Origin of the sequence: Sphingobacterium sp. B29 (assembly GCF_001952815.1) — a bacterium.
Taxonomy (GTDB): Bacteria; Bacteroidota; Bacteroidia; order Sphingobacteriales; family Sphingobacteriaceae; genus Sphingobacterium; species Sphingobacterium siyangense.
Genome location: NZ_CP019158.1, coordinates 2,364,528 through 2,595,213 on the forward strand (window position 1 = coordinate 2,364,528; position 230,686 = coordinate 2,595,213).

The following is a 230,686-nucleotide window of genomic DNA, read 5'->3' on the forward strand; positions in this document are numbered from 1 at the left end:
AAGTATAGACGCGATGTGAAGTTCTTGGTTAATGATATTCTTTTAAATATAGGTAATTTGAGGCCTTTGTTTGTCGGTGTCAATAAGTTAGGGGGGCAAGGGAAACAGGCGATCTCTGCGATTGAGGAGGCCTATGGAGCGGACGATGCGCTACTGGTATTTCCTGCAGGTTTGGTTTCCAGAAAACAAAACGATGGTCGTATAGAAGACCTCGAATGGAAAAAAAGTTTTATTAGCAAATCAAAAAAATATAAAAAAGATGTCATTCCGGTGTTGATTGACGGTAAAAACTCTAAGTTTTTTTATAATTTTGCAAGGCTTAGACAGAAATTGGGTCTCAAGGTAAACATTGAAATGTTATATTTACCGGATGAAATGTTTGCCCAACGCGGACATACCGTCAATATTATAATAGGAGAAAGAATCCCTTATACAGCGTTTGATCAATCAAAAAACGAAAAAACTTGGGCTGAGGAAGTGAAAAGAAGGGTTTATGGATTGGCTCAAGAAAAATAGAATTTATGCAAGAAATTATACCTCCAGTTGATAGAGAATTATTGAAGACCGAATTGAATAAAGACGTCTTCTTACGATATACCAACAATGGAAATAACGAGATATATTTAATCAACTATCATAATTCGCCAAATGTCATGCGTGAAATTGGGCGTTTGCGAGAGTTGACTTTTCGTGGAGCAGGGGGAGGTACAGGACTTTCAATTGATATCGATGAAAATGATACATGCGAAGATTGTTACGATCAGTTGATCGCATGGAATCCCGAAGATGAAGAAGTGGTTGCCGGTTATCGGGTAATCAAATGTGCTGAGGCTGGTGAAGTAAATGGTATACCCAATTTATCGACAGCACATTATTTTCAGTTTTCCGAATTGTTCACGAACGAATATCTACCTTACACCATAGAATTGGGAAGATCGTTTGTACAACCTAAATACCAACCGGCCATCGACAATAGAAAAGGAATTTTTTCTTTGGACAATCTTTGGGACGGTTTAGGGGCTTTGGTGATGCTTAACCCTGAAATTAAATACCTCTTTGGTAAAGTGACCATGTATCCACATTACAATAAAGATGCACGGGATATGTTGCTTTATTTTATGGATTACTATTTTCCTGATCATGATAAATTGGTGCTTCCTCTTCCGGAATTGGAAATCAAAAATGATTACGAACGTTTTGTAGGGGTGTTTGATGGACTGGATTATAAAGAAGGATATAAGGTGTTAAATAGTCATGTGAGAGCATTAGGCGAGAATATTCCACCGTTGATAAATACCTATATGAACCTATCGCCTACGATGAAATCATTTGGCACTGCGCGTAATGACGAGTTTGGTACGGTAGAAGAAAAAGGTATACTGATTGTAATTGATGATGTGTATCCTGTGAAAAAGGAGCGTCATATGAATACGTTTGATCGGGATCGTGAATACGGTCATAGAAAACCCAAGCGTGGATAACAAAATAAAGGGGGATTCGATTATTGAATCCCCCTTTATTTTGTAGGCACAGCGACCTTGATTAGGCCGGTTTTATACAAGTATAAAATGCAAAGGCTAAAATGGCGCCCAAGATCGGTCCTAGGATTGGAATCCAGGCATAAGACCAGTCGGAGCTTCCTTTTCCTTTGATTGGCCAAAGGGCATGAAATAAGCGCGGCCCCAAATCCCGGGCTGGATTGATGGCATATCCCGTAGTTCCACCCAGCGAGAGGCCGATCGCCCATACGAGAAATGCGACGGGTATAGCACCAAGAGAGCCCATGCCAATTGGAGCTGTTTTTCCGTCGACGGTCACATCTTGTCCTGTTATGAAGAAAATGACAAAAATCAAAACAAAGGTTCCAATAATTTCACTTGCCAGATTTGTTGACGTATTACGAATGTTGGGTATCGTCGCGAAAACACCAAGTTTGGTGGTTGGGTCTGCCGTTGCATCGAAATGGTCTTTGTGCATGATGTAGGTTAACATGGCGCCACAGAAACCACCGGCAATTTGCGCGAGAATATAGCCGGGTACTTCCATCCAAGGGAGACCATGATTGAGAGCGACGGCAATGGTTACCGCAGGATTGAGGTGGGCTCCGGTATAGGGGCCAGCAAATACAACACCGACATAGACTGCAAGTGCCCATGCGGTGGTGATTACAATCCATCCTCCATTTTCTCCCTTTGTTCCTTTCAAGATAACGTTGGCCACAACCCCATTACCTAAAAGAAGGAGGAGGGTTGTGCCGATAAATTCTGCTAAATAATGGTTCATGCTTGTTGGTTAGTTTTCCGTCCAGTACTGTAATGCTTTGACACCCTTGGTCCAGAGCTTAATGATCTTTTTTGTTTGCTCTTCTTGCTCTGCTTCAGGTTCAAATATACGATCCTGTGCCCAAAACTTTGATATCTCGTCCTCATTTTTCCAGAATCCCACGGCCAGTCCTGCGAGGTATGCTGCCCCCAAAGCTGTAGTTTCTGTGATTTTAGGGCGTACAACTTTGCTGTTAAGCACATTGGCCTGAATCTGCATGAGTAGGTTATTTGCCGTTGCACCGCCATCTACACGTAGTTCTTTGATCGGTATGCCACTATCCGCTTCCATTGCTTGCAGTACATCACGTGTCTGGAGGGAGATTGCCTCTAGTGAGGCGCGTGCTATATGTCCATTGGTGGTTGCGCGCGTCAGACCAAATAGCGTCCCTTGTGCACGAGCATTCCAGTACGGCGCTCCCAGTCCAGCAAAGGTAGGGATGAATGTGAGGCCGCCGTTATCCTTCTCTGTAAGTGCTAATTGCTCTACGTCCGCTGATTTGTAGATGATGTTGAGATTGTCGCGTAGCCATTGGACCAGTGCGCCACCGATAAAGATACTTCCCTCCAAGGCATATTCTGTTTTCCCGTTGATTTTCCAGGCGACAGTAGTTAAAAGATTGTTTTTTGAACGGATTGGTTTATCACCGATGTTCATTAACATAAAGCATCCTGTACCATAGGTGTTTTTGACCATTCCTTTTTCAATACATTGCTGTCCGAAAAGTGCTGCCTGCTGATCGCCGGCAATTCCTGCAATCTTGACTTTGTGTGCAAAAATGGTTGTCCGGGATTCTCCATATATTTCACTGCTTTCTTTTACTTCGGGCAGCATGGCAGCGGGGATGTCAAATAATTCGAGTAGCTCCTTATCCCATTCCATGCTATGGATGTTAAAGAGTAAGGTGCGGGAAGCGTTCGTTACATCTGTGATGTGCGCATCGCCACGGGTGAGGTTCCAGACGAGCCAAGTGTCAATAGTTCCACAGATTAATTCCCCGTTTTGTGCTTTTTCCCGTGCACCCTCCACGTTATCCAGAATCCATTTTATTTTGGTCGCAGAAAAATAGGGGTCTAATATCAGGCCTGTTTTCTCCTGGATCAGCTCATGTTTTCCGGAGCTGCGTAACTCGTCGCAATAATCTGCGGTGCGTTTATCTTGCCATACAATGGCATTGTAGATGGGTTTTCCTGTTTCTTTGTCCCAAACAACCACAGTTTCGCGTTGATTGGTAATACCAATGGCGGCAATATTTTTGCCGTTTAATCCTGCCTTTGTGGTTGCTTCTGCTGTGACACCTGCCTGCGTTGACCAGATTTCATGTGGATCATGTTCGACCCATCCCGGTTGTGGGAATATTTGTGTAAATTCCTTCTGGGCAACGGAGACTATATTTCTGTCCTTATCAAAAATTATAGCCCTGGAGCTAGTGGTGCCTTGATCCATTGCCAAGATGTATTGTTGTTCCATAATTGAGTAATTGAGTATTGCTGGTTATTTTTTTGTATTACTTTAAGATATAATTTTTTGCAACTTTTTGAAAATGCGCTATTTGATCATTTTGCCAATTTTGATCTTTTTCCAGCTCCTGTGCGAGTATTTTTGCGACTTCAGGAGCAGCTTCAATTGCAGCTTTCGCATCAAGAAATAGTATCCGTACTCGACGGGATAGGACATCTTCCACAGTTCTGGCAAGTTCATTGCGTGCCGCCCAAACAACTTCAGCCTTTTTGAATTCAAGATGTGCTATTAATTTTTCGTTCCATTCCGGATTTTCCTGCGCCAATGCGTTGATCGCTTCTTGGTCGGCGCCATAAATATACATATGATTGCTTCTGTCTGATGTCGGAATGGCGCTATAAATCTTTTGAGTGGTAGACCGGCTTTCTTTTTGTGGTAAACAACCGATTTTTATCGCTTTGTCGATGGTGTCTTGGCCCATTCGACGGAATGTTGTCCACTTTCCACCCGTTAAAGTAAGTAATTTGGAGTCGCTGACGATAACCTTGTGGCTTCGTGAGATCTCTTTGGTTTTGTTGGAGTTGCCTGTAGGAGCTGCTAGCGGACGTAGGCCGGCGAATACGGCCAATGCATCCGCTCTTGTTGGTTGTTTTGTCAGGTAGCGTCCCGCAGTTTTCAGAATAAAATCGATCTCCTGCTCCAAAGCTACCGGTTCAAGGCTATGCTCGTCTATTGGTGTGTCCGTTGTTCCCACAATGACCCGATTGTGCCAGGGTACCAGGAAAAGGACCCGTCCATCATCCGTTTTTGGAATCATAATGGCATCGTCGCCAGGAAGAAACGATTTATCAAATACCAGGTGAACCCCTTGGCTGGGGCGTACCATTTGTTTTGCTTCCGGTCTGTCCATTTTTAGGATGTCATCGACAAATATTCCTGTAGCATTGATAATAGCCTTGCCTTGTATGGTGAAAACTTCCCCCGTTTCGGTATCATTAGCGATGACACCATTTATTCGTCCATCGCTGTCTTTGGTGAGGTTATTGACTCTTACGTAATTCAGCGCGACGCCGCCCATTTGTATACAGGTTTGCGCAACGTTGAGCGCAAGTCTTGAGTCGTCAAATTGTCCGTCTTGATAAACCACGCCGCCATATAGCCCTTTAGGTCTAACGGTGCTTATGCGGTTAAGGGTTTCTTCTTTGTTAATATGAATGGATTTTCCCAAGCTTAATTTACCTGCCAGCAGGTCATATATTTTCATTCCTATGGTATAGAATGGGCCATCGAACCAACTGTAATTGGGGATGATAAAGGACTGGTTTTTGACAAGATGGGGAGCGTTTTTTTGAAGTAGACCTCTTTCGTGAAGCGCTTCTTTAACCAGGGCGATGTCGCCCTGAGCCAAGTAACGTACACCACCGTGAACAAGCTTCGTTGCTTTGCTCGAAGTTCCTTTTGCAAAATCAACCTGCTCCAACAAAATTGTTTTGAACCCTCGGCTTAAGGCATCTAATGCAACACCCAATCCGCTGGCACCGCCACCTATGACGATAACATCCCATGCGCTCGTATCTCTTATTTTTTCTATCAGTTTTGACCTTTTGAATTCTTGGTGTTTCATTTTGTTTCGTTTTGGATTTTTGTAGTGAATCTTCTGTACTTGTTTTACTACTTCCTTTATACTAAGTTATGCTATATTTGTTGAATTTTAAAGGAAATTAAATAATATTTATGTTAAGGTAAGGTGTTTGTTTTTGTTTTGTTTTGTTTTTATTTTAGCAAAAGAAAGTCTTTGTGGTTTTTACCAGTGCCAGGATATGGGGCATCAATAGGTTATTTTTTTTACTTCTCCCCAATGGAGTTGTCTTTAATATTGACTGTATTCTGACCGCCTAAGCTAATGTGTGTACGACTTAATCGCGTTTTTATAAATCCGCTGAAATAAGGTCTGTTGTGATCTTGGGTGTTTTTTTTCATGGTCAATAGCTATATAATGTTTAACCATTATGTGCTGCTTATGTTTTGGTTTGGGAAAATGATTTTGTAATTTTAGATCACTATTTAATTTATTTATGATGAGAAATATAAGATTATTACTGTGTGGAGCTATTGTGTTTTTTGGGGCGGTACTCGTACAGTCCAAAGCGTTCTCACAGCAGCTTACTACAGCTCAGGATGTTTCAAAGCCTTACAATCCAGACGCTAATGCACAGAATGATATTGATCAACTATTGGTTCAGGCAAAGAAAGAAAAGAAAAATATCATCATCCAGGCTGGTGGGAATTGGTGTGTCTGGTGTTTACGGTTTAATGATTATATCCATAATACGGCGAGTGTCGACAAGTTGTTAAAGAGTCATTTCCTCTATTATCACCTCAATTATTCAAAAGAGAATAAAAATGAGGCTGTGTTTCAAAAATATGCTCCTGAAGGGAATAAACTAGGTTATCCATTTTTTATTGTTTTGGATAGAAATGGAAAAACATTGCATGTACAGGAGAGTGGCAGCCTGGAAAAAGGGAAGGGCTATGATGAAGAAAAAGTGCTTAATTTCTTTAAAGCTTGGGTCGCAAAATAGCAATTGTCGACTTCGGGATTTCTAGCTGCGCTAAAGAAGAAATACCCCGCACTTCTTTCCTGCATGGCGATATAACATAATCTGAAGGATTAGTACCTCTGCTTCGTACCTGCTTCGTACCTGCTTCGGACGATCAACAGATCTTGTACAAATGTTGTACAACTATTGAACAGTCTCTGAACAGAAAAAGTCTGCACAGTACTTGGTCAACAGCTGTAGCCGAATTGGGGAGCTCCGAACGTGGTCCGAAGCAGGTACGAACACAATACGAATAAAAGCCAGCTGCCGTGGCCATTGTCTTATACTGAAATAGGTTTACATTTACCGAACAGATTACTATATAGATTTTACATTCTATTTTTTTCTACTGGATATAGTTGTCATTGTCTGTTTTCTTACTATTATCAGTTGTCCGTTCCCTGACCACAGTTTCCCTGGTTTTACTGCGGAACTTTTTTGACTCAGCGTTACGTCTTTGAAACACTTTGGGAGTTTTTTGGTTCTGCCATTGCTGATGTGCCTGTTGGGGAGACATCATATTGCAGGACATATGTGGCCTAAAATGATTGTATATATTGACTGCCTTGACCAGCTGTGCAAGTGCCGTTTTGTAGTCTGGAAAGGTCTCAGCCATGCGATATTCGCTTTTTAGGATGCCATTTAGCCTTTCTGCCACGGCATTGTCGTACGGGCTTCCGGATTGTGTCATGCTTATTGTAATCCTATTTTCCTGCAATATAGTGACATAATTTGTACTGCAATACTGGATGCCGCGATCGGAGTGGTGGGTCAGATCGCTCTGTGGATACATTCTATGTGATATTGCCATCCTGAGCGCTGATATACAGGCCTGTGCTGTTGGCCTGTGCGTAAGTTTGTAGCCCACGATCTTTCGGGAATAGGCATCTGTGACCAGGCACAGGTAGATCCATTTGTCCCGGATGCGGATGTAGGTGATGTCACTTACCCATATCTGCTCGGGACGCAGGGCCTGCCTGCGCTGCACAAGGTCGGGCCACTTTTTGAAACGGTGGTCGGACTGGGTGGTGATGGCATACCTGCGTTTGCATTTGACCAAAAGGTCATTTTCGCGCAACAGTCTGAAGAAAGCGTCCCTTCCCAGTCCAACCATCGCACTACCCATTTCTTTGACCAATATGCTGCGGAGTTTAAGGGTACCCATGCGATGGGAGTCCTTCCGAATTTCACGTACCCGCGCCAGCACAAGCCCGCTGCGAACGGAGTATTCCTGTTCTCTGCCCATATATTTATAGTAGGATTGCCTTGTTCTGCCAAATAGTCCACAAAGTCTGGAGACCGAAACATTCTGGTAACACGACTTCATTTCTTGGACGATTTGGCCCCAGACTTTTTTACAAAATCAGCCCCATGGAGCTCCTCCGCTTTTTTGATCAACATCTCCAGGGCAGTAATTTTGAGGTTCGCCTGGAAGAGTTCATCCCTGAGATCCTGCTCATTTTTCAACCCGGTATCTTCTGGTTCAACAGTCTGGGAAACTTCCAGCTCCAGATTGCTTTCCCACTGCTGGTACCATTTTATAAAATACCGCGGAGTGGCTTCCCCCGGAAGATTGTACTTCTGGGCAAGTTGCGAATAACTCAGCTTGCCGGCAAGGTATTCTCTGGAAACGAGGATCTTGAAGCTATCGCTGTAAACTTGCTGTCCCCCTGATTTACGTTTTGTCATACGCTTTTTCATAATATTAAATTTAAGATTTTAATATTCGGTTTTTGTAAACCTTTTTCAGGAATGGACACATGTTCAGCATCGTTTGCGTCGTCTCCTTAACGATGTTGTCTTTGTCTGTGGTTTTGGCTTTAATTTACGTCCGATTGTAAATAATGAGGGATAGGCTGAAAATAAAAAGGTCTCGTTCCTACGATCGAGACTTTTATATGGGCTTAAAACCATTCTTTTTCTACAAGGATATTGTAATCCCGCAGTTAAAAAGAGGTCTTGCTCCTGTAGAATATCTTATTGATAGCCTAATAATTTCATGACTTGTTTGGAGTTTTGCTCCTCACCAAACACCTCATAGTTGAATGTTTCATCTCTATTGCGGCGTACAAGCACATGTTTGGGTGAAGGGAGTAAGCAGTGGTGGATTCCACCATATCCGCTTAATACATCTTGATATGCTCCTGTATGAAAGAAGCCCAAGTACTGTACCTTACGGGTCTTCGGCATAAATACCGAGTTCATGTGTGCCTCCTGATTGTAGTAATCCTGCCCATCGCATGTGATTCCACCTAAATTGACGCGTTCATATTCTGAATCCCAGTTATTGATCGGCAATAGAATATATTTTTGATTCAATGCCCATACATCCGGTAAATTTGTAATGAATGAACCGTCAATCATAAACCAACGTTCGCGATCGTTTTGTTGCTTGCGTCCCAAAACTTTATAGAGAATACCTGATGCTTCAGCAACAGTATATTTGCCAAATTCAGTAATAATATCTGGTTCCATTACTTCATGGTGCGCACAGATTTGTTTGATACGATTGACAATCTCATTGACCATATACTCGTAATCAAAGTCGTGTACCAGTGAGTCCTTAAATGGCATCCCACCACCGATATCTAGGGTATCTAAATCCGGATTTACTTTCTTGAATTTACAATATAAAGTAACGTATTTCTCTAATTCGTTCCAGTAATACGGGGTGTCCGAGATACCTGAATTAATGAAAAAGTGAAGTAACTTTACTTTAAAGTTTGGATTGTCGGCGATCTTGTTGTTATAGAATTCAACGACGTCTTCTTGGCGAATCCCTAGGCGAGATGTATAGAATTGAGAATCTGGCTGCTCTTCGGAAGCAACACGGATACCTAAAGCACAAGGCTCATCCAATTCGATTTCATCATCATAAAGGTTAAACTCCTCTTTGTTATCCAGTACCGGTATAATGTTTTTATATCCGTCGTGGATCATATCGACAATATATTGTTTGTACTGGTAGGTTTTGAATCCATTACAGATCACTGTAATGTCTTTCGTTACCGTGCCCTGTCTTTCCAATGAATCGATCATCGGCATATCAAATGCAGATGAAGTTTCCAGGTGGATATCATTTTTCAAAGCTTCCTCTACGATGTGCTTGAAATGGGATGATTTGGTACAATAACAATATTTGTAAGATCCGCGATAGTTGTGTTTCAGAATTGCGGTCTGAAAGAGGATTTTCGCTTGCTGAATTTTTTTGCTGACGATTGGCAAATAGGTAAAACGTAACGGCGTACCATACGTTTCTATCATTTCCATTAAATTCAAATCGTGGAAATACAATTCGTCGTCGATGATTTCGAATCCGTCTTGCGGAAAACCAACACTTAAGTCAAGAAATTCCTGATAGCTCTGCATTTTTTATTATTTTTGCAAAGATATACTTTAATGGTGAATACCTAAATAAGGAATGTTATTTATTTCCAATTCACTATCAGGAAGTTGTAAAAATTACAAAATCATTAAATGGCAAATTCTATTCAAAAGCGACTTGTTGAAGTCACTGTACAGGCAGTAAAAGAGCTTTACAATGCAGATATTTTAGAAAATCAAATTGCTTTACAAGCTACCCGAAAGGAGTTTGAAGGACAAATTACAATCGTAACTTTTCCCGTAACGCGCTTTTCGAAATCTTCTCCGGAACAAACCGGAAAGGAAATCGGTGCATATTTGCAACAGCATATTGCTGAAATATCGGATTTCAATGTGATAAAAGGCTTTTTGAATATTGTTCTCTCCGATGCTTACTGGATCACGTTGTTGAATCAGACCATAACGGCGAAGGACTTTGCTGTATTTCCTGCGAATGGAAAAAAACTGATGGTTGAATATTCTTCGCCAAATACCAATAAACCGCTGCATTTGGGGCATATCCGTAATAATTTATTAGGATATTCTGTTGCGGAAATCCTAAAAGCTTATGGTTATGATGTGATCAAAGCAAATTTGGTGAACGATCGCGGTATCCATATTTGTAAGTCGATGTTGGCTTGGCAAAAATTTGGTAACGGTGAGACTCCCGAGTCTACTGGACTTAAAGGAGACCACCTTGTCGGAAAATATTACGTTGTCTTTGACAAAGCATATAAACAGGAAATCGAGGCATTGAAGGCTGAAGGGCAGACCGAAGATGAGGCAAAGAAAAATGCACCTTTGATGAAGGAGGCACAAGCGATGTTGCAACAATGGGAAGCAGGTAATGAAGAGGTGATCTCCCTTTGGAAAACCATGAACAGCTGGGTGTACGCCGGGTTTGAAAAGACCTACAAACAATTAGGCGTCGATTTCGATAAATACTATTATGAATCCAATACATACTTGTTGGGTAAAGATATTATTCAGGAAGGTTTAGATAAAGGGGTTTTCTTTAAAAAAGAGGATAACTCCGTATGGATTGATCTAACAGACGAAGGATTGGATCAGAAGCTTGTGCTTCGTGGCGACGGTACTTCTGTCTATATTACACAAGATTTGGGGACAGCACAATTGAAATATGATGAATTCAAAATGAATGATTCTATTTATGTTGTTGGTAACGAACAGGATTACCATTTCAAGGTATTGTTCTTAATCTTAAAAAAACTTGGTAAAGCTTGGGCCGACGGATTGTTCCATTTATCGTATGGGATGGTCGATCTTCCTTCAGGTAAAATGAAATCACGGGAGGGAACAGTTGTTGACGCGGATGATTTAATGGCTGAGATGCTTAAGACCGCTCAGGAACGTACTGAGGAACTTGGCAAGACTGAAGGATTGGACGAGGAATCAAAAGCCGTTCTTTACGATACGATTGGAATGGGCGCACTGAAATATTTTCTATTGAAGGTGGATCCTAAAAAACGCCTCTTGTTTGATCCAAATGAATCTGTCGATTTTCAAGGTCATACCGGACCGTTTATTCAATACACACATGCCCGTATCAAATCTGTTTTGAGTAAGGCTGAATTCGATTTTGACAGTGCTGTGTCTGTGCCGGCGACGATTTCTTCTTACGAACGTGATTTAATTCAACAACTGGGTGCATTTCCGGAGATCATTGAAGCTTCTGCACAAGAGTTCAGCCCTGCACAATTGGCAATTTACATCTATGAGGTAGCCAAGTTTTATAATAAATTCTATCATGAAGAAACCATCTTGAAAGCGGAAGATCATGATGTGAAAAACTTTAGATTGCACCTTTCGGCTTCTGCGGCAAAGGTTATTGCCAAAGGGATGAACTTATTGGGTATTCGAGTACCTGAAAGAATGTAATACTATGAAGAAAATTCGCGTAGGACTTATTGGTTTTGGAATTTCAGGTCAGGTTTTTCACGCTCCCGTGATGCGTTCGATAGCCGAACTGGATCTTGTTAAAGTGACCGCTCGGAAAGCAGATCAGCAAAGTTTGCTAAAGGAACGCTATCCACAGGCAGAAATTGCTTTGTCTGCAGATGATATTTTTAATGATGCAACCATTGATTTAGTCGTGGTTGCAACTTCCAATGAAATGCATTATCCTTTCGCAAAACGTGCTTTGGAATCGGGGAAACACGTTGTTGTAGAAAAACCCTTTACCAATAGCGTAGAGCAGGCCGATGAGCTTATCGCTCTGGCTAAGGAGAAAAATCTGATCTTGGCACCTTACCATAATTTAAGGTTCAACTCAGACTATCGGACAGTGGAGAAAGTGGTCAAAAGTGGAAGGTTGGGACGGATTGTAAATTTGGAATCCAGGTTTGATCGTTTTCGTAATTATTTGCGACCTAACGCATGGCGAGAGGAAAATTTACCGGGTTCGGGAATATTTTATGATCTTGGGCCACATCTCATCGACCAGGCTTTGCAGTTATTTGGAAAGCCGCATGCTGTCTTTGCAGATTTGGTTGTTCAACGAGATCATGCCAAAACCATTGACAATTTCGACTGCCTATTGTACTATGATAATTTGAGGGTATCTCTGAAAGGTTCTATGCTTGCAAAAGAACCCACGCCACGTTATCGTGTCTTTGGAATGAACGGAAATTTTGTAAAATATGGTGTCGACCCACAGGAAGCTTTACTGCGTGATGGTAAATTTCCGGATGAGGATCCAATCTGGGGACAAGAAGACCCAAGTCTATACGGCAAGCTCAATATCGTTGAACAGGGGAATGACATTGAAGAAATGATTCCTTCTGAAATAGGTTCCTATCCTGATTTTTACCAGAACGTTGCGGATAGTATATTGGGGAAAACTACCTTGATCGCGTCGGCAGAGCAGGCACGCGATGTCATTAAGATTATTGAATTGGGATATCAGAGTCAATTGGAACGAAGAGTTGTTTCTGTTGAAAATACATTGATTGCTTATTAGATTGTTGCTGTGAGTATACTATACGATGCTATCATTATTGGGGGCGGAGCCTGTGGTTTGATGTGTGCAGCCCAAGCAGGGCTGATTGGAAAGAAGACCTTGGTGCTTGAACGAAACGATAAGGTCGGCGCGAAGATCTTGATTTCCGGAGGTGGACGCTGTAATTATACAAATATCGGTAATAGTCCCGCCAATTTCATTTCTGAAAATCCAGATTTTTTACATGGTATATTCAAACAATGGACAGTGGATGATACCATTACATTTTTTGAACAATATGGTATTGTAGGGCATGAAAAAACACTGGGCCAGTTGTTTCCAGAGACCAATAAAGCAAAAGATATCGTTGCTGTATTTTCAAAAATTTTATACGAGACAGGGCAGGATATTGCATTGAATACCTTGGTGAAATCGGTAGAAAAAAACGATAAGGACTTTGTGGTGACGGTAGAAAATGCAAAAGGTGAGTCCCGATATCATGCACATAAAGTTGTTATTTCTTCCGGTGGGCTTCCGGTCCAAAAACTCGGCGCTTCGGACTTTGGATTACGCTTAGCCAAACAATTTGGTTTGCATGTCGTCGGTACAGCCCCTGCATTGGTCCCTTTGACAATAACTGGAAAAGATGCTGATTGGTATAGTTCTTTGGCTGGAAATTCGGTGTTCTCGAAAGTTTCTGTTGCCGGAATGTCTTTTGAAGAGAATATTCTCTTTACACACTGGGGATTAAGCGGACCTGCAATTCTTCAGATATCAAGTTATTGGAGACCTGGACAGGAGATTACGATTGATCTACTGCCTAATTTTAATTTAGATAATCTGATTAAACAGGAGCGGCAATACGGCGGGAAACGACTTGTTTCACAATTGCTAAACGATTATTTCAGCAGAAAATTGGTCGATGCTCTTGGAAAATTTCTAGCATTGGATACCAAAATTGCCTCACTTAGTAAAGCTGATGCGAAAATGATTGTCGATACTATCCATCGCTTCAAGGTAAAACCTGCGGGAGATAAGGGGTATGATAAAGCGGAGGTTATGCGTGGAGGAGTTTCAACGGAAGAACTACACCCCAAGACCTTAATGTCTAAAAAAGTTGAAGGCCTTTATTTTGGAGGGGAGACTGTTGATATTACGGGATGGCTTGGCGGTTATAATTTCCAATGGGCTTGGGCTAGCGGTTATGCCATCGCCCAAGATATTTAGGCATTTTGGAGAGGTAGCGAGAGGGCTTGAATTTTACTTTTTATCGACAGATTTCTCAGCATAGAGTTGTGTCGCAGCAGCCAAGCGCTGTTTTATTCTCGTTTGTAAATTTCTTGGGGAGAGTACTTTAATGGATTCGCCAAAACCTAAAATTTCTCTTTCCAGTTCAAAGTTAAGTACAACATCGATACGAATTAAGATTGAACCATCCTCCTTTTTGTCTAAAATCTGCTGTGACGCATGTAAGGGTTTTGTTGCTACATAAGGTGCATTTTTTGCATTGACTTGCAATATCACCCGGTGTCCGCGGTCCTTTTGTGTCTTCGTTACGCCTATGGTATCCGAAAAGTAACGTTCGAAATCGACCCCTGTATATTCCCTGTATGAATTTTTACCCATTTCCTCAATGGCATTGATCCGATCGAGCGCTAGTGTCATCAATCCTTCACTCTTTTTATGGTGACCAATTAGAAACCATCGATTACGATATTCTTTTAAGAGATAGGGGGAGAAAATAAGATCCTGCTGTTGTGTTGCTTTGAACGATTGGTAGCTGATCAGGAGTGGCGTTTTTTCACGAATGGCTTGATGCAGTGGACTGATAAAAGAAAGGCCTTTTAGCAGATTGTTGCTTTCCATTTGTATAATAGAAGGTGAATTGTCCTTTTTTGTATGGATGCTATCTTCAAGTCGTGCGACGATATCGCTCATTTCATCAAAGCTGGAGAAACCGCTCACATGCTTAAGTACCTCTACAGCCTCCTTCATTTTTTGCATGTCACCGACGGAAATCGGTGAATTGCTAATGCTATAGTTGGGATCTTCATAGGTGTAGAATTTGCGGTGCGAGACGACAATAGGGGCATTGTAGCCGAGCTTATTGCTACGCATGAGTTGAATATCACCTTGTATGGTGCGTTTACTTATCCCATTTTTGATTCCTTCAAATTCATAGAGTGCATCGGAAACCTTTTCCATAAGATCTTCCAAGGTCCATTTCCGATGTCGTAAACGAAGACAATGGTCAATCGTTTTATAACGTATAAGAGCTAGTTTATTGAGTGCCATGCTTTTTTTTGATAGATTGAAAATACAAAAACTTTCTTTATCTGCGCAAGGTAATTGCGTAGATTTTTATGCCTGTGATTCAAAATGAATGGTCTTTTCGAAATTGAAAAGAAATTCGGGTTTATCCGAGTAAAATAGCTACTTTTGCGCAGAAGCAAACTGGTTCTATCGCTGCTCTTTTTTGGGAGGAGAGGAAAGTCCGGGCAACATAGAGCAACACGCTTCCTAACGGGAAGGCTGCTATGAAAATAGTAGACAGAAAGTGCCACAGAAAATATACCGCTTTTCGGAGTAAGGGTGAAAACGTAAGGTAAGAGCTTACGGTCTTATATGGTGACATATATTACGGTAAACCTCGTGTGTTGAAAGACCAAATAGGTTGCGAAATTCGAAGGCTGCTCGTCTTCTTTCAATTTATTGGAATTCGTAATGGGTAGGTTGATTGAGTTTGTCAGCGATGGCAAATCTAGATAAATGATAGAAATTCCACTTCGGTGGTCTACAGAACCCGGCTTACAAGGTTTGCTTCTTTTTCGCTAATTGCCAAAAAAACATTATATTGATTCCCATAATTGAAAAAATAGCATAACTCTCGATTTATGAGTACAATTTTAATCATTGATGATGAGCGCGCCATCAGAAGTTCGTTGCGTGATATCTTGGAATATGAAGATTATACGATTTTGGATGTCGACAATGGTCGGGATGGATTAGATATTTTAAAAAAGGAAAAAATAGATCTTGTCCTTTGTGATATCAAAATGAATACGATGGATGGGATGGAAGTTTTGGCGGAAGCACACCAAAGCAGCCCGGATATCCCGTTTATTATGATCTCCGGACATGGTACGATTGAAACAGCTGTTGAAGCAGCGAAAAAAGGAGCATTTGACTTTTTAGAAAAACCGCTGGACCTGAATAGATTATTGATCACGGTTCGTAATGCACTGGATAAAAGTTCTCTAGTCACAGAAACCAAGGTCCTGAAACGAAAAGTTAGCAGCTCGAAAACAAAAGATATACTGGGTGAATCGGGGGCTATCAAACGTATTAAGGAAACAATTGACCGGGTTGCACCAACAGAAGCCCGTGTATTGATTACCGGGGCGAATGGCTCGGGAAAGGAATTGGTTGCACGCTGGTTACATGAAAAGTCAAATCGTGGACAAGGCCCATTGATCGAAGTGAACTGTGCCGCAATACCTTCTGAATTAATCGAATCAGAATTATTCGGGCATGAAAAAGGATCCTTCACGTCGGCTATTAAACAACGTATCGGGAAGTTTGAACAAGCTAGCGGTGGAACATTGTTCTTGGATGAGATCGGTGATATGAGCCTTTCAGCGCAAGCTAAAGTGCTAAGGGCATTACAAGAGCATAAAATCACGCGAGTGGGGGGCGACAAAGAAATTGACGTCAATGTCAGGGTAGTAGCTGCGACCAATAAGGATTTATTGAAAGAGATAGAAGATGGTAATTTCAGAATGGACTTGTATCACCGTCTATCTGTCATATTGATCCATGTGCCAGCGTTAACTGATCGTGTCGATGACATTCCTTTATTGTCCACAAACTTCTGTGAAGAGATCTGTATGGAATACGGGATACCTGTAAAGGAAATTACTACTGCTGCAATGCGGGAATTGAGTCATCTTCCTTGGACAGGTAATATTCGGGAATTGCGCAATATGATTGAACGTTTAATCATTTTGAGCGACAGGTCGATTACCGATAAAGATGTTGTTGCCTTTGCTAATCCTTCCCGCGAACCTGTGAATGGCATAGCTCATGAAAAAGGTACAGCAAATTACGGATTGGATATGGACTCCTTTGATTCGTTTCAAGATTATAAGGACCATGCGGAGAAAGAATTTATAAAATATAAATTGGAAAAGAATAATTGGAACGTCTCCAAGACGGCCGATGATCTTGATATTCAACGTAGTCACCTGTATAGTAAAATAGAGAAGTTCGGTCTAAAAAGGGATTAACCGTTTAGTGAAATTTTAGTCTAGCAGCTGTGAGCGAAAATTGCAGTTCGCTTGGACAAAGCGATAAAAAAAAGAGATTCCTTAAGGAATCTCTTTTTTTTTATCGTCGTCAACCCCTCAACCGGGTTACAATTCTTGTGTTTTTAAAATGGCCTTTATATTGGCAACTGATATTTCTGTATAATTATTTATATAATCATTACTTGCAGGTAATTCTTCTTTTTTATGGGTTGAAAGTACGGCGACAACTTTCATTTCAGCATTTTTCGCCGCGGTAATACCCGAAAAAGAATCTTCAAAAACGATACAGCGGTCAACAGGAATTTGTAGATTTTCTGCAGATTTTAGGTAAACCTCAGGATGTGGCTTATGGAGTTTTACATCTTCGCTGCTTAGCGTGGAAGAGAATAAATGACGTATGTTCAATTCATCCAAAATTAAGTCCATATTCTCTCGGGGAGCAGATGTCGCCACAGCAAGCTTAAAACCGTTATTTTTTAATTCCGTTAGAAACTCAATTAAGCCCTTAATAGGGGCAACGTGTTCTTTATAGATCACTCTAAAAAGCTGCTCTTTTTCAAATTCAAGCGTTCGCAGTTCCTCAGGGGATATCGGACGCTGAAAGAAATGCTGCATAATGTAACTATTATGCTTACCATACATATGCTGCTCAAATTCCTCTTCTGTAGCCTGTTGTACATTGTGGTTTTTAAAAAAAGCTCTAAAAGCTTCCGCATGGAAAGGGTTGGTGTGGCTTATGACACCGTCCATGTCAAATATCGCTGCGTATTCTGTCATTGAGCTAATATACAATAATTGCCTTATTTGATCGATTTTACTCATTCATATTCTGGTAAATATTTTCTTCCGACTAGAGAAAGCTGAGATTAAAGCGTCCCTTGTCGCAGCTGCTTACCTCATTATGAAATTGGAAAAAGTCTTCGTAAGTATGGGCTGGATAGCTGCCTTCAAATAGTTCCAGTTTTCTGTAGGTGAATAGTTTATTGTCTTTTATTTCTGACCTAAATTCATACTTTCCAAATGGTTTCTCAATAATTTTCTTTTCAGGAGTTATGTTTTTGAGCATATTTTCCGGGAGGGCAATGCTAATGCTATCGATATCAGCGTAACCTCTTTCAATGAAAATATCTTCGGTTCTATTTCTACTTTCTGCAATATTGGAATGTGTGTTGAATAAATTAGGCTGGATCAAAAGTTTATTACCATTTTTCACAGCGTAGTTTTTGATAAAAATATTCAGGTTCTCCTCAATAAATGGATTTTCCTCCTTGTGTTCAATATAGTTTACCTGATTGAAATTGATATTGTCGATATTGTAATATTCTGTGAGAAGCTTATTCTTATCATTATTGCTGGCTAAAAGCACGTCCATATGGTTCTCGTATTGAGTTCCATAGAACTTGGTGTTTAGGGTGCCCTGAATGCTTCCGTCTTCCGAAAGTTTTAGGTCGGCATGGCGAAGTTGGAGGTTGGTCGAGTTAATGTATTTCGGTGTATGCATGATAACTCCACCATTTTCCGTGCAGGCGACAACATCTCGATCGTCGGTAAAGTCGCTAAGAAAGCCAAATGGAAGGTTTTGGCTGGTGCATTCCAGCCAGGTTGTATCGTTTTTAAATGGAATACATAAAATGACGTGATTTCCGTCCTGGGCATTTGCAAAGGTTTTGTGAAAACTTTCTTTGCGTCTGCCTGCTTCGACAATACAGTAATAGGAAGGGATATTGACGGCCGACAACATGCTTCGCATGTAATTCGCCAGTGCTTTACAATCACCGTAGCCCAAGCGGTCTACCTCAGAAGCCGGAAATGGTTCTAAGCCTCCAATGCCGATTTGAATACTGATGTAACGTGTGTTTTTTTGTAAATAATTGTATAGAATCTTTGCTTTGTCTTTATCTGAGCTGGCGTCTTTTGTTAATGCTATAAATTTTTGTTTAGACGCTTCCGTCAAATCTTCTTTTTTGTTCAACAGGCTATTGGATACCCATTGGCCAAATTCTTTCCAATCCCCGAAATTTCCAGTCTTACCATAATAAATAAAATTTTTGGGAACGATGAGTACATTTATTCTTTTCAGGTTAGGATTGGGGCTATAAGATTCATCCTTTTTTGCAGCGATCTGTTCAGTATTCCATGTCTTACTTTCAGTCTTGTCATTTTTCTCTTCTTTGATACTTCCTTTATAGTTCGTTGTTTCAATTCGGCATTCAGTGCCAATTGGTGCAATAAATTGAAAGCTGCTTTTCTCTACGGATACATTATTTGAGACCTCAGGAGTCCAAGATGGAATGATCAAGTTTTGTTTACTTCTAACTTCGTATTGGTATTCGATGGTATAGGGATAGCTGTGATAGTCAGGTACATATAATTTTACCCGAGAATCTGCAAACATCGTACTGTTGTCCACAGCGCTAATATCTTTGAAATCTTTCGTTGCAATTTTCTTTTGCAATATCCCCATTTCGTTATAGATGGCGCCCTTAAGGCTTTTGATTTCGCTAGATTTATTATAATAGACCGGAAGTGAAGCATAGCGGTCCCCATTTTTATTGTAAACTGTGATAGCACACGTTATGGTTGTGATGACCTGTTCGGGAGACTTCATTTCTACCACGGTTTTATCATTGCGTACAGTTGCTACTGCTCTGCTCTTTAATGCACTTGGAATATTGGCTACGTCGTAGTTATCTTGTCCAATTGCGAGGATCGGAAGCAGGATGTATAGTAAGTTGATGAATACGATTTTCATTTTTTACCGATTAATTTTATGTCTAGCTTTTGTTGTTGAATAATACGTGAATACAATTCTTTGAGTGAAAAATATTCATCGACCGAAAAGATGGGTTTGTTAAACGCGAGGCTCTGTAGTATTTCAAGTTGATTGCCATTGACCTGCGTTACATATCTATATTTTGCAGTTGACTCCGGGAGTGCTAACGATGCATTCTGAGGCTTCTCAGCAATTTCATAATGATCAGGAATGGTCAATTTAACGGAGTACAATGTTTTGGATTTAAAACCCATATCAACCGGATAAGTTCTTTCCTGTGCTTTAAATGGATTATAGGAAATCCTGTCAATAATATTGGGGGTCAATAATAATAGGTCTTGTCCCATCTGTTTGGTGACATCTACGATGACATCAAATTCCTCTATTAATAGCTGATCAATTTCTTCTAGGTTTTGGATACTCGATTTTGTTAAAGTTACATTGGGCATTTCTTCGTCCAGTTTTTCCCAGTATTCCTCCAAAGAATTGAATTTGGCGATATGTTGGCGTTTTAAAAAGGCTTTGTTACCCCTGCTACTTATGGTGAGTTTTCCCTTAATTTTAGCTTGTTCATCTAAAGCTCCCTCCAATAGATAGCTTACATCGGAAGATTCTTCTACTGTAAGCGGAAACCAGTCTGAGCTCTTTTTGGAGTAGATAATTCTTCCTCGTTCATTTAGACATTGTAAGGGCAGCTCTCCAAAAGGTAAGTATGAATTGGAGGCATCAAGTTTATATTTTACGCCATCTACGTCTACGCAAGCGATGACATAGTCGAAGTCAGATAATACGGGAAATAAGGCATTGGGAGTCCCATTCCGTCGTGTTGAAAGAATAATAGGGTAGGCCTCCAGATCTGCCGCTAATAGCGCGGTTACTAACGCTAAATTGATGTCGCCAATATTGCCGGTTCGTTTTTCCAAAGCTTTTTCAATGCCAGATTCAGCATATTTGCCTAAGTAGTTATTCCATTTTATTTGTTTGTTGATATAGTTATAGATCTTCTTTGCTTTTTCTAATTTGGTGTCAGTAGGAGATACAATCGTTGCTAAATTGGCTTTGAATAAGTCTGTTTTTTTTTAATTGACCTCCAAAAGCCTTTTCATTCATGAGGTCTGTATCTACGTCTTTCCAGGTTTTGCTAAATGTCTTCTTGCTCCCTGTACTCGGATAAAAGATTGATTCAAGCTCATAATAGATCGCAGATTTGAAATTGGTTGGCGAAGTCATGTAGTCCTCTTCAACAAATGCCGGAATGTTCTTCATTGTATAGGTCAATTTTGAACAATCCATTCGCAGTCCATCCAGGAAAATATATTCTTTCAATGCTTCGGCTTTTTGATCGGTAAGCTTGTACGGACCACGTAAAACTACATTGTAGGCGAAAGAAGCAGGAATAATAGCGATATATTGGCTTTGTATTTTGGGAATATCATCTTGAAATTCCCATGTCTTGAAATTAAATAAATCCTGCTCTAGTGTCCGATAGGACACTTCAATAATAGAGCCTTCTTTAATATTTGGAAGGGTGAATTTATTAAGGTCCAGATAGGCCGAGTAATTTTCCCTGAAAACTTTCTTATTTTCAAGCTCCGTTTTCTCTATTCTGCCATTTTCTAAGTTATATGTAACAGCTTTGAGTTCGTCAAAATAGTCTCGTATATAACTTCCGCGTTTATACGAGGGAATTTCAAAATTAGCTTTTTTAAACCCTTCTTTGTTATTGATCCGGATAAGTACATGGTATTCATGTTGAAGTTTTATACGATTATCATAATCATCAACAAAAACAGAACTCCGTCCAAACTCATTGAGCACGATTGCATTGGCATTACTATCCAGGTCTGTTTTCGAGAAATCCGAAATAGAAACTTTACCAAAGTCAAAAGTTTGGGCTATACTATTTGTATAAATAGAAAATATTAAAAATAGCGTTAAAAACTGGCGCATAACTATAGGTGTAATAATTCACGAATATAAGTTTTTAGCCAAAATTAAACGATACTTCAGAATAATTATTTGTCTAGTTGCAAAAGATTATTAATAATTTCGGTGATGGTATCGATATCTTCACCATCTTCCAGCATAGAGAATGCAAGATAGGTGGCATAGATTTCAGGACTGAATTTTACGTGCTTATCAGCGATAAACCGATCGATCTGCTCTTCATTGCATTCAAAATGAATACTTTGTAGTTCGTTGAAAAGATTGGTTGAAATGGTCTGATGGTTTTCACCACAGGCAAATCCTGCAATAATATGGAATAGAAACTTATCGGTTATTTCGTCATCTTCCCTTTTGAACATCGCACGAATATGCTTATAATCGAATTTAGTTTTTGCGCTATTCACAATAGTGTCCCAAATCTGATATTCTGCTTTTGTCTCCATAGCTCGCTTTAAATTTATATTGGTATAACCAATATAGCAAAAATAATTTGATTTTTGGCAAGGATAATGAAACTTATTGGCCTACTCAAAGGAGCTACAATAAGCGGATTATCTGTAGGTATAAAATTCAGCAGATCGTCAGGTAAAGGACGGGATGTCAATCATGATGAAGAACTTAGGCTTGTAATAAAGTGAAAACAATTTCGCCTAAGAAGCAGCCTAATATAACGCCAAATAGAATCGACAAAATCACTTTTAACCATACTGGGCTTGTTGCTAAAATTAGTTTCATGCCGCAAAATTGCTTTAAAAATATACTGGAATGAAGACTTTTCTCTTATTTAAAGCTAGCTGTGGCGATACAATGACATGAATTTTTGGCTTTGTGGTATGATAATTGAAAATTAATAGTTGAATTCGATTTTTTTAGTAATTTAAGTCGGAAAATGAAATTGTTGAAATAGCCTGATTTATAATTATGATAACACGAATAGTATTGACAATTGCTCTATTTACGATAACAAGAGTTGGACTTGGCCAACAGGTGAATATTGATAAAATTCGAAAAGAATATGCGGAGGCCGTGAAGGACGAAGATCTATGTGAACATAATTTGGAGGTGCTGACGGAAGGTGCCAAATCACCGACCGAGAAAGTATACCTGGCCGCTTATCAAATACTTCTAGCGAAACATATCGGCAATCCTTTTAAGAAAGTTGGGCAGTTCAAAGAGGGCAAAAAGCATTTGGAACAAGTGATTAAGGAAAATCCAAATCATATTGAAGCACGGTTTATACGTTGGAGCGTACAGGTGCATGCGCCTTCTTTTTTGGGATATAACAATAATATCCTTGAGGATAAAAATTTCCTTGTTAAAAATCTTTATAAATTACCCAATGAAGAGGCTAAATCAATTATTTATAATTATCTCAAAGGCGCAAATCCCTATCTTAAAGGTGGGCAAGTATTTAGCGCTACAGAGCTGAAGGAGCTAGCCCAATAGGACGTTAAAGGTTGTTAATTTGACAAGACTGTGGGGTATTTTGGCTAGAATATTGCGTATCTTGTTCTATGAATTAATTCAACATCTACAAAAAGAGTATATCATGAAGAATTTAGTTTTTCCAATGACTGTATTAACGGCCAGTTTGTTTGTTATCGGATGTGGTGTCAGCAAAAAGCAATATGCTGGTTTACAGTCCGACTATAGTAAATTACAAACGGAGCACAGTCAATTGACCAAACAATATCAGGATGGACAGCTTCAATTGGCTGAAGGTCGGACACGGATCAAGAGTTTAGAAGATCAGTTGGCCTCCGAACGACAAAATAATGCGGATCTCCGATCGGCTTATGCTGCTTTGCAGAAATCGCTAGATAACAGTATTAATCAGAATTCACAGGGAAATATTAATATTTCCAAGTTGGTTGATGAAATTAACGCTTCAAATAAATATATTAAGCATCTCGTTGAGACGAAAAACAAATCCGATTCCTTGAATCTGGTATTGACCAATAATTTGACAAGATCGCTTAGCCGTGAGGAATTGCAGGAAGTTGATGTACAGGTATTAAAAGGGGTAGTTTATATCTCACTTGCTGATAATATGCTTTACAAATCCGGTAGCTATGAAATTAATGATAGAGCCGATCAGACATTAAGTAAAATTGCGAAAATTATCCAGGATTACAGAGATTATGAGGTATTGATTGAAGGTAATACCGATACCGATCCAATTTCTAAACCTAATATTCGGAATAACTGGGATTTAAGTACCTTACGGGCTTCTTCTGTGGTGCAGGCTTTACAAAATAAATATGGTGTGGATCCTAAACGCTTAACTGCAGGTGGTAGGGGAGAATATAATCCAATTGCAGATAATACGACCGCGCTAGGTAAGCAACGAAATAGAAGAACGCAGATTATTATCACCCCTAAATTGGATCAATTTATGGAGTTGATTGATAAGGCTCCGGAGGCTACTGAGGTACCATCGGCACAATAGATTTTAATGAGGTAAATAAAAAATCCTTTCCGTTTTCGGAAAGGATTTTTTTATTATCCAAAGAATTTAGTCGGGTCAAAACCGTGCTCTTTCAACACATCATCTGGTACACCATTCCAGACTCCAGGTTTATTTCCGGCATAGCCGATATCTTTCACACCCATTTCACTCGTGTAAAACCCTGAGGAAGTCAGATTGCGCATCAATGAAAAGAAGGCGGCACCTTGTTTCATTTCCGGTTTTGCCAAATCAGGGTAGGCAATATCATCTACCAATGCAAGTTGATCTTTTGTGCCGCATTTGATAAATACTGTTCCGTAACGCTTTTTGGACTGGAGGTCGAGCCAACGAAGTCCGCCGCGCATAGGGATTTTATTATCAGGCAAATCTTTTACGATAAATTCGATGAAATCGGGCACTCCCGCTTCCGAAGCACTTCCTGAAATGTTATCCTTAGGAATAATAATATCTGCCAAAACAGTGATTGTAGCCATTTCATGTTCGTCAAAAAACTTTTCGGCATATAATTGTTCCGTGCGTTCGTACTCAAAATCCTGGACTCCAGGTAATTTTTTGCTATTGTCTGCTACTGCATTTTTAGCATCTTTTGAATTGCAAGCTGCGGTTAAAAGACCAGATCCAGCTGCAATTAATCCTAATGCTCTTAATGATTCTCTTCTATTCATGGCTTTTAACCGTTTAATTTTTTCTTTTCTTGAAGGATATATTCTGCTGTCCGCATTGATAAGGCGAGTATTGTCCAGGTCAGATTTTTGTCACCTTGTTGTACAAATGGTCCCGCATCCACGACGTAGAGATTTTTACAATCGTGCGCTTGTCCCCATTTGTTCAAAACAGAGGTTTTAGGGTCATTTCCCATTCTTGTGGTACCACCTTCATGAATAATTTTTCCGGGAGCTTCCAGTCCATACAATGTATCTGCTCCTGGTATTTTAGAAGTAATTACAGCGCCCATTTCGTGCATAATAGACTGAAATGTCTCTTGCATATGTTTGGCTTGTGCTATTTCTTCATTAGCCCATTTGTAGTTGAAACGTAGCACAGGAATTCCGAATTTGTCGACTTTATCGGGGTCAATTTCACAGTAATTGTCTTTTCTTGCCAATGCCGTTCCCCGGCCTGCCATACCTACATTTGCACCATAATAGCTACGGAAATCTTCTTTTAATGCAGTACCATAACCGCCTTTGGCTTTTGACTTCCCATCCGAATTTTTCGCAAGGTCATTTACTTTCGGTACCCAATTCAAAAATCCATAAGAGGGCATATGTAAACCACCACCATATTCGATGTGGTAACCTCTTGGGAAATTCAACTTGGCATTATCTTCCCACCATGGTGAATAAATATGGACACTTCCAACACCATCCTCATTATAACGCTTCCGGTCAAGTAATTGTGGTAAAAAGCCCGATAAACTGGCCCCTGTAGAATCGTGGAGATATTTTCCGACTAAGCCGCTGCTATTACCGACACCCCCAGGATGCGATTTTGATTTGGAATTTAACATGATCCGCGCGCTTTCACAGGCACTAGCACCCAAAATAACGGTTTTCCCTTTAACGGTATATTCCTGCAAATCCTTGGTGTTTACATAAGAAACACCAATTGCAATTCCTTCATCATTTGTAATGACTTCTCTTACCATTGCATTGTCTATTACCTTTAGGTTACCTGTTTTCATCGCTGGAATAACTAGACAAGAAGAAGAAGAAAAGTCCCCATAAACTTTACATGCACGACCACATTGGCCACAGTAGAAACAGGTACCTCGATCTTTAATATCTTTTGATACTTCGGTTAGCACGGCTCCTCTTCCGGGAATCACTGGAACTCCAGCTTTTTTTGCACCTTTTGCAATATATAATTCGTTTAAGCGTGGCTTAGGTGGTTTCATAAAAATACCATCTGGTTCGTTATGAATACCTTCTGCCGTGCCATATATTCCGATCATTCGATCTACACGGTCATAAAATGGCTTAACTTCTTCATAAGTGATAGGCCATTCGTCTGTTACTCCATCCTTTGGCTTGAAATCGTCAGGTCCCATGCGCAATGAAATTCGACCCCAGTGGTTGGTTCTGCCGCCCAGCATACGTGCTCTAAACCATTCAAATTCAGTTCCCGCTACCTTGCTGTAGGGTTCACCTTCGATTTGCCAGCCACCGAAGGCGGCGTCAAAATCCCCGAATGGTCTTGTGGTACCGGCACCTCTTCTTGGAGATTCCCAAGGCCAGCGTAGTTGTAACGAATCTTTTGCTGGGTCATAAAAAGGACCTGCTTCCAGCATCAATACTTTAAGCCCCGCATGTGCAAGTATATAACCTGCCATACCACCACCTGCGCCGGAACCAACTACGATGGCGTCAAATAATTCGGGATTTTCTTTAATTTGATAATCTGACATAATTAAATGAAGTAATTAATTGAGAGGCCTGTGCGATACATCTGCCCTAAGGCTGCTATGTAAATGAGAAGGTTCAATTAATTTAATGGTTATTGTTTCATGTTTAAAATCATCGTGAATATATCGATAAAAATTCTTTTTTTTTAATTTAATTTATCGATTTAGCAGATTTTAAATAAAGAATATGGGATTGTTACAAAAAATACCGTGTTTTATTAAAATTTTATGGAGGGCAGTCATTGAATACTGCGTTTATTCCGTTGCAACGAAATAAACGCAGTTGTCATTTACAGGTCTTTTAGTTTGATGACTTTGTTGATATGGATTTCCTGTAGAAAGACCGCATCATGTGAAATGACGAGTAGCGTACCTTTATAAAGCTGAATCGCTCTGGTTAGAATCCGGATATTTTGAAGATCTAAATTGTTTGTTGGTTCATCAAGAATAATTAAATCTGGAGACTGTTGATGAATGGTGAGGCAACATAATATCAGACGCATTTTTTCACCACCACTCAATAGTTGGCAGGGCTTGTCCCAATCGTCTTTTCCAAATAAGAACCGATTAAGCCTAATTTTGATCTCATGTTCAGGTAGTGCGTCGCTATTAAATTGCTGGGCCTGCTCATAAATACTTAGATGCGAAGACAAAATGGAGTATGTTTGATCTAAATAGATCGAACGAAATGATTGACGTTCAATTTTTCCTTGTACAGGTGTCAATTGGCCGAGTAGAAGTCTGACCAATGTCGTTTTACCAGATCCATTCTGTCCTTGTAGTGCGATACGATCTCCACTGAATAATTGAAAGTTGATATTAGCTGGCCAGAGCCCTTGCGAGTTATACTTGAAATTGACATTTTCGACTTTGACCATACTCTTTCCGGTTGGAAAGGCACTGTTTCCTAAATCTATTTTAATCTCATCCAGTGCAGATTGCGAACCTCGGAGTTCCTGTAGATCGGATTTGATATCTCCAATTTTGTCCTGATGCACACTTTTTATTTTGGCGGTACTTTTTTCAGCATTGTTGCGCAGTGTATTCATCATGATGCGCGCTACACCTGCCTTTTCCTGTTTTTTTTTGACCGCGGTTGTTTAATCTATTTTGGCGTTCGATTGTTTCTCTTTCTTTCTCCTTTGCAATTTTGATCGCCCTTTCCTTGTGATGAATATCTTGTTGTAACGCATGGCGCTCGGTCTCTTTTTGAGTTTCGTAAAAGGCATAATTTCCCCCATACCGCTTGATACCTTTTGGGGTCATTTCGGCCATGTCATCCAATAAATTAAGTAAGGTTCTATCGTGGCTAACAATAATCACTGTGTTTTTGCTTGATTGAATCCAATCGTATAGTAGTGTTTTGCTATCCATATCCAAATGGTTGCTGGGTTCATCAAGAAGAATAAGTTCGGCTCGGTGAATGTGGATTCCGGCCAATAAGACTTTTGTTTTTTGTCCACCACTAAGGGACGACATCTTCTGTGTCAACTGGATATCGGGCAGATCCCATTGCTCGAAAGCTTCTTGGCTGCGTTCCTCCAAGGTCCAATCATCTTGAAGTCTATTGAAATTTTCTTCAGACGCATCGCCAGCTAATATGGCGTGGAGTGCATTTAATTTTTCGGCAATGCCAAGTGCTTCGGCGACTGTCTTATCCTCAAATTGTCCCACAACTTGAGGGACATAATAGGTGCTGGTACTGACTTGTACGCTGCCACTGGAAGGTGATAGTTCTTTGGCAATCAGTCGCAATAAAGTTGATTTACCAACACCATTGTGGCCGATGAGCGCTATTTTCTCTTGCGCATTGATGTGTAGATTTATGTTCTCAAACAATAAATCTTTATTCGGATGTATATAAGAAAGTTGTTGTAATGAAAGCATGTTGAAATTCTTTAAATGTTAGAAAAGACCATTTGGACAGGTATTGTCAATGGATGGTATTTATTTCGTTCTAAAGAATTTTAATCTTACATGCAGTTTTAAGGATGTTGAGAGAAGCAAATATAGTGTTTTTATTTTGATGACGGGAAAGTTTTTGAGGAATAGTCAAATTGTTTATTTTTCTACTATTTGCTTCGGACAAATTGTACTTTTGAAAAAACGAATATTGTGAATAGAGTTCTCCTTATAGATGACGAAGAGAAACTTCGGAAATTGATGGCCAAAATTATTAGCCTGGAAGGTTTTGATGTGATTGAAGCTGCTGATATTAAATCGGGGTTGAAAAAGCTTGAAGTCAGTGATGTAGACGTTGTACTTTGTGATGTCAAACTGCCTGACGGTAATGGGGTAGAAACGGCCAAATTAATTAAAGAACGGTATCCAATTGTAGAGATTATTCTATTGACAGCATACGGGAATATCCCGGACGGTGTTCGGGCGATAAAAAATGGTGCTTTTGAATATATTACCAAAGGAGATGATAATAATCGCATTATACCCCTACTTTATAAAGCCAGTGAAAAGGTTGCATTGGCAAGAAGGGTACAACAGTTAGAAAAGCGATTAGGAGATAAACTTTCTTTCGATAAAATTATTGGAAAATCTAATGCAATAAAGGCTGCCATTGGCATGGCACAAAAAGTTGCCGTTACAAATACAACGGTCTTGCTAACAGGCGAGACTGGTACCGGTAAGGAGGTTTTTGCACAGGCAATCCATCAGGCGAGTTCCAGGAGAGCGCGTAGTTTTGTGGCCATTAACTGTGCCGCATTTACAAAAGATCTGCTGGAAAACGAGCTGTTTGGTCATAAATCCGGTGCCTTTACCGGTGCTACTAAAGATCAGCGGGGTTTGTTTGAAGAGGCACATTTGGGGACTATTTTTCTGGATGAAGTCGGGGAGATGGCCGTGGAACTTCAGGCCAAAATTCTTCGCGTTTTGGAAACCGGCGAGTTTTTAAAAGTTGGGGACTCCAAACCAACGAAAGTGGATGTACGTATCATAGCCGCGACCAACAGAAATCTCGAAACCGAAATTGCATCTGACCATTTCAGGAGTGATCTATTTTATAGGTTGTCTGTTTTCACGATTGAATTGCCCCCACTGCGTGAGCGTATTGAAGATATAGCAACTTTGGCACAATACTACGCAGATATTTTTGCTTTAAAATCCAACTTGAAACCTTTGCGGATGACCCCTGAGTTTGTGCAGGCATTGGAAAATAACCTATGGCGGGGAAATATCCGTGAACTGAAGAATGTGATTGAACGAAGTGTGATTTTGAGTGAGGGCGGCATATTAGGTGTTGAGGGCCTTCCTTTTGGTGAACGTGAGTATAGAGAAGGGGCAAGCGTCTTATCAAACTTTTCAATGTCCAATATGGAGAGGCAACATATACAACGTGTATTGAAACATACGAATGGAAATAAAGCTGAAGCTGCTCGATTGTTAGAAATCGGCATAGCTACCTTGTATCGAAAAATTGAAGAATATAAAATCCAATGAAACTTAAAGCAAAGCTGACATTTGGGGTAGGATTTTTATTTTTTATGATCTTACTGCTTGCAATAGTGAGTGGGTATTATGTTTATCGATTAAAAAAAGATACCAATAATATTTTAGTCGACAATTATAATACGTTGCATTATTCCAGAAATATGCTGTTGGCCTTGGAAGATCTTCATACGAATGAGAAGAGCATTGCGCTATTTGAACATAATTTAAGCCTCCAAAAGCGCAATGTAACTGAGCCTGGAGAACGGGCGGTGACCGAACGTATAGATCATCACTTTTTGAGTTTAAAGAAAAAGGTGAAAGATTCTACAATTGCTGCTGACTTACACAAAGATATATTTCAGCTAATGTATCTTAATATGCAGGCAATTGAAAACAAAAATAATATCGCCAATGCAACAGCTGAAAAAGCTATTTTGGCGATCTCCATTGTAGGTGCGATCTGTTTTATGATTGCGTTTGTATTACTTGTCAATCTCCCCCTAGCCATTGCTGGTCCAATTGTACAATTAACCGATAGTATTAAACAGATTGCTGCTGGGAACTATAAAAGGAGACTTCATTTTAAGCGAAAGGATGAATTTGGAGAAGTGGCGCAATCGTTCAATACAATGGCTCAAAAACTCGAGGAATATACGGAAAGTAAATTGGGTAAGATCTTGCAGCATAAAAAGAGAATTGAAGCGCTTATTGATAATATGCATGATGCCGTTATAGGGATAGATGAGGAAAAAAGAGTGCTCTTTGCAAATGAACCCGCTTGTTTGCTCTCGGGGTTAAAACACGCAGAATTTGAAGGGCAAAAATTAGTGGAAATAGCTTCTTCCAATGATTTGATTCGTAAGCTTCTCGATAGGATCAACGCTTTAAACCAGCAATCCGAGCATCTTGGTTTGGTTCAGATCTTTGCCTATGGAAAAGATAACTACTTTGAACTGGAGGTTATCGACATTAATGTTGTACCAACGGGAGAGGAGAGTTCGCAGTTTATTGGACAATTTATTTTGTTGAAGAACGTGACAAGTTTTAAGGAACGTGATGTCGCAAAAACAAATTTTATTGGAACGGTATCTCATGAACTGAAGACACCAATCGCATCAATACGCATGGGGATCCAATTGCTCGAGAATAAGCGGATTGGAGAGTTGAATGAAGAACAAAAAGACTTGCTTGAAGGAATTGCTGATGATACAGAGCGGCTTCTGAAAATTACGGGAGAACTTTTGGATATTGCACAAGTGGAGAGCGGTACCATTCAGATGAAGCTGAATCCGGCGACAATCGGACCGATTATAGATTATGCCCTTTTAGCCAATCGTTCAATGCTTGACCAAAAGAAAATCCAACTACAGGTTGAACTGGAAGAGGAACTGCCGATGGTTTTTATTGATAACGAGAAGACCGCATGGGTATTGACGAATCTACTGTCCAATGCAATTCGTTATTCCGATGAAGGGGGGGGGATTTGTCTTGCTGTCAAAAGAATGGGCGCCAGGGTGCTTTTGCGTGTTGAAGATCAGGGACAAGGAATCCCGGTACAATATTTAGCGAAGATTTTTGATCGGTATTTCCGTGTTCCAGGGGATACAAAGGAAGGAACAGGCTTGGGGTTAAGCATAAGCAAGGAATTTATCGAAAGCATGGGGGGAGAGATTGATGTGCAAAGTGTTTTTGGTACTGGAAGTGCATTTTTCGTTTACCTTCCTATTGCACCACCTAAACAATCCACTTAAAAAAAGGAAGAGCACCATGAAAAGCTCTTCCTTTTTTGCTTTACGAGAGATTGAAAGATCCTGCAGCTTGCTACGCAGAGGCTGCAGGATCGGCACCCGCTAAAGTTTTATTTCATTGTCATCGATAAGTTTTGCATCACGTGTATTTTTTTGTACTGCGATAGCTGAAAAAATACTCAATGAGAAGGACATTGCATAGAATCCTTTTTCACTTAACAGCAGATCCGCGTTCCATAGTCCTACAGTTAATAGCACAACGGCAGCAATTGTTGCAAACCAGCTTAAACCATAGTACAATTCGGTAACAGCTAGTCCTTCTGCTTTATCTCTTACACTTTTTTGAACAGAGATAACCGCAAATAGCGCAAATAGTAAAATTGTAAAATAATACCCTTTTTCATTTAATGCCATTGTTGCATTCCATAAGCCTACACAATAGCCTACGGTACCAACCAATAACGCAGTCCATGAGGCTCCAATAAATGCTCCTGTTGGTTTAAATGGGTTTCTTTTGTCTAAATTTCTTTCAGCCTTTTTTTCTTCAATCATGTTTTTTAGCGGTTCCATAATTTTCTTGTTTTAGTTTTAATTTGTTGTTGTTTTATGATTCAAATATCGATAGGAACTAATTATTTTAAAACTTGAATTTATAAGAATACTGACGATATAATTTTGTTTAATATATTTGTTTAATTCTAAATTTAAGCTATGGCGGACGCGATATCGGATCTACTATTATTATTGAATAAAGATGATATTAGGGATTTTAAAACCTTTTTGAAACAAAAGAATAAGCGAAATGATGTGAAAAATATCAAGTTACTTGAGATTATAGAAACTGATGATATAAATAAGCTAAAAAAGTTATATGATCCCATTAAAAACCGGGATGCTTATCACGCATTGAGGAAAAGGCTTCATGATAGTCTTTTGTTTTTTCTTTCAAATAAGGTTTTTGAACGAGACAACAGTGAAGCCCACGAAGCGTTGAGATTATTTGTTGTGGGTCGTTTTCTATTGGAAAGTCAGTTCATTAAGATTGGATTCAAATGCCTTCAACGGGCTGAGGACAAGGCTCTTGTTCTGGATCAGTTTAGTTTGCTGAACGAAATCTTGCAAATCAGACTACAATATGCACATTTAGATTTGAATGTCAATTTGGAATTGCTTATCGATCGTTTTACCGAAAATCAGCAAAAACTGCAGCAAGAAGCAAAATTTCAGATTGCTTATGCGCTATTGCGCTCAGCATTGCAGGATATTCATTTGAAAGCAAAAATAATTGATATCAATAAGTTGATTTTGAGTGTGCTGAGTAAATACAGTATTTCTTTGGATGATCTCTTATCATTTAAATCACTCTATCAACTTCTGTATATTGCAAATGAGTATGCCGCAATACATCAAAACTATACACTGGTTCGTTCTTTTTTAAAAACAGCAGATAATTTTTTGATGAAGTACGATGAACAATCAGCGCATCAGCTATTTTACTATCTTCATATTTTGTATTATCTGGCCAATTTTAATTTGAGGAACGGATTCTTTAATGAGAGCATCGGGTATTTAGAACGCTTGAATGAAGTTTTATCTCAAGGAAATACGGTTTTTCGAGTCCAGTTTCAGCTGCGGTGCCATTTGTTGATGGCATTGAATTTCCATTACCTTGGCGATGGAGTAAAAGGTCTTTCCGTGTTAAGGGCAGGGATTAAACAAGCCTCACCAAAATCAAGTGAGGTTGATCTTGCGGATCTACAGTTGTGTTTGGTGATGTTTTTAACGCAATTTGAAGATAAAACAGCATTGATTGAACTTCGACAGTTGATTCGAACAGATGCTTGGTACGAGAAGAAAATGGGCATGTTGTGGACGATTCGGAAGAGTCTGCTTGAAATTCTGATCCATATTCAATTCGATCACATCGATTTGGCAACCTTGAAATTAAAAAGCTTTGTCGGTAGGTATAAAAAATACTTGCTGAATGTCAAGGAAAACAGAGTGATTGATTTTGCCAAATTGGTAGAGAAATATCTTTTAAATCCAGCAGTTATTCAAGGGAAATCCTTTCGGGCAGCTGTTCAAACTATGGCGGAGGACAAAGAAAATAAAGATTTATTTATTATGGGATTTATTGCTTGGTTGAAAGCTCTTAGTGTATCTCAAAGTCCGTATCAGGTTTTATTGAATTTGATCAAAGAAGATAGCCGGTGATCAATAATGAAGGTGATCAATAATAAATATGTAAGACGATTTGTTTCTTTGAAGAGTCAATCAAGTTCTGTAGTCTTTTGTAGAATTCGACGTTTACCATAGGACAGCCTTCACTGAGACATACTGGATCTACTTGTTCATCGTAAGGCATGCGGTCATATTTGTGTAGAACGATGTTTCTAGCATATGCATTGCTATTGGAGCTATCTAAGCCATATAATTTATATGCTTTTCCAAATTTACCGTTATACGAGCTGCCGATAGCGTAACTACCTAGCGATGTCGCATGAGAGTTATCCGTATTACTAAATTGCAAAAGATTCTTTTTTCCGGTTTCGGAGCCGGATCCATGTGCCACTAGCCCTTGATCTAGAATCCGATCTGTTTTTAGATTTACGACAAAAAAACGATTTCTTCCCGAGGGTCTTTTCATATCCAAGAGAAAGGATATGTCACTATTATACTTTTTGTTGTTTATGATGCGTTTTTTTACGTTCTTTATTGCCATCGTATAGCGAAAGGCGTCTGAAGGAGTATTTTCTTCCTTATCAACAACGGCTAAAAGCGTGTTTTTTTGAATGGTTTTGTATGTGATAAGGCCAATTCCAAGGATAATAACCAAAAGAATGATTTTATTCATGTAAATAAAGCATATTTTATAAAGTACTTTTATTGAAACTTATGTCTGCTGTTCGAGAGACCTATTCTATTTGTTTATAAAATCGTTCGAAGGTTTTCCAGTATTTATCTTTGTAGATGCTATAATCAATTTGGAGATTGTCCCTGTATTCTTCGATTAATCGATCAATCGTGCGTGAGGCTTTTCGGAATTCTGTACAAGCCAAGTAAATTTCCCTGAGGTTATCGGCAGTTTCTCTTCCGATATTAAGAAATCCAATATCATTTGGAAGACTGTCCATTAATTCTTCTTCAAATTTATCCATTAAATCGTAAGTCTCCTGATCGGGCATGCCATTGGTTGCTGTTCCGTCATAATTAATCTTTAATGTAACTATCCAAGGGTGAGAAGCTTTTCCGTCCCAGTCTAATAACGTCGTATTGATGATAGCAAAGATAGGTAAGTCGTTCTCCAGGATACCCTCAAAAGCAGTGTATGTGTCATCTGCGGCCCGGTGCCTAACGTCGGTATATTTTTCCACAAATTCCTTTTCCCGCCAGATCAAATAGTCTTTTAATTTAAGTAGAGGAATAAGCTCTTCTGTTGCAAGCTCTTTTGAGGTTACATTCAAGTTATCTATGGCTATGATCGAGTTCAATTCACCAATGTAATTGTCGAGAAATATTTCTATCCCATGGGAAATATTGGCTTTGTTCTCTTCCGTAAAATCGGGGTGAACAATAACAATATCGACTTCATCCGGATGGTATTTATGTTGAATGGGGTAAAAAAACATATCCTTGATGTCAAAAGTGAATCCATACATCGTGATTTTGAATTTTTCCATATCCGCAATAGCGGGTTTTAATGCAGTAAATTTCCAATGCGCTAATGCTGGAGCAGAAGCAATCAGATGCTCCACGAACGCAACGTTTTTGATGACACCATCTGGGGTAACTACAAGTTCTGCAGTGTCATCATCGTACATTCCCGTTAAGAAATAAAGTTCCTTGCGAAGAGCATCGATCTTCGGCGAAAGTTTGCTGAAAAAATTCTGATCAATTTGTTCTCCAGTCTTGACGATTTGAAAAAATGCGTGTTCGTTTTTTGTAAACCAATCCCAAAAATCCGCTATACTGTCCTTTTTATTTTCTTTTTTACCAAAAATATTGTTCAAAAATCCCATAATTAATAGCTGTTTGATTGAATCATCAAAGTGCGTATCTGTTACTTAAAGCGTTTTTATAACCACAGAGGATTAAATGATCCGAATGAAACAATCATGAATACCTCTGTTCCTAAATTTAATTATATAATTATAATCCGGCAAGGGAATTTAAGTTTAAAAATAATTGGACAAACAATTGCGTATGGAGTTTGTTAGGATTATTGTTGAATTATAAATTAAAATTGGTCTTATGAAATTTAGCAAATTAACATTTTGTCTATTGGCAACTACAGTTGTGCTTTCCTTTACGGCTTGCAAATCAGGCTTATCTGATGAGAAGTTGGAAGAAAAGATCGAAAATGCACTTACCGGTCGTAAAACCGTGGACGTCGACGTTAAAAAAGGGGAAGTTATCTTAAGTGGCACGGTTGCTTCCGAAGAAGAAAAGCAACAAGTGGAGTCTATTGCTAAAACAGCAGGCGATAAGGACATCAAGTCTATTCAAAACAATATTATCGTTAGCGCCCCAGTGTCGTCGACTCCAGCTCCTATTGAGGTATCCAATAATGATGCGGTGCTTGGAGCAGCAGTGAATACGTTTATGAAGGATTTTCCTACGGTACAGGCAAGTGTAAAGGATGGTGTGATCGCTGTTACAGGTACTTTGGAGCAGCCTAAGATAATCACCTTAAAACAAGGTTTGGATAACTTAAATCCAAAAAAAGTGGATCTAAGCGGTATTGTTGTCAAAAAATAAAATAGTGAAATTATGTCATTGCAGGAAAAATATAAGGTTCTTTTAGATACGGCACAATCTTCAGGTGTAAATGACCTGAACTACGCCGAAATGGATGGAGTATTGCAAATTCGTGGTACAGCACCAACAGCAGATGTGAAAAATAAGCTCTGGGAAATCTACGGTAATATAGATCCTAATTTCCAAACCGGAGATGTGGTGTTAAATGTAGATGTGGCTACGGAAGTGCCCGGAAGCCAGGTGAAAGTTATAACAGAAAATAGCAATTTGAACATTAGAAAAGGCCCTGGTACAGACCAGCCTATCGTCGGAAAAGCAGCTAAAGGAGAAATCATCACATTGATTAGTAAGGCTAATGATCAATGGTGGTTGGTCAGAACCAAAGATAATGAAGAAGGGTATTGTTATGCACAATATTTAGAGTCTGTTTAGTTCTCGAATGTTCTCGCATGATGGGTACAAGTACCAATTGGCTTTGAAAAAAGGGGAGTTATGCATAAATAACTCCCCTTTTTTCATTTCACGATTAAGCTTGTCTGTTCTGTAATATGGAGGTACTACAGCATCTATCGTATTGGGGAATTATTTGGAAAATCAACCGAATTTTAATTTTTGGTGTAATAATTGTATTACTATGATTGCAACAATTTTATTACATTATGTCGAAATCACGTTTTATCATATCATTATGCTTGTGTTTAGCTGTTCAGTTGGGAGTTGCGCAAGAGTATGTTCGCTTGGACAAAGATCGTTATCAATTGCATTTGTCGGAATATCCAAAAGATACAATCCGGGTACTTGAAAAAGGTAAAGAAACGAAGTTAAAACAGGGTAAATATATTCTGCAAAAGAATCAATTTATGGGACTTTCCAATGCATTTATTACGATTAATCAGGATGGCATCGTCGATGGTGATTTTAAAATTGAAAAAGATGGGCGTACCGGTGATGTTATCGTAAGACATGGTGTATTGCAGCAAATGACTGTGAAATCTGCTGCATTGCCAGACTTTCAATATACCATAACGGATAGTTCAAGTGTGCAGCGCAATTTTAAGAATGGGAAAATCAGTCAGGAAAAAACGGTATTCTACCGAGCTGCAAATAGTGGTAAAAAAGTGACAAAAGTCTTCTTTGATAATTACTATACGGTTGAGAATGATTTTGACCATACCCGAGCTGACTACCGATTAGACAATACCTTAATGTACAGCGCTAAATTGAATTGTGGTGGGCAGATACAGGAATCAAAGTCATTTGATGCCAATGGTCAATTACTAAAACATACCTATCGGAAAGCTAAAATTGATTACACTGATCTGTATCAGAATAATAATCTCGTTGAGCGGAAATATAACCTTAATAACTGCTTTTACCATGAGTATTTTAAGAATTCATTGTTAGTGCAAAAGGTCGTGGAGAAAAAGGATAAAGGGAATACAGAAAAGTATGTTTATAATGGAGCCGGAAAATTGATAAATAAAAATACCGGCGGATAATTTAAAAATGCATCTTGAATCAAGTATGGATGCCAATATTTTTGCATTTTAAAAATATAGCACTACCTTTGTCAAGCAATGAAGAAAATGAACAACATATTACGTCTTCCATTTTTCTTTAATTATTATCGCCCGATAATCGTTCGGGACCCCTATGCCTATTAAATTAAGAAATTCAAATTATTATTTATAGCTAAGCCCGAACATAACGTTCGGGCTTTTTTTATTTTATATAACATCATGTTAAAAGAGTTAGAAGAAAATATCGAAATTATTTTACCGAAGGAGGGGCTTGCATCGAAGTTGAAGGAGTCTGAAGAAAAGAACCGACCATTGATTATAAAACTTGGTTTTGATCCAACAGCACCGGATCTTCATTTAGGGCACGCTGTAGTGTTAAAGAAACTACGCCAGTTTCAGCAGCTGGGGCACGAAGTCGTGATTCTCGTTGGTAGTTTTACAGCTCGGATCGGTGATCCTACAGGAAAAAATAAAGCCCGTAAACCTTTATGTCAGGATGCGATAGCGCACAATGCGGCAACTTACATTGCGCAACTGTCTAAAATTATTGATGTTTCAAAAGCGAAAGTTGTTTTTAATGGAGACTGGTTGGATCAACTAAATTTTACAGAAGTTATCCAGCTGGTATCGAAAGTAACCGTCGCTCAATTGATGCAGCGGCATGATTTTAATAAACGTTTTAACGAAAACCAATCAATAGCCATGCATGAATTGCTTTACCCGATATTGCAGGGCTTTGACTCTGTACATGTCAATAGTGATATTGAAATGGGGGGAACGGACCAACTGTTTAATTGCGCGATGGGCCGGCAGCTACAGGAATCTTTTGGACAGGATCCACAAATAGTACTGTGTATGCCCTTGTTGCGCGGGCTGGACGGAAAAGAAAAAATGAGCAAATCATTAAACAATACGATCGGTCTTTTGGATGAACCGAATGAAATGTTTGGTAAAACCATGTCTATTCCTGATCATTTAATTCCAGAATATATTGACTTGACAACTGATTTCAATCAGGAAACCAAACTTGGCATGAAGACCCGTATTGAAATGGGCGAAAATCCAATGGAAATTAAGAAACTTATTGCACATAATCTAGTTGCTCAATACCATGGCGACGAGTTTGCGGCCAGTGCGGTTGATTTTTTTGTGAAGCAGTTTCAGAGCAAGAAATTAGAAGAAAAGGCTTTTGAGGAGGTGTCGGGTCAAACATTGCGCGAACAGTTTGGTGAACAGATTAAACTGGTCGATCTATGTCATTTCCTAAAGGGGGCAACAAAGTCGGCGATGCGAAGATTGATTATAGGCGGTGCAGTGCAGATCGATTCAATAAAACAGCTGAATCCGGAGCTGATGCTTGATTTGAATACTTGTTTTAAAATTAAATTAGGTAAAAGGGCTTATTTTAGAGTTATCTAGTAAGGTTTGTGAGGGTATACTTTTTTAATGTTTTGCTAAAAGTAGTAAAATAACATCGTGGTCCTTTCTTAAACCATAAATAATTTCTACCTTCATATAGGAGTCTCATACTTTATTTTCATACCAATTATAGATGGAAACATATAATAATATTGTTTTGGAGCGGTTGCCCAAACATTTGAAACGCTATGTAGTAGCCCAACGATATGAACGTTATACCGCGCTGGATCAAGCATTGTGGCGTTATGTCATGCGTCAGAATTATTCTTTCTTGAAAGATGTAGCCTACTACCCTTATATTCCGGGATTGAAGAAAGCAGGATTATCCATCGCGACCATCCCGAACCTACAGGACATGAACGATAGTCTAAAATTAATTGGCTGGGGGGCTGTGACTGTGGATGGATTTATTCCGCCGGCTGCTTTTATGGAATTTCAGGCGCACCGCGTACTAGTTATTGCTGCAGACATACGTCAATTGGAACATATCGAATATACACCGGCACCAGATATTATTCACGAATCTTCAGGACATGCACCTATAATCGGTGAGCCAGATTACGCTACATATTTGCAGTACTTTGGGGAGGTTGGTACGAAAGCACTTTCTTCGGGCAAAGATTTTGAACTCTACGAAGCTATTCGCCACCTATCTATTTTAAAAGAACACGCTACAACAACGGCGGCTGAGTTGGCGGAAGCAGAGAAAAATTTGCAGATCATTCAAGATAATATGGGCGAGCCTTCGGAGATGGCATTGTTGAGCAGGTTGCATTGGTGGACTGTGGAATACGGACTTATTGGAGATCTTCATAACCCCAAAATTTATGGAGCTGGTTTACTGTCTTCTATTGGAGAAAGCGCAAGCTGCATGCAGGAAGATGTGCCTAAGTTGGCGTATGGTTTAAATGCAATCGAATATCCTTATGATATTACCAAACCACAACCACAGCTATTTGTTACACCGGATTTTGAACACCTAAAGCTCGTATTGGATAAATTTGCTGATACCATGGCTTTTCGCGTAGGGGGCAAACAGAGCCTTGACAAGGCAATAGACTGTAGAGCTGTTTGCACTGTGGAATATAGTTCCGGTTTGCAGGTGTCGGGCGTTTTTAAGCTGGCCAACGCAGATAAAAATCTCTCTTATATTCAAACACATGGACCTACAGCTTTGGCGGTAGCAGGTAAACAGCTTGAAGGCCACGGTATCATTTATCATAGCGAAGGGTTTGGCTCCCCTGTAGGACACTTGCGCGGTGCAGATAGTGACTTAGCCGATTTTGATGAAGCAACATTGATTCAATATGTTGTAGTGGAAGGGCAGCAGTGTTCGTTAAACTTTGCTTCAGGGATTATTGTATCGGGAATTGTTCAAAAGATTGTACGTCAATTTGGCAAGATTGTTTTGATTTCATTTATAGGATGCGAGGTATACCGTAGCGATAGGGAAGAGGTGTATTTTAAACCTGAATGGGGAACATACGATATGGCTGTCGGAGCGGAAATAGTATCTGTATTTGCAGGCGCTGCGGATAAAGATGCCTATGATGCGCTGGAGGAGCATTTGGATAAGGATCTATCTTCAATACCTGCCGAAACGGAAGATGTAAAACTAGTGAATTGTCATGCTGCGATACGGAATTTGCGGGACAACGGTTTTGATCAGAAAGTATGGCTGGAGATTTTCAGTCAATTGGGACCGGAAAATGCAGATCATTGGTTAGGTTTGGTTGAATTATTTGAAATTGCCCAGGCTAATGATGGAGGGGAATTAACTACTCAGGCCGAACAGAGGCTCTTGGAATTTATTATCCGATATCCAAATTTGAAAAAACTGATTGATGATGGATTGCGTGTTGCTAAGGAGGAAGATTTAAATAACCACTAAAAAGTATTATATGTGAAATTGGCTGTAAAAAAGGCGATATAAAAAAAGAGAGCTATTAAATCTATGTAGAGCTCTCCTTTTTTACTGTCTATTTAAGCTATGCCTGCAAAAGTATTTGCCAGGCTTCATTAAGTTTGCCCGCGTCTAATAGTTGGGCAGCATATTCGTGAATTTTTTGTGTGAACTTTGATGGGCTGTCTTCAAAGTTTAGCTTCAGATAGTTGAAGTACTTATCTTCTTGCTGTGGGTCTTTTAATGTTGGTCGTGTTTCTACGTTGGCCAGCAACCCCAGGTGATTTCCGGTTAATACATTCGAAAATCTAATTTTTTCTGGAAGTTGGTCTATGCCAATTCCCAGGTTACGGAGGGGCTTCGGTACAATAAATAAGTTTTCGTCGGTTACGCGACAATACCAATCACCACCGAGCCGGGCTACCAGATCCAAATCTTTTTGTTGAATGGTATTGTTCTTGCCCAACAAGTGTTTATGGACATGCATATAGAGGATCTCGGCAATAACGAGATTTCCAGCTCCTGGCTCATCGCTTAATGCGACAACCTCTCTGACCCGACATTCCAGCTGGACTGGGGATTCGGCTACACGAGGTGGTGCAACTCGGATAGAGGGAATGGGCGTAAAACCCGACTTATCAAATTCATTTATTTCCTTGCCATATTCGGTACTGGCAAGTGATTGTTGCTGGACCATATCGTAGTTAACAATATTGATGACAACTTCATTAACCTCCTGTATATTATCCAATGTATGTTTGGTACTACCATCACGCATGCGTCGCAAGGGAGAGAAAACACAGATTGGCGGCTGATGGGACATCAGGTTAAAATAGCTGAAGGGGCTTAAATTTATGTTTCCATTGCTATCGATCGTGCTTGCAAAGCAAATTGGCCGCGGTGCAACAGCATACTTAATTAAATTATCTATAATAGCTTTGTCTTTAACAGATTCAAAGGTGATGGTTTCAAAGGAAGAGGTCATATCCGTAGATTTATGAATGGTATAATACAATAGAATTGGAAAGTTTTCCGAGCGCCGTGATTTCTAATTCAATCTCATCGCCAAGGTCGAGCCATTGGTCTTTATGATTAGGATCCGCTATGCGTGCTGTACCATTGAGCTCAAGAAAGCAGCCTGTTCCGACTGTCCCAGAACCGATTATATCACCAGGGGAAATTTGTACACCATAGGAAACACGTTCAATAATTTCTGCAAAAGTCCAGTGCATACTCGCAAAATTACCCGCTGAGACTTGCGTGCCGTTTACTTTACAAGTCATATTGAGCTCATAACAGTCGCCAATATGTCCTGCTGCAGGTTGAACCTTATAAGGTTCCAATTCATCCTTTGTCACCAAGTAAGGTCCAATTGCTGTTGCAAAATCTTTGCCCTTGGCAGGGCCCAAACTCAATTTCATTTCCTCCATTTGGAGTTTTCTGGCACTAAAATCATTCATAATCATATAGCCAGCAATATACTCATCTGCCTGAGCGGCGGGGATATTGATTCCTGGTTTGTTGATGACTATTGCAATTTCTAGTTCGAAATCCAGTTGATTTAAATGTAGGGGCATGCATTGAACGGGACCAGGTCCCTGTATGGACTGATGGTTGGAGAAATAAAAAACGGGAAATTCATCAAATTCAGGGATCATAGCTAATCCGCGGTTTCTTCTCGAGGTTGCGACATGCTGTCGAAAAGCGTAAGCATCACGAAAAGATGTTGGCTGTGGCACGGGGGCGATGAGTTGGATATCGTCTAGTAGACGATAGGGCCTGTTCATAGCTCCTTGACGCAAAGCTGTTTCAAAGATTTGTAGCTGATTCATGGTCTCTTCGCCACCTTTGAGGAAGTCCGACATCGTTGTGGGAAGGTTTTGATCGATGACTGAGCAACTATAAAAGCGGTCGTCTATAACAATGCCCAATTCTTGTTGACCATTTTTAGTGCTAGTGACAATTCTCATATATGAAGTGTTCTATTTGGTTATTCAATGTTGTTAGCATTCGACACAAATATATTGTATAAGATTTGAAAAAAATATTTCTTCTCTTGAAAATAGAAAAATATTCTTACCTTTATTAAAGCATTATAAACTATAAAAAATGATCAATCGTGGTGTACATCGCTTTGCGTCCTCCATGCCCTATGTTGCTTTTAATAAAGCAATCATAGCTGATATCGTTTTTGCACAATACTAATCTTCTCTTTTACTACTTGCCGATAGTTCTATTGGCAATTTGGATATTCATTTAATTTTATAACCGTTTAAATCGTAGAATTATGCCATTTTATGTTAAACAAGGGCAAATTCCAATGCAGCGACATACTGTTTTTAGAAAGCCCGATAACACGCTTTATGCCGAGGAATTAGTATCCACACATGGTTTTTCCAGTCTTTATTCCTTAGTGTACCATTGTCATCCACCCACACTCGTTAAACAAATAAGAGAGCCTTATGATGTGTCTCCCCGGATTGCCCGCGACAAACATCTTAAACATACCAGTCTAAAGGGATTTCAGGTACAGGCAAAAGATGACTACCTCGAAAGCAGGACACCTGTGTTGGTTAATCAGGACTTACATATATCCTTAGCAGCTCCCCGTCGGTCGATGGATGACTATTTTTATAAAAATAGCCAGGCAGATGAGATTGTCTTCATCCATCAGGGGATGGGGAAACTCAAGACTGGATATGGGAGTATCCCCTTCAAGTATGGAGATTATTTGGTAATCCCCCGAGGAACGATTTATCAAATGGAATTTGAACAGGAAGATAATCGACTGTTTATTGTTGAATCATTCTCTCCCGTACGTACGCCCAAACGTTATCGCAATGAATTTGGTCAATTGATGGAACATGCGCCCTTTTTTGAGCGGGACATTCGGGTACCTCAAAATTTGGAAACTTTTGATGAACTGGGTGACTTTGAAGTGAAGATCAAGAAGCAAGGGATGATTTATCCGTATGTTTATGGGAGCCATCCATTTGATTTTGTTGGTTGGGATGGCTATCATTTTCCATGGGCATTTTCGATTCATGATTTCATGCCGATAACAGGTAAATTGCATCAACCGCCACCCGTTCACCAGACCTTTGAAACAGACAATTTTGTCTTATGCAGTTTTTGCCCTCGTATGTATGATTACCATCCTCATTCGATTCCAGCACCATATAACCATAGTAATGTAGATTCAGATGAAGTCCTATATTATGTGGATGGCGATTTTATGAGTCGAAAATCCGTGGAAAGGGGACAGATAACGTTACATCCAGGTGGTATACCGCATGGACCTCATCCAGGGACGGTGGAAAAAAGCATTGGGCAAGTGAAAACCGAGGAGTTGGCCGTGATGATCGATCCTTTTCGACCACTGATGTTAACCCAAGAAGCACTCGATATAGAAGATCCAGATTATTATAAATCTTGGATGAGTTAGGAAAAATAAAAGAATAACCTTTATATAAATTATGGCAAATACATTTGCAGAAAAGATTGCCCAAGCGCAAGATTTTCTACCTATTAATGGCACAGATTATATTGAATTTTATGTTGGCAATGCCAAACAGGCCGCACATTATTACAAAACAGCTTTTGGTTTCCAGTCGGATGCGTATGCCGGACCGGAAACAGGCGTTCGAGACCGGGTATCTTACGTGTTAAAACAAAATAAAATACGTTTAGTGCTTACCACAGCGTTGAAATCTGACCACCCTATAACAGAACATGTTAAAAAACATGGTGATGGTGTCAAAATATTGGCTCTTTGGGTAGATGATGCACGAAAATCATTTGAAGAAACAACAAATAGAGGGGCGAAAGTCTATCAGGAAACACAACTTCTGAAGGATGAAAATGGGGAAGTTTGGACCGCAGGAATTTATACCTATGGCGAAACGGTCCACATGTTTGTTGAACGCCGCAATTATGCTGGTCCATTTATGCCAGGATATGAAAAATGGAAAAGCGATTACAATCCAACGGAAACTGGACTGCTTTATGTTGATCATTGTGTGGGTAATGTTGGATGGAATAAGATGAATGAAACCGTAAAATGGTATCAGGATGTGATGGGGTTTGTCAATATTTTATCTTTTGATGACAAGCAAATTAATACAGAATATTCGGCTTTGATGAGTAAAGTGATGAGCAATGGAAATGGTTTTGTTAAGTTTCCAATTAATGAGCCTGCCGAAGGAAAGAAAAAATCGCAGATAGAAGAATACCTTGAATTTTATGAGGGTGAAGGTGTTCAGCATGCGGCTCTAGCAACCAAAGATATTGTGGCCACCGTGCGGGAACTTAAAGCAAGGGGAGTAGAATTTTTGGGTGCTCCTCCCGAAGCATATTACGATATGTTGCCTGAACGAGTTGGAAAAATTGATGAAGAGATACGGATCATCCAAGAACTGGGTATTCTAGTTGATCGTGATGAAGAAGGTTATTTGCTGCAAATTTTTACAAAACCGGTAGAGGATAGACCGACTCTATTTTATGAAATCATCCAACGTAAGGGGGCACAAAGTTTTGGCGCAGGAAATTTTAAGGCTCTTTTTGAAGCAATAGAACGTGAACAAGAACGCCGAGGAAACTTATAGGAGTATGGAAGGGATGAAGGAATTATTGCGGGCTTTTGAGCACAAAAGTCCGGAAATTGTTTTCGAATGGAAAGATAGTGAAACTGATGCCAGGGGATGGATTGTTATCAATTCCTTACGTGGAGGTGCTGCTGGCGGGGGGACCCGAATGCGGGCTGGATTGGATAGGCATGAGGTAGAATCTTTGGCAAAAACAATGGAGGTCAAATTTACGGTATCTGGCCCTGCAATAGGGGGGGCAAAATCTGGAATTGATTTCGACCCACATGACCCAAGGAAAAATGAAGTCTTGGAACGTTGGTTTAAAGTTGTCACACCGCTATTGAAAAACTATTATGGGACAGGTGGAGATTTGAATATCGATGAAATTCATGATGTAATCCCGTTGACGGAAGAATATGGACTATGGCATCCACAAGAAGGCATTTTGAATGGTCACTTTAAGGTGAATGAAAGCAATCGTATTCATCAAATTGGACAATTGCGTTATGGGGTTTCCAAAGTATTGGAAGATAGCTCCTACAGCCCGGATCTGAAGCGCAAGTACAAAGTGGCAGATATGATCACGGGATATGGCGTGTCAGAGTCAATTCGTCATTATTATGAACTTTTTGGCGAAAATTGCTTTGGGAAGCGAGCGGTAATTCAAGGTTGGGGTAATGTTGCTGCCGCAGCGGCATTTTATCTGTCTAAACTTGGTGTAAAAATAGTTGGTATAATTGATCGAGTCGGCGGACTGATCAATCCGGAAGGATTTGAAGAGGAAGATATTACCCGTTTGTTTTTAGAGCGCAAAGGCAATGAGCTTTGTTCTCCGGATCTGATTCCTTTTGATCAGATACAGAAAGAAATATGGAGCCTGGAAACGGATATTTTTGTGCCTGCTGCGGCCTCCCGCTTAGTGTCAAAAGATCAGATCCAGCACATGATAAATCATGGGCTTGAGGTGATCGCTTCAGGTGCCAATGTGCCATTTGCAGATCAAGAAATATTTTATGGGCCTGTTATGGAGTTCGCAGATCAGCATGTTGCGGTCATACCTGACTTTATTGCGAATTGTGGTATGGCGAGAGTATTTGCTTATTTAATGCAACGTAATATCGAAATTAGTGATGAAGCAATTTTTTCGGATGTTTCCAGTGTGATTTTTGAAGCATTAAAGAAAATTAGGACCGTTTCTTCTAAAAAGACACATATATCATCGAGAGCATATGAAATTGCATTAAAACAGTTGGTGGAAACCGGTAACGAACAACAAGAGGCTAAACTCTAATTTATTTCTGCTATAATGCTATAAAAAAAACACTTGAAGCGGGGAACTTCAAGTGTTTTTAACTAACCAATTATTAACCTAAATTTATGAATGCTTAAAACAATGCAATACCTATGCCAAAACTTATTTTCCTAGCATGAACATATTGTCATTTTTTTGTTATTAAAATTTCTGCCTGAAATTTGATTTTTTGAAGTTTTGTTGAAAGATCAAAACGGGGTAGACTAAAAACAAATTTCATTGTATAGTTTTCAAATACTGGTCCGCTTGATGATTTTTTTTTTGTTTTTTATTTTCCTTAAAGTGCTGATAAACGAAAACTCCCGAAGCGGGGAGCAACAGGAGTTTTCCTAACCAATTATTAACCTAAATTTATGAAAAGTACCTATATAACGTAGTAAGTTCAAGAAATGTTTCAACTGATTGGAGTTTTTTTTACTTTTTAACATTTTTTGACTATTTGCTATTGATTTCCAATAAAATATACTACTATTTATTTTGTTTTCTTTTTAGGGGAAATAAAAAACCTGTTAGCGGGGACTAACAGGTTTTTTATAAACTAACTAAATTATTAACCTAAATTTATGAAACTACTTAACAATATTCAACAAAGATGCCAATGTACTAAATCCGTTAGCTGTTTAACGATTTTTAACAGCCTCGTTTCGGATAAGAAGGGGAGCCCCTAATTCTCAAGACAATCCAGTTAATTTTCAAACCTTTTGTTGCTCATAAGCGTTTATCTAAACAAAAAGGTCAGCAATCAATGCTGTCTATTTGACGTAAACTGTTTAAAAAAAGGTACATGTCTTTAACATATCGCTATCAATTTGAAAATTACGATAGCCCATTTTGGGCTTTTGCCATTCATGATGGCCATCAGGTCGATGCGCATTTGATGCCCTACATAAATATTTCAGACGAGGAACGATTACGCGAAGAGGATCCTTATACGGCTATTTTGGCTGAATTACCCTGTAATCGATTTGTATCTGGAACTTCCAGGTTTCAACTGGATCTTAATCGAAAACGAGAAGATGCTATTTATCTTACACCTGAGCAAGCTTGGGGGATGCGGGTATGGCGAACAGATCTACCCAATGAGCTAAAAGATCAGCTGTATGCAGCCTATGATAGCATATATGAGGAAATAAGCCAAGCAATTCAGCACACGATTGATCATTATGGCTATTTTATCGTGTATGATATTCATAGTTATAATATGCGTCGCGGGGGGGCTGAAACTAGTTTAAATAATGAAACCGACCCTCAGATTAATATTGGGACGCAACATAATCACAAAAAATGGCGAACGCTGACTGATCAGGTTTTGGAAGCACTACGGACTGGAAAAGATGGACAAGTTTACGACGTCCGTGAGAATGTCAAGTTTAAGGGCGGATTCCTTTCTGCGTATTTGAATGATAAGTTTGGTGATAAAGGCTGTATTTTTTCTGTCGAATTTCGGAAAGACTTTATGGACGAATGGACTGGGGAAGTATATCCACAAAAGCTTCAGGAGTATAAAAAACTTCTCTTACACAGCATTGGAACACTGGAAAATTATTTTGCCTATGAAAGATAATGCGAAACAACTTGCTGGCATTTTAAAAATGATCAAAAATAAGGAGGTTTTCCACGTACAGATTCCGCCAAAAAACAAACTGGTATTTAATCAAGTTGTTCCTTATCTGTTTTTATACAGACAGTTTTTTAGTCAAGATCCTATGCTGGCAGAGTTGGTTAAATCAGAACCAGCTTACTTTAGGGTAAGAGATCCACAGATGAATGTTTCTGAATGGATCGCTCCAATCCTCAATCAACTTGTCGAAGAGTTTGGTGCCTGTTTGATTATTGAGGCTTGGGCAGCAGATTCCGCACAGGAGGAAGATATTCAAATTCATATTGCGCGGAAAAATGTACAGGCTATCGCTCAGTATCTAGGTAAGCAACTGACAACAGAGGAATCGATTTCCAAAGTGGAGATACTGACAGATTCCAAAACAAATGCAACGCAAAGTTTATCCCCTTCGAGTGTACAGTTGGATAATCTGAACACCAATATATTTTACATGGGGCTGGAGATAAAACCGAAATACCTTTTAGGGGTAGATCAGCAAATTTTACCGATCGATCTGCGTCATTTCCGTGAAGCCATATCCAGGAGTCTGTCGAAAACATTCTTTGAATTCATACGTATACATACCTTATCTAAACCTACGGCATTTAAAATAAGCCAGCCTAAAAAGATGCTTCCTTTAGCTTGGGAGATTGATCAGAAGTTAGCGCGGGAAAGTCAACGATTTGATTTTTTATTATTGGTTACACCAACAAATTCTTACGATGCCTGGCAGCAATTTAAGAAGGGGAATTACCGAAAAACTCCTGTGTTTCGATATAGGCCCATGCCTATTGATCCAGATATTATCAAGAGAAACCTCTATAACTTGCATATCGAAGATTTATTTGATCCTTCCATTGCTTATTTGTTTCGTGATAAACGCAAGGAGCTTGATCAGATGATGACCATGTTGAGTGAGCGGGGAAAAGAAGGATTTTTGTTGGGCAGTATGCAGGTTTTTGGTACTGTCAATGAAAAATTGTTGGAAAAGGCTCAGGCAATTTTGACCATTACGACAACGGATCGAGAAGTGAGAACGAAAGAAGAGGAAATTGTCTATGCCGAAGAGTTCGCTAAGCTCGCCCAGGAAGAATTGGATTATCTGAAAAACCAAGATCCAAGCTTTGGCACCACAGTGCGGCTACGGGATGATATTTATGGCGTGATGGTAAATCAAGGCGTACTCAATATAAGTAAGCAGTATAGTTTGCCAAGGAATAGGGTAAAGGCATTGATTCAACATGAGGTCGGTACACATATTGTTACTTACTATAATGGGAAGCAACAGCCGTTCAGTCTCTTTAGATTAGGGGTTCCCGGTTATGAAAAACTTCAGGAAGGCCTCGCTGTACTTGCTGAGTATTTGGTGGGGGGCCTGACAAATAATAGACTACGTATTCTGGCAGGCAGAGTTATCGCTGTCCATCACATGCAGCAGGGCAGTTCATTTATTGATACATTTTCAGTATTGGTAGACAAGTACCAATTTTTGACCGAAACAGCTTTTCAAATGACAATGCGGGTCTATCGAAGTGGTGGGCTTACCAAAGATGCATTATACTTGAGTGGTTTAATCGAATTGACTAATTATATCAAGAGTGGGCGAGATCTATCCCTGTTGACGATGGGTAAAATCCGCGAAGATTATATACCAATCGTTGAAGAACTCATGTTAAAGGGCGTCTTGAAGGCTCCGGTCCTGACACCAAGGTATCTAATGGATCCATACAAGGATGCCTTGTTACATCTAAAAAAAAGTAATGGAATATTTCAAATGATTCAGTAATCAGATATTTTATATGAAGATAGCATTCGTGATCAACCAAACCCATAAAGAAACTGCTCGTTTCACGACGACTGTTTTGGCATTGAAAGCCCATCAAATGGGACATGAAATTTATTATATTGGCTTGGCCGATTTCTACTATGAGTCGGCCCATATTGCCGCCCATGTGCGAAAAGTGCTCCCTGATCAGATGCTTACTTCTACCAATAGCCTCATGGAAGTATTGCGCGCGACAGAAAAAACGAAGATGATGTTGGAAGAAATGGATGTGGTCTGGCTACGATTTGATCCAGTCCTGGATATGGTTAGCCGACCTTGGGCTGCTGCTTCAGCCCTACAATTTGCCGCTCTACTAAAAGAAAAAGGTGTATTGGTTATCAATGATCCCGATAGCCTTAGTCGGGCCAGTAATAAGTTGTATCTCGAGGGATTTGATGAATCTATTCGACCTAAAACAATTGTAACCCGAAACTATGCCGATGTCATTGAATTTTTTGAACAACAGAATAAGCTTATTATTTTGAAACCCTTAAAGGGGTCCGGCGGTAAAAACGTGTTTTTAATCAATAAGGATAATCAGCAAAACCTCAAACAAACTGTAGAGGCTATTGCCCGAGATGGTTATGTAATTGGCCAGGAATATCTTCCGGAAGCTGCCCGCGGTGATATTAGATTCTTTTTACTAAATGGAGAGCCTATTTCGATCAATGGAAAATATGCTGCTGTTCATCGCGTGCAACAAGGTGATGAGATTCGGAGCAATGTGCATCAAGGCGCAAAGACCCAAGCAGCTATTATTTCACCGGAGTTATTGCTTATGGTCGATAAGATCCGGAATAAATTAGTTCAAGACGGAATGTATTTTGTCGGTTTGGATGTGGTGGGAGATCGTATTATGGAAATCAACGTATTTAGTCCGGGTGCATTATGCCAGACGGAAGAAATTGTAAAAGAGGATTTTTCGGCGCTTATTATTGAAAAATTAGCGGAGAAAGTTGCTTTCAGAAAACGAGGTTGATGACAGTTGTATCGATGAAAATTGATGTTGTTGAAATCGCTACGGGAGTGCTAAGCTAGATGATTTGCGGTAATTATGAATTTGAAATGAATTACAGAAATTAAATTCTTGTTATTTTTGAAAAAAGAAAAATATGCTGATTATCGATTCTCCATCCCACAACGCCTATTTTAACATCGCTTCAGAGGAGTATTTATTGGGTAAATTTCCGGAAGAGGATATTTTTTTACTCTATGTAAACGACCCTTCAATTATCGTGGGTAAATTTCAGAATACCTTGGCCGAAATCAATCTTGATTATGTCAACGAGCATCAGATTAAGGTTGTGCGACGAATGTCTGGTGGTGGTGCTGTTTATCATGATGCTGGAAACTTAAATTTTTCTTTTCATACCTTATTGGGAAATCATGATTTTATGGATTTTTCGACCTTTACCCAGCCGATTGTACATATTTTGAACAAATTGGATATCCCTGCAAAATTAGAAGGAAGAAATGACCTCCTGGTAGATGGGAAGAAGTTTAGCGGAAATGCCAAGCTTGCAAAAAATGGGAAGATGATTCAACATGGTACGATATTGATTGATTCGCAGATGCAGGTATTAAGCGATGCTTTAAAGGTCAATCCATTGAAGTTTGTGGATAAAGCGGTAAAATCGAATCGTGCACGTGTCACAAACTTAATTGAATATCTACCTGCTGGTTTTACGACTGGAGATTTTAAGGAATTGTTGATTGAAGAAATAAAACGTGAGAATCCGGCAGCCAAAATGATTGAGTTTACCGCTTCGGATATTAAAAATATAGAAAAATTGGTTGAAGAGAAGTATGAAACATGGGATTGGAACTTCGGTTTTTCACCAAATTATAACTTTAAAAAAGCAATTAAGATCCCTGCGGGATTCATCGAGTTGCATTTGGATGTACATAAAGGATACATTGAACGGGCTAAAATTTTCGGTGATTTTTTTGCATCCCGATCAATTCATGAACTTGAAAATTTATTGATTGGTGAAAAGCATGAAGTAGGAGAGATTGATACCTTACTGAAATCAATTGATTTGACGACGTATTTTGGAAAAGTTGAACCCGCAGAAATTCTTACTTTGTTTAAATAGAAAATGTAGTACTGCCCTATACGGGTGTTAATTAATAAATATATGCCTTGGAATCCAGCTATATACAATCAATTTAAAGATGTCCGTTTTAAACCGTTTTATGATTTATCTGAACTAATTACTACCGATAAAATGGAACATGCCGTCGATTTAGGTTGCGGTACAGGTGAACAGACAGCTATCTTAAGCGAACAATTCTCTCAAGCGACCTTTCTTGGGATAGATTCTTCTGCGGAAATGCTTTCTAAAAGCCATAAGTTGGAAACGGAACGTCTGAAATTTAGGCAAAGTTCCGTTGAGAACTTCATTGCAGAGCCAAAAACCTGGGATCTTATATTCAGTAATGCTGCTTTACAATGGCTGGAAGATCATCAGGCTCTTTTCCCTCAAATTATTTCTAAGCTTAATGTTGGCGGGCAATTGGCGATACAAATGCCTTATCAGCCCGAAAATATACTCAATAAAATTCTATTTGAATTGGCGACGGAAGAACCCTATCGATCCTATTTAAGGGGCTGGAATAGGCCTTCTTCGGTATTGGATATGGATACTTATGCGCAATTGTTATTTGATAATGGCCTGGATCAATTAAACCTTTCTCTTCGTGTATATCCGCTCATTGCTGCTGATGCAGACATGCTTTACAATTTTATCGCTGGGTCTGCTTTGATTCCTTACATGGAACAATTGGAGGAAGATAAGAAGTCTGTGTTTGTAACTGAATTTAAAACACGTATCGAAAAACATTTCACTAAATTTCCAGCGATCTATTCTTTCAAGCGCATTTTATTATATGGGCGTAAAGGGTAATTCACATATCGATCAAATCGGACCAATGGGCAGCTGTGATCGTAGCCAGGTCTGTTGGGGCTAAAATAATCTGAAGCCCCCTTTTTCCTGCGCTTACCGAAATCGCTGTCTCCAATTGTGCGGCCTCTTCAATAAAGGTTGGGAACTGTTTTTTCATGCCAATAGGTGAACAGCCACCACGAATATAGCCGGTCACCGTTAAAAGGTCTTTCATTGGGAGCATTTCGCAGTTTTTATTCCCAGAGGCCTTCGCTATTTTTTTAAGGTCGAGCTGTGCGTTTCCGGGAATTACGGCAACAATATAAGGATCTTTGTTGCCTTTTAAGACCAGGGTTTTATAAAGCGTTTCGGGTGACAAACCTAGGGTTTCGGCGACATGCTCAGCACTGACGTCCTGTTCGTCTACCTCATATGCTCTGAGTTCATACTTAATTTTTGCTGTGTCCAACAGCCGAACAGCATTTGTTTTACTCGACATACCCTAGCCTTGTTTTTTCTTATTAAAATAGGTCGTTATGGCATCTAGCGCGTATGCATTCAAACAGTTGCTTGCCTGCAAACCACCCTTTTGCGCCACCAATACACCATATTGCATATCGTGCAATCCCTCTGTACGATGGGCATCGGGATTGATGGAAAGTAAAACTCCTTTCTCTACTGCATAACGGTGCCATCTCCAATCCAGATCTAATCGTAAAGGATTTGCATTTATCTCAATGACAACGCCATTTGCCGCACAAGCATCGATTACCCGTTTAAAATCTAAGGGATATCCGGCTCTACTTAATAATAGTCTTCCTGTTGGATGGCCTAAGATTGTTGTATACGGATTTTCGATCGCTTTGATTAGTCTTGTTGTGGCTTTGTCTTCGTCCATTTTCAGATTGGAGTGTACGGAGGCGACAACGAAGTCAAACTTAGCCAACACCTCATCGGGATAGTCTAATGAACCGTCAGCTAGAATATCAGATTCAATTCCCCTGAAAATCTTGAATGGAGCCAATTTTTCGTTTAATGTCGCAATCTCATTCCACTGCTGCTCCAATCGCTCAATGGAGAGGCCGTTGGCATAAACTGCCGTTCGCGAGTGATCGCATATACCCAAATATTCTAGCCCCAGGACATCTTTACAATGTAATGCCATTTGCTCGAGGCTATGTACGCCGTCACTATAGGTGGAGTGATTGTGGAGTGTTCCCCTGAGATCTTTGTATTGAATCAGCTTTGGCAGTGAATGCGTTTGAGCCTGCACTATTTCATTCAACCCCTCTCGTAATTCGGGTTCAATATAATCTAAACCCAAGTTACGGTAAATAGCCTCTTCACTGGAAAGTGAAGGAAGATCCGGTAGAATATTAAATAGAAGATCGAGATGTGCAGTGGATCCAGTACTAAGAACCAGGTCGCGATAAAAATCATTGATATTACTACTGAATACTTTGAAAGTAAACCCCAATTCATCGGTCAGTTCTATGGAGTTTTCTGTTTTTTCCACTAAAGTAAATCCATCGAGGAATTTTTCGACGTTGTCTATACTTTCCGATATTAAAAGATCTACGGTACTCAAAACCTCGCATTTTCTTCTGAAATCTCCTGTATATGACAGCAGCGAAGAAGGGAAATGCAATTTCAATTCGTTGAAAAATTTTTCTGCCAGTGGAAGTACTTTTGCATATAAAAACCATCCCTTGTTGGAAATAGAAAACTCAATGGATTTTTTGATGTCTTCCTGCGTTTTAAGACCAAACCCTTTTGCTTCTACGAGACGGTTTTCATTACAGGCGTAAAGTAATTCGCCCACACTTTCAATCTCGAGTTCTTTCCAGATAATTTGAATCTTTTTAGGGCCAAGGCCCTTAATATTTAACATTTCAATAATACCGGATGGTGTGTTTTCAATAAGATCCTCAAGCTCTTTGAAAGTTCCTGTAGCGGCAACTTCTTTGGCTTTTTCAGCCGTACTTTTTCCTATTCCTGGCTGTGCACTCAAATCTTCAAGACTGGCCTCTTCAATACGGAAAGGTAGCTTGTCCAACTTAAAAGAGGCACTTGCAATGGATTTTGTTCGAAAAGGATTTTCGTTGTGAAGCTCCATCAATTGGCTACATAATTTGAAAATTTTTGAGATCGCTTTATTGTCCATCGTATTTGAATTGTTAAGCTACAAATATCTTAAATTTTAGGTCAAAATAACAATTCAAATACGGATATTATAGCGTTAAATAATGTAAAAAAGCTACTTTAAATGCCTGTTTTTCTCTATTTCTTGAAATTAACAACAAAGTGACAAATGCATGTGTGCTTAACCAAACATTTTGGCTATGTTTGCCGTTTTTGGGTGTTAAAATTGTGGTTATTTTGAGCATATCTTATAAAAACAACCCTATTAAATAGTAAAATATCATGATAGCAGACATTAGTGACAAAGAAATCAGTGGGCTTTATAAAACAGGTATTATTCAACAAACTGCTTATTGGTCTGCAGTAAAAAAAAATGCAAGGTATACAATCCAAGGCATTTAATTTTAAATCCAAACAATCCGATCTGTATGTTGGGGTCGAAGACGATACCTATTTTATCGGCGATCTATTAATTATCATACAAGCCATAGATCAGGAACATAGCATTGCCTATGTACCTTATGGGCCTGAGATTGAACCTTCAGATGAAAACCAGGGCTATTTTTTAGAACAGTTATCGGAGAGCTTACGTTCCCATCTGCCACCAAATTGTATAATGATACGCTATGATCTATCTTGGGAATCACATTGGGCTAAAGAGGATGATTGTTATGATCTTCATGGTAACTGGCTAGGGGTACCGGAGAAACGTATTCAGGAAATGCGCTTTAATTTTAATACAGAAAACTGGAACTTTCATAAAGCCAATACAGATATACTGCCTTCCAATACTATTTTTATGGATCTTAGAAAGGGTGAGGATATGTTGCTTGGAAATATGAAATCTAAGACGAGATATAATATCAATTTAGCAGAGCGAAAAGGAGTACGTGTGCGTTCGCTGGGGCTTGAAAGTTTGGCGGTTTGGTATGAGCTTTATCGGCAGACAGCTCTTCGAAACAACTTTTTTTTACATGATATAAGCTATTTTAAGATCGTTCTTTCTGCAAGGGCAAGTGATACATTATCTCCCGCAGATGTATATCTTTTAGTAGCCGAAGTGGATAACCAGCCTTTGGCCGCTATGTTTTTGGTAATTGCGGCAAATCGGGGGACTTATCTATATGGAGCTTCTGCTTCCGAAAATCGTAATTATATGGCGACATACGCTTTGCAATGGCGTGCGATGCAGCTTGCGAAAGAAAAAGGCTGTACGGAATATGATTTCTTTGGAGTATCGCCACAGGCAGATCCTTCACACCCTTTATATGGCCTTTATCGTTTCAAAACAGGATTTGGTGGTGAAATCTACCATCGTATGGGCTGTTGGGATTATCCCTTGGACAATAGGAAATATCAGTACTATGCGTCAATGGAGTTTAAAAACCAGAGCTATCATTTAAGTTAGAAATTAGAAGACCTCACCCAAGGTGAGCCTAACGCCGCGGTGATTCTTACTGATACCATAGTCGATTCCAATGTTGGTGCCCGAGTTTTTGTTAAATTTAATTCGTGCACCAGCACCAGTGCCGACGTTCCAGTCTTCGAACATGGAATTCTTTGGTCCGTTTAATGTGGTAAAGTTCATAAATGCAACAAATCCAAATAAGCCATTTTGGGTGATATCACGACGATATTCCGTTTCTAAATAGTAAAGTGATTTGCCACGAAAGCGGCTGACTGGAAAGCCTCTTCCCGAACTATTGTATGGATCCCATCCTAAATTCGGAAGATCAAGATAGGGCGCTTTACTATTAAATACCGTCCAGAAGAAACTCCTTATGGCAATCATATTTTGGCGATTTCTGTCTTGGGTAAGCCTATGGTATCGTCTAACTTCGAGAAATAGCGATTTCCAGTTCTGATCGCTTCCTAAAAATGTCGGATTTACACGGAACTGTAAATTGGCATAGTTACCCGACCAGGTATTGATCGAATTGGCGCGCGTATCGTAAATTAAATTGAAGCTGACTCCTGAAGACATGGTATTGTCTTTTAAATCTGTTCCATAAGGGTAGGAAGTGTAGTCTTCGAGCTTGGTATTGCTCGTAGACTTAATATTCATTCTATAATCCAGGTCATAACCAATGCCCATAAAAAGGCCTCCATGAATTCTTTTTAATGCATGTTGATATAAACGAAAGTAGGTGTAATCTAAATTAATCTGCTGATCACCATGATGCTCTTTGCCAATTCCCCAAGTTTCGTGCGGATATTTTAGTAGACGGATATCCCCATCAATCACCCATGTATTCTCTTTTAACCAGATGTAAGAACGGATTGGCAGGCCAAATCGTTTTCCAAAATTTGTGTAGGGCGTAAATGTCATTTTGGACATATAGGTATCGGAACGATCTCCTAAATAAAAGCCTGCGGTTGTACTTGTAATTAAAGCATGCCCTCCTCCAGGAACATTTGTTGAAAAGGGTAAAAAGGAAAAATAGATTTTCTTTCCTGTACTATCGACTGTTTGGGGTGGCTTGATATGTAATATTTCTTTTCCAATATCAATCAGGTCCCGTTGTTTACTTGTATCAGCGAGATGTTTGGTAGTTTCTATTTCATTGACGGGACGTTGTGCATATGCAGTATCGGCAAGTACAAGTAGAACCATCAAAATAGAACATTTAATATAAAAAATATATGCGCTATCGTAGTGTGTCATGAAAGAATGCAATCTAGCAGGAAATAGATAGAATAACAATATTCAAACCAATAATTTATTCATTCTGTCACGTTTTGGCTATAAAGAGAATTGATTGGAAATTTCATTCGCCTAGAAAAAAATATCATTTACCGATTTTAATGTAATGTTAATCTAAATGTAATGAAATCAATATATGAGTTGTCTTAACTTTGAATCAGAAAATAAATAAAAAAAGTACGCAACAAATTTATATAGTAAGCGACAATAAAATAAGAAAATATACTAATACATTATAAAATTGAAAAAGATATGAAAACTTTAGTAAAAACATTTGTAGCAGCGGCAATGATTGCAATCTCTACTTGCTCAATGGCTTCAGTTAAACCAGAAGAACGCAATTTAATTACTGCTGATTTAGCCATCGATGAATACGTTGGAGCAATGACCGAAGGTCAGGTAGCTAATTTGGACAAGCTTTTTACAGCTGATTTTGACCAAAAAATTTGCGGTAAACAAGATTTGAAACATAGCCGTCATGAGATGATTGAATTTTTGAAAAAACAAAAAGGAATCAAGATGAACTGCAGAACAACAACACAGATCGTTGAAGAATTACCTGATTATGCAATAGCGAAAGTTACGATGCAATTTGATGGTTTTGCGAAAACAGATCTGATCACACTTGTTAAAGAAAACGGAACCTGGAAAATTTCTAAATCTGTAAACTCTTATAAATAAGAATTTGCTGTCAAAATTGGTCGATTAAAAATAAGAAAAGGGTACTTAAGTACCCTTTTTTTGTGGAGCATATCAGATTCGAACTGATCACCTCTTCACTGCCAGCGAAGCGCTCTAGCCAAATGAGCTAATGCCCCTGCTTTATTTGGTGTCGCTAAGATAGTACTTTTTTGGATAAACTAAGCCTCTTTTTTATTTTTCTACTGTTTTTTGTAGATCTGTTATCTAGTTGCTTTTTTTTTGACGATCTAAATGCATTATAATCAATGGTTTTATCTATTTGGTTCCTTAAAGATATTTTTATCCTATTGAAAAACAAGAGAGTTTACAGGCGTACTGGAGGATATGAACAATGTATTAGTGTCCTCCTGTAAGCAGCGCTTCGGTTCGCTTTATCTGACCTTTATCTTTCCAGGCATCGTGCCCAGGAATAACCATATTAATTTCGGGATATTTTGCCAATAACCTCGCTAGGGATGGCTTCCAGGATTTTATATCCCCATCTGCCGTAAATCCTAGATCTTGGGCTTCGGAGCTTTTTATAAAACAACCACCGTCTAGGATCTTATATTTGGGAAACCAGACAACAACATTGTCCATGGAGTGTCCGGCACCAAAAAAGTTCAAAACAAAAGATTGTCCGCCGACGCTGTAGGTTTTATTGGTGGAAACAAGATGAGTGGCCTGGGCTTTGTGATTTGCCTTTAGCAGTTCGTTCGTCATTTTTGTTGCATAGGTTGGAATTCCAATGCGGTTGTAATAAGCAAAGCCACCTGCCCGGTCTTCGTGCCAGTGTGTCGCGTAAACAGCAATGACGGGTAAATTATGTTTCTGTTTGATACTGTCCAATAAGGGTTGATATTGTGTGGAATCCCATGGTGTATCAAAAAGGATAACGCCTTTTTTTGTAATTAGGTATACCGCATTAGCAGCATATTTGGTCCCTTCAAATGTATTAAAGGTCGTGTAAAGATACAGTTGCGGATTTATCTTCTCTATTAAAAGAGGCTTTTCTTGCGCTTGTAGAGATGGGGAAAGACCGAGTAAACCAATGCTCAGGCATACACCAGCAAATGTTGCGCGAATATGAGGAGAAAGAAGTGAGATCATATTTTTGAATGTTATTGCATTAACGTTAGAGCAAAATGATTATTATTTTTTCAAGACCTTATTAATACATTTTTTAGGTAGACTGAACAAAGTCTTCGCGATAAGGAGTGAACGAATCGATCAGTTCTCCTTCTTCAAGACATTCACATCCATGAATCAATTGTGAATAAATGATACAAGAGTCGCCTGCAGTTAGGATGCTTTCGACACCATCAATATGGTATCGGAATTTTCCCGCACTCACATAAGAAATCTGTGTGTGGGGGTGTTGATGAAGTGTACCGATGGCCCCTTTTTTAAAACGAACTTTCATGAGCATGAGTTCATCATTAAAAACGAGTATTTTTCGCATAACGCCTTCGCCCAGGTCTGTCCATTGCTGCTCGCTGTCGTGTAAGAATATTTCGCTCATCTAATTGTTGATTTATGGATGTTTTGATTGGAAAACGCTCTCTTTCCCAATTATAGTAAAAAAATACGAATTTACGGCCAGATCCATTGCTTCTTTTGAAGCATATCAATTTGCTTTATAAAATTTGACAAAAGATGGGATGAATTAAAAACCAAATGGTCCAAATACGTAAAAAAACAGTTATTTTGTGCTTGAGCAATATGTATATTACACGATGAATTATTTCGACGAGCTTATTACTTTATTACAAGAAGAGCAGCAATTTGATCGATTACAACATGAAAACTTGTTGTTGAAAAGTAGTTTGAATGAACGAAGAATGCAAGGTGTCACCTGGTTTCCGATTCAGATAACAGATACGGAGCTCGGAAGAGGAGACTATTTGTCCGTTAATTTAAATCGAACAAATCATTATGAGGTCGAACATAAGTTTCGCTTTGGTATGCCAGTTTGTCTGTTCTCAAATCACGATCCCGACCGAGATCGAATAGAGGGCATCATATCTTCGATCAATAGGGATGGGATGCGAATTTCATTTCGTGTCGATGAACTTCCAGAATGGAGCAGAAGAGGAAAGCTTGGTGTTGATTTGTTATTTGATGAGTATTCCTATCGGCAGATGTTCAATGCATTGGAGAAAGGAAAGGAATTGAGCCGTGATGCAAAGCAAGGTGGTTTTGTGAGAAGATTAATCGGTGAAGAGGTGATTCCAACTGAATCTATTGGAAAATTCTTTGAGCATCCCAACTTAAATACAGGGCAAAATAAAGCCATCCAACAGCTATTGGAAGCAAGTACTGTGGCTCTTTTGCATGGGCCGCCGGGGACAGGGAAAACAACAACATTGGTTCAGGCCGTGAGCGCATTGCTAAAACAATACAACAAGCAAGTATTGGTTGTTGCGCCGAGCAATACGGCCGTTGATCTGTTAACCGAACGTTTAGACGCTGCTGGAATTGCAGTAACAAGAATAGGAAACCCTGTTAAGGTTTCGGAACATCTTCAAGAGTTGACACTCGATGCAAAGATTGATCGACATCCCGCAAATAAGGATATTAAAACACTTCAAAAACAAGTGCGGACGTATACAGAGATGGCTCAAAAATATAAACGTAATTTTGGGAAGGCTGAGCGGGAGCAAAGAAAAGCATTGTTTGATGAGGCCCATCGAATCAGAAAAGATGTCGATAAGATTCAAGATTTTATCAGTGCAGATGTTTTGGATAAATCGCAGGTAATCACTGCAACTTTGGTTGGATCGAATCATGAGGTTATTCGCAATCGTAGCTATGAAACAGTCATTATTGATGAGGCCGCACAAGCATTGGAGCCTGCTTGCTGGATACCGATATTAAAGGCACATCGGCTTGTTTTGGCCGGTGATCACAATCAATTACCTCCAACAGTAAAATCTAGTAGGGTATCTCACCATGGCCTGAGCCATACATTATTCGAAAAATTGTTGGACCATAATCCGCAATTAGTTTCTTTGTTAGATGTGCAGTATCGCATGAATGAACAAATTATGGAATACCCGTCCGCAGCCTTGTATAATGGTTTGTTGAGAGCAGATAGTACAGTGGCACAGTGGAGCTTAGCAGTGGATACCGAACCGGTCTTATTTATCGATACAGCGGGAGCGGGGTTTGAAGAAACGGAAAGTGACGGCGCAATCTTCAATATTGGAGAAGCTCATTTTATTAAAGCCCATCTGAACGACCATATTGGGGCTTGGAAAGCTTCCTTGAGCCTAAATGAAAGCCTGAGCATCGGGGTGATTGCACCTTATCGAAAGCAGGCCACTTTATTGAAGGAGATATTGGATGGGGAAGAAGCGCTACGACCTTTTAACGACTTGATTAAAATACAGACAATAGACAGTTTTCAAGGACAGGAGAAGGATGTTATTTATATCAGTTTGACAAGAAGTAACGCTGAACAGCAGATTGGTTTTTTGTCTGATGTTCGCCGGATGAATGTGGCAATGACTAGGGCTAAGAAGAAATTGGTTGTTATTGGAGATAGTGCTACAATAGGTTCACATCCGTTTTACCGAGAATTTATTGCCTATACCGAGTCGATAGGGCACTATCATAGTGTGTGGGAATGGGATATTTCAGCAATAACGTAAGAGGCCACTTCATAGGAAGTGCTCTTACGTTATATTGAAACTTACTGACTAGATTGATTCCTGTAATCTCTCCTTATTAAGAAGTGAACTTCATCCAATCTGTGTTATCGTGATAGTTCATAAGTGGTTCGGCATTATTATTATTTGATAATTGGCCTACCAACATATAAATATCCATGCTCACGTGTTGACGTGTTATTTCTGTCATCTTATCATTGAAGCCGGCGTTGTTAATTTGTAAAACATACTGAAAACAAATGACGCGGGCGATTATCTTTCCAAGTGTAACCAGTTCACGTTGTTTCGGCTGTAGCGGAAAGTCAAAATTCAAGATTGATGAGAAAAATGGTGCTGCAAATTCAGTTGAGCTATATTTTTTTAGGAAAGACAATAAGTTGCTTTCTTTGGTTTTGCGCATAAGTTTACCGATCGCTTCAGCAACTTGAGAATAAAGCATTTCATTTGACCCCTCAAAGATTTGAAAAGGTCTACTGTCTATGAGGCCACGACCGGCAACATGGTCTAACCTGTAGCCATTAGCACCGGATAATTGCACACATATTTGCGCGGCTTCATGCATTAAGTCTGTCACAAATGCTTTCACACTATTGGCATCTACACCATAGGCCGAAAGGTCATTATGGATAGAGCTGATTGAGACACTGTATGAACACATTGCAGAACACAAGGTAAAGGCAGCCTGTATGCGCGACAACTGAAATTTAACAGCGTCTAATTCATTTAAACTAATACCCGCTACACGACGTTCGGAACAATGTGTCATGGCCTCATCCAACATCCGTTTTATAAAACCCATGCCCATTCCAGGGAACTGTAATCTGCTGCGGTGGAGGGTATCTAACATCAATTTAATTCCTGTACTTTCCGGGTTTAGTTTGTGATCAGCGGGTACATTAATGTCGATGTTGTTCACACCATAAGGAATCGCATACAGCCCAAGGCTATTGTATTTCTTTGTAACAACAATCTTTTGTTCTTCGACGGCATTTTCTGTGACAAAGAAATCTATATCCCGCACCAGTTCTCCATTTTCATTTTTCTTGCGTGCTGTCACGAGCCAAAAGTCTGCAGCTCCAGTAAGACCTTGCCAGTGTTTTTCACCTTTTATATAGTACTTATCGTCCTTTTGTTCGTAAGATGTTCGCATATTGAGTGCGTCACTGCCGTAAGCCTGTTCGGTAATCATTAATCCTCCCATTGCCTGGTTTTCCAAAAATTGATGGAATACCCGCTCTTGAAGTAAGGTGTTGCCGTATTTGGCAAAAGGTTCCAAAAATAGCGCAATATTAATCCCGAAGATTAGCGATAAAGATAGTGATTCATAAGAAGCAGCTGCCAGTACACCCAAACATTCTTTTACATGAAGTCCCCGGCCACCGTGGTGTTCTGGGATAGCAACCGACAAGGGTTGCATTTTCATGATCTCAGCTAAAAACTCAGGCGGTAGCCCACGCGTTAAACTGAGCGAGTTATAATCATACTCTTTATTAAATAAGCTTGATAGCCTAGTTTTAAAATCCGCAATAAACAAATCGAAATCTTGGGTTATATTGTTGTGTTCTGAAACCTTAAGCATCTTTAAATATGTAATTAAATGATGGAACAATGTAAATCGAAACATGAAGAAGAACTGCCCGTTGACCAAAAAATTCTCTTTTGCTTCAATCACTTACACAAAAATAACTCCAATCAATTTGATTCTCTTGTGTACTTCAGTATAAAAGATAGGACAAATCGTGCATATTGAAAACCTAAGTTGCTCTGTTTCGATAAGAAGTAGGAGAAACGCCAACTATTTTTTTGAAAAGCCGTGAGAAATAAGAGGGATCAGAAAAATCCAATTCATAACAGATATCTGCAATGCTTTTAGTGGATTCAAACAATAGAAATTGACTGTGCATAATCAGCACTTCAAGAATGAGTTCCTTCGACGATTTTTTGAATACAGAAAATACGCACCGATTAAGGTAGTTTGTAGATACCGCGAGTTTATCCGCGTAGAATGAAATATTTTTTTGCTTTTTGAAGTTTTTGTGCACAAGCTGTTTGAACATCATAGCAATTTCCTGTCTCCGATTGAGCGCTAGGTTGGATGAAGATAGCTTGATAATTTTTAGAATTGCAGATTTTAATAAATTTTCAAATAGTTCTTTATAAGGTAATTCCGAAAGCAATTCATCATAAAGTAATCTGAAAAGCTCTTGAAGATCGCTGCTGTCTCGCGCCGTTAAGTTCAGTAAGGGTGAGATATTAAAGATATTCAAAATCTCCTGTTCCCGGAATATGGAAGTCATTGCATTGTCGTTTATTAAAACGCAATGGCCTTTCGCAGATTTATCGACCGACTTTATTGTTGAGATATTGCCGTAATTGCTGATAAGAATTGCTGGAGCTGTTACGACATATTCCTTAGCTCCAATTTGATGTTTAAAATAACCCTCAGTGATATGAACGAGCAGGTTATAGCCCAAGAAAATAGGTGGGGTAGGGAATTTAATATAAGGAGCGATTTCACTGAGCTGGAATATCTTGATCGGCGATTGCTGGTAGCGAAGATGCTCCAAACTACCTGTCATAAAACGATCTACAAATTCACCCGCATTTACCTGCTTTTCCATTATCAATTATTATTATAAAATTTAGTATGCCACAGCTTCTGAATGTCATCTATTGTTTCATGTGCAAATCATGCTCCCAATAATATTCCAAAGGTAGCTGGATAAAACTTGTTTATCAATTTTAACAAATGATTTGCTAAAATAAAGCTTTATCCTTAGTTTAGTTTTTGCAATCGGATAAATAGCCTGATGCTCAGGGGCTATATTTTAATATTATAACCAAATAAATATGAAACTAGTGCTCATTTCTATCTTGACTCTATTCCTGTTCAGAAATGCAACTGCACAGATCTCGTTGAATTATTGTAATGATCGTATACAAACTGGAGCAGAACAAACCGAGCGTTATCTTCCTTATTTAATGAATAAACGTATTGCAATATTGGGAAATCCATCTACGGTTATTAAAGGGAGACATCTTGTTGATAGTCTACTCGCACGCGGGGTTCAGATTGTGAGAATTTTTGGACCTGAGCACGGATTTCGAGGCAATGCAAGTAATGGAACTGAAGTGGGGGACGAAATCGATCCGACAACCAAAATTCCTATTGTCTCTTTATACGGGAATAAGAAAAAGCCAACAGTGAAGGATCTAAAAGATATCGATCTGTTTATTTATGATGTGCAGGATATGGGGGTGAGATTTTATACCAATATTAATACCCTTCGGGATATTATGGAAGCTTGTGCAGAAAATGATAAGGAGCTCTTGATCTTAGACCGGCCCAATCCCAATGCCTATCTAATTGACGGTCCTATTTTGGAAGAAGAATATAAGTCGGGTATTGGGCAATTCCCTGTTCCTATTGCACATGGGATGACTACAGCTGAATTTGCCCAGATGATCAATGGAGAAGGTTGGATGAATACTAAAAAGAAGTGTAAATTGAAGATTATTCCTGTAACAGATTATGATCATAGTATGCTTTATAAGTTACCAGTCAATCCTTCGCCCAATTTAAATACGGAACAAAGCATACTCTTATATCCAAGTACCTGCCTCTTTGAAGGTGTGAAAGTGAATCATGGTAGAGGCACCGATTATCCCTTTGTTGTGATCGGTAGTCCAATCTATAAGGGTATATATGACTTTTCATTTGTTCCCGTCAGTAAAAAAGGGATGAGTGAATCGCCACTTTTTATGAATGAAGAATGTTATGGAATAGACATGCGTAAATATGATCTGCAGCAGCTAGTAGATAGCAAAAAAATAAACCTATCCTGGATGATAGCGCTGTATCGGAATTCTCCGGAAAAAGACAAGTTTTTTGATCAATCATTTTCGAAACAGATTGGCAGTATCGAAAAGCTGGTGGGCGTGGGTTTATTTCGCAGGCAAATTGAAGCCGGTGTTTCGGAAGAAGAAATCCGAAAAAGCTGGGAGCCGGGCCTAAGTAATTATAGAAAGACTAGGGAAAAATACCTTATCTATCAATAATATAACCTGAATAAAAGTACATCGATGTTTGGACTAAAATATGATTGGCGCCCAATTATTATCCTATTTATTGCAGTGGGATGTTTTTGTCAATTACGGGCGCAGCAGCTGGCTAAAGGCCTAGATCGCCAAAATTATACAGCACAATCCAACATTAGGTTAAATCCCGCGTTGAAATGGAAATTCAAAACAAAGGGAAGGTTGTTTTCTTCGCCCGTCGTTTGGAAGGATATCGTTTTTGTCGGGTCTTGCGACAGTAATCTTTACGCATTGAATAAAACGAGCGGTAATATACTTTGGAAGTATAAAACTACCGGTGAAATTCGGTCGACTGTTGCCATTGATGGCGGAACAGTGTATTTTTTAAGCACTGATGGCTACTTGTATGCCCTGGATGTCCAAACAGGTCGAAAATTATGGCAGTTTTCAACCGATGGTGAAAAGAGTTATGATGTATGGGACTATTTCCTCTCATCTCCTGCGGTTGCAGATGATGTAGTTTATTTTGGGTCTGGAGATCATCATGTTTATGCCGTAGATGCTAAATCGGGAAAACTTGTTTGGAAATTCCTGACTGGAGGTATTGTGCATGCAGCCCCAACGTTGACACAACAGCGTGTTTTCATTGGTAGTTTTGATGGTTATTTTTATTGTTTGAAAAAAGATGGTACCCTTCATTGGAAGTTTAAAACGGTTGGCGAACGTTATTTTCCAAAAGGCGAGATTCAGTTCCATGCAGCAGTCGCCGACAGTACAGTCTATTTTGGTGCTCGTGACTTTAATGTATATGCGCTTAATATCGAGAATGGAAGTGGTTTTTGGGTATATCATCAACCAGGGAGCTGGACGAGTGTTCCTAGTATTTTTGACGATAAGCTTGTCGTAACCATGTCGGATTCCTATAGTATACTTGTTTTAAATAGAATGGACGGTGTGAAAATAGTTGAACCTAAAGTGCCCTTAAACACATTTAGCAGTGCCACTATCATAGGTAATGAGGCTTTTTTTGGAACGCTGGATGGTGTAATTTATAGATTGGATATAAAAAACGGAGAAGTTGTGCCTGTTTTTCAAACGGAGTCGAGTAAAAAGAACAGGCCGTTGTTTATAAATGATGAAAATGTGCTCCGCGCTGATCTGCAACAAAAATATGAGGATGATATTACAAGACTATTTGCAGACTACCTGCAGATGGGAAGTATCTTTTCAACAATTTGGATTGATGAAAATCGGCTTTATTTTAGTTCGGCTGATGGTGCCATCTATGCATTGGAATAGTAGGTACGCGCTATTTACAAATCGTAGCAGGGCTTACTTTCTCAAAATTTTTTCCATGGATCTACCTTTGGCCAGTTCATCAATTAATTTATCGAGATAACGAACCTTCTGAACCAGCTGATCTTCAATATCCTCAATGCGATAGCCACAGATTACACCAGAGATCTTTGAAACATTCGGGTTTAAGCAAGGTGCTTCTTTAAAGAAATGTTCAAAGTCAATTTTATCGTCAATCGTTTGCTGTAACGATATGGGGTTATAGCCGGTAAGCCAGAAAATGATTTCGTCGACCTCTTCTTTTGTGCGTCCTTTTCTTTCGGCCTTTTGTATATAAAGCGGGTATACACCAGCAAATGACATGCGATATATTCTTGTATTATCCATTTTTACATGTTGATTTTATTAAAGGTATTCATTTTGAATGAAAATAGAAACAAAGGATAGTTGGCTAAATTAAGCAGGATCATTGCTAATTGCTGCTACGTAACTATAAAATTTACTTAGCAATTTCTTTAATAATAATATAAATTATAATTCTATCTTTATGTGATACAAAATTATTGAAAGATTATATATGGATTTGAGGTATATTCGAAATAACATACATATTAAAGAAGAGGATCAACAACGTATCAAAGACTTTCCTGTGCTGATAGGAGGGTGTGGAATAGGTAGTTACATTGCAGAGTGCTTATTGCGTATGGGTTTCGAAAATTTGACAATTGCCGATGGAGATGTTGTCGAATTGACAAATCTAAACAGACAAAATTACACAAGCAAGGATATTGGTATTAAGAAAGTATTTGCTTTGCAGGAACGTTTAAATTCAATTAACCCGCAAGCCAAAATAACCGTGTTTTCTGAATTTATTAACAAAGATAATCTATATAATATCGATATTAACCATAAGGTTGCCATTAATGCGTTGGATTTTTCTTCTGATATTCCTTTTGTTTTTGACCAGTATATGGCGAAAAGAAATATACCGGTAGTACATCCTTATAATTTGGGCTGGGCAGGATTTTTAACAGTTCTTCCACCTGAAGGTCTTAATTTACATTCACTGGAAAAGGCTCACAAGACATTTGAATTAAATGTCGGTAAATTTATTGTAGAAAGTTTAAAAACAAAGGGAATAGAAACGAAATGGTTTGAGGAATTTTTGGTAGAATATGGTAAAATAGCGCTGAAGTCTTCTCCTCCGCAGTTATCATTAGGTCTGTATTTATTATCGGGAATGGTTAGTCATATCGTATTTAATTTAGCGACATCTAAACCTGTAAAATTCTTTCCAGATTCCTATTATTTATCAATGATTAGTTGAACTTAATATAATTGAAAAAAACATTCGTTCCATTACACTTTTGTGTAGTAAATTTGTCTCTGTGGGAATTTAAACGAAAAGTCTTTATTTTTATAATTGCATATCGAATAACATTTGCATGAACTGGACGCCTGAAAATTATTATTTTACCAAGCTTAATAAAAACGAACTTCCTGAACTTATTCATTTTTATTTAGTAACGACTCAGCAGCATTACAAACTGGATAGTTATTCCGAAGAGGAATATGCGTTTGACTTTGAGTCATTGATAGGAGAGGATCAGATTTTTTTTGATCGTTCCATTTATTATGTGCTTCGAAGTAAGCTTGATGACTGTATTCAGGCATCCATTAGAATTACATTTTGGGATAAGGAAACGAGTTTGCCGATTCAGAAATTATTTGATATCGAGACAGAAAGTTTGTTAATTCCGCATGTAAAGAATTTTTGGCACATTGGGCGTTTCGTAATTTCTGGAAAGATAATAGGTAATCGGATCAATATTCTGAAAAAGATGCTTTTTGACGCATTTTATGGCCCTTATAGCCTTGGTAGCGGACTAGTCATTGCGGAATGTGATCGAAAGGTGGTAAATACGCTTCGAAAATTAGAAATAGAATCTTTTGAACTTGGTGATCCAATTATCTACCTCTATTCTGAGACATTACCGATCTATATTAAATCAGAATGGCTGGACACTTTTATTGAGAAAAATAAATATTCCCAATTTAGTATGGGAAACCAGGTCGATATTCAAAAATTTGTTGAGATGTCTAAACTAATGCTGTTATGTGCAAAAAATAGTGAATAACATTAGAAAAGAGATAGTTCAATTGCTAATGCTGTAGCTTCTGTAATGCTTTTAACTTTCAGTTTTGAAAATATTTGTTTTTTATGAAATTTTACTGTATCAATTGATACATAAAGTCGATCTGCTATTTGATCCATAGTAAGACCCTGTGCGGAAAAAAGAAGAATATCCTTTTCACGGGGTTTCAATTTAATGCGAGGAGTTTCTACCCAAATATCTTTATCCAAATCATATTCAAACTGTTTCCCATCCTCATCAGATTTAAATCTAATGTTTCCCGAGTTTGCATGTGAAGATATAGAAACCAAGCAGAGCGCGATCCAGGGGTTAGAAAATTTATCCAGGAGCAGAGGTTTTAGTTTATGGTTTACTAATAGTGGTTTATTTCCAGGTTGTTTTAAATGAAAATCGTAAGATATCGAGAATTTTAAGCGATCTTCGGCATCCAAATCTCCAAAAAAGTCAAAACCAACGTCGTTGATCTTTTTTAGTAAATGTAAATCGCTCTCAGGGACATTATTCACATAGTGGTAATAGCCTTCCCGCATGACTTCCGCAGGAGTGCTTCCACACAAAAAGATTGGGTTATCAGAAACAAATAAAAAGCTTTTCTTTGAATAGTCAATTAAATATATACTCTGGTAGGTTAACCTGCTTAAGGATTTGGCAAAATTTATAAAGGCTTCGACAATCTCATAATCATCTTTGCTAAAGTCGTCTTTAACTTGTACCGGCTTGAAAAAATCTTCAATCTTAATTTTCATAGTGTAAATTACAAAGATGATCCGCAATCGCTTTTGAATACCACGTAAAATCGATGTTGTCCTGGCGTGCAAGTTACAAAAATAAGGGCATAATCTCAATTTATACGCTAGTAATAGGCTTTTTTACGTTCCTATCCTTACTTTGTAATCATCGTCAACGTTAATAGTTGAACTTGTTTAAAATATTAAATCTCTATCCAGCAATGAAATAAGTTTCTACACAAATGTGTAGAATATTGTTTATAATGATAATACAAAAGATAATACTCTTATCTTTAAGGTCTCAAAGCAAATAATTGTATAAATATAACTTATTAGATCCAAATAGCCAATAGTAATTATTGCTTTACTTGAGTTTTGACAAAGTTTTAATCCTAGAATAATGAACTCTAGGTAAATTATTGCCATGTGCACCCTTTTATTAAGCTTTTTTATCATAAATAATCTGTAGAAACACTTTTCTAAGTAAAGACAATTTTTCCACCGAAAACTAGGAAACAGGATCGATATGGCGCAAACTACAAATTGACCTAACTTTCCTATCCAAGAATCAAAACCTTTTATTTTCCCAGCTTGTGTCAATTAGATTCAGTTCATTTTTTTTCTTTCAGTATGTATATACATTTTAATTTTGTTCATTTGATATTTGTTTTTTTTGTAGTAATATTGTGCTTAAAGTTTTGCTTTTAAACGTTTTTGTAGATTATTAATGTATGTACAATGTGATGTATTTTGTGAATTGTTTCGTGCATTTTATGAGGAAAGCAACTGATGTAATTAAAAATTATAAAATCTGATACTTATGAAATTACGTTTCTCACTTTCATTTGCCGCCGGTCTGTTGTTCATGTGTGCTCAGTCTGTTGTTGGCCAGGAGCACACAATATGGCAATTGGGAAATTCAGACGGTTCAAGCAGCGAATTTGCCTTGTCCCCGAATGGATATAAGAAATTTTTGGAACATGATTTTGGTTATGAAGACAATGCGTTTATCATCGGTCAATCTTCTTTAACAAGGGATTTACCCTATGTATTGCCCGGTCCGGCCAATGAATGGGGCGGGACTGGAGGAACCTCTGGTCTGAGAACACATTTTTTGAATTTATACTACGTGTTAAACAATAGTATAAAAAATGGTCAGTGTACACTTCAGGTTAAATTGGCCAATAGTGATCCAAAAAATGAACCTACACTACAGATCGTAATCAATGGTAAGCCCTATAATTTTGAGGTGGAGCGGGGAGCAGGAAATGGTGAGCCGCTAGAGAATTCTTTAAAATCTGGAAATTCTACGATAAATATACCATTACCAGCTGATCTCATTAAGAAAGGCGGAAATCAGATTACCATGACTGTCATAAAGGGAGGTTGGGTTGAATTTGATTCCTTTAAACTGCTTGGTCCACAGCAAGTAAAGTTAATAGCTAATCGTTCTGTAATTGTTAAAAATGTACAGCAAGCTGAATTTGAGATCTTAAATGCAGGGAAACCCGTCCAAAATATGTTGGTTGATCTCTTGAAATTGAAAGATGATGAACAGTTGAAAGTAGTCTTAGATGGAAAGAAAATTTATGAGAAAACACATGAAAAAGGTGCAGCGAAATTGGAAATACCAATGCCTTATGTCGCTAAGGATATATGGAGTAAGTATGAAATTTATTGTAATGGACAATTAATACAGTCTTCAACAATCAAGCGGGGCCCAAAAAGACTAGGTGGAGTTTCAGATTATGTGAACACGATGATGGGTGCAGCACATTCCAGATGGATGATAGCCCCGGGACCATGGATGCCTTTTGGCATGGTAAAGATAAGTCCAGATAACCAAAATATTGGCTGGCAGGCAGGTTATGAACCTTCTATCGAATCTATTGGTACATTTAGCCATATTCACGAATGGACAATGGCTGGATTGGGAACATTTCCGACAGCAGGTCAATTGAAGACTCGGGTCGGAGATCAGTACAGTACAAATTCAGGATATCGATCAGCAATAGATAAAACCAGCGAAAAAGCTCCATTGGGATATTATGCTGTTCATCTCCTTGATCACGATATCGACGTAAAATTGACGGCTGGTACACGTTCCAGTTTTCAAAAATATACCTATCATAAGTCGGACACAGGACGTATCATGATTGATCTCAAGGTTAACGGAGAATATGATTATAAAATTAAAGATTTCTCGCTGAAAAAGGTTTCTGACTATAAGGTTGTGGGATACAGTAATCAATTATCTGAAAACGTTTGGTCCACGGATGCAAAACAGGATTATGTCGTATACTTTGTGATGGAGTTTGATAAACCTATCATAAACTATGGCACATGGCATAATGATCGGTTGACTGAACGGGATGATTTGGTTGCTGATAGCGCTCAATTTGCGGGAATGTACGTGGAATTTGATGTGCATAAAGATAAGGCTGTACAACTGCGCACAGGGATTTCTTATGTGAGCTTAGCCAATGCAGAGGAGAATCTAAAAACGGAACTGTCGGAGCCATTCGGATGGTCCATTGATCGGGCTGTGGAAAATCAACATAAAGTTTGGGATGAACTTTTAAGTAGATTGACGATAAAGTCTTCAGACTATTTTGAAAAAGAGAAATTCTATACCAACATGTATCGCACTTTGGCAAGCCGAAACACATTCAGTGATGTGAATGGTCAATGGAGATCTTCGGATGAAGTGATACGAACTTTAGCCCATAAAGGGGATCTCGCTTTAGGCTGTGATGCTTTCTGGAATACCTTTTGGAATTTAAATCAGTTTTGGAACTTGGTTACGCCGGAATGGTCCAATAAATGGGTTAGATCGCAACTTGCGATGTATGACGCAAATGGCTGGCTGGCGAAAGGGCCGGCTGGAATGGAGTATATTCCCGTCATGGTTGCAGAACATGAAATACCGTTAATTGTTGGGGCATACCAGATGGGGATTAGAGACTACGATACTGAAAAGGCATTTGAAGCTGTTAAAAAAATGCAGACAACAAGTCCATTGAAATTTGAAGGTGGTTTTGCAGGTAACAGGGACTTGGATGTCTATTTAAAATATAAGTACGTTCCCTATGATTTGGGCCGGTTTTCCAATTCAATGGAATATAGTTTTGACGACTGGACAGTTGGGCAGTTCGCAAAATCGTTAGGAAAGGAGCAGGAGTACAATTATTTTAATGATCGCGGAAACTGGTGGAGAAACGCGATAGATGTCAGTAGTGGCTATGCTCGGATGAAGGATTCAAAAGGAGAATGGTATAAAGATTTTGATCCTTTTAAATCGGGAGCTAACCATCATTATGTAGAAGGAAATGCATGGCAACTGACTTTTTTTGTGCCACAGGATATTCCTGGGTTAGCTAAAATGATCGGACAGGATGTGTTTTTAAAACGATTGGAATGGGGATTTCCAGAAAGTGAAAAATGGCGCTATAATGGCCCTAATGATCAATATTGGGATTATCCTGTTGTTCAGGGAAATCAGCAATCAATGCATTTTGCCTATATTTTTAATTGGTTGAATAAGCCCTGGTTGACACAAAAATGGAGCCGCTCTATAGGTGAGCGCTATTATGGCCAAGGGGTTTCGAATGCTTATCTCGGCGATGAAGACCAGGGGCAAATGAGTGCTTGGTATATCATGAATGCTATTGGTTTATTTCAGATCGATGGCGGAACAAGGGTCAAACCAATTTATGAAATAGGAAGCCCACTCTTTGAGGAGGTTAAGATTAGATTGGATGGTAAATATGGAAGAGGTGAACAGTTTATTATCAAAGCGAAAAATGCAAATAAGAAAAATATATATGTGCAACGCGCAACGTTAAATGGAAAACCGCTCAATACCTTTTATTTTGATGCTTCCGAATTGCTAAAAGGAGGAGAGCTCGTCTTAGAAATGGGCGCTACCCCGAATAAACAATGGGGACTGTATCAATAAAAAATATATTTACTGCTAGATCTCAATAGACCGAGTTGACCTATAACAATGATTTGTTAAAATTTGGTTAAACTAAGAGACCTGATATAAGAAACTCATTTTTGATGACGTTATATCAGTAGTTTCATAATTTAGGTTAATAATTGGTTAGTTAGTAAAAGCCTGAAGTTCCCCACTTCAGGCTTTTGTTGTTATTGACCAGCATAAATCTCTTTGCTTAACATGTATAGTTTTGCTAAATCCTATTAACAAACGTAAAATCATCGATATAACCATTTATAAGATTTGTAAATCTTTGCGATTATCTGTAGTATTGTAGGTACACGCTAAAATGCGCGGCCTATGGTGTTTGCTTGAATGAAAGCAATTAACAATGTCGTCTATCAAGATTATATGATCAAATCTATTCGTTTTTTACTTTTAGGATTATTTCTTTGGGAGAACGTTTCTGCCCAAAAGCTTCCTACAGACTATGTCAACCCGTTTATCGGTACCAGCAATTATGGAACAACTAATCCGGGTGCTCAGGTTCCCAACGGCTTGATGAATGTTTCTCCGTTTAATGTAATGGGATCATCACTTAATGCATTTGATAAAGATGCAAGATGGTGGTCTACTCCATATGAACATAGCAACAGTTATTTTACAGGTTTTTCTCATGTTAATTTAAGTGGGGTAGGATGTCCAGACATGGGAAGTCTGTTGTTGATGCCAACCTCAGGTAAATTAGAGGTTGATTATCATCAATATGGAAGTACCTATACGCAGGAGGTTGCCCATCCGGGGTATTATAGCAATGTGTTAAAGAAATATGGTATCAAGACCGAAGTTTCAGCGACAACCCGTGTAGGTGTTTCTAAATTTACTTTTCCAAAAGGACAGGCAAATATCCTGCTTAATTTGGGCGAAGGTTTAACAAATGAAACGGGAGCAACAGTTCGTTACGTAAGTGATACCGAAATAGAGGGATCTAAATTGTTGGGCTCCTTCTGTTACACGAACAATCAGGCTGTTTATCCAATCTTCTTTGTTATGCGTGTCAATAAAAAACCGTCAAAAAGAGGATATTGGAAATTCCAGCGTGCCGGAGAAAAATGGGAAAACGATTGGAATAAAGATGCCGGAAAATATAAAATTTTTACGGACTATACCGATCAGCTTTCCGGCGATGATCTTGGCGCATATTTTAGTTTTGATGTCAAAGAAAATGAAAGCTTAGAAGTACAGCTGGCCGTATCATTTGTGAGCGTTGAGAATGCGCGTAAAAATCTAGATGCTGAGCAAGCAGACTTTAGCTTTGAAAAAACACAAAAGAATGCAGCTTCGCTTTGGAACAATGCATTGTCAAAGATACAGGTAGAAGGTGGTACAGAGGACCAAAAAACAGTGTTCTATACAGCATTATATCATGCCATGATTCATCCAAATATCTTGCAGGATGTAAACGGAGAATATCCGGCAATGGAAAGTCGGAAAACACTTGTTGCAGATCACAATCGTTACACCGTGTTTTCGCTATGGGATACGTACCGAAATGTTCAGCCTTTAATGTCACTGGTTTATCCCGATAAGCAAGTGGGCATGATACGTTCCATGATCGATATTTATAAGGAAAGTGGTTGGATGCCCAAATGGGAGTTGTATAGCCGAGAAAGCTATACTATGGATGGCGACCCTGCAGTACCAGTGATCGTCGATGCATGGATGAAAGGCATTCGGGATTTTGATATCAATACAGCTTATGAAGCGTTTGTGAAATCGGCAACGACTACGGACTCCACGAATAAAATTAGACCAGACAATGCGGACTATGTGAAGTATGGGTATGTCCCATTGCGCGATTCATTCGATAATTCGGTATCTCATGCCATTGAATATTATGTTGCAGATTGGAATCTAGCGCAGTTGGCTGGTTCATTGGGGAAAACCAAAGATGCCCAGCTTTTTGCTAAGCGAGCGCAGGGATATAAACATTATTATTCTTCGGAGTATGGGACTTTTAGACCTATTCTTCCTAACGGCGAGTTTTTAAGTCCGTTTAGCCCATTGATGGGTGCCAATTTTGAACCTAATCATGGTTTCCATGAGGGTAACGCTTGGAACTATAGCTTTGCCATTCCATTTGATATCCCTGGTTTGGTGAAATTGATGGGCGGAAAGCAAAAATTTGTGGATAGACTGCAGGCAACGTTTGATAAAGGGTATTTTGATGTTACTAACGAACCAGATATGCTGTATCCACATGTGTTTTCAGAAATCAAAGGAGAAGAATGGCGTACCCAGAAGCTAGTCAAAGAAATTTTAGAAAAGCATTTTACGAACAGCCCTGGGGGGATACCGGGAAATGACGATACTGGAACAATGTCTACATGGGCTTTAATGAACATGATTGGAATCTATCCTTTTTGTCCAGGTAGACCAGATTATACCGTTGTAACACCTGTATTCGACAAAGTGACCATCCAACTCGATAAGAAATATTATCCAAACGGCGACAAAGTGACGATAAGACGTCAAAAAGAGGGTGCTGGTGATTATATCAAAAAGATCGTTATTGATGGAAAACCATTCAATGGATTTAAAATCAACCATCAAACTTTGGTCAACAGTAAGGATATTCTAATCGTTACTGGAAATAGATAATTAGGCAAACTAAATTGAAAAACTGATCTACACGATGAAATATATTAATTATGCGGTCTGTGCAGGCCTTTTGTCCTTAATTGGTTGTGCTTCACTAAAAAATTCCGATGAGACTTCTTATGCAGGGTATGTAAATCCTTTTATCGGAACGGATTTTACGGGCAATACATATCCTGGAGCACAGTCACCTTTTGGAATGGTACAGCTTAGCCCAGATAATGGACTACCTGGCTGGGACCGTATTTCCGGATACTTTTATCCTGACAGTACGATTTCTGGTTTTAGCCATACACATTTAAGTGGAACTGGTGCCGGTGACTTGTACGACATATCTTTTATGCCGGTTACCTTACCATATCATGAAGCCGCGGCTCCCCTAGGTATACATTCCAAATTTTCGCATAAAGACGAAAAGGCTCACGCCGGATACTATCAGGTAAAACTTACTGATTACGATATAAATGTGGAGCTGACAGCAACGGCACGCTGCGGCATTCAACGTTATACCTTTCCAAAAGCCGAGTCTGCTGTATTTTTAGACTTAAAGAAAGCAATGAATTGGGATGCTACCACGGATTCGCACATCGAAGTGGTTGATTCTGTCACTATTCGTGGTTATCGTTTTTCGGAGGGCTGGGCAAGGGGCCAACGCGTTTATTTTGAAACTCGGTTTTCTAAGCCTTTTATGGCCGTTCATATCGATAGTTCAGCAATATTATCCAGCGCTGATACAACGGCAAAAAGTGCAAAACGCATTGGTACAGCATTCAAAGCACGTTTTGATTTCAAGACAGCAGCTGGAGAACAAGTGACTTTAAGTACGGCCCTTTCGGGTGTAAGTATGGAAGGCGCTTCCAAAAACTTAAAAGCAGAAGTTCCAAAAGATGACTTTGATTATTATTTAAAGGAGGCCGAGCAAAATTGGAATCACGAATTGGGTAGGGTAGCGATCGAGACCAAAGACAAAGAGGAGCAGGTTAAGTTCTATACAGCGTTATATCATTCCATGTTAGCACCGACGATTTTCGGTGATGTTGATGGTGCGTATATGGGGGCTGACCGGAAGGTACATCAGGCCGAAGGTTGGACCAATTATAGCACGTTCTCACTTTGGGACACTTATAGAGCTTCGCATCCATTATTTACGTATATCGACCCTAGTCGAGTAAATGATATGATTAAATCCTTCATCGCCTTTTATGAACAGCACGGCAGATTACCGGTATGGAATATTTATGGGAGTGAAACGGATATGATGATTGGGAATCATGCTATTCCTGTCATTGTAGATGCATATTTAAAAGGAATCGGTGATTTTGATGCATCAAAAGCGTTAGAAGCTTGTGTTGCCACAGCTAATATTGACAATTATCGGGGCATAGGTCTGTATAAGAAACTAGGCTATGTGCCTTATGATGTCAAAGATGAATACAATGCCGAGAACTGGTCCCTATCAAGAACACTTGAATATGCCTATGACGATCATTGCATCGCAATGATGGCCGATAAGATGGGAAAGAAAGAGATTGCGGGAACATTTTTTGCAAGAGCTCAAAATTATAAAAATGTGTATAATCCGGCTACTTCATTTATGCAACCTCGTGATAGCCATGGTAAGTTTATTACCCCATTTGATGCGGAGGAATATAGTGCGCATATTTGTGAAAGTAATGCATGGCAATATTTTTGGTCTGTGCAACATGATATCCCTGGATTGATTAAACTCGTTGGTGGACAAGAGCGCTTTGGACAGAAGTTAGATAGCATGTTTACATTTCATCCTTCTGACACCAGCAAGCTTCCAATTTTTAGTACAGGAATGATTGGGCAGTATGCGCATGGTAACGAGCCAAGCCATCATGCACTCTATTTATTCAATGCGGTTGGACAGCCTTGGAAAACGCAGCAATATGCGGCAGAGGTAATGAACAAACTTTACTTGAATACACCTTCGGGATTAAGTGGAAATGATGACTGCGGGCAGATGTCGGCTTGGTATGTATTCAGCTCATTGGGGTTTTATCCTGTAGATCCCATAAGTGGAAAATACGAAATCGGTACCCCTTTATTTGAAAAAGCTGAATTGAAGTTGTCCAATGGAAAGAAATTTACCGTGAAAGCTAACCATGTCAGTAAATCCAATATTTATATACAAGCCATTACGATCGATGGTAAGCCTCTTGAAACAAGTTATATCACACATGAACAAATTATGTCCGGAGCGACATTGGTGTTAGAAATGGGTGAAAAACCAGGGCCAGTATGGTACAAAAATAAATAGGATCAATAGGTCTATAGGTCTTCTTAAGTGAAGCCTTCAAATAATTAAGAGAAGCCTCCCAATGAATGTTTAATCGTTTCGGAGGCTTTTTATTTTGTCTGCTGAAACAATCAGGTTTTTGTAAAAGTATGTCGTGCTACACCATGTTCCATTCGGGAAGAGCGCATAATTTGGGATATCTCCGACTATCGTCCAGCCACATTTTTGATACATAATATAAGCCGGGCTATCGGTTACAGTATCTAGTACCAATAGTGTCTTATTTAGATCAATGGCTTTATTTTCAATGTGTTGAAGTAAATTTTGTGCAATGCCCATTCTTCGAAAGTCAGTATGGACTAACATTTTGGCTACATCTGCACGATGTGTCTGATTTGATGGGAGGTCGATTTGCAGTTGAACAGTTCCTGCGATTCGATGGGTAAAGGCATCTCTTGCAATAATCAATATTATTTTCTGTTCCTTGACCTTGTTCAGTACATCAGTCCAAAATTTTTTTGCCTGTTCAACTGTTAGATCTTCCATAAAACCTACGGAGGCACCTCCTTGGACAATATTAAAAGTCAGGTCTACTAGTTCAGAAATTAAGTTAATGCTAGATTCTTTGACTTCTTCAATGACAAAATCTGTATGGGAAATAGGTGAGGAACTCATGTGTTTGATTGGGGACGAGATATAGAATAGATATTGATAGCGATGTTATGTAAGAAAAGACATTCTGGTCATGATCGGCTTGGCTCTTCTGGTGAGAATCATATTTAAGAATCGTTACTCGTTGCGGGTGAATGCAAAATAGATGACATATAACCAGCCAAGTATTCCATGAATTAAAGCCCAGAGTATGGATTTATTGCGATCCCATGAGGTGACAACGGCAATTACAGAACCGAGTCCAATACCCGATTGTGTGATCGTCTGTGTCGTTGATTTACTTATCTCTTGACCAAATGCGATATCCGCGATGAAAATAAAGAATACGAATAATGAGAGGTGTTTCATGACGAATTTATTGAGCTCCTCTTATTTTGAGTTCTTCATTGATTTCTTTTATTCTTTTAAAATTCAGAATAACAATGGGAGATAAGGCGAAAGGAATGGCCATCAGTGCACTGAATCCTTTGCTAATTGAGGTGTAAATTCCCATACCTAATAGGATAAAAAGCATGGTTGTGAGCATCCAAGTAATTACCAGGGCAGTTTTTTTTGTTGGTTTGAAGCTCTTCGTCAGTCATTCCGTTTAAAGGTCTATTATTCATATTTCGGTGGTTTATAGTCTCTAAGTTCCGTAATTCTTTTTAAGAAACAAAGTTTTCTGCGTTAAATGATGTGTGAATCTTGTTAAATATAACGTTTTTCTTAAAAAAGATTAATTAAATGGCTAAAATAGTAGGTTTTGAAGGAGCTTTTTTCTTAATAACAGAGCATAAGGTGATTATTATGGATTCCATTTTTTTAAAGAGCAACTTTCTCAACTTTCTGGGTAAGGAACAATTTGTGTAAAGTAGGTATAAGCGTATTGTTTTGAGCAAGTGGATTGTGCGGAGAATAACGAATCTTAAAACAAAGACCACGAATATTAAACGAGACGGAAATACTGTTTTAAAAAGCTGTTATTTGTGAAAAAAATCAAGAAATGAGAATGCTAGCTTTAATCTTTATGCTATTTACCATGTGTTCCTGTAGGGGTAATTTGGAATCGGGGTACAACGAGAAAATGGCTAAGCTCTTTCATAGCTGTCGAGAAAAAATGGATGAGAGCTATGGAAAATTGCTGGAAGGGGAATATGATGTCGATAAATCAGACTATTCCTATCACATGAAATTGAATGAGGCACGTGCTTTGAGTAGTTACATAAAAGGAATAAAATGCGAAGCTTCTCAATTGAAATACAGTAAAACTGCCGAAAGTTTTCACATCGCTACAATTGGTTATATGACGGAGATCGTTGATGGATATGGTGTTTTATTAATTAAATATATTGATGAACAGAAAAAAGGGACTCGGAAAAGTCTGTTGCGGGAGATTACTGATGAAAAAGAGAAAATTGCAGCCTTAGCTGAGTCGTGTTTAGGAAATCAAATAGCCTTCTTGAATCGAGCTGGAATAAAAGTAGATAGTCAAAAAGGAAAGTAGTTGAAATATATTTTAATTTTATAACAATGTTAACACTAAAAAATAAGTGGTATTTGCTTATCATTTTACCTATGATGGCATTGTCCTGTAAGAGCAAAATAGCTGCGCATCAGCCAATACCCCCGTATTCATTGGCTGATACTGTGAAACCCGATTGGTATCGCGAATCCTATGGTCAGGTTGTGATGATCGACAATGATTTTGTGACTCAGAAAAACGGCAGTTATTTAATAGATCTTCCTTTGCAGATCGTGCCAGATTCAACTTACATTTTCTTTTTGAGTACTAGAATTCCAGTGGAGTTACTAAAAAGGTCAACTGAATTCTATCCCGATCTTCAACATTTTGTACTGATTGTCCCCGATTGGAAGTATTATGATGAGGTCGCCAAAGAAGCCTCGAAAAACGGAATGTGTATAGAACCTGCGACAACCAATTTTTATTATTCCATAAAAAGAGAGGATGGTGCGGTTAAAGTCGACAGTATCCGGCTTTCTGGTGAAGATAACGCGAGGTTTGATTTTGTTAAACCAATTTCACCTAAAGGCATGCTTACCGTTTATCGAAGAGAAAGTTACGGATCGGTTTGTTGCCCGCGTGACCCCAAGTGGGATAACGTCGATAAAGATGAGCTCTTTATACGTGAGTTTGAACACCGCAGTCACCTGAACGTGACCAAAGGGAGGTATGTGCAGATGGAAGGGAAAGAAGGCGAAAAAAGTATCTATTATACTTTACCAGGATTATCTTCAGCACAGCGATTGGAATTTTTAGCAGATAAATATACGGAATGGGGGGGCAATAAAGATATGGAGGCAAAGACGTTTATGCCACAGTTATTTACACCGCAAATTGTACCTATGGTAACCGAAGGTTTTAACAAAATGAAAGAATTACCATAAAGTTAGCGATACCGAAATTTGAATGTCTCCATAAAAATACGCTGTTTTTAAATGGAGATAAAGCTATTCTGTTAGCTTTATCTCGAACATTTTATCCCAGTTTTTACCGGTAACAAAGAAAGTGTTTGATCTTTTATTGTAGGCGATACCATTTAATACATCTAAATCCACATGTTGTGTTACATGTTCACGTAATTTAGATAGATCGACTAAAGCCTCCACTGCACCTGTTTTAGGGTCGATCCGTCCAATGACATCCTCCATAAAGAAATTTGCATAGATTTTTCCTTTTACCCATTCCAGTTCATTGATTTGATCCACCATGGCTGTGTTCGTTGCTGCACGGATATAATCCATTTTTGAGAAGTCATTTGGATTCAGCGTATAGATATAATCAGAACCATTGGACATGTATAAGTTTTTACCGTCAGAAGTTAAACCCCAGCCTTCCATTGGCTGAAAGTAAGGAAGTGTTTTAATAACAGAAAGGCTATTTATATCATATAGGTAGGCTAGATTGTTTTTATAAGTCAACTGATATAATTTTCCATTTAGGACGGTGGCACCTTCGCCAAAAATTGAATCATCCAATTCAATTTTTTTGGTGGGTTGACCCGTTTTTGGATTAACAATACGAACACTCGATTTACCCTTATTTCCGCTCGGACCAACCCCATTCCCGGTACTTTCGATCAAATTATCCCCGTAGAACTCCAATCCCTGTGTGAAAGCTTTGATATCATGGGGGTAAATATTCACAATGCTATAGCTTAGCAAAAGCGGAGGAGTGGACGCGAATAGATCGATGTTGACCGAATTTTCTTCTCGTTTTCCAGCACTAAATACGACAGCTTTAATAATCTGCTTGCCAAATTTCTCCTGTTTTAATGAATAACGGAAAGGTTCATTTCCGATTACTTGACCAATCTTTTTATCGTTTATAGTGTAAATAACAGAGTCTATTTTGGACGTTTTTTCGCTGTCCATCTTTAAAATCAGATCCTCGCCCTGCGTATAGCTCTGTTTGATGTTGTTAAAGGTAAATGTCGGATTTTCATCGGCATATTCGGGCTGAGAGCTTGAAGTTGTATTTGTATTGTTACTTTTATTTCCGGTACAACTGCCCAAAATGGTGCCAATAACGAAAAAAATGAGGTAAGATTTTTTGTGCATTGATAGAGGGTGCTTGATTAATTATCCGCTAATAAACTAGAAAACGAGTTGAGTATACATAGCTGTTGCTGTAATACTCGTTTCTCAAACTTAGATAAATTGTTTTTTATATGCAATTTAATTGCTGATCAATACAAAAGATAATTTGTCTGTGAAAGAAAAAAATGAACAATTACATGCTAGCCGATTGTTATAAAGGTATGGAAAGATTATATTTTACTGGAACGAGCGGTATCCTTTTGCCTTACAAGAATAAAAGCTACTATCCTGAGGAGTTTCAGGATAAAAGTCGATTGGCTGTATATAGCTTATTATTTAATTCATTGGAAGTAAACAGTTCTTTTTATAAAATCCCCAGAGAAGAAACCGTCAGAAGATGGTCCGAAGAAACGACCGATGACTTTCGTTTTACGTTTAAACTATGGAAAGGAATTACACATCAAAAAGAACTCAAATTTGATCCACAGGATGTCGCTAGATTTCTATCCGTTATTGACGCTGTCGGCCAAAAGAAAGGTTGTTTGCTCATACAATTACCACCATCTTTTAAATTTGCTTCTATTGGATTGCTTGCTGAATTGCTGGATTGTATTGCTCAGGACAAGAGAAGTGAAGGATGGCCGATCTGTGTAGAATTTAGGGATCCCGTTTGGTATAGGGAAGAAACTTCTGAACTTTTAAAATCTTATAATATGAATCTGGTTATTCATGATAAGAATATGCAAGGTATGCGTCTTCAATACGCAGATGCAAATGCAAACATAATCTATATGCGATTCCATGGCCCAAATGGTGACTATAAAGGAAGCTATACGGACAACATATTGTTTGAATACAGCACCTATATTAACGACTGGATTGCAGAGGGAAAAGAAGTCTATACTTATTTTAATAATACAATCGGAGCGGCACTTTCTAATCTGAATACATTAGCCAAGTATATCACAGCGCGCAAAATATCTCCTGCTTAAAAACTGTCTTTTTTAAAGTGCACTGCCACGGATATATTCCGTTCCCATGTAGCCGTCCCAGCTTCATGTTCACGCATAATCCGCTGATAAGCTGCGGTCAATGCCTGAACCTTCGTAAATAAGGGGATACCTCTCCGGATGCAGTCGTGATCAGCGTAAGTCCCGGCATTATCGTACCATTGTAGCCACGCAAGTAATTCTTGTCTCTTCATAAGCGTTAATCTATCGAGTAGTGTCTTATCTTTTAAGCCCATAAGCTGATAACGCCAATCCTCGCGATGCGATTCCATGGCTAGAATTTTTGGAAGCTGATGCGCTATGATCTGTTTAATAAGAGATTCCATAATTTGAAATTTTAGTTGTTAAAGATGAGTTGTGCATGTGTATTCGAAAAGTCATTATATCTTCTTTTCATGTGGATACGCAGGATTTCTTTATGTATATACGCGACAGCCTTTAATTTGGAAAGCTGCTGCACGCCATTTTCAATACATTTGCGATCTGTATAGTTTCCTTTTGGATCATGCCATTGCAGCCAATCAAGGAGTATTTCTCTTTCTAGTTTCTCGAGTCTCTGATGTAAGCCGACTAATTCACTTTCCCGAAGTTGTTCTCGCCAGTCAGACCAGATCGGACCTGACACTATACCTCGTTTCTCTTTGAATTTGTTTTCCATATTTTACGTCGAATTTGAAGATCTAAAATTTGTTAGATGACTAGCTTACTGATAATAGCATTACCAAGTTTACTTTTCATAAATAGCTCAATTTGTTTCAGCAATTCTGGACTTACTACAGGAACTCTTTCTAAATCTCGTATAAACCACTTCTGAATAACAGGTGTTTGTTTGGGACTTTGGTCAAATTTTACGACTTCAGCCCGTGATGATTTTCCTGTAGGATCATAGTATGACCACAGTACAATGAAAATCGTATTCGGATCTTCATCGGGATAAGGAGTATGAAAGCGAACGATGTCACCTACGTGTAATTCCTTATTGTCATATGCTGCGCTGTGTTCCATAAAAGCGTTGTCTAAAACTGATATTCAAATATACTAAAAATATTAGTATTAAAAAGTTTTTGCTAAAAATTTTATACTTTATCTAAGAGGCCGTTGTTTTTTATAATTGGAGGCATGTCTCGGTGATTTGTTCTTTTACTTCGATTTTATTTTTTTTATTAAGTTGAATTTCAGTATCTTATCTTGTGACTGGGGAAAGTGGACAAATATAAAGGGGAACTATTTGAAGGGAATTTTGTTAAGGCTGCGCATGGGATAATACCTAGGTAAAAAGTAGATGTGTTAGCGCGAGTTTTATGCTTCAGCACGTCACTTATTGTAACATTCTTTTCAAAATTTCGGTAATTTGACTTTAAAGACATAATATGGCAACTCTACCTTATCAACTCCTTTATTCCATTGTGGGTCCTTAAAGAGCTGTGCACAGGAGAAATAAAGGTATCCATCTCCGCTGATGCCCATAGAATCGGGCCAAAGTATTCGGGAGTCCTGTACCAGGGTATTCACATTTCCATCAGGATTTAAATACTTAATACTATAATCTATTGACGATGTTAGGTAAATATTTCCAACGCTATCTGCGAGTAAGCCATGTGTAATTCCGACTTCCCCTTTGTCTTCTACTTTTTCTTCCAATTCTTGATCCGTCAGCCTTGCGTCCGCTAAAAATTCTGTTGCAATACAATACAGATGGGTTTGATTGATCGGTTTGAAATATAGATATTTAAAATCGTGACTTATTGCTATGCCATTCACGTTGGAAGAAAATGGTTTTCCATTATCATTACGCATATCATTACCGTTATAGCTTAATATTACTTCAGGATCAGCCCGCGTAAAACGGCTTCCAGTTAAAGCCTTTCTAGTCTGTCCAGTTTTGAGGTCTAAAATAATGATGGCCGCTTGGCCGGGATCGGAGAGATAGGCTAAATTTCGCTTCTGGTCAATGCGCATATCATTTAGACCTGATTTGGTTTTATCAAGGTCACCGAAACGATAAATATGTTCAATTTTGTTTTTTTTTGTATCGATTTTTAACAATTTAAATTGGCCTTGAGTTGATTTTTCATCTTTTCCAAAAATTGATCCGGCAGAAGATGGTTTAGAATCCAATACCCAGAGATTGTCCTCGGTATCGACAAATATATCCTGGACATTTACAAAGTGGGAATTCTCTTTTCCTTTTAAATTCCATTCTTCATTTGGATAAGGAACAGGTTTTCCATTGATGATTTCAGTAAGTGCATACTGATAATTTTTCGCTTGTTTTGGGAAGGAAACAAATAGTCGATTGTTGGAGGTAACGCTCACACCGATCGGACGGTACGGACCTAAGGCTGCTGCGACCTCCAGTTGCGGGGCTGTAGTATTATTGACTTGTGCCAGCATAGTGAGAAAAAAGATGTGACAGAATAAAAAACTTAATATGAGCCGTGTTCGCATATTCTTGTTATAATTTAACCTAACTATATTGCTTTTGACTGTTCCCACTAAGTAATAAAGGGGGATTTTTAGCTTCCATAAAGAGACCGCGCTCTTATAGAAGAACCTTCTATTCTCAATTATTGTTTGTCCTTTTCTCCAAATAATACTTTTTTACACTGATCAACATGTCGTGCGACTAATGTCGATACGAATACACGTGGATTTAATTTTCTGAGCGACTAGAAAAGTTGGGATTGGTCTCGGTGATTAAAAGTTGGTGATTTACGAACAAATTTCTCGTAAAAGCTTTTCAACTTCCTGTGCATGTGTCACCGTCATAAAATGTCCCGCCCCCTTAATGATAAAGTTGGGCTTTACATTTTTGATGGGGATAATACGATCGCTACTACCGTGTACATGAATTAAATTGTCCGGAACCGAATTGTTTTTCCATTGTAGAATTTGATGTATTGCCCAGGCCATAAAGATTGGATCTGTATCCTTTAGGATTTGTTTTAGCAGTAAAGAATCTTCTTTGCAGCCTATACCAAAAAAATAATCCGAAAGAAAGCTATGGGTCTTGAGCAATGAATTAGGGACAAATACGTTCAGCTTGAGTCTACCCGCTAATCGATACAGTACAGGTAATTCATACCGTCCTTTGGCCGAAGCTAGCAGAATAACTCGTTGAACAGTTATAATTTTGGCAATTTCCATTGCAAGCATTCCTCCGAAAGAAAGCCCAATGAGGATGGGTTGCGCTGCGGTAATTTTAGCAGATATTCTTTTTGCATAAATAGATAATGGTTCATTAAGGCTTGGTGTAATCCAATCCAGATAGGTTATATCAAGCGAGCCAAAGTCTATCTTGCTGAATACACGTTGATCTACACCCAATCCGCTGATGACATATATTTTGGTTGCGGTGATTTTCATTTAATCAAGTGTTTGTATCCATTTGTGGAGACAAGTTACTGAATTATCGCTATAAAACAGGGGCAAAAAATTGATTCGAAAATCAATTTTTCCCCTGTTTTATAATATTGAATAACGTAATTTTAATCCACCTAATCGCGCGAGCTTACTAAGATAAGCTCGCCAAGCTCTTAGCTTCAAAAGTAGACAGTTCGTCGTATTTTTCGGCTTGCACTTTCTTCACCCAATTGGGGTCTTGTAAGATGGCCCTGCCTACTGCTACAAGGTCAAAATCGCCACGTTCATAACGACGAACCAGTTCGTCCAGTGAAGCGGGAGAGGACTTGAATTCAGAATTGGTAAATACTTCACCAAAGTCTTTGTCAAGACCCACAGATCCAACTGTGATTGTGGGCTGTCCTGAAATCTTTTTGAGCCATCCAGCAAAATTTAAGTCACTGCCTTCAAATTCCGGCTCCCAATAACGACGTTGGCTTCCATGAAAAATGTCCACACCGGCATCCGTCAATGGTAGGATCCAATCTTCCATCGCTGTAGGGGTAGGGGCAAGCTTGGCTGTATAGTCCTGTTGTTTCCATTGTGATAAACGTAGAATAATCACAAAATCAGGTCCGACCGCTTTTCGCATTGCTTTTACGACCTCAACAGCGAATTTAGAACGCTCCTTAATTGTTTTTCCACCAAATTCGTCTGTTCTGTGGTTCATTCCTTCCCAGAAAAATTGGTCGATCAGATAACCATGTGCCCCATGGATTTCAAAAGCATCAAAACCGAGGTCTTTTGCAGATTTAGCAGCGTCGGCGTAAGCCTGTATTGTGGCCTCTATATCCGCTAATGTCATTGTATCTGGGCTTTCAAATGCAGCGGGCGGAGTCCATTGCATAGGGGTATAACCAACATGCCATAGCTGAGGGGCTATTTTTCCTCCTTTTTCGTGCACAGCATCGACGATATTTTTCCAGCCGCCCAATGCTTGGTCACCGTAAAAGTTTGGAATATCCTTTAAATTCTTTGATGAAGGTCTTTCAATAACTGTACCTTCCGTCAAAATTAAACCGACATCCCCCGCGGCACGACGCTCGTAATAACCCGCTACAGCGCTGTCGGGAACCCCATCCTTAGAAAATGCTCGCGTCATTGGCGCCATTACAAAGCGGTTTTTGAGTGTTAAGTTTTTGTACTCAAATGGATTAAAAAGTGTTTGTATGCTCATTTTTCTTGTTTTAAATCGTGAATCTTCACAAAGATATTTTAAATAGTGTATATTTGTAACTATTATTGGTATAAACTAGTTACCTTTGCGTAACTATTTTGAATATATTCAAATGAAAAGGACTGAATTTAAAAGTTGTTCCTGCGCCATGCAGCGTTCTATGGCAATTTTAGGTACCCGATGGAAGCCCGTGATTATCTATACTTTGCGCGATCGAAAAGCCCGATTTGGCCAATTGGATGCGCTTATCGAAAACATTTCTCGGAAAGTCCTGACCAGTTCATTAAAAGAATTGGAAGAGGATGGTGTAATTTTGAGAGAAGAGTACAGGGAGCTTCCGCCACGTGTAGAGTATTCTTTGACAGAAAAAGGCAAGGCATTAATACCTATTATGTGCCAATTGGCAAAATGGAATGAAGCCTACTATCAAGAGCCTGTGTCAACAGAATTGATCGCGTAGAAATTACAATCTAAATACATATATCTTGCGTAGCATTTACGCCAATCGCTGCCGGATGGAATAGTATCGTGTCAACCGGTTTGGCCTGTACGTTTTCTATCGCTTGCCAGCGCAGGATTGTTGATCACAATAAATGAAATTTTCATATTTATTTAAAATTTAAGTAATATTGAATTGTGAAAAACAAGGTAAACCAAGAATTTAGCAAGCAAGATTTTTTAAAATCTTTTCGAGAAGGCAGAAGGGATGGTTTACAATTTCTGTACAAAACTTTCTATCGTCCAATGTGCTATTTTTTAGAAAAGATGAATCTTGATAAAGGTACCATCGGAGAAATAGTGCCGGATGTATTTTTAAAGCTTTGGGAGCGCCGGATTGATTTTGATCATGTTGAATCAATCCGTGGTTTTCTCTACACAAGTTGTAGAAACGCCGCTTTAAACAGGATTCAACAAGAGAATAGGATTCAACAAAAAACCAATTTTTATACGTCACAAGTTGATCTGGTCGATTTACCGATCAGTCATCAAATGATCTATATGGAAACGCTTCGAACGATCCATGATGCCATTGATACGCTGCCTGAGCAGCTAAGGTAAGGGCTTGCAGCTTATTCGCCATTTCTCTGCTATTCCGTTGGTGTTTCTCTGCTATTTCTTTGGTGTTTTTCTGCCGTTTCTCTGCCGTTTCTTCGCTATTCCTTTGGGATTGCTAGGGGGCTGATTCGCTTCTTCTTTGCTATTTCTTTGTCGTTTTATTGGTGTTTTATTGGTGTTTCTTTGCTTTCAAAGCAAAGAAAAGGTAAGCAAAAAGTAAATAATATGCAAAGTAATATGTACTCAATGCATCGGCATAAGTTATGCAGAATGCACGAAAAGGCAAATAGATTTTTAGCGGAATGCTACTAGGAGGAAATTTGTTGCTTAAAATCCGCTATTTTTTCCTTCAGACTATTGAGGTGTTCGGGACTGATTACGCCATTATCCTGATCAAAATTTTCGTAAAATTTGGGAAGCGAAAATGTTTCTTTAATGATTGCTCCAAACTGCGGGAAAAATTTCTGCGCTTCGGCCATCACATTTCCACCACCATAACCTCCTGGTGAAGTTGTCATAAGCAACATGGGTTTATCCTGGAAAACTTTAACATTTATTCTAGATGCCCAGTCAAATACATTTTTAAATGCTACGCTATAGGAGCGATTATTCTCGGCGAGGGAGCAAATGATCATGTCACTGGAGGCTATATGATCGAGGAAAAGCTGTGCTTCCTGTGGGAATCCATTCTTTTCTAGGTCTACAGAAAAGACAGGCATGTTATAGTCATTCAGATCGATCAAATTAATCTCGTGCCCCTCGAAGCTTTTAAGTACAAATTTGACCAATTGTTTGTTAATTGATGTGGAAGAATTACTCCCAGCGAATGCAAATATCTTCATGTTTTATCCTTTATGATTATCGGTTGCTTAAATTTAGTCAATTTTATAATGAAAAATCCAATTCAAGAAATAAAAACCACTCACCATTATTTTAATTTCGCGACTCCATTCCGATCCTGAGGTAACACATCGAGTAGCGAGAAAGAAAGGGGTGTACAGTTATCAATTGTATTGTTCGCGGAAAAAACTATTTGCACTGTCTACTTTTAGGGGATTTTTCATAAACCAATTTGTAAAATCAGTCCATTTTTCTTCATTATTTGCTAGCCATTTCTCGAAACGGTCTTCATCTCCTTTCATCAATATCCAATGATTGTATGCTTCACTATAACCTAGATCGATGATTTTCTTTTGATAATTGAATAGAGCATTTGGAAATATCTTGTCGTGTTTATTTTTGAAGTAGTTGTTTATGAAGTTGGTCCTTATCGTGTCAAGCGTATTGATATTTATTGAATTTAAACCAATCATTGACAACGCTAATGTCGTCTCGTAAACTCCAATACCAAAAGGTAACTTTATTTGGTTGGGATCGGCTGCTGGCCCTTCCTGGATAAACGCATTTTTACTGAAGCTGACTGAAATTCCAGTGTCGCCTTTAAATTTAATCTGGTTATTGTACTGATTATAAATAAGCTCACTTATTTCGGCTGTTCTTTTGCTATTTCGTTCTAAATTCATAAATATCTCACCGTAAATCATTCCCCAAACTTTTTCATCCGAAATACAGAATAACTTTGATGCCCAATAGTAATTGGAAGAAAATCCCGGATCTACCTGAATCCCCTTTTCATAAAAGCCTAATGCCTTTTCCAAATCTCCTTTTACTCTTTGGATTGCCCCCATCTCCAAATAGAGGTGACCTGATTTAGGAAACAATTTTAATCCACTCTCGTAGATGCCCACTGCGCTATCACTTTCGCCAAGCATATCATAGGCATTTCCCAGCAGTTGATATACCCTATCATTAACAGTCTTTTCATTTTTAATGTTTTCCAGGAACTTTATTGTGCTTTTATAATCTTTTTTTTAGATAATAGGCATAACCAAGCTCATAAGGGTATGTGATATTGGCTGGATCGAGATTTTGGGCTTCCTTCAGTAATAGGATACTTTCATCCACTTTTCCGCTGTCCATGAGTTGAATGGCTTCCTTTCCCTTTAAAGAAGCTTTTTCACGATTTTTTTCTTGCCCAAAAACGGTTTGCCCAATGAAAAAGAAGAAAACGAAGCTAATATATCCAATATTGTTTTTCATTTTTATTATTGAGTTAAAGGATTGAATTCTTATTTCAGAACGTATTATTTGTGATAATGGAGCCATAGATCTTAAAAAACTAAACCAATTCCGATTTAAAAATAGCGTATAATGGGATATCGTAATAGCGGCCGTCTTTCTTTAGATGTTGTTTTAACAGGGCCTCTTTTTTCATTCCTATTTTTTCCATGACTTTTCCCGATGCTGGATTATGAGGGAAGTAGGTCGCAAAGATTTTGTTAAAGTTTAATTCTTTAAATCCAAAATCAATGATTGCTTTTGCAGCTTCAGTGACATAACCTTTATTCCAGTAAGGAATAGCTATCCAGTATCCCAACTCAGCCTTATCCGAGCCTTCATCATGCAGACCAATAGCTCCGATCAGTTTTTTATCTTTATTTCGAATAGCAAAAGTGAATCCTTTACGATTGGCAAATGCTTCTTCCGCTAATTTAAGCCAGTATTCAGCATCCTCCTTTCGGTAAGGATAGGGGATATTTGATGTGAAGTCCGAATAGACCTTGTCTTGCAGATAGTCTACAATCTGCGGAATATCAGTCGGGTCTATTGCGTTAAGAATAAGTCGTTCTGTCTCTAATTGTGGGAAATCTTTCATCTGATTAAATCTTCAGTATGGCTAAAATGAAATTAGGGGTTACTTAGTTTTTATAAATGTAAGGAAGTTTTACGAGATTCTTTTCCTTATATTTTTTCGGGTGTAATAACTATAAATTCCAGTAATTGCGATTAAGATCAAAGTTATCAATAGGCCTATATATACATTGAAGAACATATGGACCAGTGTAAAACCAATGAGTCCAATTAGGCTTTCTAAAAAAGCTTCCTTTATACGGGACGGAGGATTTGAGTTCTCAAGGTATCTGGTATACTCTTCTACACTTGGTCGATCGGTATCGGTCCAATCAAAATGCGATAGTTCTACAGAGGGGACCCAAATTGCTTGGACATATTCTAGCATGGCAACTTCGCCAGAAGAAAAGGTGCAGAGAACAGGATAGCGGCAAAGTGCCGGACTTTTATGGCCTTGTTGCGTCATCTCTAAGGGCCTTCCGACAAGGATATCTATACTTAGCTCTTCCCTGATTTTGAGCGACAAATTTGCTTTCGTTGGCAGGTGGGACTCGGTTATGCGACCAGGAAATTCCCACTTTAAGGCATGCTTCACCGATGGCGGGCGCTTACAAATGAGTACCTTATCGTCCTTCCTTATAATCGCACAAGTCAAATAATGCATAACGGTTTAAAGATAGACATTAGGAACTAGATTCTTTACTTTCAATTTGATGACTTTCAAACAGCTCGATGCGGCCTTCAATAATCAACAAATAAAAGTTTTCAAAACAATCCTGATAGATCTTTTGTTCCAATGATTTTATTTCTTCAAAGAGACGTTCCTTCGCTACTGCAGCGTAACATAGCTCATTTTTTGATGTTGTCATCGTTTCTTGGCAGGGGGTGTCGTGAAACTGTTTGTACAGGTCGCCTAAATCTGAAATGTCTTCACTACGGTGGTAGGAGGGATGAAACCATACCCAAAAGTCTTCTTGATTTTTATAGGGATGCGGTAATAATTGAACGCATGTATTTCTGAATAGATCTCCCGGATGCTTTTTATAACGGAAATGAGTGGCTGTGGTCTTTAAACTATTCATAAAGTTAATTTGTTTGTAGGTTTACAAAAAATAATTCAAGAATAAAGATGTCATCTTAAATATAGGTATTTTTTTTAGTATTAAAAATTTACAGTTGACGTTAGCGCTAATTAGATCGCGATAGGATACAGAATACCACAGTCACAAAGCTGCACTCGAGCTGTTCCGCTAAAAAATGTAAATCGTATTCATTTTATGTTATCATCCCCAGAGCATTTTGATGAGAACGGATATTGTGAATACGAATAATCCGATATAGAATATATTTGTCCCATGTTTTCTGTCATGATCCGAATAGGAAAATATCCGTTCGCCATTCGGTAGGCTCTTTTTGGAACTAAACAGCATATACCCGATTGCAATTCCTAAAAGTCCACCTAGAAGGGCTGAAATATAGCCGAAAATAACCCAATACTTCTGCTGCGGTTCCGGTTCCCGTAGTTGCATGAGTCGCTCCTGTTTCAAAAGATTAAGCTTTTCCTGATCAATCTCTTTCCCTCTTTTTAATAAAATTTCTCTAGCCAGTGCGTAGTCTAATTTGTTCCATTCATCGGATTTTTGAAGAATTTCTAAGAGCTCTTCGTCGGAAAACTGATACAGGTAATGGTCGTCTTCAACCAAAGGGAGAGACTGCATTTCCTGCTCTTCTAAAATAGATTCTGCATTTGCGAAATTGGCAGGGTCTATTTGAACCTCATATTGATATCCAACCGTGTTTCCAGAAAATGTAATATCCACGGGGGGGACATTATCTGCCAACCGCGTTGTTACACCTTTTTCCGAAAGTAGTTTATGACATTCTTGAGCTTCTTCTAAACTAGAGAACCTTTTTAACACGATATATGTATCCATGTGATCAATTATTTTTTAATACCTGTATTTATGATCATTTGACAGTCCAATGCTGTGTGCAATCTTGGCTATTTGCCTTAACACCGCAAAATAGGACGTGAATGTGTAAATAGCGGATTAATTATGTAGTGTCTTTTTTGAATAAAGTTAATAAAGCTGGTTTGATACTTTTCAGCTTAAAGATAGTAAAATCAAATTCTATTTTATAGAAACAACAATAGAATCCCAGCTATAAGATGAAGAAACATTTGATTCATCACATTTTTGGTGGTATTCGTCACATTTTTCCGTTTTATGTTTTCATTTCAATTAATATTGCCTCATCAAAACCAATAACATGAAACTGAAAGACGTAAGAAAAATAGAATTTTGGATGGCAACTGTCGTATTTGTCGCTGTTGTTTATGCTTTGCTTGTTGATACAAACAATCGGGATGATAGCGGTATGCATAACTATTTCCTTCACCAAAAAATAAGCTACTCCTATTTCTTTAACTTTTTTGTGCCAAATTTTATCATTGATTTGCTTCTATATGTGATGTTTCTCCTTTTAAATTTTGTCCTTATTCCTTCCCTCATCAACAGAAAACGGGAGCTGCTGAATTATTCATTACTAGCTGCTTTGATCTTGGTATCCGGACTGATTTTAGGTGTATGCCGGACCTATAGCCACGCCTACGAATTGAAGGATTATGACAGTATTCAAAGAAGCTATAATAGTATATTTTTTAAGGCTTTTGCGCAAGCTATTTTATTAACAATTATAATTTCTTTATACACCTGTGCGCAATATCTGATCAGCTATTTGCTTAAAAGCAAGGCAGAAAATCTGACCCTGCAAAAGCAGCTAAAAATGGATTTATCCTTTGGAATTGGTTGCTGGTTTATTGGATTGTTTTTTTTGATTACATCGCGATCCCATTCACAACTTTCGGTATTATGGACTTTGGTTGTGTTGTCTGCAGTCGGTATTGTAATCTATTCCTTATACTATTTGTTGCCAAAATTACAGGAAAAACAGAAGAAATTCCGTGATTTCTTCTGGACTATCTTTGCTATTAGCTTGATTTCAGTCCTGCCATTAAGTGTGCCGGCGCTATTTTTCTTTAATCAGACAAACGAAGTGATCTTTATAGTTGCTATGTTTCATTTACCCACGCAATTATTGGTTAGCATTCCGCTGTCCTGGTTTCTCTTTAAAAAACGTCTCATGCGTCAAAACGAAATAGCCTCCCTACGCACGGAGCTCGGGCAGTCGGATGCGAATCTGACCTTTCTAAAATCTCAAATAAATCCACATTTTTTATTTAATGCCTTAAATACATTGTATGGCACGGCCCTGCAGGAAAATGCAGAACGGACGGGGGAGGGAATTCAACGCTTGGGTGATATGATGCGGTTTATGCTACATGAAAATACACAAGATAAGATTTCGTTGATGCGTGAAGTTGAATATTTGAATAATTACATCGCCTTACAAACGCTCCGGACTTCAATGTCAGACAAGATTACCCTTATAACCGAAATAGAAGAACAGTTTGAAAATTATGACATTACACCTATGTTGCTTATCCCTTTCGTTGAGAATGCATTTAAGCATGGGATAAGCCTTCAGAAATCGTCTTATATTAAAATCTCTTTGCAAGTGCGGGACCAAGTCCTGTTTTTCGATGTAAGCAATAGCATTAATCCAAAAAGTGATAACGATCCCGAAAAACTAAAAAGCGGCGTAGGCTTGGAAAATGTAAGACAACGCCTGTCATTACTGTATAGAGATCGGCATGGATTGATGATACATGAAAATGCCAATGAGTTTTTTGTCCATTTAACATTACATCTTTAGATCAGGATAGTTCCACTATTTTTCAATCCATTATTTATCTGATTTATTGGTTCCTTAATTAACAGCAATGAAAAAAATACTTGTTTTTTTGCTTATGACCTTGTTTTGTCTAAGCAGTCATGCTCAGTTTAAATTGAGTGGTAAGATTTGGAATTATGATCCAAACAAGACATTGGAAATCAATATTCCTCTTGTTTTCGGTTTTTATAAAGAAAATTCGCAACGGGTAACCGTTGCCGGCGATGGTACATTTGAGGTCGTGCTGCCAGTAACAGCTCGAAAATCCGCGACACTAATTTACAGCGGTGTAGTTCAAACCTTGTTATTAAGCCCTGGTAAGAATCTTATCGCCAATTTAACGGATAGTACGATCGTATTTGTAGCCGGTAGTGCTTTAACAGAAAATAAAACTATTCAGCAAATAAAACTGGATGAAGTGCCGTTTTTTATGAAAGCCCCAGCCTTAAACAATCTTGCTAAACGCTCTTTGGCTGAATTGAGACAGCAGCTGTTAATTCCCTTTTTAGCAGATTGCAATCAAATGAATGAAGTGATCCAAACTACTTCATTGCCCAGCCAACTAAAAGACTATATCCGTACTGAGCTTTACGCGCAAAGAATTAACCATCTGAACGATTTTGCCCGTGTAGCTGAATTGCCAAAACCGACCTCAGATAGTTTAGTGCTAGAGCTGTTTGGAAAAGTATCGATTAATTTACAGGATGATTTTGGAGGCCCCTCTTTCTATTCTTTCCTTGACAATTACCTGCGTTATTTGGAAACGAAAGCATTTGGTAAGATTCGGTCGGAGAAGATCCCTTCAAGCGAGCCGATCCCTTATTTCGGGATAAGCCTAGACAGTGCAAATAGATTAATGAATAGCTATAGTAAAGATTATTGGCGGTTGATTGGTGCTTTAAATAATTTTCCCAAAACTATCGTCGAAAAATACAATTTTCAGCAACTGGTCAATCTATATCATGACAGGGACTTACCGCATTTAAAAGCATTGGCGGGAGCACATTGGAAGATATTTCCAACGGATAAGCATAGGCCGCTCGTTGAACGCTATATTGCCGATCTTGACTCTCTTTTGATAGCGAATAAACAGAACAAACAGATCCGGTTGATTGAGGATGATCGACCTATTTCATCGATCTACGACCTGATTGCTAAATTGAAGGGTAAAGTGGTCTATTTGGATGTTTGGGGTACCTGGTGCGGTCCTTGTAAATTTGAATTGAAATATACACCTGAACTGAAGAAAAGATACATGGATAAAGATATTGCCTTCGTTTATTTGGATATGGATGAAGACCATCGTGATCAGGACTGGAAAGACTTTATACGCGTCAACAATTTAATCGGAATCCATATACGTAAAAATAGGAAACAGATTGAGCCCTTTTGGAAGGAATTACTGCTAAATGCAAAAGACAAAGCCGAATATTATCCGCAATATTTTATATTTGATAAAACAGGAAAATTAGTTGTAGAAAAGGCTCTTCGACCAAGTAATGGAAAACAACTGTATGACCAAATAGATCAGATTTTAAATCAATAATTGTTATGATAGCCATCGCGATAGATGATGAACCTGTGGCATTGCAGGTTATTGAACACCATATAGCTAAAGTCCCTTTTATTGAATTAAAAAGTACATTTACGGATGCGTTTATGGCGATTGATTATCTCCAGAAGGAGCAGGTGGACCTTATCTTTTTAGATATAAAAATGCCCGATATTTCAGGCATAGAGTTTCTGCGGAGTTTGAATACTTCGCCAATGGTGATTTTTACGACGGCTTATTCTGAGCATGCGCTATTGAGTTTCGAGCTCGATGCCATCGATTACTTGCTTAAACCATTTTCTATGAGCAGGTTTTTGAAAGCCTGCAACAAGGCGAACGAATTGTATAGCCTTCGGGCAAAAAAGCTACAGCATAACAAAGACTATCTGTTCGTGAAAGATGGCTATGAACATGTTAAAGTTGAAATTGATCGTATCCTTTATATTGAAGCATCAGGTAATTACACCCAGATACATTTGAGCGATAAATGTATTAGCTCCAGAATTACCATTAGCGAGCTGCTGGAACTGCTCCCGAAGAACGAATTTGTTCGTTGCCATAGAGCATTTATCGTCGCACGAAGTAAAATGATTAAGTTCGACAAAACCCAAATTTGGGTAACAGACCGGGTTATTCCCATTGGAACAACGTATACTGAATTGAAATTATATTAATGCTAAATACGCATTTTTTGATAAGTCAGGGCTGATTAGAAAGTAGGGAAGGGGTTGCGCTGTCAAAAGGTTAAGGGAACGTGTTTATGTTTTTAAGATAAATTTAATACTTTTGTAGCAATAGATCATTAGTGTTGTCAATTTTTAAAATTTAAAGTCATGTAATGCATTGTCGATATTTAGGAAGAAAGTAAACAACGGGATGTACCCGATTTGTTTATCCTATACCTATATCTTCAATTTTTTAGTATGGATTTAAATTTTAAAAATGGAATCAACAAAATATGGTCGTACCTATCATTTCCCATTTTCGCCAGGGACAAGCAGCGACGATCGTTTTAATCAACATTATTGGAAGGATATACAATCTTTCCATAAACTGTTATTTACAGAAAAATTAGACGGTGAAAATAATTGCCTTTCACGGCGTGGAGTATTTGCACGATCCCATGCAGCTCCAACCACGTCGCCATGGACGGCTCAGCTTCGGGAGCATTGGTCTAGATTAAAAAACGATCTGGATGATTTAGAGTTTTTTGGTGAAAATCTTTATGCTGTGCATTCTATCGAATATGTGCAACTTGAGCACTATTATTATGTTTTTGCTGCTCGAATTAAAGATCAGTGGCTTTCATGGGAAGAAGTTACTTTTTATGCCAGTTTATTTGATTTTCCTACTGTACCTGTTTTAAAACTCGAAATTGTAAAGGATTTGACTGAGTTGGAACTTCGGCGTTCAGTCGAAAATTTGGCCATGCAGTCTTCTATATTCGGATCGTTTGACCCTAAAACTGAAGAAGCATGTACGATGGAAGGGTTAGTCTGCAGGAATGCTGATGCATATGCCGTCAGCGAATTCCAGCACAATGTTTTTAAATATGTTAGAAAAGGGCATGTGCAGACCGACGAACATTGGACAAAATCATGGCGAAGAACAAAAATGATTTGGGAAAGGAGGGATTTCTAATGGAATGGACAATAGCATTAAATAAGAATTGGTCGGCTTTAGAGAAGCAATTTTCTTGGGTCAGGGATATGGAACAGGTACAACAAGACCCTTTACATCATGCCGAAGGGAATGTTGCGATTCATACCCAAATGGTATTACAGCAGCTGGAAGCATTGCCTGAATACCGGAATCTGGATTACCAAAAGCAGGAGCTCCTCTGGGCTTCCGCTTTATTGCATGATGTCGAGAAGAGATCGACGACAATTGTCGCTGCAGATGGTCGTATCAGCTCTCCAAATCATGCTAAAAGAGGAGCGCAGACCACACGGGAGATTTTATTTCGTGATGTGGAGACCCCTTTTGCATTACGGGAGGAAATTGTCGCATTGGTACGCTATCATGGATTGCCATTGTGGTTGATGGAAAAAGTCGACCCAATGAAGAGCGCCTTGGAGGCGTCACTGAGTGTCAATATGGGTCAGCTTAAGTTGTTGGCCGAAGCAGATGCTAAAGGAAGGTACTGTGCCGATTTGGATGCTTTGCTCTACGCATTGGATATGTTCGAACTGTATAGTAAAGAGATTGGCTGCTGGGATGCCACGCGTTCTTTTTTGTCTGAAAATGCACGATTTACATATTTTAATGGAAACAATAGTTATGTTGATTATGTGCCTTTTGATACATTCAAATCCACGGTGACTGTACTTTCAGGTTTGCCGGGAATGGGCAAAGATTATCAGATTTTAGCCATGAATACCGACCTTCCTGTTATTAGTTTGGATGACATCAGACGCAAATATCGCATTGATCCTACTGATAAAAAGAGAAACGGATGGGTTGTACAGGAAGCAAAAGAGCAGGCAAAAAAATACTTACGCTGTGGACAGGATTTTATCTGGAATGCCACCAATATAACTTCCCAGATGCGAAAACAATTGATCGATCTTTTCGTAAGCTATCAAGCTTATGTGAAATTGTTGTACGTTGAAAAACCCTATAAGATTTGGCGCGCGCAGAATAGCGATAGGGAGTACCCACTGCCAGAAGTTGTCTTGGATAAAATGTTTCATAATTTGGAAGTTCCGCAGTTGACAGAGGCGCATGAGGTTCACTACATTACGGCATAGCGGATGCTTTTAAGTAGGGGGTATTTAAGCAGGACTGTGCTGCATCTTTGATTGATTTTGCGAATCAGCCCACTTATTTGGATAGGGGGCTGATTTTTTTATATAGTACCTTTTTTCGGAGAGAGAGGCAATTTTTAGCTACTTTTTCAATCGCTGTAGCAACATAGATAAAAGCTCCTTTTCCTTGATATCGATGACATCCATGTCGATCCAAAAAGATGCAGGTTTTGTTGATAGATTGCGGTCAATAAAGCTTAATAAATAAATTAGACCGCTTGTTTTTTCTTTTTTTAACGATGAAAGGTCATTTAATTTTATAAAAATAGAATTTGTCCGATATAAACCAGTAACAAAATAATCGATATCCGTCCAAGGGATTTGCTGCGGTTTCAAAACGCTGTTGTTTAGTAATGTATGCTCATCTATCGTGAGTGCGGCCTCTCCTCTTCGATAGCGGTTCAGCTGTTGTAGTCGAAGATAAAAAACCGTTGCCGCAACGAGTATCCATATCGTCGAGGTTAGCTTAAAAATGAGATCATAGTATAACCAAGCATGCAACCCAATGACTGCTGGAAGAAAACATAGCAGCATGCTGATGATAATTTTTCCTTTGCTAAAATTAATTTTGATCATTGCTTTCTCTTTTTTCAAAAAGTACAAACTCCGCAAAAAATGGAGGCTGCCATTTTCATCATAGCTCCAATCTGTTAATCATATTATTGGAGCGCCTGTTATAAAGATAGGGGGTAAAGGCCATTGAAACTATTCCGATTTATGATTCGTGCTTATTCGTATTACTTGAATTTATCTTGCCATCCCTTCCGTATTGAGCTTAATTGAAATGGTACCGCGTGTCTTTTTTTTGATAAAAGGAATGAGTAGCTTTGTTTGTATAATAAAGTGATGGACTGTTGGAAAAACTTAAAGAACATTTAAAGAAATTTATCGATGTCGATCCGATCGAATTAGAAGAAATATTGCTTTACTTTAAGACGAAAACGGTCGCGAAAAAAGAAAATATACTGGAGGAGGGCCAAGTGTGCAGATACCATTTTTTTGTATTGAAAGGTATTCTCCGTAAATTCTTTGTTAATGAAAAGGGAGTGGAACAAACGACTGAATTCGCAATAGAAAATTGGTGGATTACAGACAATATGGCTTTCGAACATAAGCTTGTTACGTCATTTTACATTCAGGCCGTAGAGACTTCAGATTTAGTTTATATCAGTCAAGAAAATCAAGAGAAATTGGTTGCTGCATTTCCGATCATGGAGCGTTATTTTCGCTTTGTCTATCAAAGGGCTTATGCTGCTGCGCAAATGCGGGTTAAATATCTATTCTCTAAATCTAAAGAGGAATTCTACCATGATATGCTCCGTAAATATCCTCAGTTTGTAAAACGTGTTCCGCAATACCTGATTGCTTCATATCTGGGATTTACTCCAGAATATTTAAGTGAAATCCGTAAAAAAATACTTCCCTGAATCTGCTGCTATAATCTCGTTGCAATTGAAGGTTAGTAGCATTGGTCCGAATCTGCAATGCGAAAAGGGCTAATTTGAAATTCAAGTTTGTGTTCTTTTGCATAGTCTTGTGCCAATTTTTCGAATTTTTCCATTGCCTTATTCTCAGAAGCAGCAAAACAGTGCAGGTTTAATTCCAAAGGTTTCTCTGAGGTGGCAGGATCGATACGCAATTGTTCAACTTCGGAGAGGACAACAGCAAAAGAAGTTTTACAGATTTCAACTTCTAGATACGGCCCCATTAATTGAGATGAAATGCTATAATAAGAATCGTTATTTTGGATTTCTTCCTGAAAGGGGTCTAAATAGGTCGTAACAATAGATCGATAACCATATTTAGCATTACCAAAAAAGTGATCAATATATTCCTGTGCTTTTTCATATGTTGAGAAGACACCTTCCAGATTGGTGAATAAATCTGGATCTTCTTTTACTTCTTTTGAAACTACTGTATATACCTTAATGGGGTTGGTTGTCATATTTTGTATGCTACTGTTTGTACATTAAGTAAAAGTAAGTTTTTCTGCAAAAAAACTAATTTAGACTTTTATCTATGAGCGATTCTAAGATAAAATCCTCGTTTTAAAATAAAAAATTTCCTTTGTTAATTTGTAGCCTGTTTAGAGCAGGTGTTTGTGCTTTAAAGTTGTATATAATTTTCGTATTCTCCAAATTTTTTACTGATTGTTTTTATTTGCTTTTCTAAAATAATACGAATTGAACATATAATCCTATTCTCGAGCTCGCTTTATTACCAACGTGTTACCAAGCTCCTCCTGCAAGTAGTCTGGGCCTAGGTTAAGTCTACTTTTTTAGCTGATTTCAATGTGGAGCCACCTTGTTTACACGGTTGGGGCAGGGCGATGTTGGACAAGGGCAATAAACCAATTGCTTCTGACGCCGAATGATGAAAACCTGTTTTGACAAACTCATCAGAAATATGCTGTTGTTCCCAAGTCGTATTTTTTCATTTGACTGGACATAGACAATGCATGCGATCTTTGTTTTTCTTGCTAAGGAAAACTTCTCGGTCATTTCGGTCTTGTGTCTAATTAAGTGCATGTTATTTATTTCGTTAAATTAAATTTATTTAAATTTATTTAAATTTAAAAGATAGTGAAATTATAATTGAAAAAGATGTCATTTTGTGTCAAAACTATGCTCTTTTGTCTCAATTTATTTTTAAATTTTATTTGCTTTAAAAGCCTGTTGAGGGCTTTTTTTGTTCGTATAATGTTTTTTTTGGACTTAAGTAGCACCTGTCCTCTTTCTCTTGTCGGAATCCAGCGATTTGTTTTTTATAGTCATTCAAACGTTTTCGTAAATAAATGGATTAAAAAGATTTGATTGTATTTTCTTAATTAATACTATTGTTTTGTGTTAATTAAATAATAACCAATTGATATTAACGACTAAAAGGCCTTGTTTTTGGGCTTTTTATAGTTTTATTTATTAATAACCAATAAATCTTAATCTATGAGAAAATTTAATCGTTTGATTTTCGTTAGTTTTTCTTTTTTGTGTATGCTATTGCTGTCTACAGGAATTGTTTATTCACAGGGAACTGGAAAAGAACTAAAGGGTATCGTCAAAACAAATGATGGGCGTTTTTTGGAGAAAGTTACCGTTTTGGTAAAGGGAACTTCAACGGGTACATTAACAGATAGCTACGGTCGCTTTAGTTTAAAATTGCAGCAAAGTACTGCTAAAGTTACTTTAAGTTTTACCCATACGGGATACTCGTCCAAGGAACTTGACGTAGAAGTGGGTAGGGAAATAGAGATCACCCTTTCTGAATCTACTGAGAATCTAGATGAAGTCGTCGTTATTGGATACGGAACTGCCAAACGTAAGGATGTGACGGGCGCAATTGTTTCGGTGCAGACCGAAAAGCTTGAAAAGGAAGCGCCCAGGTCTGTTCAGGATCTATTAAGGGGGAATGCCGCCGGCTTAATCATTGGCCAGGGTAATTCTGCTAAAGGGGATGCTAGCCTACAGGTAAGGGGAAAAGGAACATTAAAGGCGGGAAGTAGCCCATTAAATGTCGTGGATGGCGTTATATTCGATGGAACATTTGCAGATCTTAATCCCAATGATATTCAGTCTATTGATGTTTTGAAAGATGCGAGTGCTACTGCTGTGTACGGTGCAAAGGCCGCCAACGGTGTTATCTTAATAACGACAAAAAAAGGGAAAAAAGGGAAGCCGAGCATTACTTTCAATGGAAATTTTGGTATGGTTGAAAGCGCAGGGATGCCACGCGTAATGACCGCTGATGAGTTTTTGAAATATCGCTATGACTTTGAAGTAGGCCGAAGAACCGCCGACTATCTTAAAGCGCACCCCGAAATGTTTGTGGACCCAAGACTGCTCAGTGGAACCAATCAGTTGGACTGGTATAATTACGATCAAAAGACCCCCGTTACAAATGTAACAGAGGATCAGTTGATTAGGTCTTGGCTTTCTCGATTGGAGCTAAAGACTCCGGAAATTGAAAATTACATGAACAATAAGATTACGGATTGGCAGGATTTGGTTTTTCAAAAGGGGATCCAGCAGGATTATACTGTTGCAATATCGAATAGTAGTGAGAATGCTAACTATTATTTTTCCTTAAACCATGTTGACCGGGAGGGAGTAGTGGTCGGAAGTCGGTTTAAAAATTTCAGAACTCGACTAAATCTCGAAACTAAAATTACATCCTATCTAAAAGTCGGGGCGAATACAAACTTTGCAGTTCGAAATGAGGGCTTTCTAAAATCCGATTGGAAACAGTCTGCGGTGATTTCTCCCTTTGGATCAAATAATCTTGATGATCCTTCCAGTATCTATCAAAGACTGCCGACAGGCGATGTTACTCCGGTAAACCCGTTCTTTGATAATCAATTTAGGGATCGAAAGGATCATTATAACACTTTGAATTCGAGTCTGTATGGTGTAATTACCTTGCCCTTTGGAATTGAATTACAGTCCAATTTTACACCTTCTTTCAGTTGGCGGGAGTATTATAATCATGATTCGTCAAAAAATCCTGAATGGAAAGCGAGAGGTGGAAGTAGCGAAAGAACTTTTAAAAAAGTATATAATTGGCAGCTAGATAACGTGCTACGTTGGAAGCGACGTTTTGATGTACATAATTTTGAAGTGACCCTATTACAAAATGCGGAGAAAGGGCAGTCTTGGGAAACTAAAGCCAAAACTTCACAATTTGTACCATCAGATGTGCTTGGTTGGCATCGTTTACAGGCCGGTACAATTCCATTGAACGAAAGCGAAGACACCTATCAAACCGGAGATGCCTTAATGGCTCGCTTGTTTTATTCCTTTAAAGATCGTTATATGTTGACAGCTTCTGTGCGACGTGATGGGTATTCAGCCTTTGGCGCTCAAAATCCAAGAGCAACCTTTCCAGCCTTGGCTTTTGCCTGGGATTTTACAGCAGAAGATTTTATGAAAAATACCAAATCCTGGTTGGATTATGGCAAGCTACGGCTTTCTTGGGGAAGAAATGGTAATCGTGATATTGAGCGCTACGAAGCTCTTTCCGACATGACCTCTGGGTTACATCCCTATATTGATGCGAGTGGAAACCTCTATCTTTCATCTCAGTTATATGTGAATAGAATGGCCAATTTGGGCTTAAAATGGGAGAGTAAAAGTTCGTATAATGCCGGTTTGGACTTTTCAATCTTCCATGGCCGTCTGAGTGGTGCACTGGATTTTTATACGGCAACAACCCAGGATTTATTGGTAGATCGTGCATTGCCAGAAATTATCGGATTTAGCAGTGTTGCTGCCAATCTTGGTGAGCTCTCAAATAAAGGTTTTGATATTTCCTTGAATAGTAACATCATGAATAGGGGCGATTTTAGTTGGAATGCTACGGCGATCTTTATGTTGAATCGGAGAAAAATCGTGAAGTTGTATGGCGATATGGTGGACGTAAAAGATAGTGAGGGAAATATCGTCGGCCAAAAGGAAGCGGACGATGTTAAAAATAGATGGTTTATTGGACAGGATCCCGACCGGATATGGGCTTACAAACGAAATGGCATCTGGCAATTAGGGGAAGAGGAAATGGCAGCAAAATACGGCAACCAACCTGGCGATTTTAAATATATAGATCAAAATGGAGATGGGGTCTTAACGGATGCCGATCGTGTATTTCAGGGGTATACAACACCGCGTTTTCGCTGGTCGTTTCGAAATGAATTGCGTTATAAAGAGCTGAGTTTTTCATTTTTAATTTATTCCAATTGGGGGCATTATGGGGACTTTAACCAGGCAGCAAACAATAGTAATTTTGCGGATCGCAGTACGGACTATGCGCTAGATCGCTGGACGCCAGATAATCCGATCAACGATTATGCGCGTATTGGATCAAAAAATAATGGTACAAACTATGTCAACATGTCCTTTATGCGTTTGGACAATATGGTGCTTTCCTATAATCTGCCGAAATCATTGTTGCAATCGTTAAGAATCCAGCAGCTTCGTATTTCAGCTTCCGTTAGAAATGTAGCCTATTTGACAAAAGATTTTAAATTTGGCGACCCCGAAAGAAGCTGGAAAAGTGACGCATTGGCAGATGTAGGTGACCCAGCTCCCCGTACCTATAATCTTAGTTTAAACCTTACCCTTTAATTTTTAGATCATGAAATTGAAAAAAAATATAATATTTAGTTTATGTATTGGTTCAATGGCTGTTTTTACATTTTCTTGTAGTAAGGATTGGCTTAAACCGAAACCTTTGTCTTTCTATGAACCTGATGTTGCACTAGCCGATGCGCAGGGTATGTACTCCGCTTTAACGGCCTGTGAAAGAAATATGCGGCATGAATTTTTTGACGATGCTGCACCAATTTTGACCGAGATTATTCAATCTGAAGTAGCCGTAGAAGGTACGACAGATAAAGCTGGTCCACAAATGGATATGGATATTGCACTGCTTCCCGATGCAGACCTCAATCACAACGATAAAACTAAAGTCGGTTGGTATTGGTACGAGGGATTTAAGGGGATAAAATATGCCAATCTTATTATTTCAAGAATAGATGCAGGAACTTTTAAAGACCAAAATGAAAAAAACGCGATTTTAGGAGCTGCTTATTTTCAACGTGCCTATCGTTATTTTAAATTGGTGCACCAGTTCGGTGATGTGCCCTTCATTGACAAAGAGATAAATGAACCAAAATATGATTTCTATAGTTACGATCGTTGGAGTATTCTCGAAAAATTACGTAAAGATCTGGAATTTGCCTACCAATGGGTACCTGAAAAAGTAGATCGTGGACGTACCTCCAAATCTGCTTGTGGTATATTGTTGATGAAGGTATGCATGGCTTTGGCAGATTTTGATCGGGCAATCGCTATTGGAAAAGAAATTGTCGCTATTCATCCACTTATGAAAAGCAGATTTACGGTGAATAAAAGTAAACCAAATACCAATCTGATGTTTGATCTTCATAGTGTTGAGGCAAAATTAGATGGGGCCAATACCGAAGGTTTAATGTATGTAGTTTCTTATCCTGGAGTTGATGGCTCTGCACGCATAAGAACAATGCGTAATGGCGTTCCTTTCTGGAACAACGGCGGTATAAAAACACCGGACGGAAAAACGGGGACAGGCCTATCATTAGCAGCGGATGAAACTGATCTTTCATTGGATTTAAATAAGAACTATGGTCGTGGTATAGGACGATTGCGTCCAACTTGGTATTTTACAAATCAGATTTGGAGATCTGGGAAAGAAGATAATGATTTGCGGGGGATTTTTAATCGGGATAGTTGGAGAAAGATGGAAGATTTGAAATATAATGAGCCCAACTTAAAAAAGACCGGCAATCCCTGGTATGGAAAAAATCTCGTTAAACCGGCAGGGATGAGTGTTGAGGATTCAATTCGTCTATGGTTCTCTTGGCCGCATTATAAATTATTTGTACCGGACCCATTGCAAACACAATGGGAGGGCGGGGAAACTCCATGGTATATTTATCGTTCTGCGGAAGTCTATTTATTGTTGGCAGAAAGTTACTATTGGAAAAATGATCTTGGTCAGGCTGCCATTGCCATTAACGAAGTCCGTCAACGCGCCGGTGCGTCACAGCTGACAGCAGGCGAAATCAATATCGGTGAGCTATTAGATGAGCGTGCACGTGAGTTGTATTATGAAGAAAACAGGCATATTGAGCTTGTAAGGATTGCCTATATTTACGCAAAAACCCGAAAACCATGTGAAATTTTTGGTGGCCGTGTTTATGATTTAAAACAGATTAGTGGTCCAGGTGGAACGAATGCGAATATTAAACAAGCTGGAGTTAATTTCTGGTACGATAGAGTGGTTGCCAAAAGTAATTTCTATAACAAAGGGGTCAAACATAAATGGGCCGAATATAAAATTAGTGTGCACCATATCTTATGGCCTGTGCCTGCCAATGCAATTAATACAAATATCAAAGGTGTTATCAATCAAAATATAGGTTATCCGGGAGCCGAGAAAAATAAAACGCCGTTAGTGGTTGAAGATAAGTAACAAGTGTTTTCAAACGTTTTCGTAAATAAATCACATCATTTGATTCATTTCACTTATATTAATTAATATCTTGTTTTATTAAGTCAATTGAATCAATAGCCAATAAGTAAATGGGGCCCTGTTTGGCGTGAAAGTGAAGTGTAGCATCGTCTCCTGGCTTTCGCTAGTATGGTCCCGAACGTGTTATGATTGACGAACCAATGATGAATAAATAAACCGGGTCGATAGACTCAAGATCAAATTTTACAATGAAAAGAAATACACTATTTAAATCTGTTGTGATGGCAGCGATCGTTAGCAATGCTGTATTATCGTATGCCCAGACAGATAAAAGTAATGAGAAAGGTTGGACAAACCTTTTTGATGGAAAAACGCTGAATGGCTGGAAATCCGTCGGAGGAAAAGCTCCCTATTCTATTGAAGGTGATGCTATTGTCGGCAGAATGACAAAAGGTACGCCCAATTCTTTTTTGATCACTGAAAAAGAGTATGGTGATTTCATATTGGAACTGGATGTTAAACTTGAAGGCAACGAAACAAACTCAGGTATTCAGACACGGAGCCATCTTGATCCAAAGGCTAATGATGGGCGCGGACGCGTATATGGAAGGCAAGTTGAAATAGACCCCTCTTCACGTGCATGGACGGGTGGAATATATGACGAGGCGCGTCGTGGATGGATTTATCCACTTGATTTAAATGAAAATGCAAAAAAAGCCTATAAAGCAGAGGAATTCAATCATATCCGAATAGAAGCAGTCGGCGACGAGCTGCGTACTTGGATCAATGATATTCCTGTAGCTTATGTCGTTGACACGATCGATAGAACAGGTTTTATCGGATTACAGGTACATGGTATTCCACCGCAATTGGATGGAAAGAAAGTTTATTTTAAGAATATTAAAATAAAAACAACTGACCTCAAATCAAAAGGCTTTCCGAAAGACCTTTATATCGTTAATCTGAAGCCCAATGATTTGGCAGATGCCGAAAAGAAAAAAGGAGTTAAGCTCTTATTTGACGGTAAAACCAATAAGGGCTGGCGGAGCATACACGGCGATAAATTTCCAGAACGTGGTTGGGAAGTTAAAGATGGGCAAATGACTGTCCTGAAATCCGACGGAGGGGAGTCAACCAATGGCGGTGACATCGTCACAAAAGATAAATACGCCGTGTTTGATCTCTCATTTGAATTTAAGCTTAGTCCGGGAGCGAATAGCGGTGTTAAGTATTTTGTGACTTTAAAAGAAAAATCAAAAGGATCCGCTATTGGTTTGGAATATCAAGTACTGGATGATGCTTTACACCCTGATGCGAAATTGGGACGAGACGGAAATCGTACATTGGCATCGCTTTACGATCTCATCACATCCAATCGTGACGAGCGTGCGCGCAGACCCATCGGTGAGTGGAATAGAGGTAGAGTTGTGGTCACAGCAGATAACAAAGTGGAACATTATTTAAATGGAATTAAGATGTTGTCTTATGAGCGGGGCTCCAAAGCGTTTAAAGATTTGGTTCAGATCAGCAAATATAAAGATTGGGAGAACTTTGGGGAAGCTAAGGAAGGCTTTATTCTTTTGCAGGATCATGGTGATCGGGTTTCTTTTCGCAGTATAAAAATCAATACACCCAATTAAGCTTATCTCTTATGAATCATTATTTATCGCGCAGAAGCTTTGTTAAACAGTCTGTTATCGCTGCAGGAGCGGTTATGCTATCCAATAGTGTATTGGGAAATGTCAGTTTGGCTAAACCAAATGAGCGTGTCAACTTAGCTTGTGTAGGCTTAGGAAATAGGGCCGCAGAAATCATTAAAGAGCTGTATAAAACAGGACTCTGTAATATTGTCGCGCTATGTGATGTAGATCTTGGCGCGAAACATACACAGGAAATTTTGGGCTTGTTTCCTGATGCACCTAAGTTTAAGGATTTTAGAGTGATGTTTGACAAAATGGGAAATCAGATCGATGCTGTAAGTGTCGGAACTCCCGATTTCTCACACTTTGCCATAACAATGCTTGCACTGGACTTGGGTAAACATGTTTACGTGGAAAAACCAATGGCGAGAACATTCCTTGAAGTTGAACTGATGGCAAATAAAGCTCGGAAAAACCCTAAACTTGCTACCCAAATGGGAAATCAAGGGCACTCCGAAGCAAATTACTTTCAGTTTAAAGCCTGGAAAGATGCCGGTATTATTAAGGATGTGACGCGCATCGATGCGCACATGAATATGCCGCGTAGATGGCATGGCTGGGATGTGAATATGAAGGGTTTTCCTGCCGCTGAAATGGTGCCCGAAACATTAGATTGGGATCTTTGGCAAATGCAGACCATAGGCCATAATTATAATAAGGATTTTGTGAATGGTCAATGGCGCTGTTGGTATGATTTTGGAATGGGGGCATTGGGTGATTGGGGTGCACATATATTGGATACAGCGCATGAATTTTTAGATTTGGGGCTGCCTACAGAAGTGTCCGCTGTGAAGCTCGATGGGTATAATTCCTATTTTTTCCCCATGTCTTCGACCTTGAAATTTCATTTTCCAAAAAGGAAAAAGATGCCAGCAGTAGATATCAATTGGTATGATGGACTGGATAATTTGCCACCTATACCGGAAGGCTACGGTGTATCCGGACTGGATCCTAATATTCCTGCACCAAGTACAGGGAAATTGGAACCCGCCAAATTAAATCCTGGGAAAATTATCTATAGCAAGGATTTGATATTTAAAGGTGGTTCTCATGCTAGTACCTTGCAGATTATTCCAGCAGCGAAAGCCAAGGAAATGGAGTCTCGGTTACCGGAAGTGCCACAATCACCGTCAAATCACTTTGCTAATTTCTTAAAAGGTTGTAAAGGCGAAGAAAAGACCCGCTCGGCTTTTGAAATTGCAGGTCCTCTGAGCCAAGTATTTTGTTTGGGTGTAATTGCACAACGCTTAAACAGTAAATTGATCTTGAATACACAGACAAAAGAAGTGACTAATGATAAGTTTGCCAATGCACTCTTAGCTGGACCTCCACCTGCGAGAGGCTGGGAGCAGTATTATAAGATGTAATGCACCAGTAACTGGGCATAGAAAGTAAAGGGCAATGTGAACATTGCCCTTTTTGTTTTTGAAATGAAAAGTCTTTCCTGAAATATACGATTTGCTTGCTCATTATATAAAAGAGGTGGAAAGAGCATGATAATCCCAAACAAATTGAGACAAATCAGCGCTATTTTGATCAGCCCTAGTAGAGTGTAATTCTCTTCCCTTAGGTATATTTGTGATGCAGCAATTCAATTTTTTAAACCTTAACGTCATGTATAAAGTATCCCTGCTCTTTATAGGCATCGTAGCATTGATCCTTAATGCCAATGGTCAAAATTCATCAACCCAATCTTTTCAGGCAACCCATCGGTATCTTAAAATTCCAATTAAAAATGGTGCTCCCAAACGTCATGTGGAGGTATGGCTGGGAAATGATAAAGTAAGGTGGTTTGATGCCGAACTAGCTGATAGTACCTATGATTGGATAGCCTATCTTGATATAGGGAAGTGGAAGGGACAGCATCTTAAGGTGGTGTCAAATACATCAGACAAAGAAATTCCTTTGTTTAATCCTATTGCACAGAGTGATACCGATGATAACGATAAGGTCTATGCTGAAGATCGGAGGGGACAATTTCATTTTTCGGCCAAGAGAGGTTGGTTGAACGATCCGAATGGTCTGGTCTTTTTTAATGGACAATATCACCTGTTTTTTCAACATAATCCCTATGGAACCAATTGGGGCAATATGCATTGGGGGCATGCCGTGTCCTCCGATCTGTTACATTGGAAGGAATTGGGAGAGGCTTTATATCCAGACGAATCTGGCGTCATGTTTAGCGGTGGAGCTGTAGTGGATAGTAACAATACCGCTGGTTTTGGAAAAAATGGTGTAACAAGCCCTATGATCCTGTTTTATACGGCTGCGGAGAAATCATGGGGACAGGGATTGGCATACAGCTTGGATGGTCAGAAATTTGAGAAAATGCCAAACCATATTTTGGATAAAATAACAGCAGGAAACCGAGATCCGAAGGTAATTTGGTATGGCCCCTCAAAGCAATGGGTACTTGTACTTTATGTTGAAGAGGACCAGGAACAACACACGATGCAGATTTTTACCTCAAAGGATTTGAAAATGTGGACATTTGCGAGCAAAATAAAAGGCGGGCGGGGTAATGACCGTTATTTATTTGAGTGTCCCGAATTCTTTGAATTAGCGGTAGACGGTAACCCGAACAATAAAAAATGGGTTTTGACGGGGGCTAATAGCCAATATGCGATCGGAGAGTTTGATGGAAAATCTTTTCATCCTGAGATCGAGCGCCTGTTTAGTCAATATGGTCGTGATTATTATGCCGCGCAAACTTTTAGCAATGAACCGAAGAAGCGACGTATTGAAATCGGCTGGTGGCGCACACATACAAATCAAGGGAACTTCGCTTTTAATCAATCCATGAGTATTCCAATGGAACTCAAATTGAAAAGTACGGAAAAGGGTATTCGCCTTTTTCGGGAGCCGGTGACAGAATTGCAAAAATTAAGAAAAGAAAAACTCAGCATCAGCCGAAAGAAAATTAGTTCGAACGATTCAAGTTTGTTTCAGCAGTTCAACGCTGAAATTGCTGAATTGGATTTGGTCATCGATCCACAACAAGCCAAAAATATTCAGATCAATGTGAGGGGCTTGGCAATTAATTATAACGTTTCGACCGAAGAGCTCCTTGTTGATAATGTAAGGGCCCAGGTACCGCTGCGAAATAAAAAACTCGCATTGAAGTTGCTTGTCGATCGGACAGGACTCGAGCTTTTCGCACAAAATGGCGAAGTTTATATGCCTATAAATTATAATTTTGATCGGAATAATTTAACTTATCAGCTGGTAGCTTTTAATGGTGAAGCCGTATTGGAATCTGCTGACCTCTATACCCTTGACGGTATATGGATTAAATAACACTTTTATGATATAGCAATAATGGAGAGACTGTTTTTGTCAATTCGGTAGGATGATAAAAATAGTGCTGGAAGACTATATTTTTTTGTTCATTTATAAAAAAAAGGTTTTCAAACGGGGAGAATGAAAACCTTAAATAACCAATTATAAACCTAAATTATGATGATACAAAGATAAGTGTATTTCCTACACTATGCAAATTTATTTTAAAAAATAATTTAATCTTCTTTAAACAAGCTATTGGAAGTACCTATTTTTATAGGAGTAAACTGTATTTTTTAACGAAAACGGACTGTTCGCTGTATTCTTTTTGCACGCTTTGGCTTCGTGGACTTTAAAAAGCATCAGTTGTAGACAATTAGCTATTTTAGAAACATGGAAAATTTAGAAGTATGGATGCGTGGACCTATTGAAGGGGTTCCTGCTCTTCTCCAACCTGTTGCTCATGCACTCTTGCAGGTTGATGAGGATATTTTAAAGTATACTAAGCAGCTGTCCTCAGCGCATCTCTGGACAAAACCGGGGGGCAGTGCCAGTATAGGTTTTCACCTGAAACATATTCGTGGGGTGATCGATCGCATGTTTACTTATGCCGAAAATAAGCCCTTGTCGGATGAGCAATTTGACGACCTCTATAAGGAAGGTATAGAAAATAGCGATGTGAGCGTAACAGCGCTTGTAGAAAACTTACACCGACAGATTCAGCAATCCGTGCAAAAACTAGCGTTAATTGATCCGGAAACCTTGACGGAAGTGCGTTTTTTGGGTAGAAAACGGATCCCTACGACCTTGATTGGTTTGTTGTTCCACGCTGCTGAGCATGCACAGCGCCATGTTGGCCAATTACTGGTAACGGCACGATGTATCAATTAAAAACAAACTATATTTTTGTCCGCTAGACGTTATGATTTTTGAACTTGTTGTAACTTTTCTCCCCATTTCCCAAGTTCTTGAATAATTGGTTTGAGTTCATAACCCAGCGCAGTCAGCTCATAGAGTACACGTGCCGGTACCTCTGCATATACAGTACGTTTTATAATGTTATCCTCTTCCAGCTTTCGCAATTGTAGGGTGAGCATACGTTCAGTGATACCAGGTAAACATTTTTTGATTTCAGAATAACGTAGTGCGCCATTGATGAGATAACAACAAATGGCTAGCGCCCATTGACCGCCAATCACATTAGCGGCAAAGACTTCGGGGCAATTACGCTCAAGTTGCTTTTTATTTGAAAAGTTAGTGGAACTCGTCTTGATTTTAGTCATACGCACATTTTTTATAGTACCTAACATTGGGTTACGGATAGGGCAAAATAAGAATTATGTCGCTACTTTTAAATCACAGTCATGTCGTTTATTAAAATTGCCGCAATGAATTGGCTAGACCTGGTGACTTGTGCATAGATACATAAATAAAAATATGAAAACATTAATAGTCGTTATTCACCCTAATTTTGCCACCTCCCTCGTGAATAAAAGTTGGGTTGAGGCATTGGAAAACCAATCCGATCGTTATGATATCCATCAGTTGCACCAAGTCTATGCGGATGGTAAAATTGATGTCGTGGCTGAACAGCAGATGATGGAGAAATATGATAAAATTGTATTTCAATTCCCCTTTTATTGGTTTAACTGTCCGCCTTTTTTTAAGCAGTGGTTGGATGAGGTGCTTACCTACGGGTGGGCTTACGGTAAAAAAAGTGGGTATAAACTGGAAGGAAAGAAAATCGCATTAGCGATTTCGGCTGGGATTGACGAGCAGGAGTATGGGGTTACGGGTAAGTATAAATATAGCATAGAGCAATTAACAAGTCCTTTTGAAATTACTTTTGACTATGTTAAAGCGAATTATCAAAAGCCTTTCGTCTTTTACGGAATAGAAAAAGAGTCATCCAAAGAATGGATAGCGCAAAGTGTTTCGCGGTATCTCAGTTTTTTGGAGCAGTTTTAGTCCATAAATATGAAGGCAAAATTATCGTTATTGGCGAATCCTTCAAAAAGATGTTTACCTAGAAAGCATCCTGAAAAGGATGCTTTCTTTTTTTGTTCTAGCGTGTTGTATAACCACCATTGGCAAATATTGTCTGCCCCGTTATCCACCAGCCATCGGTGACCAAAAACTCCACCAAGGGGGCAATGTCTTTTATGTCTGTTAGTCCGCCCAATGCTGATGCAGATTTGTGGTAGGCAACAGCATCCTCGCTCTCCTGCCCGTAGAAAAAAGGCGTATCCATTGGCCCCGGGGCCACAGCTGTAACCGAGATTCCTCGTTCACCAAATTCTTTTGATGCAGCTCTGGTAAAATGTTCAACTGGAGCCTTCAGTCCTTCATAAGTAGAGTATAATCCTGTATAGGCTGCCAATAATGAGGTTACAATAGTACAGATTTTGCCATTTGCATTCAGTTTTTTACCCGCTTCCCGAATAAAAAAATAGGCAACTTTTGAATTGATATCGCTCATGCTGTCATATTCTTCGACTGTGGTATCCACAATTGGCTTTTTCAAGACTTTACCAACGGTATTTATTGCAATATCTACACCACCAAACTGCTCAATAGCAACATCAAAAAGTTTCGTGATATGTTCAATTTTGGTCAGGTCAGCTTGGACTAATATTGCTTCTGCACCTGCGGATTTTACCGCTTCCAGTGTTTGGTCAGCGTCTGCTTTGGTGTTCTCACTGTTGTAATGGATTACCAGTTTTGCCCCTTTAGCTGCAAAATCCCGACTTAATAATCCACCAAGATTTTTTGCACCTCCAGCAATGAGGACAACTTTTCCTTTTACATCATTTCTTGCCATAATAATTTAAATTTTGATTATAGCAAATTTCACAAATGTTAAGGGCTCCGTTATGGTGAACTTTTCGCTTTTTGCAATTGACGAAATTGTGAAGGGGACATGCCCTCATATTTTTTGAAAAATTTGGTGAAGTTGGAAGGGTCATAGGTCAGCCTTTGTGCGATCTCCGATATGGTTAACTCGTTATTAGCGAGTAGGCTCTTGGTGCAGGTCAATATTTTTTGTACATAAAAATGACAAGGGTGATTCCCTGACGTTTCCTGTATTATCTTGATGAGATGCTTTTGTGAGATACAAAGTATGTTTGCGATGTCCTGAAGCTCCAGCATTTCTATACTGACTCCGCTGATCAATTCCGCCAGATGACGATCCAGTAACTCAAAATATTTTATCGTAATTTCTTCACGTCTTTTCTTATTGGGAGGCAATACTGTATTCATCTTAATCTTTTTCGAGTTGTTAGGTTAAATATAACCAATTTGGACTATACGAAATAGTTTATCCAAAATAGATTCGTGTTGATTGGATGTATGTCTAAAAATTAGCTTAGAGGATTTATGGAGAAGGGGGCTGTGGATTACCGGACGATTAAATTGTAAATTCGTATACTTGTAGAATTCCGGGAGGAATTCGCAATTTTTATAATCCCGCATAAAAATAAACAGCGTATAATATGCAGATACTTTTAGTAGAGGACGATCGCCGGATTAGCAGCTTTGTGGTGAAAGGTCTGGAAGAAATGGGGCATCAGGTCATTTTAGTTGAATCTGCGGAATCTGCACGTGAATGGATCAATGCAGATTCTTTGGATATTATTGTACTTGATATCATGTTGCCCGGAATTGATGGTATCCAGTTTACGAAGATGGTCAGGTATCGAAAAAATCATATTCCGATATTGATTTTGAGTGCTTTAGGGGAGATTGAAGATAAGGTCGAGGCCTTGGAAAGTGGTGCCGATGACTATCTCGTCAAGCCGTTTTCCTTTAAGGAATTGGTGAGTCGTATCAAAGCCCTGGTACGCCGGGACAATTATAAAAACGTGCCAAAGGACAGTAGCGTAGAAATTCGTGATTTAAAAGTGGATCTTGAACGTTATGAAGTTCATAAGAATGGTAAAAATGTCGATCTCTCTCCCAAAGAATTTAAACTATTTAAGTATCTGATCGAAAATCGAAATAAGACGCTTTCACGGACTGCAATCTTGCAGGCCGTTTGGGGAATCGATTTTGATAACAGCACCAATGTCGTCGATGTGTACGTTTCTTATCTAAGAGGCAAGGTTGATGAAGGGAGCGATACTTCCATTATCAAAACGGTGAAAGGAGTCGGTTATATGCTTACAACGGACTGACAATGAATTTAAAAATTCGGCTTACACTCTTTTCTACGCTGGTATTCACCATTATTTTTGGGCTTGCAACGCTAGTCATCTACTGGATATTTTATAATTCCTCGGAACGACATCTGATCAGTTCCCTCGAAAAAAATGCGAAAATAGCTGGTATATATTACCTCGAGGCAGATGAGCAGAGCCCACTAAAGCATTTGGAATCTAAAAATCAATATGAAAGCCTGGTTAAACGTGCCATGGTAGCAGTTTATAACGCCGAAGGAAAAGTAAGTTATGGCGGTATGCGTTTTGATAGTCAAATTAATAAGGATTTGCTGAGCCAGCTGAAATCAGACAAAACGATTTATTTTAAAACAGAAGATAGCTTTTATTTTGGTTTGTATTATCCAGACAATCAGGGCGATTTTTTTGTGTTTGTCAAAGAGTCGAGCGCAGATTTTGATCATCAGTTGAATCGTTTGCTCATTACGCTTGTCTTTGTTTTTCTCGTTGCATTGATCAGTATTGCCTTGTTGTCGGTTTGGCTGAGTAAATATGCTTATCTCCCCATTCGTAAAGTGATCCAAGAAATTCAGCATAAGGATTTAAGCACGATTCAGGAGCCCCTGACGACTATAAAAACGAAGGACGAACTACAAGATCTTATTGAAAGTTATAATGCGCTCCTACGTCGGATCAGCGAAAATATGATTATTAGAAAGAACTTTGTCAGCTATGTTTCACACGAGTTTCGAACACCTTTGGCGGGAATCCTGGGCTCAATGGAGGTCTTCGGTACAAAGGTCAGAAGTGAAGAAGAATATCATGAATTGGCCGAAACCATTACTGAGCATGTGAATTTTCTGAATCAGCTTATTGGTAATTTTCTATTGCTGACCGAAGATCAGGCCCTGAAACGTTCACTGGAAACCTTTCGCATAGACGAGATCGTATGGGATCTTGTACCTAAGTTTTCGAGATCATTTGCCGTGCCCTTGAAAGTCGATATACAGGTCGATGAACCGCGATACTTTAATTTTCGGGGCAATAAGATGCTCGTCAGTCTCTCTATTTCCAATTTAATCGAAAATGCACTTAAATATGCAAATGGGCAGGAAGTTCTTGTCCGAATGACAGGTGTAAATGGCAGGCTGTCTTTGCAAATCATAGACCATGGTATTGGTATCCCACAAGCCGAACTGGAGTCTGTGAAACAGACTTTTTATCGAGGATCAAATGTTGGTAAAGTTAAGGGCAGCGGCATAGGTCTCTCTTTTGCGCAGATTGTATTTAAGGATCAAGGGGTAGACTTTGATATTCGTTCAAATGATCTAGGTACAACGGTATCCCTATTATTCCCCCAGTTCTAATCATTTTCTAATCCCTTCTAATCAAACTTTAATTTAACCTAAAGTTGCCTGTAATTCCTGTCATTTAGTTTTGTGGAAATTCAAAATTAAGTGAGAAAATTACGTATTACATTATTTTTACTTCTTGGCCTGAATAGCAAGCTATTTTCGCAGGAGGCGGTTGAAAACCGTTTGCGAAAGGCGGAGATCGAGCAGGTATTCCTTGCCCATAACCTGACCTTAATGGCGCAGCGTTTTCATATGCAACAAGCCGAAGCTGCCGTGCTTCAGGCAAAGTTGTGGCCCAATCCAACGATTTCCATCTCCGAAGTCAATCTTTGGAAAAACCCTTCCAGCGAATCCTTTCCGGCACTGATCGGAAATTACGGTAAGTACCAGCAGGTGGCGATCGAACTGGAACAGACCATCGAAATGGCTGGCAAACGAAAAAAGAGAGTGCGATTGCAGCTTCTCGAAAAAGAAAATGCCCGGCTTCAATTTGAGGAATTGCTGCGGAACCTAAAATATGATCTCCGGAGCCAATGTCTCGAATTACAGATCCTGCAGGAAAAGGAGAAGTTATACAATAGTCAGGTGGATATCTTTCAGACGTTGGCAAAATCATACCAAAATCAGTGGAAAGAAGGCAATGTAAGTGAGATGGACTACCTCAGGATTCAAAGCGAGTCTATCGCATTTGGTAACAAACTGAATGAAATCCAACAGGAAAAAATTACAAAAATGAATGAGGTTGCGCGCTATCTCGGAGACAAAGGGACCGCACTCACTATATCAGATACGATCGGCATTCCGCATTTTCTCCAGGGAAAAAAACAAGAATGGAAAATGATGGCGCTCGACAATCGCAGCGACTATAAGATCATCCATAACGAATTGAAGAAAAGTGATGCTCAGCTGAAAATAGAAAAGGCCGAACGTATACCAGATTTGCAGGTCTCCATGAATTACGACCGTGGTGGAAATATCATGCGCGATTTTATAGGGCTGGGGGTTGCTATGGATCTTCCTCTATTTAACCGGAACCAGGGGAATATCAAAATCGCTAAGCTGGAACTTGAGAAAAATAAAGTGGAAATCGAGCAATTTCGTATCGACATCGAACGGGAGATCGACTTCCTTTCGGAGCGGCTTAGCAACCTTGAAACGAGTTTGAAGACAACGGATATCGGCTTTGATGGTAAATTGGACGTAGCGCTAGAACGCTATGTGCGCAATTTCCAACAACGGAGACTGACCATCGTTGAATTTATAGATTTTATCAATAATTATATGGAAAACAAAGAATCAATATTGGAACGCAGGGCGAAATATCTTCAGTATAAGGAGGAACTGATGTACTTGATCGGAAAGGATATTTTCTCATGAAAAGTAATTTTTTAACGCCATTGACACTGCTGTCTATTTGTTTAGTGTGGAGCTGTCAGCCGGCGAAAAATGAAGAGCAGCCTATTCCAGCTGCTAAAGGCTTTTGTCTTAGCGCCGACTTTAAAAACCAAATTAAAATTGATTCGATACAGAAGCGAACAGTATTTGAACAGATCGCTTTAAATGGGGTCATTCAATACGATCAGGATGAACTTGCAGCGCTAAAGAGCCCTATACCTGGTATCGTGCAGTCTGTTTCGGTCAAGATGGGCGATTATGTAGAAAAAGGACAGATTCTGGTATCGCTTAAAGGTACCTCGGTCAACGATTTAGGAAAGGAACTGCGGGAACTTGAAAATAGCAAGCGGTTGACGGAGAGTAAATTGCTTAACCTGCGTAGCCTGCTGAAAGATGGTATGGCTTCCCAGCGGGAGCTGGAAGAGATGGAAAGTGAATTGAAAGCCGTGCAGATTGGAATCCGCCATGTGAAAGCGAACATGAGTTTGCTGAATGGCTCCTCGGAAAATGGTGTGTTTTACATCCGTGCGCCCAAAGCTGGCTATATCGTAGATAAAAAGGTGAGTCCTGGTATGACTGTTGGCGATGACGCCGATTTGCTGTCGGTCAGTAAGCTGAATGAGGTATGGGTTTCGGTCAATATCTATGCAAATAATTTACCTTTTGTCAAAAACGGGGCTCCTGTCAAGATCACTACACTGGCTTATAAAGGTGAAACTTTTGACGGTTATATTGATCAGGTCGCCAACTTCTTTGATCCGGAAGAACGTGTGGTCAAAGCGCGCGTGAAGTTGTTGAATAAAGACCTGAGATTGAAGCCAGGCATGAGCGTGGATGTGCTGGTCGAAAAGGCCGTTTCGGGACAGGAAGAGCGTATGCTGGCAATTCCGAAAGATGCCATTATCCTCCATAACAATCAGAATTTCGTTGTACGCTATAAAAATGACTGTGACTTGTCGGTTAAAGCTGTTGATATTGTCGCTGAGAATGAAACATACGCTTTTGTCAAATCTGGTGTAGTCGAGGGAGATCAGGTGCTGACGGAGAATGAGCTGATCGTATTTGATGAACTGATAAATAGATAGGATGAAGAAAGTTGTACAAAATATTGTTTCATTCTCATTGAAACATTCCTTGGTCGTCCTGTTTTTTACGCTGGCATTATTGTTCGGCGGGATATATGCCTACCTCCATACACCGATTGAGGCTTTCCCCGATGTGACCAACACACGGGTCAGGATTATCACGCAGTGGCCGGGGCGCAGTGCTGAAGAAATAGAAAAGTTCGTTACATTGCCTGTTACCAAAGAAATGAATACCATTCCAAAGAAAACGGATGTTCGTTCCATCTCCTTGTTTGGGTTATCCGTTGTAACGATTCAATTTGAGGATGGGGTAGCGGATTTTTACGCCCAACAGTATGCGGGTAATAAGATGCGTTCCATTGAGTTACCGGAAGGTGCTGAGAGTTCAATCGAACCACCATCTGGTGCTACCGGAGAAATTTTTCGCTATGTGGTGAAAAGTAATCTTCCGATCAAGGAAGTCTCCGCCATCCAGGATTGGGTGATTGAACGGGAGCTTGTCGGTGTGCCCGGCGTGGCGGATGTCGTCAGCTTTGGGGGGGAGGAAAAGATCTATGAAATAAAGATCAATCCAACAGAGTTGGCCAATTATAACCTGTCGCCACTGGATGTTTATGAAGCCGTATCACGTTCGAATATCAATGTCGGTGGCGATGTGATCCAAAAAGGAAATCAGGCTTATGTTGTACGTGGGGTAGGCCTATTGGATAAGATTGACGATATCGGTAATATTTTGATCAAGGTGGTCGGCAATACACCGATTTTAGTCAAGCATGTTGCAGAAATAGAATTAGGCGCAAAACCGCGACTCGGACAGGTGGGACTCAACCAGGAAGATGATCTTGTCCAGGGAATCGTCATTATGCTCAGGGGAGAAAATCCATCTGCAGTTGTGACAAAGTTAAAAGAAAAAATAGTGGAGCTGAATCAACGTATTTTACCTGCAAATGTCAAGATTGAACCCGTTATTGATCGCACAAAACTGGTGAATAATACCGTGCATACGGTTTCCAAAAACCTGATAGAAGGGGTTCTTCTGGTTTCGATTATTGTCTTTATCTTTTTAAACAACTGGAAGACAACCTTTATCGTTGCATCGGTGATCCCATTGGCCTTCCTATTTGCGATTATTTGTTTGAAAATACAGGGGCTCCCTGCAAATTTGATTTCCATGGGGGCATTGGACTTTGGATTGTTGCTCGAAGGAACGCTGGTTATCGTGGAGACTGTTTTTGTCTCTTTGGAAAAAGAGGCTCATCGGCTCGGGACGGAACGCTTTAATAAAATCTCCAAACTAGGGATCATTAAGAAAAGTGCCGGCTCTGTAGCAGGCTATATCTTTTTTGCCCTATTGATCTTAATTGTCGCATTGACGCCGATTTTCTCTTTTCAAAAGGTGGAAGGAAAGATGTTCTCACCATTGGCCTTTACGCTCGGTTATGCCTTGTTGGGTTCCTTGATCCTGAGTTTGACCTATGTGCCCGCGATGTGTAAATACTTATTGAAAAAGAATATCAAAGAAGATGAGAATAAGATCACCAAGGTCAGCCGCAATGCCATTTTTAAAGGTTTTAGGAAAGCTTTCGACCATCCAAAATGGACATTGTCGATTTTTATTGCTGCTTTGCTCGTCTGTATTTTTCGGTTTAGCCATTATGGTTCAGAGTTTCTTCCGAAACTGAATGAAGGTGCAATTTATGTCCGCGCAACCTTACCCAATAGTGTCAACCTAGAAGAATCTGTGAAGCTGACCAAAACCATGAAAGCAAAATTGCTGAAGCAGTTTGACGAGATTGATTTTATCATGACGCAAACAGGCCGCCCCAATGATGGTACAGATCCAACCGGTTTTTTCAATATTGAATTCAATATTGAATTGAAACCCGAAGGCGAGTGGAAAAGAAAACTGTCAAAAGAGAAATTGATCGGCCAGATGCGGGATAGTCTACAGACTTTTCCGGGAATAAATTTTGGTTTTAGCCAGCCGATCCAGGATAATGTAGAGGAGTATGTAGCCGGAGTAAAAAGTCCGCTGGTAATAAAAATTTTTGGTGAGAATTTACAAGATTTAGAAAATAAAGCCAATAAGTTTGCCGAATCACTTAAAAAGGTGAACGGTATTACGGACATCAATGTTTTCAAAAATATCGGTTTGCCTGAACTAAGGATTCAGCTGCATGATTCAAAAATGGCCAAATATGGTGTTTCGACCAAGGATGTGCAATCTGTGATCGAAATGACTATTGGCGGGCAATCTGTGACACATTTCTATGAAAATGAGCGCATCTTTGATGTACGTCTCCGCTTCCAAAAATCGTATCGTGACAATCCTGAGAAGATCGGAAATATCATCATTCCCACGATGAATGATCAAAAAGTACCACTACGGGAGATCGCAACAATAGATTATCATACCGGTCCGGCATTTATTTACAGAGAGGGCAATTCCCGTTATATCGGTGTTGGCTTCAACATTGAAGGGCGGGATTTGGGAAGTACAATTGCCGATGCAAAAAAACAGATAGAAAAAGATATTAAACTGCCCAAATCTTATAAGGTCGTGTGGGCCGGAGAATTCGAAAGTAAAGAACGGGCTACAAAACAGCTGATGAATGTTGTGCCAATTTCTCTTATTTTGATTTTACTCTTGTTGTATGCCAATTTTGGCAACGTCAAAGATACGTTGATTTCTTCGCTGACACTGGCATTTGCATTTATAGGCGGTTTTGTATCGCTGTGGGTTACTGGGACGACATTTGGAATTTCGGCAGGTATCGGATTTATTATTCTCTTTGGTGTAGCCACGATTGACGGCATTGTTTTAATAGGGATAATGAAAGAAAATCTGTTGAATAAAATGAGCTTGAAACCCGCTATTTATGAAGCTGTAAAAAGCCGGATCAGACCCATCCTAATGATTGCGTTAATGGGGGCAATGGGGTTATTGCCGGCCGCACTTTCAAACGGAATGGGATCTGAAATCCAAAAACCCTTGGCTATTATGATTGTCGGCGGATTGATTATTTGTATGATTCTATCGTTTTCCGTACTGCCAATTGTTTTTTACTTCTCTTATAAAAAGGAGAACCGCGATTAGTTACCCATTTTTAATTATTATATACGATACAAAGGTTGCCTGTCAGACAGTGCAGCCTTTGTTATTTCTAATCTGCAGCTATACATTCCATAATAGCTGTCAAAATTTTACGCCGATAAACATGTATATATATCTTTTACATGCTATTTTTTGTAAATCTTGTTATAAATGTTGAACTTACATTTAAGTTACTGAAGTCAAATTTCAACTTTAAAGGCACTAATCTGAAGTTTTGCTGAAATAAGTTATAAATCTGTATTTAAAATTAGAAAGCCATTCTTCCGCTTCTTCATGAGTTGTATTTACTAGAAAAGGTCAATATTAGGTCAGTGTTGATTAATTCATAAGAAGATTGACCTCGCTATTCCAAATAGATTTGTGATAAAGAAATATTAAAATAATACGCTATGGCACAATTTAAATGGGAAGGAATTTATCCTGCAATGTTATCACCATTTGATGAAAATGGAAATTTGGATTTTGATATGTTTGGTAAAAACATTGAAGCACAATTGGATGGAGGTGTTCACGGTTTGATTATCGCTGGATCATTGGGTGAAGCAAGTGTTTTGAGTACGGAAGAAAAGTATGATTTATTGACATATGCGTTGAAGGTTGTCGCTGGGCGTGTACCGGTGTTGTTGAATATTGCAGAAAATACAACTGCTGCAGCGATCAAAGTGGCTCAAACGAGTGAAGAATTGGGCGCAGACGGTTTGATGTTATTGCCACCGATGCGCTATAGAGCTGATGATAGAGAAGCCGTCGCTTATTTTCGTGCTGTTGCACAAAGCACCAAATTGCCAATCTTAATCTATAACAACCCTGTTGACTATAGTACTTATGTATCGCTTGATATGTTTGAGGAACTCTTATTGGAACCAAATATTCAGGCAGTGAAAGAGTCTACACGAGATTTAACAAATATCACGCGTTTGAAAAATCGTTTTGGTGATCGATTAAAGATTATGGCTGGCGTAGATACGTTGGGGCTTGAGTCTTTGATGTTAGGGGCTGACGGTTTAGTTGCTGGACTGGTCGACGCATTTCCAAGAGAAACCGTGGCCATGTATGATCTTGTAAAGGCTGGCGAGTACAGCAAAGCAGTAGAAATATACCGTTGGTTTATGCCTTTATTGGAATTGGATATTCATCCTAAATTGGTCCAATATATTAAATTGGCAGCCACAGCCGAAGGAATTTCAACACCTTATACACGCGCTCCCAGATTGCCATTGATCGGCGAGGAAGAACAACGCGTTAAAAAAATTATTGCAGATTCAATCGCAACTAGACCACAATTATAGGAATGCTTCTGAACTTTCTGGACGAAGGTTCAGAAAATTTCCTTTTTAGGGCTGGGTAAAAATAGGCGAAAAGGACCTTCTTATATATTTAATGCCGCAAGGAATGAAGATATCGGGAAGGTTTTTATTGATTTTTGAAGATAGATACTTACAATAAAAACAAAAGGAATGGATAGAAACGAAAATGAGATTGATTACGTCGTAAAACAGGCGGAGGCTGGGTTTCAGTTTCTTCAAAAAACTGATGTAATTGACAGGGCGGAATTGATGTATGCCATTGCCGCTGAAATTGAGGCATTGGGAGACGTCCTGATTGAAACGGCCCATCTGGAAACGGCCCTTCCTTTGGGAAGACTGCAAGGTGAAAAAGCGAGAACGGTCAATCAGTGGCGTCGATATGCCGATGCTGTGCGAACTGGTTTATACAGTGAAGCACGCATTGATCGAGACCCAAATGGTCAATTTGATTTACGGAAGTATAATAAAGGGCTTGGTCCTGTTGTGGTTTTTGGCGCAAGTAATTTCCCTTTTGCTTTTTCAACAGCAGGCGGAGATACAGCCAGTGCCATTGGTGCGGGCTGTTCAGTTATCGTAAAAGCGCATCCCGCTCATCTTAAAACCTCGCAATTAATGGCTGACGCTATTGATCGGGCGATTTCAAAACAAGGAGCTCCAACTGGGGTTTTTAATCATGTGCTGTCGGATTCATTTGCTGCTGGACAACAATTGGTCCGCCACAGATTCGTAAAAGCAGTCGCATTTACAGGTTCTTTCCGTGGTGGGAAAGCTTTATTTGACCTGGGCCAGTCAAGACCTGATCCTATTCCTGTATTTGCCGAAATGGGGAGCGTAAATCCGGTTTTTCTTTTACCGGACTACCTAGCTAGCAATCTGGAACCTTTTGCTAAGCAGTATATTGCCTCATTGCTTTTAGGTGTTGGTCAATTTTGTACCAATCCAGGTGTTTTAGTAAGTATCGGCGGCGAACAGCTGGATCTACTTAAAGCGGCGTTGAAGAAGGAACTTCAAGCTGCGGCTACCGGCAAAATGCTGCACGCAGGAATATTGGAGAGCTATAACCGTTTAAAAGGGGAAATGGTACAATACGATGGTGTCAGTATATTGGAAGAAGGGCAGGATAATACAGGGCAAGATTTTGCGCAGGTCCTGCTTGCTGAGGCGGAAGCAAGCCAGGTTTTGGCTAATCCTAAGTTATTGGAAGAGGTTTTTGGACCTTTTGGGCTAATTATATCTTGTGCGGACCTCAATGAAATGAAAAATGTAATGGAGCAGCTCGAAGGACAGATAACCATCACTTTTGCGGCATCGGCGCAGGATATCCGCGAATGCCAGGCACTCTTTTCAATTGCACAGGACAAATGCGGAAGGCTTTTATTTCAGGGTATGCCAACAGGGGTTGAAGTACAGTATGCTATGCAGCATGGCGGACCTTATCCGGCAACCACAGATGCGCGTTTCACTTCTGTAGGGCCCGACGCAGTAAAGCGTTTTATTCGCCCCATTAGTTTTCAAAATTGGCCAAATGAATTTTTGCCTAAAGAACTGCAGGACGGAAACCCACTACAAATTGACCGTTTGGTCAACCAGCAATGGACTAAAGCATGATAGAAACAAATGACCATATAAACAAGTGATCAGAAATGAAGAAGACTTTTTTTTGTATTGATTCGCATACCTGTGGATGTCCCGTGCGATTGGTGGCAGGAGGAGCCCCATTATTACAGGGGAATTCCATGATGGAACGCAGGTTGCATTTTATACGTGAGTACGATTGGATCCGTATGGGATTGATGTTTGAACCAAGAGGGCATGACATGATGAGCGGCAGTATGCTTTATCCGCCCTTTGATCCGCAAAATGATATTGGTGTCCTTTACATTGAAACCAGCGGCTGCCTGCCGATGTGTGGACATGGAACGATCGGTACGGTGACGATTGCCATTGAGGAGGGGCTCGTTCAACCTAAAGTTCCCGGAAAATTAAGGTTGGAAACTCCGGCTGGACTTGTACATATCGATTATGTTCAAGAGGGACCTAAGGTGAAAAGCGTAAAGCTTACCAACGTCAAGTCATTTTTATATGCTGAAGCCTTAACGGTCGATTGCCCGGATCTAGGCAACATCAGCGTTGACGTTGCCTACGGTGGAAACTTTTACGGCATTATTGACCCGCAGACTAATTTTCAAGATATCAGTTCCTATTCAGCCAGCCAGCTCATTCATTATGGAAAAATAATCCGGCAGCTGCTGAACGAAAAATATTCTTTTGTTCATCCCGAAGATGCTAATATACATGGATTGACTCACATCCAATGGACAGGGGATCCTAAACTCCCCAACTCGTCGGGACGCAATGCGGTACTGGTTGGCGACAATGCATTGGATCGTTCACCATGCGGTACAGGAACTTCGGCCCGTATGGCGCAATGGTATGCTAAAGGGAAACTCAAGAAAGGGATGGAGTTTGTACATGAAAGTTACATCGGTTCACAATTTATCGGTAAAATTGAAGCTGAAACAACCGTCGATGGTAAACCGGCCATTGTCCCATCCATCGAAGGCTGGGCACGGATAACAGGTTATAATACCATTTTTTTGGATGATGAGGATCCTTATTTTGGCGGTTTTCAGGTGATTTAATAGTTCAGGTGATTTAAAAAATTAATAAGAGAAGAGCAACGTGAAAGAAAATAATAGAGGTACGGTTGTCGTCGTTGGTGCAGGAATTGCAGGACTTGCCTCCGCCTATTACCTTGTAAGAGACGGATGGGATGTGAAAATCCTCGAAAAAAATACCTTGGACAATAACTGTTCTTATGGCAATGCCGGCATGATTGTCCCCAGTCATTTTACGCCCTTGGCTGCCCCCGGTATTGTAGCGCAGGGGATAAAGTGGATGTTCAATAGTAAAAGCCCTTTTTATGTACGGCCTTCGCTCAATCCACGAATGATCAATTGGGGATTGAAGTTTTTAAAACATGCTAATCGCTCACACGTAGAACAGCATGCGACTGCAATACGTGATTTGAATCTCTACAGCAGCAGATTATATGATGAATTGGCGCAGGAAGAAGGGTTTGATTTTGAACTGAAGCAGAACGGGATCCTGATGATGTATAAATCCAAGGAAATGAAGCATGAAGAAATTGAATTGGCTCATCGTGCTCAGGATCTTGGACTTGATGTCGATATTCTGGAGGGAAATGCCGTTCAAGAGCTGGAACCTAATCTGAAGCTGGATGTTTTAGGTGCTATACTTTATCGCTGTGACGGAAAATTATATCCACCAAAGTTAATGCGGCAATTGATTCAATATTTGAAAGCTGCAGGGGTCGCTTTTTTCGAAGAAACTGAGGTCAGTAAATTTATAACAGCCGGAAATAAGGTGAAAGAGGCGGTCAGCAACAAAGGAAGTTTTCAGGCGGATGCTTTTGTCTTGACTGGTGGCGCTTATTTGCCGCAGCTCACATCAAAGTTGCACGTAAATACGCCGCTTATGCCAGGAAAAGGGTATTCTTTTATGTATCAGCCCGAGAAAGAGAACACATTGAATCATGCGGCATTATTACTGGAGGCTCGTGTTGCTGTAACACCCATGAACGGCCAGATCAGATTCAGTGGAACGATGGAATTGGGACCAGCAAATGACAAAATTTATGAAAATCGTGTCCGCGGAATTGTAGAATCCATCCCAAAATATTATCCGGAATTGAAGGTTGATTATCCGAGCGAAAAAATATGGTATGGTTACAGACCCTGCTCGCCTGATGGATTGCCCTATCTGGGAAGATTGAAAAAATTTGAAAATGTCCTAGTTGCCGGTGGGGGTGGTATGATGGGCTTGAGCTTGGGCCCTGCCTATGGGAAAGTTGTTGCAGATTTATTGGCAGGACAGAAAATAGAGTCTGAAATCACTGGTTTTAGGCCTGATCGTTTCGACTGATAAAATTATGATATAAACCAACACCCGAATTATGAATCGTTCTTTTTCTTTTAAAGCCCCCAAAACATTGTTTTATGGACTACTCTTTCTATTCCCCGTTTCCATGTATGCACAAAAGATGAAATTATACGACCATACAACCCCTATAGAGCCTTATATTGTACAATATGGGCATGATGTTGAGGCGATCAACTATTTTTATGGCCCTATGCCCAAAGGCTGGGGTAATCAGCAGGCTGCCGCTTCGCCCGAACAAGTAGCACGTCTCCAGCGTTTGGATAACGAATATTTGAATAAGCTGGACAAGTTCCCCTATGAAGAACTCGAAACATCGGGGCAGGTCGATTTTATCTTATTGAAGCGCAAATTAAAAAGTGATCTCCTTTCATTGAAAGAAGATGAGTCGAATTACAACCGCTTATCCGTGTATTTACCTTTCGCACAGCGAATTTTTGCACTTGAAAAGGAACGCCGTAGGGGGAAGCGTCTGGCAGGAGAAGATGTTGCGAAAGAGCTGACGCTTGTTGCCGGTGAAATCGATCGGTCAATAGCTGCTCTACAGGAAAAGACCAATATTCCTTATTCAGATGTTAACTTTCTGGTTGCCTTATTAAATTCACTGGACTTAAGGATCACCAGCACCTTCGATTTTTATAATGGATACGACCCTGAATTTACATGGTGGGTACCCACCATATTTCAGCAAGTGAAAAGCAAGCTCTCGGATTATAAGGACAAATTGGCTGCAAAAAGTGATTGGAAAGTGTTTGATGACGGTAGTCAGATTGCTGGTTGGCCTATTGGGGAAAAAGAGATAAACCGAAGACTCAAAGCAGAAATGATCAGTTATACCGCTGCCGATCTTTTAAAATTGGCTGATCAAGAGTTTAAATGGTGTGAGGCCGAGTTATTGAAAGCGAGCCGTGAAATGGGGTTCGGCGATGATTGGCGGGCTGCACAGGAAAAGGTTAAAAACTCCTACGTACCCATTGGACAACAGCCGGAGCTCATCATGAGATTGTATAACGATGCGCAGCAATTTATTGAACAAAATAAACTCATGAATATTCCTGAGCTGGCAGACGAGACTTGGGGTATGATCATGATGACACCTGAACGGCAGCGGGTCAACCCTTTTTTTACAGGCGGACGGGAAATTAGCATATCCTATCCGACAAACACGATGGATCAGCAGGCGAAATTGATGAGTATGCGTGGCAATAATCCTTATTTCTCCCGTGGGACAGTCCAGCATGAATTGATTCCTGGTCATCATCTGCAATATTTTATGAATAGGCGTTACAAGCCTTACCGCGAAGAGGCATTTAATACGCCATTTTGGACGGAAGGATGGACATTGTACTGGGAACTGCTGTTGTATAGCAAGGGATTTGCAAAAACTCCAGAGGAGCGGATCGGGATGTTATTTTGGCGCATGCACCGCTGTGCAAGAATAACCTTTAGTATTAAATTTCATTTAGGGGAGTGGACGCCGCAGCAATGCATAGATTACCTGGTAAACCGCGTGGGATTTGAGTCGGCTAATGCGCATGGTGAAGTAAAGAGATCGTTTGAAGGTTCCTATGATCCTTTATATCAGTTGGCCTATCTCGTAGGCGGCTTGCAATTGATGCGGATCAAAGAGGAGGTCGTAGATCAAGGGAAAATGTCATTTGCGGAATTCCATGACCGTGTGATCAAAGAAAATTATCTGCCGATGGAAATGTTGAGAGCGATTATCAAGGGCGAGAAGTTAAAGCCCGATTACGAGACAAATTGGAAGTTTTATCATTTTAATAACTAGGTGTTTATGAGTGAGTCGAAACAAGCTTTTCAAAAGTCCCTCGGGTTGCTGGATGCCACTATGCTGGTGGTTGGAAGTATGATCGGTTCTGGGATTTTTATTGTATCTGCGGATATCGCTCGTAACACGGGGTCTGCGGGTTGGATGATGGTGGTATGGCTGATATGTGGTTTTATGACATTGACTGCAGCGTTGAGCTATGGTGAATTGAGTGCGATGTTTCCAAAGGCAGGAGGGCAATACATCTACCTTCGGGAGGCTTATGGGCCTGTGTTGAGTTTTGTATTTGGCTGGACATTTTTTGCCGTTATACAAACTGCGACAATAGCGGCTGTGGGGGTTGCTTTTGCGAAATTTACAGCCTATCTCTTCCCTTTTATGGATGAAGATGTTTACCTGCTAGAATGGTCAGATTATCGGGTATCGGCAGCGCAGCTGCTGGCAATTGCCGTCATTATTGTATTAACCTATATTAATTCAAGAGGCGTAAATAGCGGAAAGCGTGTACAGACATCCATCACATTGATCAAGATCGGGAGTCTGTTGCTCTTGTTGCTCTTTGGCTTCCTGGCTTTGAAACATGAAGTTTGGACTTGGAACTGGGACAATATATCACTTTGGTCAATGCGCCGTTTAAATACGGATGGAACGTACGCATCTTATGATGGATTTTCAGCAATGGGCGCTTTTTCTGCGGCTATGGTCGGTGCGCTCTTCAGCAGCGATTCCTGGCACTCATCTTCCGCAGTAGCCGGCGAAATTAAAAATCCACAACGTAATATCGGTTTGAGTCTTGCATTAGGGACTTTACTGGTTACCGTAATCTATCTTCTGACTAATTTGATGTACACCGGCATATTGCCTTTGGAAGCTATGGTCAATGCACCAAAAGATCGTGTAGCCATGAGTGTCGCTCAAGAAGTTTTTGGCCCATTTGGGATAACTATTATAGCTATTATGATCATGATCAGCACCTTTGGCTGTAATAATGGGATCATCCTGGCAGGAGCGAGGGTGTATTATTCGATGGCCAAAGATGGTTTGTTTTTTAAAAGGGCAGGTAAGCTCAATGCGCATGCGGTACCTGCCTGGGCACTCTGGATACAATGTGTCGCTGCGTCAATATGGTGTTTAAGCGGAAAATATGGTGATTTATTGGACATGATTACCTGTGTGGTCGTTATATTTTATGTACTCGCGATTGCGGGTATTATTCGTCTCCGTATCACACGTCCAGATTTGAACAGACCCTATAAAGCATTTGGCTATCCTTTTCTTCCCATTCTCTATATTCTGATGGGACTTGCCTTTATTGGGTTGATGGTGATTTTCAAACCCAATTATACCTGGCCGGGCATTATCATTGCACTATTGGGTATCCCTATCTATTATTTAATCAATCCTAAGCGAAGAAAGCATGAAGTTTCTTAGTACAGCGGTTTTGTTGTTGTCGGCACAGTTTCTGTTTGGTCAGGGAACTTTGGCAGATTATACACGTGCACAAAACTTAAAAAAACAATTGACCAACAAAATTGAAAATCTGCCCGGCCAGTTTTATTGGAATGATAAGGGAGATCTCTTTTGGTATGATCGAAATACGTTGCAGGGAAAAGAGTATATTTTGGTCAATCCCAAGGCAAAAACAAAAGAACAGCTGTTCGATCTGACGAAAGTATTTTCGTTAGTGGATGAAAAACTGGGGCGGAAAATCGAAAATCGTGTTATTTCCAATGATCAGATAAAATTGCTGGACCAGGATCAAGTGTCGCTCGATATCGCGGGCTACCTGTGGATCTGGAACCGCCGTTCCTCGCAATTAAGCCAGGGCGCTGCAAGTGGAAATAAAGAACGAAATATGCGATATTGGGGGCAGCGTGAGCAGGGAAATGCCTATCGGGAAGTCGAATCTCCAGATAAAAAATATGTGGCATTTATCCGCAATAATAATGTATTCCTGGCAAAAAAGGGAAATACAAACGAGGCGCGACAAATTACCTTGGATGGCAACACGGCAAATTATTATAGCAATGATATTCAATGGGCACCAGATAGTCGTAAGCTGGCTACAGTAAAAACTCAAAAAATAGAGATCAGGCAACTGACGCTTATTGAATCTTCTCCCAAAGATCAGCTGCAGCCTAAAATTCAGACACGCGATTACGTGAAGCCCGGAGATGAGCTTGCGCAAAAACTACCCATTTTATATGATCTTGAAAAAGACCGACTGTCGGTGTTTGATGCTGCGCTCATACCAAATCAATTTTACCTTTCGGATCTTTCCTGGCGCGATGACAGCAGAGCATTTACCTTCGAGTATAACAAACGGGGGCATCAAGTCTATGGCGTTATGCAGATGGATGCAAATAGCGGTACCTCGAGTTTTCTGATTCAGGAGCAGAATAAGACCTTTATTGATTATAGCGGTAAGAAATACCGGGAGGATCTGGCCGATGGAAAGGAGATTGTATGGGCCTCTGAGCGTGATGGATGGAACCACCTGTATCTCTATGATGGAATTACTGGTAAAGTAAAGAACCAGATAACGAAAGGAAACTGGGTTGTTCGGAAAGTTGTGCATGTTGATGCTGAAAAACGAACGGTTATTTTCGAAGGCAGCGGAGTGAATGCTGCAGAAGATCCCTATTTGGTCCACTATTACGCTATCGGTTTAGACGGAAAGGGCTTAAAACTGCTGACCGAAGAAAATGCAAATCATCAAGCTTTTTTCAATAAAGACTATTCGCAGTTTGTGGATACGTATTCCCGGGTCGATCAGCCGCCAATTTCAGTATTGCGCGACAAAAATGGCGGTATTATCATGGAGTTGGAGAAAACAAACAGTAGTCTGCTCGAAACTACAGGGTGGCGTGCACCGGAGGTTTTTAAAGCCAAGGGACGTGATGGCGCAACGGATATCTGGGGGATTATTATTCGGCCGACGAATTTTGATCCCGCTAAAAGCTACCCTGTCATCGAATACATTTATGCGGGACCGCATAGTTCTTTCGTACCAAAATCATTTTACAGCAACCCGAGCGGGATGTATGAACTCGCTGAATTGGGCTTTATTGTGGTGCAGATCGACGGGATGGGGACCTCAAATCGTTCGAAGGCTTTCCATGATGTCTGTTGGAAAAACCTGAAAGATGCGGGCTTTCCGGATCGAATTGCCTGGATGCAGGCCGCGTCAAAACACTATAAATACATGGATACCGGCAGGGTAGGGATCTATGGCACATCTGCTGGGGGGCAAAGTTCAACCGGAGCGCTGTTATTCCATCCCGAGTTTTATAAAGTTGGCGTTTCCTCCTGTGGTTGTCACGATAACCGAATGGATAAAATATGGTGGAACGAGCAATGGATGGGCTGGCCTGTCGGTCCTGAATATGCGGCTAGCTCCAATATTGAAAATGCCGCTAAGCTGGAAGGAAATCTTTTGCTGATTGTTGGAGAACTTGATGACAATGTGGATCCTTCATCCACTTTCCAATTGGTTGATGCTTTGATCAAAGCGCGTAAGAATCATGATTTTATCATGGTTCCTGGAATGGGGCATTCTTCCGGGGGAGATTATGGTGAACGAAAAAGAAGGGACTATTTTGTAAAACATCTTCTTGGCGTAGATCCGCCTGCCTGGAATCAGTATTGATCTTTTATCGGAACAATGATCCGCTAATGTAGGCCTATTACCTGTTTTTCCTGAAAGTGTCTGATCGTATTGGTCAGAAAGAACTTTCTGCTTCTACTGCTGTTAGTGTCTGCGAAGCCATAGAGGTTTTATTCCAAATGGGGAATATATATGAAACGATAAGAACGGTTCAAAAATACAGCGCCCCGGAAAGTAAATTGCTTTCTGGGGCGCTGTGTTTATTTCATGTTGGTAACATTGAAGCTGTTTTTATTCGACCAATACGCCGACATAATAGTTAAACGTATCAATATCGATATTCTCTTTCGTTAAACCGGCTACTTTAATCGGTCTGAAACGTTGGTCCAACTGGATAAGTTCTCTTTTTTGACCTTTTACGCCAATATGTATGGGCATATGGAAGCCTTTGACTTCGCTGATCCAGCGGCCTAATATTCTGCCTGAAGGATCTTGTTTGATTTCTAGTGTAGGAATGGCAGCATGTTTTACATACTGTTCAAACACTTTCAACAGGTCTAGACCGGACTGCTGGCTTACGTAGTTGACAACATCAGTATAATCGACTTGTTGATGATAAAACTTGCTGTTTAATCCCCGGAGAATATTCCGCCACTTTTCATCATTGTCGATCATCGTACGGATCATGTTAAGCATAACACCGCCCTTGGGATACATATCCCCAGATCCTTCTTTATTTACGTGGTAGGGGCCCTGGATGGGGCTATCATTTTGGATCCCGCTCCGGATACCATGGGCGTAAGCCTGGCTGGCTTCCTTACCATAGAAATAGTCGATAAATAAGCCTTCGGAATAATTAGTGAAGCTTTCGTGAATCCACATATCGGCCAGATCAGCTGAAGTAATATTGTTGCCAAACCATTCGTGACCAGATTCGTGGACCACAATAAAATCCCATTTATGTCCCCAGCCGGTTCCAGACGCATCCCCGCCGCGATAGCCATTCTGGTAATGGTTACCGTAGGCGATGGCACTCTGGTGTTCCATGCCGGTATGGTAGGTTTCAACAAGCTTATAGCCATCTTCATAGAATGGATATGGACCAAACCAATGTTCAAAGGCTTCTAAGGTCTGTTTGGCGTTTTTTTGAAGATGGGCTTTTTTTTCTGCCGTATCGTTTTCGCGCAAAATATAGTAGTCTATATCCAATGGCCCTTTTTCACCTTTGTATTTTTCCTTGAAATGAACGTAGTCGCCGATGTTGATGGCGACATTGTAGTTGTTGATCGGATTGGCAACTTTCCAGTGATATTTGGTGTAACCATCCTTCATCTTTTCTACCTTGACCAAACGTCCATTGGATACATTCATCACCTCTTTTGGGACAGCGATCGAAATCAGCATACTATCCACTTCATCGGATTGATGGTCTTTGTTTGGCCACCAGACACTCGCACCCATACCCTGGCAGGCCGTGGCCACCCATGGCTTTCCATTGCTATCTTTTTTCCAGTCAAAGCCGCCGTCCCAGGGAGCTTTGACCGCTTCTGTAGGATGGCCTTCGTAATATACCGTAAACTCTTCCTGTATTCCTTTCTTGATAGTTGCAGGAAATTCGACAAAGACAGCATTGTGTTCTCTGGTAAAGGAAAGTTCTTTCCCCTTATATACGACTTTGTCTACGTTGAGATTTGCAAAAAGATCAAATTGCAGGCGATTAAAATCAGTTGTGGCCTTGAAACGGAAAAGGTTTGAACCCGAAATAAACTTATTGTCTATATCTACCTTAACATCCAAATGATAGTATTGGATATCGTAGCAGGTTCGCAGCGGCGACAGGTATCCGCGCAGTGAATCCGCTCTTGTGAATTCATTTTTTTCTTTCATCAGCTGGGCCGCCGATTGCTGTATGCCTGCGGTCAGCAGACCACAGGTTCCCAATGCATATAATAATATTCTTTTCATCTGTAAATGATAACTATTCGGTCTATCTTCCACCCGGAGGGCAATGTAATTTTAGATAGTTTGTAAATAATGTTTTTAAATGCTCATGCGTACCTTGTCCCTCGCTGATCGAATGGCTGCGGTTGGGGTAAGACATCAACTGGAACTGCACATTATTTTTGATCAGTTCATTGATCAGGACTTCTGCATTTTGATAATGCACATTGTCGTCTCCGGTTCCATGGATATAGAGTAAATTACCTTTGATGTTTTTTGCATATTTCAGCGGAGAGCCGTTTTCAAAGTCTGCAAGATTTTCTTGGGGGAGGCCCATGTAGCGTTCCTGGTATACGTTGTCGTAAAGTAACTGATTTGCTACAGCTGCAATAGCAATACCCGTTTTATAGATTTGAGGATATTGTCCCAGTAGGTTAAGCGTGCTTGATCCGCCACCGCTCCAGCCCCAGACGGCCACACGTGAACTGTCGACAAAAGGCCATTTCAGGATTTCTTGTGTTGCCGAAGCCTGGTCGCGAATATTGAGCTGCCCGATATTGCGGTAGATGCTTTTTCGCCACAAGCTGCCTTTAGGAGCAGGAGTTCCGCGATTATCCAAAGAAATATAAATGTAGCCATCCTGCGCCATATTTCCTTTATATAAACTGTTATAACCTGCACCAAAATTGTCTAATACAGTTTGTGATGCTGGTTCGCCGTAGACCATAAAGACGACAGGATACTTTTTATTGGGGTCGAAATCAAGTGGTTTTACCATCCAGCCGTCTAACTCAATACAGTCGGTTGTTTTAACTTTAAAAAACTCGGCAATACCATCGCTGACTTTTTTTTCACGTTTAAAATCAAAGTCTACGAGTACTTTGTGTGTTGGTAACTCAATAACGGCATTGTGTTTTAAGGTTGCCCGGTTGCTAAAGCTGAAGATGGCAATTTTACCGTCTTTTGAAATATCATAATCGCAGGTGCCTTCGTATGAGGCCGGGGTCAGTCTTTTTGGAATTCCGCCTTTCGTTGATACACTATACAGATACTTCTGCGTTGCATTGCTTGGAGAGGCGGTAAAATAAATCGTTTCATTTTTCGGATCGAAAAAGTCAAGATTGATCATATCATAGTCCGCTTTCATAACCAGCTTCTCGTTGCCCGATAAATCAATCTGATAGATTTTGCGCCATCCGTCCTTTTCCGAGACCCAGATGAAGGCCTTGCCACCTTGAACCCAGTCCCATCCCGAAGGATCGTTGTTGTTCCATCGTGCTTTGATATCAATCCACGAGTCGCTTTGCTCCTGATGTATGTTTTGCGCTTTATTATCGGAGAGAGCGACGGTATAGATTTTGCTCTCATTCTGTTTTCTGTTGAGTTGCTCTAAGATAACCTGCTTGCTATCAAGACACCATTCCATGCGAGGGATATAGTGCTGGTTGGGATCTCCCGGGATATTCAGCATGGTATTTTTTCCAGTGGCGATTTCATAGGTCCATATCGAACAGGCACTCGGCGATTGTCCAACTTTAGGATACTCTACAGGAATGGTATAGGAGTAGAGACTATCTGTATTGTTGATCATCAGAAAATTACGGATGTTGCGGGCATCAAGCTTCCAATAAGCAATGGAAGTACCGTCCGGCGACCAGCGGAAACCATCTTTACAGCCAAATTCTTCCTCGTAAACCCAATCGAAAGTACCATTGATTAAACGGTCTGTTCCATCTTTGGTAACGGAAACGATGCTGCCACTGGTGAGATCTTCCACGTAAACATTATGGTCGGCTTTATTGACGTAGGCGACCTTATCTGCTTGCGGGTTAAACTTCGCAAACATCAGTTGTGATGCCGGGAATTTTTGGCCTAGTTGCTGCAGCTGATTGGTCTTTTTGTTGTAAACCCAATAATCGCCTCTTGTATTCTCGCGCCATACTCTTTTGCTATTGGTATAGATCAAAATAAGCTCCTTGTTTTTGGAAATGGAAAAATTTTCGACTTTCAAGGCTGCTTTTGCGCCTTTCGGAATAAGCGATTGCTGTGAAAGGAAGATGGAGCGCACCCCATTTTTGGGGTTGACCATTTCTATTCCCTTGTCGGAAAATTCATAATATTGATCACCATGATCTGTCCAGAGTCGCTGCGCAAAAAGGGAAGCTGGAACCTGAAAAATCAGTATTAGAATAATAAAGATCGACTGTTTAATGCTGTTCATTTGTTTATCTGTTTGAGTTACCCCAAAAGAATTTAAGTTTACTTTTTGGGTTTATCATTATGTGAGTTGTTCGTTAATTAATCAATTGGATTGTCTTTGAGTTGATAGATCTCCTGAATCTCGCGTTCAAGGTATTTTCCTAAACGACGGTATCCATCTGTTTCAATAAGATAATTATCTTCAATACGAACCCCGCCGAAATCGAGATGTTTTTTTAAGAAATCATAATTGATAAAGTCCCTGTGTAAATTTTGCTGTTCCCAAAGCTGCGTTAATTCAGGAATAATATAGATGCCGGGTTCAACGGTTAGCACGTTGCCAGCCTCCAATTTCTTACCTAGCCGCAGCGATTTGATTCCAAAAGTCTCGGTATCTTTTGGCTCAGCTTCAGTATAGCCAACATATTGTTCACCAAGATCCTCCATATCATGCACATCAAGACCGAGCATATGGCCTAGTCCACATTGAAAGAAAAGCGCATGCGCGTGATTCATGACCGCATCCTGTGCGTTGCCTTTCATGAAGCCGGTTTGTATAAGTCCGTCTACAAGCGCTTCACAGGCTTTTAAATGTATTTCTTTAAAACGTATTCCGGATGTCAGCAGCTGCTCTGCAGATTTAAACGCATGTAAGACAATCTGGTAAATTTCCTCCTGTAAAGCCGTAAAACGTTTTCCTACGGGAAAGGTTCTGGTCAGGTCCGAAGCATAGCCCATGGCCGTTTCTACGCCCGAATCATTGAGCAGGAGATCACCTTCATAAAGCTGGTGAAATTGCATATGATTGTGCAGAATTTCACCCCGTTTTGTGACTATCGGAGGATAGGAGAAGGACGTTCCCTGATCTTGCGCAAAATGTTGCATGGCATTGCTGATCTGATATTCGTAACGATCAGGTTTTGTCATTCGCATAGCAATGCGGTGCATATCAACAGCAATATCTACGGCTTTTTCTAATTCGATAATTTCTTCTGCCGTTTTGATACTTCTCTGGGCAACGACAGCTTTAATCAAAGCCACAGAGGGCTGGAGCTGATTTGCAGGACGGCCGGTTAGCTGCTCAAGTAATAACTTATTATGCGACTGATAAGGAGGAAGGTAGTGAACATCTTCCTGTTTTCCTTTGTTAAGATAGTCGAAGAGTTGATTGAAAGGTAGGATTTTGCTGATACCCGAAAGGTCAGCCTTTTCAGCTAAAGTCTGCTGTTGACCCATCCACACAATATCGTCAATGGTCATTTCATCACCAAATAGTATGGTCTCGTTTTTTTCAGTGTCCAATACAGCCGCCAAACGTGGGCTTTTGATACCGATATAATATAAAAAGCTACTGTCTTGACGGAAGGGATAGGTATTGTGCTCAAAATTGATCGGATTTTCAATGCTGCCTAGCAAAAGAATTTTGCCAGTTGTGATCTTTGATAACAGATTATTTCGGCGATTAAGATATATTTCTTTTTTGAACATAAGTTTTGGGAATTATTTGAAGTTGGATTGTCTACTTAGGTGCCTATTGTCTGATACGAATATCGTAAAATTTATGTGCTTCAAAATGATTTATTTAAAAGGTCTCTCTTTAATGTGTAGTGTTTGTTCTTGTTACAAATGATATGCTTTTCGTTTTTACACTAATAAGGATCAAAAACGAAATTTAATAAAGTTCAATCTTTCTATTGAATAATAATTATCACAATTTATCAAAGTCTAATTGTATTTTAACCCATTTTTTCACTATAAATGGATTTTTTTTTGTGAATTCTCAGTTTTGTGTGGAGTATTATTAAAGGATTATTAAATATTGTCGAATTCTAAACATATTTTGGTATAGTATTTTTATGTTTTATTTGAAAGTAGTGTTGTTGCTTTGGAGTTGTTATATTTATGTTAACTAAGCAGTAACATAAACTAAACAAACCTATGAAAACGCTCCAATTTAATGTGCCGACCATGCGAGGACAAAGTCTGACAATACAAGAAGATGTTTTAGAAACTTTTTATCCTCATTTTCATCGACATCAAGAAGCTCAATTAATGTGGATAAAACAAGGTAAGGGAGTTTTGATTGTGGAAGATACCTTACATCCTTTTAAAGAAAATGATATTTTCTTTTTGGGGGCGAATCAACCACATGTATTTAAGTCAGCCTCCCAGGACGGGTTTTCAAATGAATCTCGCTCTGTTTCCATTTTTTTCGACCCAAATGGAAAGCTTAAATCCCTATTTTCTTTGGAGGAATTTGAATCGCTGAATCAGTTTATTTATAATAACGCGAGAGGGTTTAAGGTCCCCGATTCATATTTTCCCCAAATAGCAGAGCGGGTTTGTTTATTAAAATCTGCGGACCAAATGGACAAATTGATGCATTTTTTCTATCTATTGCGATCTTTGGCAAATATATCCCGCGAAACAGAGGCACTCTGTAATGAGAGAGTAGAGGTGATTTTTGATGGAATTCATGCTTCAAATCGAATTAATATTATCTGTAACTATATCCGGGAACATTATCGGGATGAACTTACCTTGGAAGATGTTGCTGACCATGCCAATCTTACGCCACAGGCATTTTGTCGATATTTTAAAAAGCATTGCGGTGTTACCTTTGTCACCTACCTCAATAGAATAAGAGTCAAGGAGGTTTGTAACCAGTTAAATGAGGATCACTTGGATAGCGTTTCTTTTATTGCCTACAACTGTGGGTTCAATAGCATCACTAATTTTAATCGGGTTTTTAAACAAATCGTAGGCTGCAACCCGAAAGAGTACGTGCAGCAGTATAAACAAACACTTTACTCTGTTATTTAGTATAGGAAATTCCAATGAGGGTTTAGGCCTGGCAATAAAGTGGAACAGGGCTACTACCGATTTGGAAGCTGTTAAAGTGAAAGATCTGGTTTGCAGCGAGGCAACTTCGGTTGTCTCGCTGTTTTTTATAGCCCTTAAATCGCATCAGGAAATCGATATTTTGTTTACTACATTTTGAATTCAAATGTGCGTTTAAGACAGTTAGAATGTCTTCTCTTGTTGCCGACCAATAGTGGATCCCGTTCCATACACTGCAGACCTTTTGCAGGTAGCTAACTACCGGTTAACTCCACGACCAAGCTTAGGAATACCAAAGAGATCTGTAGCATGCAAGAATGGTAGGACTGAATTAATATAATTTTTTCGACGCAACTATGAATCAAATAGGTACTAATTTATCTCTTTTGACAGTGCTTGTTCAGTGCTCGTTCAGTGTTTGTTCAGTGCTTGCTCAGTGATGACTCAGTGTATACTGAACAATCAATGACCAATCACTGTCTAAAAATTGATTGAAAATTGTAAATAGTTAAACGTTGGTATACGTATGTATCTGCTTTAGTGTTTATCTTAATTATTTATAAACACAGGACCGCGGCAATGGTTAAAAAGGCGTGTCTCTTATTCCACAGAATATGCTCTCCAGCCTGCTGTTCTCAAGGCGCGAGCAAACTCAACTGAATAAATGTGGGATTGATGGTCAACCTGTGCCGCTTCCAAAATTGGGTTAACGTAATTTGGGCATTAACAAGGGCGGCGATCCAAAAAAGCAGATATACAAATAATAGTGGGCGAAAAAATAGGCATAAAAAAGGTTTTCAAACGGGGAGAATGAAAACCTTAAATAACCAATTATAAACCTAAATTATGATACAACAAAGATAGTGTGTTTATTACACTTTGTCAAGAGTTATTTCAAAAAAAATTAAATCTTTCTGAAAACGATACTCGAGTTGTGCCCACCGAAACCAAAAGCATTGCTCATCGCAGTCTGAACGGGTTTCTCTATTGGCTTATTGATTACAATTTGAATTCCCTCGGGAATATCGGGATCGATATTTTCGATATTAATTGTTGCCGGAATTACATTATTGTTGATGGATTTTATGGCAATGATTGCTTCGATAGCGCCGGCTGCCCCAAGTAAATGTCCTGTCATTGATTTGGTGGAACTGACCCATAGATTATTTAGGTTTCCAAAAGCTCGTTGTACGGCTTTAAGTTCGGCGATATCTCCAACTGGGGTTGAAGTCGCGTGGAGATTTAAATAGTCGAGCTCATCGGTATTAATTTTAGCCTCCTCCAAAGCCAGAGACATGGCTTTTGCTGCGGCTATCCCTTCGGGATGAGGCGAGGTCATATGGTAAGCATCTGCGGTCATTGAAGCTCCGACAAGCTCTGCGTAAATTTTTGCACCTCTTTGCTTGGCATGTTCATATTCTTCCAAGATGAGTGCTCCGGCTCCCTCACCCATAACAAAACCATCACGATCACGGTCAAAGGGTCTACTTGCAGTCTGTGGGCTATCATGCCGGCTCGACATGGCTTTCATGGCAGAAAAGCCGCCAACTGAAGCCGGGGTAATGGGGGCTTCGGAACCGCCGCTTATAAAGACTTTGGCTTTGCCGAGCCGAATGTAATTAAAAGCGTCCATAAAGGCCGTATTGGATGTGGCGCAAGCCGATACGGTCGTGTAATTGATTCCTTTTAAGCCATACTTCATTGAAATCATGCCTGAAGCCATATTGACGATAAGTCTAGGAACAAAGAAAGGGCTGAATCGTGGTTTATAATCTCCTGTTACGTAGCCTTCTACCTCTTTTTCGAAAGTTTCCATACCGCCCTGGCCAACACCCCAGATGACACCGATATCAAATGGATCCATGGTATCGAGATCTAGTCCCGAATCTTCCATTGCCTGCGCTGCACTGTATAAAGCATATTGCGTAAAGAGATCACTCCGTTTAATCTCATTTCTATCTAAGTATTTTTCAGGTTGAAAGTGTTTAATTTCACTTGCAATCTGTGTTCGAAACAACGAAGCATCAAAACGGCTAATAAGTGTTATGTGGTTTTCGCCTCGCAAAATGTTATCCCAAAATATGTCTATGTTTTCTCCCAGCGGGTTAATTGTTCCCATGCCAGTTATTACAACTCTTTTCATCTCTTTTTATTTTAATATAAACTTTTAAATATACCAATTGGTATTTGTTTTTGTAAAAAAAATTAAGCCTTAATCTCCCGATCCACCATTTCCTTCATTTTATCCAATACAATGGCAAGATCTTTTCCTCGTCCGGAAATCTTGGAAAGCAAGATTCCGCCTTCGACCATTGCCATAAAGGTGATGGCATAATTTTCAGCAGAAATATGCTGTTTAAATTCACCGCTGGCAACTCCTTCCTCAAGAATTAGAATTAACCGCTGTCTCCAAAGGTCAAAAGAACGTCTGACTTTGGGGGTTAAAAAAGATAGCGAATCATCGGCCTCCACGGCCGCATTCATCATGGGACAGCCTCCTGAAGCTGCGATATTTTTGAAATTGTCCTTATAGAAATCTAGAAAAGACAAAAGCTTCTTTAGCGATGTTTTTTGCTGTATAATCTGCTGATTAACAGCTTCTGAAATCTTTCTGCTCTGATAGGTATAGACATGGGTAGCTAGGTCATCCTTGTCTTTGAAATTACCGTAGATACTTCCTTTTGTTAAACCTGTCGCTGTCGTGATGTCCGAGAGCGAAGTTGCAAAGTAGCCTTTTTTATTAAAGATGGGCGCAGTCTTTTCAATGATATATTGTCGTGTCTGTTCTGCTTTTGACATGTAATTCCTGTTCTTTTAATGCAAATATAAAAAATACTTTTTGGTATATTAATAATTTCTGCAGGAATGCCTTAGAAATTGGTTTTATTTTGCCTTTGAAATGCGATAGGTACAGCGGGGGGCATTTTCGATGATGTATTCTGTTCTACAGATACGATATGCCGGACCGATGAGTTGCTGAAAATTATTCAGTTCTGAACGGCAAAATCCCTGACATTCGGTTGCTGCTGCACATATTGGGCAATGATTTTCAATGAGAAGATAATCGTCAGCCTCTCTTTTCCATTCTGCCATATAACCTTCCTCCGTTCTTTTTGCGGCTATAATTTCAAGTTTTTTTTCGATGGAGTCAATATCCGATAGTGCGTCAGTATATTTTTGATATACCTTAGACTCCCGATCACTGATAAGTAGATCCAAAGCATTCTCGCCAAGCACTTGTTTAATCGACTGCAACAATTGTACTGTAATGTCGGCGTGACTATCTGGAAATCGTGCCATACCCTGTGGTGAAAGACTGTAATAAGTCGAAGGGCGGCCTATACCTTCGCTCCGGGCATTGGAGACAATCAGGTTTTGATTCGCCAGGTTCAATAAATGTTTACGGGCCCCTTCTTTTGTTATAGCCAACTCTGTTGCAATCAAAGCTGCAGTGGCTTCTCGGCGCATTTTTAATAACATTAATATTCGATCAGCTGGATTCTTCTGCATTTGACAATAAAAAAGTTGTTTTATATAACATCATCAAAGGTAGTGTTTTTATTTTTTGTTCTAAAATGTGTTTAAAACACAGATTTATCCTTTTTGATTTATCTTTATGACTTTAATAAAACAACTATTTAGTTGTTTTATTAAATTTGATTCTCTAGTTTTGACTTATCATAAAAACACTAAAACTATGCACAAATTTCAATTACCCCTGTTAGCATATGCCTATGCGGCGCTTGAACCCTATTTTGATCGCGATACCATGACGATTCATCATCAAAAGCATCATCAAGCTTATGTTGACAATCTAAATAAGGCATTGGAAGGAACAGCAAGCGAAGCTGACGATCTATTGAATATATTAACAAGCGTAAGTAAATATAGCCCAGCAGTCCGCAATAACGGTGGCGGTCACTTTAACCATACGCTATTTTGGGAAATTTTATCGCCCAATCCAAAAACGGTACCCACTGGGAAGTTAGCCGATGAGATAAACGCCGCCTTTGGTTCTTTGGAAGAACTCAAAGCCCAGATCAAAAATGCTGGACTTGGGCAGTTTGGTTCGGGCTGGTCCTGGCTGTATGTAAAACATTCTGGCGCCTTAGCTATCGTAGCTACGCCCAATCAGGATAATCCGTTGATGGATACACAATCGATCGGCAGAGGTTTCCCTATTTTGGGGGTCGATGTTTGGGAGCATGCCTATTATTTGAAATATCAAAATAAAAGAGCCGATTATTTGGATGCATTTTGGTCGCTTTTGGATTGGTCTGTTGTTGAACAAAAATATGATGCTGTGATTGCAGGCTTGGTTTGATATGTTTATAAATAAAGTTGAAAACACGGGTATATTGGCTTTAGATCTAATTGATTTTAAAACCGATCTTGCTATCCTAAGTTTTGACATCAAAACATTGTTGTATCAGGAAGCAATCGTTAAAGAAAAAGAATTCAGAGAAGCTTTGGCGGCGGTGGACTGGTCTGCTTTTCGAAATAAGGCGGTTGCCATTAGCTGTTCTGTGGACGCAATTATCCCGCCTTGGGTCTATATGGCCCTGGCGGAAAAACTTCATCCTGTTGCAGCGTATTACGATTTTAAGGCGATGGAGGATTTGGAAGTGGACCTATGGATGCAGGCCTTGCAAGCGATGGATTTGTCGCATTTTCAGCAGCAAAAAGTTGTCATACGGGCCCGTCCTAATATTCCGGCGTCACTTTATATGTTAGCGACAGAACGATTGATTCCTATTGTTCAGACATTAATGTATGGTGAGGTTGGTATGCCAAAAGTTATTTTTAAAAAAGGGAAAGTATAATGAAAGCATTAATATTCAATGGCGCCTTGGAAAGAAGGCAAGAATCTACATCGGGAAAATTGTCACACTATTTTTCCGACCAACTGAACCAAAGGGGTGTTGAAAATACTATTTTTAATTTGGCTGATAGCGGAATACCCTTATTTGATTTGAGTCTCAATCGGGTGCCCAATGCTGTCAAGATTATGAATAACTTATTTCTTGAGGCAGATATACATTTTTGGTTGTCTCCACTTTATCATGGAAGTATTCCCGGGGTCATGAAAAACTGTTTGGATTGGCTTGAAGTCAGCGCTAAAAATAAACCGGCTTATCTGACGGATAAACATATCGGACTGGTTTGTTGGGCCGATGGTGTGCATGCACTACAGGGCATTAATGCAATGGATGCTATCGCGAAGTCGCTCCGCGCCTGGACATTGCCCTTTAGTGTGCCCATCATGAAATCTGCGCTTTTTGAGTCCGACAATCCAAATGTGCTGTCTTCGGCTTACCAGTGTAAGCTGGACTTGCTGATCGATATTGCTACGAAAAAGAGTAGCGGCTCTCGTTAATAAAAAAGCTCTCAAGTTATCGAGAGGCTTTTTTATTAACGAGAGATGTTTTAGCCTATATTTAAATAGATTAGCCAAACCCTATATGGAAAATTAATTTCAAAAAAGTAGAAGAATATCTTTAGCAATTCATCGAGGAGATATATCTTTGTTTTTTGGACCCGCCATTTGATTACGCGGTTTTCCGACCTATATTTTCTATTGTCGACTTTGAAGACGCCTCATCGACGGCAAATTTAGAGGTAGAGAGAAGTCTTTGACCACCATAAGACTTTCTTGTTACATATTATGAAACCATTGGCTGAAAAGGCCCCATTTAGTTTAATTGTTTAAATGATTAAGATATTGGATTAATGATGTTTCAGTTGAAAGAGTTAACGAAGATAATTGCCTTTTTTATAGCATACTTTACTGTACATGTTGTAGCTGCACAGAGTTTTTTGCCATTGGATGAAAATAAATATCGATCTGACGCGGAAAAGTTATTGCTGTCGAGTTCGGAGGACAGTGTGAAAGCAATGCAGCATTTTTATTTGGCAGATTACTATCGATTTAGAGATACGACCAAATTTTGGGATCATATGCAACAGGGGGAGCGGTTAGCCAAACCGTTCCGGAGCTTACAGGCGATGGGGGCACTTTACAAAAGCTTTTATTATGGGCAATTTCTGGATAGTAAAAATGCAGGAGTTGAAGCCCAACGATGTGTAGACCTCCTAGGAAATGTACAAAAGCCTTTTCAGCAGGGGCTTTTGGCCAAAGCTTGGTATAATCTGGGCTTAATTCGATTTCCTAAAAAAGGATTTGCTGATTTTCTGGATATCCTTAACGGGAAGTGTTTACCTTATGCGAAAGCACATGATCCCATCATGGAAGGTAGTATAAATACGATGATCGGCATGACGTTTATGTCGTCCAATCAGCTTGCAAAAGCTGATGAATACCATCAATTGGCCATAAAACAGCTCGAGCAGCAACCGCCGAGTGCTGCACTTGTGGTGGCTTATCTCAATACAGTCAGTAATTATTGCTATCAGGTGAAATCCAAAGAAGCAAGAGTACTGTTGGACAAAGTCAAACAGCTCCTGAACGATTATCCGAATTCTTCTCAATTACCCAACTACTATTACAATGAAGCGCTTTATTTTACCACAAGGCAACAGACTGATGAAGCCCTTCGCCTGTTGGATATCGGTTTGGATTGGTCGGTGAAAATGAACAATTGGAAATTATTTCAGATGATGCGGTTCAGAAAGTTTAATGTGTATCTCTTGCAGAAAAAATATGCTGATGCTAAACTGCAGTTGGAGGAAATCGTGAAAAATGGATTATTAACGCGAGATCTTTACAACAGTAAAATTGTGTACAGTCAACTGGCGGGTGTGAATGAGCTAATGGGTAATTATCAGGATGCGCTGAAGATGTCCAATATGGCAAATAAACTATCCGATAGCATTCAGAAGGTCCAATTGCTGGAAAAAATGAATGAGATGGAGACAAAATATAAGACCGTTGAAAAAGAAAAAGAAATTTTGAATCTACGCGCAGAAAAGGACCGTAACCAATTTCGGATTTTTTTCGTTTTGGGTATTGCCGTTTTGCTTTTTTGTATTGTGCTTTTTGTTGCTTTTTTCTATCGAAAACAACGGAAGCTCAATACACAGATTCAGCTCAATCACGAAATTGTGTTGGACAAATTGGCAAAGGAAAAACAGCTGCAAATTTCGGAATCTATGCTCAAGGGGGAGCAGCAGGAGCGTCAGCGTATAGCCCAAGATCTGCATGATAGCATAGGAGGTATGTTAACAGGTCTAAAATTTAAGATTGCCGGCGATGTAGCAAAGAGTACACTCTTGACTGATGAAGTGCCGCAGAAGTTGAACGACATCTTAGGCGAAGTAAGGCGGATATCCCATAATCTAATGCCCGAATCGTTGCGTCAGTTTGGATTGATAGCAGCATTGGAGCAATTGTGTCTGGCAATGAAAAATAGTCATGTTTCGATCCAATTTGAAAACTATGAACCTGAATTGAATGTGGATTTTCAAAAAGGATTGGCCATATATCGAATTGTTCAAGAGGCTATTTCAAATGCATTAAAGTATGCAAACGCGGATGCAATTATCGTTCAGGTAAGTAAATCGGACGAAGTACTGCATATCCTCGTAGAGGATAATGGCAAAGGCTTTGATTCCGCTGTGTTAAATTATGGATTGGGTTTAAATAATATGGTCAATAGAGTGAAATGGATCAATGGATCAATTGATATTCAGAGTAAACTTGGATCCGGAACTCAAATCGAAATTGGTGTAACTGTTTAAATAGGCTGAGTCATGAAGATAATTGCAGTGTTAGACGATCATCCTTTATTGTTGGAAGGTGTTGCCTCTTTTCTCAATAATCAGGATGGGTATCTTGTATATCCCTTTTTGGAAGAAATTACGTTAATTGAATTTTTAAAGGTCACGAAAGCGGATCTCCTACTTATGGATATGCAACTGTTGCAGACAAATGGAGTGGATGTCTGTACTCAGGTGAGGAAACTGTTTCCTATGATTCCTATTGTTGCATTGAGCAATTTGGCCGATGGTAACCTTATTGTTCAGTTTATGCAGGCAGGTGGAAATGGCTATATCTTAAAGGATGTTAGCAACGAAGAATTCCTGGGCTGTGTACAGCTCGGGCTGGACGGTAAAGAAGCAATTTGTGATCGGGCACAAGAACTTTATCGTGCTGCAATTTCTACGATCAGCAGCCTGCCCAGGCTTACACAACGTGAAAAAGAGATTTTGACGTTGATCTCTAATGGACTTACTACAAACCAGATTGCCGAGCGTTTATTTTTAAGTCCAGTTACCGTGGAGACGCATCGGCGCAATCTCCTAACTAAATTTAAAGTTAAAAATATGATTGAACTTGTACAGCTTGCGATGAAACATAAGTTGTTGGGACTCGAATAGAGACCGCTCTTAGTGTTCACCGTAACCGACGTCATCAAGCTTACCTTTGAAGACCCTAAATTGGATAATAAAATAGGCAACCACCAGAATTGCTGCAAACATAAACCAGCCTAAACCTACTGAAAGACCATATTCATGTGCTGCAGCATTTTGAATCGTCAAGGAAGGATTTACGTCATTCGTTGAGGGCAATAATATAGGGAACATGGAAGCAACGGTCGTGGCAAAACTCCCCAGTATAAACAGGGATGAAAATAGGAAGCCAATACCATCTTTCTTAAAGGCTTTGATCCAAAATTGTCCAAGTAATCCAACGGCAGCAATCAAAGGAAATATCCACAACCAATAATGATTTTGAAGATTGTTTAAGGAGATGGGTTTCACATAATGCCATACATAGGCCGATAGTAGTACGAGAATAAGCAAGACAAAGTTGAGTTTAAAAACAATATTCTTTAATCTCGTATTTAGTGTGCTGGATGTTTTCAGAATGACCCAGCCTGCACCGTGGATTGTTAATGTAACGACGGCAACTAAACCTAATATGATGGTGAACCAGTCTATAATGCCTTGATGTTGGGCTAATGGGTCAAATGTCGGATTCCAAAGCGCTAAAAAGAAATAATGTGGCTCTTGGGTCGATACACCATTTTCTACCATACCTAGGTTTACTCCGCGAACGACATTGCCTAGGGCGGCACCAAAGAAAAGTGCCAACAACAGGCTTGCTAGACCAAAAGCTTTATCCCATAAAGCCTCCCAAAGACGATGGTGAACCTGACCTCTGAGTTCAAGACTTATCGCTCTAAAAATAAGCAACCATAATACAAGCATGAGCGGCAAGTAAAATCCACTGAAAGAGGAGGCATAAAGTGTTGGGAAAGCAAAGAATAGGACACCACCCGAAGCGATGAGCCAAACTTCATTGGCATCCCAAAACGGCCCAATCGCGTTAGTAACAGCTTTTTTCTCCTGTTCGGATTTAGCAAAGAATAGATGGACGATTCCCGCCCCAAAATCGTACCCATCGAGTACGATATAAATTCCCAGCATGAAAGTTAATACGATAAACCAGAATATTTCCATAGCTAATTAGGTTAATGCAACTGTCGTTTCAGGCCCTTTTCTAATGATCTTCAAGACTAACATCAGAAATAACAAACCCAAAAGAATGTATAAACCGACGAAGCCGAGAAAGGTAAATAATGTATTTCCAGAAGATACGGTAGGGGATACACCGTCTACCATACGCATGAGATTATAAACTAGCCAAGGTTGTCGTCCCAGTTCCGCCGTATACCAGCCTGCAGTATTCGCGATGTAGGGGAAAGGAATCATAAACATAATGATCCACAACAACCATTTCGTTTGATACAACCTGTTCCGCCAAAGCAGTAGTGCTCCAAGGACCATAATGCCAATGAATATGGTACCCAAACCTACCATGATGTGATAACTGTAATACAGTCCGGGCACGTTAGTTGGATGTAAAGATTGGTCAAATTCATTTAATCCTTTAATTTCTGCATCCCAACGCTGGTAGGTCAGGAAGCTCAATACATTCGGTACGGCTATCTTATTGTCCAATTTTTTGTTTTCCATGTCCGGTTGACCGATCAGAATAATCTCTGATCCGCCTTTCTCAGTTTTGAAAATTCCCTCCATGCCAGCAAAGGCTGCTGGCTGATATTTGACTACGTTTTTGGCTGCAAGGTCTCCTGTAGGAAACGCCAGCATAACGGAGGAAATAGCGCCAAAAATAACACCGCTTTTAACGAATATCTTTCCAAACTTACTATGCCTGTCACTTAACAGATAGAAGGCTCCAATAGAAGCAACGAAAAACGAGCTGGTCACCAATGAAGCGGCTTGATTATGTAGATAAGATGGCCATAACCATGGATTACTGAATAATGCACTAAAATTGTTCAGTACAAATTTGCCATTTTCAAGAATCTCATACCCAACAGGATGCTGCATCCAGGAATGCGTGGCGATAATCAGGAAACCACTGGCCCAAGATCCAATAAAGACCATGAGTCCGGATAAAAAATGGAGCTTATGCCCCAGCAACTTTTCTCCAAAAAGAAACATCCCCAGAAATGAAGATTCCAGGAAAAAGGAAAACATACCTTCCATGGCTAAGGTCTGTCCGATAATACCCCCCGTAAGTTCAGAAAATTTGGCCCAGTTAGTACCAAACTGAAATTCCATGGGAATGCCTGTCACAACGCCCATGGTGAAATTAAGCGCAAAGATTTTCATCCAAAACTTGGAAGCATGGTTGTAGTCTTCATTTTTTGTTTGCAGAAATTTCCATTTGAAATAGACGATCATTAAGGATAAACCCATGGTCAATTGAGGGAATAAATAATGGAATGTAATTGTAAATGCGAACTGAAGTCGATTATAGAGAATCATATCTTCCATGTAGCCGAAGTTTTGGTTAAAAGACAGTTAAATATAGCCATTTTATTTGCGTATATATCCATGAAACTGTTTTATTTTTTGATAAAATAACTGGTTTTTTATTGTTTTCTGTCCTAAGTGTAAAATCTGAAACTCAACACAAGGCATCCACCGCAGTAATCTCTTTTTTATCTTATCTTCGTCCGAATTTAAGATAACGGTGGAAGGGTAGAAGAGCATTAGGGAAATGAAGAAAGTGCTAATTTTGATGGGTGTTTTATTGATCCCCATACTTTTTATTATACTGAATAATACGGGCCGGGGAACAGTCGCTAAAGATAATATTGTGTTTCGGGATAAATTATCTGATTACAATTTATTCAAGGGCAAAATTGCTGATCTTGTTCCAAATGACCAGGGGGTCTCTTATGAATTAGCTTCGGCCCTATTTACAGACTATACCGATAAAAAGCGTGTCATCTTTCTTCCTAAGGGAGGAAAAATGATCGCCACAGACGATGGTTTGCCCTGCTTCCCCGATGGTACCATCATTGCCAAAACTTTTTTTTATCCTCCGAGAGATGCGGTAGGGGACTCGAGACAGCGGCTGCTTGAAACGCGGCTTTTGATTCATAAAGACGGACAGTGGAATGCAGCTACCTATCAATGGAATGCGGCCGAAGATGAAGCTTTTCTGTTGATGGACAGTGCTTCCGTGCATGTCTCCTTTTTGGACAATAAAGGTGTTGAGCGACAAACAAATTATATTATTCCTTCCCGAAAGGATTGTATGGCATGCCATCGACAAGGAAATCATTTGCTCCCGATAGGTCCGAAGATCAGAAATCTAAACCGGATAATCGTTCACGATGGTGACAGTATCCAGCAACTGGTCCGGTTGACTCAGATGGAGGCTCTCGATCTGAAATCGTTCAAAGTTTCCAATAGTTTGCCCGGTTATGAGGATATTGGTCAATCGACTGCAAATCGTGCCCGAGCTTATCTCGAGATCAATTGCGCCCATTGTCACAACCCTAAAGGAACGGCTTATATGACCATGCTGGATCTGAGGTATGAAAGCCAGTTGAATGAAACTGGGATTTGGTTAAAACAAGCTAAGATTATTGGACGGATGTCCACATTGGGAGAGATGCATATGCCTCAAAAGGGGACTACTGTACTTCATGATGAAGGAATACTGCTGATTAAAACCTATTTAAAAACACTACAATAGAATCTTCTTGCTTATCCCTAATCGACAATCTTTTAAGCCTGCCAGCTCGCTTTTATAGCCCCGCTGCATATCCTATTTATTTCTTTTAATAAAATCTATAGAATTAGTAGATTATATTAAAATTACTTCTATATTTGTGAGAAGATAACAGGTCGCGAATGAAAACATGTATTACTTTTCAGCGTGGCGAATTAACACATTATTATGGAACATATCAATATTAGTAAAAGCACATTTTTCGTAAGTATTACTGTAAAGTCTTTGAAGGCTAAATCCCCTGATGTAAGAAAGATGCGAATGTGCCATATAGGATAATTTCCCTTATCTTTTCTCAAACTGACAGCAGGGGAGGCGCTCGCTTCCCCCCATGTCTTCAAAATAAAAACAAGTTTTCGATTGGCGTTGGCACTTGTTCGTATTCACCATTAACACTTTATCTATGAAAAATCTTAGGGTACTCCGGTATTCTACCTTGTCGCTATGTTTACTATTATCTGGCGTTGGGCATCAGGTATATGCGCAAACAGATGTCAGACCGATTATCAATGCATCCTTATCGGGATATGTATATGATAGCCAGCTTAAACAACCTCTTGAAGGCGTAACCATTCAACTCGAAGCCGTAACTCACGTTGTTACAACAGATCAAAAAGGTTTTTTTCAAATTGTAACGGGACAGAAATTACCCTTTTCGATTACACTCTCGCGCATTGGTTACAAAAAAAAGACCGTGTTAGTTTCCGAATCTCCCACGAAAATTGAATTGGATCCAGTTACACAGGACCTTGATGAAGTGGTCGTTGTTGGCTATGGAACGCAGAAAAAAATCTCGTTGACCAATTCAGTCGCCAGTATTGATGGTGATAAACTGACGAAAAGACCGGTTTCTAATACGCAGCAAGCTTTACAGGGCCTATTGCCGGGGGTAACTGTGCAAGACCTTGGTGGAAAACCAGGACAATCAGCTGCCAATATTCGAATCAGAGGACTGACTACATTTAATACCAATTCGAGCAGCACCAGTGGATATGATCTCAGCAAGAATAATGCTTTGGTCATCGTGGATGGAATTGAACAACCCTGGTCCAAGTTAAACCCCAATGATATTGCCTCAATTTCAGTCCTAAAGGATGCGGCTTCCACGGCGATATATGGATCACGCGCGACCAACGGTGTAATTATTGTAACCACCAAAAGTGCAAAATCTGGACATGTTGTGATTGATTATAATGGCTATTACGCTTTACAGAAATCAATTAATAAGCCCAAGCAGATGGATGCCGTATCCTACCTCCAATTGCAACAGGACGCCTACCGTAATGCGGGACTGGCGGTACCAGCGCGATTTAGTGACGAATCCATTACGGCCTACCAAACGGCAACTGATCGTGAAAAATATCCTTTACCGAATACATGGTTTGACACGCTGTTGAAAACAGCTCCTCAACAAGATCATGCCTTGTCATTCGCTGGTGGAAATGAGATCCTGCGCTCCAGATTGGCCGTTCGTTATAACAAGCAGGATGGTATTATTGAGCATTATGGTGCTGAATTGGCGGATATCCGGCTAAACAACGATTACAAAGCAACCTCTTGGCTTAATTTTACGGGAAGTATAAACTATCGATATAGCAAAGCCGCCGAGCCCGGACGTGATCCGATCAATAACTTTCTCCATGGCTCGATGTGGGTGGTGCCTAAATATGATGATGGTACCTACGGATTAAGTACGCAAGGAAATAATCCTTTAATGTTGATTGAAAAAAGTGGTTTTAAAAAGGTAAATGAAAACTACCTAAGCTCCATCGTTAAAACAGACATTCAATTAGTGAAAAATTTGTTGTTTACTTCCCAATTTGGTGTTAGGGTAAACTTCAACAACAGCAAAACCTTTTTGAACGCTTTTGACAATAAAGACCGAAATACAGGGATAGTAAAGAGTTTTCCGATCAATTCGTTAACCGAAATTCGTGATAATAGCAGCGAGTATACATGGAACAACCTGTTGACCTATCAGTTGACGACCGGGCCAAATCATATCAAGGCATTAGCTGGGTATTCACAGATTCACAATTACCAAAAATATCTTACGGCCTATCGCGAACGATTCTACAACAATGACATTACCTCTATTGGACAGGGGGCTGACGACGCTACAAAAAATAATAGCGGTTATGATGTGCAGTATGGCTTGCGTTCTTTTTTTGGTCGGATAAACTACGATTGGAGGGGCAAGTACCTGCTTGAAGTGAATGGCCGCTATGATGGTTCATCCCGTTTTACGGGAGACAAACAATACGGTTTTTTCCCTTCGGCATCAGCTGGATGGCTACTATCCAAGGAAGAGTTTTGGAAACCCATAGGGAATTGGTTGAACGAATTCAAGTTGCGTGCTTCCTGGGGAAAGACGGGAAACCAATCTGTCGACTTGTATAGTTATTATTCGGCCTTAATTGCAGCAGGATATGATTTTGGGGGTAAATCTGTACAGGGGTATCGGCTGGACAGTTATGCCAATCAGCAATTGGGTTGGGAGTCTACGACACAGTATGACTTGGGTTTGGATGCCGCTTTCCTAAACAATCGCTTGACGTTTACCTTGGATTATTATAACAAGGTTACCGACGATATTTTACTGAATCTGGATATTCCTGCCGTTTTGGGATTAAAACCTTCACCCCAAAATGCTGGTACGGTACTGAATCGTGGCTGGGAATTTAGTGCAAATTATCAGAAAAGACCAAGCGCTCCTGGGGCTTTTGCTTATCAATTAAATGCAAATTTTAGTATCAACCATAATGAAGTAACAGATTTAAAAGGTACAGGACCCTATATCGCGGGGTCGGATATCGACCCAAGGTATATCATTGCCAAAGGGCTCCCGATCAATACCCTTTGGGGATATAAGACCGACGGTATCTTTCAGTCTGCGGAGGAAATTAAAGCTTATGGTGCTACGTATGCCACCAATACGAAGCCCGGAGATGTGAAATATGTGGATTTGAATGGCGACGGTATTATCAATGCAAATGACATGGCCGCCATCGGGAATTCCTTTCCCAAATATACGTTCGGAATTAATGGGAGTTTCAGTTTTAAAAATTTTGATCTTGATCTCCTTTTTCAAGGAGCAGCGAAAGTTGATACGCGATTGTCCGGTGCATTGGCGGAGATGGGAAATCAGGAAGGATTTACACATGAAATATTTACAGGCAATTATTGGACACCAACACATACCGATGCACGCTTTCCGCGTGTGGTCAAATATGATTTGCGCAATGTCGCAACGTCGGACCGTTTAGTGGTCAATGGTTCTTATCTGCGTTTGAAAAATATACAGGTTGGGTATACAATACCCCTAAATGCAATCGGAAAGACAGCAATCAACAAACTACGGGTATACCTATCCGCGACAAATTTATGGACAATTTCAAAATTGAACGAATGGAATTTGGATCCCGAAGCGGAATCTGGTAGAGCAGTATATTATCCGCAAACTGGACTTTATACACTGGGTGTGAATTTGACCCTGTAGTGTGATTGTTACTATACTATTTAATTGAGGACTCATGAATTTTTACAAATATCTATATCAAAGAGGAAACTGGATTTTCAGTTTCGGACTGTTTTCGCTTATGCTGATGGGCTGTGATAAGAATCTGTTGGATGCCGTACCAACTGATCGTCTGTCGGAGAATATATTTTGGAAGAGCCAAGCTGACGCCGAGCTGGCGGTCAATGCGCTCTACAATGATCTTGATGGAGCGGAAATCTTCTATTCGGATGCATTGACGGATATAGCGCATGTCAATCAGCCTTTCGCTGTGGATGCGTATATCGAGCTTGGTACTTATGACGCTTCAAGCTCCCGATTGTACAATACCTGGAGTAGTGCCTATAAAGGAATCGGTGCGGCCAATTACTTTTTGGCGAATGTTGGTAAAATCGAGGGCAGCCGGGATGAAGCACTAATCGCCAGATTTATCGGCGAGGCTCGTGTGTTAAGAGCCTATCAATATATCAAATTGGCCTATTTATTTGGCGGGGTACCTTTGGTAAAAGCGCCGCTGACCTTGGAAGAGGGAAGGGCGGTACAACGCGCCGACCTTAAAGAAATTTACGATTTTATTGACACCGAATTGGAACTGGCTGCGGCAAGTTTGCCTGAAAGCTACTCCAGTAACGATGTGGGGCGCATAACCCGTTGGGCCGCATTGGGCCTGAAAGCACGGTCAGATTTATACGCAGGGCGATTTGAAGCAGCAGCAAAAGCCGCAAAAACGATTATCGATAGCAAACGATTCGAGCTTTACCCCCTGTATGCAAATCTCTTTACGTATGCGGCTGAAAATAACAAAGAGGTGCTGTTGGATAAGCAATTTCTGGAAAATATATACACACAAAGTGTTTTTAACCTCTTAGCCCCCTATAGCCAGCAAAATGGGCAGAGTACCTATGTGCCTACCAAAGCCTTGACAGATAGTTACGAGACTTCAAGTGGGTTGGTTATTACGGATACCAATAGTGGTTATGATCCCAAAAATCCCTCTAAAAATCGCGACCCGCGGCTTGCTTTTTCAATTTTTTTGGATGGCGATCCGCTTCCCAATGGCGCTATTTTTCATCCTGCACCCAATAGTGGGACTGCTGATGCTGTGGGGAGTACTTATATTGCTTCCACAACAGGTTTCAATATAAAGAAATATATCGATAAAAAAGATTTGGCAAACCCCTCAAAAAGTGGGTTGAATATCATGCTACTGCGTTATGCCGAAATATTATTGACCTATGCGGAAGCAAAGATTGAGCTCGGCGAAATTGATGGCAGTGTTTACGATGCCATTAACCAAATTAGAAATTCGCGCACTGATGTAAAACTTCCAATAATAAGTAATCAAGTAAATCAGGAACAACTTCGCCAGTTGGTTCGTCGCGAGCGTACGGTGGAACTGGCATTTGAGGGATTGCATCTCGCGGATATAAGACGATGGAAAACTGCTGAAAAGGTAGTTCCTGGTAAAGTGTATGGCATCACCTATCAAAATAATAACGGAGAGGCAGTTGTCGTTGAAGCAGCCTCCGAAAGCCGTGTTTTTGATGCGAAAAAGCATTATCTCTGGCCCATCCCACAACGGGAAATTAACCTCAATCCGAATCTAAAACAGAATCCAAATTGGTAAAAATTGTTATCTTGTGACACGATTCCAATTAACTCATACAAATATGATGCGATACACTAAACTTATGACCTCTATGGCTTTATTTTTACTGGTGGCTTTTGCCAATGCCCAGCAAAAAAAAGCCTAATATTATCTTGATTCTGACCGATGATCTTGGTTATAGCGACATTGGTTGTTATGGAAGTCCGAATATCTCAACCCCTTTTTTGGACTCGATCGCCAGTAAGGGCGTGAGAGCAACAAACTTTATGGTTTCTACGCCCTCGTGTACACCGTCAAGAGCTTCTTTATTAACCGGAAGATATGCTTCCCGTTATAATCTTCCTGCACCGATCGGTCCAGGGTCAAATTTAGGCTTGCCTGACGATGAGGAAACGATTGCCGAATTATTAAAAAAGGTAGGCTATAGAACTGCGTTAATCGGGAAATGGCATTTAGGGGATAAACAGACTTACCATCATCCTAATCAACAAGGCTTCGATTCTTTTTATGGCATGCTGTATAGCCATGATTATCGCGATCCTTATGTAAAAACAGACTCTGTCATTAAGATCTTTAGGAATCGGAAACCTGAAGTCGTTGCGCCCGATGATTCGGACCTGAGCGCACTTTATCACAAAGAAACAGTGAAGTTCATAGAAGACCAAGATAAAGATCATCCATTCTTTTTATACTATGCGCATAATTTCCCGCATCTTCCTTTGGCATTTGCCAACAAAAAGAACCGATTTGCAGATCAGCAAAATGCAGGCCCACTTGGTGCGGTGATGCAGGAGTTAGATCATAATTTTTCGGAGCTCTGGAAAACGGTTGAACGAAAAGGCCTTGCCGATAATACCATTTTGATTTTTTCAAGTGACAATGGTCCCTGGATATCCTATCCATCGCGGATGTCTGATGATCATGCCACAAAAAATTGGCATGTTGGTACTGCTGGAGTCTTCAAAGGTTCGAAAGCCGAAACAACAGAAGGTGGTGTTCGTGTGCCTTTCATTGTTTATGGCAAAGGCTATGCACAAGAAGGAAAAGTTATTCGGCAGGCAATTAGCAACTTGGATGTATTGCCTACGATAGCCAAATGGACTGGTGCATCCTTGCCGAAGAAATCCATTGATGGCCAAGCGATCGATTCTTTGTTGAATGGGAAATCGGAAGATTTAAAAACAGCACACAGACCGATATTTTTAGTGAATTATGGACATGTTGAGGCTGTTCGGTCAGGTGACTGGAAGTATCGGCGGGTAGCAGGCGGAGTCAATCAGATTTCGGGCAAACCCTATGATGCTATTGAAGAATTACATAACATTGCCTGGGATCCGAGCGAAAGAACAAATATTTTAAAGGATTATCCAGAAAAAGCGGCGGAATTGCGCGTATTGTTTGAAAGCTTTGATGGGAGTATGAAATAGGTAGGCGTAACGACAGCCTAACATAAACAAGGCGGACCTTATTTCCTAAGGGCCGCCTTGTTTTTTATACAGTTGCAATAGATTTAAAGCAATTCAAATTCTTTTTCTTTTACATCGCGACTGTTCGGACCAATATAGACTTTGAAATTCCCTGGTTCGGCAACATAATTGAGGTTGTTGTCGAAGAATTTAAGATCGTCTACTTTGATGTTAAAGTTTACGGTTTTTTGTTCTCCTTTTTTGAGGAATATTTTTTGAAACCCTTTTAATTCTTTTACGGGACGAGTGACAGAGCCAACTAAGTCCTGGATATAGAGTTGCACCGTTTCTTCCGCATCATAATTTCCGGTATTACTGATGTCGATACTTGCTTGAAGAGTACCTTTATCGTCGATTGTGTTGCGGTCAAGACGGATGTCACTATAGGTAAAAGTTGTATAACTTAATCCATAACCAAAAGGGTAGAGCGGGGAATTGCTTACATCCAGGTAATTTGATTTGAATTTTTCAAAATCACCCGAGTTTCCATAAGGTCTGCCGGTATTTTTGTGTGCATAATAGATCGGAATCTGACCAACATTGCGTGGGAAAGTGGCCGTAATTTTTCCTGAAGGAACGACATCCCCAAATAAAACATCGGCTACTGCTTTTCCTGTTTCCGTTCCGCCAAACCAAACGTTTAATATTGCGGGTACGTGAGCATCTTCCCAGGTGAGCGTTAGCGGCCTACCTGTAAACAATACCAGTACAACTGGTTTTCCTGTTGCTAATAGTGCTTTTAACAGATTTTGTTGATTTTTCGGAATATCCAGTTCTGAGCGACTGGAGCTTTCACCTGACATTTCAGACGCTTCACCAAGTGCGGCCACAACGACGTCGGATTGTTGGGCAACTTTCAGGGCATCAGCAATGATCTCTTCTTCTTTTCGGGAATCGCGTGCGATGGTACGGCCGAACATGGTTGCGTGGTTTTGGTAAATCGGATCCTCCAACAGATTACTTCCGAGATGGGTGAGAATATTTACTTTGTTGCCTAACACGGCCTTCATTCCCTCAACTAAAGAGGCTGTTTTGTCCAATTCAGCACTGACACTCCAGGTTCCGGGCATATTTGGACCTGAATTGGCTAATGGGCCAATGACAGCAACTGTTCCTGTTTTTTTTTAATGGAAGCACTTGGTTTTCGTTTTTCAACAAAACAAATGACTTTGCTGCAATTTCCCGGGCTTTGGCATGATTGGCAGCCGATCCGATCACAGTTTTTGCACGTTTTTCGTCACAATAGCGATAAGGATCGTCAAATAAGCCTAATTTATACTTGGCTTCCAAAACAAAACGGCAAGCCCTGTCAATATCTGCAATTTTGACTTTTCCAGCATCCAAAGATTTTTTTAGCGTCGTCAGAAATCCTTCACCGACCATATCCATATCAACCCCAGCATTGAGGCTTAAGGCAGAAACCTGCTGAAGGTCACCGAGGCCGTGTGCTGTTAATTCGTTTACAGCAGTGTAATCGGTTACGACCAATCCTTTAAAGCCCCATTGCTTGCGTAAGACATCAGTCATTAACCATTTGTTTGCCGAGGCAGGGACTCCATTGATATCATTAAAAGAAGTCATAATACTTCCCGCTCCAGCATCTAATGCCGCTTTGTAAGGCGGTAAATATTCATTGTACATGCGGTGGAGGCTCATATCTGTGCTATTGTAGTCACGGCCACCTTCAGCGGCACCATATAAGGCGAAATGTTTAACACAGGCCATCATGGTGTTGTGTGCTGCCAGGTTATCCCCCTGGAAGCCATGGACGATGGCTTCGGCTACCCGAGAGCTTAGATAGGTATCTTCACCTGCACCTTCGGAAATACGACCCCAGCGTGGATCGCGCGAGATATCTACCATGGGCGAAAATGCCCAATTAATTCCATCGGCGGTCGCTTCTTCGGCTGCTATACGTGCAGATTGTTGAATCAGGTTCATGTCCCAGGTAGCGGCAAGACCTAAAGGAATTGGGAACACCGTACGATACCCGTGAATAACATCCATCCCAAAGATGATGGGTATTTTTAACCGGGATTGCTTGATCGCTATTTCCTGTGTTTTGCGGATTTTCGCTGGTGTACTCATGCTGAAAATCCCACCGATTTGACCATTTTTAATTTTCGCTTCTACTCCCGTGGATACTGTGGTTCCGGTCGTCGCTTCACCACCGGTGACCAAATTAAGTTGTCCAATCTTTTCCTCGACAGTCATCTTAGCCATAAGCTGATTAATGAACGTGTCCATTTTCTGATTGGATTGCGCTGGACTTGTATGCCAGGCGATCAATGCAAGAAGGAAAGTGCCTACTACTTTTTTCATCGTATTATTTTTTTGTGCGCATGGATTTTGTTTCCCTCGCTATATGGTAAGTTTATGAAAAGCGCTCAAGATGACTCTTGACGCTCTTTTATGGGATGTCCTGTTGTTTTCGTGGAAGGAACCATTCTCAACGTGTGACGGATTGAAAATGATTCCACAGACCACTATTTTAAATAAGGACTTGTAAAACCGAGTTTCTTTAGTCCTTGTTGAATTTCTGGGGCCTGCATAAATAGCTCCCAGATTTTACCTGTTCTATAGTTTTCGATCATGACAATAATAGGCCCCTGATCGATGGCTAGATAACGTTGTGGATACCAATTTGCCGTTTCACTGTAGGCATCATAGTAGCCAAATTTACCCCAGACTTTATTGCCGAGTTGTTTGTCTAGGTATTGCGCAAACTGAATGCTTTCATGTGGGGTGTAGGGCATGGATGACAAAGCTGCTGTAGGCGAGATCACACCAGGGTCGTTGTCTGGGTGATGTGCATCGTAGCCGTTAATGGAATAGCTGGCCGTCCAGCCCCAGCCTTTATCCGAACCGTAACCTTTATAACCTTTTGGGTTTAGATCTGCATAAGCCAAATTTATCTTAGCATGGTTGCTTGTCGCTTCCCAATAATCTGCATATTGGTCTTTTAATCCTTTGGGACTCAATCCTAAATAGGAGTAATGTTCCCAGAATAACGGACCCACTTCACCTTCTTTGGCATTGTGCTTCAGCACGAGCGGAATATCGTATTTTTTAGCGGAGCTTTTAATTGCACCAGATCTTGCCCAGCCCTCATGATACACTTGTGGTGCAATAGGGTAGGTAGGTGAGGAGGCTGCTAAAATATAGGTAATCAGACATTCATCGTATCCTCTGACGGGGTGATTTTGCTGGAAGTTAAATTTAGGACTCCAATGCCAATAAATAACATTTTGTCCATTTGTGTAATGATTCCAATTGATTTCTTTCCATAGTTTATCTGCTTTTTGGGCAACGAGTTGGGCAGAATCACCTTTGTCTTTTAGATATTCCCGAATGGCGATTAGGCCTTGGGCTAAGAATGCTGTTTCAACGATGTCACCGCCATTATCTTTTTCACTAAAGGGTTTCGCTGTACCCAGTTCTCCATCGTACCAGTGTGCCCAGGCTCCTTTAAACCGTTCGATTTTGCCTAGATAATCCATGATGTGATCCAGCTTTTGAACACCTTGTTCCTGACTGATAAACCCACGTTCCATGGCGACAATCATACCCATGAGCCCGAAGCCACTACCACCTATGGTCACGACATTACGGTCATTTTGAGGGTAAACACCATCCATATGGATGCGTTCCCTGGCGAGACCGGAAGTAGGTTCGGCACCTTCCCAAAAATATTGAAATGTATGTTGCTGAATAGTTGTTAATAGCGAATCTTCATTGATTTTGCTTCCATCGGTTGAATCAATCTTTGAGGGACTGTCTGGACTGCTATTAGTAGCGTTTTGGCACGAACTGCTGAGAATAAGCGCCAAAGCTATACCGCTAAGTGCTGGATATGCTATTCGTTTTCTCATGGATATGTTGTTTAATTCTTGAAAAAATGTTCAAACGACCATAGGTCGTTTGAACGGAGTTATTTTACTTATATAGTTACCAACCGGTATTTTGCGGCATTTCTGGTGTTTGGATACGTTGATCTTCCGGAATCGGGAAAAGCATCATTTTATCCTGGAACGTTTTTCCATTGGCAGCCATGGCTGTTTTTGCCTGTTTTGTACGGATGAGATCGAACCATCGGTCATGCTCAAATGCTAATTCAAGGCGTCTTTCCTTCCAGATCAATTGACGGAGCTGCGCTTGGTCTGTTGTCGTTACGTTGGCTAATTTTACCCGTGTACGGACAGTATTCAGTGCATTCAGTGCTTCGCTGCTATTGCCAACCTCATTTGCGGCTTCGGCCAGGATAAGATAAATTTCACCTAGACGGAGATAGCGTACGTTTTTATCTGTGTCACCGGCTCCGCCGTTCGCAGAAGAATACGCTTTTTCATTATACATCGGATTTTCTACACCATTGTCAATCAGACGGCCATCGTACAGTGTTTCACCCCTGAAAATAATTGTTGCATCACGGCGGATATTATCTTTTTCGGCATTGAATGCATCCAATAGATTTTGACTCGGGATATTAAAACCCCAGCCTAAATTGACTGCTCCTCCACGAGGCGCTTGCACTTGACTATATTGCTGAATACCATGGGCAATTGAACTACCTCGGGCCTGCCATTCAAAAAGCGATTCAGGACCATTTTCCCCTTCTAATCGCCAGATTTTTGCATAATCAGTTTCTAAGCTATAGCCCCCAGAATTAATAACAGCTTTTGCCATATCAGCAGCTTGTTGCCATTTATTTTGGTATAAATATACCTTCGATAGCAACCCCTGCGCAGCGCCTTTGGTTGCCCTGCCCAAATCTTTTGCTGCATAAGCAGATTTGACAGGTAAGTTATCAATAGCGAATTGTAGATCAGCTTCAATATAGGCGTATACTTCAGATGCTGGTTCTCGTTTTATCAAATCACGGTCCTGTATAGGAATATCACCCCATCCGCGCACAAGATAAAAATAATTCAGGGCACGCAAAAAACGGGCTTCAGCAATCAATCTGTTTTTATAGGTTTCGTCTGTTAAACCAAATTTCTCGGTATATTCAATTGCCTGTGTTGCTCTTCCTATTGATTTGTACCAGCGGATCCACATCGATTTGAATGAACCTGCAGTAGATGTGTAGGTCAGATTGTCTAATAATAATTTGTCTCCTCCTGCATCGGTTGCTGAACTACCTTTATCTGCGTTGTCAGAAATCATTTCTGTTATGCCTAAAAAGGAAAAAGCGTAATCCCAATCGGTAAACATGCCATAGACGCCGTTAACGAATTGTTCGGGTGTATTGACAGTTTCGCTATCTTCGGCTTCTACACGTTCTTTTGACGGAACATCAAGAAAACTATTGTCTTTACAAGACTGCAGCGCAATGCCCCCACTAAGAAGAATTGCTATATAAAGTTTGTTAATTTTCATTGTCTTCAAAACTAAGGTGATTAAAATTGCATGTTAAGTCCAAAAAGGAAATTACGTGTGGTTGGATAAGCTGAGAGCTCTATCCCGGATGTTAGATTTGGGCTTCCATCTCCGGCCAGTTCAGGAGAAAAGCCACTATACTTCGTAAACATAAAAGGATTTTGAGCTGTTACATACAACCTCAATTTAGATTTTGAACTATATAAATTATTAAATGTATAACCTACAGTTATATTGTTGATACGGAAATAACTACCTGACTCTAAGTAATAGTTGGAAGGTAGATATGACCTATCTGCTCCGGGGTGTGCATTCGTATGGTTCTCTGGTGTCCAACGGTTTTCAAAAGTCTCTAGGTCAACATTTTGACCGGCGTTCATGCGCGCACTTTTTAATCCATTGTATACTTTGTTGCCAGAAACCCCATATCCAGATAAATTAAAATCTATCGCTTTATAGTTGATCCCTAAATTAATCCCGTAAGTGGAAGAAGGTAAGAATGAACCAAAGAAAACACGATCACGGGTGTCAATGATACCATCCTCATTCTGATCTTTAAATTTCAGATATCCTGGCCTGGCGGGACCGTTTGATGGATAATTTTTGACATCGTTGTCATCCTGGAATACGCCGTTTGTTTCATACATCCACCAGCCATAAATAGGCTGACCTACCCGGAGCTGTTTTGTTAATTCGCCATTGTTCAAACTACCACCTTGATCACCATCATAAGCAGCTTTTACTTCCTTAACAGTATTTTTGTTATAGGCATAATTTATACCTACGGTATAGCTGAAATCTGGGGAGATTGATTTATTCCAGTTTAAAGCAAGCTCAACCCCCTGATTCAGGATTTTTGCTCCATGGTCATAAAATTTTTCTTCATAAGCAGAAGTATATGTCGGTGTAACCAACAAGATCGCATTGGTATTCATCTTATGATAATAGTCTATGGAACCTGAAAGTTGGTTGTTAAAAAATGCGAAATCCAGTCCGGCGCCAGTTTCCTCTGTAACCTCCCAGCTTAAATTTTTAGCAGGAGTCCCATAGGCACTACCAAACACCATGTTTTGTTCTGGGCCAAATACATAATTGTAGTTGGAACTTTCTGGGCTTTGTAAAATTGTGGAAACATTGAGTGGAATATCTTGGTTACCAAGTTTTCCCCAGTTTCCGCGTACTTTCAAGAGATTGATCCAAGTGGCATCCTTCATAAAATCTTCGTTGGTTACTGACCAGCCTAATCCTACGGAGGGGAATGTGCCCCAGTATTTGCCTGTATTACGAAATACACTAGAACCATCACGGCGTAATGTTGCTGTCAAATAGTATTTACTATCGTAATTATATTGAACACGCCCGAAATAAGATGCCAATGCACGCGGGGTATAATAAGTCTGAAGGGCAATACGGTCGTAATCTGCACCTTGGGTACTATTCGCGAGATTGATATTCCAATATTGCTCTTTTTCCGGAACATCGTAACCCGTCATACTGCTCATACTATTGATGTCATACTTTTCGCGGGACATACCTAATACCGCTTCGATATGATGTTTGTCAAAACTCTTGTTAAATGTTAAAAAGTTTTCCCATGACCAACGGAACTGTTCTAGATCAACGTAATTCAAACTGTTGTTGGCAAACTGAATGTCATCGGAAGATGCTGCCTTATTTGCTGCGAAGTCTTGGTCAGTTTTCTGTGGATTAGCATTTAACCAACGGTCTTTTATATTTGTAAAAACACGTTGTTTAGAATAAAATTTATTTCCACCAATACGTGAATTCACTTTTAGATAATCGGTGATTTTAAATTCTCCTTCGAAGCTACCTTGAAGACGAAGTGTATTTATTTTTTCATTTTGGCGAAGAACCTCGTATAATGGATTGCCTTCATCATTTAATTTGGCCATAATATCGTTAGGAGCGCCAGTTAAACCGCCCAGTCCCGTAGTTTGATTATAGTAGCCCGTTGCGTATCTACCATTGTCATAACGAATAGGCATTATAGGGGCTTGTCGGTATGCCGTATTAAATGCACTGTAAGGTTTTGGTGTAGAGTTTGTTAACGTTAAATTTAGATTTTGACTAAATTTCAGACGGTTATTTAGAAATTTGTATACATTATTGTTTCGTATGGTATTTCGAACATATTTCGAGCCATCTAAAATACCGTTTTCCGTAAAATTGTTGGCCGATACGAAATAGTCAATTTTTTCGGTACCGCCGGAAATATTTACAGCATTGTTGAAAACCGAACCCGTTTTTAATAGTTCGTCGTACCAATCCGTATCGTAGGTTTGTTGGGGAGCTAAACTAAATTTTTCGCCAGTGGAAGCCCAGTATTCATTTGCATACTGCGAAAATTGAGAAGCATTCGCCATTTTTACTTTATTCAGGACGGTCTTTAATCCAGCATAACTTTCATAATTAATACTAAGAGTTCCGGTTTTACCTTTCTTCGTGGTCACGATAATAACTCCATTTGCAGCCCGAAGACCGTAAATTGAAGCTGATGATGCATCCTTCAAAACATCCATAGATTCGATATCGGATGGGTTGATATTATTAATATCTGTTTGTGCAATTCCGTCGACAATATAGAGTGGATTTCTCCCGCCTAGCGCTGTACCCAGTCCCCTTATAATAACATTTGGAGAGGAACCCGGAGCTTCACTTGCGATAATATTTAAACCAGCAGCTTTACCTTGGATGGATTGCATCGCCGACATGGCAGGTTGCTTTGTGATATCGGATGATTTCAAGGAGCTGATCGATCCTGTCAGATCCGCTTTCTTTTGCGTACCGTAACCAATAACCACAACCTCTTCCAGTGCTTGGTTTTGATTTTCTAAGAATACATTGAGTTGCGTTTGATTGCCAATGTAGACGGTTTGTGTGCGATAACCCAGAAAGTTAAAGACCAATGAGTCGGTAGGAGAGGCGTTGATTTGAAATTTCCCCGTTGCGTCGGTTTTTGTAGCGACTGCTTTCCCTTTGATACTGATGGTGACGCCTGGCATGGAGATCATGCTTGAGCCATCTTTGACCACTCCTTGTATGGAAGTTTGTCCATAGGCAACAGATACGACCATGGATGTCAAAAATAATGCGGATAGATTCCTCATATCGTTAATTTTTGGTGTTTGTTTAAAATACGTTGGTTATTTCCCTGAAGCAAATATGTTGATGTAGTCCAACTTTGCCAAAATTTAACATTTTCACATCACTACTACATGAAATTTCAGCTTGCTCAGCTTACCTTTTTTTGTATTTTATGTTTTTGATAGTCAGTTTTTTAGATTGTATTTTTAAACGAAATAACACGAGCTTTAGTGTGTTTTATACACTAAAGCTCGTGTGTGGTAATGATGTAGTGTTTGTGATGGGAATTTAACGTTCCATCAGGAATTCAGAGAGGTTTTTGTCTGTGGGAATGCCTAACTTTTTACGTAATCGATAGCGTCTAATCTCGACACCGCGTGTACTAATGTTAAGCAATGAGGCAATTTCCTTACTCGACATATTGAGCCTTAAGTAGGCGCATAGTTTAAGGTCATTGGGGACAAGATCAGGAAACTCTTGTTTCAATTTCTTGAAAAAATTCTCATGTGATTCGTTAAAGCTTCTTTCAAAAATATGCCAGTCACGATCGTCATTATGGGCATCATCAATGAGCTTGTTTATTTTTTTCAATTCATCCGAACTTAGTTTGTTGCCATCAGCATCTTTAAGCTGTTTAAGCTCGTCGTGTAAATTGTTCAACATTTCATTTTTGTAAACGATATTGAGTGCTGCATTGGCCAGTTCTTTATTTTTTAATTGAAGCTGATCTTCTAATTGCTGGTTTTTAAGTTTGATCCAGTCCTTTTCTTTTTGCTCGGTTTCGCGTTCCAAAGCAATCTTTTTCTCTTCCAACCATTTTCGCCGTATTTGAAACTGACGCTTGCGCTCCCGCTGAAGACTAAATATATATGCTAAATAGATGAGTGTTATCAGCACCAGTGTATAAAATACCTTTGCCCACCAAGAAAGGTACCATGGATACCGAATAGTAAAGGAAAACGTTTGAATTTCCGAAACCAAGCCCATATTGTCCTTCGCCCTTATTTTAATTTGAAATTTTCCATAAGGTAGATTCGTGAAATCTTGATAGGCAGTTTCACTCCATTCGGACCAATTGTCCGAGTAACCTTCGAGATAATATTGGTATTGAATCGGTGATGACGAATAATATGGACTTGAAAAGCTAATTCTCAGATTATTGTCAGATGATGATAGTTTGAACGCTGAATCTGGAATAATAACCTGTCCTGTTGTCAAGTTGATGAGTTGTGCTATTTGTGGAAGTGGCAACCTATATTTTTGTGATTTATCGGAATGACGATAGATTGCAAATCCATCATCTAAGCCGATGAGATAGTATTGGTTTTCAATAGGGAGGATGTTTTCATAGTTATTCATCATTCGATCCTGTAAGGGACTGAGCAGATTGGAGTCAATATGAAGTTTGCCCTTACTGTCAAAATCTACTTTAGCAATTTTTGTCTTCTGAATAAACCAGTAGCTGTTTGTATTGATCGGTATGACCTTATTTGAATTTTTATAGGTGCCTAATGCTGTGTTTAATTCATCGGCATAGCTGAATCTTTTTACAATATTGTCGAATTGGAGAAATCCGCTGTCCGTCGCAAATACAAGATTATTTTCTAATGTGTAAATTCCCGTAAATTGCCTCTTTGAAGCGATACTGTCCTGTTTGGAGGAAAATAAAATATTTGCCTGTTGGAAATTCGCATCAAATCCGAGTAATTGTATCTGTCCCCAATCGCCAATCCAAAAGGTATGGTTATCTTTTTGCGCCAAAAATCGAACGGGTTCTTTAACGCCCGCGAATTGCTGTACGAACTGGAGTTTAATGCCATCGAAAGTGAATTTCGAAAGGCCTGTATAGTTGCCTTGAAGGATGTTTTTCGTACCAAATATAGGCTTGAATATCCAGCCGCCAGTGATCTGTGAAATCTTCTCGAGTCGCCCATTAACCAATTTGAAGGTTCCATCATTATGTCCACAAATCAACTCATCACCAAATAGCGCTAATGTCCAAACCTGACCATTAGAATTTGGAATCTGGGAGAAATTCAATGAATTATAATTGTTTAATCCTTTCCATTCACTTGAAAATAATCCCTTATTGGTTCCAAGATAGATTTTTCCCTGATAGATAATTGATGTATAAACCGTCCCAATTTTTCCGACAAAATCTGTGTAAAATGATAAAGGGGAGTTAATTTCAATGCGGTCTATACCATTATCCAGTCCCACCCATATATTCTTCTGATTGTCCTTCACAATACTGAGTACGGTATTGTTTTGGAGACCATTGTTTTTATTGATATGCTGAATGACCTGACCATTTTTATTGATGACAATAACACCGTTTTGGATGGTGCCGAAAGCATATTGTCCGTCATAGAGGTATAAGCCATTGTTGATTTGTGATTGGCTCAAGAGCTGGTTTGCTGGAACAAGCCAGGGAAGGATGGAACCATCGGCTTTCATCAGGTAAAGGCCGTTTCGCGAAGTAGCAATAAGCGAGGTCGTTGCATCGAAAGGTAAGATAGCAAGTACATTTTTATCTTTCAACACATCTTTTCCTTTTACAGGGATTAATTTATCCTGTTTAAATTCGTGTAGACCACTTGGCAGCTGTTCGAAAAATAGCTTGTGATCGAGCTGATGTGGAAATAAAAAAGGTTCACCTTTAGCCGTTAGTTGCCGTATACGATTGTTTTCCCAAATATAGGATTTGGAAAATGTATGAAAAAATACCCGTTGTTCCTCAACAATGATTTTCCAGATTTCTTCGTTTGGAAAATAGGTCTTGTCCTGGACAAGTTTAGAGAGACTATGATAGGTCAAGTTTCCGAAAGGTTTGGAAGTCCAATAGCCAAATTCACCTCTTCCACCGGTGTAAATCTTTCCGTCTTTACCTATTGCAACACTCCGGACTGTTGAATGATTTGGCAGTGGAAAGATACGCCAGTATTGTCCGTCAAATTGTAACAGTCCCTCGGTATTTGCACTATAAATACGACCATCTTTATCGACTGCCAAAGACCAGTTCTGATTTCCAGCCTTGTATTGGTCTTTTTTGTATTGTTTTACAAACGGTGTTCCTGTAGGTATGATTGTCTGGCAATAGCCAGGGTGCATTAAAAAAAAATAAAATGCTGCAAAACCAAAAGATATAGACGTTACTATATTTTTTTGTTGTCATCGACTCCCTCACTTTAAACTGATTTTGGGGACAATATATCGATTTTATCGCAGAATTGATAATCTCCCTCGGCGTACGGAGTTCTGGGAGCTCCGACAGATCTCCTTCTTATTTTGGAGCTGAACCGATGGAACCATTTAATCGTGTTGAAAATCAGGAATGAAGCTATTTATTCCACCTATTTGAACAAAAAATACTCCTTTTGCTGCGAACGATTTTTGATATTTGAGTTCATTTACTTCGTTAAATAACCAAATAAACCAAAACAACTATGATAACACCGATAACCAAAACGGTAGGGAAGGGGTTACTTTTATTTTCGTTGATGAGCATGTCTGCACCAGTGGCGCTTGCCCAATCGCAAATAAAGATATCCGGAAAAGTAAGCTCCTCAACAGGCGAGCCTCTTGCGGGGGTTACAGTACAGATAAAGGGGGTGAAAAACGGCACTGTAACCGATGGGGCCGGCAATTATCAGATTCTTGCGCGAGATATTGATGTCCTGATATTTTCGCTGGTAGGCAAAGAGAAGGCTGAAGTCCAGGTCAATAAGAAAGATCACATTAATCTCGTTCTCCAGGAGTCCAGTAGCCTGATTGATGAAGTGGTTGTCGTAGGCTATGGTACCCAGAAAAAAAAGTAATTTAACCGGTGCTGTTGCTGCCGTCGATGGAAAGGTGCTTAACAAACGTATCGCTACAAATCCAACGCAATTACTTCAAGGTCGCATGCCCGGACTTCGTGTTACGCAAGGATCAGGAGAAGCAGGGAATGAAAATGTGAATCTCCAAGTAAGGGGATTGGGTTCCTACGGCGCCTCTTCCGCTCCACTGGTTATCGTAGATGGTATCCCCGGGAGTTTGGAAAATTTAAATCCTCAAGCAATCGAGAATATCACTGTATTAAAAGATGCTGCATCGGCTGCTATCTATGGGGCAAGAGCAGCAAATGGTGTTATTCTCGTAACGACAAAACAGGGTAAAGCTGGAAAAACACAACTGAGCTACGATTATAATGTCGGAATTACCAAAGCCTCAGCTCTTCCAGACCTCGTGTATAATTCCGTCGATTATATGAACCTGTATAATCAGGCAAATAAAAACTCCGGTGTCACAAATCCAAATGCTTCTTTTAGCCAGGAGATGATTGATGCCTACAAAAATGCAACAGATAAAAAATTATATCCCGATTTTAACTGGTTGGATGCTGTCTTTAGAACAGTCCCGGTGCAGACGCACAATTTAAGCTTAAGTGGTGGTGCCGGAGGAACAAATTACAACGTCATACTGGGCTACGTCAATCAGCCTGATATTATGATCGGGACTTCTTTTAAAAAGTATAATCTACAGCTTAACCTAGGCTCTAAAATCAATGAACGGATAAGTTTTGGTTCAAGCATTACCTTGAATTATGGCGATCGGAAATACCCTAGAAATGGTAGTGAAGATCAGTTTTTGTCTACCATTAGTCAATCACCACTTTATGGACCTGTATTACCAGATGGTAGTGGTCGTTATACGTCCAGGGCATATCCTTTTCAGTCCCCAAATAAAAACCCTGTTGCAGTTGCTGAAAATGCATTTACAAGACTGAACAATTATTTTATGCAAGGCAATATTTTTTTAAATGTGAAAATATTGGATGGGCTGGATTGGAAGACTAGCGGCGGGTTGACCTATGGCTTTACAAAAAACTATACCAACAAACCTGTGATTAATCAATACATGTGGTTCGCCAAACCCGATGACCTACCCGCCAGACAGCTTGATGTAGGTGGTCAAGGATTAGAAGTAACGGACGACAACAATGTGTACCCGGTGGGCTATACACAACTGACTTACGATAAGTCTTTTGGAAATCATAACATGAAAGTGCTGGCAGGAACCCAGGCAGAATATAATAAAACACAAAAATTGTTCGGAAGTAGGTTGCAGTTTCCCAACAATGATTTGCTTGAGCTTGATGGTGGCGGAGCCGGTCAACAGTCTAATAACGGTGTAACCAATGAATGGTCATTAAGGTCTTACTATGGTCGATTAAACTACGACTACAAAGGCAAGTATCTACTCGAAGGTAATGCACGTTATGATGCGTCTTCACGTTTCCCTGAAAATAGAAAATGGGCATTTTTCCCTTCAATATCCGGAGGTTGGAAAGTTTCGGATGAGACCTTTTATGGGCCGAAATTGAAGACGGTCGTTAATGAACTAAAATTAAGAGCCTCCATTGGAACATTGGGTAATCAGAATATTGGTAACTACCCTTATCAGATTGTTTACAATTCTTCTTTTGCTTATCCTTTTGATGAAACACTCCAACAGGGGGCTCGCCAGGTAGCCATGGCTAATGACAGGATCAAATGGGAGAGTACCAAAGTCCTGGATTTCGGTGTGGACTTCGGGCTATGGAACAACAAATTGACCGCTTCTTTCGATTGGTATAACAAAGTAACATCAGATATTTTATCCGCATCTACGGCTTTCCCTTCCTATATTGGGCTGACTGCACCGACCGTAAACTATGGTGAATTGCGTAACAGAGGTATAGAACTCGGTCTTCAGTACCGAGATAAAATTGGAGAGGTATCGCTGACACTCAATGGAAATATTCAGGCCAATCGCAATAAGGTGATGAAATATGGAGCCGAACGTATCTCGGGCAATACCATTATCCGGGAAGGTTTACCTTATGGTAGTTTTTATCTTTTGGAGAACACGGGTATATTCCGTTCGAAGGAAGAGGTGGAAGCCTCTCCGGTGCAACAGATTCCGGCGCAACCGGGTTATCTGAAATTTGCCGATGTAAATGGCGATAAAGTTGTGGACAATAATGATCGTATTGTCGTGCCGGGCGCTTATCCAGATTTCGATTATTCCTTTAATGCGACGGCTGTTTGGAAGAATTTTGATTTTACAGCCTTTTTCTTCGGTTCTCAGGGACAAAAAATATTTGTAAGTGAGTGGGGAATAGTTCCTTTCAGGCAAGGTGGTACATTCACCCGCGACTGGATGGATGCTTGGACTCCAGAAAACCCCAATGCATCGCTTCCAATAGTCGGTGCTGAAAATACCCCTGCCGCAAATAACGTACGGACTGCATCGACTTTCTTTTTAAAAGATGGATCGTTCCTGCGTCTTAAAAATATTCAGGTAGGCTATTCTATTCCACAGAGCACCTTGTCCAAAGCTGGTATTTCTGGCCTTCGCATCTATTTTGCGGCGGATAACCTGGTCACATTCTCCAAGTTCCCCGGTTTAGATCCCGAACGTGGCGTTTCATCAAGCGGTGGTGCAACATCAGGGCGTTATGTGACTCATCCTCAGAACAAAGTATTCGCATTTGGAGCGAGCATCACATTCTAATCTAGTGGTAACTAAAAAAAATTAAAGATGAAAAATAGCGTAAAAAAAATATATCTATACCTAAGCTTAGCTGCCTTAGCTTCACTAGGTAGTTGTACAAAAGATTTTTTAAATAAAAACCCAACGGATAAAATTTCGGAATCAACCTTCTGGAAAACGCAGACTGATGCTGATTTGGCACTATCGGGCTGTTATGAATTTCTTTGCCGAGGATACAATTCGACGTCTTCATCCAATGCACGCGGTGGTTGGGGTGGAGCAAGTATGTTTTGGGATGGGCTTTCAGACGATGCCTTTGTGTCCAGTACCTCCAATAACTTCAATATTATTTCGCGATCCGGAATCTCCTCGACAACCGGCGGAATGCAATCTGAGGGGTATGAGATTTCGTATCAGGCCATTGCTGCATGTAATAAATTGATTGCCAATATTGACCGCATTACAAGTATGAGCCAGCAGGACCGTGACCGATATAAAGCAGAGGCTCGTTTTATCCGCGCCCATTACTACTTTTTGTTGACCAATCTGTACGGTGATGTGCCATTGACTTTAGAACCTCTTGGTATGGACGATGCGAGTATTCGGCTGGGTAGAACACCTAAAACCAACGTTATCGAAGCGATTTTAGCAGATTTAGATTACGCGAGTGAAAAACTGCCAAATACAGGATATAAGGGACATGCGGTGAGAGGATCTGCATTAGGCTACAAAACAAAGGTGTTATTGACTTCAAAAAAATGGGCCGAAGCAGCGGCAACAGCGAAGATTGTTATGGATGAAAACAAGTTTTCGATCTATCAGGGTGGTTACCGTGATCTGTTCCGAAAACCTGGACAAAATAACAATCCCGAAATCATGTTCTCCGCTCGATTTTTACCGCCCAATATGTATAGCCCAGCAGATATGATGTATTCTTATCTGAAGACAATACAACCGTTGGGGTATCTGGTGGATTCTTATTATGCCATCGATGGAAAAGATATTAAGGAATCGACGGTTTACGATGCTAAAAATCCTTACGAAAATAGAGATCCACGGTTGAAGTCGACAATCATGTACCGCGGTGTATGGAGAGGTACCACTACATCTTCAGCTTTTGATCCGGTTGCCGAAGGGGTTTTGGGTGGTTTTTTACCGAGAAAATATATCAACGAATCGAAATGGCCAACCAGTTACGCGACACAAAGTGATCAGGATTGGGTATTCTTACGTTATGCAGATATTTTATTGATGTACGCAGAAGCGAAAAATGAAAGTGCCGGGCCTGATCAGACAGCTGTAGACGCGTTGAATAAGGTAAGATCCAGGGCTGATGTGAAAATGCCGCTCTTAGAGTTTAGCGGTTCCTTGACAAAAAATGAATTCCGCGATATTATCCGTCATGAACGGAGGATTGAATTGGCTTTGGAAGGGCAACGTTATTTTGACTTGAAACGCTGGGGGATGATCAAAGAGGTGATGGATAAAACCAAGGATCCCGATGGAGCTTCACGGTTATTCATGGCAAGAGATACCTTATGGCCAGTACCTCAATCTGAGGTAGATATGGCCAAAAGTTTAGGCAATGACAATTTTAAGCAAACACCAGGTTTCTAAATTAAGAAAAAGAAAAATTCAGGTATGAAAGCTATATATAATATGTTCTTGTCAATTGTCCTCATCATGGTGATAGGTAGGGGATCATTGACTGGGCAAGTGAACCGCTTGCCCGATAGTGTACGCATGAAATGGTGGGAGGAAGCCCGGTTTGGCATGTTTATCCATTGGGGAGTATATGCGCAGTTTGGCGGCGTTTATAAGGGGCACGAACAGGCACGTGGTGGAGCAGAATGGATTATGAACCGCTCTAAAATTCCGGTTGATGAATATCAGGCGATGGCAAAGCAATTTAACCCCACGCAGTATAATGCAGACGAATGGGTACGCATGGCGAAAGATGCCGGGATGAAATATTTGATTATCACGGCCAAACACCACGATGGTTTTGCGCTCTTTGAAACAACAGCGAGTAAGTGGAATATGGTGGATGCGACGCCCTACGGTAAAGATGTTTTGAAACCTTTGGCCGAAGCCTGCCGAAAATATGGCCTGAAACTTGGCTTTTATTACTCACAGGCACAGGATTGGAATAACCCTGGTGGATCGGCTGCTCGTAAATTAATGCGAGAAGGCTGGCCTAATCCAGATTCAACCCGCATAGATGATTACACACTAGCACATCATGGCCATTGGGATCCCAAACAAGAAACAGCGAGTTTTAGTGACTATATCAAAAACGTATCTGTGCCTCAGGTCAAAGAATTGTTGAGTAACTATGGGGATATTGCTGTGCTATGGTGGGATACACCAACCAATATGACCGACGAAGCCGCAAATATGCTTCAGGACCAATTGGCATTACAACCCAATATTATCACAAATGATCGATTGAAACGGCCTAATTTCCCCGGCGATACCAAAACGCCGGAGCAAAAAATTCCAGATTGGAGTGAACTCGAAGGCAAACATTGGGAAACTTGTATGACCATGAATGGCACTTGGGGCTACCGCACATCAGATCATAAATGGAAGTCTGCCGAAACCTTGATCCGCAATCTCGTTGATATTGCTTCCAAAGGTGGAAATTACTTGTTGAACGTTGGTCCAAAACCCGATGGATCCTTTCCACAGGAGAGTATAGAACGTTTGGCTGTAATTGGCAAATGGATGAAAGCCAATAGTGAAGCAGTCTACGCGACCAAGAGTAGTCCTTTACAGCCATTTGAATGGGGGAGATGTACCATGAAGGAAGATGGAAAGCGGACTTATTTGTATGTCTCTGTATTTGACTGGCCAAAAAATGGCATAGTCGAACTTCCGATTGAAAATAAAGTTTTAAAAGCTAGTCTTTTAGCCAATAATCAAGTGTTAAAGGTAAAATCGAATGCCAATGGTATTCAGATTGCCGTGCCTGAGCAGCCCATTGATGCTGTTGCTACAGTGATTAAGATCGAAGTGGCTGGCAAATTTAAGCGCGAAAAAGGGCCCCGAGCAAAGAACATGAAAACTGGAGCTTTGGACGAGTAAGGCCAATAAGATGAAAAGCAGATACTAAAATAGCATAATGAAGAAAAGTAGATTGAATAAAATAGTTGCGTTGTTGTTGACTTTTGGAGTTGCTCAGCTCCACGCTCAGGAAGTTAAGCGGATTGATCAAGGCTGGGATTTCTTAAAGAGCGATCTGGGGGGAATCTGGGAAGCTGTAAGACCGGTGGGAGCCGGTAATCCCGAGTCTGTTCCACTTTGGGAGCAGATAAATCTGCCGCACTGTTATAATGCGCTGGACGCTGTTGATCCAGCTATCAATTATTATCAGGGACCAAGCTGGTACAGAAAATCGCTGGAGATCGATAACCCTTATTTAAATGGTCACACCCTTCTTCATTTTGAAGGAGCCGGACAAAAGACAGCTGTTTATATCCATACAATTAAAGTTGGGGAGCACGTTGGCGGATACGACGAATGGACTGTGGACATTACAGATGCCGTTGAAAAGTTTAAAAAAACAGCTGCTTTTAAAAAACAGTTTAAGGGCAAAATACCGCTTTCAATTCGTGTGGATAATTCACGTGATCTCGAAATGATCCCTTCTGATCTGTCTGATTTTAACGTCTATGGAGGTATTTACAGACATCTAAACCTCAAATATGTTCCGCAGACAGCTTTGGAGCGTGTGTTTGTTGAGGCGTCGGTAGGGGCCGATGGTAAGCAGGGAGTGGTCAACGTCCGCGGACGGTTGATGCCATTTTCGGCTCAGACAAATTTTGAAGTCGAAACGCAGCTCTATGACCCCGCTGGAAAAATCGTGCAAACCCAGCAACCACAGGTAAATAGGGGGACGTTGAATCTTGAATTTGGACAATTCCTGGTCAAGAAGCCACAGCTTTGGAGTCCTGATCAACCGGCTTTATACCGTTTAGTTACGACAATCAAAAGCAATGGACAAGTATTTAAAGAAGAGAGTGTCTTTGGCTTTAGACATGTAGCGTTTAAAGAAAAAGGTCCTTTTCTGCTGAACGGGAAAAGGCTTTTGCTTCGTGGTACCCATCGTCATGAAGACCATGCCGGCGTTGCTGCAGCAATGACTGATGATCAGATTCTACAAGAGATGACCCTGATGAAAGAGATGGGCGTAAACTTTATACGCTTGGGACATTATCAGCAGAGTCGTAAAGTGCTTGAGGCCTGTGATAGTCTAGGCATTTTGGTTTGGGAAGAGATTCCATGGTGCAGAGGTGGATTAGGTGGGGAGGTCTATCAACTTCAGGGAAAACGGATGTTAACCAATATGATTGAACAGCATTATAATCATCCGTCGGTCATTATCTGGGGGCTTGGTAATGAAAATGATTGGCCCGGTGATTTTACGGAGTTTGATCAGGCAAAGATAAGGGCTTATATGAGTGAACTCAATGATTTAGCTCATCAATTGGACCCGAGTCGGAAAACAGCAATACGACGTTGTGATTTCTGTAAAGATATTGTTGATGTTTATTCGCCTTCTATTTGGGCGGGTTGGTATAGAGGTGTTTATACCGACTATAAAACAGCGTCCGAAGAAGAAATGAAAAAGGTAAAACATTTCCTTCATGTGGAGTGGGGCGGGGATAGTCATGCAAGACGACATGCAGAAGACCCTGATCGCGCTTTAGCTAAAATCAAAGGTGATGGCACAACAGATGAACGGGCAGGCGATGCGTCGCTCATTGGTGGTGCAGCACGGGTTTCTAAAGATGGCGATTGGAGTGAAAGCTACATCTGTAATCTCATCGATTGGCACTTAAAGGAACAAGAAACAATGCCTTGGCTCACGGGAACAGCCTATTGGCCATTTAAAGATTTTTCAACTCCGGTACGGCCAGACAATTCTGTGCCTTATGTCAATCAGAAGGGTGTTGTTGAACGGGATTTTACCAAAAAAGAATCGTACTACGTATTCCAGTCGTATTGGACAGCGAAACCAATGCTGCATATTTATGGCCATACTTGGCCGATCCGTTGGGGTGAAAAAGAGGAGTCGAAAATGATAAAGGTATATTCCAATGCCAGTGAGGTTGAGCTTTTTGTCAATGGAGAAAGTCAAGGATTAAAGAAAAGGAATAGCCAAGATTTTCCAGCGGCAGGTTTGCGCTGGATGGTGAAACTGAACGAAGGAAACAATCAGATTAAAGCTGTCGCGAAAAACGGACGGGAAATTCTAGTGGATGAAATTGAACAGCAATATCAGACAAAAAAATGGGGTAAACCTGCCAAATTACTTGTCGAACAGATTGCTGCGGAAGGCGAAGTAATCACTGTGCAAGCCCAAATTGTGGACGATACCAATACCCCCTGTCTCGATGCAAAGGACTGGATCTATTTTGGTTCAACCGGCGATGGTCAGTTGATCGTTGATCAAGGCACTTCTACGGGGTCGAAAAAAGTACAGGCCTACAATGGTCGTGCATTGATTAAACTTCGACTGCCTTCGGGAACAGCCGTGGTATCAGGCAGGATGGAAGGATCAAAGAGTACCTTGTTAACAATAGAAAAATAGTACAAGATGTTAAAAGCAACGAATCATTTGAACTTCTTTTTACTGCTTGGCCTCCTGGGGACGATTGCTCCATGCCGTGCACAAAGCAATTCGCCGCAGCTGAAGCTTTGGTATAATCAGCCGGCCTCACTGTGGGAAGAAGCACTGCCACTTGGAAATGGCACAACAGGAGCGATGGTCTTTGGAGGGCTAAGTAAAGATCGGTTTCAAATTAACGATAATACGCTGTGGTCGGGTGAACCCGATGCGGGCAATAATCCAAACGGCCCGCAGGTTTTACCCCAGGTGCGACAAGCCATCTTTGCTGGAAAATATGAGGACGCAGCAGTTCTTTGGAAGAAAATGCAAGGACCTTATTCTGCTCGGTATCTACCTATGGGCGATTTATGGTTGGATTTTCATCAGGACGAAAAAAAGGTCAAAGATTATAAACGGGAGCTGGATCTTGAACGAGCGATCAATCAGGTGAGCTATTCGTATCAAGGTGTTCGATACCAAAGGGAAAGTTTTGTCAGCTTTCCGGATAAAGCATTGGTGGTTCGATTGAAAGCGGACAAGAAAAAATCAATTACCTTGGATCTTTCTTTGACCAGTAAGCTCCGATATAGCGTTTCGACCCAAGGGGATAATCAACTGACCCTTCAGGGTAAGGCGCCGAGTTTTGTCGCCAATAGGGATTATGAACCCCAACAGGTGCTGTACGATAGTGTTGGCGGAAAAGGGATGACCTTTGCGATGCAGGTCAGTGTAAAAACTACCGGTGGTGTGGTGAAAAAAGAGCAGGATAAACTTAAAATTATAGGCGCTGATGAGGTGATTTTATTTTTGACAGAAGCGACAAGTTTTAACGGTTTTGATAAGTCTCCGAGTCAGGAAGGTAAAGATGCCACACTGCTCGCAAAAAACCGCATGAATACGGTCTCCAAAAAGAATTTTCATACCTTACTTGCAAACCATCAAAGGGATTATCAAACGCTCTTCAATCGTGTAGCCTTTAAGCTGACCGGTACCTCTGCACATGATAAATTACCTACAGACCAGCGTGTCATGCAGTTTTCCAAAGGACCGGCCGATTTGGGACTTCTGACGCTGTATTATCATTTTGGACGCTACTTGTTGATTGCCAGTTCCAGACAAGGAGGAAGGCCTGCAAATTTACAGGGGATCTGGAATGATCATGTGCAGCCACCGTGGGGAAGTAATTATACGACCAATATCAATACAGAAATGAATTATTGGCTTGCGGAAAATACCAATCTTGCAGAATGTCATCAGCCTTTGTTTGATTTTATGGATGAGCTGGCGATCAACGGGGCTAAAACAGCATCGGTAAATTATCATATCGATAAGGGCTGGGTTGTGCATCATAATTCCGATCTATGGGCTAAAACCTCCCCTCCGGGCGGATATGATTGGGATCCCAAAGGAATGCCACGCTGGTCGGCATGGCCTATGGCAGGTGCCTGGTTGAGCACACATCTATGGGAACACTATCGTTTTACGGGTGACAAAACTTTCTTGAAGGAGAAGGCCTACCCATTGATGAAAGGGGCGGCCCAATTTATGCTGCAATGGCTGATTGCTGATCCTGGAAATAAATATCTCGTGACCAATCCTTCCACTTCACCCGAAAATACAATTAAAATAGCAGGTAAAGAATATCAATTGACTATGGCCTCTACCATGGATATGGCGATCATTCGTGAGCTTTTTACAGCTGTTATTCGTTCATGTACGATATTGAGTATTGATCCTGAATTTAAATCGGCTCTAGAAGAAGCGAAGGAAAAGCTTTATCCCTATCAGGTGGGCCAATACGGACAATTACAAGAGTGGTTTAAAGATTGGGATGATCCAAAAGATCAGCATCGGCATATTTCCCACTTATTTGGTTTATACCCGGGCAATCAGATCAGCCTTGCGGAAAACAAGGCTTTGGCTGCGGCCGCCAAGCGTTCATTGCTTTTAAGGGGCGATGTCAGTACCGGCTGGTCGATGGCTTGGAAGACAAATTGGTGGGCGAGGCTTCAGGATGGAAATCATGCCTATAAAATCCTCAAGGATGCCTTAAATTTTATCGATCCTAAATTGGATCGTGCTCAGATGAGCGGTGGTGGAGCCTATCCGAATTTATTTGATGCACACCCACCTTTTCAAATTGACGGTAATTTTGGAGCCACGGCCGGAATGACTGAAATGTTGCTGCAGAGTCACGATGGTGCTGTTCATTTATTGCCGGCTCTGCCTGATGAATGGTCTGCTGGGACGATTAAAGGGATTAAGGCCAGGGGGAACTTTACCGTAGACATTGCCTGGAAAAATAACGTATTGACCGAAGCAATGATCGTATCCAATATTGGAGGTGTTTGTCGTTTGCGTACACCTTTACCCGTTAAAGTTGTCGGCATCGAATCAGATCAGGCAGTTGTCACAGACAATACGCTATTATATAAACCGGAACAACTATCCTATACGATTGCTGATCCGTCCAAATTGCCGTCGTTAGCAGCTACGAAAACGTTCGAAGTTCAATTTGAGACCATAAAAGGTAAACGGTATCGTATTGTTCCGCTATAGATCAAAATACAGGAAAAATGAAATCTAAATCAATTGTTCGCATTATGGGCTGTCTTCTCGGGATCGCAATTTCCCCCTTATTTTTGAAGGCAAAAATTAAGGAAGGTGTTTTTGAGCAGGAGATCATCCAGACGCTGCGTCCTGTTATCCTAAAGCAGTCCAAATGGGCGATGAAGCAGAAACCATTGACGGTGACAGCATATAGCGCGGTCCGGAGTGCCGGGGGTATTCATGATTTTTATTCTGAAGGCGATTATTGGTGGCCCGATCCCAAAGATCCAGCTGCGCCCTATATCCAACGGGATGGGATGACTAATCCGGCCAATTTCGTTGAACATCGTAAAGCAATGATCCGCTTCAGCCGAATCGTGGGTGCACTGGCCTCAGCCTATCGTTTGAATCCGGATAAAAAATATGTACAGCAGGCACTTCGTCATTTAAAGGCTTGGTTCGTTGATGCAGAAACGATGATGAATCCGAATCTTCTTTATGCACAGGCTATACAAGGGCGTTTTACAGGGCGCGGAATAGGCATTATTGATACCATTCATCTGATGGAAGTTGCACAGGGCGTAAAGATATTTGAAAACGACCCCAATTTTCCACAGGCAGCCAAGGATGCCATACATCGCTGGTTTGCGGCCTATTTACGCTGGCTTACAACGCATCAATATGGTATTGATGAAATGAATGCCGCCAACAACCATGGTACATGTTGGGTGATGCAGGTAGCCGCATTTTCGAGTTTAGTGCAAGACACTGTATTACTCAATACATGTGCAGATCGTTATGCGCATGTGCTGCTGCCGAATCAAATGGAAGCTAATGGAAGCTTCCCGAGAGAATTGCAGCGGACAAAACCTTATGGATACGCGTTGTTTAATCTGGATGCGATGACCATGATCTGCCAGATTTTGTCCAAGACCAATACCTCCCTTTGGCAGTATACATTGTCTGATGGGCGGACCATAAAAACGGGGATTGATTTTATGGTCCCCTATATTGCCGCTAAAGAAAAATGGCCTTATCAGCAAGATGTCATGTATTGGGATCAATGGCCAATTGCACATCCGGCACTTGTCTTTTCGGCAGTGGCTTTTCAGAATAAAGACTATCTGCAGCTTTGGGAAAAGCTTGATCATGCACCCGAACAAGAAGAGGTTATTCGAAATTTACCGATTCGCAACCCAATGATATGGCTTTGATTTTCCTAGCCCCCTTATAAAATAACTTAACCGTTTCACCTTAAAAACCTACAGATAACATGAATGTTAATGCTACGTCTTTGCGAAGATATACCCTCTTTTTGCGCTTTCGAAATTTAAAAAGGTCATCTATTGCCAAAGCACTCTTTTTGACTGGAATTTTGTGTGCTTTTCAACATGTTGAGGCACAGAGTACAAAGCAGCTGCAAAAAGCTTGGGGGCTTGCAGATCAACAAGCTCAGCTACTTTATAAAGAATTGCAGCTCTTGAAAAAAAGTGATTCATCCTTGGTATCGCCACGTACGCTTTCCTCAGATAACGAACTTGTTGCCGTGAAAAGGGGGGACTGGACCAGTGGTTTTTTTCCTGGCGTCCTGTGGTATCTCTACGAAAAATCGGGAAAACAAAAATGGAAGGACCTTGCTTCAGAAACGACAAGGTCGATCGAAGCGGAGCAATTTAATGGAAAGACCCATGATATGGGCTTTAAGATCTACTGTAGTGTAGGAAACGGTTATCGGTTAACCGCAAATCCACAGTATCGGGAGGTGCTTGTTCAGGCAGCCAAAACGCTGGCAACCCGCTTCAATCCGACAGTCGGCTGTATACGTTCGTGGGATCACAATAGCCACCGCTGGGATTTTCCGGTCATCATCGATAATATGCTCAATCTAGAATTGCTGTTTGAAGCAGCCAAACTTACGGGAGATTCTACTTATTATCATATTGCGGTGAGCCACGCCAATACAACGCTAAAAAATCATTTTAGGCCAGATTACAGCACCTACCATGTAATAGACTACAATCCGAAAACAGGAGCTGTGCAGCATAAAAACACCCATCAGGGCTTAAGTGATGAATCGACATGGTCGCGGGGAGAGGCCTGGGCACTGTATGGCTATACGATGTGTTACAGAGAAACAGGAGATCCGAAATATCTGCAGCAAGCCGAAAAAGTTGCGCATTGGCTGTTTGCACATCCCAATATGCCGAAAGACCTGATCCCTTATTGGGATTTCGATGCGCCTCATATTCCAAATGAACCAAGGGATGTGTCGGCAGCGACAGTCATAGCGTCGGGGCTGTTGGAATTAAGCACGTATAGCAACCAAGGGAAAGATTATCGTGCAAAAGCGCAGACCATATTGGCGAACCTGATAGACAATTACATGTCGCCGCCAAATAAAAGTAAAGGTTTTATATTATTACACAGTACAGGATCGAAACCTTCCAATACTGAAGTGGATAAACCCTTGAGTTATGCCGATTATTATTTTTTGGAAGCACTGCATCGGCAAGAAGATCTACAGTCCGGAAAAGTTCAATCGGATCTGGTCCGGAAAAATCCAGCGGGACAACTGATCTATTTTCCAGATGCACAGGGAAACGTAATCCCCGACTTTAGCCATGTGGGCTATCATCAAGGTGATCAAAAGCTGCCCAATGTTCCTGTTGTGATTACTGTAAAACCCAGCGTAAATGGCGATGATCAACAAATTATACAACAAGCCATCGATGCTGTATCTGCAAAACCACTTGATAAAAATGGTTTTAGAGGTGCTATTTTGTTAAAAAAAAGGCCTGTACAATATACCTGGAAGCCTGGAAATTCATGCCAGCGGTGTCGTGTTGAGAGGGGAGGGTGATGCAATAGGGCAAACCCTGCTTAAAGCCACAGGCCAGCACCAACGCAGCTTATTGAAGATTTCGGGTACGGGCAGCTATTCAGTGGACCAAGCTAGAAAACAGTTTGTTAAGAATGGGTATGGACCTGTAGGGGCTAAATATGTCCTAATCGATCATGCGAAGGAAAGGAAAGTGGGCGAGCACGTACTGCTCTCGTATGAGATGAACGACGCCTGGATCGAAGCGCTTCGAATGAACCAAATTGAAAAAAGAGAAGGGACGAAACAATGGACAGCGCAGGAATATAAGCTAAATTTTGAACGTACTATTTTGGCCATTAAAGGTGACTCCGTATTTTTTGATAATCCATTGGTGATGGCGATTGATCCGAGGTATGGAAAAGTGGCTGTCATTCCTTACACCTTTGACGGACGTATAAGTGAAGTTGGAATCGAAAATATACGTTTCGAATCCGATTTTGTAAGTGATGAGGACGAACATCACGGTTGGATTGCAATTGATATGGATAAAATAGCGAACGGTTGGGTGCGCAATATCACCGCGCGTTATTTTGGCTATGCTGCGGTTAGTCTTGGTGCTTTTGCCAAACAGATTACAGTAATGAAGTCGCGGTGTCTGGATGGAAAATCTCAAATTACAGGTGGCCGAAGGTATTCATTCAATAATGACGGTCAGCTTAATTTATTTAAAGAACTTTATACCACGGAAGGACGCCATGATTACGTAACAGGGGCTAGGACCCTCGGTCCAAACGTTTTTAGCCTTTCTAGCGCGGAGCGAACACATGCGGATATCGGTCCACATCATCGATGGGCTGTTGGCACCTTATACGATCAAATCGTAACGGATGGTGAAATTAATGTTCAAGACCGGGGTAACTGGGGAAGTGGACATGGCTGGGCCGGGGTGACACAAGTCTTATGGAATTGTACGGTCAAAAGTGCTGCAGTACAACAGCCCTGGGCTTCCGGACAAAATTTTGCCATAGGAGTAAAGGGAGAAAAAGTTGCTGGAAGATTGAAAAATAGAAATGCTGGTTACTGGGAAAATCAAAACAGCATAATGTCGATCAGCTCACTTTATGAGCAACAATTAAAAGATCGATTAAAGTGATTCTTGTTCGTGTTTATTCAATGGAATGATTATTTTTATCATCCATTTCAATTATATACCCTATGATGCCATTACGTGTTTTTATGCGCTGTTTTTGCTGTGCGTTAGCTTTAATTTCTGTTTTGCATGCGCAGGAAAAAAACTATCGTTTTTTACACTTGGATGTCAACGAAGGTTTGTCTCAAGGCAGCGTTTTCGCTATAGCCCAAGATCATTTGGGTTTTATGTGGATCGGTACCCGTGATGGCTTAAATAAATACGACGCCCGAAAGTTTACGATTTATCGCAGTAATCCGCAAGATAGCCTTTCCTTAGAGCACAACTTTATTCAAGCAATTACGGAAGATAACAAAAGGCGGCTTTGGATAGGGACAATGACAGGTCTGAATTTATACAATCGAGAATCAGACAATTTTATCCGTATACCATTACCTACGGTAGAGAGTAGCAGTGGGAAAATGGATGTCAACGTTCACCAGATTTTTCAGGATTCCAATGGAAAGATTTGGATTGCGACAAATATAGGCTTGTATAAGATTAAAGAGGGCCGGCATCCTGAAGCGGAATTGGTCTTCAATGAGATTACCGTTGAAAGAAGCCAGGGAAAAGAATACTATCGTAATTTTCGAACCATGTATGAGGATCGCCGCAAGCGATTATGGTTTTGTACTGATGATGCCATTGTACTCATGCAAGCCGCATCGAAAGATGGAAATAGCTTAAAGGTGCTAAGGACTTACTTCAAAGAGAAATCGGTAGATAATAAGATTAATCAACGGTTTCAGGCGGTTTTGGAGGTTAGTCCAGGTATATTTTGGGTAGGTACAAAATATAATGGTATTCGGATTATCAATGAGAATACAGACCAAATATCCTCGTTAACCGAAGAGGGAAATCATACAGGTTTGGCCAATCAAGATGTGCGGTCCTTAAAAAAAACAGATGATGGAAAGATTTGGATTGGAACATTCAATGGCCTATATGTTTATCAAAACGGAAAATTGCTTTTTATCCAGGCAGACGATGGAAATCCCAATAGCTTAAGCAATAATTCCATTCGCCCTATATTTCAAGATAAGCGGGGGTCTATTTGGATTGGAACCTATTTTGGAGGGGTTAATATTTATGACAAGGATATTCCTAATTTTCAGAATTTTACCCATCAATCTAAGCGCAATAGCCTAAGTTACAATGTGGTGAGTGCATTTGTTGAAAATGCTATGGGAGAACTTATGATTGGAACTGAGGGGGGCGGACTGAATTATTTTAATCGGCATACGAATTCGTTTTATAGTGAACGTCACGATAAAAATAACCTGAATGGATTAAGTCATAATAATGTGAAGTCTATCTGTTTGGATAGGGAAGGGAATTTATGGGTGGGTACTTATGATGGTGGGTTGAATTTAAGGCGAAAGGGGCAGCAAGGCTATGAACATTTTCGTTTCGATCCCAATGTAAGTAATGGCCTGGCAAATAATAATGTGTATGCGATCTTAGAGGATCGTAATGGCGATATTTGGATTGGTACTTTCGGCGGAGGACTACAGGTACTTCGTAAAAACCAGAAAGCAGGAACTTTCCAGACATTTGATGTTGCCAGAAAGCAGTTGAGTTCCAATATGGTGCGCACTTTACTAGAGGATTCAAAAGGTAATCTTTGGATTGGTACTTCAAATGGTTTAAATCTAAAATTAGCGGGGACCAATAAATTTGTTTCCTTTCTAAATGACAAGAAAGATTCCCTTTCAATTAGCGGAAATGATATTGTGAGTATCCATGAAGATCGGAAAGGACATATTTGGATCGGTACGTATATGGGCGGGCTGAATCTTTATCTTCCAGAGAAGAAAGCGTTCAAAAGGTTTAATGAGCGAAACGGATTACCGATCAACAATGTTTTTGCTATTCTAAGTGATCTGAAAAACAAATTGTGGTTGAGCACAAATACGGGGATTTCTTGTTTCGATCCCCTATCTGGTCATGTGCGAACCTATACGAAGATCGATGGTCTTCCTGGTAACGAATATATTCAAAATGCAGCAGCAATGTTGCGGGATGGAAAACTTGCCTTTGGAAGCTTCTCGGGCTTCACCCTATTTAATCCGGATAGTTTAAGTGTCAATAATTATATTCCCCCCATTCAGTTTACGGAGTTGAAATTATTCAATAAAACAGTTCTTCCGGGCCTCGATGGTGTTATCCCTAAAGATATATCCATGATGGATGAATTAACTCTTGATCACAATCAAAATGTTTTTAGTTTGGAATTCAGTGTATTGAATTATGTTCATCCGGAGAAAAATCAATATGCTTATTATCTAAAAGGCTTTGACCAAGACTGGAATTATGTGAGCAATCCCGTGGCTACTTATACCAATTTAGACCCCGGTACTTACGAGCTTTGGGTAAAAGGGGCCAACAACGACGGGGTATGGAACGAAAAGGCAACGGTTTTGAAGATTAAAGTGCTGCCAGCGCCATGGAGGACATGGTGGGCTTATAGCGGCTATTTTCTTCTTTTTGCTGCGGCCAGTTTTTTGGTTATCCGATTTTTCCACGGTAGAAACAAATTGAAACAAGACCTTTTGATTCGGAAAATAGATTCGGAAAAACAGGAGGAGCTTCATGAAGCAAAACTGAATTTCTTTACCAATATCTCCCATGAATTCCGTACGCCATTGTCATTAATTATTGGACCGTTAAATCAATTAAAAGACGATCGCTCGCTTTCAGCATATGCACAGGAGCACCTCGGTTATGCAACAAGAAATGCGGATCGCTTGATGAATCTGGTTAATCAGCTGCTTGATTTCAGAAAACATGAAGGCGGAAAGATGAAATTGTTTTGCCAAAAGGTTCATGTTGCTACGTATTTGGAAAACATTCGCCAGAATTTTTACTTTATTGCCGAGAAAAATAATATTCAGTTTTTCCTGGATAATAAGGTAAGCCCTGATTATGTTGGAGGTTTTGATCCGGAGCAATTTGAAAAAGTCCTTGTCAATTTGATTTATAATGCGTTTAAATTTACGGACAAGGGGGGTAAAATAAAGATACAGGTTGAGCTAGAAGGAGAAGGCGAGTTGGAGAAACTGCTTGTTTCCGTTTGGGATTCTGGGCGTGGAATCCCAGCCAAAGATATACCATTTGTATTTGAACAATTTTATCAGGCCAATGCAAAAGGCCTATCGGCTACAAATGGCGGAATAGGTTTGGCACTCTGTCGTTCGATCATACATTTGCACGGCGGAAACCTCACTGTTGAAAGTAATATGGCACAGGAGCCTGCAGAATTCAATACGGTATTTCGGATCAGCCTGCCACAGGAGAATGTCCGCATCGAAGAGCTCATGGTTTTGGACGGTACTGCAGCCACAGTATGCTCAGACTCTTTAGATGCCGATATGCCACATGTGGGTGCTACAAAAACAGAAATAGAGCCTTCTGTATCGGATGAAGATAAGCCAATCATACTTGTTGCCGAGGACAATGTGGAGCTTCGTTGTTTTCTATGTGAAAACTTACGAAAAAAATATATTGTTTTAGAAGCTAATGATGGTATTGAGGCGCTGGAATTGGTACAAGCAAGACAGCCCGATATTATCATTTCAGATGTAACGATGCCCAACTGTGATGGAATCACACTTTTGCAGCAGATTAAAAACGATAGTAGTTCAAATCATATTCCTGTGATTCTTTTGACAGCCCGTACAGCTGATCCTTATATCACAGAGGCGTTTGAAATCGGTACAGATGATTACATTACCAAGCCCTTCAGTATGCCACATCTCATTCAGAAAATTTCAAATATCATACAGACGCGGAAACGATTGGAGGAAAAATTTGTACAGAATTATCTTCTTGGAGCACAGGGAACAGATCTGCCCGAAAGAACTCGTTTCTTGGATCAGGTATTGAAGGTTGTCGAAGAAAATCTGGGCTGTGAAGATTTTGGAGTGCAGGATCTTACAAAAGCCATCGGCGTGAGCCGCTCTGTTTTGTACCGCAAGATTAAGCAGCAAACAGGACTGAATTTGGTTGAATTTATTAATATGGTACGTCTTAAGAAAGCAGCCTATATTTTAGTGAACGATACTGGTTTGAGTATCAGTGAAGTGGCTTATCAGGTCGGGTTCAATGATCCAAAGTATTTTAGCAAAACATTTAAGAAATTCTATAAGGAGAGTCCACGTACCTATGTTGAAAAATTCGGTATCAAGGAAAGCAGCAATTAAAAAATAAGCAAAGGTCTTCCTAATTTGGTAAGCATAAGCAGCCCTAAAAGCAGACCGAAGTTTTTTTTGCAGGCAAAAAAAAGGTTTTCAAACGGGGAGAATGAAAACCTTCAATAACCAATTATAAACCTAAATTATGATGCTACAAATATAGTTGTTTTTAATACTATTTTAAAAATAATTCACCTTTTAAAAACTGTTTTGTAGCTGGTCAGCTACAGGCTGTTGTTGCGCTGTCGCTGGAAGAACCAGCGCATAGCTTATACGCTTTTGACCAGCTTATGAATAACGTATAAAATGGTCAATCCCAACAGCGCAAATATGCCATAACCTAATCCAATTTGAAACTGCGAAGAAGGGTTTACCAAGCTTACGGTGATGTAACTGAGTGAAGAAGTAAGGAGGTAGGTAATTCCGCCAACCAATCCACCGGCAATACCTGCCGACAATGGAAACCTACCTAAACAGTAGCTGAAATAATTGTTAAAGATAAATCCTGCAGTGCAATGTACAGCAAATGCGAAAAATGTTAATGTATATAGGTTTGACAGGTAAGGTGAAACGATCAGCATACAGACAATCAGACTGATCTGAATAAAATTGGCGATTCTCAACTTTGGAACCAAGGCTCTTTTAATAAGGGCTTTACCAATAAAACCACCACACATCCAAGCTAAGCCCATAATAAGTGAGGTATAGCCGGTTGTAATCGCACTATATCCCAGTTGATGTTCAATAAAAAAAGGACCACTGAGATTGTAGAACATGACGAGACCGTAGGATATGCCGCACATGAGTATACCGAACGTAAAATCGTTGCTTTTAAGCATCATTTTAAATTCGCCGATCAGGTAGTTGATATGGAGTGGTTTTTTCTGTTTGATTGTTTCGCCGGAAAAGATCAGTTCAAGGATGAAAAGTACGGCACTGTAAACGGCCAGAACCATAAAGTTAGAACGCCAACCAAATTGTGTTTGGAGGTAGCCGCCAATAAAAGGAGCGACAATCGGCCCGATCGACCAGACGATGGTCATAATGCTGAGGTAGTGTTTGCGCTGCTCGCCTTCATAGACATCCACAAAATAGGCTCGTTTTGATATGACCACAAATGCCGATAAGATTCCCTGAAGGATGCGCATCAGGTAAATAACCCAAATATCTTGCGTGCTTGCTGTGATCCAGAAACTGACAATGAAAAGGAAAAGAGATATCAGGTTGATGCGATATCTTCCCCAAGCGTCAACTAATGCTCCTGTAAAGAACTGAGCAACACCATAGCTGATTAGAAAAAGCGAAAGTGTTAACTGGATTTTGCTTTCGTTCAAGCCAAGCTCCTGGGCCATTTGTGGCATTGACGGAAGATAAATGTCGGTGGCAAGTCCCGTAATCGGAACAAGTGCAAATGCTAGTATCGTCGGGATAAAAGATTGCTGTGGTTTAGTGTTTTTTTCCATCCTTTAATTTTTTAAATTACCCGTCTCTATGGACGTTTACGTTGCCAGCCACTTTTTCTCTTTGGCCCTGTAAATATGATGTCGACAAAAGTAGCTTCATTGCCTGTTTCGAAAGATATAGAATTCAAACAAATTATTGTGAAAATCAAACAGACTTATTGCGGAAGGCTAAAGGTGGTACACCAGCATGTTTTTTGAAATAATTACTGAAGTTCGCCGGTTCTTCAAAACCTAAGGCATAAGCGATTTCATTGATGTTCCAGCTGCTATGTTGAAGGAGTGCCTTTGCTTCCTGTGTGATGCGCAGTGCGATGAGTTCTTGCGTAGTTTTTCCTGTATTTTGTTTCAAAGCCCTGTTTAGCGAATTGACATGGATGTTGAGCTGTTGCGCGTAATCCGTTGCATTTTTAAAACGAAGTAAATTTTCGGTGTCAATCGGAAATTGGCGTTCCAAGAGTTCTAGGAAAAGATGGGAAATACGCTGATTTGCGTTTTGGTAAGGTGATATGCCCTCATTTGGCGCTAGTTTTAACGTTTCTAAAACGAGTAATTGTAACTGATTACGGATAATTTCATATTTAAACGAAAAATCAGATCGTAGTTCCGTATTCATACGCTGAAAAATGTGATCGAAAAGATCGACCTGCTCTTCCGTTAAGAAATAGACGGGACTACCACTCGGGTTGAAAAAATGACTTTCGAGAATGTTATGGTTATAATGTTTGTCTTCCTGAATGAACTTTTGTGTAAAAAGACAGAACCATCCCTTTTGATCAGGATTGTCTGTTTCCCAAGAGTAGGGAACGAGTGGACTTGAAAATACAAGTGCGGGACGGTCAATAGGGATCCACTGATCACCATAGTGCAATTGCCCCTGGCCGATCATGAGGGATATTTTGAAGTAATCTTTTCTATTGTAAGGTGATTTTAAGGGACAATGCTCACGTGAAAATACGTTAAAATGAGAAATTTGTTCGGGCGAGGAGCCAATTGGGTAATTGGATTCTCGAAATACCCGTTGATAGAAATCAATAATATTTTCGGAAGTTGTCATGATGCAAAGTTATAAAAATCAAACATTTCATGTTGGATACTGTTTCTCTTAGTCGGTCATTGATTCGTAAAATATGAATTGGAACAAAAAGAAAGGTCCCATCACGTCGTCAGCCATGACTAGCCCGAGTGATGAGACCTTATAAAAGGAAGCGATTATTAGGATCTCGATTTTAAAAATTCCTTGACAAATTCATCGTCGTTTAAGTCTGGGTAGTCTTTATATACACGATCAATTTCTTCTTGCTGTCCGATGGATAGATTTTCGTCGGGGTTTAGACACCAGATACCCTTCATCAGACCTTGTCTGCGGAGCACCTCATGTAAGCCTGGTATACAGCCATGGAATGCATTTGCTGGGTCAAAAAAAGCTGCATTACTGTCTGTTACAGCAATCGCTTTGCTTAGGAGGTGACTCGCATGGAGGTTATTGGGGTCCTGTTTGTATGTTTTTATTTCCTGAAGGAGTTCAACAGCTTTTGCCGTCCAAACAGCCCAGTGGCCTAATAGTCCGCCTTTAAATTCTATGGCGACGTTTTCCCCAGCTACGGGGAAATTATACACGCTCATCAGATCGTTGACAATATTGTCATCATTGCCCGTGTACATGGCAATTTGATCTCGCCGGCTGGAGTTGGCTATAGCACGCATAACGTCTAATGTCTGGTAGCGGTTGAACGACGCACATTTGATAGCGACGACGTTGTCGATTTCGGCAAACTGCTGCCAAAAGGAATAGGAGAAAATACGGCCACCAACGGCGGGTTGAAGATAGAATCCAAAGACAGGAATAATGGCTGCTATTGCTCTGACTCGATCTAATATCGCATTTTCAGTCCAGCTCTGCAGGCCGCCCATACTCAAAAGTCCGATATCATAACCGTATTTAAGTGCAGTTGTTGCCTCCTGTGCCGCTTGTTCTGTGGCACCGCAGATGCCTGCAATTTTGATAAATGGTCGTTGGAGCTCTGCTTTCTCGACTTCTTCGCTAGCCCATCTCAATACAGTTTCAAAAAGGTTGATCTCGGGGTCACGGATTTCGAATTGGGTGGAATGTACAGCTACGGCTATTCCACCGGCTCCACTGGCTATGTAATATTGAGTCAGGAGCCGTTGATGCGTCTCGTCAATGCTGCGGTCCTCATTTAAGGCAAGGGGGTGTGCCGGAATTACCGTCCCTTCCCAAAGCAACTGTTGTAATTTGTTGTCTAAAGTTTTCATTAGAATTTTCCTTTTCGTTCTTGAAAATGCGTGTCCTTATTCCATAGTTCGCCGCCTTGGGTCAACCATTTGGCTGTAATGTCTATCGCTTCGCGTATGGTTGTTTTCGGATAGCCAAACAAACGATGGCATTCGGACGCATTGTTGAGTAAAGCGGTTCCGGCGGGTTCATTTACAAATATTGGCCTTGTGTTGAAATGCTCGGCAAACCGCTCTGCGATCCATCGTGTAGAAAGGATTTCAGGTCCCGTGACATTCAGTATTTTGGCTGGAGACTGACAGTGCAGTAATGATCTTAAGGCAATTTCGTTGGCATCTCCCTGCCAGATGACGTTGACGTTTTCGGTTGTCAAATCTATTGGGAGCTGCCCTTTGACCGATTTGGCAATTTCTACGAGCACACCGTAGCGAAAATCCACCGCATAATTCAATCGGTAGATCAGGGTAGGTGTACCGTTTTTCTTCGAAAAATACTCGAATATACGCTCTCTCCCCAAACAGGATTGCGCGTATTCGCCGACAGGCTCCGGAGTTCTTTCCTCAGAAACGCCGCCATTGCTTATCGGTACAAATGGAAGTACGTTACCCGAAGAAAAAGCAACAATGTTGGAATCTTGAAAATGAGAAGCCACCATTCCGGGAAGATAGGTATTCATCGCCCAGGTAAAATCTTCATTTCCCGTGGTGCCGAATTTATGTCCTGCGAGGTAAATGACATTCGGGACCTGCGGGATCTTTTTGAGTTCTTCCTCATTCAGTAGGTCGCAGGCGATTGTCTTTATGCCTAGATCCTCCAGTTCCTGCTGAAGTTCTTTGGTTGAAAAACGCGAAACACCAATGACCTTTTTGTCTATTCCTGCAGCTTGAATGGCCCGCATGGCTAGCTTTGCCATGCTTGGCCCCATTTTTCCGCCAATACCTAGGAAAAGGATATCACCTTGTATCTTTTTTATATCTTCAATTAGATCTAATGATGGTGCAAGCAGCTGCTGTTCCAATTCCGCTAAATTGTTATGGTCCATGTCTGAATTATTTGATTAAATTATAGAGATTACTAAATGCAAGAAAAACGAGTAATATGAGTCCGAGTATAGCCCATAATCGCGTTAAGGGGCTGTTTCTGAGCGCGCCCATAATTTCTTTGTCGTTTGCGATCAGAAAGAGGATAATACCAATAAAGGGGACTAAAAAAATGGTGATGCTTTGCGCAAAAACAATAAGCTCCAAGGGAAGATTTCCGAAGATAAGCGCGATGGCAGATCCAAAAATCATGACCAAAGAAATAAAGAGTTTCACTTTAGGGTGATTGAGATCGTTGCCGAAGCCAAAGGTGTCGCCCAGTAAGGATCCGCCTAATACGGCATTGCCGATCAAGGAGGAAAAGGAGGCACCGAAGAGGCCGATAAAAAAGAGGTGTGAAGCATAGGTTCCCAAAAGCGGTTCCAGTGCACGGCCCATCTCAGCGGCAGAATTTAACTTGATCCCTTGGGGATGAAGCGTATTTGCCGCACAGACCATGACGGCTGCACTCATGATGCCAAGAATAATAATACCTATTCGGCTACCGATTATCTGTCGTTCAGTACGCTGTTTGTTGGCCGATAATTTTCTTCTTGATTGAACAAGATAACTTTGATAAAATGCACCCACAATCGAAAAGCAAGAAGCCGTAAAAGCAATTATTAAGCCTACTGATGAAGGAGGGATGCTGGGAATAAAGCCTGAGAAAAAGTCCTGTGCGGGTGTCTTTATCATAATCGCGGTGGAAAGAAAGGCAAATAACATCAGGATGATAAGTCCAAGCATAAGCTTTTCCAATAGCGCGTAGAAAGACTTGAAGAACAACAGTAGGATACCGATTACATTAAAAACGATGATCCATATTTTGGGGTTTGTCCCCGTGGCTTCCGAAACGGAAATAGAGACACCTGTCGCATTCCCCGATTGAAAACAGGTTGCAACGAGGAAGATTCCGAGGCCAATGATGATGGACGTTGTTTTACCAAATTTCTGGCGAATTAAAACAAGTAAAGATTCGTCTCTCGCGATACCGATACGTGCCGCCATATTGGTGAAAACCATCATAAAAAAGATGGCGACGACGACAACCCATAATAGAGAGAAGCCATAGTCTGCACCCATTTTTGATGTGATGGTCATTTTGCTGGGCCCGAAAACCAGGGCGGCGGTAATGATGCCGGGACCCAAGATGGATAGCCAACTTTTCAATAAAGAGGGTTTTGGCTCGAGGTTATTTTCCATGAGATTTATCGTAATGAGGTTAAATGCTGTTGATTGATTTTAGGGGCAGAATTTCCAAAGTGTGTGCGGATATAATTGGTGATTTCAATGACCTCTTCATTTTTCAAGAATGAAAAAGATGGCATTGCACTTTCGTATTTGACGTTGTTTATTGTTTTGTATTTCAGTCCATGGAGGATAACCTGCAATAGCGGTGCTGGGTCGCCTTTGACAAGAGATGAATTGGCTAATGGAGGAAAGGTATTTGTAAGTCCTTTTCCATCTGCTTTATGGCAGGATGCGCAATAGGCTTCGTATAATGCCTGACCACTTTTGGCAGGGGAGTTGGCCGTGTTGGCTGCAAGGGGTTTAATCATTGGTGCAGAGGCTTTATCGGTAATACGGAGGCGGTAGATCACATCGTCATCAGGTTTTGGAAACCCCTTTTGCGGATTCCAGTCACGGTTGCTTGAACAGAAATAAATGTCTCCATTGGGTAAGGCCAATACGGACCTTAGCCGGCCAAGTTGATCTTTGAATAGGATCTTCTCATCGACGATCTGTTGACCATCGGCGGATAATTTTAGGATACGTAAAGACTGATTTTTTAAAGTCGCGAGCAATAGACTATGTTGCCATTCAGGGATAACATTAGAACCGTAATACGCCATTCCGGATGGTGCAACGACTGGGGTCCACGATTTAATGGGCTCCTGTCTTGGGGAGTTTTTGGCAATAGCTTTTTCCTTTTCCGTGTCAATCATTCCTTCAATCTGCGGCCAGCCATAATTTTTTAGCGGTTGGATCAGGTTGATTTCGTCCTCGATGGCATCGCCATGTTCGGAGGTGTAAATTAAGCCTTTTGGATCATGGGTAAGTCCCTGCATGTTCCGAAATCCCCATGCATAGACATAGCTATTTGCAATTGGATTGTCTTTTGGGATGCTCCCGTCGAGATTGAGGCGTAAGATTTTGCCATTTAATGAGGTGCTGTCTTGTGCAAAGGTATCACTTGCGGCATCTCCTGTAGCCCAATACACTTTTTTGTCTGTCGAAACAATAACCCTGGAACCGTTGTGTCCCGTGTTTCCAGGAATCTGTAAAAGCAATTTTGGGTTTGACAACGTGCCTGTCGTATTATAATCGTAACGATATAAATTAGAGAAAATGAGACTGTCCTTTTTGCTGGTGTAAGAAAGGTAAAGATAGGCCTGTTGCTGTTCGGGTTGATACAGCGCCATTCCCAATAGTCCCAACGTGCGCTGGTGGTAAACGTCGGTGAGGCTGTCCACCAAAGTAACAGCTTTTGTTTTTGTATCCAGTCTTCGTATACTTCCTCCGATTTCAGAAAACAGAATGGCATCGTTGATCCGGTCATATTGTAAATCCCATGGCACATGGAGTTTTGTAGCTTCTTTTGATAGCGATAGTATGCTGTGCTCCAGTTGGATGTTATTTATTGGCTTACTTTCTCTTTCCGTCTCGGAAGAACAGGAGGATAGTAGCGGGACCAGCGATACAAGCCAAATATAGGTTTGTTTTTTCATATAGGATCTACGGTTATTCCTTTGATTTATTTGGTTAGTCAAATGTAGTTGAATAAAAATAAATATACAAAAAATAAGTAAAATTGTATACAAAAATATTTTATCAGCCTAAAGTAAATACGATTTAGTTTATAATTACACAGCTAAAAGAGCGGTGTTTTGGAATTGTCACGAATGTGTTAGCCACCCTATTTTTGTAAAAAAGTAAAAAAAATATTGAATTGTATACAAAAAATATATATTATTGTATTCACTATGATAATTAAGGAAATGCAATTTAGACCATATTAGGGTCGAGTGTTATGTTTCCTGAAAAAATACCAATAAACTAAAGAGCTTATAAATCATTTATTTAACCACTTTAACCTGAGTATTCATGATACTAAAGCAGATTAAAATCCGGGATGTAATAAACAGGAGTTGCCTTTTGGTGGGGCTACCTTTTATTTCGATGGCTGCATTGGCAAATGTACCTTCTTCCCTTAACAATGGAAAGATTCCGATCTCGGATGTTTTAAACCCTTCGTCGGGTTTAGCTAAATTTCAGCAGCAGCTTGTCGGGCAGGTGCTGGACGCCAAAGGGCAGCCACTGTCCGGTGTGGAAGTGCGTAACCTTAAAAATGCAACTGTTACCGTTACGGATCAAGAAGGTCGTTTTAAATTAACGGGGTCCGTTTCAGATCAGATTCAATTTCGGTTAATCGGTTTTAATACAAAAGTGGTGTCGGGGAAAGATGTGCAGGCTTTGGTGCTTGATGCGAGCGAAAATGCACTGGATGAGGTTGTTGTGGTGGGGTATGGTAAGCAGAAAAAAGGCAACTTGACCGGTGCTGTGGCCAGTGTTAATTTTGATCAATCGACCTCGAGTCGGGGTCTTTCCAATGCCTCGCAGGCATTGCAAGGTGTTATTCCTGGTTTGGCCGTAAGTCAAAACTCCGGAATGGCCGGAAATAATGCAGCGGATCTTTTGATCCGGGGATTGGGGACGGTCAACAGTGCTGGACCGCTGATCGTGGTCGATGGAATGCCCGATGTCAATATGAACCGTGTAAATGTGAATGATATTGAAAGTGTGACCGTACTAAAAGATGCTTCTTCCGCTGCAGTATACGGTTCCAGAGCGGCCAATGGGGTTGTATTGATCACGACAAAGTCTGGTAAAAGAAACAGTAGGACGGCTATTTCCTTTAGTGCCAACAAATCGCTGGTGAAACCTACCCGCTCTTTTGATTTTGTCAATAATTATGCGAAAGCAATGACGGCTACTCAAAGGGCACAAGCCTATAATACGGCCGCATCTGCATTCAATTTTAAGAATGGAACCATCGACGAATGGTTGGCTTTAAGTATGATCGACCCAAGATTATATCCAAGTACCGATTGGTGGGATGTTATTCTCCGCAATGGTCAAAGTGGGAATTATAATGTTTCCATTAATGGAGGAACTGAAAATAATAATTACTATTTGTCTGTCGGTATGCTGGATGAGAAGGGGATACAGATCAATAATGATTTTAAACGTTATAACGCTGCATTTAACTTCGAAACAAAAGTAACCAATACCATCGGTGCTGGGGTGCGGTTCTCCGGAAACTGGTCCGATTACCGTTATAACTACGAAGACGGTATGACTGCCAACTCGACAAGTGGGATGGACCTGTTTACCTCACCAGCAGGTATATTGCCTTATGATCCTATTACCGGTTTTTATGGCGGTGCAATGTCTTACAATGAAAGTCCGCAGGCCAATAATATCTATGCCGATTACATGACGCGCAACCAAAACCACATGAATCAAAAGCAGGCTTTGGTGAATGGTTATTTAAACTGGAAGCCATTTAAAGGATTTGAGGCTAAAGTGGATTATGCCCTAAATTATGATACGCGTTTTCAATGGAAGGCAGATATGCCGACAAAATTATATAACATCCGGACGGGATTGTCTATCCGGGATCTTGTACCGACAAATGATGGGATATATAATACAGACCGGAACAATTACAAAACCCAGCTGAATTTCAAATTGAGTTACGATCATAAGTTTGGCGCTAACCATGATTTCTCTGCTTTGGCCGTGTATTCAGAAGAATATTGGAATAATCGTGTTTTAGCAGGTAGTCGCTTAGATCGTTTGCACCCTAGTCTACATGAAATTGATGGCGCTTCTGAAGACGTGCAAAATGTGTCGGGATCATCATCGGCAGAAGGTTTGCGTTCTTATATTGGACGATTAAATTATACGGCCTTCGGAAAGTATATGTTTGAAGGGAACTTCCGGGTAGATGGTTCTTCACGTTTCTTGCCGGGTGATCAATATGGTTTTTTCCCGTCTGCGGCAGTGGGCTGGCGGATCTCAGACGAGGTATTTATGTCGGCATTTAAGGAAAAGATCAGGATGAGTTCGGCCAAATTTAGAGCTTCTTATGGTTCTTTGGGAAATAATAGTGGTGTCGGATTGTATGAGCAGAAGCAATCTTTGGTCTCTAGTCCTTATTATTTGATTGACAATAGTACAGGGACAGGGTCTGTTGTCAAAGGGTTGATCAATAAGAAACTGATCAACTATGACCTTACTTGGGAAAAGACACGCGTGTTTAATTTGGGTTTGGATCTTGGATTCTTTAAAAATAAACTGACTGCGGAGCTGGATTATTACGAAAGAAAGACGATCGGTATGAACAGGCCTTCGGATGTATCTATGCATCTGACGGGTTTATTCACTGCCCCCCGACGTAATATTGGTGATATGATGAATAAAGGGCTGGAAGCAAATGTTACCTGGAATGACCGAAAGGGAGATGTGGGTTACATGTTGAACTTTAATGTTGGGTATAACAAGAACAAGCTGCTGTCCTGGAATGAGCAGTTGCAAAGAGGTTCGGTATTTATTAATATGCCTTATAATTTTATCTATGCTTTCGAATCGTTGGGCATTGCTCAGTCTTGGGAGGATGTCTATAATGCTGTTCCTCAGGGCGCTTCTCCGGGAGATATTTTGTTGAAAGATGTCAATGGTGATGGCAAATTGGATGCGAATGACCGTGTGGCATATCCAGCTTATCAACTGGGTAGACCAAAGGTGAATTACGGATTTAGAGGTTCGGTGGACTACAAAGGTTTTGATTTTTCTTTCCTGTTGCAGGCTGCCACAGGAAGAAAGGAATTTTGGATGAACAAAGCGAATTCAAACTTTTTAGGAACGGCAAATCAGGCTATAACTGAGGACCAGTGGAATAATATGTGGAGCCTGGACAATCGCGATGCTGATTATCCTAAGCTGCTTCCAAGTACATTAGGATCAACGAGTCCAAATGCGTATTTGAGCACATTTTGGCTGCAAAACATGTCTTATTTAAGGGTGAAAAATCTGCAGCTTGGCTATACTTTTAAGAAAGAATTACTGATGAAGCTGGGTATCCAGAAGTTACGTGTATTTGGTTCGGTCGATAATTTAGCGGTATTGACGAGCTTTAAAGGCTTAGATCCGGAGAAAAGTACCTATACCAATGATGCTTATCCGATGACGAAGAGTTTTGTGGTTGGACTGAATGTAGACTTATAATATTTGAACTTATGAAATCGATATATAACATATTGTTTATTTCTTCTTTGCTGCTTCTTGGTTTGTCCGCGTGCCGCAAAGATTTGTTGAATCAGAATCCAACAACAACGCCAAGCTCCGAAACGTTCTGGGTGGACGAAAATGACGCGCTTGCTGCGTTAATGGCGAACTATTCCATATTTAGGCCTTGTTTTGATCGCGACTATCATTTTGATGGACATGGAGATTTCCTTAAAATGTACAATACTGGTGCGGCGCCTATTTCATTAACGGTCAATAGTCCGATGAATTATGGCTCCGGTGCATCGGCAATGTATAGAGCATTGTATGGATCTATATTCAGTTCTAACTTTGTGATCGAAAATACCAATGCGCGTTTGTTGCCCGTAGCAAAAACTGATGCTGTAAAACAAACCCTGGAAACTATCGTGGCGGAGGCCAAGTTGTTGCGCGCCATTGCATACTTTAGATTGATTTCCCTATGGGGTGATGTGCCTTATTTTTATAAATCGGCGCCAGCTCCCATAGAGGCTGATACGGTGCGGAGAATGCCTATTGCACAGCTGAAGGATTCTATTATGGCTGATTTGAACTATGCGGTGGACAAATTGCCCAACAAGGGGTCTGCAATTGGTCGTGCCGGTAAGCCTGCTGCATTGGCCTTTCGTGGTAAGTTTCAACTGTATTGGGGTTCGTGGAAGAAAAATGGATGGCCTGAATTGGATGGATTTGTACAATCTGCTGCAGAGGCTAAAACGGCATATACTGCGGCCGCTGCGGATTTTAAACGTGTGATCAATGATTTTGGAATCAAAATGTTTAGAAATGGTGATCCGGGTCAATGGGGTGAATTGGGGAAGGCTGATGTGCTCCCAAATTATTACTACATGTTTATACCTTCTACGGGCAACTTGAGCCAAGATGAGGAAATGGTCATGGTACTGACGCATGGTGGTGTGGGAACAAAACAAAGTGAGGAATACCAGCGGGTATGGACGGGGCCATTGGTGTCTTTAGGACAGAATCAGGCGATTCCGCGCTATGAATTGGCCGACCGTTACCAATCTACCATTACGGGAGATTTCTTGCCAAAGATGGTTCAGCTAGATCCAGTGAAAAATCCTGCAGCACGTACTACGGCAAATTCAGCGGTGAACCCTGAATCGTACCGAAATCGCGATTATCGCATGAAAGCGACTTTGTTGTGGGATTACGAATTGATTATGAGTATGAGCCCTACGGAGACCACAGGTTATATTCCCTTTGTCTACAAAACTTGGGGAGCTGCGGTGACAGTTAACGGTGTCTCCTACAAAACTTCCTTTACCGATAATACCACAAATCTCTCGGGATTGCAATCGCGTAAATTTGTGCGCAATTATGGTGGTGTGGCGCGTAGTGATGGAAATTACAATTGGCCTTTGATGCGCATTGCTGACGTATACCTGATGTATGCTGAAGCAACCAATGAGATTGGTGGTCCACAGGCGGATGCAATTGATTTGGTTAATAAGGTTAGGCGTCGTGGTAACCTACCTGCACTTGCTGGAGCTAAAACCTCGTCTCGTGATGCATTTTTTGATGCCATCGAGCAGGAAAGAATTGTTGAGTTGTTTGGCGAAGGACAGCGCGCATTTGACTTGAGGAGATGGCGTAAACTGGAAACGGTGTTTGGCAAACCTTATGGTGATGGAAAATGGTTCCAGGATAGTTTTGGAAATAATTGGGAACGCTTTTTCTTCAATGAGTCTGAATTGACTTATCAAAAGTGTTATATCTATCAAATTCCGGAAACAGAACGTTCGCGGAATCCGAATTTAACACAAAATATACCTTGGAAATAATATGGTAACACTTGACTGTAATAAAATGAAATATACATTATTTTTAATCGGTATGCTGTTCGTTAGCTTGTCCGGTTGTAAGGATGATTATCCAATGGATGAGGATGGTTTGTTGATCACGACCAGGTCGGAATGTTATGTCAGTAGCTTTGAGCTGTTGGGCGCCGACTTTCAGACGGTGCGTACCAAAGCTGCGTTGGTAGATACCGTTGAACAAACCATAAAGGTGGAGGTGCTCTTTGGTACCGATTTGAAAAATCTATACCCACAGTTTTCTCTGGTCACCGATGCGGTTTTAGATCCCAAAATTTTAGGAAAAGAAGATTTTTCCAATTTGGATACGCCACGTGAATGGACTGTCGTGTCTGGAAATAGAAAGGTTCGTAAGACGTATAAAGTTTATTTGACAGTACAAAAATAAGTAAGCTGATGAAAACAAATTATTTAAAAATAGGGCTGTTGTCCATCGGATTTGGGCTCTTGTTGTTCGGTTCTTGTAAAGAAGAAGCTTATGAAATTCCAAAAGCAAAAGATGGTTTGCAAAACGATATTATTAAGCGCTCTTTAGGGCCAAATGTGGTTGGGGCTACCATAGACTTTGCATATGCTGCGGCGATTTTGCCAGATCAGGGGAAGCTTACATCCATTTCTGTAGAAGCCAGTATTGCCGGTGATGAAGGTACCATCCTTGAAAACAAGTCGTACTATACCAGTAGTACAGGGACAGATGTAGGTGTTGTCGTTGGTGATCCTGCGATTATAAATGGGAATAGTATGGAAGTGAAATTTACAAAAGATACCTCCGCTTCAACGCTGCGTTATAGCTACAAAATACCGGCAGTAGCAAAAGGTAAATCGGTCACTTTTACGTTCAGGGCGAGGTCCAGTAATGGACAGGAAATTGCCTTGAAGACCGAAGCTTATGCGGTTCGTAATATGGATATGGCCTTGGACCTGATCGGGAAAGACGGCGAGGCCTGCTTTTTTTCTGTGGCCGACTTAAAATGGTATACCGCTACCGAAGCGGCAGCAAACCCGGATAAGATTGATTTGGTCTATTTGTATCGGGCGTTGCCAACGGTGACTTACGCACATTCTTTGGTTGCTCCCACGACGGATGCCAGTTATTTGCCGAGCTTCACCTTACCTGCGGGACTGACAAATAAAACGAAGATCGTGAAGGCTTGGACGGTGCGCGATCAACAATTGGCGCGATTGCAATACAGTGTATTTGTGGACGATGTGGATTTGAAAGATAAATCGTTCGTAGATGCGCCAGATTTTGCGATTAATTTAAAAGCTGAATCGGGAATATGGCTGCAAACGGCTGATGGTAAATACAATGCTTATGTATTTGTCAATAGCGTAAATAATACGACAAAAGAAATGAAGATCAGTGTAAAAAGGCTGCAAGTAAAATAAAGATATGGGTGCAAGGATATGGCTAAAAGTTAAAGGTACTATGCTGGGGATCGCTTTTATGGCGATCCTTGGAACGTCCTATGGGCAGCAGGCAAAGGTTACTTCGATAAAAGGAAATGGACAGCGCCTGCAGGTGCAGGTGGATGTTCCGACGGCTGGTGTCTATACCTTGGTTTCTGAAGGTGAGGTTACCGATTTGGATAAAATTAAGGCGGCAGATAAAACAGGTATGATGACGCTGTATGCGATGATTGATGTTCGCGCTGCACGATCGACGAAACGGATCGTATTTGACAGCTTTAAAGGTGCGAAGCAAGATCTTGGTAAATTTTATTTTGAGAAAGGGAAGCAGACGGTCGGTATGCAATTGCCAGCTTATTTTAAGATTAAAGCTGTTTCGATCAATGCCTTTGTACCTCCGGTTGCGCCAGCTGCAGCAGAAAATTATAAACCAAAGATTGTTCCTCCTACAGGTCACCCGAGGCTATGGGTTAATAAAGAATCATTGCCGGTCGTTAAGGGGCGGTTGGAAGAAGCGGAGCATCTGGAAGCTTGGGGGAAAGTGAAAACACTTGCGCAACAACCTGTTCAATTTATTTTTGATCCGAATAAGGAAATGTTTTACGACGAAAAGCTCGAGCGTGCGATTGAATCAAAAGCGTTTTATTACCTCATGTCCGGTGACGAAAAAATAGGCAGGGAGGCAGTCAGGCTGGCCGATCAATACTTGACGATGTTGGAGTTCGGGAATGTTTCCTATGGTGATATTACACGCGAGTTGGGGCGTGCAATTTATACGGGTGCACTGGTGTATGACTGGTGTTATGCATTATTGGATGTGCACCTTAAGACCAGTCTGCATAAAAATATGATGCGTCTGGCGCAAGATATGGAAATTGGCTGGCCTCCCTTTTTTGGTATCGAAAGTATTATCAATGGGCATGGCAATGAGGCGCAGGTGTCGCGCGATCTGCTGGCAATGAGTATTGCTTTATATGACGAGGATCCGGTACCTTACAAGTATACTTCGTATTCTATTTTGGAAGAGTTGGTGCCCATGCGCAAGTTTGAGTATCAGTCTCCGCGCCATAATCAAGGTGTTGATTACGGTGGCTATCGCTTTGGGTGGGAAATGCATGGAGCCTGGTTGTATTATCGCATGCTCGGTTATCCGGTTTTTGACGATAATATCAAGAATATGCCCTATTATTGGCTGTATATGCGCACGCCTGACGGAAAAATGTTACGCGACGGCGATATGTTCAATGTAAAGTACAACAGTAGTGCTGATTTTTATTGGAAAAATCCACAGACCATGCTGCTTTGTTATGCCTATTCAGGCAATCCGGTAATTAAGGCTGAGTTTGTCAAGCAGGGCGGTTTGCCCGACAATCCAATCTTGTTTCTCCTCTTGGATGATCCAAAATTGAAGCCTGATTTTGACCGTGAGAAAATGCCGTTGACGAAAGATTTTGGACCTATTTTAGGGTCTATGGTTGCCCGGACAGGGTGGAGCGAAGAGAACGGAAGTTCCGATGTGGTTGCAGAAATTAAGGGGGGCGGTTATCATTTCGGCAATCATCAGCATGCCGATGCAGGTGCACTGCAGATTTATCATCATGGTATTCAGGTTGGTGATCTTGGGCTGTATCTTTCGTATGGTTCCCCTTATGATTTTAACTTTAATAAGCGGTCGGTTGCGCACAGTATGCTGTTGGTGCGTGATCCTGCGGAACCGCTTTTATTCAGGACCAAAACAAACGATGGTGGGACTCGGTTTAGCCAGCGTTTTCCGCGCACGGTTGACGAGGTGTTAAATGATTCCTGGTACCATACCGGAGGGATCAGGGCATCCGCATTTGGTAACGATCCCATTCAGCCGAGCTATAGCTATTTCAATATGGATCTAACGGCGGCATATACGGCTAAAGTAAAATCCTATGCAAAAAGTTTCCTGTTTTTGAATTTGAAAAGAAAGGATGTGCCTGCTGTCATTGTCTTATTGGATGAGCTTAAGACCAATGATAAGAAATTCGAACCCTATTGGCAGATCAATACGCTTGAAAAGCCTGTACGAAGTGGAACAGGTTTTGTGTTGAGCAGTAAATTTAAAAACGCAGCCGGTTCTACTTATGTTGATTTGCTGAAGCCACAGTTAAAAGAGTGTGCGGTGAAGTTGTATTCGGGTGATTCGACTGCTTTTGTTTTTGGTGAACTTTATCAGGTCAAGTCTCCATGGCCAGAAGCTAGGGGAACACGGATTATGGTTTCACCCAAGCAGGAAAGTGATCAGGCCAGTTACGCTTCGGTTTTTCAGATGACGGAGAGTGGCTCTTCAAAACTACCAGTGTATTCGGAGGAAAAAGCGAATTATTACCTCATAAGAGTAGCTGATCGTTTACTGGTGGTGGCCAAACCAAATCAATATCTTGATGAGCCCATTGAATTTGTGGTGCCGGGAGATCAACAGTATGAAGTTGTTGTGGTCGGTTTGAAAGATGGTTTCTGGAATATGAAAAGTTCATTAAAAAATAGTAGCTTTAATATAAATGTCCTGAAAGGAAATCATACCACCAGTTGGAAATCTAAAGCCGAAACTATTTATTTGTCGCCGGGAAGGCAGTATGAAGCCCAAGAGGGAAAGATTAATTAAAGAATACATTGTTTAAATTTTTTTTAATGATTTTGTATTCTTATTTTTGCATAAAATTGTATACAATATGAAAGAGGATTCGCTTGCCTATAAAGTTTATTTAGAAGTACGTAAGAAAATTTTGTCCAGTCAGCTGGCTGGCGGGGCAAGATTGGTGGAGAGTGCTTGGGCGGATAAGATGGCGGTGAGTAGAGTGGCTGTTCGTGAGGCTTTTATGCGTTTAGCAGGGGAGAGTCTGGTTGAGTTTGGTGAAAAAGGTGGCTGCTTTGTGAAGAAAATGACGGTCGAAGATGTGAAGGATATTCGTGAGCTGCGTGAGCTGTTGGAGATAGGCGCATTAAAGATTCTGTTTTCAAAGAAAAGTAAAGAGCTTATCGAAGATTTAGAACTGATCTGCAACGATTTTTCCGACATGGTCAGTAAAGGCTATTATGGTGGTGCTTGCGAGGCGGATGTTCGTTTTCATGAGCGTATTATTGAGGGAACTTGCAATTCAAGGTTGATTTCTATTTACAAGAATAGTAACATCCCCTTATTCCATATGAAGCTTGGGGCTATTATGGGGCAGATGGAAGATTACCTGGATACGGAGAAGGAGCATCGCGCTATTGTTGATGCGCTGAAAGCGGATGACTGGAATAAAGCTTATACCACCTTGGTTCATCATTTGGATCGGGGCGAGCAAGAAGCCTTGGAACTGGTTTAATGTTTTTTTGATTTTTATAAAGGGTCTATTGTTTACAATAGACCCTTTTTTGTGCTGTCCCACTGCAACAATTGCCCTTTTTCAGCTTCTGTAATCATAAGTCCCTGAATGCCTTTTGGGTCTAAAGCACAATTTGTTGGATTCTTCCCCGGCGTAGGTATTTTCTCGGTCGTCTTGTTTTTGGTATCAATGGATAGGATATGTTGCGATCCATAAATCGCTGCAAAAAGATAATTGTCGTTCGTGAGAGCTATGCCGTCCGGGCCGATACTACCGCCTGTTTCTATGAATTTTTCGATGTTTTCTACCTGTTGTGTCAAGCTGTTCCAGTGCATTTTCCAGATCCATTTTGTGCCTGTTTCAGCAACAAAAAGTGTGCAGTTGTCTGCTGCAAAGGCCAATCCGTTTGGGTAAAAAAGGCCTGTGTGGATCTTCGTAAGCGCACCATGTTTATGTAGACAGCAGATGTAGCCTGTGCCATCTTCCAGGTCACTTCCAGGGCAGGAAAATAGGAGGTTCCCTTCGGTATCAAAACATAAGTCGTTGGGCATTTTTAATGGCTTCCCTGCGATTTCCGTGACTATTGTCGTCGTGGTTTTGTTGAAGGGATCATAGCAACGGATGCTGTTTTGTTTTGAGTCGCAAAACCATATTATGCCGTTTTTGTCGATTGCAATTCCGTTGGGATGTCCATTCACAGCTATTCTGCTATACTGATTGTCTTTGTAATAGATCAAGTTTCCTGCTTCTTTCTCCACAAGCCATAGGCCACCCTCCCGGTCGAAAGCGGGGCCTTCTGGAAAAAGAAGTCCTTCAATGAGAATATTCATTTTTAAAAATTTTAAAATTTATTTTAAATGTATACAAAAATATTGTAATTTGGTATACATAAAATAAGGTGTATTAAAATACAAATTATTGATGACTGCGACATGTGTGGCGGTGATCGTCCAATTATAACAATAACAAATAGCAAAACTTTTAATAGGCATGCAAGAAAATGAAAAATCAGCCGCGATACTGCGGGAGAATGCAAGATGGATACCTGGTGGAGTGGTATCGTTAAATCGGAAGTCAGATCCGAATATCTGCTTCGTCAAAGGGAATGGTAGTTTGGTCGAAGATATTGACGGGAACAGCTACATCGATTATCAGGCTGGATTTGCAGCATCCTTTCTGGGGCATAATGATCCTGATGTGAACGCCGCAGTGTTACAGACATTGCAGGAGCAGCAGGTATTGATGGGGGCTGGGCCAACGTTACTGGAAGGTGAGTTTGCGGAGCTTTTTTGTCAGTCTGTTCCTTCGGTGGAGAGCGTTCAGATTACAACGACAGGGTCGGAAGCGACTTACCATGCGATCCGTATTGCCCGTGCGGTAACAGGGCGTGATCATGTGATTGTTATGCAGGGGGGCTACAATGGCTGGCATAACGATGTGGCCTGCAATGTGATCAGTCAGCGTGCAGATGTTGGCTCATATCAAAGCCCGGGGGAATATCCATTCGATTCATTAAGTGCTGGTGTTCCCAAAAATCACAGCGATTTAGTACACATTGTCAACTACAACGATTTGGAAAGTGTGCTGTATGTGGTTCAAAAATACGATGTTGCCTGTATTTTGTTGGAGCCTATTCTTCAGAATATCGGTATTGTAAAGCCAAAGGAAGGTTACCTGGAAGGCTTACGCAAGATGGCTGACGAGCATGGATTTCTGTTGATCTTTGATGAAGTGAAAACTGGATTTAGACATGCGCTGGGGGGCTATCAGTCGATCTGTGGTATTCAGCCGGATCTTTCAACTTTCGGAAAGGCGGTTGCAAACGGCTACCCATTGGGTGTTATTGCAGGCAAGAAAAAATACATGGATTACTTTGTGGATCCTGATAAGTCGAAGCGGGTGATGATTGCCGGTACTTTTAATGCCTTTCCATTAACGACGGCGGCGGCGATAGCAACATTGAAAAAATTAGGCAGCTCGGAGCATCGAGTTTATGAGCACGTAGAAGCACTTGGTGCGCGTTTGGAGCAGGGATATAACGAAATATTTCCTAAATTAGGCGTACCATTTTATGTCGCACGTCAAGGATCTGCCTTCTGTACATATTTTATGGACCATGCGCCAGTCAATTTTCATGATATTTTGGATAACCACAACTTTGAACTGGATACCCAATATCGTAAAAAGCTTATTAAAGAAGGGATTTTCAATTTCCCGGCACCAATTAAACAAGGAAGTATCTCCTTTGCGCATACGGAGGATGATATAGACAGAACGTTGGAGGCAACTGAACGCGTAATAAAAAGTTTGTAAACCCTAACTATGAAAATAACCGCTATTGAAACCTTTGTGTGCCATGCGCGCATGCGAAATTGGATTTTTGTCAAAATTATTACCGATCAGCCCGGACTTTGGGGCTGGGGCGAAGCCACCTTGGAATGGCATACGCAAAGTGTGGTCGGAGCAATCAAAGATATTTCTCAATTGTTGATCGGTGAAGATCCGCGTCGTATTGAATACCTGTGGCAGATGATGTATAGACAACACTTCTGGCATGGAAACGGGATCGTTCGTGGTACGGCCATCAGTGGTATTGACATCGCCTTATGGGATATTCTAGGTAAAATTCACAATGTCCCTTGTCACGAGTTATGGGGAGGCCGTGTGCGTGATTATATCCGTTTGTATTGTCATTTAGGTGGAGGTCGCATGGAAGATTTTTATGAGACTGCTCCGGATGATGCCAAACGATTTGGTGATCTTGCGCTGAAAGCTGTTGATGAGGGTTTTACCGCTTTTAAATCGATGGCTGTCCCAGAGACAATGTCTTTGGAAGGTCTTCGTCCAATTAAATATGCTGAAGCTTGCGTTAAGGCCATGCGTGACGCTGTTGGCGACGATATTGATATTATGGTGGATTGCCATGCGCGGCCAAGTCCACGTATGGGGATGCAATTTGCGAAAGCATTGGAGCCTTACGGCCTGTATTTCTTTGAAGAGCCATGTTGGCCAGAGACCATGGAAGATATTGCCTTGATTCAACGTGCGGTGACGACACCTATTGCTTCAGGCGAACGTTTGATCGGAGTGCATGCATTTCGGGATATGCTCGAGAAGCGGGCAGTGAGTGTGATTCAACCTGATATTACCCATTGTGGCGGTCTCTCTGAAGCGCGTAAGATCGCAGCTTTGGCTGATGCTTACCGTGTCTCTATGGCGCCACATAACCCGCAGGGACCTGTGAGTACGGCCGCCTCCATTGAGCTGGGATTTGCAACACCATCCTATATTATTTGCGAAAGTGTGCATAAGGACGTTGAATGGCGCCAGGACGTGGTTACCGAAGGGTTTACAGTTCAAGAGAAAGGACGCATTGTTCTGCCGAATAAGCGCGCCGGTTTGGGTATTGAAATCAATGAAGAAGAGGTAAAGAAGCATCCTTTTCAACAGGAAATTTTGCAGCGAACCTTCTATAAAGACGGTAGTGTAGGGGATTGGTAGTCTAAAAATAGCGATAATGGAGGAATATAAGAATAAAGTCGTATTGATCAGTGGGGGACTTGGTGATATCGGAAGGGCTATGGCTGAAGCATTTTTGAACCAGCAGGCAATTGTATGCATCTCGGATCGGTTTGAACCACAGGCGGCGAGAGCGCAGTGGTCCTTGTTGGATGATGCTGGAGCACGTTTGTTTTATGATCAGGTCGATGTTGCAGACGCCAGACAGGTTGACGCCTGGGTACAACGCATAAGGCAGGAGTTGGGCGCAATATCCATCTGTATCGCGAATGCCGCATGTGTCACTATTAAAGACTTCAGCACGTTAAGCAATGCCGAATGGAAGAATGAAATGGCCGTTAATCTCGACGGTTCATTCTTCCTGGCGAATGCCTGTGCGAAGTCATTTGTGGAGACTGAGCTTGCGGGCTCGATCATTTTTATGGGTAGCTGGGCTGCACATGCCGTACATCAAAATTTACCGGCCTATAGTGTCTCGAAGGCGGGCCTGCGTATGCTTTGCCAGGCCATGGCTCTTGAATATGCAGCGTACGGAATTCGTGTCAACGAAATTGCACCAGGCTATGTCAATGCCGGGTTGAGTAAAGTGGTCTGGTCATCAAACGCCGAACTTCAAATGAAAGCAAAGGCTGTGGTGCCACTTGGCCAGATTATAGAAGCAGAAGAGGTTGCTAAACAGGTGCTATGGATCTGTTCGGACAATTGTAAACATATGACTGGTACCGCAATTGTGATGGATGGTGGACTGTCTTTGATTAGACCTTAACGTATGAAACAGAAAGACCTCTTGAAAGAAACGGCGGGTAGTTTGTACGGACGATTTGGACTTAGCCAATGTGATATTACTCCACCGATCGGCATCTATTCCCGTAATTGGGGGGCGGCTGCATTTGACCAGGGAACGGCTGTTCATCAACCTTTGATGATGCATTGTCTATATATGCAATCCTGCGATGGCTTGCCTGCAATCCTGCTAACCGCTGATTTAGGCTGGTGGAAAAATGCAGCTGATGAACAAAATTTACGATTAGCATTGCTCAGTCATTTTAATCTGGCTGAATCGCAGCTGATTTTTGCGCTATCGCATACCCATGCGGGGCCTAGCATCTGTTCGACAGATGCAGCGCAACCTGGAGGTGAACTGATTTTGCCGTACCTTGAATTCCTCAAACAACAGGCGATATCTTGTGTTGAAATGGCACAAAGTGGTTTATTTAAGGGGAGTCTAACCTGGAACTATGGTGTATGTGATTTGGCAAGCAACCGCGATCTGGAAGTGGATTCTCATTATCTGATTGGTTACAATCCATTGAAAGAAGCAGATACAACCTTGTTGGTCGGACGGCTGTATGATGAAACTGAAAGCTTAAAAGCGGTTATTTGTAATTATGCCTGCCACCCAACCAGCTTTGCTCACGAGAACGATCTGCTCTCACCCGATTTTGTGGGCGAAATGCGAAATACAGTAGAGCGCTCCTTATCCGTGCCTTGTCTTTTTTTACAGGGCGCGTCAGGTGATTTAGCTCCACGGAGACAATATGTAAAGGATCCAGCACTGGTGGAAGCCAACGGAAAGCAGTTGGGTTATGCTGTTCTCGCGACGCTGGCCCAGGAACAGCATGGTCATAAAAACTGGGTTTTTAAGGAATCCCTGATTTCGGGGGCTCCACTGGCCTGTTGGGGATTTCGGGAACAGACTGCTTCAATCGATCTTAAGCAAAGGGTATTATCCGTCAAAGTGCCTTACAAAAAGCTGCCTAGTCCCGAAGCAATTTTGAGTGAATACGAACGCTGTACGGATCGTGTTATGAAAGATCGCCTTTGGCGGAAATATAATACCCGTAAATCCATTGGAGATCAACAAGAAGCTATTATTCCGGTGTGGATCTGGAAAATGGGAGATGCCGTGTTGGTGGCGCAGGCCAATGAAGCCTATTCCTGTTATCAAATTGAAGTGAGAGCCCAATTTCCAGATCATACGATCGTTTTTATCAATATCGCGAATGGCTATGTGGGGTATCTCGCACCGAAGGAGCTTTATGATAAGGATATTTATGCCGTGTGGCAGAGCCCCTATGCCAGCGGCGGTCTTGAAATACTTATTGAACAAACTAAATTAGGAATTCAAACATTATTGACCGATGAAACTCGATTGGATTGATGTCGTTATTTTTGCCGTATATATTATTGGTATAGTGGTATTGGGCTTATACGCTTCGAAAAAAAAACTCCGCCTCTAAGCGGGATTATTTTCTTGCGGGTGATAAGCTGCCCTGGTGGATGATTGGCGGAAGTATCATCGCCGCAAATATCAGTAGCCATCATCTCGTTGGCGCTATGGGGGCTGCTTATAGTCGCGGTTTTGTCGCGATTACCCTGGAATGGGGAGCGATTCTAATCGGTTTTAATGCATTATTATGGATATTTCTCCCTTTTTATATCCGCAATGGTTTCTATACGATTCCTGAATACCTCGAAAAAAGATATGGCAACGCTACCCGCGTGTTGTACGCTATTTTGATCCTGTTTACCTATGTTTTTGTGGAGATTGGGGCCGTTCTTTATTTGGGCGGTCTGTCGTTGCACGCTTTATTCGGCATTCCTATTTTATACAGTATTTTTGGAATGGCAATTTTGACCGGTTTATATACCGTTTTAGGCGGTCTAAAAGCGGTGATATGGACGGAGATGGTACAGCTTGTCATTTTGGTGCTGGGCGGAATAGTATTAACTTTTGCCACCATTGATGCGGCAGGAGGTTTTCAGTCTGTGGTAGAATCCTCCAAGGATTGGAAAATGTTTTATCCCGCATCTGATCCTGACTTTCCCTGGACCATGTATTTAGGCGGACTGTTGTGTATCAGCGTGTTTTATTGTGCTACGAACCAATTTATTGTGCAGCGCGTATTGGCGGCAAAAAATGAATGGCATGGGCGCATGGGTGTCATCTTTGGTGACTATCTTAAATTTTTGGTTCCCTTGATTATTACTATTCCGGCATTGGTGGCTCCAAAATTCCTGCCGCATCTCGATCAGCCCGATTTACTGTTTGCGACACTCGTGGAAACCTTATTGCCCAAAGGTCTGGTTGGTTTGGTGATGGCAGGGTTAATTTCGGCTATCATGTCCCATATTTCAGGAGCGATCAATTCCTGTACAACGATTCTGACCGTCGATATCTATAGCCAGTATATTAATAAAAATGCAAGTGACTACGAAGCAGTCCGTTTTGGTAAGCGCGCCGGAGTCGCTATTATCGTGCTCGGAATCATGAGTGCGGTTGTACTGATCAGTTATTCGGATAAACCAGTTTTCCTTTATTTGATGAATCTATACGGTCTTTTTACACCAGGCATTGCAACGATGTTTTTAATGGGGGTTTTTTGGAAAAGAACCACATCGCAGGGTGCTTTGACAGCAGGTTTACTGACAATTCCCCTTTCTTTACTTTTGGAATATGCCTTACCTGAAATGCCATTTTTTAATAGAACAGGTATTGTATTCTGGACTTGTATGATTGCTTGCGCCGTGGTCAGTTTGTTGACACCTGCGGTCTCAGAAGCAAGGTTAAAAAATCTTGTGTTGACGGGCGATTCTTTTCAGGTGCCGGATCAAGATAAAGCCGCTTACCGTGGATTTCGAAATCCGACCTTATGGTGGATAATTATAACGGTGTTGGTGCTCTATTTTTATGTACGTTATTTTTAGCTTAACTTGTTGAAGTGTTAAACTTTTAAAACTTATCCAGATGATCGAGCCAATACTGAAAGAATTAAATACCAAGATAGAGAACATTTTTCCGAAAATCGTTGCAATACGCCGACATATCCATCAGCATCCTGAATTGTCTTTCCAAGAATACGAGACAAGTGCCTATATTCAGCAACAACTCGGAGAATTGGGTATACCATTTGAGATTGTCGCTCAAACAGGTGTTGTGGCTGTGCTGACCGGTCAAAAATCGGCAAGTGATGATATTGTGGTATTACGGGCCGATATTGATGCTTTACCGATAGACGAGCAAAATGATGTGGGATATAAATCGAAGAATAGTGGTGTCATGCATGCTTGTGGCCATGATTTTCATACGGCTAATCTATTGGGGGCAGCATCTATATTAAATGATTATAAAACGGAGTTTTCCGGTAAAATTGTTTTGCTATTTCAGCCTGCTGAGGAAAAGATTCCTGGCGGAGCGATTCAGGTTTTGGAATCCGGGATTCTGGAATCTTTCGGTGGAACGATTAAAGCTGTGCTGGGTTTACATGTAAGTCCCCGTGTTTCTGTAGGAAAAGTCGGTTTACGTTCCGGGCGATTTATGGCCTCGAGCGACGAGTTCTATTTTACCATTAAGGGACGCGGTGGCCATGCTGCGGAGCCACATCGGGCTGTTGATCCCATTATGATCGGCGCGCAGTTACTCACCACCTTACAGCAAGTTGTCAGTCGGAAAGCCAACCCTGATGTACCATCTGTATTGACCTTTGGTCGTTTTATTGGAGATGGCGCGGCCAATGTTATTCCCGAGGAAGTCAAATTAGCCGGAACATTTCGTACAATGGATGAGGTGTGGCGCAAGGAGGCGCTGGAAATGGTTGCTGAAATAGCGGCGACGCTTCCCGTATCGCTTGGTGCAAAGGTAGAAGTTGAAGTCCGGCATGGTTATCCCGCGCTTTATAATGATCCCGCGTTAACGCAAAAAGTCAAAACTATTATCGCGGAGACGATGGGGAATAGTGTGCCACAAGATCTCGAAATCTGGATGGCGGCCGAGGATTTTGCTTATTATTCTTATCGTTATCCCGCCTTGTTTATGTTGATAGGCACAAATAATGACGATTCTGCCACACAATATGGTCTTCATAATCCACAGTTCAATCTGGATGAAAAGGCTTTCGAAACATCAATCGCTGTTTTAGTCAATGCAGCTATTTCCCTTTTGAATGAATCAAATGAATAGAAAAAAATTCTTGATGTCCTCCTTTGCATTTGGATTATCCTATGCCGTTAATGCGAATAATAAGGTGTTCTCAGAGCATGATAACGTAAAAAAGATAGGGATCATTGGGCTAGATATTACACACGCTGTTGCTTTTACAAGAGCGATTAATACGGCTGCTAGCAATCATCCCTACGGAAAATACAGGGTTGTTGCGGCTTATCCCTACGGAAGCAAAACAATTCCCTTAAGTATCGAGCGTATTCCGAAAATTACAGCGGAAGTGCAGCAGCTCGGTGTTTCGATTGTATCAAGTATTGCCGAGCTATTGAAAAAAGTAAACTATGTGTTTTTGGAGACAAATGATGGAAATCTTCATCTGGAGCAGGCACTTCAAGTAATCGAAGCTAAAAAACCTTTATTTATCGATAAACCAATAGCGAATTCCTATAAGGACGCTTTCCAAATTTTTCAATCAGCAAAAAACTATGGTTGCCCTGTTTTTTCATCAAGCTCCTTGCGTTATATTACCGGTCTTCAGGAGTTGGATAGGACTAAGGTAATAGGCGCAGATGTCTATTGTCCGGCAGTAACGGAACCTTCGCATAAGGATCTGTATTGGTATGGCATCCATGGGGTCGAAATGTTATTTGCATTGATGGGACCGGGATGCCGCTCGGTAAAGACTATTCAGGAACAGGGTACCTCGTTTTATGTTGGAGAGTGGGCGGATGGAAGAATTGCCTCACTTCGGGGCATTCGCGAGGGAAAGGATGATTTTGGCGGTACGGTTTTTTTGAAAGATCAGATTGTTCATTTGGGACAATTTATGGGATACGGTCCATTGTTGGATAAGATCCTTCCGTTTTTCGAAACGGGTGTAAGTCCGGTTGACGAAAAGGAAACCCTGGCAATATGCGCATTTATAGATGCAGCCGAAGAAAGTAAATTAAATGGCGGAAATGTTGTTCAGCTTCAAAAATAGCGGGCGAGCCTGTTTAATAATTACTCTTCACCGTAATCAACAATGGACTATTAAAAATTGAGGCGGGTGATATGACCGTTTCATTCAGCGGAACGCTGTTACCATAACGCTCTTTCAGCTTAGCTTTCACTTCGGGGCTGCTTAAATCAAAATCTTTCAGTTTCTCAAGTTTCCCAACTTCGATGCCTGCTCCACGCTGGTATATTTTCCAGATCAATTCCGAGCAATAGATCTTATCGTCTGACCATTCGAATGTCGCGTCGTAATTTTTGCCGATAAAATCTTTGCCGATTGCTTTCATTTTGGCCAGTTTCGAATTGGTCAGTACCTGGTCTGCATTTTTGAGGCGTTTGACCGCGTAATGCTGCTTTTCGCCACGCACAATCCAGTGTTCTAACTTAGTTACAGTTACGGGCTGTACGGCTTCCAGTACATAAGGTTTACCGTTCTCATAAAAAATAATCCCACAATGGGAATACGGAGAACGCGTTGCTAATTGGATGGCCTTGCATTGCGGTGAAATAGAAGACTGAAAGATCATATCGCCATCGTTGAACTGGGGTAGTTTTGAATTAGCTTTCGATTGCTTGGGAACCACTGGCTTTTTTTGCCCATGAACTGGCAGTGTCAGCGCCGCGAAGATCAGAAGATAACTAACAAGAGATATCAGGTAAATAAGTGTCTTTTTCATTGTTTTATTTATGATTTACTGAAATAGTTTAATGATTTTCTTTGATTTGCTCCTTTCGGCGAGTTGAAAAGCAGATAATACGTCGGATTCATATTGATATACTTTCTCCGTGGTGGCACCTTTTTGCAAAAGATAATCTATGGCAATGTTGTTTTTCATTAAGATCGCTTTTCCAAGTAATGTACATTGTGTGAAGCTATAATCCGCTTTAACTTCATCTATACCCAGACGGTTCAGACTATTTAAAGAGGTTTTACGGATAAAATCCATATCGTTTTTTTCTATTGCCGCCTTCAGTACTTCGAAATCATCGACTTGTCTGTTTCTCGTCAGAAATAAGTGATGAAATTGTTTGGCAATAGCATACTGATCCTTTTCTAAAATCCGATGAATGGCATTGCTGCTAAATTCCTCTACCGTGGAAAATCCATGCAGATGACTAAAAAATAAAAGTATATTTTCAAAAGGGAGCTTGGTTGCCTCCAGCTGCGTTAGGCCGCCCAAATCGTTCGTGTCGAATAAGTTCTCCATGTGTCTGAGGCTGTCCAAAGCGATGAATTGAAATTCAGGTTGGTAGTCTGCGAGCCAATTGGAGGATTTGGATATGACAAAGTTGTTATCAGTAACCCTATAGTTGATGGCGGTAGCCGGTTCGGCATAGTTGATTATTGTTATTGTGCTATCTGATAGTTCATAATATTTTGAACGAAGATGCTCTGCCGTTGCGGTCGGGAAAAGTCTGTTGAGATCGATCTGTATAGCGTATACGCCCATCGTGTCCACAGGCAAATTATAACAAAGCGTCCCTTGGTCCGTAATGTAAAAAGGTAGTCTGTTTCCTGGCTGCTGTTGTGACTGAAAAGAGATCTTGTTTTGATATGCAAACAACGATGTTGCAAGACCGGCTAGTAAGTAAAGAAGGCAAAGACCTGTTTTTAACCCTAAGCGATTCATTGGATAAAATGTTAGCATGACTAATCGTGGTATTGTTCTAAAAACTGATTGATCTGATTGGTTAATCCAAACGATTCGGTTTCCAATAAATTGATCTCAGCTTGTATCTCAAGTGTAGTCGGCGATAAAGTTTGTTTTTGGTAGACCTGAATGTCCAGTTCCAAAACCGCTAATTGTAATGCTAGGAGCTGTTTACCTTCTGTCGTATGGAGTTGTAGTTCATTAAAAGCATGTTTTAATCGTTCCAATTCAGCGATTGATTTTTGGATGTCATTTTCATCGGCCTTGCCAAAGTTTGGATAGGCTTCTCCCAGCGTACGAAAAGCATCGAGGTATTCTTCCTCGGACATTTCATAAATATTCGAATAGAGCATATTGTACGCATCAATGGCGTCATAGGTATCCGCATCCATTAAGTCTTCGCGATAGTCCTCGACCAATTGTTTGATGTCTTGAGATTCAATCTGTAAAATTGACTCAATATCCTGTTTGATAAGATTGGCTAATTCCATGCTTTATGCTTAAGTAATTCAAATTCTTTGCTAGCACATTTGTGGGCTGACAAAGAATTTTGTGACTTTGGTATAGACAAAGATCATGTTTTATCGCAAAATTTCAATCCCTATAATCAGCTAATTTTTATTGGAATTGTCTCTCAGCGGTTTTTTATCACCTGAACATCTCCTATAGGCCTGTGTAGTCAATATTTCCATCACATTTTTTTGTCTTGTCGGACGTGTTTTTCTTTCTGCCCGTTAATCAAACAAAGAGCGGGAAGCCGTCGTACCAAAAAGGGATCAGAGCGATATCAAATTCGACATTTTTACATTGTTTGTTCAGTGCTTGTTCAGTGATCGTTCAGTGCTTGTTCAGTGATGACTCAATGTAGACTGTATAATCAGTGACGAATGACTGTCTAAATACTGATTAAAAATTGTTGTTATATAAGACTTTGTATCCATATGTTTCGATTTAATACTTATCTTGATCAGCTATACGTTAATCAGGAAATCAGTTTCATGTTTACTATTTAGAAATGGGGGATGAATTTCTCCCTACGCTGTTTTATTTAAATTATTTCACTGATATACAGTGTTATATGTGTTGTTGTTTGATTTTATGAGTAAAAAGTACTCAATATATTTTGCAAGCTTAAATTTAATTTTCATATTTGTTGAGTAAAAAGTACTCAATAGTAGAAAGCAAAATTAAAAGCTATGATTGTATTAAATAAGCATCAGATAGTCACAGAGCAATTTCCAAATGGGGAGACAAAAGTGAAAGATTTTGATCAGTTGATCTTAAAGAACAATCTCATTGAATTTACTTATCAGGAGGACGGGGATTTAATCCGCTTGCTTTTTGTCAAAAAGCGATTGGATGAAATACCTACCGAATCTTGCAGATTACTGATCCGTTATATGCCCTATAGCCGTATGGATCGCAAAATTGAAGGTGATTTGTTTACATTGAAATATGTGTCGGAGTTTATCAATAGTTTGCAATTTGATACGGTATCTGTTGTCGAACCGCATTCCAATGTGACGCTGGAGCTACTGGCGAACAGCGTTGGGATTTATCCGGCATTGGACTGGTTGCCACAATTAATGGAAAAACTTGATTTTTCGGAATCAGATCGGATTGTTTTTCCGGATAAAGGAGCAGCGGCACGTTACATCAACAGCGGCTATGAAAATAGCTGTGTTTTTGAGAAAAAGCGGAATCCACAAACAGGCCGGATCGAAGGGATGGAACTTAAGGCCGGAGATATTCCGCTCGGCGCAAAATGTATTATTGTCGATGACCTGTGTTCGGCAGGGGGAACATTTCTTTGGGCAGGGAAAATATTGAAAGAAATGGGAGCCAGTGCAGTCTATCTTTTGGTCACGCATTGCGAACCCCGAATTTTTAAAGGGAACCTGCTGGATGATGATTCACCGATAACCAATGTCTTTACCACCAATTCTATGATGGATACCAAGCACCCCAAAATAAATTATATCAACTTAACGACTGAAAGCTATGTTTAAATCAATGAGCATGAATCCAATACTTTGGACAGATGGTTATAAATTGTGCCATAAGGATCAATACCCTGCACATACGCAATGGGTTTATGAGACTTGGACGCCGCGCATGTCCCGCATAGAAGGCATTAGTCATGTTGTATTTTTTGGATTGCAGGGGGCCTTGGCCGAAATCACGAATTCATTTGATGCAAACTTTTTTGCTCAACCGGAAGAGGAGGTCGTGGCGGCTTACGAAGAGGCAATAGCAGCTGTTTTTGAAAATACAAACACGAAGTTCGCATCGATGCATGAATCGAAACATATTCGCGATCTACATCGACTGGGGTACCTTCCAATCAAAGTAAATGCTTTGCCGGAAGGCAGCCTGGTGCCTATTGGCGTGCCAATGTTTACCATTGAAAATACACATCCCAATTTTTTCTGGCTTCCGGGTTATCTGGAAACACAATTATCGGCCTATATCTGGTCACCGATGACAGCAGCGACAATTGCAGATCGCTATAAAAGATTATTGACGGGTTTTGCCGAGAAAACGGGCGACGTCAATAAAGTCTTTACCCAAGCCGGTGATTTTTCCATGCGTGGCATGGGCTCTCCTGAAACGGCTTATCGTACAGCTGGGGGGCATCTGTTGAGCTTCGGTGTCTCAGCTACGCTTTCCGTTAGGGAGTATCTGAAATCCTACTATCATGCAAAAAGTGATGTAATGATGTATACCCCGTCTACGGAGCACAGTGTGATGTGTTCTTATGGTGAGGATGAAGTGGAAGCATTTCGGCATCTGATCACCAAGGTATACCCAAGTGGAAATATTTCCATTGTGTCGGATACATATGACCTCTGGAATGTAGTTGACAACGTATTGCCGAAACTGAAAGATCTTATTATGGCTAGGGAAGGAAAAGTTGTTATTCGCCCCGATAGTGGCGATCCTGTAAAAATTATCTGTGGTGATGTGGCATCTGATCGCAGTACCGTTCGGAAAGGTATCGTCGAACGTTTATTTGAACTTTTTGGCGGTACAACCAACAGCAAGGGATTTAAGGAGCTGGATCCACATATCGGAGTGGTTTATGGTGATTCCATTACAGTGGATAGAGCCGCTAAAATATGTCAAGGTTTGCTCGATAAGGGCTTTGCTTCCACCAATACCATATTGGGAATAGGCTCTTATACCTATCAATATGTTACACGCGATACTTTTGGTTTTGCGTTAAAAGGAACTGCCGAAATTGTCAATGGAGAATTTAAAGCAATTCAGAAACGTCCGGCTACAGATACCGGAAACTTTAAGAAGTCACAAAAGGGTATGGTGGCTGTGGTATTCGAAAATGATGAATTTCGTTTAATAGATAACCTGAATCCAAAAACTATAGCTGAACTGGAAAGTAGAAACCTACTCCAAACCTGTTATTTGGATGGTGAATTTACACACACAACGCGTTTTGAAGAAATAAGGAATAGATTGAAAACTGAAACAATTCGAGTATATGGAAAATAGCGTAAACAAACCGTTTTTCATCCAGGATGAAAACGTTGCACAGTATGCACAATTGATGGCATCCTGGATTGCTCAGCAAGTGAAATCTGCAGGCCGTCAGGGACTTGTATTGGGAATGAGCGGTGGTATCGACTGCAGTGTTGTGGCCTGCTTATGCCGTCTGGCACAAGTAGATGTTCACTTGGTCATGATGCCCTATGGCAGCGATATGAATAATAGTAAAAGTCATCAGCATGCGATGGAGCTTATTCAGAAGTTTGATTTTCCGTTTCATGTGTTTGACATTCAGTCTGCTGTGGATGCGTTGGCAATTCATCAAGAACAATTTGTCGCGGAAGCCACAGCCGCTAACCGCGCCTTGAGCCTTGCAAATATTCGCCCACGTGTTCGCATGACATATTTGTATCAGTTTGCGCAACTGGGCAGCAGATTTGTTATTGGTACGGGGAATATGGCCGAAGCTACGGTAGGTTATTTTACGAAATGGGGCGACGGCGCCTACGATCTGAATCCGTTGGCAATGGTTACCAAACAGGAAGTATATACCTTGGCAAAATACCTGGGCGTACCCGAATCTATTCAGTATAAAAGTCCGTCTGCCGGCCTTTGGGAAGGACAGACAGATGAAGATGAACTGGGAATGACTTATGCGCAAATCGATGGGTTTATTTTGAAAGGTACATCGGGCAACCCGGTTATAGATGAACTTATTCGTAAACGTATACAACAATCTGCGCACAAGTTTGCAGCAGTGCCTACGTTCAAGGGTTAATTTTAACTAGTTAAGGCAATCGGCTAGTTATGGCAATCGACGCAAGCACTTCATAGCAGCTAACAAGAGACAAAAACTATGCTTTAATGAAGATGATTTTTAATTGGAGGAAAAGTTTAATGGCCTCATCGTTTTGCGTAATAAATGCGGCGTTGAAATAAATATTGATGAAAGAAAATGAATAGCATGATAACACCATTTGATCAGATTGTCGATGTGCAGCATATTGCCAGCGGCAAAAGTGATAATATACCGGCAATGCTGGCATTGGCAGAAAAGGAGCAGGTCAGGCCTGCAGCTTCGGACCTGAAACGGACGCTGCTTTTGGCAATAGATGTTCAGAACGATTTTATGGAATCTATTGGGAGTCTTGCGGTCAATGGTTCCAAAGCAGATGTTCAGCGTCTAACACAATGGATGTACCGTAATTTGGGCTCGCTGACACAAGTGATGTGCAGTCTTGATTGTCATTCGATGATGCAGATTTTCCATGCCGATTGGTGGCTCGATACGGAAGGAAATCATCCGGAGCCATTTACCATCATTCGCTATGCTGATGTCCGCGATGGTATCTGGCGTGCTGTGAATGGCCATACAGCCTTAGCGCTGGATTATCTTCAGCATTTGGAAGCTGAGGGAAAAAAACAATTGTGTATCTGGCCATATCACTGTTTGGAGGGGACCTCTGGCGCACAGCTTGAGAGTCAATTTACGAATATGCTCTATTTTCATAGTGCTGTGCGTCAGGTAAAACCAGTCTTGGTTTACAAAGGACAGGATCCGAATACGGAAATGTATGGTATTATTAAAGCCGAATATGATGGTCATAAATTCGTAAACCATGCTGTACTTGAAGCAATACGGGCACACGATGCCATTTATATCGCGGGAGAGGCATCAAGCCATTGCGTATTGGCTTCGGCGGTGCAGATTTTGGAGTATTTTGAACATGATCGGTCCATCACCTCCCGTATTACCTTATTGATAGACTGCATGTCGCCGATTGCCGGATTTGAAGAGCAAACCTTCCTGCAGTTTGATGCTTTAAAAGAAAAATATGGGATACAGATCAAATTGTCAACCGAAGTAAATTTGTAGTACATGGCAAGCTCAGCAAAAAAATATGTATATGAATATCCGAGGCCTGCAGTAACGGTTGACTGTGTGATCTTCGGTTTTGATAAAAACCAGCTTAAGGTATTATTGACCAAACGTGCAATAGAACCTTTCTTGGGAAAATGGGCTTTTCCAGGTGGTTTTATTCAGGAAGAAGAAACCGCCGACGACTGTGCGCTTCGTAAACTGCAGGAGGAGGCCGGTCTCAAGGATATTTTCCTTGAACAGCTTTATACATTTTCAGACTTAGCGCGTGATCCGCGCGGAAGAGTGATCAGCATTGCTTATTATGCGCTTGTCAAGCCTGAAACGTATATTTTGGAAGCGGGTGCGGATATTGAAGCTGTAAAATGGTTTGGCATTGCTGAAAATAAAGACCTCGCTTTTGACCATAAACAGATCTTGAATACCGCCATCGAAAGGCTCAAAGGGAAAATACGTTATCAGCCGATCGGTTTTGAGCTGCTGCCCGAACAGTTTACCTTGCCCGATTTGCACAATTTGTATGAAACTGTTTTGCAACGGTCAATTGACCGTGGGAATTTTCGAAAAAAAATCCTCAGCATGGGTTTATTGATCGACCACAGCGATAAGCAGAAAGATCGGCGTGCCAGGGCTGCGAAGATTTATAGTTTTGATAGGGTAAAATATAAAGAACTTACTGAATCGGGGTTTTATTTTGAAGTATAAGTAGAACAGGGGGAGCAGGCAGAAATGAAATAATTCGTATAAGGTCATTTATTAATAATCGGGATTGTTTTATTCTCCTGATCTGTTGCTATTCGTGAATACCAACGAAATCAAGCCGGTGCTAACCCTGAAAATCACCACAATCATGTACTTCAAATTGATCGATCAAAGATTTCTGGGTGTAGTATTTTGCGATACGTTTATTCTTTAGCAACAGCGAATCCCCCTTGATTTGTAATTCGAAAATAGGCTCTTTCTCTACTCGCTTGAAGATAAATTCATTGTGCTGGGTCTTTATGATTAGGCCTGTGTCGTTGCTGATAGCGGTAAATTCTTTAATCTGATAGATTTCATTGGAATCACAGACATTGACCAAAAGCAGCTGTTTTTTATTTATTTTGATTTCTGCAAGATCACAGGCATAACATATTCCTGAAAATTCGATACCATATTTCTTGAAACTATTTTTGCTCTCCGGCTGAAGAATATCAATCGGATAGAGCTGATTAAAAAGAGCCAGGTCATCATTGGGTGTGGATTTCATCGCCTCCTTTTTCTGTAAAGTGTCTATACTGGCTGGGGTACTAACTGCAATGGCTGTTTTTTGAGCCTCATTCTTTTGTTGGCAGCTAAAAAGCAATGCTATACAGGGTAGAAAAATAGTTTTTATAGTGAACTTCATGGTTGTTTTAGGTTAGTTGTACTTTTTTGAAATTGGTTATACATGTTTTTTTATTCGATCTCGACCCATTTTTTTTTCGAAATAGATCGTGCATACCGGTATATCGGTCGAATCGATGAATTTAGCTTGCACAAAATCACCCTTTGTGTCCACATATTTTAGTTTTGAGCCTTTACTGTCTAAGCCAGAGGTATCGTAATATGCGCCCAGTTTGAGTTGAAATGGATTGTGTTCCACATCGTTGGTAAAGATGGAAAATAAAAGTAGTTTTTTTGAGCCTATATCTGCCTGCTCATAGCCAAAGAAGCGATGGTCTAAACGTATATTCGAATGTAGGCGTATGATGCTGTCTTGAGAAGCTAGGTTTACATAAGCTGTGGTGACTTCATCAGATTCCAGTACACTTTGCGCATTGGCATGGTCAATGCTATCCAGTTTGGCGTGTTTTGGCAATGCGGTGTCTTTTAAGACGGTATCTTTGACTGGTCTTTCCGTCGTTTTTGCGGGTGCTAGGTGTGCTTCCTGTGGCTTTGATTTTTCCTGACAGGCAATTTGCAATGAAAGAAGTATCAATGCGCCGATATAATAACTGTATTTGACATGATTCATTGTTCTTTCCGTTACAAAATCCAAACCAAAGTTGCCTAAAATAGGCTGAGAAAAAAATCCCTGTTTTCCGCTAATCGAAAAAATCGATAAATACGGTATTTTTACAGCATTCGCATGATTCTTGTCATATGGAATGGATTACTGCGATATAACGACAAACAGAAAAATTCGCGCATGGCACATCGTATTTATATCTATAATGTAAATCTCAAGACCAAAGAAACATATCCTTCTTATCTGGCCGAATGGAATTATGAAATTCCTTTCCTGATGCTACCTTTATTTTCCGCCAATATCCGGTCCAAAGGCAGCCAGCTTTATGCAAACAAGGAAGATGGGATCGCACGACTGCGCTATTTTTATGCGTTGTTGGCTGATAGGTATCAATTGCATTATAAAAAAATATATTTTGAGCCTGTCAATAGGATGTTTGAATTTTTGGAGGCTTTGCCTTTCGATACTTTTCAAATCGATGGACGCGATGTTTTTACCATGAATGAAGAAAATGGCGCGGAGCAGGCCAAAGATTGGGTGGCGGAAATAAGAATGAAGGCCGCTTTGTATGAACAAGCGGTCGAAGAACAGTCCTTAGATCCGCTGGACCCGCTTGTGAAAGAGTCTGGTTATACTTCATTTTTAGATGCTCTTCAAACCGATTGGATTGATTATGGCTTGGGCTTATGGGCAGAAGAGGTGTTGAAAGGACCAGGAACGGAAGTTTTTGAAGTAGAGGGAAAGCAAGGATTAAAAAATGCTAAAGGTGATATTTTGCTTGACGCGATTTATGATGAGATATTTGAATTCAACGATCAGGGGATTGCGGTAGTTCAATCAAATGGACAATATGGTTATATCAATGCTAGCGGCGCTGAGCTGCTGTCCTGTCAATATAGCGACGCTTTCGATGCGCGGCATATCAATGGTAACAATTACGCTGAAGTAGAAGTGGCAGGAAAACGTGGGGTACTGCATATAGATGCCAAACAGCTGAGCATACCTGCAATCTATGATGAACTTGACTGGATTGCCTATGGATTTATAAACGCAAGACAAGGGGATAGCCACATTCTCCTTTCGGCTGAAGGACGATTGATTATTTCAGATCCTGCACCCGAGCCGTTTATGTATGACTATAACAAGCTGTTCTATAACCGGCAAAAAGGAACGATAAAAAGGAAATATTACCGAATGGACGGTCAGT

181 protein-coding genes, 1 tRNA gene, 1 other RNA gene and 1 pseudogene (2 of these 184 only partly in view) are annotated in these 230,686 nt (G+C 40.4%); 105 read left to right on the forward strand and 79 right to left on the reverse strand.

Features of this window, described 5'->3' with window-relative positions; translation table 11 throughout:
* Positions 1-516, forward strand: the 3' portion of a protein-coding gene (locus BV902_RS09805) for a 1-acyl-sn-glycerol-3-phosphate acyltransferase (RefSeq protein ID WP_075991768.1). The gene continues 318 nt to the left of window position 1, outside the view; only the last 516 of its 834 coding nucleotides appear in the window; its start codon lies beyond the left edge, outside the window; its stop codon occupies positions 514-516.
* A 5-nt stretch (positions 517-521) separates the two neighbouring features.
* Positions 522-1,481 carry a GNAT family N-acetyltransferase gene (locus BV902_RS09810; RefSeq protein ID WP_075991769.1) on the forward strand — a complete coding sequence of 320 codons (960 nt, stop codon included), beginning with the start codon at positions 522-524 and terminating at the stop codon, positions 1,479-1,481.
* A gap of 61 nt (positions 1,482-1,542) precedes the next feature.
* On the opposite strand, the gene BV902_RS09815 is transcribed toward BV902_RS09810, so the two are convergent.
* From BV902_RS09815 to BV902_RS28445, 4 genes are all read right to left on the reverse strand, one after another.
* Entirely contained in the window at positions 1,543-2,283 is a 741-nt protein-coding gene (locus BV902_RS09815; protein WP_075991770.1) for an MIP/aquaporin family protein, read from the reverse strand.
* 9 nt (positions 2,284-2,292) lie between these two features.
* Positions 2,293-3,792, reverse strand: coding sequence for a glycerol kinase GlpK (glpK, locus tag BV902_RS09820; RefSeq protein ID WP_075991771.1), 1,500 nt, complete (start codon positions 3,790-3,792; stop codon positions 2,293-2,295).
* A 37-nt stretch (positions 3,793-3,829) separates the two neighbouring features.
* A complete protein-coding gene (locus BV902_RS09825) occupies positions 3,830-5,407 on the reverse strand; it encodes a glycerol-3-phosphate dehydrogenase/oxidase (RefSeq protein WP_075991772.1) in 1,578 nt (525 codons plus the stop codon).
* Between the two features lie 221 nt (positions 5,408-5,628).
* Positions 5,629-5,763, reverse strand: a complete 135-nt coding sequence (locus tag BV902_RS28445; RefSeq protein WP_257787017.1) for a hypothetical protein — start codon at positions 5,761-5,763, stop codon at positions 5,629-5,631.
* A 95-nt stretch (positions 5,764-5,858) separates the two neighbouring features.
* Here BV902_RS28445 and BV902_RS09830 point away from each other — a divergent pair, with 95 nt between their 5' ends.
* The gene (locus BV902_RS09830; RefSeq protein WP_237242063.1) at positions 5,859-6,365 is read left to right on the forward strand and encodes a thioredoxin family protein; all 507 of its coding nucleotides are present in this window, start codon (positions 5,859-5,861) and stop codon (positions 6,363-6,365) included.
* A gap of 364 nt (positions 6,366-6,729) precedes the next feature.
* Here BV902_RS09830 and BV902_RS09835 read toward each other — a convergent pair whose 3' ends face one another.
* The 3 genes from BV902_RS09835 to BV902_RS09845 form a co-directional block, all read right to left on the reverse strand.
* Positions 6,730-7,710 (reverse strand): IS3 family transposase, encoded by a 981-nt coding sequence (locus BV902_RS09835; protein ID WP_157625994.1) that lies wholly within the window; start codon positions 7,708-7,710, stop codon positions 6,730-6,732.
* The gene (locus BV902_RS09840; RefSeq protein WP_075991775.1) at positions 7,707-8,084 is read right to left on the reverse strand and encodes a hypothetical protein; all 378 of its coding nucleotides are present in this window, start codon (positions 8,082-8,084) and stop codon (positions 7,707-7,709) included. Before BV902_RS09840 ends, BV902_RS09835 begins: the two co-directional genes overlap by 4 nt.
* A gap of 276 nt (positions 8,085-8,360) precedes the next feature.
* Complete coding sequence (locus BV902_RS09845) at positions 8,361-9,752, reverse strand: arginine decarboxylase (RefSeq protein ID WP_046675638.1); 1,392 nt, start codon at positions 9,750-9,752, stop codon at positions 8,361-8,363.
* Positions 9,753-9,860: 108 nt separating this feature from the next.
* On the opposite strand from BV902_RS09845, the gene argS reads away from it, so the two are divergent.
* The 3 genes from argS to BV902_RS09860 are packed head-to-tail and all read left to right on the forward strand — an operon-like array spanning position 9,861 to position 13,932.
* Positions 9,861-11,645 carry an arginine--tRNA ligase gene (gene argS, locus BV902_RS09850; protein ID WP_075991776.1) on the forward strand — a complete coding sequence of 595 codons (1,785 nt, stop codon included), beginning with the start codon at positions 9,861-9,863 and terminating at the stop codon, positions 11,643-11,645.
* A gap of 4 nt (positions 11,646-11,649) precedes the next feature.
* Positions 11,650-12,726 carry an oxidoreductase gene (locus BV902_RS09855; protein ID WP_075991777.1) on the forward strand — a complete coding sequence of 359 codons (1,077 nt, stop codon included), beginning with the start codon at positions 11,650-11,652 and terminating at the stop codon, positions 12,724-12,726.
* A gap of 15 nt (positions 12,727-12,741) precedes the next feature.
* Entirely contained in the window at positions 12,742-13,932 is a 1,191-nt protein-coding gene (locus BV902_RS09860) for an NAD(P)/FAD-dependent oxidoreductase (protein WP_075994700.1), read from the forward strand.
* A gap of 33 nt (positions 13,933-13,965) precedes the next feature.
* Here the strand turns inward: BV902_RS09860 and BV902_RS09865 are convergent, their stop codons facing one another.
* Complete coding sequence (locus tag BV902_RS09865) at positions 13,966-15,000, reverse strand: helix-turn-helix transcriptional regulator (protein ID WP_075991778.1); 1,035 nt, start codon at positions 14,998-15,000, stop codon at positions 13,966-13,968.
* Between the two features lie 152 nt (positions 15,001-15,152).
* On the opposite strand from BV902_RS09865, the gene rnpB reads away from it, so the two are divergent.
* Positions 15,153-15,532: RNase P RNA component class A (gene rnpB, locus BV902_RS09870), an RNA gene on the forward strand.
* A gap of 67 nt (positions 15,533-15,599) precedes the next feature.
* Positions 15,600-16,991 carry a sigma-54-dependent transcriptional regulator gene (locus tag BV902_RS09875; protein WP_075991779.1) on the forward strand — a complete coding sequence of 464 codons (1,392 nt, stop codon included), beginning with the start codon at positions 15,600-15,602 and terminating at the stop codon, positions 16,989-16,991.
* A gap of 126 nt (positions 16,992-17,117) precedes the next feature.
* Here the strand turns inward: BV902_RS09875 and BV902_RS09880 are convergent, their stop codons facing one another.
* From BV902_RS09880 to BV902_RS09895, 5 genes are all read right to left on the reverse strand, one after another.
* Positions 17,118-17,789: an HAD family hydrolase gene (locus BV902_RS09880; protein WP_075994701.1), complete on the reverse strand. Its 672-nt coding sequence runs from the start codon at positions 17,787-17,789 to the stop codon at positions 17,118-17,120.
* Between the two features lie 73 nt (positions 17,790-17,862).
* Positions 17,863-19,764: a DUF3857 domain-containing protein gene (locus BV902_RS09885; protein WP_075991780.1), complete on the reverse strand. Its 1,902-nt coding sequence runs from the start codon at positions 19,762-19,764 to the stop codon at positions 17,863-17,865.
* On the reverse strand, positions 19,761-20,828 hold the full coding sequence (locus tag BV902_RS28050) for a transglutaminase domain-containing protein (protein WP_335682276.1): 1,068 nt from the start codon (positions 20,826-20,828) through the stop codon (positions 19,761-19,763). Before BV902_RS28050 ends, BV902_RS09885 begins: the two co-directional genes overlap by 4 nt.
* Entirely contained in the window at positions 20,812-21,735 is a 924-nt protein-coding gene (locus tag BV902_RS28055) for a DUF3857 domain-containing protein (RefSeq protein ID WP_237242065.1), read from the reverse strand. The genes BV902_RS28050 and BV902_RS28055 overlap by 17 nt, the downstream gene beginning before the upstream one ends.
* A 65-nt stretch (positions 21,736-21,800) precedes the next feature.
* The gene (locus tag BV902_RS09895) at positions 21,801-22,175 is read right to left on the reverse strand and encodes a hypothetical protein (RefSeq protein ID WP_075991781.1); all 375 of its coding nucleotides are present in this window, start codon (positions 22,173-22,175) and stop codon (positions 21,801-21,803) included.
* 478 nt (positions 22,176-22,653) lie between these two features.
* Between BV902_RS09895 and BV902_RS09900 the strand changes: the two genes are divergently transcribed.
* Together BV902_RS09900 and BV902_RS09905 are read left to right on the forward strand one after the other, a co-directional pair.
* Entirely contained in the window at positions 22,654-23,178 is a 525-nt protein-coding gene (locus BV902_RS09900) for a hypothetical protein (RefSeq protein WP_083663548.1), read from the forward strand.
* A gap of 103 nt (positions 23,179-23,281) precedes the next feature.
* Complete coding sequence (locus BV902_RS09905; protein WP_075994703.1) at positions 23,282-24,181, forward strand: OmpA/MotB family protein; 900 nt, start codon at positions 23,282-23,284, stop codon at positions 24,179-24,181.
* Positions 24,182-24,234: 53 nt separating this feature from the next.
* On the opposite strand, the gene BV902_RS09910 is transcribed toward BV902_RS09905, so the two are convergent.
* The 4 genes from BV902_RS09910 to BV902_RS28065 form a co-directional block, all read right to left on the reverse strand.
* Complete coding sequence (locus tag BV902_RS09910) at positions 24,235-24,867, reverse strand: gluconate 2-dehydrogenase subunit 3 family protein (RefSeq protein ID WP_075991782.1); 633 nt, start codon at positions 24,865-24,867, stop codon at positions 24,235-24,237.
* A gap of 5 nt (positions 24,868-24,872) precedes the next feature.
* On the reverse strand, positions 24,873-26,609 hold the full coding sequence (locus tag BV902_RS09915; protein WP_075991783.1) for a GMC family oxidoreductase: 1,737 nt from the start codon (positions 26,607-26,609) through the stop codon (positions 24,873-24,875).
* A 287-nt stretch (positions 26,610-26,896) separates the two neighbouring features.
* The gene (locus BV902_RS28060) at positions 26,897-27,658 is read right to left on the reverse strand and encodes an ATP-binding cassette domain-containing protein (RefSeq protein ID WP_237242067.1); all 762 of its coding nucleotides are present in this window, start codon (positions 27,656-27,658) and stop codon (positions 26,897-26,899) included.
* On the reverse strand, positions 27,630-28,493 hold the full coding sequence (locus BV902_RS28065) for an ATP-binding cassette domain-containing protein (protein ID WP_237242069.1): 864 nt from the start codon (positions 28,491-28,493) through the stop codon (positions 27,630-27,632). The genes BV902_RS28060 and BV902_RS28065 overlap by 29 nt, the downstream gene beginning before the upstream one ends.
* 228 nt (positions 28,494-28,721) lie before the next feature.
* On the opposite strand from BV902_RS28065, the gene BV902_RS09930 reads away from it, so the two are divergent.
* Positions 28,722-30,059, forward strand: a complete 1,338-nt coding sequence (locus tag BV902_RS09930) for a sigma-54-dependent transcriptional regulator (protein WP_075991785.1) — start codon at positions 28,722-28,724, stop codon at positions 30,057-30,059.
* Positions 30,056-31,801, forward strand: a complete 1,746-nt coding sequence (locus BV902_RS09935) for a sensor histidine kinase (protein WP_075991786.1) — start codon at positions 30,056-30,058, stop codon at positions 31,799-31,801. The genes BV902_RS09930 and BV902_RS09935 overlap by 4 nt, the downstream gene beginning before the upstream one ends.
* Positions 31,802-31,900: 99 nt before the next feature.
* On the opposite strand, the gene yiaA is transcribed toward BV902_RS09935, so the two are convergent.
* Positions 31,901-32,350: an inner membrane protein YiaA gene (gene yiaA / locus BV902_RS09940; RefSeq protein ID WP_237242071.1), complete on the reverse strand. Its 450-nt coding sequence runs from the start codon at positions 32,348-32,350 to the stop codon at positions 31,901-31,903.
* A gap of 159 nt (positions 32,351-32,509) precedes the next feature.
* Between yiaA and BV902_RS09945 the strand changes: the two genes are divergently transcribed.
* On the forward strand, positions 32,510-34,012 hold the full coding sequence (locus BV902_RS09945; protein ID WP_075991787.1) for a hypothetical protein: 1,503 nt from the start codon (positions 32,510-32,512) through the stop codon (positions 34,010-34,012).
* A gap of 16 nt (positions 34,013-34,028) precedes the next feature.
* On the opposite strand, the gene BV902_RS09950 is transcribed toward BV902_RS09945, so the two are convergent.
* A complete protein-coding gene (locus BV902_RS09950; RefSeq protein ID WP_075991788.1) occupies positions 34,029-34,652 on the reverse strand; it encodes a murein L,D-transpeptidase catalytic domain-containing protein in 624 nt (207 codons plus the stop codon).
* Positions 34,653-34,713: 61 nt separating this feature from the next.
* Positions 34,714-35,817, reverse strand: a complete 1,104-nt coding sequence (locus BV902_RS09955; RefSeq protein WP_075991789.1) for a DUF695 domain-containing protein — start codon at positions 35,815-35,817, stop codon at positions 34,714-34,716.
* A gap of 232 nt (positions 35,818-36,049) precedes the next feature.
* Here BV902_RS09955 and BV902_RS09960 point away from each other — a divergent pair, with 232 nt between their 5' ends.
* From BV902_RS09960 to BV902_RS09980, 5 genes are all read left to right on the forward strand, one after another.
* Positions 36,050-36,556 (forward strand): BON domain-containing protein, encoded by a 507-nt coding sequence (locus BV902_RS09960; protein WP_088160876.1) that lies wholly within the window; start codon positions 36,050-36,052, stop codon positions 36,554-36,556.
* A 12-nt stretch (positions 36,557-36,568) separates the two neighbouring features.
* Entirely contained in the window at positions 36,569-36,988 is a 420-nt protein-coding gene (locus tag BV902_RS09965; protein WP_046675658.1) for an SH3 domain-containing protein, read from the forward strand.
* Positions 36,989-37,215: 227 nt separating this feature from the next.
* A complete protein-coding gene (locus tag BV902_RS09970; protein WP_075991791.1) occupies positions 37,216-38,055 on the forward strand; it encodes a hypothetical protein in 840 nt (279 codons plus the stop codon).
* 240 nt (positions 38,056-38,295) lie between these two features.
* On the forward strand, positions 38,296-39,495 hold the full coding sequence (tyrS, locus tag BV902_RS09975; RefSeq protein ID WP_075991792.1) for a tyrosine--tRNA ligase: 1,200 nt from the start codon (positions 38,296-38,298) through the stop codon (positions 39,493-39,495).
* A 133-nt stretch (positions 39,496-39,628) separates the two neighbouring features.
* Positions 39,629-41,386: an aromatic amino acid hydroxylase gene (locus BV902_RS09980; protein WP_075991793.1), complete on the forward strand. Its 1,758-nt coding sequence runs from the start codon at positions 39,629-39,631 to the stop codon at positions 41,384-41,386.
* 97 nt (positions 41,387-41,483) lie between these two features.
* Here BV902_RS09980 and BV902_RS09985 read toward each other — a convergent pair whose 3' ends face one another.
* Both BV902_RS09985 and BV902_RS09990 read right to left on the reverse strand, forming a co-directional pair.
* Complete coding sequence (locus BV902_RS09985) at positions 41,484-42,383, reverse strand: flavin reductase family protein (RefSeq protein ID WP_075991794.1); 900 nt, start codon at positions 42,381-42,383, stop codon at positions 41,484-41,486.
* Positions 42,384-42,393: 10 nt separating this feature from the next.
* On the reverse strand, positions 42,394-43,368 hold the full coding sequence (locus BV902_RS09990; protein WP_075991795.1) for a fumarylacetoacetate hydrolase family protein: 975 nt from the start codon (positions 43,366-43,368) through the stop codon (positions 42,394-42,396).
* Between the two features lie 317 nt (positions 43,369-43,685).
* Between BV902_RS09990 and BV902_RS09995 the strand changes: the two genes are divergently transcribed.
* The 8 genes from BV902_RS09995 (at position 43,686) to BV902_RS10030 (ending at position 53,627) form a co-directional block, all read left to right on the forward strand.
* Positions 43,686-44,843, forward strand: a complete 1,158-nt coding sequence (locus BV902_RS09995; protein ID WP_075991796.1) for a homogentisate 1,2-dioxygenase — start codon at positions 43,686-43,688, stop codon at positions 44,841-44,843.
* A 31-nt stretch (positions 44,844-44,874) separates the two neighbouring features.
* Complete coding sequence (hppD, locus tag BV902_RS10000) at positions 44,875-46,002, forward strand: 4-hydroxyphenylpyruvate dioxygenase (protein WP_075991797.1); 1,128 nt, start codon at positions 44,875-44,877, stop codon at positions 46,000-46,002.
* The gene (locus BV902_RS10005; protein ID WP_237242073.1) at positions 45,974-47,275 is read left to right on the forward strand and encodes a Glu/Leu/Phe/Val dehydrogenase dimerization domain-containing protein; all 1,302 of its coding nucleotides are present in this window, start codon (positions 45,974-45,976) and stop codon (positions 47,273-47,275) included. The genes hppD and BV902_RS10005 overlap by 29 nt, the downstream gene beginning before the upstream one ends.
* A gap of 805 nt (positions 47,276-48,080) precedes the next feature.
* Positions 48,081-48,860, forward strand: a complete 780-nt coding sequence (locus BV902_RS10010; RefSeq protein ID WP_075991798.1) for an N-formylglutamate amidohydrolase — start codon at positions 48,081-48,083, stop codon at positions 48,858-48,860.
* Complete coding sequence (locus BV902_RS10015; RefSeq protein ID WP_075991799.1) at positions 48,850-50,682, forward strand: flavohemoglobin expression-modulating QEGLA motif protein; 1,833 nt, start codon at positions 48,850-48,852, stop codon at positions 50,680-50,682. The genes BV902_RS10010 and BV902_RS10015 overlap by 11 nt, the downstream gene beginning before the upstream one ends.
* Before the next feature lie 13 nt (positions 50,683-50,695).
* Positions 50,696-51,700, forward strand: a complete 1,005-nt coding sequence (locus BV902_RS10020; protein WP_075991800.1) for a glutathione synthetase — start codon at positions 50,696-50,698, stop codon at positions 51,698-51,700.
* Between the two features lie 133 nt (positions 51,701-51,833).
* Positions 51,834-52,817 (forward strand): lipoate--protein ligase, encoded by a 984-nt coding sequence (locus BV902_RS10025; RefSeq protein ID WP_075991801.1) that lies wholly within the window; start codon positions 51,834-51,836, stop codon positions 52,815-52,817.
* Positions 52,818-52,859: 42 nt separating this feature from the next.
* Complete coding sequence (locus BV902_RS10030; protein ID WP_075991802.1) at positions 52,860-53,627, forward strand: methyltransferase domain-containing protein; 768 nt, start codon at positions 52,860-52,862, stop codon at positions 53,625-53,627.
* A 1-nt stretch (position 53,628) separates the two neighbouring features.
* Here BV902_RS10030 and ybaK read toward each other — a convergent pair whose 3' ends face one another.
* The gene (ybaK, locus tag BV902_RS10035) at positions 53,629-54,105 is read right to left on the reverse strand and encodes a Cys-tRNA(Pro) deacylase (RefSeq protein WP_075991803.1); all 477 of its coding nucleotides are present in this window, start codon (positions 54,103-54,105) and stop codon (positions 53,629-53,631) included.
* A gap of 3 nt (positions 54,106-54,108) precedes the next feature.
* Positions 54,109-55,770: a DNA polymerase/3'-5' exonuclease PolX gene (locus tag BV902_RS10040; RefSeq protein WP_075991804.1), complete on the reverse strand. Its 1,662-nt coding sequence runs from the start codon at positions 55,768-55,770 to the stop codon at positions 54,109-54,111.
* A 351-nt stretch (positions 55,771-56,121) separates the two neighbouring features.
* On the opposite strand from BV902_RS10040, the gene BV902_RS10045 reads away from it, so the two are divergent.
* Complete coding sequence (locus tag BV902_RS10045; RefSeq protein WP_237242075.1) at positions 56,122-57,156, forward strand: lipid II:glycine glycyltransferase FemX; 1,035 nt, start codon at positions 56,122-56,124, stop codon at positions 57,154-57,156.
* Between the two features lie 3 nt (positions 57,157-57,159).
* Here BV902_RS10045 and BV902_RS10050 read toward each other — a convergent pair whose 3' ends face one another.
* Positions 57,160-58,362, reverse strand: a complete 1,203-nt coding sequence (locus tag BV902_RS10050; RefSeq protein ID WP_232475793.1) for a hypothetical protein — start codon at positions 58,360-58,362, stop codon at positions 57,160-57,162.
* Between the two features lie 342 nt (positions 58,363-58,704).
* Between BV902_RS10050 and BV902_RS10055 the strand changes: the two genes are divergently transcribed.
* Complete coding sequence (locus BV902_RS10055; protein ID WP_083663549.1) at positions 58,705-59,133, forward strand: nuclear transport factor 2 family protein; 429 nt, start codon at positions 58,705-58,707, stop codon at positions 59,131-59,133.
* A 63-nt stretch (positions 59,134-59,196) separates the two neighbouring features.
* Here BV902_RS10055 and BV902_RS10060 read toward each other — a convergent pair.
* The 3 genes from BV902_RS10060 to BV902_RS10070 form a co-directional block, all read right to left on the reverse strand.
* Positions 59,197-59,270: transfer RNA gene (locus tag BV902_RS10060), tRNA-Ala, on the reverse strand.
* Positions 59,271-59,490: 220 nt separating this feature from the next.
* Positions 59,491-60,243, reverse strand: a complete 753-nt coding sequence (bla, locus tag BV902_RS10065; RefSeq protein ID WP_075991806.1) for a BlaB/IND/MUS family subclass B1 metallo-beta-lactamase — start codon at positions 60,241-60,243, stop codon at positions 59,491-59,493.
* A 73-nt stretch (positions 60,244-60,316) separates the two neighbouring features.
* Positions 60,317-60,655, reverse strand: a complete 339-nt coding sequence (locus BV902_RS10070; protein WP_075991807.1) for a cupin domain-containing protein — start codon at positions 60,653-60,655, stop codon at positions 60,317-60,319.
* Positions 60,656-60,842: 187 nt separating this feature from the next.
* Between BV902_RS10070 and BV902_RS10075 the strand changes: the two genes are divergently transcribed.
* Positions 60,843-62,786 (forward strand): IGHMBP2 family helicase, encoded by a 1,944-nt coding sequence (locus BV902_RS10075; protein WP_237242077.1) that lies wholly within the window; start codon positions 60,843-60,845, stop codon positions 62,784-62,786.
* A 76-nt stretch (positions 62,787-62,862) separates the two neighbouring features.
* Here BV902_RS10075 and BV902_RS10080 read toward each other — a convergent pair whose 3' ends face one another.
* Both BV902_RS10080 and BV902_RS10085 read right to left on the reverse strand, forming a co-directional pair.
* Positions 62,863-64,383: an acyl-CoA dehydrogenase family protein gene (locus tag BV902_RS10080; RefSeq protein WP_075994705.1), complete on the reverse strand. Its 1,521-nt coding sequence runs from the start codon at positions 64,381-64,383 to the stop codon at positions 62,863-62,865.
* Positions 64,384-64,558: 175 nt separating this feature from the next.
* A complete protein-coding gene (locus BV902_RS10085) occupies positions 64,559-65,425 on the reverse strand; it encodes a helix-turn-helix domain-containing protein (protein WP_172840662.1) in 867 nt (288 codons plus the stop codon).
* Between the two features lie 229 nt (positions 65,426-65,654).
* On the opposite strand from BV902_RS10085, the gene BV902_RS10090 reads away from it, so the two are divergent.
* Positions 65,655-66,863 carry an exo-beta-N-acetylmuramidase NamZ family protein gene (locus BV902_RS10090; protein WP_075991809.1) on the forward strand — a complete coding sequence of 403 codons (1,209 nt, stop codon included), beginning with the start codon at positions 65,655-65,657 and terminating at the stop codon, positions 66,861-66,863.
* A gap of 24 nt (positions 66,864-66,887) precedes the next feature.
* On the forward strand, positions 66,888-68,141 hold the full coding sequence (locus BV902_RS10095) for a beta-alanine-activating enzyme beta-propeller domain-containing protein (protein WP_075991810.1): 1,254 nt from the start codon (positions 66,888-66,890) through the stop codon (positions 68,139-68,141).
* A 33-nt stretch (positions 68,142-68,174) separates the two neighbouring features.
* On the opposite strand, the gene BV902_RS10100 is transcribed toward BV902_RS10095, so the two are convergent.
* On the reverse strand, positions 68,175-68,525 hold the full coding sequence (locus tag BV902_RS10100) for a DUF2200 domain-containing protein (RefSeq protein ID WP_075991811.1): 351 nt from the start codon (positions 68,523-68,525) through the stop codon (positions 68,175-68,177).
* A 190-nt stretch (positions 68,526-68,715) separates the two neighbouring features.
* Here BV902_RS10100 and BV902_RS10105 point away from each other — a divergent pair, with 190 nt between their 5' ends.
* Together BV902_RS10105 and BV902_RS10110 are read left to right on the forward strand one after the other, a co-directional pair.
* Complete coding sequence (locus BV902_RS10105; protein ID WP_075991812.1) at positions 68,716-69,465, forward strand: ThiF family adenylyltransferase; 750 nt, start codon at positions 68,716-68,718, stop codon at positions 69,463-69,465.
* A gap of 118 nt (positions 69,466-69,583) precedes the next feature.
* Entirely contained in the window at positions 69,584-70,276 is a 693-nt protein-coding gene (locus BV902_RS10110) for a hypothetical protein (RefSeq protein ID WP_075991813.1), read from the forward strand.
* Between the two features lie 2 nt (positions 70,277-70,278).
* On the opposite strand, the gene BV902_RS10115 is transcribed toward BV902_RS10110, so the two are convergent.
* On the reverse strand, positions 70,279-71,040 hold the full coding sequence (locus BV902_RS10115) for a response regulator transcription factor (RefSeq protein WP_075991814.1): 762 nt from the start codon (positions 71,038-71,040) through the stop codon (positions 70,279-70,281).
* Between the two features lie 802 nt (positions 71,041-71,842).
* Between BV902_RS10115 and BV902_RS10120 the strand changes: the two genes are divergently transcribed.
* From BV902_RS10120 to BV902_RS10130, 3 genes are all read left to right on the forward strand, one after another.
* Positions 71,843-74,980 (forward strand): GH92 family glycosyl hydrolase, encoded by a 3,138-nt coding sequence (locus BV902_RS10120; protein WP_075991815.1) that lies wholly within the window; start codon positions 71,843-71,845, stop codon positions 74,978-74,980.
* Between the two features lie 357 nt (positions 74,981-75,337).
* Positions 75,338-77,623 carry a GH92 family glycosyl hydrolase gene (locus BV902_RS10125; protein ID WP_208734392.1) on the forward strand — a complete coding sequence of 762 codons (2,286 nt, stop codon included), beginning with the start codon at positions 75,338-75,340 and terminating at the stop codon, positions 77,621-77,623.
* Between the two features lie 34 nt (positions 77,624-77,657).
* Complete coding sequence (locus BV902_RS10130) at positions 77,658-79,904, forward strand: GH92 family glycosyl hydrolase (RefSeq protein ID WP_075991816.1); 2,247 nt, start codon at positions 77,658-77,660, stop codon at positions 79,902-79,904.
* Positions 79,905-79,973: 69 nt separating this feature from the next.
* Here the strand turns inward: BV902_RS10130 and BV902_RS10135 are convergent, their stop codons facing one another.
* The 3 genes from BV902_RS10135 to BV902_RS27300 all read right to left on the reverse strand — a co-directional run bounded on the left by BV902_RS10135 (position 79,974) and on the right by BV902_RS27300 (position 81,048).
* A complete protein-coding gene (locus BV902_RS10135) occupies positions 79,974-80,558 on the reverse strand; it encodes a GNAT family N-acetyltransferase (RefSeq protein ID WP_075991817.1) in 585 nt (194 codons plus the stop codon).
* Between the two features lie 114 nt (positions 80,559-80,672).
* On the reverse strand, positions 80,673-80,903 hold the full coding sequence (locus BV902_RS10140; RefSeq protein WP_075991818.1) for a hypothetical protein: 231 nt from the start codon (positions 80,901-80,903) through the stop codon (positions 80,673-80,675).
* A 7-nt stretch (positions 80,904-80,910) separates the two neighbouring features.
* Positions 80,911-81,048, reverse strand: coding sequence for a hypothetical protein (locus BV902_RS27300; protein WP_157625996.1), 138 nt, complete (start codon positions 81,046-81,048; stop codon positions 80,911-80,913).
* A gap of 489 nt (positions 81,049-81,537) precedes the next feature.
* Here BV902_RS27300 and BV902_RS10150 point away from each other — a divergent pair, with 489 nt between their 5' ends.
* Positions 81,538-82,038, forward strand: a complete 501-nt coding sequence (locus BV902_RS10150) for a hypothetical protein (RefSeq protein WP_075991819.1) — start codon at positions 81,538-81,540, stop codon at positions 82,036-82,038.
* Positions 82,039-82,064: 26 nt separating this feature from the next.
* Entirely contained in the window at positions 82,065-82,940 is an 876-nt protein-coding gene (locus BV902_RS10155; RefSeq protein ID WP_083663551.1) for a hypothetical protein, read from the forward strand.
* Between the two features lie 63 nt (positions 82,941-83,003).
* On the opposite strand, the gene BV902_RS10160 is transcribed toward BV902_RS10155, so the two are convergent.
* Positions 83,004-84,113, reverse strand: a complete 1,110-nt coding sequence (locus BV902_RS10160; RefSeq protein ID WP_075991820.1) for a glutaminyl-peptide cyclotransferase — start codon at positions 84,111-84,113, stop codon at positions 83,004-83,006.
* Between the two features lie 200 nt (positions 84,114-84,313).
* Between BV902_RS10160 and BV902_RS10165 the strand changes: the two genes are divergently transcribed.
* Positions 84,314-85,084: a DUF72 domain-containing protein gene (locus BV902_RS10165; RefSeq protein ID WP_075994709.1), complete on the forward strand. Its 771-nt coding sequence runs from the start codon at positions 84,314-84,316 to the stop codon at positions 85,082-85,084.
* Here BV902_RS10165 and BV902_RS10170 read toward each other — a convergent pair.
* The 6 genes from BV902_RS10170 to BV902_RS10195 form a co-directional block, all read right to left on the reverse strand.
* Positions 85,081-85,428: a hypothetical protein gene (locus BV902_RS10170; protein WP_075991821.1), complete on the reverse strand. Its 348-nt coding sequence runs from the start codon at positions 85,426-85,428 to the stop codon at positions 85,081-85,083. The genes BV902_RS10165 and BV902_RS10170 overlap by 4 nt on opposite strands.
* Positions 85,429-85,439: 11 nt before the next feature.
* A complete protein-coding gene (locus tag BV902_RS10175; protein ID WP_075991822.1) occupies positions 85,440-85,760 on the reverse strand; it encodes a hypothetical protein in 321 nt (106 codons plus the stop codon).
* A gap of 32 nt (positions 85,761-85,792) precedes the next feature.
* Positions 85,793-86,107 (reverse strand): hypothetical protein, encoded by a 315-nt coding sequence (locus BV902_RS10180; protein WP_075991823.1) that lies wholly within the window; start codon positions 86,105-86,107, stop codon positions 85,793-85,795.
* Between the two features lie 330 nt (positions 86,108-86,437).
* Entirely contained in the window at positions 86,438-87,496 is a 1,059-nt protein-coding gene (locus BV902_RS10185) for a major royal jelly family protein (RefSeq protein WP_237242079.1), read from the reverse strand.
* Positions 87,497-87,814: 318 nt separating this feature from the next.
* A complete protein-coding gene (locus BV902_RS10190; protein WP_075991825.1) occupies positions 87,815-88,468 on the reverse strand; it encodes an alpha/beta fold hydrolase in 654 nt (217 codons plus the stop codon).
* Positions 88,469-88,616: 148 nt separating this feature from the next.
* Positions 88,617-89,681, reverse strand: a complete 1,065-nt coding sequence (locus BV902_RS10195; RefSeq protein WP_075991826.1) for an NADH:flavin oxidoreductase — start codon at positions 89,679-89,681, stop codon at positions 88,617-88,619.
* 112 nt (positions 89,682-89,793) lie between these two features.
* Here BV902_RS10195 and BV902_RS10200 point away from each other — a divergent pair, with 112 nt between their 5' ends.
* Together BV902_RS10200 and BV902_RS10205 are read left to right on the forward strand one after the other, a co-directional pair.
* Positions 89,794-90,141, forward strand: coding sequence for a winged helix-turn-helix transcriptional regulator (locus BV902_RS10200; RefSeq protein ID WP_075991827.1), 348 nt, complete (start codon positions 89,794-89,796; stop codon positions 90,139-90,141).
* A gap of 176 nt (positions 90,142-90,317) precedes the next feature.
* Positions 90,318-90,740, forward strand: a complete 423-nt coding sequence (locus tag BV902_RS10205) for a sigma factor (RefSeq protein WP_075991828.1) — start codon at positions 90,318-90,320, stop codon at positions 90,738-90,740.
* 305 nt (positions 90,741-91,045) lie between these two features.
* Here BV902_RS10205 and BV902_RS10210 read toward each other — a convergent pair whose 3' ends face one another.
* The 7 genes from BV902_RS10210 to BV902_RS10235 form a co-directional block, all read right to left on the reverse strand.
* Positions 91,046-91,579, reverse strand: a complete 534-nt coding sequence (locus tag BV902_RS10210; RefSeq protein WP_075991829.1) for an NADPH-dependent FMN reductase — start codon at positions 91,577-91,579, stop codon at positions 91,046-91,048.
* Positions 91,580-91,741: 162 nt separating this feature from the next.
* Positions 91,742-92,509: a tetratricopeptide repeat protein gene (locus BV902_RS10215; protein ID WP_083663553.1), complete on the reverse strand. Its 768-nt coding sequence runs from the start codon at positions 92,507-92,509 to the stop codon at positions 91,742-91,744.
* 85 nt (positions 92,510-92,594) lie between these two features.
* On the reverse strand, positions 92,595-92,837 hold the full coding sequence (locus BV902_RS27105; RefSeq protein WP_083663554.1) for a tetratricopeptide repeat protein: 243 nt from the start codon (positions 92,835-92,837) through the stop codon (positions 92,595-92,597).
* 79 nt (positions 92,838-92,916) lie between these two features.
* A complete protein-coding gene (locus BV902_RS10220) occupies positions 92,917-93,453 on the reverse strand; it encodes a GNAT family N-acetyltransferase (protein WP_075991830.1) in 537 nt (178 codons plus the stop codon).
* A 69-nt stretch (positions 93,454-93,522) separates the two neighbouring features.
* On the reverse strand, positions 93,523-94,092 hold the full coding sequence (locus BV902_RS10225; protein ID WP_075991831.1) for a hypothetical protein: 570 nt from the start codon (positions 94,090-94,092) through the stop codon (positions 93,523-93,525).
* 19 nt (positions 94,093-94,111) lie between these two features.
* The gene (locus tag BV902_RS10230; RefSeq protein ID WP_075991832.1) at positions 94,112-94,510 is read right to left on the reverse strand and encodes a hypothetical protein; all 399 of its coding nucleotides are present in this window, start codon (positions 94,508-94,510) and stop codon (positions 94,112-94,114) included.
* Positions 94,511-94,711: 201 nt separating this feature from the next.
* The gene (locus tag BV902_RS10235; protein WP_075991833.1) at positions 94,712-95,362 is read right to left on the reverse strand and encodes a hypothetical protein; all 651 of its coding nucleotides are present in this window, start codon (positions 95,360-95,362) and stop codon (positions 94,712-94,714) included.
* Between the two features lie 337 nt (positions 95,363-95,699).
* Here BV902_RS10235 and BV902_RS10240 point away from each other — a divergent pair, with 337 nt between their 5' ends.
* The 5 genes from BV902_RS10240 to BV902_RS10260 all read left to right on the forward strand — a co-directional run bounded on the left by BV902_RS10240 (position 95,700) and on the right by BV902_RS10260 (position 101,525).
* Entirely contained in the window at positions 95,700-97,205 is a 1,506-nt protein-coding gene (locus BV902_RS10240; protein WP_075991834.1) for a sensor histidine kinase, read from the forward strand.
* Between the two features lie 67 nt (positions 97,206-97,272).
* Positions 97,273-98,769: a TlpA family protein disulfide reductase gene (locus tag BV902_RS10245; RefSeq protein ID WP_075991835.1), complete on the forward strand. Its 1,497-nt coding sequence runs from the start codon at positions 97,273-97,275 to the stop codon at positions 98,767-98,769.
* A 5-nt stretch (positions 98,770-98,774) separates the two neighbouring features.
* A complete protein-coding gene (locus tag BV902_RS10250) occupies positions 98,775-99,449 on the forward strand; it encodes a LytR/AlgR family response regulator transcription factor (protein ID WP_075991836.1) in 675 nt (224 codons plus the stop codon).
* Between the two features lie 268 nt (positions 99,450-99,717).
* Positions 99,718-100,416 carry an RNA ligase family protein gene (locus BV902_RS10255; RefSeq protein WP_075991837.1) on the forward strand — a complete coding sequence of 233 codons (699 nt, stop codon included), beginning with the start codon at positions 99,718-99,720 and terminating at the stop codon, positions 100,414-100,416.
* Entirely contained in the window at positions 100,374-101,525 is a 1,152-nt protein-coding gene (locus BV902_RS10260) for an AAA family ATPase (RefSeq protein ID WP_237242082.1), read from the forward strand. The genes BV902_RS10255 and BV902_RS10260 overlap by 43 nt, the downstream gene beginning before the upstream one ends.
* 138 nt (positions 101,526-101,663) lie before the next feature.
* On the opposite strand, the gene BV902_RS10265 is transcribed toward BV902_RS10260, so the two are convergent.
* Positions 101,664-102,158: an STM3941 family protein gene (locus tag BV902_RS10265; RefSeq protein WP_075991839.1), complete on the reverse strand. Its 495-nt coding sequence runs from the start codon at positions 102,156-102,158 to the stop codon at positions 101,664-101,666.
* Positions 102,159-102,436: 278 nt separating this feature from the next.
* On the opposite strand from BV902_RS10265, the gene BV902_RS10270 reads away from it, so the two are divergent.
* Positions 102,437-103,009 carry a Crp/Fnr family transcriptional regulator gene (locus tag BV902_RS10270; RefSeq protein ID WP_237242084.1) on the forward strand — a complete coding sequence of 191 codons (573 nt, stop codon included), beginning with the start codon at positions 102,437-102,439 and terminating at the stop codon, positions 103,007-103,009.
* Between the two features lie 32 nt (positions 103,010-103,041).
* Here the strand turns inward: BV902_RS10270 and BV902_RS10275 are convergent, their stop codons facing one another.
* Positions 103,042-103,527: a hypothetical protein gene (locus BV902_RS10275; protein ID WP_075991841.1), complete on the reverse strand. Its 486-nt coding sequence runs from the start codon at positions 103,525-103,527 to the stop codon at positions 103,042-103,044.
* Positions 103,528-104,524: 997 nt separating this feature from the next.
* On the opposite strand from BV902_RS10275, the gene BV902_RS10280 reads away from it, so the two are divergent.
* From BV902_RS10280 to BV902_RS10305, 6 genes are all read left to right on the forward strand, one after another.
* Positions 104,525-107,692 carry a SusC/RagA family TonB-linked outer membrane protein gene (locus tag BV902_RS10280; protein WP_075991842.1) on the forward strand — a complete coding sequence of 1,056 codons (3,168 nt, stop codon included), beginning with the start codon at positions 104,525-104,527 and terminating at the stop codon, positions 107,690-107,692.
* A gap of 10 nt (positions 107,693-107,702) precedes the next feature.
* Positions 107,703-109,580: a RagB/SusD family nutrient uptake outer membrane protein gene (locus tag BV902_RS10285; protein WP_075991843.1), complete on the forward strand. Its 1,878-nt coding sequence runs from the start codon at positions 107,703-107,705 to the stop codon at positions 109,578-109,580.
* A 248-nt stretch (positions 109,581-109,828) separates the two neighbouring features.
* Positions 109,829-111,220 carry a 3-keto-disaccharide hydrolase gene (locus BV902_RS10290; RefSeq protein ID WP_075991844.1) on the forward strand — a complete coding sequence of 464 codons (1,392 nt, stop codon included), beginning with the start codon at positions 109,829-109,831 and terminating at the stop codon, positions 111,218-111,220.
* A gap of 11 nt (positions 111,221-111,231) precedes the next feature.
* Positions 111,232-112,647, forward strand: a complete 1,416-nt coding sequence (locus BV902_RS10295; protein WP_075991845.1) for a Gfo/Idh/MocA family protein — start codon at positions 111,232-111,234, stop codon at positions 112,645-112,647.
* Positions 112,648-112,894: 247 nt separating this feature from the next.
* Positions 112,895-114,577 carry a glycoside hydrolase family 32 protein gene (locus tag BV902_RS10300; RefSeq protein WP_172840663.1) on the forward strand — a complete coding sequence of 561 codons (1,683 nt, stop codon included), beginning with the start codon at positions 112,895-112,897 and terminating at the stop codon, positions 114,575-114,577.
* Positions 114,578-114,952: 375 nt separating this feature from the next.
* Positions 114,953-115,450, forward strand: a complete 498-nt coding sequence (locus BV902_RS10305; RefSeq protein WP_075991847.1) for a DinB family protein — start codon at positions 114,953-114,955, stop codon at positions 115,448-115,450.
* A 29-nt stretch (positions 115,451-115,479) separates the two neighbouring features.
* On the opposite strand, the gene BV902_RS10310 is transcribed toward BV902_RS10305, so the two are convergent.
* A complete protein-coding gene (locus BV902_RS10310) occupies positions 115,480-115,842 on the reverse strand; it encodes a winged helix-turn-helix transcriptional regulator (protein ID WP_075994710.1) in 363 nt (120 codons plus the stop codon).
* Positions 115,843-115,996: 154 nt separating this feature from the next.
* On the opposite strand from BV902_RS10310, the gene BV902_RS10315 reads away from it, so the two are divergent.
* Positions 115,997-116,527 (forward strand): NAD(P)H-dependent oxidoreductase, encoded by a 531-nt coding sequence (locus tag BV902_RS10315; protein ID WP_075991848.1) that lies wholly within the window; start codon positions 115,997-115,999, stop codon positions 116,525-116,527.
* Between the two features lie 97 nt (positions 116,528-116,624).
* Here BV902_RS10315 and BV902_RS10320 read toward each other — a convergent pair whose 3' ends face one another.
* Both BV902_RS10320 and BV902_RS10325 read right to left on the reverse strand, forming a co-directional pair.
* A complete protein-coding gene (locus tag BV902_RS10320) occupies positions 116,625-117,380 on the reverse strand; it encodes an SDR family oxidoreductase (RefSeq protein ID WP_075991849.1) in 756 nt (251 codons plus the stop codon).
* A 50-nt stretch (positions 117,381-117,430) separates the two neighbouring features.
* A complete protein-coding gene (locus BV902_RS10325; protein ID WP_075991850.1) occupies positions 117,431-117,820 on the reverse strand; it encodes a helix-turn-helix domain-containing protein in 390 nt (129 codons plus the stop codon).
* Positions 117,821-118,053: 233 nt separating this feature from the next.
* On the opposite strand from BV902_RS10325, the gene BV902_RS10330 reads away from it, so the two are divergent.
* The 12 genes from BV902_RS10330 (at position 118,054) to BV902_RS10385 (ending at position 136,371) form a co-directional block, all read left to right on the forward strand.
* Positions 118,054-118,734, forward strand: coding sequence for a response regulator transcription factor (locus BV902_RS10330; protein ID WP_075991851.1), 681 nt, complete (start codon positions 118,054-118,056; stop codon positions 118,732-118,734).
* 2 nt (positions 118,735-118,736) lie between these two features.
* Positions 118,737-120,083 (forward strand): sensor histidine kinase, encoded by a 1,347-nt coding sequence (locus BV902_RS10335; RefSeq protein WP_075991852.1) that lies wholly within the window; start codon positions 118,737-118,739, stop codon positions 120,081-120,083.
* A gap of 90 nt (positions 120,084-120,173) precedes the next feature.
* Positions 120,174-121,448: a TolC family protein gene (locus BV902_RS10340; protein ID WP_083663555.1), complete on the forward strand. Its 1,275-nt coding sequence runs from the start codon at positions 120,174-120,176 to the stop codon at positions 121,446-121,448.
* The gene (locus BV902_RS10345) at positions 121,445-122,551 is read left to right on the forward strand and encodes an efflux RND transporter periplasmic adaptor subunit (RefSeq protein WP_075991853.1); all 1,107 of its coding nucleotides are present in this window, start codon (positions 121,445-121,447) and stop codon (positions 122,549-122,551) included. The genes BV902_RS10340 and BV902_RS10345 overlap by 4 nt, the downstream gene beginning before the upstream one ends.
* Before the next feature lies 1 nt (position 122,552).
* On the forward strand, positions 122,553-125,648 hold the full coding sequence (locus tag BV902_RS10350; RefSeq protein WP_075991854.1) for an efflux RND transporter permease subunit: 3,096 nt from the start codon (positions 122,553-122,555) through the stop codon (positions 125,646-125,648).
* Positions 125,649-126,055: 407 nt separating this feature from the next.
* Complete coding sequence (locus BV902_RS10355; protein ID WP_075991855.1) at positions 126,056-126,955, forward strand: dihydrodipicolinate synthase family protein; 900 nt, start codon at positions 126,056-126,058, stop codon at positions 126,953-126,955.
* A 168-nt stretch (positions 126,956-127,123) separates the two neighbouring features.
* Positions 127,124-128,581 carry an aldehyde dehydrogenase (NADP(+)) gene (locus BV902_RS10360; protein ID WP_075991856.1) on the forward strand — a complete coding sequence of 486 codons (1,458 nt, stop codon included), beginning with the start codon at positions 127,124-127,126 and terminating at the stop codon, positions 128,579-128,581.
* Positions 128,582-128,616: 35 nt separating this feature from the next.
* A complete protein-coding gene (locus tag BV902_RS10365; RefSeq protein ID WP_075991857.1) occupies positions 128,617-129,615 on the forward strand; it encodes a 4-hydroxyproline epimerase in 999 nt (332 codons plus the stop codon).
* 40 nt (positions 129,616-129,655) lie between these two features.
* Positions 129,656-130,918 carry an NAD(P)/FAD-dependent oxidoreductase gene (locus BV902_RS10370; RefSeq protein WP_075991858.1) on the forward strand — a complete coding sequence of 421 codons (1,263 nt, stop codon included), beginning with the start codon at positions 129,656-129,658 and terminating at the stop codon, positions 130,916-130,918.
* Positions 130,919-130,949: 31 nt separating this feature from the next.
* Positions 130,950-132,722 carry a DUF885 family protein gene (locus tag BV902_RS10375; protein WP_216640452.1) on the forward strand — a complete coding sequence of 591 codons (1,773 nt, stop codon included), beginning with the start codon at positions 130,950-130,952 and terminating at the stop codon, positions 132,720-132,722.
* A gap of 6 nt (positions 132,723-132,728) precedes the next feature.
* The gene (locus BV902_RS10380; protein ID WP_075991859.1) at positions 132,729-134,153 is read left to right on the forward strand and encodes an APC family permease; all 1,425 of its coding nucleotides are present in this window, start codon (positions 132,729-132,731) and stop codon (positions 134,151-134,153) included.
* A complete protein-coding gene (locus tag BV902_RS10385; RefSeq protein WP_075991860.1) occupies positions 134,140-136,371 on the forward strand; it encodes a S9 family peptidase in 2,232 nt (743 codons plus the stop codon). The genes BV902_RS10380 and BV902_RS10385 overlap by 14 nt, the downstream gene beginning before the upstream one ends.
* A 249-nt stretch (positions 136,372-136,620) precedes the next feature.
* Here BV902_RS10385 and BV902_RS10390 read toward each other — a convergent pair whose 3' ends face one another.
* The 3 genes from BV902_RS10390 to BV902_RS10400 form a co-directional block, all read right to left on the reverse strand.
* On the reverse strand, positions 136,621-138,294 hold the full coding sequence (locus BV902_RS10390; protein WP_075991861.1) for a M1 family metallopeptidase: 1,674 nt from the start codon (positions 138,292-138,294) through the stop codon (positions 136,621-136,623).
* A gap of 22 nt (positions 138,295-138,316) precedes the next feature.
* Positions 138,317-140,491 carry a S9 family peptidase gene (locus BV902_RS10395; RefSeq protein WP_075991862.1) on the reverse strand — a complete coding sequence of 725 codons (2,175 nt, stop codon included), beginning with the start codon at positions 140,489-140,491 and terminating at the stop codon, positions 138,317-138,319.
* A gap of 77 nt (positions 140,492-140,568) precedes the next feature.
* Positions 140,569-141,957: an aminopeptidase P family protein gene (locus BV902_RS10400; RefSeq protein WP_075991863.1), complete on the reverse strand. Its 1,389-nt coding sequence runs from the start codon at positions 141,955-141,957 to the stop codon at positions 140,569-140,571.
* Positions 141,958-142,407: 450 nt separating this feature from the next.
* Between BV902_RS10400 and BV902_RS10405 the strand changes: the two genes are divergently transcribed.
* The gene (locus tag BV902_RS10405; protein WP_075991864.1) at positions 142,408-143,292 is read left to right on the forward strand and encodes an AraC family transcriptional regulator; all 885 of its coding nucleotides are present in this window, start codon (positions 142,408-142,410) and stop codon (positions 143,290-143,292) included.
* A 922-nt stretch (positions 143,293-144,214) separates the two neighbouring features.
* Here the strand turns inward: BV902_RS10405 and fabF are convergent.
* From fabF to BV902_RS10420, 3 genes are all read right to left on the reverse strand, one after another.
* Complete coding sequence (gene fabF, locus BV902_RS10410) at positions 144,215-145,453, reverse strand: beta-ketoacyl-ACP synthase II (RefSeq protein WP_075991865.1); 1,239 nt, start codon at positions 145,451-145,453, stop codon at positions 144,215-144,217.
* Positions 145,454-145,515: 62 nt separating this feature from the next.
* Entirely contained in the window at positions 145,516-146,109 is a 594-nt protein-coding gene (locus tag BV902_RS10415; RefSeq protein WP_075991866.1) for a TetR/AcrR family transcriptional regulator, read from the reverse strand.
* 84 nt (positions 146,110-146,193) lie between these two features.
* Entirely contained in the window at positions 146,194-146,820 is a 627-nt protein-coding gene (locus BV902_RS10420) for a helix-turn-helix transcriptional regulator (protein ID WP_075991867.1), read from the reverse strand.
* A 187-nt stretch (positions 146,821-147,007) separates the two neighbouring features.
* Here BV902_RS10420 and BV902_RS10425 point away from each other — a divergent pair, with 187 nt between their 5' ends.
* From BV902_RS10425 to BV902_RS10445, 5 genes are all read left to right on the forward strand, one after another.
* The gene (locus BV902_RS10425) at positions 147,008-147,634 is read left to right on the forward strand and encodes a superoxide dismutase (RefSeq protein ID WP_075991868.1); all 627 of its coding nucleotides are present in this window, start codon (positions 147,008-147,010) and stop codon (positions 147,632-147,634) included.
* A 1-nt stretch (position 147,635) separates the two neighbouring features.
* Entirely contained in the window at positions 147,636-148,133 is a 498-nt protein-coding gene (locus tag BV902_RS10430; RefSeq protein WP_075991869.1) for a DUF2480 family protein, read from the forward strand.
* Complete coding sequence (locus BV902_RS10435) at positions 148,133-148,687, forward strand: NADPH-dependent FMN reductase (RefSeq protein WP_075991870.1); 555 nt, start codon at positions 148,133-148,135, stop codon at positions 148,685-148,687. Before BV902_RS10430 ends, BV902_RS10435 begins: the two co-directional genes overlap by 1 nt.
* A gap of 353 nt (positions 148,688-149,040) precedes the next feature.
* Positions 149,041-151,008, forward strand: a complete 1,968-nt coding sequence (locus tag BV902_RS10440; RefSeq protein WP_083663556.1) for a sensor histidine kinase — start codon at positions 149,041-149,043, stop codon at positions 151,006-151,008.
* 12 nt (positions 151,009-151,020) lie between these two features.
* On the forward strand, positions 151,021-151,647 hold the full coding sequence (locus BV902_RS10445; RefSeq protein WP_075991872.1) for a response regulator transcription factor: 627 nt from the start codon (positions 151,021-151,023) through the stop codon (positions 151,645-151,647).
* Between the two features lie 9 nt (positions 151,648-151,656).
* Here BV902_RS10445 and cydB read toward each other — a convergent pair whose 3' ends face one another.
* Together cydB and BV902_RS10455 are read right to left on the reverse strand one after the other, a co-directional pair.
* The gene (gene cydB / locus BV902_RS10450; RefSeq protein WP_075991873.1) at positions 151,657-152,733 is read right to left on the reverse strand and encodes a cytochrome d ubiquinol oxidase subunit II; all 1,077 of its coding nucleotides are present in this window, start codon (positions 152,731-152,733) and stop codon (positions 151,657-151,659) included.
* Positions 152,734-152,739: 6 nt separating this feature from the next.
* The gene (locus tag BV902_RS10455) at positions 152,740-154,077 is read right to left on the reverse strand and encodes a cytochrome ubiquinol oxidase subunit I (RefSeq protein WP_075991874.1); all 1,338 of its coding nucleotides are present in this window, start codon (positions 154,075-154,077) and stop codon (positions 152,740-152,742) included.
* Positions 154,078-154,303: 226 nt separating this feature from the next.
* On the opposite strand from BV902_RS10455, the gene BV902_RS10460 reads away from it, so the two are divergent.
* From BV902_RS10460 to BV902_RS10475, 4 genes are all read left to right on the forward strand, one after another.
* Entirely contained in the window at positions 154,304-155,290 is a 987-nt protein-coding gene (locus BV902_RS10460) for a hypothetical protein (protein ID WP_075991875.1), read from the forward strand.
* A 439-nt stretch (positions 155,291-155,729) separates the two neighbouring features.
* Positions 155,730-158,825 carry a SusC/RagA family TonB-linked outer membrane protein gene (locus BV902_RS10465; protein ID WP_075991876.1) on the forward strand — a complete coding sequence of 1,032 codons (3,096 nt, stop codon included), beginning with the start codon at positions 155,730-155,732 and terminating at the stop codon, positions 158,823-158,825.
* 34 nt (positions 158,826-158,859) lie between these two features.
* Positions 158,860-160,470: a RagB/SusD family nutrient uptake outer membrane protein gene (locus tag BV902_RS10470; protein WP_216640453.1), complete on the forward strand. Its 1,611-nt coding sequence runs from the start codon at positions 158,860-158,862 to the stop codon at positions 160,468-160,470.
* A 104-nt stretch (positions 160,471-160,574) separates the two neighbouring features.
* Complete coding sequence (locus BV902_RS10475) at positions 160,575-161,879, forward strand: sulfatase-like hydrolase/transferase (RefSeq protein WP_157626000.1); 1,305 nt, start codon at positions 160,575-160,577, stop codon at positions 161,877-161,879.
* Between the two features lie 83 nt (positions 161,880-161,962).
* Here BV902_RS10475 and bglX read toward each other — a convergent pair.
* The 5 genes and pseudogenes from bglX to BV902_RS10500 all read right to left on the reverse strand — a co-directional run bounded on the left by bglX (position 161,963) and on the right by BV902_RS10500 (position 173,513).
* Positions 161,963-164,240 (reverse strand): annotated as a pseudogene (bglX, locus tag BV902_RS28665) (beta-glucosidase BglX).
* 164 nt (positions 164,241-164,404) lie between these two features.
* Complete coding sequence (locus tag BV902_RS10485) at positions 164,405-165,790, reverse strand: glucoamylase family protein (protein WP_075991877.1); 1,386 nt, start codon at positions 165,788-165,790, stop codon at positions 164,405-164,407.
* 76 nt (positions 165,791-165,866) lie between these two features.
* The gene (locus BV902_RS10490) at positions 165,867-167,297 is read right to left on the reverse strand and encodes a RagB/SusD family nutrient uptake outer membrane protein (RefSeq protein ID WP_075991878.1); all 1,431 of its coding nucleotides are present in this window, start codon (positions 167,295-167,297) and stop codon (positions 165,867-165,869) included.
* A gap of 20 nt (positions 167,298-167,317) precedes the next feature.
* A complete protein-coding gene (locus tag BV902_RS10495; RefSeq protein ID WP_075991879.1) occupies positions 167,318-170,425 on the reverse strand; it encodes a SusC/RagA family TonB-linked outer membrane protein in 3,108 nt (1,035 codons plus the stop codon).
* A gap of 265 nt (positions 170,426-170,690) precedes the next feature.
* Entirely contained in the window at positions 170,691-173,513 is a 2,823-nt protein-coding gene (locus BV902_RS10500; protein ID WP_075991880.1) for a helix-turn-helix and ligand-binding sensor domain-containing protein, read from the reverse strand.
* A 335-nt stretch (positions 173,514-173,848) separates the two neighbouring features.
* Here BV902_RS10500 and BV902_RS27305 point away from each other — a divergent pair, with 335 nt between their 5' ends.
* From BV902_RS27305 to BV902_RS10545, 10 genes are all read left to right on the forward strand, one after another.
* A complete protein-coding gene (locus tag BV902_RS27305) occupies positions 173,849-174,220 on the forward strand; it encodes a carboxypeptidase-like regulatory domain-containing protein (protein ID WP_157626002.1) in 372 nt (123 codons plus the stop codon).
* Positions 174,198-176,939 (forward strand): SusC/RagA family TonB-linked outer membrane protein, encoded by a 2,742-nt coding sequence (locus BV902_RS10505; protein ID WP_157626005.1) that lies wholly within the window; start codon positions 174,198-174,200, stop codon positions 176,937-176,939. Before BV902_RS27305 ends, BV902_RS10505 begins: the two co-directional genes overlap by 23 nt.
* Before the next feature lie 27 nt (positions 176,940-176,966).
* Entirely contained in the window at positions 176,967-178,535 is a 1,569-nt protein-coding gene (locus BV902_RS10510; RefSeq protein ID WP_075991881.1) for a RagB/SusD family nutrient uptake outer membrane protein, read from the forward strand.
* Positions 178,536-178,559: 24 nt separating this feature from the next.
* A complete protein-coding gene (locus BV902_RS10515) occupies positions 178,560-180,005 on the forward strand; it encodes an alpha-L-fucosidase (protein ID WP_075991882.1) in 1,446 nt (481 codons plus the stop codon).
* Between the two features lie 37 nt (positions 180,006-180,042).
* Complete coding sequence (locus BV902_RS10520) at positions 180,043-182,514, forward strand: glycoside hydrolase family 2 TIM barrel-domain containing protein (protein WP_075991883.1); 2,472 nt, start codon at positions 180,043-180,045, stop codon at positions 182,512-182,514.
* A gap of 6 nt (positions 182,515-182,520) precedes the next feature.
* On the forward strand, positions 182,521-185,091 hold the full coding sequence (locus BV902_RS10525) for a glycoside hydrolase family 95 protein (protein WP_083663557.1): 2,571 nt from the start codon (positions 182,521-182,523) through the stop codon (positions 185,089-185,091).
* 17 nt (positions 185,092-185,108) lie between these two features.
* Entirely contained in the window at positions 185,109-186,296 is a 1,188-nt protein-coding gene (locus BV902_RS10530; protein WP_075991884.1) for an alginate lyase family protein, read from the forward strand.
* 59 nt (positions 186,297-186,355) lie between these two features.
* Positions 186,356-187,942: a glycoside hydrolase family 88 protein gene (locus tag BV902_RS10535; RefSeq protein ID WP_075991885.1), complete on the forward strand. Its 1,587-nt coding sequence runs from the start codon at positions 186,356-186,358 to the stop codon at positions 187,940-187,942.
* On the forward strand, positions 187,923-189,056 hold the full coding sequence (locus tag BV902_RS10540; protein WP_075991886.1) for a hypothetical protein: 1,134 nt from the start codon (positions 187,923-187,925) through the stop codon (positions 189,054-189,056). Before BV902_RS10535 ends, BV902_RS10540 begins: the two co-directional genes overlap by 20 nt.
* Before the next feature lie 62 nt (positions 189,057-189,118).
* Positions 189,119-193,294 (forward strand): hybrid sensor histidine kinase/response regulator transcription factor, encoded by a 4,176-nt coding sequence (locus BV902_RS10545; protein ID WP_083663558.1) that lies wholly within the window; start codon positions 189,119-189,121, stop codon positions 193,292-193,294.
* A 260-nt stretch (positions 193,295-193,554) separates the two neighbouring features.
* Here the strand turns inward: BV902_RS10545 and BV902_RS10550 are convergent, their stop codons facing one another.
* The 6 genes from BV902_RS10550 to BV902_RS10575 form a co-directional block, all read right to left on the reverse strand.
* On the reverse strand, positions 193,555-194,748 hold the full coding sequence (locus BV902_RS10550; protein ID WP_075991888.1) for an MFS transporter: 1,194 nt from the start codon (positions 194,746-194,748) through the stop codon (positions 193,555-193,557).
* Positions 194,749-194,893: 145 nt separating this feature from the next.
* Positions 194,894-195,802: a helix-turn-helix domain-containing protein gene (locus BV902_RS10555; protein WP_075991889.1), complete on the reverse strand. Its 909-nt coding sequence runs from the start codon at positions 195,800-195,802 to the stop codon at positions 194,894-194,896.
* A 158-nt stretch (positions 195,803-195,960) separates the two neighbouring features.
* Entirely contained in the window at positions 195,961-197,022 is a 1,062-nt protein-coding gene (locus tag BV902_RS10560; protein ID WP_075991890.1) for a dihydrodipicolinate synthase family protein, read from the reverse strand.
* Complete coding sequence (locus BV902_RS10565) at positions 197,022-198,044, reverse strand: NAD-dependent epimerase/dehydratase family protein (RefSeq protein WP_075991891.1); 1,023 nt, start codon at positions 198,042-198,044, stop codon at positions 197,022-197,024. The genes BV902_RS10560 and BV902_RS10565 overlap by 1 nt, the downstream gene beginning before the upstream one ends.
* Positions 198,045-198,051: 7 nt before the next feature.
* A complete protein-coding gene (locus BV902_RS10570) occupies positions 198,052-199,284 on the reverse strand; it encodes an Nramp family divalent metal transporter (RefSeq protein ID WP_075991892.1) in 1,233 nt (410 codons plus the stop codon).
* Between the two features lie 5 nt (positions 199,285-199,289).
* Entirely contained in the window at positions 199,290-200,810 is a 1,521-nt protein-coding gene (locus BV902_RS10575) for a PQQ-dependent sugar dehydrogenase (protein WP_075991893.1), read from the reverse strand.
* 376 nt (positions 200,811-201,186) lie between these two features.
* Between BV902_RS10575 and BV902_RS10580 the strand changes: the two genes are divergently transcribed.
* From BV902_RS10580 to BV902_RS10605, 6 genes are all read left to right on the forward strand, one after another.
* Positions 201,187-204,372, forward strand: a complete 3,186-nt coding sequence (locus BV902_RS10580; RefSeq protein WP_083663559.1) for a SusC/RagA family TonB-linked outer membrane protein — start codon at positions 201,187-201,189, stop codon at positions 204,370-204,372.
* A gap of 11 nt (positions 204,373-204,383) precedes the next feature.
* Positions 204,384-206,216, forward strand: coding sequence for a RagB/SusD family nutrient uptake outer membrane protein (locus BV902_RS10585; RefSeq protein WP_075991895.1), 1,833 nt, complete (start codon positions 204,384-204,386; stop codon positions 206,214-206,216).
* Between the two features lie 25 nt (positions 206,217-206,241).
* Complete coding sequence (locus BV902_RS10590; RefSeq protein ID WP_075994715.1) at positions 206,242-206,637, forward strand: hypothetical protein; 396 nt, start codon at positions 206,242-206,244, stop codon at positions 206,635-206,637.
* An 8-nt stretch (positions 206,638-206,645) separates the two neighbouring features.
* Positions 206,646-207,638 (forward strand): DUF4466 family protein, encoded by a 993-nt coding sequence (locus BV902_RS10595; protein ID WP_075991896.1) that lies wholly within the window; start codon positions 206,646-206,648, stop codon positions 207,636-207,638.
* Between the two features lie 4 nt (positions 207,639-207,642).
* Positions 207,643-210,291, forward strand: a complete 2,649-nt coding sequence (locus BV902_RS10600) for a hypothetical protein (RefSeq protein ID WP_075991897.1) — start codon at positions 207,643-207,645, stop codon at positions 210,289-210,291.
* 67 nt (positions 210,292-210,358) lie between these two features.
* Entirely contained in the window at positions 210,359-210,997 is a 639-nt protein-coding gene (locus BV902_RS10605; RefSeq protein ID WP_075991898.1) for a GntR family transcriptional regulator, read from the forward strand.
* 32 nt (positions 210,998-211,029) lie between these two features.
* Here the strand turns inward: BV902_RS10605 and BV902_RS10610 are convergent, their stop codons facing one another.
* Entirely contained in the window at positions 211,030-211,827 is a 798-nt protein-coding gene (locus tag BV902_RS10610; protein ID WP_075991899.1) for an SMP-30/gluconolactonase/LRE family protein, read from the reverse strand.
* 160 nt (positions 211,828-211,987) lie between these two features.
* Between BV902_RS10610 and BV902_RS10615 the strand changes: the two genes are divergently transcribed.
* From BV902_RS10615 to BV902_RS10645, 7 genes are all read left to right on the forward strand, one after another.
* Entirely contained in the window at positions 211,988-213,310 is a 1,323-nt protein-coding gene (locus BV902_RS10615; RefSeq protein WP_075991900.1) for an aspartate aminotransferase family protein, read from the forward strand.
* Between the two features lie 9 nt (positions 213,311-213,319).
* Positions 213,320-214,498 (forward strand): galactonate dehydratase, encoded by a 1,179-nt coding sequence (gene dgoD, locus BV902_RS10620; protein WP_075991901.1) that lies wholly within the window; start codon positions 213,320-213,322, stop codon positions 214,496-214,498.
* Between the two features lie 16 nt (positions 214,499-214,514).
* Positions 214,515-215,282: an SDR family NAD(P)-dependent oxidoreductase gene (locus BV902_RS10625; RefSeq protein ID WP_237242087.1), complete on the forward strand. Its 768-nt coding sequence runs from the start codon at positions 214,515-214,517 to the stop codon at positions 215,280-215,282.
* A gap of 3 nt (positions 215,283-215,285) precedes the next feature.
* Entirely contained in the window at positions 215,286-216,677 is a 1,392-nt protein-coding gene (locus BV902_RS10630) for a hypothetical protein (RefSeq protein WP_075991903.1), read from the forward strand.
* Positions 216,678-216,796: 119 nt separating this feature from the next.
* Positions 216,797-218,224 (forward strand): SLC5 family protein, encoded by a 1,428-nt coding sequence (locus BV902_RS10635; protein ID WP_237242089.1) that lies wholly within the window; start codon positions 216,797-216,799, stop codon positions 218,222-218,224.
* A gap of 40 nt (positions 218,225-218,264) precedes the next feature.
* Positions 218,265-219,476, forward strand: coding sequence for a M20 metallopeptidase family protein (locus BV902_RS10640; protein WP_075991904.1), 1,212 nt, complete (start codon positions 218,265-218,267; stop codon positions 219,474-219,476).
* On the forward strand, positions 219,469-220,440 hold the full coding sequence (locus tag BV902_RS10645) for a Gfo/Idh/MocA family oxidoreductase (RefSeq protein WP_237242090.1): 972 nt from the start codon (positions 219,469-219,471) through the stop codon (positions 220,438-220,440). The genes BV902_RS10640 and BV902_RS10645 overlap by 8 nt, the downstream gene beginning before the upstream one ends.
* Positions 220,441-220,453: 13 nt before the next feature.
* Here the strand turns inward: BV902_RS10645 and BV902_RS10650 are convergent, their stop codons facing one another.
* From BV902_RS10650 to BV902_RS10660, 3 genes are read right to left on the reverse strand one after another with little or no spacing between them, the layout of a single operon-like run.
* Positions 220,454-221,131 (reverse strand): YiiX family permuted papain-like enzyme, encoded by a 678-nt coding sequence (locus tag BV902_RS10650; RefSeq protein ID WP_075991906.1) that lies wholly within the window; start codon positions 221,129-221,131, stop codon positions 220,454-220,456.
* 15 nt (positions 221,132-221,146) lie between these two features.
* On the reverse strand, positions 221,147-222,085 hold the full coding sequence (locus tag BV902_RS10655) for a hypothetical protein (protein WP_157626007.1): 939 nt from the start codon (positions 222,083-222,085) through the stop codon (positions 221,147-221,149).
* A 20-nt stretch (positions 222,086-222,105) separates the two neighbouring features.
* Positions 222,106-222,597, reverse strand: a complete 492-nt coding sequence (locus tag BV902_RS10660; RefSeq protein WP_075991908.1) for a hypothetical protein — start codon at positions 222,595-222,597, stop codon at positions 222,106-222,108.
* A 705-nt stretch (positions 222,598-223,302) separates the two neighbouring features.
* On the opposite strand from BV902_RS10660, the gene BV902_RS10665 reads away from it, so the two are divergent.
* From BV902_RS10665 to BV902_RS10685, 5 genes are all read left to right on the forward strand, one after another.
* Positions 223,303-224,115 carry a phosphoribosyltransferase gene (locus BV902_RS10665; RefSeq protein WP_075991909.1) on the forward strand — a complete coding sequence of 271 codons (813 nt, stop codon included), beginning with the start codon at positions 223,303-223,305 and terminating at the stop codon, positions 224,113-224,115.
* Positions 224,116-224,125: 10 nt separating this feature from the next.
* The gene (locus tag BV902_RS10670; protein ID WP_208734284.1) at positions 224,126-225,616 is read left to right on the forward strand and encodes a nicotinate phosphoribosyltransferase; all 1,491 of its coding nucleotides are present in this window, start codon (positions 224,126-224,128) and stop codon (positions 225,614-225,616) included.
* The gene (gene nadE, locus BV902_RS10675) at positions 225,606-226,388 is read left to right on the forward strand and encodes an NAD(+) synthase (RefSeq protein ID WP_075991911.1); all 783 of its coding nucleotides are present in this window, start codon (positions 225,606-225,608) and stop codon (positions 226,386-226,388) included. Before BV902_RS10670 ends, nadE begins: the two co-directional genes overlap by 11 nt.
* A gap of 186 nt (positions 226,389-226,574) precedes the next feature.
* Positions 226,575-227,486 carry a hypothetical protein gene (locus tag BV902_RS10680; protein WP_075991912.1) on the forward strand — a complete coding sequence of 304 codons (912 nt, stop codon included), beginning with the start codon at positions 226,575-226,577 and terminating at the stop codon, positions 227,484-227,486.
* 3 nt (positions 227,487-227,489) lie between these two features.
* Positions 227,490-228,194, forward strand: coding sequence for an NUDIX hydrolase (locus BV902_RS10685; protein WP_075991913.1), 705 nt, complete (start codon positions 227,490-227,492; stop codon positions 228,192-228,194).
* A gap of 121 nt (positions 228,195-228,315) precedes the next feature.
* Here BV902_RS10685 and BV902_RS10690 read toward each other — a convergent pair whose 3' ends face one another.
* Both BV902_RS10690 and BV902_RS10695 read right to left on the reverse strand, forming a co-directional pair.
* On the reverse strand, positions 228,316-228,876 hold the full coding sequence (locus BV902_RS10690) for a hypothetical protein (RefSeq protein ID WP_088160988.1): 561 nt from the start codon (positions 228,874-228,876) through the stop codon (positions 228,316-228,318).
* A gap of 36 nt (positions 228,877-228,912) precedes the next feature.
* Positions 228,913-229,485, reverse strand: coding sequence for a hypothetical protein (locus BV902_RS10695; RefSeq protein WP_075991915.1), 573 nt, complete (start codon positions 229,483-229,485; stop codon positions 228,913-228,915).
* A 114-nt stretch (positions 229,486-229,599) separates the two neighbouring features.
* Here BV902_RS10695 and BV902_RS10700 point away from each other — a divergent pair, with 114 nt between their 5' ends.
* Positions 229,600-230,686, forward strand: partial view of an SEL1-like repeat protein gene (locus BV902_RS10700; RefSeq protein WP_083663560.1) — the 5' portion only. It continues 1,451 nt past the right edge of the window; 1,087 of the gene's 2,538 nt are visible here — the first part of the coding sequence; it begins with the start codon at positions 229,600-229,602; the stop codon falls past the right edge of the window.

Coding starts and splice junctions, on each gene's coding strand:
- BV902_RS10650 (WP_075991906.1), bottom strand. CDS start 221,131: ATGAAAAAGACACTTATTTACCTGATATCTCTTGTTAGTTATCTTCTG.
- BV902_RS09885 (WP_075991780.1), bottom strand. CDS start 19,764: ATGAAAATCGTATTCATCAACTTACTATACATCCTGCTTCCGATCCTC.
- BV902_RS10210 (WP_075991829.1), bottom strand. CDS start 91,579: ATGAAGATATTTGCATTCGCTGGGAGTAATTCTTCCACATCAATTAAC.
- BV902_RS10595 (WP_075991896.1), top strand. CDS start 206,646: ATGAAAACAAATTATTTAAAAATAGGGCTGTTGTCCATCGGATTTGGG.
- BV902_RS09880 (WP_075994701.1), bottom strand. CDS start 17,789: ATGACAGAATACGCAGCGATATTTGACATGGACGGTGTCATAAGCCAC.
- BV902_RS09950 (WP_075991788.1), bottom strand. CDS start 34,652: ATGAATAAAATCATTCTTTTGGTTATTATCCTTGGAATTGGCCTTATC.
- BV902_RS10485 (WP_075991877.1), bottom strand. CDS start 165,790: ATGAGAAAACGAATAGCATATCCAGCACTTAGCGGTATAGCTTTGGCG.
- BV902_RS10195 (WP_075991826.1), bottom strand. CDS start 89,681: ATGAGCATACAAACACTTTTTAATCCATTTGAGTACAAAAACTTAACA.
- BV902_RS09865 (WP_075991778.1), bottom strand. CDS start 15,000: ATGGCACTCAATAAACTAGCTCTTATACGTTATAAAACGATTGACCAT.
- cydB (WP_075991873.1), bottom strand. CDS start 152,733: ATGGAAATATTCTGGTTTATCGTATTAACTTTCATGCTGGGAATTTAT.
- BV902_RS10230 (WP_075991832.1), bottom strand. CDS start 94,510: ATGAATAGTTTAAAGACCACAGCCACTCATTTCCGTTATAAAAAGCAT.
- BV902_RS10240 (WP_075991834.1), top strand. CDS start 95,700: ATGAAACTGAAAGACGTAAGAAAAATAGAATTTTGGATGGCAACTGTC.
- BV902_RS10215 (WP_083663553.1), bottom strand. CDS start 92,509: ATGCTTGGCGAAAGTGATAGCGCAGTGGGCATCTACGAGAGTGGATTA.
- BV902_RS10665 (WP_075991909.1), top strand. CDS start 223,303: ATGATTGTATTAAATAAGCATCAGATAGTCACAGAGCAATTTCCAAAT.
- BV902_RS10020 (WP_075991800.1), top strand. CDS start 50,696: ATGAAGATAGCATTCGTGATCAACCAAACCCATAAAGAAACTGCTCGT.
- BV902_RS10235 (WP_075991833.1), bottom strand. CDS start 95,362: ATGGATACATATATCGTGTTAAAAAGGTTCTCTAGTTTAGAAGAAGCT.
- BV902_RS10545 (WP_083663558.1), top strand. CDS start 189,119: ATGATGCCATTACGTGTTTTTATGCGCTGTTTTTGCTGTGCGTTAGCT.
- BV902_RS28065 (WP_237242069.1), bottom strand. CDS start 28,493: ATGCTTTCATTACAACAACTTTCTTATATACATCCGAATAAAGATTTA.
- BV902_RS09990 (WP_075991795.1), bottom strand. CDS start 43,368: ATGAGAATTGTCACTAGCACTAAAAATGGTCAACAAGAATTGGGCATT.
- BV902_RS10085 (WP_172840662.1), bottom strand. CDS start 65,425: ATGGAAAAGCAGGTAAATGCGGGTGAATTTGTAGATCGTTTTATGACA.
- BV902_RS09995 (WP_075991796.1), top strand. CDS start 43,686: ATGCCATTTTATGTTAAACAAGGGCAAATTCCAATGCAGCGACATACT.
- BV902_RS10510 (WP_075991881.1), top strand. CDS start 176,967: ATGAAAAATAGCGTAAAAAAAATATATCTATACCTAAGCTTAGCTGCC.
- BV902_RS10245 (WP_075991835.1), top strand. CDS start 97,273: ATGAAAAAAATACTTGTTTTTTTGCTTATGACCTTGTTTTGTCTAAGC.
- BV902_RS10405 (WP_075991864.1), top strand. CDS start 142,408: ATGAAAACGCTCCAATTTAATGTGCCGACCATGCGAGGACAAAGTCTG.
- BV902_RS10110 (WP_075991813.1), top strand. CDS start 69,584: ATGAACTGGACGCCTGAAAATTATTATTTTACCAAGCTTAATAAAAAC.
- BV902_RS09960 (WP_088160876.1), top strand. CDS start 36,050: ATGAAATTTAGCAAATTAACATTTTGTCTATTGGCAACTACAGTTGTG.
- BV902_RS10430 (WP_075991869.1), top strand. CDS start 147,636: ATGTTTATAAATAAAGTTGAAAACACGGGTATATTGGCTTTAGATCTA.
- BV902_RS10670 (WP_208734284.1), top strand. CDS start 224,126: ATGAATCCAATACTTTGGACAGATGGTTATAAATTGTGCCATAAGGAT.
- BV902_RS10070 (WP_075991807.1), bottom strand. CDS start 60,655: ATGAGCGAAATATTCTTACACGACAGCGAGCAGCAATGGACAGACCTG.
- BV902_RS09900 (WP_083663548.1), top strand. CDS start 22,654: ATGATAACACGAATAGTATTGACAATTGCTCTATTTACGATAACAAGA.
- BV902_RS27300 (WP_157625996.1), bottom strand. CDS start 81,048: ATGGGAATTTACACCTCAATTAGCAAAGGATTCAGTGCACTGATGGCC.
- BV902_RS10580 (WP_083663559.1), top strand. CDS start 201,187: ATGATACTAAAGCAGATTAAAATCCGGGATGTAATAAACAGGAGTTGC.
- BV902_RS10125 (WP_208734392.1), top strand. CDS start 75,338: ATGAAAGCAATTAACAATGTCGTCTATCAAGATTATATGATCAAATCT.
- glpK (WP_075991771.1), bottom strand. CDS start 3,792: ATGGAACAACAATACATCTTGGCAATGGATCAAGGCACCACTAGCTCC.
- BV902_RS10560 (WP_075991890.1), bottom strand. CDS start 197,022: ATGAAAACTTTAGACAACAAATTACAACAGTTGCTTTGGGAAGGGACG.
- BV902_RS09835 (WP_157625994.1), bottom strand. CDS start 7,710: ATGAAGTCGTGTTACCAGAATGTTTCGGTCTCCAGACTTTGTGGACTA.
- BV902_RS10345 (WP_075991853.1), top strand. CDS start 121,445: ATGAAAAGTAATTTTTTAACGCCATTGACACTGCTGTCTATTTGTTTA.
- BV902_RS10565 (WP_075991891.1), bottom strand. CDS start 198,044: ATGGACCATAACAATTTAGCGGAATTGGAACAGCAGCTGCTTGCACCA.
- BV902_RS09965 (WP_046675658.1), top strand. CDS start 36,569: ATGTCATTGCAGGAAAAATATAAGGTTCTTTTAGATACGGCACAATCT.
- BV902_RS10520 (WP_075991883.1), top strand. CDS start 180,043: ATGAAGAAAAGTAGATTGAATAAAATAGTTGCGTTGTTGTTGACTTTT.
- BV902_RS10470 (WP_216640453.1), top strand. CDS start 158,860: ATGAATTTTTACAAATATCTATATCAAAGAGGAAACTGGATTTTCAGT.
- BV902_RS10640 (WP_075991904.1), top strand. CDS start 218,265: ATGATCGAGCCAATACTGAAAGAATTAAATACCAAGATAGAGAACATT.
- BV902_RS10475 (WP_157626000.1), top strand. CDS start 160,575: ATGCCCAGCAAAAAAAAGCCTAATATTATCTTGATTCTGACCGATGAT.
- BV902_RS10300 (WP_172840663.1), top strand. CDS start 112,895: ATGTATAAAGTATCCCTGCTCTTTATAGGCATCGTAGCATTGATCCTT.
- BV902_RS10465 (WP_075991876.1), top strand. CDS start 155,730: ATGAAAAATCTTAGGGTACTCCGGTATTCTACCTTGTCGCTATGTTTA.
- BV902_RS10495 (WP_075991879.1), bottom strand. CDS start 170,425: ATGAGGAATCTATCCGCATTATTTTTGACATCCATGGTCGTATCTGTT.
- BV902_RS28055 (WP_237242065.1), bottom strand. CDS start 21,735: ATGCGCCAGTTTTTAACGCTATTTTTAATATTTTCTATTTATACAAAT.
- BV902_RS10575 (WP_075991893.1), bottom strand. CDS start 200,810: ATGAAAAAACAAACCTATATTTGGCTTGTATCGCTGGTCCCGCTACTA.
- BV902_RS10295 (WP_075991845.1), top strand. CDS start 111,232: ATGAATCATTATTTATCGCGCAGAAGCTTTGTTAAACAGTCTGTTATC.
- dgoD (WP_075991901.1), top strand. CDS start 213,320: ATGAAAATAACCGCTATTGAAACCTTTGTGTGCCATGCGCGCATGCGA.
- BV902_RS10310 (WP_075994710.1), bottom strand. CDS start 115,842: ATGACTAAAATCAAGACGAGTTCCACTAACTTTTCAAATAAAAAGCAA.
- BV902_RS10380 (WP_075991859.1), top strand. CDS start 132,729: ATGAGTGAGTCGAAACAAGCTTTTCAAAAGTCCCTCGGGTTGCTGGAT.
- BV902_RS10150 (WP_075991819.1), top strand. CDS start 81,538: ATGAGAATGCTAGCTTTAATCTTTATGCTATTTACCATGTGTTCCTGT.
- BV902_RS27305 (WP_157626002.1), top strand. CDS start 173,849: ATGATAACACCGATAACCAAAACGGTAGGGAAGGGGTTACTTTTATTT.
- BV902_RS10425 (WP_075991868.1), top strand. CDS start 147,008: ATGCACAAATTTCAATTACCCCTGTTAGCATATGCCTATGCGGCGCTT.
- BV902_RS10590 (WP_075994715.1), top strand. CDS start 206,242: ATGAAATATACATTATTTTTAATCGGTATGCTGTTCGTTAGCTTGTCC.
- BV902_RS10140 (WP_075991818.1), bottom strand. CDS start 80,903: ATGAAACACCTCTCATTATTCGTATTCTTTATTTTCATCGCGGATATC.
- BV902_RS10445 (WP_075991872.1), top strand. CDS start 151,021: ATGAAGATAATTGCAGTGTTAGACGATCATCCTTTATTGTTGGAAGGT.
- BV902_RS10385 (WP_075991860.1), top strand. CDS start 134,140: ATGAAGTTTCTTAGTACAGCGGTTTTGTTGTTGTCGGCACAGTTTCTG.
- BV902_RS10225 (WP_075991831.1), bottom strand. CDS start 94,092: ATGCATTATTTGACTTGTGCGATTATAAGGAAGGACGATAAGGTACTC.
- BV902_RS10490 (WP_075991878.1), bottom strand. CDS start 167,297: ATGAAAATTAACAAACTTTATATAGCAATTCTTCTTAGTGGGGGCATT.
- BV902_RS10585 (WP_075991895.1), top strand. CDS start 204,384: ATGAAATCGATATATAACATATTGTTTATTTCTTCTTTGCTGCTTCTT.
- BV902_RS10335 (WP_075991852.1), top strand. CDS start 118,737: ATGAATTTAAAAATTCGGCTTACACTCTTTTCTACGCTGGTATTCACC.
- BV902_RS10165 (WP_075994709.1), top strand. CDS start 84,314: ATGGAAAGATTATATTTTACTGGAACGAGCGGTATCCTTTTGCCTTAC.
- BV902_RS09875 (WP_075991779.1), top strand. CDS start 15,600: ATGAGTACAATTTTAATCATTGATGATGAGCGCGCCATCAGAAGTTCG.
- BV902_RS10050 (WP_232475793.1), bottom strand. CDS start 58,362: ATGGTTCTACTTGTACTTGCCGATACTGCATATGCACAACGTCCCGTC.
- BV902_RS10280 (WP_075991842.1), top strand. CDS start 104,525: ATGAGAAAATTTAATCGTTTGATTTTCGTTAGTTTTTCTTTTTTGTGT.
- BV902_RS10500 (WP_075991880.1), bottom strand. CDS start 173,513: ATGCACCCTGGCTATTGCCAGACAATCATACCTACAGGAACACCGTTT.
- BV902_RS10155 (WP_083663551.1), top strand. CDS start 82,065: ATGTTAACACTAAAAAATAAGTGGTATTTGCTTATCATTTTACCTATG.
- BV902_RS10135 (WP_075991817.1), bottom strand. CDS start 80,558: ATGAGTTCCTCACCTATTTCCCATACAGATTTTGTCATTGAAGAAGTC.
- BV902_RS10130 (WP_075991816.1), top strand. CDS start 77,658: ATGAAATATATTAATTATGCGGTCTGTGCAGGCCTTTTGTCCTTAATT.
- BV902_RS10570 (WP_075991892.1), bottom strand. CDS start 199,284: ATGGAAAATAACCTCGAGCCAAAACCCTCTTTATTGAAAAGTTGGCTA.
- BV902_RS10250 (WP_075991836.1), top strand. CDS start 98,775: ATGATAGCCATCGCGATAGATGATGAACCTGTGGCATTGCAGGTTATT.
- BV902_RS09855 (WP_075991777.1), top strand. CDS start 11,650: ATGAAGAAAATTCGCGTAGGACTTATTGGTTTTGGAATTTCAGGTCAG.
- BV902_RS10680 (WP_075991912.1), top strand. CDS start 226,575: ATGATAACACCATTTGATCAGATTGTCGATGTGCAGCATATTGCCAGC.
- BV902_RS10615 (WP_075991900.1), top strand. CDS start 211,988: ATGCAAGAAAATGAAAAATCAGCCGCGATACTGCGGGAGAATGCAAGA.
- BV902_RS10690 (WP_088160988.1), bottom strand. CDS start 228,876: ATGAAGTTCACTATAAAAACTATTTTTCTACCCTGTATAGCATTGCTT.
- BV902_RS10040 (WP_075991804.1), bottom strand. CDS start 55,770: ATGGACAATAAAGCGATCTCAAAAATTTTCAAATTATGTAGCCAATTG.
- BV902_RS27105 (WP_083663554.1), bottom strand. CDS start 92,837: ATGAAAAACAATATTGGATATATTAGCTTCGTTTTCTTCTTTTTCATT.
- BV902_RS10350 (WP_075991854.1), top strand. CDS start 122,553: ATGAAGAAAGTTGTACAAAATATTGTTTCATTCTCATTGAAACATTCC.
- fabF (WP_075991865.1), bottom strand. CDS start 145,453: ATGAAAAGAGTTGTAATAACTGGCATGGGAACAATTAACCCGCTGGGA.
- BV902_RS10255 (WP_075991837.1), top strand. CDS start 99,718: ATGGAATCAACAAAATATGGTCGTACCTATCATTTCCCATTTTCGCCA.
- BV902_RS10120 (WP_075991815.1), top strand. CDS start 71,843: ATGAAATTACGTTTCTCACTTTCATTTGCCGCCGGTCTGTTGTTCATG.
- BV902_RS10265 (WP_075991839.1), bottom strand. CDS start 102,158: ATGATCAAAATTAATTTTAGCAAAGGAAAAATTATCATCAGCATGCTG.
- BV902_RS10160 (WP_075991820.1), bottom strand. CDS start 84,113: ATGCACAAAAAATCTTACCTCATTTTTTTCGTTATTGGCACCATTTTG.
- BV902_RS09910 (WP_075991782.1), bottom strand. CDS start 24,867: ATGAATAGAAGAGAATCATTAAGAGCATTAGGATTAATTGCAGCTGGA.
- BV902_RS10330 (WP_075991851.1), top strand. CDS start 118,054: ATGCAGATACTTTTAGTAGAGGACGATCGCCGGATTAGCAGCTTTGTG.
- BV902_RS10635 (WP_237242089.1), top strand. CDS start 216,797: ATGATTGGCGGAAGTATCATCGCCGCAAATATCAGTAGCCATCATCTC.
- BV902_RS10535 (WP_075991885.1), top strand. CDS start 186,356: ATGAATGTTAATGCTACGTCTTTGCGAAGATATACCCTCTTTTTGCGC.
- BV902_RS10550 (WP_075991888.1), bottom strand. CDS start 194,748: ATGGAAAAAAACACTAAACCACAGCAATCTTTTATCCCGACGATACTA.
- BV902_RS10260 (WP_237242082.1), top strand. CDS start 100,374: ATGGCGAAGAACAAAAATGATTTGGGAAAGGAGGGATTTCTAATGGAA.
- BV902_RS10025 (WP_075991801.1), top strand. CDS start 51,834: ATGCTGATTATCGATTCTCCATCCCACAACGCCTATTTTAACATCGCT.
- BV902_RS09955 (WP_075991789.1), bottom strand. CDS start 35,817: ATGGGATTTTTGAACAATATTTTTGGTAAAAAAGAAAATAAAAAGGAC.
- BV902_RS10305 (WP_075991847.1), top strand. CDS start 114,953: ATGGAAAATTTAGAAGTATGGATGCGTGGACCTATTGAAGGGGTTCCT.
- BV902_RS09815 (WP_075991770.1), bottom strand. CDS start 2,283: ATGAACCATTATTTAGCAGAATTTATCGGCACAACCCTCCTCCTTCTT.
- BV902_RS10605 (WP_075991898.1), top strand. CDS start 210,359: ATGAAAGAGGATTCGCTTGCCTATAAAGTTTATTTAGAAGTACGTAAG.
- BV902_RS10660 (WP_075991908.1), bottom strand. CDS start 222,597: ATGGAATTAGCCAATCTTATCAAACAGGATATTGAGTCAATTTTACAG.
- BV902_RS10555 (WP_075991889.1), bottom strand. CDS start 195,802: ATGACAACTTCCGAAAATATTATTGATTTCTATCAACGGGTATTTCGA.
- argS (WP_075991776.1), top strand. CDS start 9,861: ATGGCAAATTCTATTCAAAAGCGACTTGTTGAAGTCACTGTACAGGCA.
- bla (WP_075991806.1), bottom strand. CDS start 60,243: ATGATCTCACTTCTTTCTCCTCATATTCGCGCAACATTTGCTGGTGTA.
- BV902_RS10080 (WP_075994705.1), bottom strand. CDS start 64,383: ATGCTTAAGGTTTCAGAACACAACAATATAACCCAAGATTTCGATTTG.
- BV902_RS10645 (WP_237242090.1), top strand. CDS start 219,469: ATGAATAGAAAAAAATTCTTGATGTCCTCCTTTGCATTTGGATTATCC.
- BV902_RS10655 (WP_157626007.1), bottom strand. CDS start 222,085: ATGAATCGCTTAGGGTTAAAAACAGGTCTTTGCCTTCTTTACTTACTA.
- BV902_RS09905 (WP_075994703.1), top strand. CDS start 23,282: ATGAAGAATTTAGTTTTTCCAATGACTGTATTAACGGCCAGTTTGTTT.
- BV902_RS10090 (WP_075991809.1), top strand. CDS start 65,655: ATGAAACTAGTGCTCATTTCTATCTTGACTCTATTCCTGTTCAGAAAT.
- BV902_RS09985 (WP_075991794.1), bottom strand. CDS start 42,383: ATGACCTCTTCCTTTGAAACCATCACCTTTGAATCTGTTAAAGACAAA.
- BV902_RS09945 (WP_075991787.1), top strand. CDS start 32,510: ATGGCGGACGCGATATCGGATCTACTATTATTATTGAATAAAGATGAT.
- BV902_RS10030 (WP_075991802.1), top strand. CDS start 52,860: ATGCCTTGGAATCCAGCTATATACAATCAATTTAAAGATGTCCGTTTT.
- BV902_RS10180 (WP_075991823.1), bottom strand. CDS start 86,107: ATGGAACACAGCGCAGCATATGACAATAAGGAATTACACGTAGGTGAC.
- BV902_RS10095 (WP_075991810.1), top strand. CDS start 66,888: ATGTTTGGACTAAAATATGATTGGCGCCCAATTATTATCCTATTTATT.
- BV902_RS10435 (WP_075991870.1), top strand. CDS start 148,133: ATGAAAGCATTAATATTCAATGGCGCCTTGGAAAGAAGGCAAGAATCT.
- BV902_RS09915 (WP_075991783.1), bottom strand. CDS start 26,609: ATGTCAGATTATCAAATTAAAGAAAATCCCGAATTATTTGACGCCATC.
- BV902_RS10360 (WP_075991856.1), top strand. CDS start 127,124: ATGGATAGAAACGAAAATGAGATTGATTACGTCGTAAAACAGGCGGAG.
- BV902_RS10375 (WP_216640452.1), top strand. CDS start 130,950: ATGAATCGTTCTTTTTCTTTTAAAGCCCCCAAAACATTGTTTTATGGA.
- BV902_RS10185 (WP_237242079.1), bottom strand. CDS start 87,496: ATGCTGGCACAAGTCAATAATACTACAGCCCCGCAACTGGAGGTCGCA.
- BV902_RS10220 (WP_075991830.1), bottom strand. CDS start 93,453: ATGAAAGATTTCCCACAATTAGAGACAGAACGACTTATTCTTAACGCA.
- ybaK (WP_075991803.1), bottom strand. CDS start 54,105: ATGTCGAGTAAAACAAATGCTGTTCGGCTGTTGGACACAGCAAAAATT.
- BV902_RS09895 (WP_075991781.1), bottom strand. CDS start 22,175: ATGGAGACAAAAGCAGAATATCAGATTTGGGACACTATTGTGAATAGC.
- BV902_RS10415 (WP_075991866.1), bottom strand. CDS start 146,109: ATGTCAAAAGCAGAACAGACACGACAATATATCATTGAAAAGACTGCG.
- BV902_RS10010 (WP_075991798.1), top strand. CDS start 48,081: ATGTCTTTAACATATCGCTATCAATTTGAAAATTACGATAGCCCATTT.
- BV902_RS09840 (WP_075991775.1), bottom strand. CDS start 8,084: ATGAAAAAGCGTATGACAAAACGTAAATCAGGGGGACAGCAAGTTTAC.
- BV902_RS10320 (WP_075991849.1), bottom strand. CDS start 117,380: ATGGCAAGAAATGATGTAAAAGGAAAAGTTGTCCTCATTGCTGGAGGT.
- BV902_RS10290 (WP_075991844.1), top strand. CDS start 109,829: ATGAAAAGAAATACACTATTTAAATCTGTTGTGATGGCAGCGATCGTT.
- BV902_RS10115 (WP_075991814.1), bottom strand. CDS start 71,040: ATGAAAATTAAGATTGAAGATTTTTTCAAGCCGGTACAAGTTAAAGAC.
- BV902_RS28060 (WP_237242067.1), bottom strand. CDS start 27,658: ATGATGAATACACTGCGCAACAATGCTGAAAAAAGTACCGCCAAAATA.
- BV902_RS09810 (WP_075991769.1), top strand. CDS start 522: ATGCAAGAAATTATACCTCCAGTTGATAGAGAATTATTGAAGACCGAA.
- BV902_RS10285 (WP_075991843.1), top strand. CDS start 107,703: ATGAAATTGAAAAAAAATATAATATTTAGTTTATGTATTGGTTCAATG.
- BV902_RS10455 (WP_075991874.1), bottom strand. CDS start 154,077: ATGGAAGATATGATTCTCTATAATCGACTTCAGTTCGCATTTACAATT.
- tyrS (WP_075991792.1), top strand. CDS start 38,296: ATGTTAAAAGAGTTAGAAGAAAATATCGAAATTATTTTACCGAAGGAG.
- BV902_RS10190 (WP_075991825.1), bottom strand. CDS start 88,468: ATGAAAATCACCGCAACCAAAATATATGTCATCAGCGGATTGGGTGTA.
- BV902_RS10630 (WP_075991903.1), top strand. CDS start 215,286: ATGAAACAGAAAGACCTCTTGAAAGAAACGGCGGGTAGTTTGTACGGA.
- BV902_RS10420 (WP_075991867.1), bottom strand. CDS start 146,820: ATGCAGAAGAATCCAGCTGATCGAATATTAATGTTATTAAAAATGCGC.
- hppD (WP_075991797.1), top strand. CDS start 44,875: ATGGCAAATACATTTGCAGAAAAGATTGCCCAAGCGCAAGATTTTCTA.
- BV902_RS10395 (WP_075991862.1), bottom strand. CDS start 140,491: ATGAACAGCATTAAACAGTCGATCTTTATTATTCTAATACTGATTTTT.
- BV902_RS09845 (WP_046675638.1), bottom strand. CDS start 9,752: ATGCAGAGCTATCAGGAATTTCTTGACTTAAGTGTTGGTTTTCCGCAA.
- BV902_RS10625 (WP_237242087.1), top strand. CDS start 214,515: ATGGAGGAATATAAGAATAAAGTCGTATTGATCAGTGGGGGACTTGGT.
- BV902_RS09970 (WP_075991791.1), top strand. CDS start 37,216: ATGTCGAAATCACGTTTTATCATATCATTATGCTTGTGTTTAGCTGTT.
- BV902_RS10275 (WP_075991841.1), bottom strand. CDS start 103,527: ATGACAACCAACCCCATTAAGGTATATACAGTAGTTTCAAAAGAAGTA.
- BV902_RS10460 (WP_075991875.1), top strand. CDS start 154,304: ATGAAGAAAGTGCTAATTTTGATGGGTGTTTTATTGATCCCCATACTT.
- BV902_RS10175 (WP_075991822.1), bottom strand. CDS start 85,760: ATGGAAAACAAATTCAAAGAGAAACGAGGTATAGTGTCAGGTCCGATC.
- BV902_RS10045 (WP_237242075.1), top strand. CDS start 56,122: ATGCAAGGTATACAATCCAAGGCATTTAATTTTAAATCCAAACAATCC.
- BV902_RS09825 (WP_075991772.1), bottom strand. CDS start 5,407: ATGAAACACCAAGAATTCAAAAGGTCAAAACTGATAGAAAAAATAAGA.
- BV902_RS10055 (WP_083663549.1), top strand. CDS start 58,705: ATGAAAACTTTAGTAAAAACATTTGTAGCAGCGGCAATGATTGCAATC.
- yiaA (WP_237242071.1), bottom strand. CDS start 32,350: ATGATTGAAGAAAAAAAGGCTGAAAGAAATTTAGACAAAAGAAACCCA.
- BV902_RS10105 (WP_075991812.1), top strand. CDS start 68,716: ATGGATTTGAGGTATATTCGAAATAACATACATATTAAAGAAGAGGAT.
- BV902_RS10390 (WP_075991861.1), bottom strand. CDS start 138,294: ATGAAAAGAATATTATTATATGCATTGGGAACCTGTGGTCTGCTGACC.
- BV902_RS10515 (WP_075991882.1), top strand. CDS start 178,560: ATGAAAGCTATATATAATATGTTCTTGTCAATTGTCCTCATCATGGTG.
- nadE (WP_075991911.1), top strand. CDS start 225,606: ATGGAAAATAGCGTAAACAAACCGTTTTTCATCCAGGATGAAAACGTT.
- BV902_RS10440 (WP_083663556.1), top strand. CDS start 149,041: ATGATGTTTCAGTTGAAAGAGTTAACGAAGATAATTGCCTTTTTTATA.
- BV902_RS10365 (WP_075991857.1), top strand. CDS start 128,617: ATGAAGAAGACTTTTTTTTGTATTGATTCGCATACCTGTGGATGTCCC.
- BV902_RS09935 (WP_075991786.1), top strand. CDS start 30,056: ATGAAACTTAAAGCAAAGCTGACATTTGGGGTAGGATTTTTATTTTTT.
- BV902_RS10100 (WP_075991811.1), bottom strand. CDS start 68,525: ATGGATAATACAAGAATATATCGCATGTCATTTGCTGGTGTATACCCG.
- BV902_RS10525 (WP_083663557.1), top strand. CDS start 182,521: ATGTTAAAAGCAACGAATCATTTGAACTTCTTTTTACTGCTTGGCCTC.
- BV902_RS10685 (WP_075991913.1), top strand. CDS start 227,490: ATGGCAAGCTCAGCAAAAAAATATGTATATGAATATCCGAGGCCTGCA.
- BV902_RS10695 (WP_075991915.1), bottom strand. CDS start 229,485: ATGAATCATGTCAAATACAGTTATTATATCGGCGCATTGATACTTCTT.
- BV902_RS09980 (WP_075991793.1), top strand. CDS start 39,629: ATGGAAACATATAATAATATTGTTTTGGAGCGGTTGCCCAAACATTTG.
- BV902_RS10400 (WP_075991863.1), bottom strand. CDS start 141,957: ATGTTCAAAAAAGAAATATATCTTAATCGCCGAAATAATCTGTTATCA.
- BV902_RS10530 (WP_075991884.1), top strand. CDS start 185,109: ATGAAATCTAAATCAATTGTTCGCATTATGGGCTGTCTTCTCGGGATC.
- BV902_RS10610 (WP_075991899.1), bottom strand. CDS start 211,827: ATGAATATTCTCATTGAAGGACTTCTTTTTCCAGAAGGCCCCGCTTTC.
- BV902_RS10015 (WP_075991799.1), top strand. CDS start 48,850: ATGAAAGATAATGCGAAACAACTTGCTGGCATTTTAAAAATGATCAAA.
- BV902_RS09830 (WP_237242063.1), top strand. CDS start 5,859: ATGATGAGAAATATAAGATTATTACTGTGTGGAGCTATTGTGTTTTTT.
- BV902_RS10505 (WP_157626005.1), top strand. CDS start 174,198: ATGGTACCCAGAAAAAAAAGTAATTTAACCGGTGCTGTTGCTGCCGTC.
- BV902_RS10200 (WP_075991827.1), top strand. CDS start 89,794: ATGAAAAGGACTGAATTTAAAAGTTGTTCCTGCGCCATGCAGCGTTCT.
- BV902_RS10170 (WP_075991821.1), bottom strand. CDS start 85,428: ATGGAATCTCTTATTAAACAGATCATAGCGCATCAGCTTCCAAAAATT.
- BV902_RS10315 (WP_075991848.1), top strand. CDS start 115,997: ATGAAAACATTAATAGTCGTTATTCACCCTAATTTTGCCACCTCCCTC.
- BV902_RS10600 (WP_075991897.1), top strand. CDS start 207,643: ATGGGTGCAAGGATATGGCTAAAAGTTAAAGGTACTATGCTGGGGATC.
- BV902_RS10355 (WP_075991855.1), top strand. CDS start 126,056: ATGGCACAATTTAAATGGGAAGGAATTTATCCTGCAATGTTATCACCA.
- BV902_RS10325 (WP_075991850.1), bottom strand. CDS start 117,820: ATGAATACAGTATTGCCTCCCAATAAGAAAAGACGTGAAGAAATTACG.
- BV902_RS28445 (WP_257787017.1), bottom strand. CDS start 5,763: ATGAAAAAAAACACCCAAGATCACAACAGACCTTATTTCAGCGGATTT.